Origin of the sequence: Agrobacterium sp. B1(2019) (assembly GCF_008274755.1) — a bacterium.
Taxonomy (GTDB): domain Bacteria; phylum Pseudomonadota; class Alphaproteobacteria; order Rhizobiales; family Rhizobiaceae; genus Agrobacterium; species Agrobacterium salinitolerans.
Map to the genome: position 1 here is coordinate 847,073 of NZ_VTPB01000001.1, position 220,695 is coordinate 1,067,767.

At 59.6% G+C, this 220,695-nt stretch carries 226 protein-coding genes, 4 tRNA genes and 1 riboswitch (1 of these 231 running past the window's edge); of the genes, 132 read left to right on the top strand and 98 right to left on the bottom strand.

Going from position 1 to position 220,695, the window contains the following annotated elements:
* The 26 genes from rplD to rplQ all read left to right on the top strand — a co-directional run.
* A protein-coding gene (gene rplD / locus AGR1_RS04135; RefSeq protein WP_003495173.1) for a 50S ribosomal protein L4 crosses the window boundary here: on the top strand, positions 1-26 show its end. Its footprint begins 595 nt before the window's first position; the window shows 26 of its 621 coding nt (coding positions 596-621); its start codon lies beyond the left edge, outside the window; it ends in the stop codon at positions 24-26.
* Positions 23-316: a 50S ribosomal protein L23 gene (locus tag AGR1_RS04140; protein ID WP_063948592.1), complete on the top strand. Its 294-nt coding sequence runs from the start codon at positions 23-25 to the stop codon at positions 314-316. The genes rplD and AGR1_RS04140 overlap by 4 nt, the downstream gene beginning before the upstream one ends.
* Positions 317-359: 43 nt before the next feature.
* Positions 360-1,196: a 50S ribosomal protein L2 gene (gene rplB, locus AGR1_RS04145; RefSeq protein ID WP_077983838.1), complete on the top strand. Its 837-nt coding sequence runs from the start codon at positions 360-362 to the stop codon at positions 1,194-1,196.
* A 15-nt stretch (positions 1,197-1,211) separates the two neighbouring features.
* Positions 1,212-1,490, top strand: a complete 279-nt coding sequence (gene rpsS / locus AGR1_RS04150; protein ID WP_003507772.1) for a 30S ribosomal protein S19 — start codon at positions 1,212-1,214, stop codon at positions 1,488-1,490.
* Between the two features lie 2 nt (positions 1,491-1,492).
* Positions 1,493-1,882 carry a 50S ribosomal protein L22 gene (rplV, locus tag AGR1_RS04155; RefSeq protein ID WP_065113658.1) on the top strand — a complete coding sequence of 130 codons (390 nt, stop codon included), beginning with the start codon at positions 1,493-1,495 and terminating at the stop codon, positions 1,880-1,882.
* On the top strand, positions 1,882-2,613 hold the full coding sequence (gene rpsC, locus AGR1_RS04160) for a 30S ribosomal protein S3 (RefSeq protein WP_004442600.1): 732 nt from the start codon (positions 1,882-1,884) through the stop codon (positions 2,611-2,613). Before rplV ends, rpsC begins: the two co-directional genes overlap by 1 nt.
* Positions 2,614-2,651: 38 nt before the next feature.
* Positions 2,652-3,065, top strand: coding sequence for a 50S ribosomal protein L16 (gene rplP / locus AGR1_RS04165; RefSeq protein WP_003507774.1), 414 nt, complete (start codon positions 2,652-2,654; stop codon positions 3,063-3,065).
* Between the two features lie 12 nt (positions 3,066-3,077).
* The gene (rpmC, locus tag AGR1_RS04170) at positions 3,078-3,278 is read left to right on the top strand and encodes a 50S ribosomal protein L29 (protein ID WP_003495193.1); all 201 of its coding nucleotides are present in this window, start codon (positions 3,078-3,080) and stop codon (positions 3,276-3,278) included.
* Between the two features lie 11 nt (positions 3,279-3,289).
* On the top strand, positions 3,290-3,526 hold the full coding sequence (gene rpsQ / locus AGR1_RS04175) for a 30S ribosomal protein S17 (protein ID WP_006313974.1): 237 nt from the start codon (positions 3,290-3,292) through the stop codon (positions 3,524-3,526).
* A gap of 234 nt (positions 3,527-3,760) precedes the next feature.
* On the top strand, positions 3,761-4,129 hold the full coding sequence (gene rplN / locus AGR1_RS04180) for a 50S ribosomal protein L14 (protein ID WP_003495199.1): 369 nt from the start codon (positions 3,761-3,763) through the stop codon (positions 4,127-4,129).
* 12 nt (positions 4,130-4,141) lie between these two features.
* Positions 4,142-4,450, top strand: coding sequence for a 50S ribosomal protein L24 (gene rplX / locus AGR1_RS04185; protein WP_003495200.1), 309 nt, complete (start codon positions 4,142-4,144; stop codon positions 4,448-4,450).
* Positions 4,443-4,997, top strand: a complete 555-nt coding sequence (rplE, locus tag AGR1_RS04190; RefSeq protein ID WP_003495201.1) for a 50S ribosomal protein L5 — start codon at positions 4,443-4,445, stop codon at positions 4,995-4,997. Before rplX ends, rplE begins: the two co-directional genes overlap by 8 nt.
* Before the next feature lie 33 nt (positions 4,998-5,030).
* Positions 5,031-5,336 carry a 30S ribosomal protein S14 gene (gene rpsN / locus AGR1_RS04195; protein WP_003507785.1) on the top strand — a complete coding sequence of 102 codons (306 nt, stop codon included), beginning with the start codon at positions 5,031-5,033 and terminating at the stop codon, positions 5,334-5,336.
* A 12-nt stretch (positions 5,337-5,348) separates the two neighbouring features.
* Positions 5,349-5,747 carry a 30S ribosomal protein S8 gene (gene rpsH / locus AGR1_RS04200; protein ID WP_004442588.1) on the top strand — a complete coding sequence of 133 codons (399 nt, stop codon included), beginning with the start codon at positions 5,349-5,351 and terminating at the stop codon, positions 5,745-5,747.
* Positions 5,748-5,790: 43 nt separating this feature from the next.
* Positions 5,791-6,324 carry a 50S ribosomal protein L6 gene (gene rplF / locus AGR1_RS04205; protein ID WP_003495204.1) on the top strand — a complete coding sequence of 178 codons (534 nt, stop codon included), beginning with the start codon at positions 5,791-5,793 and terminating at the stop codon, positions 6,322-6,324.
* 12 nt (positions 6,325-6,336) lie between these two features.
* On the top strand, positions 6,337-6,699 hold the full coding sequence (rplR, locus tag AGR1_RS04210; protein WP_003516127.1) for a 50S ribosomal protein L18: 363 nt from the start codon (positions 6,337-6,339) through the stop codon (positions 6,697-6,699).
* A gap of 119 nt (positions 6,700-6,818) precedes the next feature.
* Positions 6,819-7,388: a 30S ribosomal protein S5 gene (rpsE, locus tag AGR1_RS04215; RefSeq protein WP_003495208.1), complete on the top strand. Its 570-nt coding sequence runs from the start codon at positions 6,819-6,821 to the stop codon at positions 7,386-7,388.
* Between the two features lie 11 nt (positions 7,389-7,399).
* Complete coding sequence (gene rpmD, locus AGR1_RS04220; RefSeq protein WP_003495212.1) at positions 7,400-7,606, top strand: 50S ribosomal protein L30; 207 nt, start codon at positions 7,400-7,402, stop codon at positions 7,604-7,606.
* Positions 7,607-7,622: 16 nt separating this feature from the next.
* Positions 7,623-8,102, top strand: coding sequence for a 50S ribosomal protein L15 (gene rplO / locus AGR1_RS04225; RefSeq protein WP_080790403.1), 480 nt, complete (start codon positions 7,623-7,625; stop codon positions 8,100-8,102).
* Positions 8,103-8,320: 218 nt separating this feature from the next.
* The gene (locus AGR1_RS29480) at positions 8,321-8,488 is read left to right on the top strand and encodes a hypothetical protein (RefSeq protein WP_165691255.1); all 168 of its coding nucleotides are present in this window, start codon (positions 8,321-8,323) and stop codon (positions 8,486-8,488) included.
* On the top strand, positions 8,433-9,773 hold the full coding sequence (secY, locus tag AGR1_RS04230) for a preprotein translocase subunit SecY (protein WP_080790404.1): 1,341 nt from the start codon (positions 8,433-8,435) through the stop codon (positions 9,771-9,773). Before AGR1_RS29480 ends, secY begins: the two co-directional genes overlap by 56 nt.
* On the top strand, positions 9,770-10,360 hold the full coding sequence (locus AGR1_RS04235; RefSeq protein ID WP_003507790.1) for an adenylate kinase: 591 nt from the start codon (positions 9,770-9,772) through the stop codon (positions 10,358-10,360). The genes secY and AGR1_RS04235 overlap by 4 nt, the downstream gene beginning before the upstream one ends.
* Positions 10,361-10,662: 302 nt before the next feature.
* On the top strand, positions 10,663-11,031 hold the full coding sequence (gene rpsM / locus AGR1_RS04240) for a 30S ribosomal protein S13 (RefSeq protein ID WP_035263425.1): 369 nt from the start codon (positions 10,663-10,665) through the stop codon (positions 11,029-11,031).
* Positions 11,032-11,168: 137 nt separating this feature from the next.
* Complete coding sequence (gene rpsK / locus AGR1_RS04245; RefSeq protein WP_003495225.1) at positions 11,169-11,558, top strand: 30S ribosomal protein S11; 390 nt, start codon at positions 11,169-11,171, stop codon at positions 11,556-11,558.
* Between the two features lie 195 nt (positions 11,559-11,753).
* Positions 11,754-12,764 carry a DNA-directed RNA polymerase subunit alpha gene (locus AGR1_RS04250; RefSeq protein ID WP_003495228.1) on the top strand — a complete coding sequence of 337 codons (1,011 nt, stop codon included), beginning with the start codon at positions 11,754-11,756 and terminating at the stop codon, positions 12,762-12,764.
* Positions 12,765-12,884: 120 nt separating this feature from the next.
* Entirely contained in the window at positions 12,885-13,310 is a 426-nt protein-coding gene (gene rplQ / locus AGR1_RS04255) for a 50S ribosomal protein L17 (RefSeq protein ID WP_003495230.1), read from the top strand.
* 308 nt (positions 13,311-13,618) lie between these two features.
* On the opposite strand, the gene msrQ is transcribed toward rplQ, so the two are convergent.
* Positions 13,619-14,272: a protein-methionine-sulfoxide reductase heme-binding subunit MsrQ gene (msrQ, locus tag AGR1_RS04265; protein ID WP_149146277.1), complete on the bottom strand. Its 654-nt coding sequence runs from the start codon at positions 14,270-14,272 to the stop codon at positions 13,619-13,621.
* 2 nt (positions 14,273-14,274) lie between these two features.
* Entirely contained in the window at positions 14,275-15,216 is a 942-nt protein-coding gene (gene msrP / locus AGR1_RS04270) for a protein-methionine-sulfoxide reductase catalytic subunit MsrP (protein WP_080790408.1), read from the bottom strand.
* 313 nt (positions 15,217-15,529) lie between these two features.
* Between msrP and ilvD the strand changes: the two genes are divergently transcribed.
* Positions 15,530-17,365 (top strand): dihydroxy-acid dehydratase, encoded by a 1,836-nt coding sequence (ilvD, locus tag AGR1_RS04275; protein ID WP_149146278.1) that lies wholly within the window; start codon positions 15,530-15,532, stop codon positions 17,363-17,365.
* Between the two features lie 61 nt (positions 17,366-17,426).
* Here the strand turns inward: ilvD and AGR1_RS04280 are convergent, their stop codons facing one another.
* Positions 17,427-17,909, bottom strand: a complete 483-nt coding sequence (locus tag AGR1_RS04280; RefSeq protein ID WP_149146279.1) for a GNAT family N-acetyltransferase — start codon at positions 17,907-17,909, stop codon at positions 17,427-17,429.
* A 229-nt stretch (positions 17,910-18,138) separates the two neighbouring features.
* On the opposite strand from AGR1_RS04280, the gene AGR1_RS04285 reads away from it, so the two are divergent.
* Positions 18,139-19,140, top strand: a complete 1,002-nt coding sequence (locus AGR1_RS04285; protein WP_149146280.1) for a serine hydrolase — start codon at positions 18,139-18,141, stop codon at positions 19,138-19,140.
* 12 nt (positions 19,141-19,152) lie between these two features.
* Here the strand turns inward: AGR1_RS04285 and AGR1_RS04290 are convergent, their stop codons facing one another.
* Positions 19,153-19,503 carry a hypothetical protein gene (locus tag AGR1_RS04290; RefSeq protein WP_149146281.1) on the bottom strand — a complete coding sequence of 117 codons (351 nt, stop codon included), beginning with the start codon at positions 19,501-19,503 and terminating at the stop codon, positions 19,153-19,155.
* 174 nt (positions 19,504-19,677) lie between these two features.
* Here AGR1_RS04290 and AGR1_RS04295 point away from each other — a divergent pair, with 174 nt between their 5' ends.
* Positions 19,678-21,084 (top strand): DegQ family serine endoprotease, encoded by a 1,407-nt coding sequence (locus tag AGR1_RS04295; protein ID WP_080790413.1) that lies wholly within the window; start codon positions 19,678-19,680, stop codon positions 21,082-21,084.
* The gene (locus AGR1_RS04300; protein ID WP_149146282.1) at positions 21,081-22,397 is read left to right on the top strand and encodes a replication-associated recombination protein A; all 1,317 of its coding nucleotides are present in this window, start codon (positions 21,081-21,083) and stop codon (positions 22,395-22,397) included. Before AGR1_RS04295 ends, AGR1_RS04300 begins: the two co-directional genes overlap by 4 nt.
* Before the next feature lie 113 nt (positions 22,398-22,510).
* Here the strand turns inward: AGR1_RS04300 and AGR1_RS04305 are convergent, their stop codons facing one another.
* Entirely contained in the window at positions 22,511-22,825 is a 315-nt protein-coding gene (locus AGR1_RS04305; protein WP_149146283.1) for a DUF1883 domain-containing protein, read from the bottom strand.
* 240 nt (positions 22,826-23,065) lie between these two features.
* Here AGR1_RS04305 and AGR1_RS04310 point away from each other — a divergent pair, with 240 nt between their 5' ends.
* The 5 genes from AGR1_RS04310 (at position 23,066) to AGR1_RS04335 (ending at position 29,447) form a co-directional block, all read left to right on the top strand.
* On the top strand, positions 23,066-24,880 hold the full coding sequence (locus AGR1_RS04310) for a methyl-accepting chemotaxis protein (RefSeq protein WP_149146284.1): 1,815 nt from the start codon (positions 23,066-23,068) through the stop codon (positions 24,878-24,880).
* A gap of 177 nt (positions 24,881-25,057) precedes the next feature.
* Entirely contained in the window at positions 25,058-26,341 is a 1,284-nt protein-coding gene (locus AGR1_RS04315) for an extensin family protein (RefSeq protein ID WP_149146285.1), read from the top strand.
* Positions 26,342-26,835: 494 nt separating this feature from the next.
* The gene (locus AGR1_RS04325; protein WP_149146286.1) at positions 26,836-27,657 is read left to right on the top strand and encodes a sulfite exporter TauE/SafE family protein; all 822 of its coding nucleotides are present in this window, start codon (positions 26,836-26,838) and stop codon (positions 27,655-27,657) included.
* A 105-nt stretch (positions 27,658-27,762) separates the two neighbouring features.
* Positions 27,763-28,689: an ABC transporter ATP-binding protein gene (locus AGR1_RS04330; protein WP_080792828.1), complete on the top strand. Its 927-nt coding sequence runs from the start codon at positions 27,763-27,765 to the stop codon at positions 28,687-28,689.
* On the top strand, positions 28,686-29,447 hold the full coding sequence (locus tag AGR1_RS04335; RefSeq protein WP_080790418.1) for an ABC transporter permease: 762 nt from the start codon (positions 28,686-28,688) through the stop codon (positions 29,445-29,447). The genes AGR1_RS04330 and AGR1_RS04335 overlap by 4 nt, the downstream gene beginning before the upstream one ends.
* 74 nt (positions 29,448-29,521) lie before the next feature.
* On the opposite strand, the gene ribB is transcribed toward AGR1_RS04335, so the two are convergent.
* The gene (ribB, locus tag AGR1_RS04340) at positions 29,522-30,163 is read right to left on the bottom strand and encodes a 3,4-dihydroxy-2-butanone-4-phosphate synthase (protein WP_149146287.1); all 642 of its coding nucleotides are present in this window, start codon (positions 30,161-30,163) and stop codon (positions 29,522-29,524) included.
* 120 nt (positions 30,164-30,283) lie between these two features.
* Positions 30,284-30,434, bottom strand: a riboswitch (FMN riboswitch).
* A 273-nt stretch (positions 30,435-30,707) separates the two neighbouring features.
* Here ribB and AGR1_RS04345 point away from each other — a divergent pair.
* On the top strand, positions 30,708-31,265 hold the full coding sequence (locus AGR1_RS04345; protein WP_149146288.1) for a hypothetical protein: 558 nt from the start codon (positions 30,708-30,710) through the stop codon (positions 31,263-31,265).
* A gap of 279 nt (positions 31,266-31,544) precedes the next feature.
* On the opposite strand, the gene AGR1_RS04350 is transcribed toward AGR1_RS04345, so the two are convergent.
* Genes AGR1_RS04350 through AGR1_RS04360 form a run of 3 tightly spaced genes read right to left on the bottom strand, consistent with a single transcriptional unit; the run spans position 31,545 to position 33,245 of the window.
* Positions 31,545-32,252 carry a TIGR02281 family clan AA aspartic protease gene (locus AGR1_RS04350; protein WP_149146289.1) on the bottom strand — a complete coding sequence of 236 codons (708 nt, stop codon included), beginning with the start codon at positions 32,250-32,252 and terminating at the stop codon, positions 31,545-31,547.
* On the bottom strand, positions 32,249-32,440 hold the full coding sequence (locus AGR1_RS04355) for a DUF1289 domain-containing protein (RefSeq protein ID WP_080790422.1): 192 nt from the start codon (positions 32,438-32,440) through the stop codon (positions 32,249-32,251). Before AGR1_RS04355 ends, AGR1_RS04350 begins: the two co-directional genes overlap by 4 nt.
* Positions 32,441-32,459: 19 nt before the next feature.
* Positions 32,460-33,245: an adenosylcobinamide-GDP ribazoletransferase gene (locus AGR1_RS04360; RefSeq protein ID WP_149146290.1), complete on the bottom strand. Its 786-nt coding sequence runs from the start codon at positions 33,243-33,245 to the stop codon at positions 32,460-32,462.
* Positions 33,246-33,397: 152 nt separating this feature from the next.
* On the opposite strand from AGR1_RS04360, the gene cobT reads away from it, so the two are divergent.
* Both cobT and AGR1_RS04370 read left to right on the top strand, forming a co-directional pair.
* On the top strand, positions 33,398-34,432 hold the full coding sequence (gene cobT, locus AGR1_RS04365; RefSeq protein ID WP_149146291.1) for a nicotinate-nucleotide--dimethylbenzimidazole phosphoribosyltransferase: 1,035 nt from the start codon (positions 33,398-33,400) through the stop codon (positions 34,430-34,432).
* 8 nt (positions 34,433-34,440) lie between these two features.
* Positions 34,441-34,845, top strand: a complete 405-nt coding sequence (locus tag AGR1_RS04370; RefSeq protein ID WP_080790424.1) for a diacylglycerol kinase — start codon at positions 34,441-34,443, stop codon at positions 34,843-34,845.
* Between the two features lie 13 nt (positions 34,846-34,858).
* On the opposite strand, the gene pdhS2 is transcribed toward AGR1_RS04370, so the two are convergent.
* Positions 34,859-36,394, bottom strand: a complete 1,536-nt coding sequence (gene pdhS2, locus AGR1_RS04375) for a two-component system sensor histidine kinase PdhS2 (protein WP_149146292.1) — start codon at positions 36,392-36,394, stop codon at positions 34,859-34,861.
* A 108-nt stretch (positions 36,395-36,502) separates the two neighbouring features.
* Between pdhS2 and AGR1_RS04380 the strand changes: the two genes are divergently transcribed.
* The 3 genes from AGR1_RS04380 to AGR1_RS04390 all read left to right on the top strand — a co-directional run bounded on the left by AGR1_RS04380 (position 36,503) and on the right by AGR1_RS04390 (position 38,292).
* Complete coding sequence (locus tag AGR1_RS04380; RefSeq protein WP_149146293.1) at positions 36,503-37,096, top strand: thermonuclease family protein; 594 nt, start codon at positions 36,503-36,505, stop codon at positions 37,094-37,096.
* A complete protein-coding gene (locus AGR1_RS04385; RefSeq protein WP_187772038.1) occupies positions 37,089-37,733 on the top strand; it encodes a uracil-DNA glycosylase family protein in 645 nt (214 codons plus the stop codon). Before AGR1_RS04380 ends, AGR1_RS04385 begins: the two co-directional genes overlap by 8 nt.
* Positions 37,734-37,803: 70 nt before the next feature.
* Positions 37,804-38,292, top strand: coding sequence for an Lrp/AsnC family transcriptional regulator (locus tag AGR1_RS04390; RefSeq protein ID WP_003507846.1), 489 nt, complete (start codon positions 37,804-37,806; stop codon positions 38,290-38,292).
* Between the two features lie 220 nt (positions 38,293-38,512).
* On the opposite strand, the gene AGR1_RS04395 is transcribed toward AGR1_RS04390, so the two are convergent.
* From AGR1_RS04395 to AGR1_RS04415, 5 genes are all read right to left on the bottom strand, one after another.
* Positions 38,513-39,337, bottom strand: a complete 825-nt coding sequence (locus AGR1_RS04395) for a class I SAM-dependent methyltransferase (protein ID WP_149146294.1) — start codon at positions 39,335-39,337, stop codon at positions 38,513-38,515.
* Between the two features lie 84 nt (positions 39,338-39,421).
* Entirely contained in the window at positions 39,422-39,688 is a 267-nt protein-coding gene (locus AGR1_RS04400) for an usg protein (protein ID WP_080792836.1), read from the bottom strand.
* 169 nt (positions 39,689-39,857) lie between these two features.
* On the bottom strand, positions 39,858-40,688 hold the full coding sequence (locus tag AGR1_RS04405) for an ABC transporter permease (RefSeq protein WP_149146295.1): 831 nt from the start codon (positions 40,686-40,688) through the stop codon (positions 39,858-39,860).
* The gene (locus tag AGR1_RS04410) at positions 40,685-41,488 is read right to left on the bottom strand and encodes an ABC transporter permease (RefSeq protein ID WP_080790428.1); all 804 of its coding nucleotides are present in this window, start codon (positions 41,486-41,488) and stop codon (positions 40,685-40,687) included. Before AGR1_RS04410 ends, AGR1_RS04405 begins: the two co-directional genes overlap by 4 nt.
* A 112-nt stretch (positions 41,489-41,600) precedes the next feature.
* A complete protein-coding gene (locus tag AGR1_RS04415; RefSeq protein ID WP_080790429.1) occupies positions 41,601-42,374 on the bottom strand; it encodes an ABC transporter substrate-binding protein in 774 nt (257 codons plus the stop codon).
* Between the two features lie 338 nt (positions 42,375-42,712).
* Between AGR1_RS04415 and AGR1_RS04425 the strand changes: the two genes are divergently transcribed.
* Positions 42,713-44,941 carry an OmpA family protein gene (locus tag AGR1_RS04425; RefSeq protein WP_149146296.1) on the top strand — a complete coding sequence of 743 codons (2,229 nt, stop codon included), beginning with the start codon at positions 42,713-42,715 and terminating at the stop codon, positions 44,939-44,941.
* A 252-nt stretch (positions 44,942-45,193) separates the two neighbouring features.
* On the opposite strand, the gene AGR1_RS04430 is transcribed toward AGR1_RS04425, so the two are convergent.
* Both AGR1_RS04430 and AGR1_RS04435 read right to left on the bottom strand, forming a co-directional pair.
* Positions 45,194-46,117 (bottom strand): pseudouridine-5'-phosphate glycosidase, encoded by a 924-nt coding sequence (locus AGR1_RS04430; RefSeq protein ID WP_149146297.1) that lies wholly within the window; start codon positions 46,115-46,117, stop codon positions 45,194-45,196.
* 29 nt (positions 46,118-46,146) lie between these two features.
* Positions 46,147-47,088: a carbohydrate kinase family protein gene (locus tag AGR1_RS04435; protein ID WP_080790431.1), complete on the bottom strand. Its 942-nt coding sequence runs from the start codon at positions 47,086-47,088 to the stop codon at positions 46,147-46,149.
* Positions 47,089-47,334: 246 nt separating this feature from the next.
* Between AGR1_RS04435 and recA the strand changes: the two genes are divergently transcribed.
* The 3 genes from recA (at position 47,335) to AGR1_RS04450 (ending at position 51,804) form a co-directional block, all read left to right on the top strand.
* Entirely contained in the window at positions 47,335-48,423 is a 1,089-nt protein-coding gene (gene recA / locus AGR1_RS04440; RefSeq protein ID WP_077983798.1) for a recombinase RecA, read from the top strand.
* 234 nt (positions 48,424-48,657) lie between these two features.
* On the top strand, positions 48,658-51,321 hold the full coding sequence (gene alaS, locus AGR1_RS04445) for an alanine--tRNA ligase (RefSeq protein ID WP_149146298.1): 2,664 nt from the start codon (positions 48,658-48,660) through the stop codon (positions 51,319-51,321).
* 99 nt (positions 51,322-51,420) lie between these two features.
* Positions 51,421-51,804: a VOC family protein gene (locus tag AGR1_RS04450; protein ID WP_080790433.1), complete on the top strand. Its 384-nt coding sequence runs from the start codon at positions 51,421-51,423 to the stop codon at positions 51,802-51,804.
* Positions 51,805-51,880: 76 nt separating this feature from the next.
* Here AGR1_RS04450 and AGR1_RS04455 read toward each other — a convergent pair whose 3' ends face one another.
* The gene (locus AGR1_RS04455; RefSeq protein WP_080790434.1) at positions 51,881-52,507 is read right to left on the bottom strand and encodes a glutathione S-transferase family protein; all 627 of its coding nucleotides are present in this window, start codon (positions 52,505-52,507) and stop codon (positions 51,881-51,883) included.
* A gap of 443 nt (positions 52,508-52,950) precedes the next feature.
* Complete coding sequence (locus AGR1_RS04460; protein ID WP_077982015.1) at positions 52,951-54,165, bottom strand: NADP-dependent isocitrate dehydrogenase; 1,215 nt, start codon at positions 54,163-54,165, stop codon at positions 52,951-52,953.
* Positions 54,166-54,379: 214 nt separating this feature from the next.
* Between AGR1_RS04460 and AGR1_RS04465 the strand changes: the two genes are divergently transcribed.
* The 7 genes from AGR1_RS04465 to AGR1_RS04500 all read left to right on the top strand — a co-directional run bounded on the left by AGR1_RS04465 (position 54,380) and on the right by AGR1_RS04500 (position 60,683).
* Positions 54,380-54,913, top strand: a complete 534-nt coding sequence (locus AGR1_RS04465) for a hypothetical protein (RefSeq protein ID WP_162927334.1) — start codon at positions 54,380-54,382, stop codon at positions 54,911-54,913.
* A gap of 139 nt (positions 54,914-55,052) precedes the next feature.
* Positions 55,053-55,886, top strand: coding sequence for an RNA methyltransferase (locus AGR1_RS04470; protein WP_149146299.1), 834 nt, complete (start codon positions 55,053-55,055; stop codon positions 55,884-55,886).
* Positions 55,870-56,691, top strand: coding sequence for a glutamate racemase (gene murI / locus AGR1_RS04475; protein WP_149146300.1), 822 nt, complete (start codon positions 55,870-55,872; stop codon positions 56,689-56,691). The genes AGR1_RS04470 and murI overlap by 17 nt, the downstream gene beginning before the upstream one ends.
* Positions 56,692-57,069: 378 nt before the next feature.
* The gene (locus AGR1_RS04485) at positions 57,070-57,309 is read left to right on the top strand and encodes a hypothetical protein (protein ID WP_149146301.1); all 240 of its coding nucleotides are present in this window, start codon (positions 57,070-57,072) and stop codon (positions 57,307-57,309) included.
* 169 nt (positions 57,310-57,478) lie between these two features.
* Positions 57,479-58,114, top strand: a complete 636-nt coding sequence (locus AGR1_RS04490; RefSeq protein ID WP_080790438.1) for a LysE family translocator — start codon at positions 57,479-57,481, stop codon at positions 58,112-58,114.
* 35 nt (positions 58,115-58,149) lie between these two features.
* A complete protein-coding gene (locus AGR1_RS04495) occupies positions 58,150-59,037 on the top strand; it encodes an EamA family transporter (RefSeq protein ID WP_149146302.1) in 888 nt (295 codons plus the stop codon).
* A 128-nt stretch (positions 59,038-59,165) separates the two neighbouring features.
* The gene (locus AGR1_RS04500) at positions 59,166-60,683 is read left to right on the top strand and encodes an ATP-binding protein (RefSeq protein ID WP_187772163.1); all 1,518 of its coding nucleotides are present in this window, start codon (positions 59,166-59,168) and stop codon (positions 60,681-60,683) included.
* A gap of 40 nt (positions 60,684-60,723) precedes the next feature.
* Here the strand turns inward: AGR1_RS04500 and AGR1_RS04505 are convergent, their stop codons facing one another.
* Positions 60,724-61,707, bottom strand: a complete 984-nt coding sequence (locus AGR1_RS04505; protein WP_080790441.1) for a TerC family protein — start codon at positions 61,705-61,707, stop codon at positions 60,724-60,726.
* A 450-nt stretch (positions 61,708-62,157) separates the two neighbouring features.
* Here AGR1_RS04505 and rpsD point away from each other — a divergent pair, with 450 nt between their 5' ends.
* From rpsD to AGR1_RS04530, 5 genes are all read left to right on the top strand, one after another.
* Positions 62,158-62,775, top strand: coding sequence for a 30S ribosomal protein S4 (gene rpsD, locus AGR1_RS04510; protein ID WP_003520423.1), 618 nt, complete (start codon positions 62,158-62,160; stop codon positions 62,773-62,775).
* 69 nt (positions 62,776-62,844) lie between these two features.
* Positions 62,845-63,774, top strand: a complete 930-nt coding sequence (locus AGR1_RS04515; protein WP_080790442.1) for a glutaminase — start codon at positions 62,845-62,847, stop codon at positions 63,772-63,774.
* Positions 63,775-63,838: 64 nt separating this feature from the next.
* On the top strand, positions 63,839-64,762 hold the full coding sequence (gene ttcA / locus AGR1_RS04520; RefSeq protein WP_149147273.1) for a tRNA 2-thiocytidine(32) synthetase TtcA: 924 nt from the start codon (positions 63,839-63,841) through the stop codon (positions 64,760-64,762).
* 16 nt (positions 64,763-64,778) lie between these two features.
* Positions 64,779-65,606, top strand: a complete 828-nt coding sequence (locus AGR1_RS04525) for an inositol monophosphatase family protein (protein ID WP_149146304.1) — start codon at positions 64,779-64,781, stop codon at positions 65,604-65,606.
* Positions 65,607-65,635: 29 nt separating this feature from the next.
* Positions 65,636-66,460: an inositol monophosphatase family protein gene (locus AGR1_RS04530; protein ID WP_080790444.1), complete on the top strand. Its 825-nt coding sequence runs from the start codon at positions 65,636-65,638 to the stop codon at positions 66,458-66,460.
* A gap of 244 nt (positions 66,461-66,704) precedes the next feature.
* Here AGR1_RS04530 and AGR1_RS04535 read toward each other — a convergent pair whose 3' ends face one another.
* The 3 genes from AGR1_RS04535 to AGR1_RS04545 form a co-directional block, all read right to left on the bottom strand.
* Positions 66,705-67,913, bottom strand: coding sequence for a multidrug effflux MFS transporter (locus AGR1_RS04535; protein ID WP_149147274.1), 1,209 nt, complete (start codon positions 67,911-67,913; stop codon positions 66,705-66,707).
* Between the two features lie 137 nt (positions 67,914-68,050).
* The gene (gene grxD, locus AGR1_RS04540; protein ID WP_080790446.1) at positions 68,051-68,386 is read right to left on the bottom strand and encodes a Grx4 family monothiol glutaredoxin; all 336 of its coding nucleotides are present in this window, start codon (positions 68,384-68,386) and stop codon (positions 68,051-68,053) included.
* Positions 68,387-68,532: 146 nt separating this feature from the next.
* Entirely contained in the window at positions 68,533-68,781 is a 249-nt protein-coding gene (locus AGR1_RS04545) for a hypothetical protein (RefSeq protein ID WP_149146305.1), read from the bottom strand.
* Between the two features lie 110 nt (positions 68,782-68,891).
* Between AGR1_RS04545 and AGR1_RS04550 the strand changes: the two genes are divergently transcribed.
* Positions 68,892-70,040 carry a hypothetical protein gene (locus AGR1_RS04550; protein ID WP_149146306.1) on the top strand — a complete coding sequence of 383 codons (1,149 nt, stop codon included), beginning with the start codon at positions 68,892-68,894 and terminating at the stop codon, positions 70,038-70,040.
* 142 nt (positions 70,041-70,182) lie between these two features.
* On the opposite strand, the gene AGR1_RS04555 is transcribed toward AGR1_RS04550, so the two are convergent.
* The 4 genes from AGR1_RS04555 to AGR1_RS04570 all read right to left on the bottom strand — a co-directional run bounded on the left by AGR1_RS04555 (position 70,183) and on the right by AGR1_RS04570 (position 74,903).
* Positions 70,183-70,416, bottom strand: coding sequence for a BolA family transcriptional regulator (locus AGR1_RS04555; protein ID WP_003507909.1), 234 nt, complete (start codon positions 70,414-70,416; stop codon positions 70,183-70,185).
* Positions 70,417-70,432: 16 nt separating this feature from the next.
* Complete coding sequence (purL, locus tag AGR1_RS04560; RefSeq protein WP_149146307.1) at positions 70,433-72,667, bottom strand: phosphoribosylformylglycinamidine synthase subunit PurL; 2,235 nt, start codon at positions 72,665-72,667, stop codon at positions 70,433-70,435.
* A gap of 114 nt (positions 72,668-72,781) precedes the next feature.
* Positions 72,782-73,372 carry an acyloxyacyl hydrolase gene (locus AGR1_RS04565; protein ID WP_149146308.1) on the bottom strand — a complete coding sequence of 197 codons (591 nt, stop codon included), beginning with the start codon at positions 73,370-73,372 and terminating at the stop codon, positions 72,782-72,784.
* Positions 73,373-73,484: 112 nt separating this feature from the next.
* Positions 73,485-74,903: a PLP-dependent aminotransferase family protein gene (locus AGR1_RS04570; protein WP_149146309.1), complete on the bottom strand. Its 1,419-nt coding sequence runs from the start codon at positions 74,901-74,903 to the stop codon at positions 73,485-73,487.
* Between the two features lie 93 nt (positions 74,904-74,996).
* Between AGR1_RS04570 and AGR1_RS04575 the strand changes: the two genes are divergently transcribed.
* Complete coding sequence (locus AGR1_RS04575; RefSeq protein WP_149146310.1) at positions 74,997-75,302, top strand: DUF1127 domain-containing protein; 306 nt, start codon at positions 74,997-74,999, stop codon at positions 75,300-75,302.
* A 130-nt stretch (positions 75,303-75,432) separates the two neighbouring features.
* Here AGR1_RS04575 and AGR1_RS04580 read toward each other — a convergent pair whose 3' ends face one another.
* From AGR1_RS04580 to AGR1_RS04625, 10 genes are all read right to left on the bottom strand, one after another.
* Positions 75,433-75,837: a hypothetical protein gene (locus tag AGR1_RS04580; protein WP_149146311.1), complete on the bottom strand. Its 405-nt coding sequence runs from the start codon at positions 75,835-75,837 to the stop codon at positions 75,433-75,435.
* Between the two features lie 79 nt (positions 75,838-75,916).
* Complete coding sequence (gene purQ / locus AGR1_RS04585; RefSeq protein WP_080790453.1) at positions 75,917-76,588, bottom strand: phosphoribosylformylglycinamidine synthase subunit PurQ; 672 nt, start codon at positions 76,586-76,588, stop codon at positions 75,917-75,919.
* A gap of 19 nt (positions 76,589-76,607) precedes the next feature.
* Positions 76,608-76,850, bottom strand: coding sequence for a phosphoribosylformylglycinamidine synthase subunit PurS (purS, locus tag AGR1_RS04590; RefSeq protein ID WP_080790454.1), 243 nt, complete (start codon positions 76,848-76,850; stop codon positions 76,608-76,610).
* Between the two features lie 54 nt (positions 76,851-76,904).
* On the bottom strand, positions 76,905-77,669 hold the full coding sequence (gene purC / locus AGR1_RS04595) for a phosphoribosylaminoimidazolesuccinocarboxamide synthase (RefSeq protein ID WP_077982034.1): 765 nt from the start codon (positions 77,667-77,669) through the stop codon (positions 76,905-76,907).
* 203 nt (positions 77,670-77,872) lie between these two features.
* A complete protein-coding gene (locus tag AGR1_RS04600) occupies positions 77,873-78,436 on the bottom strand; it encodes an alpha/beta hydrolase (RefSeq protein ID WP_080790455.1) in 564 nt (187 codons plus the stop codon).
* 68 nt (positions 78,437-78,504) lie between these two features.
* Positions 78,505-79,812 (bottom strand): adenylosuccinate lyase, encoded by a 1,308-nt coding sequence (gene purB, locus AGR1_RS04605; RefSeq protein WP_077982036.1) that lies wholly within the window; start codon positions 79,810-79,812, stop codon positions 78,505-78,507.
* Between the two features lie 81 nt (positions 79,813-79,893).
* Positions 79,894-80,400, bottom strand: coding sequence for a hypothetical protein (locus AGR1_RS04610; protein WP_149146312.1), 507 nt, complete (start codon positions 80,398-80,400; stop codon positions 79,894-79,896).
* Positions 80,401-80,445: 45 nt separating this feature from the next.
* Positions 80,446-81,123, bottom strand: coding sequence for a ribulose-phosphate 3-epimerase (gene rpe, locus AGR1_RS04615; RefSeq protein ID WP_142911452.1), 678 nt, complete (start codon positions 81,121-81,123; stop codon positions 80,446-80,448).
* 132 nt (positions 81,124-81,255) lie between these two features.
* A complete protein-coding gene (locus tag AGR1_RS04620; protein WP_149146313.1) occupies positions 81,256-82,335 on the bottom strand; it encodes an ABC transporter substrate-binding protein in 1,080 nt (359 codons plus the stop codon).
* Positions 82,336-82,469: 134 nt separating this feature from the next.
* The gene (locus AGR1_RS04625; protein WP_077982039.1) at positions 82,470-83,000 is read right to left on the bottom strand and encodes a helix-turn-helix transcriptional regulator; all 531 of its coding nucleotides are present in this window, start codon (positions 82,998-83,000) and stop codon (positions 82,470-82,472) included.
* Between the two features lie 296 nt (positions 83,001-83,296).
* Here AGR1_RS04625 and AGR1_RS29485 point away from each other — a divergent pair, with 296 nt between their 5' ends.
* The gene (locus AGR1_RS29485; RefSeq protein ID WP_187772040.1) at positions 83,297-83,461 is read left to right on the top strand and encodes a hypothetical protein; all 165 of its coding nucleotides are present in this window, start codon (positions 83,297-83,299) and stop codon (positions 83,459-83,461) included.
* A gap of 1,002 nt (positions 83,462-84,463) precedes the next feature.
* Here the strand turns inward: AGR1_RS29485 and AGR1_RS04630 are convergent.
* The 5 genes from AGR1_RS04630 to bcp form a co-directional block, all read right to left on the bottom strand.
* Positions 84,464-84,907 carry an NUDIX domain-containing protein gene (locus tag AGR1_RS04630; RefSeq protein ID WP_149146314.1) on the bottom strand — a complete coding sequence of 148 codons (444 nt, stop codon included), beginning with the start codon at positions 84,905-84,907 and terminating at the stop codon, positions 84,464-84,466.
* Between the two features lie 8 nt (positions 84,908-84,915).
* Positions 84,916-86,412 (bottom strand): DEAD/DEAH box helicase, encoded by a 1,497-nt coding sequence (locus AGR1_RS04635; protein WP_003520451.1) that lies wholly within the window; start codon positions 86,410-86,412, stop codon positions 84,916-84,918.
* A gap of 219 nt (positions 86,413-86,631) precedes the next feature.
* Entirely contained in the window at positions 86,632-87,930 is a 1,299-nt protein-coding gene (locus tag AGR1_RS04640) for a M23 family metallopeptidase (RefSeq protein ID WP_149146315.1), read from the bottom strand.
* A 91-nt stretch (positions 87,931-88,021) separates the two neighbouring features.
* A complete protein-coding gene (locus AGR1_RS04645; RefSeq protein ID WP_080790462.1) occupies positions 88,022-88,843 on the bottom strand; it encodes a ferritin-like domain-containing protein in 822 nt (273 codons plus the stop codon).
* 16 nt (positions 88,844-88,859) lie between these two features.
* Positions 88,860-89,327 (bottom strand): thioredoxin-dependent thiol peroxidase, encoded by a 468-nt coding sequence (gene bcp, locus AGR1_RS04650; protein ID WP_149146316.1) that lies wholly within the window; start codon positions 89,325-89,327, stop codon positions 88,860-88,862.
* A gap of 233 nt (positions 89,328-89,560) precedes the next feature.
* Here bcp and AGR1_RS04655 point away from each other — a divergent pair, with 233 nt between their 5' ends.
* Positions 89,561-92,944: a DUF3971 domain-containing protein gene (locus AGR1_RS04655; RefSeq protein WP_080790464.1), complete on the top strand. Its 3,384-nt coding sequence runs from the start codon at positions 89,561-89,563 to the stop codon at positions 92,942-92,944.
* A 185-nt stretch (positions 92,945-93,129) separates the two neighbouring features.
* Here AGR1_RS04655 and tyrS read toward each other — a convergent pair whose 3' ends face one another.
* Positions 93,130-94,383 (bottom strand): tyrosine--tRNA ligase, encoded by a 1,254-nt coding sequence (tyrS, locus tag AGR1_RS04660; protein WP_080792850.1) that lies wholly within the window; start codon positions 94,381-94,383, stop codon positions 93,130-93,132.
* 149 nt (positions 94,384-94,532) lie between these two features.
* Here tyrS and AGR1_RS04665 point away from each other — a divergent pair, with 149 nt between their 5' ends.
* Complete coding sequence (locus AGR1_RS04665) at positions 94,533-95,654, top strand: anhydro-N-acetylmuramic acid kinase (RefSeq protein WP_149146317.1); 1,122 nt, start codon at positions 94,533-94,535, stop codon at positions 95,652-95,654.
* Positions 95,655-95,884: 230 nt separating this feature from the next.
* On the opposite strand, the gene AGR1_RS04675 is transcribed toward AGR1_RS04665, so the two are convergent.
* Positions 95,885-96,562 (bottom strand): alpha/beta hydrolase, encoded by a 678-nt coding sequence (locus AGR1_RS04675; protein WP_003495402.1) that lies wholly within the window; start codon positions 96,560-96,562, stop codon positions 95,885-95,887.
* Between the two features lie 211 nt (positions 96,563-96,773).
* On the opposite strand from AGR1_RS04675, the gene AGR1_RS04680 reads away from it, so the two are divergent.
* From AGR1_RS04680 to sufA, 7 genes are all read left to right on the top strand, one after another.
* Positions 96,774-97,943, top strand: coding sequence for a cysteine desulfurase family protein (locus tag AGR1_RS04680; RefSeq protein ID WP_149146318.1), 1,170 nt, complete (start codon positions 96,774-96,776; stop codon positions 97,941-97,943).
* A 198-nt stretch (positions 97,944-98,141) separates the two neighbouring features.
* Positions 98,142-99,611 carry a Fe-S cluster assembly protein SufB gene (gene sufB, locus AGR1_RS04685; RefSeq protein WP_080790467.1) on the top strand — a complete coding sequence of 490 codons (1,470 nt, stop codon included), beginning with the start codon at positions 98,142-98,144 and terminating at the stop codon, positions 99,609-99,611.
* A gap of 174 nt (positions 99,612-99,785) precedes the next feature.
* Positions 99,786-100,541 carry a Fe-S cluster assembly ATPase SufC gene (gene sufC, locus AGR1_RS04690; protein ID WP_003522658.1) on the top strand — a complete coding sequence of 252 codons (756 nt, stop codon included), beginning with the start codon at positions 99,786-99,788 and terminating at the stop codon, positions 100,539-100,541.
* Positions 100,542-100,564: 23 nt separating this feature from the next.
* The gene (sufD, locus tag AGR1_RS04695) at positions 100,565-101,836 is read left to right on the top strand and encodes a Fe-S cluster assembly protein SufD (protein ID WP_149146319.1); all 1,272 of its coding nucleotides are present in this window, start codon (positions 100,565-100,567) and stop codon (positions 101,834-101,836) included.
* Positions 101,829-103,079 carry a cysteine desulfurase gene (locus AGR1_RS04700; RefSeq protein ID WP_149146320.1) on the top strand — a complete coding sequence of 417 codons (1,251 nt, stop codon included), beginning with the start codon at positions 101,829-101,831 and terminating at the stop codon, positions 103,077-103,079. Before sufD ends, AGR1_RS04700 begins: the two co-directional genes overlap by 8 nt.
* Positions 103,080-103,114: 35 nt before the next feature.
* The gene (locus AGR1_RS04705) at positions 103,115-103,498 is read left to right on the top strand and encodes an SUF system Fe-S cluster assembly protein (RefSeq protein WP_065115927.1); all 384 of its coding nucleotides are present in this window, start codon (positions 103,115-103,117) and stop codon (positions 103,496-103,498) included.
* A gap of 105 nt (positions 103,499-103,603) precedes the next feature.
* The gene (gene sufA / locus AGR1_RS04710; RefSeq protein WP_059760334.1) at positions 103,604-103,993 is read left to right on the top strand and encodes a Fe-S cluster assembly scaffold SufA; all 390 of its coding nucleotides are present in this window, start codon (positions 103,604-103,606) and stop codon (positions 103,991-103,993) included.
* A 417-nt stretch (positions 103,994-104,410) separates the two neighbouring features.
* Here the strand turns inward: sufA and AGR1_RS04715 are convergent, their stop codons facing one another.
* From AGR1_RS04715 to AGR1_RS04725, 3 genes are read right to left on the bottom strand one after another with little or no spacing between them, the layout of a single operon-like run.
* Complete coding sequence (locus AGR1_RS04715) at positions 104,411-105,619, bottom strand: ABC transporter permease (protein ID WP_149146321.1); 1,209 nt, start codon at positions 105,617-105,619, stop codon at positions 104,411-104,413.
* Positions 105,609-106,328: an ABC transporter ATP-binding protein gene (locus AGR1_RS04720; protein ID WP_149146322.1), complete on the bottom strand. Its 720-nt coding sequence runs from the start codon at positions 106,326-106,328 to the stop codon at positions 105,609-105,611. The genes AGR1_RS04715 and AGR1_RS04720 overlap by 11 nt, the downstream gene beginning before the upstream one ends.
* Before the next feature lie 14 nt (positions 106,329-106,342).
* Entirely contained in the window at positions 106,343-107,641 is a 1,299-nt protein-coding gene (locus AGR1_RS04725) for an efflux RND transporter periplasmic adaptor subunit (protein ID WP_149146323.1), read from the bottom strand.
* A gap of 238 nt (positions 107,642-107,879) precedes the next feature.
* Here AGR1_RS04725 and AGR1_RS04730 point away from each other — a divergent pair, with 238 nt between their 5' ends.
* Complete coding sequence (locus tag AGR1_RS04730) at positions 107,880-108,035, top strand: hypothetical protein (protein WP_080790473.1); 156 nt, start codon at positions 107,880-107,882, stop codon at positions 108,033-108,035.
* A gap of 233 nt (positions 108,036-108,268) precedes the next feature.
* On the opposite strand, the gene AGR1_RS04735 is transcribed toward AGR1_RS04730, so the two are convergent.
* From AGR1_RS04735 to AGR1_RS04745, 3 genes are all read right to left on the bottom strand, one after another.
* Positions 108,269-109,522: an MFS transporter gene (locus tag AGR1_RS04735; RefSeq protein ID WP_080790475.1), complete on the bottom strand. Its 1,254-nt coding sequence runs from the start codon at positions 109,520-109,522 to the stop codon at positions 108,269-108,271.
* 208 nt (positions 109,523-109,730) lie between these two features.
* Positions 109,731-109,807 (bottom strand) — tRNA-Arg (locus tag AGR1_RS04740).
* A 49-nt stretch (positions 109,808-109,856) separates the two neighbouring features.
* The gene (locus AGR1_RS04745) at positions 109,857-110,162 is read right to left on the bottom strand and encodes an ETC complex I subunit (RefSeq protein WP_003507982.1); all 306 of its coding nucleotides are present in this window, start codon (positions 110,160-110,162) and stop codon (positions 109,857-109,859) included.
* A gap of 266 nt (positions 110,163-110,428) precedes the next feature.
* Between AGR1_RS04745 and AGR1_RS04750 the strand changes: the two genes are divergently transcribed.
* A tRNA-Pro gene (locus AGR1_RS04750) sits at positions 110,429-110,505 on the top strand.
* Positions 110,506-110,557: 52 nt separating this feature from the next.
* Here the strand turns inward: AGR1_RS04750 and AGR1_RS04755 are convergent.
* A complete protein-coding gene (locus AGR1_RS04755) occupies positions 110,558-111,700 on the bottom strand; it encodes a ceramide glucosyltransferase (protein ID WP_149146324.1) in 1,143 nt (380 codons plus the stop codon).
* A 213-nt stretch (positions 111,701-111,913) separates the two neighbouring features.
* Positions 111,914-112,183 carry a DUF982 domain-containing protein gene (locus AGR1_RS04760; RefSeq protein ID WP_035262940.1) on the bottom strand — a complete coding sequence of 90 codons (270 nt, stop codon included), beginning with the start codon at positions 112,181-112,183 and terminating at the stop codon, positions 111,914-111,916.
* A gap of 213 nt (positions 112,184-112,396) precedes the next feature.
* On the opposite strand from AGR1_RS04760, the gene AGR1_RS04765 reads away from it, so the two are divergent.
* Positions 112,397-112,645, top strand: a complete 249-nt coding sequence (locus AGR1_RS04765) for a BON domain-containing protein (protein ID WP_003522642.1) — start codon at positions 112,397-112,399, stop codon at positions 112,643-112,645.
* A 60-nt stretch (positions 112,646-112,705) separates the two neighbouring features.
* On the opposite strand, the gene AGR1_RS04770 is transcribed toward AGR1_RS04765, so the two are convergent.
* Together AGR1_RS04770 and AGR1_RS04775 are read right to left on the bottom strand one after the other, a co-directional pair.
* Positions 112,706-113,188 carry a DUF192 domain-containing protein gene (locus AGR1_RS04770; protein ID WP_187772041.1) on the bottom strand — a complete coding sequence of 161 codons (483 nt, stop codon included), beginning with the start codon at positions 113,186-113,188 and terminating at the stop codon, positions 112,706-112,708.
* Positions 113,188-113,766, bottom strand: a complete 579-nt coding sequence (locus AGR1_RS04775) for a cold-shock protein (RefSeq protein WP_077982058.1) — start codon at positions 113,764-113,766, stop codon at positions 113,188-113,190. The genes AGR1_RS04770 and AGR1_RS04775 overlap by 1 nt, the downstream gene beginning before the upstream one ends.
* Before the next feature lie 192 nt (positions 113,767-113,958).
* On the opposite strand from AGR1_RS04775, the gene AGR1_RS04780 reads away from it, so the two are divergent.
* From AGR1_RS04780 to AGR1_RS04795, 3 genes are all read left to right on the top strand, one after another.
* Positions 113,959-114,399: a VOC family protein gene (locus AGR1_RS04780; protein ID WP_077982885.1), complete on the top strand. Its 441-nt coding sequence runs from the start codon at positions 113,959-113,961 to the stop codon at positions 114,397-114,399.
* Between the two features lie 156 nt (positions 114,400-114,555).
* Positions 114,556-115,830: a YcbK family protein gene (locus AGR1_RS04790; RefSeq protein WP_187772042.1), complete on the top strand. Its 1,275-nt coding sequence runs from the start codon at positions 114,556-114,558 to the stop codon at positions 115,828-115,830.
* A gap of 160 nt (positions 115,831-115,990) precedes the next feature.
* On the top strand, positions 115,991-116,734 hold the full coding sequence (locus tag AGR1_RS04795) for a glycosyltransferase family 25 protein (protein ID WP_080790483.1): 744 nt from the start codon (positions 115,991-115,993) through the stop codon (positions 116,732-116,734).
* 194 nt (positions 116,735-116,928) lie between these two features.
* On the opposite strand, the gene AGR1_RS04800 is transcribed toward AGR1_RS04795, so the two are convergent.
* A tRNA-Lys gene (locus tag AGR1_RS04800) sits at positions 116,929-117,004 on the bottom strand.
* 282 nt (positions 117,005-117,286) lie between these two features.
* Between AGR1_RS04800 and AGR1_RS04805 the strand changes: the two genes are divergently transcribed.
* Complete coding sequence (locus tag AGR1_RS04805) at positions 117,287-118,033, top strand: cytochrome c biogenesis CcdA family protein (RefSeq protein ID WP_089153212.1); 747 nt, start codon at positions 117,287-117,289, stop codon at positions 118,031-118,033.
* 34 nt (positions 118,034-118,067) lie between these two features.
* Positions 118,068-119,006 carry an AEC family transporter gene (locus AGR1_RS04810; protein ID WP_149146325.1) on the top strand — a complete coding sequence of 313 codons (939 nt, stop codon included), beginning with the start codon at positions 118,068-118,070 and terminating at the stop codon, positions 119,004-119,006.
* On the opposite strand, the gene AGR1_RS04815 is transcribed toward AGR1_RS04810, so the two are convergent.
* Entirely contained in the window at positions 118,990-120,198 is a 1,209-nt protein-coding gene (locus tag AGR1_RS04815; protein ID WP_149146326.1) for a UbiH/UbiF family hydroxylase, read from the bottom strand. The genes AGR1_RS04810 and AGR1_RS04815 overlap by 17 nt on opposite strands.
* Before the next feature lie 209 nt (positions 120,199-120,407).
* Here AGR1_RS04815 and pcsA point away from each other — a divergent pair, with 209 nt between their 5' ends.
* The 10 genes from pcsA to AGR1_RS04865 all read left to right on the top strand — a co-directional run bounded on the left by pcsA (position 120,408) and on the right by AGR1_RS04865 (position 131,660).
* Positions 120,408-121,133: a phosphatidylcholine synthase gene (gene pcsA / locus AGR1_RS04820; RefSeq protein WP_080792861.1), complete on the top strand. Its 726-nt coding sequence runs from the start codon at positions 120,408-120,410 to the stop codon at positions 121,131-121,133.
* 211 nt (positions 121,134-121,344) lie between these two features.
* Positions 121,345-122,904 carry an ABC transporter ATP-binding protein gene (locus AGR1_RS04825; RefSeq protein ID WP_187772164.1) on the top strand — a complete coding sequence of 520 codons (1,560 nt, stop codon included), beginning with the start codon at positions 121,345-121,347 and terminating at the stop codon, positions 122,902-122,904.
* Positions 122,894-123,985 carry an ABC transporter permease gene (locus AGR1_RS04830; protein ID WP_149146327.1) on the top strand — a complete coding sequence of 364 codons (1,092 nt, stop codon included), beginning with the start codon at positions 122,894-122,896 and terminating at the stop codon, positions 123,983-123,985. Before AGR1_RS04825 ends, AGR1_RS04830 begins: the two co-directional genes overlap by 11 nt.
* Positions 123,985-124,905, top strand: a complete 921-nt coding sequence (locus AGR1_RS04835) for an ABC transporter permease (protein WP_162927507.1) — start codon at positions 123,985-123,987, stop codon at positions 124,903-124,905. Before AGR1_RS04830 ends, AGR1_RS04835 begins: the two co-directional genes overlap by 1 nt.
* 35 nt (positions 124,906-124,940) lie before the next feature.
* Complete coding sequence (locus AGR1_RS04840; RefSeq protein WP_080790493.1) at positions 124,941-126,014, top strand: BMP family ABC transporter substrate-binding protein; 1,074 nt, start codon at positions 124,941-124,943, stop codon at positions 126,012-126,014.
* A gap of 212 nt (positions 126,015-126,226) precedes the next feature.
* Positions 126,227-126,964 carry a FadR/GntR family transcriptional regulator gene (locus AGR1_RS04845; protein WP_080790495.1) on the top strand — a complete coding sequence of 246 codons (738 nt, stop codon included), beginning with the start codon at positions 126,227-126,229 and terminating at the stop codon, positions 126,962-126,964.
* A gap of 223 nt (positions 126,965-127,187) precedes the next feature.
* A complete protein-coding gene (gene glmU / locus AGR1_RS04850; protein ID WP_149146328.1) occupies positions 127,188-128,549 on the top strand; it encodes a bifunctional UDP-N-acetylglucosamine diphosphorylase/glucosamine-1-phosphate N-acetyltransferase GlmU in 1,362 nt (453 codons plus the stop codon).
* Positions 128,550-128,651: 102 nt separating this feature from the next.
* Positions 128,652-130,478 (top strand): glutamine--fructose-6-phosphate transaminase (isomerizing), encoded by a 1,827-nt coding sequence (gene glmS, locus AGR1_RS04855; RefSeq protein ID WP_080790498.1) that lies wholly within the window; start codon positions 128,652-128,654, stop codon positions 130,476-130,478.
* Positions 130,475-130,978 carry an N-acetyltransferase gene (locus AGR1_RS04860; RefSeq protein WP_149146329.1) on the top strand — a complete coding sequence of 168 codons (504 nt, stop codon included), beginning with the start codon at positions 130,475-130,477 and terminating at the stop codon, positions 130,976-130,978. The genes glmS and AGR1_RS04860 overlap by 4 nt, the downstream gene beginning before the upstream one ends.
* A 13-nt stretch (positions 130,979-130,991) precedes the next feature.
* Positions 130,992-131,660 (top strand): DUF502 domain-containing protein, encoded by a 669-nt coding sequence (locus AGR1_RS04865; protein WP_080790502.1) that lies wholly within the window; start codon positions 130,992-130,994, stop codon positions 131,658-131,660.
* 3 nt (positions 131,661-131,663) lie between these two features.
* On the opposite strand, the gene AGR1_RS04870 is transcribed toward AGR1_RS04865, so the two are convergent.
* Genes AGR1_RS04870 through recG form a run of 4 tightly spaced genes read right to left on the bottom strand, consistent with a single transcriptional unit; the run spans position 131,664 to position 134,745 of the window.
* A complete protein-coding gene (locus AGR1_RS04870) occupies positions 131,664-132,047 on the bottom strand; it encodes a type II toxin-antitoxin system VapC family toxin (RefSeq protein WP_080790504.1) in 384 nt (127 codons plus the stop codon).
* Entirely contained in the window at positions 132,044-132,301 is a 258-nt protein-coding gene (locus tag AGR1_RS04875) for a type II toxin-antitoxin system prevent-host-death family antitoxin (protein WP_149146330.1), read from the bottom strand. Before AGR1_RS04875 ends, AGR1_RS04870 begins: the two co-directional genes overlap by 4 nt.
* A gap of 53 nt (positions 132,302-132,354) precedes the next feature.
* Positions 132,355-132,627 carry a hypothetical protein gene (locus AGR1_RS04880; protein ID WP_080790505.1) on the bottom strand — a complete coding sequence of 91 codons (273 nt, stop codon included), beginning with the start codon at positions 132,625-132,627 and terminating at the stop codon, positions 132,355-132,357.
* Positions 132,628-132,639: 12 nt separating this feature from the next.
* Positions 132,640-134,745 (bottom strand): ATP-dependent DNA helicase RecG, encoded by a 2,106-nt coding sequence (recG, locus tag AGR1_RS04885; RefSeq protein WP_149146331.1) that lies wholly within the window; start codon positions 134,743-134,745, stop codon positions 132,640-132,642.
* A 398-nt stretch (positions 134,746-135,143) separates the two neighbouring features.
* Here recG and AGR1_RS04890 point away from each other — a divergent pair, with 398 nt between their 5' ends.
* Positions 135,144-135,455, top strand: coding sequence for a succinate dehydrogenase assembly factor 2 (locus AGR1_RS04890; RefSeq protein ID WP_080790508.1), 312 nt, complete (start codon positions 135,144-135,146; stop codon positions 135,453-135,455).
* 4 nt (positions 135,456-135,459) lie between these two features.
* On the top strand, positions 135,460-138,957 hold the full coding sequence (mfd, locus tag AGR1_RS04895) for a transcription-repair coupling factor (RefSeq protein ID WP_149146332.1): 3,498 nt from the start codon (positions 135,460-135,462) through the stop codon (positions 138,955-138,957).
* Between the two features lie 316 nt (positions 138,958-139,273).
* Here mfd and AGR1_RS04900 read toward each other — a convergent pair whose 3' ends face one another.
* Genes AGR1_RS04900 through AGR1_RS04910 form a run of 3 tightly spaced genes read right to left on the bottom strand, consistent with a single transcriptional unit; the run spans position 139,274 to position 142,806 of the window.
* Positions 139,274-140,200, bottom strand: a complete 927-nt coding sequence (locus AGR1_RS04900) for a DMT family transporter (RefSeq protein ID WP_080790512.1) — start codon at positions 140,198-140,200, stop codon at positions 139,274-139,276.
* 51 nt (positions 140,201-140,251) lie between these two features.
* Entirely contained in the window at positions 140,252-140,920 is a 669-nt protein-coding gene (locus AGR1_RS04905) for a DsbA family protein (RefSeq protein ID WP_149146333.1), read from the bottom strand.
* A gap of 38 nt (positions 140,921-140,958) precedes the next feature.
* A complete protein-coding gene (locus AGR1_RS04910; protein WP_149146334.1) occupies positions 140,959-142,806 on the bottom strand; it encodes an extracellular solute-binding protein in 1,848 nt (615 codons plus the stop codon).
* Between the two features lie 305 nt (positions 142,807-143,111).
* Here AGR1_RS04910 and AGR1_RS04915 point away from each other — a divergent pair, with 305 nt between their 5' ends.
* A complete protein-coding gene (locus AGR1_RS04915) occupies positions 143,112-143,768 on the top strand; it encodes an invasion associated locus B family protein (protein WP_080790517.1) in 657 nt (218 codons plus the stop codon).
* Between the two features lie 92 nt (positions 143,769-143,860).
* Here the strand turns inward: AGR1_RS04915 and hspQ are convergent, their stop codons facing one another.
* The 4 genes from hspQ to AGR1_RS04935 all read right to left on the bottom strand — a co-directional run bounded on the left by hspQ (position 143,861) and on the right by AGR1_RS04935 (position 147,117).
* On the bottom strand, positions 143,861-144,190 hold the full coding sequence (hspQ, locus tag AGR1_RS04920; protein ID WP_080790519.1) for a heat shock protein HspQ: 330 nt from the start codon (positions 144,188-144,190) through the stop codon (positions 143,861-143,863).
* A gap of 88 nt (positions 144,191-144,278) precedes the next feature.
* Positions 144,279-145,199 (bottom strand): DMT family transporter, encoded by a 921-nt coding sequence (locus AGR1_RS04925; protein WP_149146335.1) that lies wholly within the window; start codon positions 145,197-145,199, stop codon positions 144,279-144,281.
* A gap of 98 nt (positions 145,200-145,297) precedes the next feature.
* Positions 145,298-146,707, bottom strand: a complete 1,410-nt coding sequence (gene glnA, locus AGR1_RS04930) for a type I glutamate--ammonia ligase (protein ID WP_080790523.1) — start codon at positions 146,705-146,707, stop codon at positions 145,298-145,300.
* Positions 146,708-146,778: 71 nt separating this feature from the next.
* The gene (locus AGR1_RS04935; protein ID WP_003515720.1) at positions 146,779-147,117 is read right to left on the bottom strand and encodes a P-II family nitrogen regulator; all 339 of its coding nucleotides are present in this window, start codon (positions 147,115-147,117) and stop codon (positions 146,779-146,781) included.
* Between AGR1_RS04935 and AGR1_RS29490 the strand changes: the two genes are divergently transcribed.
* Entirely contained in the window at positions 147,116-147,334 is a 219-nt protein-coding gene (locus AGR1_RS29490) for a hypothetical protein (RefSeq protein ID WP_187772043.1), read from the top strand. The two genes, AGR1_RS04935 and AGR1_RS29490, sit on opposite strands and share 2 nt — an antisense overlap.
* Before the next feature lie 140 nt (positions 147,335-147,474).
* The gene (locus tag AGR1_RS04940; RefSeq protein WP_149146336.1) at positions 147,475-148,950 is read left to right on the top strand and encodes an NAD(P)H-hydrate dehydratase; all 1,476 of its coding nucleotides are present in this window, start codon (positions 147,475-147,477) and stop codon (positions 148,948-148,950) included.
* A 60-nt stretch (positions 148,951-149,010) separates the two neighbouring features.
* Here the strand turns inward: AGR1_RS04940 and AGR1_RS30140 are convergent, their stop codons facing one another.
* Positions 149,011-150,051, bottom strand: coding sequence for a GlxA family transcriptional regulator (locus AGR1_RS30140; protein ID WP_077982085.1), 1,041 nt, complete (start codon positions 150,049-150,051; stop codon positions 149,011-149,013).
* A 270-nt stretch (positions 150,052-150,321) separates the two neighbouring features.
* Positions 150,322-150,540 (bottom strand): hypothetical protein, encoded by a 219-nt coding sequence (locus tag AGR1_RS04950; protein WP_149146337.1) that lies wholly within the window; start codon positions 150,538-150,540, stop codon positions 150,322-150,324.
* 125 nt (positions 150,541-150,665) lie between these two features.
* On the opposite strand from AGR1_RS04950, the gene AGR1_RS04955 reads away from it, so the two are divergent.
* On the top strand, positions 150,666-151,604 hold the full coding sequence (locus tag AGR1_RS04955) for a LysR family transcriptional regulator (protein WP_170985519.1): 939 nt from the start codon (positions 150,666-150,668) through the stop codon (positions 151,602-151,604).
* Between the two features lie 96 nt (positions 151,605-151,700).
* Here the strand turns inward: AGR1_RS04955 and AGR1_RS04960 are convergent, their stop codons facing one another.
* Entirely contained in the window at positions 151,701-152,621 is a 921-nt protein-coding gene (locus AGR1_RS04960; protein WP_080790529.1) for a methylenetetrahydrofolate reductase, read from the bottom strand.
* Between the two features lie 92 nt (positions 152,622-152,713).
* On the bottom strand, positions 152,714-153,490 hold the full coding sequence (locus AGR1_RS04965; RefSeq protein WP_077982088.1) for a formyl transferase: 777 nt from the start codon (positions 153,488-153,490) through the stop codon (positions 152,714-152,716).
* A gap of 192 nt (positions 153,491-153,682) precedes the next feature.
* Here AGR1_RS04965 and AGR1_RS04970 point away from each other — a divergent pair, with 192 nt between their 5' ends.
* The gene (locus AGR1_RS04970; protein ID WP_004442283.1) at positions 153,683-153,844 is read left to right on the top strand and encodes an entericidin A/B family lipoprotein; all 162 of its coding nucleotides are present in this window, start codon (positions 153,683-153,685) and stop codon (positions 153,842-153,844) included.
* A gap of 105 nt (positions 153,845-153,949) precedes the next feature.
* Positions 153,950-154,714, top strand: coding sequence for a phosphodiester glycosidase family protein (locus AGR1_RS04975; RefSeq protein WP_149146338.1), 765 nt, complete (start codon positions 153,950-153,952; stop codon positions 154,712-154,714).
* 9 nt (positions 154,715-154,723) lie between these two features.
* Here the strand turns inward: AGR1_RS04975 and AGR1_RS04980 are convergent, their stop codons facing one another.
* Entirely contained in the window at positions 154,724-155,074 is a 351-nt protein-coding gene (locus AGR1_RS04980) for a hypothetical protein (protein WP_080792873.1), read from the bottom strand.
* Positions 155,075-155,344: 270 nt separating this feature from the next.
* On the bottom strand, positions 155,345-155,734 hold the full coding sequence (locus tag AGR1_RS04985; RefSeq protein ID WP_162927339.1) for a hypothetical protein: 390 nt from the start codon (positions 155,732-155,734) through the stop codon (positions 155,345-155,347).
* On the opposite strand from AGR1_RS04985, the gene AGR1_RS04990 reads away from it, so the two are divergent.
* Positions 155,733-157,136, top strand: coding sequence for an L-serine ammonia-lyase (locus tag AGR1_RS04990; protein WP_080790536.1), 1,404 nt, complete (start codon positions 155,733-155,735; stop codon positions 157,134-157,136). The two genes, AGR1_RS04985 and AGR1_RS04990, sit on opposite strands and share 2 nt — an antisense overlap.
* Before the next feature lie 65 nt (positions 157,137-157,201).
* Positions 157,202-157,636 carry a DUF1489 family protein gene (locus AGR1_RS04995; protein ID WP_020012781.1) on the top strand — a complete coding sequence of 145 codons (435 nt, stop codon included), beginning with the start codon at positions 157,202-157,204 and terminating at the stop codon, positions 157,634-157,636.
* Between the two features lie 82 nt (positions 157,637-157,718).
* On the opposite strand, the gene AGR1_RS05000 is transcribed toward AGR1_RS04995, so the two are convergent.
* Positions 157,719-158,327 carry a transglutaminase-like cysteine peptidase gene (locus tag AGR1_RS05000; protein WP_149146339.1) on the bottom strand — a complete coding sequence of 203 codons (609 nt, stop codon included), beginning with the start codon at positions 158,325-158,327 and terminating at the stop codon, positions 157,719-157,721.
* Between the two features lie 292 nt (positions 158,328-158,619).
* On the opposite strand from AGR1_RS05000, the gene AGR1_RS05005 reads away from it, so the two are divergent.
* Positions 158,620-158,856, top strand: a complete 237-nt coding sequence (locus AGR1_RS05005) for a hypothetical protein (RefSeq protein WP_246669627.1) — start codon at positions 158,620-158,622, stop codon at positions 158,854-158,856.
* Between the two features lie 182 nt (positions 158,857-159,038).
* Here AGR1_RS05005 and AGR1_RS05010 read toward each other — a convergent pair whose 3' ends face one another.
* Positions 159,039-159,656 carry a PilZ domain-containing protein gene (locus tag AGR1_RS05010; RefSeq protein ID WP_149146340.1) on the bottom strand — a complete coding sequence of 206 codons (618 nt, stop codon included), beginning with the start codon at positions 159,654-159,656 and terminating at the stop codon, positions 159,039-159,041.
* A 183-nt stretch (positions 159,657-159,839) separates the two neighbouring features.
* Positions 159,840-160,397: a PAS domain-containing protein gene (locus tag AGR1_RS05015; protein WP_162927508.1), complete on the bottom strand. Its 558-nt coding sequence runs from the start codon at positions 160,395-160,397 to the stop codon at positions 159,840-159,842.
* A gap of 354 nt (positions 160,398-160,751) precedes the next feature.
* Here AGR1_RS05015 and AGR1_RS05020 point away from each other — a divergent pair, with 354 nt between their 5' ends.
* Complete coding sequence (locus tag AGR1_RS05020) at positions 160,752-161,489, top strand: rhomboid family intramembrane serine protease (protein ID WP_149146341.1); 738 nt, start codon at positions 160,752-160,754, stop codon at positions 161,487-161,489.
* A 154-nt stretch (positions 161,490-161,643) separates the two neighbouring features.
* Positions 161,644-162,078: a CBS domain-containing protein gene (locus tag AGR1_RS05025; RefSeq protein WP_149146342.1), complete on the top strand. Its 435-nt coding sequence runs from the start codon at positions 161,644-161,646 to the stop codon at positions 162,076-162,078.
* A gap of 150 nt (positions 162,079-162,228) precedes the next feature.
* Here the strand turns inward: AGR1_RS05025 and AGR1_RS05030 are convergent, their stop codons facing one another.
* The 3 genes from AGR1_RS05030 to folE form a co-directional block, all read right to left on the bottom strand.
* Positions 162,229-163,170: a patatin-like phospholipase family protein gene (locus tag AGR1_RS05030; RefSeq protein ID WP_080790549.1), complete on the bottom strand. Its 942-nt coding sequence runs from the start codon at positions 163,168-163,170 to the stop codon at positions 162,229-162,231.
* A gap of 94 nt (positions 163,171-163,264) precedes the next feature.
* Positions 163,265-163,717, bottom strand: a complete 453-nt coding sequence (hisI, locus tag AGR1_RS05035) for a phosphoribosyl-AMP cyclohydrolase (RefSeq protein ID WP_149146343.1) — start codon at positions 163,715-163,717, stop codon at positions 163,265-163,267.
* A gap of 26 nt (positions 163,718-163,743) precedes the next feature.
* The gene (gene folE, locus AGR1_RS05040; RefSeq protein ID WP_003495569.1) at positions 163,744-164,370 is read right to left on the bottom strand and encodes a GTP cyclohydrolase I FolE; all 627 of its coding nucleotides are present in this window, start codon (positions 164,368-164,370) and stop codon (positions 163,744-163,746) included.
* A gap of 283 nt (positions 164,371-164,653) precedes the next feature.
* Here folE and AGR1_RS05045 point away from each other — a divergent pair, with 283 nt between their 5' ends.
* The 4 genes from AGR1_RS05045 to thrS all read left to right on the top strand — a co-directional run bounded on the left by AGR1_RS05045 (position 164,654) and on the right by thrS (position 168,114).
* Positions 164,654-165,100: an iron-sulfur cluster assembly scaffold protein gene (locus AGR1_RS05045; RefSeq protein ID WP_149146344.1), complete on the top strand. Its 447-nt coding sequence runs from the start codon at positions 164,654-164,656 to the stop codon at positions 165,098-165,100.
* Between the two features lie 3 nt (positions 165,101-165,103).
* Positions 165,104-165,463, top strand: coding sequence for a membrane protein insertion efficiency factor YidD (gene yidD / locus AGR1_RS05050; protein ID WP_149146345.1), 360 nt, complete (start codon positions 165,104-165,106; stop codon positions 165,461-165,463).
* The gene (locus AGR1_RS05055; RefSeq protein ID WP_149146346.1) at positions 165,460-165,984 is read left to right on the top strand and encodes a DUF1697 domain-containing protein; all 525 of its coding nucleotides are present in this window, start codon (positions 165,460-165,462) and stop codon (positions 165,982-165,984) included. The genes yidD and AGR1_RS05055 overlap by 4 nt, the downstream gene beginning before the upstream one ends.
* 126 nt (positions 165,985-166,110) lie before the next feature.
* A complete protein-coding gene (thrS, locus tag AGR1_RS05060) occupies positions 166,111-168,114 on the top strand; it encodes a threonine--tRNA ligase (protein ID WP_149146347.1) in 2,004 nt (667 codons plus the stop codon).
* A 207-nt stretch (positions 168,115-168,321) separates the two neighbouring features.
* Here thrS and AGR1_RS05065 read toward each other — a convergent pair whose 3' ends face one another.
* A complete protein-coding gene (locus AGR1_RS05065) occupies positions 168,322-169,302 on the bottom strand; it encodes a hypothetical protein (protein WP_149146348.1) in 981 nt (326 codons plus the stop codon).
* A gap of 111 nt (positions 169,303-169,413) precedes the next feature.
* Between AGR1_RS05065 and AGR1_RS05070 the strand changes: the two genes are divergently transcribed.
* From AGR1_RS05070 to AGR1_RS05080, 3 genes are all read left to right on the top strand, one after another.
* The gene (locus AGR1_RS05070) at positions 169,414-169,995 is read left to right on the top strand and encodes a nitroreductase (protein WP_149146349.1); all 582 of its coding nucleotides are present in this window, start codon (positions 169,414-169,416) and stop codon (positions 169,993-169,995) included.
* Positions 169,995-170,606: a flavin reductase family protein gene (locus AGR1_RS05075; protein ID WP_080790559.1), complete on the top strand. Its 612-nt coding sequence runs from the start codon at positions 169,995-169,997 to the stop codon at positions 170,604-170,606. Before AGR1_RS05070 ends, AGR1_RS05075 begins: the two co-directional genes overlap by 1 nt.
* Before the next feature lie 75 nt (positions 170,607-170,681).
* Complete coding sequence (locus AGR1_RS05080) at positions 170,682-171,872, top strand: DUF2336 domain-containing protein (protein WP_149146350.1); 1,191 nt, start codon at positions 170,682-170,684, stop codon at positions 171,870-171,872.
* Positions 171,873-171,980: 108 nt separating this feature from the next.
* Here AGR1_RS05080 and AGR1_RS05085 read toward each other — a convergent pair whose 3' ends face one another.
* Positions 171,981-172,388 carry a hypothetical protein gene (locus AGR1_RS05085; protein ID WP_080790563.1) on the bottom strand — a complete coding sequence of 136 codons (408 nt, stop codon included), beginning with the start codon at positions 172,386-172,388 and terminating at the stop codon, positions 171,981-171,983.
* A gap of 107 nt (positions 172,389-172,495) precedes the next feature.
* On the opposite strand from AGR1_RS05085, the gene AGR1_RS05090 reads away from it, so the two are divergent.
* Positions 172,496-172,951: a GNAT family N-acetyltransferase gene (locus tag AGR1_RS05090; protein WP_080790564.1), complete on the top strand. Its 456-nt coding sequence runs from the start codon at positions 172,496-172,498 to the stop codon at positions 172,949-172,951.
* Between the two features lie 71 nt (positions 172,952-173,022).
* Here the strand turns inward: AGR1_RS05090 and AGR1_RS05095 are convergent, their stop codons facing one another.
* A complete protein-coding gene (locus AGR1_RS05095; RefSeq protein ID WP_149146351.1) occupies positions 173,023-174,261 on the bottom strand; it encodes an AI-2E family transporter in 1,239 nt (412 codons plus the stop codon).
* 228 nt (positions 174,262-174,489) lie between these two features.
* On the opposite strand from AGR1_RS05095, the gene AGR1_RS05100 reads away from it, so the two are divergent.
* Positions 174,490-176,223, top strand: coding sequence for an ABC transporter ATP-binding protein (locus AGR1_RS05100; RefSeq protein ID WP_149146352.1), 1,734 nt, complete (start codon positions 174,490-174,492; stop codon positions 176,221-176,223).
* 23 nt (positions 176,224-176,246) lie between these two features.
* Here the strand turns inward: AGR1_RS05100 and AGR1_RS05105 are convergent, their stop codons facing one another.
* Positions 176,247-176,474 (bottom strand): hypothetical protein, encoded by a 228-nt coding sequence (locus AGR1_RS05105; RefSeq protein WP_077982108.1) that lies wholly within the window; start codon positions 176,472-176,474, stop codon positions 176,247-176,249.
* Positions 176,475-176,705: 231 nt separating this feature from the next.
* On the opposite strand from AGR1_RS05105, the gene AGR1_RS05110 reads away from it, so the two are divergent.
* Positions 176,706-178,031 (top strand): Nramp family divalent metal transporter, encoded by a 1,326-nt coding sequence (locus AGR1_RS05110; protein WP_187772044.1) that lies wholly within the window; start codon positions 176,706-176,708, stop codon positions 178,029-178,031.
* Positions 178,032-178,037: 6 nt separating this feature from the next.
* Here the strand turns inward: AGR1_RS05110 and AGR1_RS05115 are convergent, their stop codons facing one another.
* The 6 genes from AGR1_RS05115 to AGR1_RS05140 all read right to left on the bottom strand — a co-directional run bounded on the left by AGR1_RS05115 (position 178,038) and on the right by AGR1_RS05140 (position 186,281).
* Positions 178,038-178,370, bottom strand: a complete 333-nt coding sequence (locus tag AGR1_RS05115) for a helix-turn-helix domain-containing protein (protein WP_187772045.1) — start codon at positions 178,368-178,370, stop codon at positions 178,038-178,040.
* Positions 178,371-178,442: 72 nt separating this feature from the next.
* Complete coding sequence (locus AGR1_RS05120) at positions 178,443-179,183, bottom strand: DUF4145 domain-containing protein (RefSeq protein WP_149146353.1); 741 nt, start codon at positions 179,181-179,183, stop codon at positions 178,443-178,445.
* 73 nt (positions 179,184-179,256) lie between these two features.
* Positions 179,257-183,087, bottom strand: a complete 3,831-nt coding sequence (locus tag AGR1_RS05125) for a vitamin B12-dependent ribonucleotide reductase (RefSeq protein WP_149146354.1) — start codon at positions 183,085-183,087, stop codon at positions 179,257-179,259.
* Between the two features lie 665 nt (positions 183,088-183,752).
* Positions 183,753-184,250, bottom strand: coding sequence for a xanthine phosphoribosyltransferase (gene gpt, locus AGR1_RS05130; protein ID WP_080790571.1), 498 nt, complete (start codon positions 184,248-184,250; stop codon positions 183,753-183,755).
* A 291-nt stretch (positions 184,251-184,541) separates the two neighbouring features.
* Positions 184,542-185,387 carry a universal stress protein gene (locus AGR1_RS05135; protein WP_149146355.1) on the bottom strand — a complete coding sequence of 282 codons (846 nt, stop codon included), beginning with the start codon at positions 185,385-185,387 and terminating at the stop codon, positions 184,542-184,544.
* Positions 185,388-185,489: 102 nt separating this feature from the next.
* Positions 185,490-186,281: a competence/damage-inducible protein A gene (locus tag AGR1_RS05140; RefSeq protein WP_080790573.1), complete on the bottom strand. Its 792-nt coding sequence runs from the start codon at positions 186,279-186,281 to the stop codon at positions 185,490-185,492.
* 278 nt (positions 186,282-186,559) lie between these two features.
* On the opposite strand from AGR1_RS05140, the gene wrbA reads away from it, so the two are divergent.
* On the top strand, positions 186,560-187,159 hold the full coding sequence (wrbA, locus tag AGR1_RS05145; protein WP_080792897.1) for an NAD(P)H:quinone oxidoreductase type IV: 600 nt from the start codon (positions 186,560-186,562) through the stop codon (positions 187,157-187,159).
* A gap of 512 nt (positions 187,160-187,671) precedes the next feature.
* Here the strand turns inward: wrbA and AGR1_RS05155 are convergent.
* Together AGR1_RS05155 and AGR1_RS05160 are read right to left on the bottom strand one after the other, a co-directional pair.
* Positions 187,672-187,917: a DUF982 domain-containing protein gene (locus AGR1_RS05155; RefSeq protein WP_003523370.1), complete on the bottom strand. Its 246-nt coding sequence runs from the start codon at positions 187,915-187,917 to the stop codon at positions 187,672-187,674.
* 94 nt (positions 187,918-188,011) lie between these two features.
* Positions 188,012-188,317: a hypothetical protein gene (locus AGR1_RS05160; protein WP_077982113.1), complete on the bottom strand. Its 306-nt coding sequence runs from the start codon at positions 188,315-188,317 to the stop codon at positions 188,012-188,014.
* Positions 188,318-189,026: 709 nt separating this feature from the next.
* Between AGR1_RS05160 and AGR1_RS05170 the strand changes: the two genes are divergently transcribed.
* The 7 genes from AGR1_RS05170 to exoR all read left to right on the top strand — a co-directional run bounded on the left by AGR1_RS05170 (position 189,027) and on the right by exoR (position 197,956).
* Positions 189,027-189,179 carry a DUF3309 family protein gene (locus tag AGR1_RS05170; RefSeq protein ID WP_003495626.1) on the top strand — a complete coding sequence of 51 codons (153 nt, stop codon included), beginning with the start codon at positions 189,027-189,029 and terminating at the stop codon, positions 189,177-189,179.
* A gap of 239 nt (positions 189,180-189,418) precedes the next feature.
* Positions 189,419-189,492 (top strand) — tRNA-Cys (locus tag AGR1_RS05175).
* 232 nt (positions 189,493-189,724) lie between these two features.
* Positions 189,725-190,396 carry a protein-L-isoaspartate O-methyltransferase gene (locus AGR1_RS05180; protein ID WP_077982143.1) on the top strand — a complete coding sequence of 224 codons (672 nt, stop codon included), beginning with the start codon at positions 189,725-189,727 and terminating at the stop codon, positions 190,394-190,396.
* A gap of 391 nt (positions 190,397-190,787) precedes the next feature.
* Positions 190,788-191,792: a cell division protein PopZ gene (gene popZ / locus AGR1_RS05185; RefSeq protein WP_149146356.1), complete on the top strand. Its 1,005-nt coding sequence runs from the start codon at positions 190,788-190,790 to the stop codon at positions 191,790-191,792.
* 218 nt (positions 191,793-192,010) lie between these two features.
* On the top strand, positions 192,011-194,854 hold the full coding sequence (locus AGR1_RS05190; protein WP_149146357.1) for a valine--tRNA ligase: 2,844 nt from the start codon (positions 192,011-192,013) through the stop codon (positions 194,852-194,854).
* Between the two features lie 460 nt (positions 194,855-195,314).
* Complete coding sequence (locus AGR1_RS05195) at positions 195,315-196,598, top strand: OmpP1/FadL family transporter (RefSeq protein WP_137003634.1); 1,284 nt, start codon at positions 195,315-195,317, stop codon at positions 196,596-196,598.
* A 563-nt stretch (positions 196,599-197,161) separates the two neighbouring features.
* On the top strand, positions 197,162-197,956 hold the full coding sequence (exoR, locus tag AGR1_RS05205; protein WP_149146358.1) for an exopolysaccharide production regulator ExoR: 795 nt from the start codon (positions 197,162-197,164) through the stop codon (positions 197,954-197,956).
* A gap of 41 nt (positions 197,957-197,997) precedes the next feature.
* Here exoR and xth read toward each other — a convergent pair whose 3' ends face one another.
* Positions 197,998-198,795 carry an exodeoxyribonuclease III gene (gene xth, locus AGR1_RS05210; protein ID WP_080790584.1) on the bottom strand — a complete coding sequence of 266 codons (798 nt, stop codon included), beginning with the start codon at positions 198,793-198,795 and terminating at the stop codon, positions 197,998-198,000.
* Positions 198,796-198,891: 96 nt separating this feature from the next.
* Positions 198,892-199,224, bottom strand: a complete 333-nt coding sequence (gene erpA / locus AGR1_RS05215; protein ID WP_077982150.1) for an iron-sulfur cluster insertion protein ErpA — start codon at positions 199,222-199,224, stop codon at positions 198,892-198,894.
* Between the two features lie 226 nt (positions 199,225-199,450).
* Here erpA and AGR1_RS05220 point away from each other — a divergent pair, with 226 nt between their 5' ends.
* The 13 genes from AGR1_RS05220 to AGR1_RS05280 all read left to right on the top strand — a co-directional run bounded on the left by AGR1_RS05220 (position 199,451) and on the right by AGR1_RS05280 (position 215,426).
* The gene (locus AGR1_RS05220; RefSeq protein ID WP_149146359.1) at positions 199,451-200,668 is read left to right on the top strand and encodes a deoxyguanosinetriphosphate triphosphohydrolase; all 1,218 of its coding nucleotides are present in this window, start codon (positions 199,451-199,453) and stop codon (positions 200,666-200,668) included.
* Positions 200,669-200,744: 76 nt separating this feature from the next.
* Positions 200,745-202,502, top strand: coding sequence for an arginine--tRNA ligase (gene argS / locus AGR1_RS05225; RefSeq protein ID WP_080792900.1), 1,758 nt, complete (start codon positions 200,745-200,747; stop codon positions 202,500-202,502).
* 66 nt (positions 202,503-202,568) lie between these two features.
* Positions 202,569-205,589: an SPOR domain-containing protein gene (locus AGR1_RS05230; protein ID WP_149146360.1), complete on the top strand. Its 3,021-nt coding sequence runs from the start codon at positions 202,569-202,571 to the stop codon at positions 205,587-205,589.
* 272 nt (positions 205,590-205,861) lie between these two features.
* Positions 205,862-206,878: a beta-N-acetylhexosaminidase gene (gene nagZ / locus AGR1_RS05235; RefSeq protein WP_149146361.1), complete on the top strand. Its 1,017-nt coding sequence runs from the start codon at positions 205,862-205,864 to the stop codon at positions 206,876-206,878.
* A gap of 58 nt (positions 206,879-206,936) precedes the next feature.
* Positions 206,937-207,782 (top strand): ScpA family protein, encoded by an 846-nt coding sequence (locus tag AGR1_RS05240; protein ID WP_080790594.1) that lies wholly within the window; start codon positions 206,937-206,939, stop codon positions 207,780-207,782.
* Positions 207,775-208,509 carry an SMC-Scp complex subunit ScpB gene (scpB, locus tag AGR1_RS05245; RefSeq protein ID WP_149146362.1) on the top strand — a complete coding sequence of 245 codons (735 nt, stop codon included), beginning with the start codon at positions 207,775-207,777 and terminating at the stop codon, positions 208,507-208,509. Before AGR1_RS05240 ends, scpB begins: the two co-directional genes overlap by 8 nt.
* A 128-nt stretch (positions 208,510-208,637) precedes the next feature.
* Positions 208,638-208,844: a twin-arginine translocase TatA/TatE family subunit gene (locus AGR1_RS05250; protein ID WP_003509722.1), complete on the top strand. Its 207-nt coding sequence runs from the start codon at positions 208,638-208,640 to the stop codon at positions 208,842-208,844.
* Positions 208,845-209,002: 158 nt separating this feature from the next.
* Entirely contained in the window at positions 209,003-209,740 is a 738-nt protein-coding gene (gene tatB, locus AGR1_RS05255) for a Sec-independent protein translocase protein TatB (RefSeq protein WP_080790600.1), read from the top strand.
* A complete protein-coding gene (gene tatC, locus AGR1_RS05260) occupies positions 209,737-210,540 on the top strand; it encodes a twin-arginine translocase subunit TatC (protein ID WP_080790602.1) in 804 nt (267 codons plus the stop codon). Before tatB ends, tatC begins: the two co-directional genes overlap by 4 nt.
* Positions 210,541-210,642: 102 nt before the next feature.
* A complete protein-coding gene (serS, locus tag AGR1_RS05265) occupies positions 210,643-211,926 on the top strand; it encodes a serine--tRNA ligase (RefSeq protein ID WP_080790604.1) in 1,284 nt (427 codons plus the stop codon).
* A 174-nt stretch (positions 211,927-212,100) separates the two neighbouring features.
* On the top strand, positions 212,101-212,871 hold the full coding sequence (gene surE / locus AGR1_RS05270) for a 5'/3'-nucleotidase SurE (protein WP_003509717.1): 771 nt from the start codon (positions 212,101-212,103) through the stop codon (positions 212,869-212,871).
* Positions 212,868-213,521, top strand: coding sequence for a protein-L-isoaspartate(D-aspartate) O-methyltransferase (locus tag AGR1_RS05275; protein ID WP_162854284.1), 654 nt, complete (start codon positions 212,868-212,870; stop codon positions 213,519-213,521). The genes surE and AGR1_RS05275 overlap by 4 nt, the downstream gene beginning before the upstream one ends.
* A 345-nt stretch (positions 213,522-213,866) precedes the next feature.
* Positions 213,867-215,426, top strand: coding sequence for a peptidoglycan DD-metalloendopeptidase family protein (locus tag AGR1_RS05280; protein ID WP_187772046.1), 1,560 nt, complete (start codon positions 213,867-213,869; stop codon positions 215,424-215,426).
* Positions 215,427-215,521: 95 nt separating this feature from the next.
* On the opposite strand, the gene mobB is transcribed toward AGR1_RS05280, so the two are convergent.
* The 5 genes from mobB to moaA form a co-directional block, all read right to left on the bottom strand.
* Complete coding sequence (gene mobB / locus AGR1_RS05285) at positions 215,522-216,037, bottom strand: molybdopterin-guanine dinucleotide biosynthesis protein B (RefSeq protein WP_080790607.1); 516 nt, start codon at positions 216,035-216,037, stop codon at positions 215,522-215,524.
* On the bottom strand, positions 216,037-216,660 hold the full coding sequence (gene mobA / locus AGR1_RS05290) for a molybdenum cofactor guanylyltransferase MobA (RefSeq protein ID WP_149146364.1): 624 nt from the start codon (positions 216,658-216,660) through the stop codon (positions 216,037-216,039). Before mobA ends, mobB begins: the two co-directional genes overlap by 1 nt.
* A complete protein-coding gene (locus AGR1_RS05295) occupies positions 216,657-217,856 on the bottom strand; it encodes a multidrug effflux MFS transporter (protein WP_149146365.1) in 1,200 nt (399 codons plus the stop codon). The genes mobA and AGR1_RS05295 overlap by 4 nt, the downstream gene beginning before the upstream one ends.
* Before the next feature lies 1 nt (position 217,857).
* Positions 217,858-218,826, bottom strand: a complete 969-nt coding sequence (locus AGR1_RS05300; RefSeq protein ID WP_149146366.1) for a DMT family transporter — start codon at positions 218,824-218,826, stop codon at positions 217,858-217,860.
* Positions 218,827-218,996: 170 nt separating this feature from the next.
* A complete protein-coding gene (gene moaA / locus AGR1_RS05305) occupies positions 218,997-220,046 on the bottom strand; it encodes a GTP 3',8-cyclase MoaA (protein ID WP_149146367.1) in 1,050 nt (349 codons plus the stop codon).
* Positions 220,047-220,178: 132 nt separating this feature from the next.
* On the opposite strand from moaA, the gene AGR1_RS05310 reads away from it, so the two are divergent.
* Positions 220,179-220,547, top strand: a complete 369-nt coding sequence (locus AGR1_RS05310; protein WP_149146368.1) for a DUF971 domain-containing protein — start codon at positions 220,179-220,181, stop codon at positions 220,545-220,547.
* Positions 220,548-220,695: the final 148 nt, after the last annotated feature.

The following is a 220,695-nucleotide window of genomic DNA, read 5'->3' on the forward strand; positions in this document are numbered from 1 at the left end:
AGGCTCTGGAGGAGCGGTTCAAATGACGGATCTTCGCCACTACGATGTGATCGTATCTCCTTCGATCACGGAAAAGTCGACGCTGGTATCCGAACAGAACCAGGTCGTATTCAACGTCGCCAAGGATGCTTCCAAGCCTGAAATCAAGGCTGCCGTGGAAGCTCTCTTCGGCGTCAAAGTCACGGCTGTGAACACGCTTATCCGCAAGGGTAAGACCCGTCGTTTCCGTGGGTTCGCCGGTAAGCTGAAGGACGTCAAGAAAGCCGTCGTTACGCTCGCCGAAGGTCAATCCATCGACGTGTCCACCGGACTCTAAAGGTTAGGCCCAAGCGGGCAAAGACCCAAAAGGGAACAAGAATATGGCATTGAAAAGTTTCAATCCGACCACGCCGAGCCAGCGTCAGCTGGTTATCGTGGACCGCGCTTCGCTCTACAAGGGCAAGCCGGTAAAGGCTCTCACCCAGGGCCTCAGCTCCAAGGGTGGCCGCAACAACCAGGGCCGGATCACCGTCCGTTTCCAGGGTGGCGGTCACAAGCGGACCTACCGTCTGGTTGACTTCAAGCGTCGCAAGTTTGACGTTGAAGGCACCGTTGAACGTTTGGAATACGACCCCAACCGCACCGCGTTCATCGCGCTGGTTACGTATACCGACGGCGAACAGGCTTACATTCTCGCGCCACAGCGTCTTGCTGCTGGTGACAAGGTGATCGCCTCCGACAAGGCAGTGGACGTGAAGCCCGGCAACACCATGCCGCTTCAGTACATTCCGGTCGGTTCGATCATCCACAACGTCGAGATGAAGCCAGGTAAAGGCGGTCAGATTGCCCGCTCCGCCGGTACGTATGTCCAGCTCGTCGGCCGCGATGCCGGTATGGCCATCCTGCGTCTCAACTCGGGCGAACAGCGTCTGGTGCATGGCTCCTGCCTCGCATCGATCGGCGCTGTTTCAAACGCGGACCACGGCAACATCAACGACGGCAAGGCCGGTCGTTCGCGTTGGCGCGGCAAGCGTCCGCACGTTCGCGGCGTCGTCATGAACCCGGTCGACCACCCGCACGGTGGTGGTGAAGGTCGCACGTCGGGTGGTCGCCACCCGGTTACTCCGTGGGGCAAGCCCACGAAGGGCAAGCGCACCCGTTCGAACAAGTCGACCGACAAGTTCATCATGCGCTCGCGCCATCAGCGTAAGAAGTAAGAGAGGTAGTCACTCATGGCTCGTTCAGTATGGAAAGGTCCGTTTGTTGACGGCTATCTTCTCACCAAGGCTGAGAAGGTGCGCGAGAGCGGACGTAATGAAGTTATCAAGATCTGGAGCCGTCGCTCCACGATCCTGCCGCAGTTCGTCGGTCTGACGTTTGGCGTGTACAACGGCAGCAAGCATGTGCCCGTCTCGGTCAACGAAGACATGGTCGGACACAAGTTCGGTGAATTCTCTCCGACCCGTACCTATTACGGTCACGGCGCGGACAAGAAGGCAAAGAGGAAGTAATCATGGCGAAGGCTAAGACCGAACGCCGGCTGAAGGACAACGAGGCTCAGGCCGTTGCCCGTACGCTCCGCGTCAGCCCCCAGAAACTGAACCTGGTTGCCGCTCTTATCCGTGGCAAGAAGGTTGATCGCGCTCTCGCCGAGCTCGAATTCTCCCGCAAGCGCATTGCAGGCACCGTCAAGAAGACGCTTGAATCTGCAATTGCCAATGCGGAAAACAACCACGACCTCGACGTCGACGCTCTGGTCGTCGCCGAGGCCTATGTTGGCAAGTCCATCACCATGAAGCGTTTCCACGCTCGTGGCCGTGGTCGTGCTTCCCGCATCGAAAAGCCGTTCTCTCACCTCACGATCGTCGTTCGTGAAGTCGAGGAAAAAGGGGAGGCCGCATAATGGGTCAGAAAATCAATCCGATCGGCTTCCGCCTCGGCATCAACCGTACCTGGGATAGCCGCTGGTACGCTGACACTGCAGAATACGGCAAGCTGCTGCATGAAGACCTCAAGATCCGGGCTTACCTGATCAAGGAACTCAAGCAGGCCGGTATCGCAAAGGTCGTCATCGAGCGTCCGCACAAGAAGTGCCGCGTCACGATCCACTCGGCTCGTCCGGGTCTGATCATCGGCAAGAAGGGTGCAGACATCGAGAAGCTTCGCAAGAAGCTTTCCGAGATGACCAATTCCGAAACGCACCTCAACATCGTTGAAGTGCGCAAGCCGGAAATCGATGCGACGCTGGTTGCCCAGTCGATCGCTCAGCAGCTCGAGCGCCGCGTGGCTTTCCGCCGTGCGATGAAGCGTGCTGTTCAGTCCGCAATGCGTCTTGGCGCCGAAGGCATCAAGATCACCTGCGGCGGCCGTCTTGGCGGTGCTGAAATCGCTCGTACCGAATGGTACCGCGAAGGTCGCGTTCCGTTGCACACGCTGCGTGCGGACATCGACTACGGCACGGCTGAAGCTGAAACCGCATTCGGCATCTGCGGCATCAAGGTCTGGATCTTCAAGGGCGAAATCCTTGAGCACGATCCGATGGCTTCTGAGCGTCGCGGTCTCGAAGGCGACGCACAGGGCCCTGCAAGCCGTGAGCGTGGCGATCGTGGCGATCGTCGTCGCGAAAACGCTTGATTGACGCTGGCGAAAGATAAGCTCGGAGAAGTAAGAAAATGTTGCAGCCAAAGCGTACTAAGTACCGTAAGCAGTTCAAGGGACGCATCAAGGGCGTCGCCAAGGGCGGCTTTGACCTAGCATTCGGTGAATTCGGCTTGAAGTCGCAGGAACCGAACCGCGTGAATGCACGCGAGATCGAAGCGGCCCGCCGCGCGATCACGCGTTACATGAAGCGCGCAGGTCGCGTGTGGATCCGCGTATTCCCCGACGTTCCGGTTACGGCAAAGCCGACCGAAGTTCGTATGGGTAAGGGCAAGGGTTCGGTCGATTACTGGGCATGCAAGGTCAAGCCCGGTCGTATGATGTTCGAGATCGACGGTGTTACCGAGGAGATCGCCCGTGAGGCGCTTCGTCTCGGCGCTGCCAAGCTCTCGGTCAAGACGCGCTTCGTACAGCGCATCGCAGAGTAAGGAGCAAGGCACATGAAAGCCGATGAAGTTCGCGGCCTCAGCGCCGACCAGCTCAAGGACAAGCTCGCCGATCTGAAGAAGGAGCAGTTCAACCTGCGCTTCCAGAAGGCGACTGGCCAGCTGGAAAAGTCCTCGCGCATCAACGAAGTCCGCAAGGACATCGCCCGCGTTAAAACCATTGCCCGCCAGAAGGCGGCAGAAGCCAAGGCCTAAGGAAAAATAATATGCCGAAACGCATTCTGCAGGGCGTCGTAGTGTCCGACAAGAACGAGAAGACTGTCGTGGTCCGGGTTGAGCGTCGATTCGCTCACCCGCTCATGCAAAAGACCGTTCGTCGTTCGAAGAAGTACAAGGCACACGACGAAAACAATCAGTATAAGGTCGGCGACGTCGTTTCCATCGAGGAATGCGCACCGATCTCCAAGGACAAGCGCTGGACGGTCGTTGCCGCCCAGGCTTAATTTCATCAGAATCGCGCCTTGTGTCTTGCACTTGGCGCGAATTCCTGTATGAAGCAGCGCAAGGACGCTCGTGACCCGGGCGTCTTTTGCTTTGATGCGCACGGAAGGTCCTTCGGGAAACCACCCTGTCACGATTTTTCCGCGCAAAAAAAGAGATATTCATAAGCTGGGGCAGGGGGCTCACTCGGGAGAGTTTGCCCAACCGTTCCGGTAACAACAAGAAGGCGACCTGACATGATTCAGATGCAAACAAACCTCGACGTGGCGGATAATTCCGGCGCACGTCGTGTCATGTGCATCAAGGTGCTGGGCGGCTCGAAGCGCAAATATGCTTCTGTTGGCGACATTATTGTCGTTTCCATCAAGGAAGCTATTCCGCGCGGCCGCGTCAAGAAGGGCGACGTGATGAAGGCGGTTGTCGTGCGCACCGCCAAGGACATTCGTCGCGCTGACGGCAGCGTCATCCGTTTCGATAACAACGCAGCCGTTCTTATCGACAACAAGAAAGAGCCCATCGGCACCCGTATCTTCGGACCGGTTCCGCGCGAACTTCGCGCCAAGAACCACATGAAGATCATCTCGCTGGCTCCGGAAGTACTGTAAGGAGCGTATGCGATGCAGAAAATTCGTAAAGGCGACAAGGTTGTCGTATTGACCGGTAAGGACAAGGGCCGTACCGGCGAAGTAATCCAGGTAATGCCGAAAGAAGACCGTGCCGTTGTGCGTGGCGTAAACATGGTGAAGCGTCACCAGCGCCAGACCCAGGCTCAGGAAGCCGGCATCATCAACAAGGAAGCATCCTTGCACATCTCCAACATCGCCATCGTCGACAAGGATGGCAAGCCGACCCGCGTTGGCTTCTCTGTTGTGGATGGCAAGAAGGTCCGTGTGGCCAAGCGTTCGGGAGAAGTGATCGATGGCTGATAAGTACGAGCCGCGTCTCAAGACGGAATACGTTTCCCGTATCCGTGGCGCCATGCAGGAGAAGTTCTCCTACGCAAACGTCATGATGATCCCGAAGCTTGAAAAGATCGTGATCAACATGGGCGTTGGCGAAGCGACTGCCGACTCCAAGAAGCCCACGATCGCTGCCGGTGACCTGGCTGCGATTGCCGGCCAGAAGCCGGTCGTTACCCGCGCTCGCAACTCGATCGCTGGTTTCAAGGTTCGCGAAGGCATGCCGATCGGTGCGAAGGTTACCCTTCGTGGCGCCCGCATGTACGAATTCCTTGATCGTCTGGTCAACATCGCGCTGCCGCGCGTTCGCGACTTCCGGGGCCTGAACCCGAAGAGCTTTGACGGCCGTGGCAACTTCGCCATGGGCATCAAGGAACACATTGTGTTCCCTGAGATCAACTACGATAAGGTTGATCAGATGTGGGGCATGGACATCATCGTTTGCACGACGGCGACGTCGGACGACGAAGCTCGGGCTCTGCTGACAGAGTTCAACTTCCCGTTCCGTCACTAACCGTAACGACGAGCGTAGAAAAGGAACTCCGATATGGCGAAAACAAGCGCAGTTGAAAAGAACAAGCGCCGCCGCAAGTCGGTCGCCCAGCAGGCTGCCAAGCGCGCTGCTCTCAAGGCGATCGTGATGAACCAGTCCCTTCCGATCGAAGACCGGTTCAAGGCCACTCTGAAGCTCGCTTCGCTGCCGCGTGACGGCTCGAAGACGCGTATCCGCAACCGCTGCGAAGTAACGGGCCGTCCGCGCGCGTTCTATCGCAAGCTCAAGATGTCGCGTATCGCGCTTCGTGAGCTGGGCAATTCCGGCAAGGTGCCGGGTATTGTCAAGTCGAGCTGGTAAGGAGACGGGCACATGACCATGACTGATCCTTTGGGTGATATGCTCACCCGCATCCGCAATGGTGCTGCTCGCCGTAAGTCTTCGGTAAGCACGCCTGCTTCCAGCCTGCGCGCACGCGTTCTCGACGTGCTGCAGTCTGAAGGCTACATTCGCGGTTATTCCAAGGTCGATTTTGAAAACGGCAAGTCCGAGTTCACCATCGAGCTGAAGTACTACGAAGGTGCGTCGGTGATCCGTGAGATCGGCCGCGTTTCCAAGCCGGGCCGCCGGGTTTATGTCTCGGTAAAGTCCATTCCGCAGGTCGCGAACGGCCTCGGCATCACCATCCTTTCGACCCCGAAGGGCGTGATGGCCGATCACCAGGCTCGCGAACAGAACGTTGGTGGCGAGGTTCTTTGCTCGGTCTTCTAAGACCCGAGCAAGGATCTCCATAACGAACAGACAGGATTGAATAATGTCTCGTATCGGTAAAAAGCCCGTTCCGGTTCCCGCAGGTGTGACGGCCAATGTCGACGGCCAGAAGGTTACTGCTAAGGGCCCGAAGGGTGAACTGTTTTTCGTCGCTAACGACGACATTCAGCTGAAGCTCGAAGATAACGGCGTTTCCGTAACGCCGGCTAACGGCACCAAGGAAGCTCGTTCGAAGTGGGGCATGTCCCGCACGATGATCGAGAACATCTTCAAGGGTGTTAAGGACGGCTATGAGCGCAAGCTCGAAATCAACGGCGTTGGTTACCGTGCCGCCATGCAGGGCAAGAACCTGCAGCTGGCTCTCGGTTTCAGCCATGACGTTGTTTACGAGCCGCCGGTCGGCATCACCATTGCCGTTCCGAAGCCGACGGAAATCATCGTTTCCGGCATCAACAAGCAGCAGGTTGGCCAGGTAGCCGCGGAAATCCGTGAATACCGCGGTCCGGAGCCCTACAAGGGCAAGGGCGTGAAGTACGCTGAAGAGCGTATTGTCCGCAAAGAAGGCAAGAAGAAGTAAGGATCACGCGAAATGGCTAGCAGGAAAGAAGCACTTGCACGTCGCGCGAGCCGTGTGCGCCGCCAGATCAAGGCGGTTGCCAACGGCCGTCCGCGCCTGTCGGTTCATCGCTCGTCGAAGAACATCTATGCCCAGATCATCGATGACGTTGCTGGCAAGACGCTTGCGTCTGCCTCCACGCTCGAAGCTGATCTGCGCGGTTCGCTCAAGACCGGCGCCGACGTTGCAGCAGCGGCTGTTGTCGGCAAGCTGGTTGCCGAGCGTGGCGTCAAGGCTGGCGTCAAGGATGTCGTATTCGACCGTGGCGCGTTCATCTATCACGGCCGTATCAAGGCCGTGGCTGAAGCTGCCCGCGAAGGCGGTCTGAACTTCTGATTTTTTTCCGCCCGGGCATCGATCCGGGCGGAATTTCACCGGACCATGCGGATCTCTTCATCGAGGCCGCTGGTCTTTTCGTTTGCCGTTCCACCCGTAAAAGAAAAAGGACAAGGACAATGGCACAGGAAAAAAGAGGTTCTCGCGACGACCGCCAGAACCGTGAAGAGCGCGATAGCGAATTCGTCGACAAGCTGGTCGCGATCAACCGCGTTGCAAAGGTTGTTAAGGGTGGCCGTCGCTTCGGTTTCGCCGCTCTCGTCGTCGTTGGCGACCAGAAGGGCCGCGTGGGCTTCGGTCACGGCAAGGCTCGTGAAGTTCCGGAAGCGATCCGCAAGGCAACGGAAAGCGCAAAGCGCGATCTGATTTTCGTTCCGCTGCGCGATGGCCGCACGCTGCATCACGACGTCAATGGCCGTCACGGCGCAGGCAAGGTTCTGCTGCGTTCGGCCAAGGCCGGTACCGGTATCATCGCCGGTGGTCCGATGCGCGCTGTTTTCGAAACGCTCGGTGTTCACGACGTTGTTGCGAAGTCGACCGGTTCGTCGAACCCGTACAACATGGTTCGCGCTACGTTTGACGCTCTGAAGCATCAGGTTCATCCGAAGGACATCGCTGCACAGCGCGGTCTGAAGTATGCGACCCTTCAGGCTCGCCGTGCCGCTTCCGGCAACGCTTCTGAAGAATAAGGAGCTGGATCATGGCCAAGAAGACTACTGAAGCCAAGAAGACTGTTACGGTCGAACAGATCGGCAGCCCTATTCGCCGCCCGGCAATCCAGCGTCAGACGCTGGTGGGTCTGGGTCTCAACAAGATGCATCGTCAGCGCACCCTGGAAGACACTCCTGCGGTTCGCGGCATGATCCGTGCGGTCCAGCATCTCGTTCGCGTCGTTGACGAGAAGTGAGACGGAGTAACCTATCATGAAACTCAATGAAATCAGAGACAACGAAGGCGCCTCCAAGGATCGTATCCGCGTAGGTCGCGGTATCGGTTCCGGCAAGGGCAAGACCGGTGGTCGCGGTGTGAAGGGTCAGAAGGCTCGTTCGGGCGTCGCCATCAACGGCTTTGAAGGCGGTCAGATGCCAATCTACCGTCGTCTGCCGAAGCGCGGTTTCAACAACATCTTCGCTTCCGAATTTGTTGTCGTATCGCTCGGCCGCATTCAGACCGCCATCGACGCCAAGAAGCTTGACGCTTCCGCAACGATCGATGCCGCTGCTCTCAAGGCTGCTGGCGTTATCCGCCGCGCCAAGGACGGCGTACGCATTCTCGCCGACGGCGAGCTGAAGGCAAAGGTCGCTTTCGAAGTTGCCGGCGCTTCCAAGCCTGCGATCGAAAAGATCGAAAAGGCTGGCGGCTCGATCAAGCTTCTCGCTGTTGCAGCGGAAGCCGCCGAGTAATATATAAACTTCAGACGCCCGGTGCGCATGTCGCTCCGGGCGTTTGCACTCCCTGGCCACTGTTGCTTTCGATCTAAATCGATTTATAGAGCATCAGGGCAATCTCTTCGCGGTGTGCTTTCTTGGCCCCGCTTGCGGCAGAAAGTGCCGCAGGGAGAGCCTCACAGTTCTTGAACTTCCGTAGGGGAGGGGATAGGACATAAAAAACAGGGTGAGGCATGATGGCGGCCAAGAGCTGCATTCGTCCGAAGCCCGGTTTTGACCAGTATCTTTTAGACCTTTCCGCATTGGCCGGTGTTGCTGGCTGGCAAGGGTCATTCGGAGAAATTTATGGCTTCAGCAGCGGAACAACTGGCTTCGAACCTGAATTTTTCGACCTTCGCTAAGGCGGAGGATCTGAAAAAGCGTCTCTGGTTTACTCTTGCCGCACTTCTCGTCTACCGTCTCGGCACCCATATTCCGCTTCCGGGCCTGAACCCCGAAGCCTATGCGCAGGCCTTCCGTGGCCAGGCCAACGGTATTCTCGGTCTTTTCAACATGTTTGCGGGTGGCGCAGTCGAGCGTATGGCGATTTTCGCCCTCGGCATCATGCCTTACATCTCCGCTTCGATCATCGTGCAGCTCATGACCTCGGTCGTGCCGTCGCTCGAAGCGTTGAAGAAGGAAGGCGAAGCCGGCCGCAAGATCATCAACCAGTACACACGCTACGGCACGGTTCTGCTCGGCACGCTGCAGGCCTATGGCATTGCGGTCGGCCTTGAAAGCGGCAATGGCCTGGTGGTCGATCCGGGCATGTTCTTCCGCATTTCCACCGTCATCACGCTGCTCGGCGGCACGATGTTCCTCATGTGGCTCGGCGAACAGATCACCTCACGCGGTATCGGTAACGGTATTTCGCTGATCATCTTCGCGGGCATCGCCGCAGGTCTGCCCAAGGCTCTCGCCGGCACGCTGGAACTTGGCCGCACCGGCGCGCTGTCGACCCCTCTCATTCTGATGGTCGTCATCATTGCCATCGGCGTCATCGCGCTTATCGTCTTCGTGGAGCGCGCGCAGCGCCGCCTGTTGATCCAATATCCGAAGCGTCAGGTCGGCAACCGGATGTTCCAGGGCGATACCTCGCATTTGCCGCTGAAGCTCAACACCGCCGGCGTCATTCCCGCGATTTTCGCATCGTCGCTGCTGCTTTTGCCGGCAACGGCTGCGGGTTTTGCCGGAAACACCAACCTGCCGGGCTGGGCGACCGCGATCATTGCGTCGCTGCAGCACGGACAACCGTTGTTCATGGCGCTCTACGGCCTGCTGATCGCGTTCTTCGCGTTTTTCTATACGGCGATCGTCTTCAATCCGAAGGACACCGCAGATAACCTCAAGAAGCATGGTGGCTTCATTCCGGGCATCCGTCCGGGCGAGCGCACCGCGGAGTACATCGATTACGTCCTGACCCGCATCACGGTGGTCGGCGCGATTTATCTGGTCTTCGTCTGTATCCTTCCTGAGACACTTATCGCACGGACGGGCATTCCATTAGCCCTTGGTGGTACTTCGCTTTTGATCGTCGTCAGTGTAACTCTGGATACGGTTGCGCAGATTCAGGGTCACCTGATTGCCCAGCAATATGAAGGCCTGATCAAGAAGTCGAAGTTGCGTGGAGGAAAGAGGGGACGATGAGACTGATATTTTTGGGTCCGCCGGGTGCGGGCAAGGGAACCCAGGCCAAGCGGCTGACTGACAAGTACGGGATCCCGCAGCTTTCCACCGGTGACATGCTGCGCGCTGCGGTCAGCGCGGGCACCGAAATCGGTAAGCGCGCCAAGGCCGTCATGGACGCCGGCGGGCTGGTATCCGACGATATCGTCAATCAGATCGTTTCCGAACGTATCGAAGCTCCTGACTGTGCCAAGGGTTTCATTCTCGACGGTTATCCGCGCACCGTTCCGCAGGCCAAGGCGCTTGCTGACAATATGCGCAAGAAGAACCTGGTTCTCGACGCCGTCATCGAACTCAAGGTGGACGAGGAGGCTTTGATTCGCCGAATCGAAAACCGCGTCGCTGAGACCATTGCGGCTGGCGGCACAGTTCGTTCGGATGACAATCCGGAAGCTTTCCGCAAGCGTCTGACGGAATATCGCGAGAAGACCGCGCCGCTATCTGCCTATTACAGCGAGCAGGGCGAGCTTGTGACGCTGGATGGCATGGCTGATGTCGATGCTGTCACTGAGGCCATCGAGCGCGTTCTCGAGAAAGCCTCTGCCTGATTGAGGGAATGCATGGGTGAGAACCGTTGCGTTCTTACCCATCTTCCATTTCCGAAAGGCGGCTGATCCTTTGGATCGTAAAAGAATCTTGGCGGAGCCGGTTGCTTTTTTGCGCTGATTCCGTTAAACACCGCGCCAACTCGCGACATCCCAAGCGACTGGCGCGGATTTCCCTTAGGGAAGGGAGATCCGGGTTCGGTCGTTTTGACTTGTCACGGACACCAATTTGAACTGGCGGTCTTTCGGCCGCTCAAATGGAATCACCACTTGCCGGATGGCAACTGGAACCAAGGAGAAGAGACGTGGCACGTATCGCTGGCGTCAACATCCCGACTGCGAAGCGCGTTGTTATTGCGCTGACCTACATTCACGGGATCGGTCCGAAATTCGCGCAGGAAATCATGGACAAGGTCGGCCTTCCGGCTGAAAAGCGCGTTCATCAGCTGACGGATGCTGAAGTTCTTCAGATCCGTGAAGCCATCGACCGCGACTACCAGGTCGAAGGCGACCTGCGTCGTGAGACCTCGATGAACATCAAGCGTCTGATGGACCTCGGTTGCTACCGCGGCCTGCGTCACCGTCGTGGCCTTCCGGTCCGCGGTCAGCGCACGCACACCAACGCCCGCACCCGCAAGGGTCCGGCGAAGGCTATCGCTGGTAAGAAGAAGTAATTTTCCGGTTCTCCGGAAAGGGGAGGCTGGTGCAGTCCGCGCCAGCCTTTCTGAGTTTGGCGTGAGGCTCCGGAAGGGCTGATCGCCGGTGTAGCCGCTGGTGTTACGGCGGTGAAGAGATCAATGAAAGGTATAAAATGGCCAAGGAAGCCGCACGCGTCCGTCGTCGCGAACGCAAAAATATCACGTCTGGCGTCGCGCACGTCAACTCGACCTTCAACAACACGATGATCACCATCACCGACGCACAGGGCAATGCTATCGCCTGGTCGTCTGCCGGTGCCAAGGGCTTCAAGGGTTCGCGTAAGTCGACCCCGTTCGCTGCCCAGATCGCTGCTGAAGATTGCGCGAAGAAGGCTCAGGAACACGGCATGAAGTCGCTTGAAGTTGAAGTTTGCGGTCCGGGTTCCGGCCGTGAATCGGCACTTCGCGCTCTGCAGGCTGCCGGTTTCATGATCACTTCCATTCGCGACGTGACGCCGATCCCGCACAACGGTTGCCGTCCGCGCAAGAAGCGCCGCGTCTGACGCGACCGTGGTTCGGAAATTCCGCCTTTCCTCAGGTCTGGCGGAATTTTCGTGTATCTGGCGTGTGCGCGTCGATTTCGATCGACGGACTTGCGCTCAAGAACCCACCGATGAACCGCTGAATTAGGTTCCTCTCGGTGTTTTCATGCTCGGTCCGTCACGATTGGATGGTGGCGGCGAACGGAAGGTTTAAAGATGATTCAGAAGAACTGGCAGGAACTTATCAAGCCGAACAAGGTCGAGTTCACCTCGTCCAGCCGCACCAAGGCAACGCTGGTTGCCGAGCCGCTGGAGCGTGGTTTCGGTCTTACCCTCGGCAACGCGCTGCGTCGCGTTCTGTTGTCTTCTCTGCGTGGCGCCGCTGTGACGGCCGTGCAGATCGACGGTGTCCTGCACGAATTCTCCTCCATCCCCGGCGTTCGGGAAGATGTGACGGATATCGTGCTCAACATCAAGGAAATCGCCATCAAGATGGACGGCGATGATTCCAAGCGCATGGTCGTGCGCAAGCAGGGTCCGGGCGCCGTGACCGCTGGTGACATCCAGACGGTTGGCGACATCGAGATCCTGAACCCCGACCACGTGATCTGCACGCTGGACGATGGCGCTGAAATCCGCATGGAATTCACCGTCAACAACGGCAAGGGTTACGTACCGGCTGAGCGCAACCGCGCGGAAGATGCCCCGATTGGCCTCATTCCGGTGGACAGCCTCTATTCTCCGGTCAAGAAAGTGTCCTACAAGGTGGAAAACACCCGTGAAGGCCAGGTTCTCGACTATGACAAGCTGATCATGACGATCGAGACCAACGGTTCGGTTTCCGGCGAAGACGCCGTAGCCTTCGCCGCTCGCATTCTTCAGGACCAGCTCGGCGTCTTCGTCAACTTCGACGAGCCGCAGAAGGAAGCAGAAGAAGAATCGGTTACCGAACTCGCGTTCAACCCGGCGCTTCTCAAGAAGGTCGACGAGCTCGAACTGTCCGTTCGTTCGGCAAACTGCCTGAAGAACGACAACATCGTTTACATCGGCGACCTGATCCAGAAGACCGAGGCCGAAATGCTTCGCACGCCGAACTTCGGTCGCAAGTCGCTGAACGAAATCAAGGAAGTTCTCGCTTCCATGGGTCTGCACCTCGGCATGGAAGTGCCGGCATGGCCGCCAGAGAACATCGAAGATCTCGCAAAGCGTTACGAAGACCAGTACTAACAATCAAAAAGGCAGACCCTTTAAAGACTGCCTTTCCCCGTCAAACAGCAGATAAGTCATCTGCATGTGCCAGGAAACGGCAGGCCTTAGAGAAGGAACCTGCGTAGAAGGAGAATAGCAATGCGCCACGGTAATTCAGGCCGCAAGCTCAATAGAACCGCCAGCCACCGCAAGGCAATGTTTGCCAACATGGCTGCTTCGCTCATCACCCATGAGCAGATCGTCACCACCCTTCCGAAAGCGAAGGAAATCCGTCCGATCGTCGAGCGTCTCGTGACGCTGGGCAAGCGCGGCGACCTGCACGCTCGTCGTCAGGCGATCTCGCAGATCAAGGATCAGGACGCCGTTCGCAAGCTGTTCGACGCGATCGCTTCGCGTTACGCAACCCGCAATGGCGGCTACCTGCGTATCATGAAGGCCGGCTTCCGCCAGGGCGACAATGCCGCTCTCGCCGTCGTTGAATTCGTCGAGCGCGACGTTGACGCCAAGGGCGCAGCCGACAAGGCTCGTGTTGCCGCTGAAGCTGCTGCTGCCGAAGCTGCATAATATCTGACGCCTTTCCGGCGTCATGAGTTAAAAAGCCGGGCGAGAGATCGCCCGGCTTTTTTGCGTTTTGCGGTTTTTTTGCATTGAGGGCGGTGCGTGCGGCTGACTCCCCTCTGTCCTGCCGGGCATCTCCCCCTCAAGGGGGGAGATCGATACGCCGCAAAGTCTCTAGTATCTCAACCGTCACGGATGAACTGGGGGTAGAGCGTCTTGCCGATCTCCCCCCTTGAGGGGGAGATGCCCGGCAGGGCAGAGGGGGGGCAGGCCCCACGCAACTCCATTCGCCATGAGCGGCCTTAAATTTTGGACTATTGATGCACGGGCCTGCCAGCGGCCTTCCTGCTGCGTTTCCGAGCCATGATCGTCGGCCGCGCCAGCCGATACCCCAACAGCACCACCATCGTCGTGATATAAAACACCGGCTCCAGCGTGATCGATTTTCGCGCCAGCACGAAATGCAGCACGCCGACGATGAGGACGAGATAAACGAGCTTGTGCAGCGTGTTCCAGCGGCTGCCCAGCTTGCGGATCGACCAGCGGTTGGAAGTGAGCGCCAGCGGCGTGAGCATCACCAGCCCGGCCATGCCCAGCATGATATAGGGCCGCTTCAGGATATCACCGGCGATGGAGCTGAGGATCAACCCACGATCCAGAACCAGATAGACCGTGAAATGCGCCAGAACGTAATAAAAGGCGGTAAGGCCCAGCGCCCGGCGATAGGCGATGAGGTTGATGTTGAACAGATCGCGCAGCGGCGTCACCAGCAGTCCGAGGCACAGGAACCGCAGCGCCCAGATGCCGAGCAGGTGCTCGAATTCCTTGACCGGATTGAAGCCGAGGCCGCCGGTTGCGGCGAGATAGAAATACCAGACGCCGGGACAGAGGCCGGCGATATACAGCGCCCAGATGGCTGCCGGCCGGTAACGTTTCGGCAGCGAGGGAAGAGGCAGCGCTAAGGCCATGGTCAGTAATTCGCTTTCAGGTCCATGCCGGCATAGAGGCTTGCCACCTCGTCGTAACCGTTGAACATCAGGGTCGGGCGGTTCTGTGTGCCGAAAAAGCCGCCTTCGCCGATACGCTGTTCTGTCGCCTGGCTCCAGCGCGGGTGGTCCACATTTGGGTTGACGTTGGAGTAGAAGCCATATTCGCGGGCGTTGGAATTTTTCCACGTCGTTTCCGGCTGTTTCTCGACAAGCGAAATACGCACGATGGATTTGATGCCCTTGAAGCCGTATTTCCACGGTACGACGAGGCGGATCGGTGCGCCATTCTGGTTCGGCAGGGTCTCTCCATAAAGGCCGACGGCGAGAATGGTGAGCGGGTGGCGGGCTTCATCGAGGCGAAGCCCTTCGACATAGGGCCAGGAGAGGGGCTGGAAGAGGCCGCTTTGCCCAGGCATTTCGTCTGGCCGTACCACGGTTTCGAAAGCGACATATTTCGCGCTGCCAAGCGGCTCCACCTTGTCGAGAAGGGTGGCGAGCGGGAAGCCGATCCACGGAATGACCATCGACCAGCCCTCGACACAGCGCATGCGGTAAGTGCGCTCTTCGAGAGGATATTTCATCAGGTCTTCGATGCCGAATTCCTGCGGTTTGGAGACGAGGCCATCAACCTTCACCGTCCAGGGGGTGGGCTTGAACTTGCCGGAATTTTCCTTCGGGTCGGATTTTCCGACGCCGAATTCGTAGAAATTATTATAGCTGGTGACGGCGTCGAGTGGGGTGAGCTTCTCATCCAGCTTGTAGCCGCCGGGTTTTGCGGAAAGCGGCGCGGCAACAGCCTCGCGCCCGGCCAGCCCGATTGCCGCCAGCCCCGCCGCCGTGCCGAGGAATCCACGTCTGGACAGGTAAATATTCTTCGGCGTGATTTCATTTGCCGAGATGAGGGGCGGACGATAGGCGGGCATTGGAACCTCCACAAAAGCCGGGTGCATCGGCGATAAATCGACTATGATAGCCAATACGGCCGCTGCACAGTTATGTTTCAGCGATCTGCGGAAAAACAACGGTGGAGCGGCGGAAATCGCGCATTTGTGATGAAAGGCGCGGCCCGATAGCACGCTGAAGAAAAAGCGTACCGTACCGAACCGTACTGTTTTGCCGCAAGGTGACAGTGACAGGGCTCGCGGTTTGCGCTAGAAAAACCGCAAATTAGGACAGAGGCCGTTTTGACCGCGCTGCGGAAGACGCGTCTTTGCCCAAGAGATCGAGGAAAACACCATGCCAGCCTATCGCTCCAGAACGACAACCCACGGCCGCAACATGGCGGGCGCACGCGGCCTTTGGCGCGCCACCGGTATGAAGGACAGCGATTTCGGCAAGCCGATCATTGCTGTCGTCAATTCCTTCACGCAGTTCGTGCCGGGCCATGTGCATCTGAAGGATCTCGGCCAGCTCGTCGCCCGCGAAATCGAGGCGGCGGGCGGTGTCGCCAAGGAATTCAACACCATCGCGGTCGATGACGGCATCGCCATGGGCCATGACGGCATGCTCTATTCGCTGCCCTCGCGCGAGATCATCGCTGACTCGGTGGAGTATATGGTCAATGCCCATTGCGCCGATGCGATGGTGTGCATTTCCAACTGCGACAAGATCACCCCCGGCATGCTGAATGCGGCGATGCGCCTCAACATCCCCGCCGTCTTCGTGTCCGGCGGCCCGATGGAAGCGGGCAAGGTCGTTCTGCACGGCAAGACAGTGGCGCTCGATCTGGTCGACGCCATGGTGGCTGCCGCCGACGACAAGATTTCCGATGAGGACGTCAAGGTCATCGAACGTTCCGCCTGCCCGACCTGCGGTTCCTGCTCCGGCATGTTCACCGCCAACTCGATGAACTGTCTGACCGAGGCGCTGGGCTTGTCCCTGCCAGGCAACGGTTCGACGCTCGCCACCCATTCGGATCGCAAGCGCCTGTTCGTCGAGGCCGGTCACCTGATCGTCGATCTGGCGCGCCGTTACTACGAACAGGAGGACGAAACCGTCCTGCCGCGCACCATCGCCAACAAGGCGGCGTTTGAGAACGCCATGTCGCTGGATATCGCCATGGGCGGCTCCACCAATACGGTTCTGCATATTCTGGCGGCCGCCCATGAAGGCGGCGTCGATTTCGGCATGGAAGACATCGACCGTCTTTCCCGCAAGGTTCCGTGCCTTTCCAAGGTCGCGCCCGCCAAGCAGGACGTGCACATGGAAGACGTTCACCGCGCCGGCGGCATCATGCGTATTCTCGGTGAGCTGGAGCGCGGCGGTCTCATCAACCGTGATACCTATACGGTTCACGAAGCGACGCTGGGCGATGCCATCGACCGCTGGGACATTACCCGCACCAACAGCGAGACGGTGCGCGAATTCTTCAAGGCAGCGCCCGGCGGCGTGCCGACGCAGGTTGCCTTCAGCCAGTCCTCCCGCTGGGACGATCTGGATACGGACAGCGACAATGGCGTCATCCGCTCGGTCGAAAAGCCTTTCTCCAAGGATGGCGGTCTCGCCGTGCTCTACGGCAACATCGCGCTCGACGGCTGCATCGTAAAGACGGCGGGCGTTGACGAATCCATCCTGAAATTCACCGGTCCGGCGGTCGTTTACGAAAGCCAGGATGCGGCGGTGAAGGGCATTCTCGGCAACGAGGTCAGGGCGGGCGACGTCGTCGTCATCCGTTATGAAGGCCCGAAGGGCGGGCCGGGCATGCAGGAAATGCTCTATCCGACCAGCTATCTGAAATCCAAGGGCCTCGGCAAAGCCTGCGCGCTGATCACCGACGGTCGCTTCTCTGGTGGCACGTCAGGCCTCTCCATCGGTCACGCCTCGCCGGAAGCGGCGCAGGGCGGCGCCATCGGCCTCGTGCGTCAGGGTGACATGATCGAGATCGACATTCCGAACCGCACGATCAACCTGAAGGTTTCCGACGCGGAACTGGCCTCGCGCCGGGCCGAGCAGGAAGAAAAGGGCTGGAAGCCGGAAGCACCCCGCAAGCGCAATGTCACGACGGCGCTGAAGGCCTATGCGGCCTTTGCGGCGAGTGCGGACAAGGGTGCCGTGCGGATTCTGCCGGAGTAATTTCCGGTTCTGCGAGATGATAAAAAGCCGCCGTTGATAAGCGGCGGCTTTTTTGTGCCTATCACTCTTTATCGAGCCGATAAGGTCGAAGCGGCACGATTTTTCCCCTTTGCCGGCAAAAGGCATTTGCACGGCCGGTCGCAACAAAGCCCAGCTTGTCCATCAGACGGTGCGACGCCCTGTTGTCGAACAGCGGATTGGCATGCAGGGTTCCAATGCCCATATGCTGAAAGGCATAATCGATGACGAGGCGTCCGGCTTCTTCTCCGTAGCCGTTTCCCCAGACACGGCGATCAAGCCAAAGGCCGAATTCGCCTGAAAGGCCGATGAGACCGACCAGCTTGCCATCATCCACCGCCCATACCGGTAGCCGACGCTCAGCAATGCGCCAGATGAGACGCCGTGCATCGTCGGCTTCGAAAGGGTAGGCCGTGCGCAGCAGATTGCGAAAAATTCGCGGGTCGTTCGTTAACCGGGCGAGTGGCGAGGCGTCCGTCATTTTAAAAGGCCGCAGGACAAGGCGTGATGATTTCAGTTGCGGCATCGTTTCCGTTTTTTTGCATTTGCGGCAGGGCAATAGTCCTCAAGATCAGAAACTGATTCAAGCGCTTTGCATCTTGATTCCGGAATGCAGGCCAACGCCCTGTTTTCATAGAGATTTCGCGATGCCATCGAATTGAGGTTTGGAAATCCGGTGCTTGAAATCAGGTCACATTGGAGTGATTGGCGGCGTTTCCTCTTTTCATCGCCGTACGGCTTCCTAGCTCAGTGACATGAAAAGACGAACAGCACTCGCCCTTATCGCTTCCCTGCCTTTCGCCCCGCTTGCCCGCGGGCAAAGCACCGGCAATGGCATTCGTTTCGATCCGTTGCTGCGGGAGGCGGATGCGCTTTCCAGTCTCAAGGCGGTCATTGTCAGCATCGATGGCGAAGAGGTCGCGAGCCGAGCCTATCACGGCGCCGGTTTGAACGGCTCCACCAATATCAAGTCGGCGTCGAAATCGATCATCTCGGCGCTGGTCGGTATGGCCATCGATCGCAAGATTCTCGAAGGCGCTGACCAGCCGATTGCGACCGTTCTGCGCGGCGATTTTCCGCCAAATCCCGATCCCCGGCTGGAACGGATCACCGTCGGCAACCTGCTGTCGATGCAATCCGGGCTGGAGCGCATGTCCGGCCCCAATTACGGTCGCTGGGTCGCCAGCCGCAACTGGGTGCGGATGGCGCTGGGTTCGGGTTTTGCCGGGGAACCGGGCGGCGGCATGCTTTATTCCACCGGCTCCACCCATCTGCTCTCGGCGGTATTGACCAAGGCATCCGGGCGCTCGACGCTTGCCTTGGCGCGGGATTGGTTCCGCCCGCTTGAGGGTTTTGCGATCGGCGGCTGGGAGCGTGATCCGCAAGGCATCTACCTCGGCGGCAATCAGATGGCGATGACGGCGCGCTCTCTTCTTGCTTTCGGCGAGCTTTACCGACGCGGCGGAGTAACCCCGGGCGGGGAGCGATTGATTTCCCAAACGTGGATCGACCAGTCGTGGCAACAGCGCACCAACTCCGTCTTTAACGGCGATGGTTACGGCTATTGCTGGTTCATCAAGGAGATGGGCGGAGAAAAGGTGTATTACGCCTGGGGTTATGGCGGGCAGATGCTCTACATTGTCCCATCCAGAAGGCTCTCCGTGGTCATGACCTCGCGCGAGGATGCGCCATCGGCCAGAACCGGATACCGGGACCAATTGCACGGGATGATGGCAGACATCATCCGTGCAGTCTGATCATCGCTGATATCACAGAGGCCGGTTGATGCTCTGGAAAGCCTCACCGAGCTTTTTCATCCGCTCATCATAGGCGCTCGTTAAACACGCCACGTCCGCTGCGCATTCCTGGCGTTTCTTCAGCCACTGGCTCTGCTCGTCGCGCAGCGTGTCGCGTGCGCCCATGGCCATCAGCTGGGTGAGGATGTCGAAGGTGGTGGCCATCTTCACATCCTGATCGTTCAGCATGCGGTTGTCGCAGATCGCCTTTTCATCCGCGGCCAGATCGGGCTTGGTGCAATCGAAGCTTGCCGCGCTGACCGGCGAAACGAGAGAGGAGGCGAGGAGAATGCCACAGGCGAGGAAGGTGGGTTTCAAATGCATGGATCGTCTCTTTTAAAGGACAGTCAGGTGCCGGTGAAACCGAAAAGGGGCGCTGTTGGTTCCAATGTCGCCCGCCGATCCCTGCCTGGAAAAGGACGGCCATCATCTTGCCGCTCTTTGCTTTACAGGCTTTGGCGTTATAACTCCATCATACTGATGACGATGAGGAATCACATGCGAAGCGTGTTGAAGTATCTGTCCACCGGCTTTCTCGCCGCGCTCATTCTCCTGCCCGTGGGTGCTGCGGCGCAGGATAACAGGACCGTGCCGTCGAGCCACACGGAAATGCAGCTTTCTTTCGCGCCGCTGGTCAAGCGCACCGCAGGCGCGGTGGTGAATGTTTATGCCGAACGCGTCGTGCAACGGCGTCTGTCGCCGTTTGCTGGTGATCCTTTCTTCGAACAGTTCTTCGGCCAGCAGATGCCGAACCGTACGGAAAAGCAGTCGTCGCTCGGCTCCGGCGTCATTGTGACTGCCGGCGGCCTCGTGGTGACCAACAATCACGTCATCGACGGCGCCGATGACATCAAGGTGGCGCTGGCGGATGGGCGTGAATTTTCGTCAAAAGTTCTGCTCAAGGATGACCGCGTAGATCTCGCCGTTCTGCAGATCGATGCGAAGGAACAGTTCCCGGTGCTGTCGCTCGGAAATTCCGACAAGATCGAGGTCGGTGATCTGGTGCTCGCCATCGGCAATCCCTTCGGTGTCGGCCAGACGGTGACGAGCGGCATCGTTTCCGGCCTTGCGCGCAACCAGGTGACGCAGGGCGATTTCGGTTTCTTCATTCAGACCGACGCCTCCATCAACCCCGGCAACTCCGGCGGTGCGCTGATGAATATGGCGGGTGAGCTGATTGGCATCAACACGGCCATCTTCTCCAAGGGCGGCGGCTCGAACGGCATCGGTTTCGCCATTCCCGCCAATCTTGTCCGGGTTTTCGTCGCTGCCGCCGAGCGTGGCGATGCAAGCTTCCAGCGGCCCTACATCGGCGCAACCTTCGATCCGGTGACATCGGATGTCGCCGAGGCGCTTGGTTTGCATCGCGCCCGTGGCGCGCTGGTCGTCAGCGTCATCAAGGGTGGGCCGGCGGAAAAGGCAGGCATCGAGCCTGGACAGGTGGTTACCGCCGTCAACGGCTTCGAGGTGGAGCATCCGGATGCGCTGGGTTATCGCCTGACGACCGCCGGCATCGGCAAATCCGCCGAATTGACTGTCATGGACAAGGGGAAAGAGAAGAAGGTGACCATCGCGCTCGATACCGCGCCGGAAACCGCACCGCGCGATGAACGGCTGATTGAGGGGCGCAATCCCTTCGCCGGCGCGACTGTCGCCAATCTTTCACCAAAGCTTGCCGATGAATTGCGTATGCCGTCGCAGGTGACCGGTGTTGTCATTACCGATGTGAAGCGCGGTTCCCCGGCCTATCGTGTCGGTTTCCAGCCGAAAGACGTGATCCTGTCGCTGAACGGCGCGGATGTCGGCTCCACCGCGGCGGTGGAAAAGGCCCTGGACGACAATCCCGGCTTCTGGCGTGTGGAAATCCTGCGTGACGGGCAGCGTATCCGGCAGTTCCTGCGATGAGCGACGATCTCTTCGCCCCGCAAGTACCCGCAGAGGTCGCCAACCGGCGGCCTCTTGCCGATCGTCTGCGTCCAAAGACGCTGGCGGAGGTGAGCGGGCAGCCGCATCTGACGGGCGAGGAGGGCGTGCTGCGCCGCATGATCGATAGCGGCTCACTGGGGTCGATGATCTTCTGGGGGCCGCCCGGCACCGGCAAGACCACGGTTGCCCGGTTGCTTTCCGGCGAGGCGGGGCTGGCTTTCGAGCAAATCTCGGCGATCTTTTCCGGCGTGGCCGATCTCAAGAAGGTTTTCGAGGCGGCGCGCACACGGCGGATGAATGGCCGGCAGACGCTGCTTTTCGTCGACGAAATCCATCGCTTCAACCGCGCCCAGCAGGACAGCTTCCTGCCGGTGATGGAAGACGGCACCATTATTCTGGTGGGCGCCACTACCGAAAACCCGTCCTTCGAACTCAATGCCGCTCTGTTGTCGCGGGCGCGCGTGTTGACATTCCGCTCGCATGACGAGGAGAGCCTGAGCGAACTTCTGAAGCGCGCCGAGGAGGCGGAGGGCAAGCCCCTGCCGCTGACGGAAGAGGCGCGGGCCAGCCTGATCCGCATGGCCGATGGCGATGGCCGCGCCGTGCTGACCCTTGCCGAGGAAGTCTGGCGTGCGGCGCGAAAGGACGAAACCTTCGATACCGAAGGGCTGACTCGCATCGTGCAGCGCCGCGCGCCCGTTTACGACAAGAGCCAGGACGGCCATTACAATCTCATCTCCGCGCTGCATAAGTCGGTGCGCGGTTCGGACCCGGACGCGGCACTTTATTATCTCGCCCGCATGTTCGATGCTGGCGAGGACCCGCTTTATCTCGGGCGGCGGCTGGTCCGTATGGCCGTTGAGGATATCGGCCTTGCCGATCCGCAGGCTTTGACCGTCTGCAACGCCGCCAAGGACGCCTATGACTATCTCGGCTCACCCGAGGGTGAGCTGGCGCTGGCGCAGGCTTGCGTCTATCTCGCGACCGCGCCGAAATCGAACGCCGTTTATACCGCCTTCAAGTCGGCGATGCGGGCGGCCAAGGAAAACGGCTCGCTGGTGCCGCCGAAACATATTCTGAACGCGCCGACCAAGCTCATGAAGGGTGAGGGATATGGCGACGGTTATCGTTATGACCATGATGAGCCGGATGCTTTTTCAGGGCAGGATTACTTCCCGGAGAAGATGGGGCGCACGACCTTTTACGATCCACCGGATCGAGGCTTCGAAAGGGAAATCCGCAAGCGCCTCGACTGGTGGGCAAAGCTGCGTCGCGAGCGCGCGACGCGCTAGGGTTTTACGCGGTTGCGCCGAAAACCGTATCGCGGTCGATCTTAATAAAAAGATTCAGGCTGCTGGCAAAAAGAGTCGCGAAACCGCGACAACTCGCTGTTTTTTAAGGAAGATCAGGACGCCTTGCGATGTGGCGCCGCCTGGGGCTGCGCGGGCAGCATCTTGACCGAGGATTCCGCCAGGCTGCTATGGCCTTCGGCATCGATCACCAGATGCCAGTGCAATGTCTCGGGAACGGCAATGCGGATCGGCGATTTTTTCGCGACGCCGCCGAGATATTTGAAATCGAGCAGCTCGGTGAAACGCTGAAAATTCGCGCCCGTCATCAGCCGAACGTTGTTGACGGCGGACAGGGATATTTCAAGGATGGTGCCTGCCCGCAATTCCTTCAGGTCATAATGCGTATAGCGAAAATTCGGCCGGGCCATCGCGACCTCCCTTGTGAAGTAATTCAGGTCAAAGAAGATAGGGCGGCACGGTTAACGGTGTCTTTAAATGCCGCCGTCCGGTTTGAAAATTCACGGTTGCTGTGCCTGTCCGGCATGATGGCGCCAAGGATTATGAGACTATAAGAATAATACCGACGTATAATGTGTGTATTTAATAATAATAAAGTTTTCGCCTTTAACATCACTGGTCGAAGTGCATCAGCGACGTTGAGGGGGAACATGAAAAACGTAACAATATCTACGCGCCTTTATGCGCTCGTCGCATTGTTTCTGGCAATACTGGCCACGGCCCTGACATTCAGCCTGTTTGAAAGCTACCACGAAATGGAGCGCGAACGGAAAGCCGGGCTTGCGGCAATGAACGAAACCGCTGTTGCCATTCTCGATCAATATTACCGGCTGGAGCAGGGCGGAAGCCTGACGCGGGAGGCGGCGCAACAGCAGGCCAAGACGACCATTGCAGCGATGCGCTATGGCAATGGCAGCGGCTATTTCTGGATCAACGACATGCATCCCAAAATGGTGATGCATCCGATCAAGCCCGAAATGAACGGCACAGACCTTACCGCCAACAAGGACCCGAACGGCAAGGCGCTGTTTGTCGAGTTCGTGAACACGGTCAAGGCGGGCGGCAAGGGCTTTGTCGATTATTACTGGCCGAAGCCCGGCGCGCCGGAACCGGTCGAGAAATTTTCCCACGTCGCCGGTTTCGCTCCCTGGGGCTGGATTGTCGGCACCGGTGTTTATGTTGACGATCTTGAAGCGGTGTTCTGGCGCGACCTTTATTTTAATGGCGGTCTTTGTGTCGTGGCCGGTCTTCTGGTTGTCGGCGTGGCCGCAGCCGTCGTGCGCAGCGTGACGCGGCCGATCGATCTTATCCGCCAGAGCATGCGGCGGATTGCCGACGGTGACGGCGCGGCAGATATACAGTTCGCCGACCGTCGCAATGAAATCGGCGCGATTGCCAAGACGCTGCTGGTACTGCGCGACAGCGTCAATGAGCGCAGTGCGCTGCAGGCCCGCGAGGCCGACCAGCAGCGGGCGCTGGAGCAGGAGCGGCACGGTAACGAGATGGTTCTGCGCTCCGCTTCCGAGCGACAGGCCCATGCCATGGAGCGCCTGGGCAACGCGCTTGAGGCGCTTGCCAATGGCGACCTGACCGTTTCGCTGACAGATATCGGCGCGGATTATGAAAAGCTGCGCGTGGACTTCAACCGTGCTGTCGGCGCCTTGCATGGCGCGATCGAGGCGATCGCCAGAACCGGGCATGTGGTCAATGACAGCGCCTCCGACATTAGCGGTGCGACCGGCAATCTTTCCCGCCGGACCGAACAGCAGGCGGCGGCGCTGGAGGAGACAGCGGCTGCCCTGGACGAGATCACCGCCACGGTGCGCACCGCTTCCGAGCGTGCCAACGAGGCCCGGCAGATGGTGCAGGACACGAAAACCAGCGCTGGCCGCTCGGGTGAGATCGTGCGCAATGCCGTCGACGCCATGGGCCGCATCGAGGATTCGTCGAAGCGCATCGGCCAGATCATCTCGGTCATCGACGAAATCGCCTTCCAGACCAATCTTCTGGCGCTGAATGCCGGTGTGGAGGCGGCGCGTGCGGGCGAGGCCGGGCGTGGTTTTGCCGTGGTGGCGCAGGAGGTTCGCGAACTGGCGCAACGTTCCGCCAATGCGGCCAAGGAAATCAAGGCCCTCATCAACCGTTCGGCCGAAGAAGTCGGCGGCGGTGTTGCACTCGTGCGCTCGACGGGCGATGCGCTGGAGGAGATCGTGGCGCTGGTCAATCGTGTCGACGGCCATGTGAACTCCATCGCCACGGCGGCGCGCGAGCAGGCAACCGGCTTGCAGGAGATCAACACCTCCGTCAACCACATGGACCAGATGACACAGCAGAATGCCGCCATGGTGGAAGAAACGACGGCCGCCAGCCAGACGCTCGCCGAGGAAAGCCGCCAGCTGCGCTCGCTGCTTTCGCGTTTCGAACTTGGACATGGCGCGGGGCGGGAGGTTTCGCGGGCCGCGTAATGTCAGGCATCTAGATCTGATTGAAAGGCGCGGTTCTGGCCGCGCCTTTTTGTTTTGAGCCTTCAGAACCAGCCATTCGTTATTTCCGGCGACCAATAAGGTTTCGTTTACCTCATTTCTTTAAAATTTATCCTGTATTGCCGCGAATTGCGGCCGCTGAAGGTACAGGGTTCTCGTATGGCGTATGTTTCCCTTCCGCGTCGTCTTGTGACGTTGCTGATGATTTCCACGGTCATGGTGTCGTGTTCGGTGGAGGGCCTTGTGCCACCGGCGGAGGTGGACGGCACCACGCGCGTCAGCGCCATCCGTTCCTCGCGGCAGCAAGGTTACAGCGCGCCGGCTCGTGCGGTGTATCAGGCAGAGCAGGCCGGGCAGGGCGTCGATTATCCAGCGGCCGTTTCTCAGCCGATGCCGGAGCCTTACGCCTCGCAGGATCCCCTGCTGCAATCGCCACAGGGCGGGCAGGGTTATTCGACACTCGATTCCCAGCATCAGGCGCGCATGGCGGCCAGCGGCCATAACAACATGCAGGCGCAGACCATGCAGAACCAGACCATGCCCGCACAGCAGATGGCCAGCAACCAGATCGCCGAAGGCGAAGGCGGCGTGAACATGGATTCCATGCTCGGCGTTGAGCCGGTTCGCGGACTTGCCGAAGAACAGGATGCGGATATCGCCGAAGACGCTTCGGCGCAGCCGGTGGTGGACGGAATCGGCACGGATAATCCCGTGGCCGTCTCTCCGGCCCGCCAGCCGCAACGGGCCAGCCAATCGCGGCTCATTCCGCCGCCGCCGCTCGGCGCCTCCTCCCGTCGTCAGCCGGTGGAAGAGGTGGCCATGGTGATGCCGAACGATCCGATGGCGGGCGGCGGGCTGCAAAGCAACCGCTCGATGCCGCCCGGCGTCATGCCACCTTCCGAAGTTGCCTGCCGCTCCGAACTTCGCCGTCTCGGCGTCGCTTTCCGGGACGTCGCGCGCATTGCCGACGGTCCGACCTGCGGTATCGATTATCCGATCGAACTCAGCGGTCTCGCCAGCGGCGTCGCCATCCGCCCGGCCGTGAAGCTCAATTGCCAGGTCACGCTTGCCTTCGCAAAATGGGTGAAGTTCGAGCTCGTGCCGTCCTCGCGCTTCCGTTACCTCTCCGGTGTCGGCCGCATCACGCCGATGGGCGGTTATTCCTGCCGCAAGATGAATTCGCGCTCCAGCAATCCCTGGTCCGAACATGCACGCGGCAACGCCATCGATATCGGCACCATCACGCTGAAGAACGGCAAGGAGATCGACGTTCGCAGCAAGAGCTTCTTCGCCTTCCGCGAAAAAGCGCTGCTGAAGGCGGTAAGGTCCGATAGCTGCAAATATTTCTCCACCGTTCTCGGACCGGGCAGCGATCCCAATCACTGGAACCATTTCCACTTCGACCTGCGCACGCGTAAGTCAGGTTACAGGCATTGCGATTAGGTCGCGCCGGTGGAGGTTAATGGTTGAGTTTGAAAGCATCTCCTCGGTCATGCTCAGCCTGTCCCGAGTATCTGCAACGTCGCTATTGGCGATATGTTGGCAGGTCCCCCGCACAAGGCCGAGGATGACGTCGAATACGGAGTGCTGCTTGTCATCTGATTGCCGCCGATGACATAGGCGGCGGATTTTTGGGTCAGGCCGGAATGACGAAGGTTGAGGATGCTTCTCTGCCCGCTAGCTCGATAATCGCCTGTCACACCCAAAAAAAGACCGGCCCGAAGGCCGGTTGAAAAAGACAGCCTTATCGGGGGGATATCGGCGTCTTTGCAAGGGCATGCAATGGGAAAACAATCCCATGGAGTGGTCCATCCGGCGCGGATAGCGGCAAAAGACATCGCACCGTACTGACCTGCGGCCAACGTGGCTTGCCGCACCTTTCAGATACGCTATTAGGGTCACATGTTTGTGACAACGGCCTTCGGGAGCCTGCCTTTATGCCCCCTGTTTCAGAGCTGATGGTCTTTGCTGCGGCGCTTGCGGCAGCGGGCGTGGTCGCCGGTCTTCTGGCGGGGCTATTCGGCATTGGTGGCGGCGCGGTGCTGGTGCCCGTCTTCTACCAGGTCTTTGGGCTGCTGGATGTGCCGGAGGCGGTGCGCATGCATCTGTCGCTTGGGACGTCGCTTGCCATCATCGTGCCCACTTCCATTCGTTCGTTCCTGACGCATCGTCAGAAAGGCGCGGTCGATATCGATCTGCTGAAGGGCTGGATTGTCGCCGTGCCGCTCGGCGCCATCCTCGCATCCGTTGTTGCAGCCCATGCCTCGAGCGTCGCGCTGCGGCTGATCTTCGCTTTCATCGCGCTGGCGCTCGCCTTCCGGATGATCTTCAATCGGGCAAGCTGGCATCTCGGTTCCGACCTGCCGCAAAACCCGGGCCGTTTTCTTGTTGGCACCGGTATCGGGCTCTTTTCCGGCCTGATGGGCGTGGGCGGCGGGGTGATGAACAACACCTTCATGACGCTTTACGGACGCACGATCCATCAGGCGGTCGCTACCTCTTCTGGGGTCGGCGTGTTGATTTCGCTGCCGGGGCTTCTGGGTTACATCTGGGCCGGCTGGGGCGATGCGGGCCTGCCGCCGTTTTCCACCGGTTTCATCAACTGGATCGCCGTGGTGCTGCTGATCCCCATCACGCTTGTCGTTGCGCCCTATGGCGCTAGGCTCGCCCATGCGCTCAGCAAAAAGCAGCTGGAGCGGGCCTTCGGGGTGTTTCTGGTTTTCGTCGCCGCGCAGTTTTTCTATAGCATCTATAGCTGATTTTCCGTCCCTGCCGAACGCAGTGTTCGGTCCGCTGGGGTGGCATTTGCAACCTCTGCGGTCTATATGGCGTTCATCTTACTCGGTTTTTCGAAAGAATTCGCCATGAATGCCATTGTTTCGATACGGAATCTGACAAAATCCTACGCAAACGGCTTTCAGGCGCTCAAAGGTGTCAGCCTCGATATCAGGGAGGGGGAAATCCTCGCTCTTCTCGGTCCGAACGGTGCTGGCAAGACGACATTGATCTCGATTGTCTGCGGCCTCGTCAATCCGGGTGAAGGTTCGGTGCTCGTCGGCGGGCACGATGTGGTGAAGGATTTTCGCCAGACCCGCGCCCTGATCGGACTTGTGCCGCAGGAGTTGACGACCGACCAGTTCGAGACGGTGTGGAACACCGTCAGCTTCTCGCGCGGCCTGCACGGGCAGAAGAAGAACCCGGAGCTGATCGAGCGTATCCTGAAATCCCTGTCGCTCTGGAACAAGAAGGACAATATGCTGCGGGAGCTTTCCGGCGGCATGAAACGGCGCGTGCTGATCGCCAAGGCGCTGGCGCATGAGCCGAAGGTTCTGTTCCTTGACGAGCCGACGGCCGGTGTGGATGTGGCGCTGCGCCGCGACATGTGGAATGTGGTTTCCGAGCTGCGCGCCAAAGGCGTCACCATCATCCTCACGACGCATTACATCGAAGAAGCGGAAGAAATCGCCGACCGGGTGGGCGTCATCAATGGCGGCGAATTGCTGCTGGTGGAAGAAAAGACGGCGCTGATGAAAAAACTCGGCCGCAAGCAGCTTTTCCTGGAGCTCGCCCAGCCCGTGGAGCAATTGCCTGACAGTCTTGCGCCATTCGGTCTGACGCTTTCCGATGACCGCTCCACCATCACCTATGAAATCGAGGATAATGGCGAGCAGGTCCGCATTGCGGATGTTCTGAACGCCCTTTTTGCCGCCAACATCCATTTCAGGGATATTTCCACGCGGCAGAGTTCGCTTGAAGATATCTTCGTTTCGCTGGTGGGAGGCCAGAAATGAATTTCGAAGCCATCAAGGCCATCTATCTGTTCGAAATGGCGCGCACGCGTCGCACCCTGCTGCAGAGCGTGGTCTCGCCCGTCATTTCCACCTCCCTTTATTTCATCGTCTTTGGAACCGCGATCGGTTCGCGGATTCAGGAGGTTGGCGGAGTTTCCTATGGCGCCTTCATAACGCCCGGTCTCATCATGCTGACGCTGCTGACGCAATGTATCGGCAACGGCTCCTTCGGTATCTATTTCCCGAAATTCACCGGTACGGTCTATGAGATATTGTCCGCGCCCGTATCAATGACGGAAATTGTCGCCGGCTATGTCGGGGCGGCGGCGACCAAGGGCCTGATGATCGGGACGATCATTCTGATAACAGCCACCTTCTTCGTGGATATCACGATTGCTCATCCGTTCATGATGGTGCTGTTCTTTGTGCTGACGGCTGTCAGTTTCAGCCTGTTCGGCTTCATCATCGGCATATGGGCAACGAATTTCGAGCAGCTGAACCTTATCCCGATGCTGGTGGTGCCGCCTTTGACTTTCCTTGGCGGCAGCTTCTATTCCATCGACATGCTGCCGCCCTTCTGGCAGACGGTTAGCCATTTCAATCCCGTGCTTTATCTCATCAGCGGTTTCCGCTGGAGTTTTTACGAGATCGCCGACGTCAATCCCGCCATCAGCCTTGCGATGATCACGCTGTTTCTGGCGCTGTGCCTCGGTGTTGTCAGCTGGATGTTCAAGACGGGGTACCGGTTGCGGAACTGATCGGAAAAGCTTTTTTTAAAATTTAACGCCCGGTTTGCGCCGGGCGTTTTCGTATTCACAACAGGAAGCGCAGATCAGGCGACCTGCTTCTGCACCACGTCCTCGACAACCTCGCCCTTGAGGTAAGAAACGAGATCCTTGATCGTCACGACGAGCAGGCCGTGGCGTTCAGCAAAGACTTCAAGCTGGGGCAGGCGGGCCATGGTGCCGTCGTCATTGGCGACTTCGCAGATGGTGCCGCAGGGGAATTTCCCGGCAAGACGGCAAAGATCGACGGCCGCTTCTGTATGGCCGGTGCGGCCGAGAACGCCCTGCGGGTTGGCACGCAGCGGGAAGATGTGGCCGGGACGGGCGAAATCTTCCGGGCGCGATTCCTCGGATACCAGCGCGCGTACGGTCTTTGCCCGGTCGGCGGCGGAAATGCCTGTCGTGGTGCCTGGAATATAGTCCACCGAGACGGTGAAGGCCGTCTTGAGGGATTCGGTATTGCGCGACACCATCAGTGGAATGTCGAGCGCATCGAGGCGCTCGCCCGGCATGGCGACGCAGATCAACCCGCGCGCATGGTTCATCATGAAGGCGATCTGTTGTGGGGTGATGCTGTCGGAGGCGGCGATGACATCGCCTTCATTTTCGCGGTCTTCGTCGTCAACGACAATCACCATCTCGCCACGGGAAATGGCTTCGATGGCGTCTTCAATTCTAGCAATGGTCATTTTCTTTCAAGCCTTTCAAGGGTTATGCCGGTTTGCGGCATTTTCGCGCTTCAAGAAGCGCCAAATATCCCTTGGGCGAACAATGCAATGCGAAGCCCGCTCACGCGCGGGCGTCCTATGCCTTGTCCTCTTCCATCCGGACTATACCGTCGGCTCCGGCCTCTCACCGGATCTGCTGACCTTCCGGCTTTGGAGACCGGAAGCGCTCGCGGGCTCCGGGAAAAATCCCGATACCGCCGGTGGGGAATTGCACCCCGCCCTGAGAACATAGCCAGCATAAATTATCAAATGGGGAGGGATCAAGGGGGGAATGGTTCGTCACATGATCAGAAAACGGAAAGAAAAGTCCTCTAAAGCGAGTTCATTTGGAATTGCATTCTTCATATTATTTTTATCGTCTATATTGAGGCTTTTACAATTATATAGAATATTTTTTGCAAAAAAATTGACTTAACCATCGTGAATAGTAATTGTAATGATAAAATATTATTAGAATAATTATATTTATATCATCCTGATTTATTTACATATATTGAGGTATTCAATGGTCGGCGCTGAACAGGTTGCTCCTTATGCTGAGTTGATAAAGATTTCTCTTGTTCCGACCGTTACATTCATGATTTGGGTTTTAACGCAGGTCGTAACTCTTTTCGATAAAAAGAAAAGAAGCCGAGATGAAAAAAAGAAACTTATTCGATCCCTATACGCGGAGATAGATTTCAATACAGCGGATCTCGCTGGCTTTCTTGCTGTTCCATTTCCGTATGACGTTTTCGTAGCGCGCATCAGTGAGGATAACAGTTTCATTCCGCACATCACAGATGCGCGTCATACTCATATCTACATCAAGAATATCGATCTCATTTCCGTGCCGGGTGAAGAGTATGTTGGTGATATCGTTCATTTTTATGGAGGCTTAGCGAAAATCCGCGCCAAAATTGACGGCATATATATGAGCAGCTTTCCTAAGATTTCTCTGGAAGGTCGCAAAAGCATCATTCGCAGCCTCTACGAAGAAGCCGAGAGCGCCAAAATGATTGGAGAAAAGCTGTTGAAGGCAATGGAAGAGCGGCACAAGAAATACAACCTCACGCGAAAATGAGCTTGATCGCGTAAAAAAACAAAAGCGCCGGCAATTAAATTCCCGACGCTTATTTGAAAGCCGACGCTTCTTGGGATCAAAGTACGATGGGATCAGGGCCAATCATGCGAAAATCTCCTGCGGTTAGGTGTTCAGACTATGTCACATCGGAGGCGGCGTGTCAATCGTTTGGAAAATTTGTATAAGCATAATTCTCTGATTTCAGCGCTCGGCGAAGTATAGATTTGTGATCAGCATGTGTGTCTCAAATAATGATTGGCGTTGTTCCAGCGGTTAAATTCACCGATCCCGCAACCGCAATTCATCCGTCTGCATCTGCAGCGAACCGAGCGTCGACAGGAAACTCATGCCAAGCAGGCTCTGGCCCAATTGGCCGTCCTGGGCGACAAGGGCGGGGATGTTGCGTCGCACGATCGGGCCGATGTTGATTTCCGACAGTGTGACGGGCGCTGCCGCGGTGCGGCCATTCGCGGTCATCACCGGTACGGTATAGCGAAGGTTTGTGGTGTCGATGCCGATTGCGGTCGCATCCGCATTGGCGAGCACCACGGAGCTTGCGCCGGTATCGACGAGCATATGGATCGTCTTGCCTTCGACGCCGACATTCGCCTCGAAATGGCCGCTCATCGATTTATGCAGCACGATTTCCTGCTCGCCGCCAGCCGTCGTCACCACCACTGCGCGACCGGGTATCAGGCCGCCGAGCAGCCGGTCTCCGAAGGATTGCAGGTCGTAGCGATAGAGATAGAGCGAGACGAGGCCGAGAATGATGACGAGCCAGACAGCGAGCTGGCGGATGACGGTGCCGAAACTGCCGCGTCTTCCCGCCAGAATGCCGGCGGATAACAGGCCGGCAATCGGCAGAAGATAAAGCACGTGGGCGAATTGATCATTGTCGATGCCGAGCGTCCGGCCGCCGTCGTGATTGATGAGAAGCAGCCCAAGGCCGACGGCCAGCAGGAGGAGAACGATGGTCAGCCTGTTCATGCGGTATGTGTCTCCTTGGCGGTCTTGGGCAGGTTTGCCAGTCTTTGCGGCAGCAACGCCATGATTTCGCGTCTCTTCTTGTCGCTATATCCCGCCCAGCCGCCGATTTCATCCAGCGTTCGTCCGCAGCCGATGCAGAGGCTCATGGTTTCATCGAGGCGGCAGATATGAATGCAGGGTGTTTCCATGATGATTTATATCAGGCCGTCACACTGCAAGGGCAAGGGCGACGAGAATCACGATCTCCGTGATCTGCTGGCAGGCGCCGATGGTGTCGCCGGTATGGCCGTCGATCTTTCTGTCGCAGAGCCTGCCGAAAAACGCCGCCGCCAGAAAGGCTGCCGCCAGCACGAAGCCAATCGACAGAAGCGGCAGGGCGTGCAGCGTGAAGAGGATGAAAAGCAGCAACCCGATCACAAGCGCGATGTTGCGCTCGTTTGTTCCCGGCTGGCCGGCACCTGCGGCGATGCCGGAGGTTTTGGCAGCGGGCAGGGATTGCCAGTGCCACACTATTAGGGCGCGGCTGAGGACGAGTGCGGCAATCAGGCAGGCGGCGGCGGTTTTTCCCGGCAGGGTCTCGACCAGCGATGAAAGTGCCGTCGCCCGCAGCGCGAAGGACAGAACCATGGCGATGGTGCCATAGCTGCCGATGCGGCTGTCTTTCATGATCTCAAGGGTGCGGGCCTTGTCCTTGCCGCTGCCGAAACCGTCAGCCGTGTCGGCCAGCCCGTCCTCATGCAATGTGCCTGTGATGAGCGCCGTCAGGCCGATGACAAGCCAGCCCGTGAGCTGCGGTGACGCGGCGAAACTGGCGAAAACCACCACCAGGAACGCGGCGGGCAGGGCGATCAGCAGGCCGGCGGCTGGAAAGGCGCGGGCAGTGCGACGCATCGACATGCCGTCGGTACTGTCGAAAAACCGCGAGGGAACCGGCAGGCGGCTGAGAAAGGCAACGGAATGCATGACATCTGTTATGAAATCCCCGGCCTTCATGCTCTCTCCGTTGCAATCGCTGCATTTCCGGTTGTTCCGCGGCGCATCCGCGATTATGAGAGGCGCAACAAAGACCGATTTGCCGGAAAACACAAGTTCCGGACGCATGAGCCGATGCGAAAGCCAACCCGGCGATGAGAGAGACAGATATCATGAGCATGAGCGGATTGCCCTTCGACGATTTTCGCGCGCTGCTGCGCGAGCTTCCCGGCCCGGATACCCATGCGCTTGTGGCGGCGAAGGAGCGTAATGCGCAGCTGACCAAGCCTGCCGGCTCGCTCGGACGTCTGGAAGAAATCGCCATGTGGCTCGCCGCATGGTCCGGCCGTTCGCCCGCTGTCACCCGTCCACTGGTGGCGATTTTCGCCGGCAACCATGGCGTGACCCGGCACGGCGTTACGCCCTATCCGACATCCGTCACCCAGCAGATGGTGGAGAATTTTGCGGCAGGCGGTGCGGCAATCAACCAGATCTGCGTTGCAAACGATCTTGGCCTGAAGATCTTCGACCTGGCGCTGGATTATCCGACCGGCGACATTACCTGCGAACCGGCGCTTTCGGAGCGCGACTGTGCCGCCACCATGGCCTTCGGCATGGAGGCGATTGCCGGCGGCACCGATCTGCTCTGCGTCGGTGAAATGGGCATTGGCAACACCACGATTGCGGCTGCGATCAATCTTGCGCTTTATGGCGGCACGGCGGAAGAATGGACCGGTCCCGGCACCGGTTCGGAAGGTGAGGTCATGGCCCGCAAGATCGCCGCCGTGAAGGCTGCGGTGGCGTTCCACAAGGACCACCTGTCCGATCCGCTGGAAATCATGCGCCGTCTCGGCGGACGCGAGATCGCCGCGATTGCCGGTGCGATCCTTGCGGCGCGCGTGCAGCGCATCCCCGTGCTGATCGACGGCTATGTGGCGACGGCTGCTGCCGCTCTCCTCAAGGCTGCCAATCCTTCGGCGCTCGACCATTGCCTGATCGGCCATGTCTCGGGTGAGCCCGGCCATCTGGCCGCCGTCGAAAAGCTCGGCAAGACGCCGCTGCTGGCGCTTGGTATGCGTCTCGGCGAAGGCACGGGGGCAGCGCTTGCCGCCGGTATCGTCAAGGCCGCCGCCGCCTGCCATTCCGGCATGGCGACGTTCGAAGCGGCGGGCGTGGACACCCGTATCAGCTCCCGCACCGACCACTGAGGCCGAAGATGGACGCGACGCCGCAAAGCCCGAAACCGGAACCCGTCTTTCGCAAGGAAAAAGGCTGGCGGCATCTTTTTGCCGCCGCGCGTTATTCCGTGCAGGGGCTTGGCCGTCTGTGGCAGGAGGCAGCGTTTCGCCATGAGGTTCTCGCCTTCGGCGTCGGGCTTGCCCTGCTTCTTGCGGTCGGCTCACCCTTTGCGCATCTTCTTGTTTTCACGGTGCTGATGCTGCTGCTGTTTTCGGTGGAGGCGTTGAATACGGCTATTGAGGAGCTGGTGGACCGCATTTCGCCGGAAATCTCCTCCGTTGGACGGCATGCCAAGGACCTTGGCTCCTTTGCCGTCTTCTGCCTGTTGATGGCGAACGGATTTTTCGTGCTGTATTCGCTGGTGACGACGCTGTTCTTCTAAGGTCTCTTCAGCCTTATGCGAAGGACCGGCGGCGCGGCTGGATGGCGTGGGTTTCTTCCACGGCCGGCAGGCTCTGCAACACACGTTTTGCCGGCAGGATGGCGATGCCTTCGGTGCCCTCGCGCAGTTTCGATTTCAGGATGAACTGGCCATCATGCTTGGCGAGGATGGCCTGGACGATGGGCAGGCCAAGGCCGGTTCCCTGTTCCGCGCTCTTGATGGCGATCGATCCCTGACCGAAGGCGGACAGCACCACAGGAATTTCATCTTCGGGAATGCCGGGGCCGTTATCCCTGATCGAAACATATTGCCCGCCGCCCGCCGTCCAGCCGGCCTTCACCAGAATCTCGCCACCCTGCGGGGTGAATTTTACCGCATTGGAGAGCAGGTTGAGAATGACCTGACGGATGGATTTCTCGTCGGCCCAGACCTGCGGCAGGCTGCTTTCAAACTGCTGGGAAATCCGGATATTCTTGGCGCGGGCGCGCAGCTGGATCATGCCGATGCAGTCCTCGGCGATTTCCAGCATGGAGATGGATTCCTCGTTGAGATCGTAACGGCCGGCCTCTATGCGCGACAGGTCGAGGATTTCGTTGATGAGATCGAGCAGATGCTGGCCGGAGCGGTGGATATCGCCGGAATATTCCTTGTAGAGCGGATTGTTGAGCGGACCGAGCACCTCTGAAGACATGACCTCGGAGAAGCCGAGAATGGCGTTGAGCGGGGTTCTGAGTTCATGCGACATGGAGGCGAGAAAGCGCGATTTCGCCAGATTGGCTTCTTCCGCACGCCGCCGCGCCTCGTCGGACACCGAATTGGCGACTTCGAGTTCGGCGATCAGGTCGTCTTTTTCCGTCTGCGAGGACAGGAGCTTGATGCTGGTCTGGTAAAGCCGGCTGGTGATGCGATGACAGAAGAGGATCGCCATGCCGAACATCAGCGCGAGACCGACATCGAAAGGATCACGCGAAATGGCCGAAGTCATGCAGAGAGCCGCCAGCACCGGCAGGAATGTTATGAAGGTTGCTCGCCGCAGCGTGAAGTTGGCCATGGCGGTAAGCGAAAGCGCGATCAGCAGCGTCGAGCCCTTGAAGAAAAGGACGAGCGTCGGGTCATTGCGAACCGGTTCGGTCAGCGCAAACATCGCCCAGGCGCAGCCGATGAGGATCTGCATGCCGAGGAAGAGGCTTTTCCAGCGCTTAAGATTGTCGGCCGTGATTTCCTGTTTTGCCGCACGCTTGGCCAAGAGCAGAGAGAAAGCGTGGAAGCTCAGCGCCATCAACGACCAGATGATCAGACTGATGTCGCGGGTGATGTAAAGGCCGATGATGGAGGCGAGCACGATGAAAAGCGGCATGATCATCGCGCCCTGCAGGGTTTCGGCGATGTGCATGGTCAGCATTTCGCGTTCATAGGCGTCGCTTGCGCCGGCCCCTTGCTGCAGGCGTTCACGCGTCGTCTTCACCGTGTCGAAAACCGCCTTGTTGCGGTGTTTTTTCGACCGGTCGACGATGATCTTGTCGGTGGACGTGCTGACGCTTTTACTCATTGTTACAACGCAGGGTGACATGAACGCTTGCAGACTACGCGCAAAATCTTAAGAAGATGCTGCCGTTAAAGGATTTGTTTGCCATTTCTGACAAGGGTTTGTTGTTACATGAGACGAAATGGAGGCAAGAGCAGGCGTTTTTCCGCATTTCGCGATGGCGGACTTTTCGTCGCCACGGTTTTTCTCGGCATTTTGATTGCCGCCAAGCTCGACCAGATCAACAGCGAAACCTATAACGGCCGCTTCTTCGTGATCGACGGCGATACGCTGTCGATGGGTGAGGAACGTTTCCGGCTGCTTGGCATCGATGCGCCCGAGCTTGCGCAGACATGCCTGCGCGGCAGCGAAACCTGGCCGTGCGGCGAGGAGGCGCGTCGTGTCCTGCAAAGGCTGGCCGGGGTGGCGGACTTCTCCTGTTCCGGCAGTTCCAGAGACCGTTATGGGCGGCTGCTCGTTTATTGTTCCGCCGGCGGCAGGGATGTCTCCTCGGAAATGGTGGCGGCGGGTTTTGCCGTCGCATCCGGTTATTTCCAGTTCTCCAGCGAGCAGGCGTCAGCGCGCAGGCAGGAACGCGGAATCTGGGCGGGAGAATTCGAAAAACCGTCGCAATGGCGGCGGGAGCATCGCGCCGCGGATCTGGAAACGCCGCCGGCGGGTTTCCTCACCATTGTCCGTCATCTTCTGGGGTGGGATCATGGTTGAACTAGCGCCGGTGCGTGATGACGGGCTGGACGGATTACGCGGCGAAATCGCCCGCTGTCGGCTCTGTCGCGACAAGCCGCTCAAGGGAATGGCCGATCGCCTGCCGCACGAACCCCGGCCGGTGGTCGTCATGTCGACCAAGGCGCGCATCCTGATTGCCGGGCAGGCGCCGGGGCTTCGCGTACATGAAACAGGGCTGCCGTTCAACGACGCCTCGGGCGACAGGCTGCGGCAATGGCTGAACGTCGACCGGCAGACGTTCTACGATCCGGATCGTTTCGCCATCGTGCCCATGGGCTTCTGTTTTCCCGGTTATGACGAGAAGGGCAGCGACCTGCCGCCCCGGCGCGAATGTGCGCCGCAATGGCGTGAGCGGGTAATGGCGGCGATGCCGCAGGTGGAGCTGATCCTCGCCATCGGCCAATATGCACAGGCGTTTCACCTGGGGGAAAGGCGGCACAAGACCATGACGGAAACGGTGCAGGACTGGCGCAGCTATCTTCACGCGAATTCCAGTCCCGGCATTCTTCCCTTGCCGCATCCAAGCTGGCGCAATACCGGCTGGCTGAAGAAGAACCCGTGGTTCACGTCGGAACTGCTGCCAGTTCTGCGGCAATATGTGGAAATGCGGCTTTAGTGAAACAATTTTCTGTTTTTCTGCGAAAATTAGTGTATTGAAAGGAAATTAATTCAGGAGGATAGACGCATTGGATCGCCTTGACCGTAAGATTTTGCGCATTCTGCAAGAGGATTCCACGCTGGCCGTTGCCGATCTGGCTAAAAAGGTCGGTCTTTCCACGACGCCCTGTTGGCGGCGTATCCAGAAGATGGAGGAAGACGGCGTCATCCGCCGGCGCGTGGCCTTGCTCGATCCGGTCAAGGTTAATACCAAGGTCACGGTATTTGTTTCCATCCGCACAGCCTCCCACTCCATTGAGTGGCTGAAGCGTTTCTCCGAGGTGGTTTCCGAGTTTCCGGAAGTCGTCGAGTTTTACCGCATGAGCGGCGATGTCGATTATCTGCTGCGCGTGGTAGTGCCCGATATTGCGGCCTATGACGCCTTCTATAAGCGCATGATCGCCAAGATCGAAATTCGCGATGTCTCCTCCGCCTTTGCGATGGAGCAGATCAAATATACGACCGAGCTGCCGCTCGATTACATGCTGCTGGACAATCCAAAATCCGGCGAGGAGTGATCCGCCGCCAATCCGGTTTTGGAGCAATGCCCTTTCCGGTAGTCGGGGAGGGCATTTTTCGTTTTGCGGGTTTCGGTGACGGAAAATCGAATCTCTTCAAGCCGCTGGGTGGTCTTGATGAGATATTGATTCAGCAAAGAAGCAGACGTGGCGTTGAAACGAGCGTCCGCCGCTTGTTTCTTCTCCCCGGCGGAGAGAAGAAAGATGCCGCGACGCCGCCTCAGCCTTTGAGCTTGGCGATAATCAGATGGCCGGGCGTCGGATTGCCGTCCTGCATGCGAACGTTGATGTCGGTCACTTCAACGACCTCAAAACCGGTCGCCGCCAGTCTTTCCCGAACATAGGTTTCCGCATGGGCGAAACGCTGGTGCGGGCCGACCATATAGGGACGTCCGGCCAGGGTTTCATCGGGCAGGGTTTCCGACGAGAAGATCAGCAGGCCACCGGCGTTGAGGTTTTCGGCGGCGCCGAAAAACAGCGGCTCCAGCGCGCCGAGATAGGGCAGCACATCGGTGGCGGTGATGATGTCGAAAGGCTCGTCGTCATTATCCTCGAGAAAATCCTCGGCTTCGGCGACGTAGAGCGTCTCGTAGAGGTCTTTCTCGTGGGCGATTTCGACCATATTTTCGGAAATATCGATGCCGGTGATGTCGTCTGCCATATCGCGCAACGCTTCGCCGGTGAGGCCGGTGCCGCAACCGAGATCGAGCAGGCGCTTGAAGGGGCCAAGGTTCAGCGTCTGCAGCCGCTGGCGCACCATCATCGGCACGGCGTAACCCAGTTGCTCGACAAGAATATCCTCGAAGGCTTCGGCGTGCTGGTCGAACAGGGTTTCGACATAGGCGTCAGGCGCTTTCGGCGGGGTTTCGCCCCGGCCCATGGCGGCGATGCGCACGGCCGCGCCGCCGTGATCGTCCGGATCGATGGCCAGAACCTCTTCATAGGCCTTGACCGCCGCGTCCACATCGCCGGCTTTTTCAAGCGCGAGCGCACGGTTATAGGCTTCGGCAAGCGCCTCTTCGTCGATTTTCTTGTTCTTCGTCATCGTGCCTTATCCGTCAGCATCTTCAGTTGAGGTCTGCTGTAAGCCGCATCGGGGACGGGCGCAATGTTTATGTGGCGCGATGGCTCAGTGGATGATGAACTCCCCTTTGAGCGCGCGCCATTCCTGCGCCGAGATTACCTGCCGGTGCACGTAGCGGACGGAGTGCAGCGGTCCGTCGAGCTTTTCCTTCCAGAATTTGAGGAAGCCATGCATTTCGGGGAAGTCCGGGGCAAGATCATAGTCCTGCCAGACATAGGTCTGGAGAACCAGCGGATGATCCGGCAGGCGATAAAATATCTGGGCGGTGGTGAGGCCGTAGCCCCTCAGCATTATTTCCATGTCCTTGTTCATGACGGCGGTTCCCGTTTCCATGATTGCCGATCACAGCGTTGCCGCTGTATCGAATATGGGAACACGTCATCGTTAACCCAAGCTTGCCAAAGACACGGATACGTCACAAATTTGTTATATTTTTCAGAATGTTAGCAGCCTCTTTTGATGAGTGCTGCCAACTTTGCGGCTAGCGCTTGAGATGCCGCGTCAGGCGGGCTTCCAGCCATGCCCAGACATGCCGCAGCGTTTCGACGATCGCCAGGTAGAAGATCGCGGCCCAGAGGTAGGCCTGATAGTCGAAGGTGCGGGAGAAGGCGTAACGGGTCTGACCCATCAGGTCGAAGACCGTGACGATCGAGACCACGGCCGAACCCTTGATCATCAGGATGATCTCGTTGCCATAGGGACGCAGCGCCACGATGAGCGCCTGCGGCAGGATGATCTTGCGGAAAGTGACGAGTTTCGACAGGCCGAGCGAGGCGGCACCCTCATGCTGGCCGCGCGGTACGCTGCGGATCGCGCCTCGCAGGATTTCGGCCTGATAGGCGGCGGTGTTGAGGGTGAGCGACAACAGGCCGCAATACCAGGCCTCGCGGAAGAACCACCACAGGCCGACGGTTTCCAGCCCCTGGCGGAAACTGCCGAGACCGTAATAGATCAGGAAAAGCTGCGCCAAAAGTGGCGTGCTACGGAAGACGTAGACATAGGCATAGGCCAGCGCGCCGAGGATGCGGTTTTCCGACATGCGGCCGAAGGCGATCGGCACGGAAAGAATGGCGCCGAGAATGATCGAGCTGCCGACGAGGGTGATGGTGGTGATGAGACCATCGATATAGCGCGGTCCGTAACGCTGGAATTTGTCCCAGTCCCAGCCCTCGATCATGGCGAAGATCAGCGCGGCGGCGAGCAGCAGCCAGAGCGTGATGACGGCGACGCCGACGATGCGCGAAATATTGAGCGGCTTGTCCGCGACGGCCGGGGCGGGGCGGGGCGGGATGAGTTCCTGAATGTGGCTCATCTGCTCACCTCCGACTTGCGCGACCAGCGATCGATGAAGCCTATGCCAATGGAGGAAAGCAGCGCGAGGATGAGGTAGAGCAGGCAGGCGATGCTGTAGAAGAAGAAGGCTTCCTTGCTGACGCGGGCGGCGATGCCCGTCTGGCGAACGATATCGGCAAGGCCGATGATCGATACATAGGACGTGTCTTTCAGCAGGATGACCCAGAGATTGGTCATGCCGGGCAGGGCGATGCGGACAAGTTGCGGAATGATGATGAGCACCATTGTGCGGCCCCGCGAAAGCCCCAGCGCCGCGCCCGCCTCATATTGTCCCTTCGGTATGGCCTTGAAGGCGGAAAGCAGCACTTCAGACGCATAGGACGAAAACACCACCGAAAGCGCCACCATGCCGGCCACGAAGGCGTTGATCTCGACCGGACCGGTGAAGCCGACATAACCCGCCGCCGATTGCAGCAGCATCTGGATGCCGTAATAGACGATGAAGAGCGTCAGCAGTTCCGGCAGGCCGCGGAAGATGGTGGTGTAGATGCCGGTCGCCAGCCGCAGCGATTTTTCTTCCGACTGTGCGGCGAGCGCGATGAGAAAACCGATCAGCAGCCCCACGGGCAGGGTGGCGAGCGCCAACGAAATGGTGACCTTGACGCCGAAGGCGATTTCATCGCCCCAGCCCGCATCGCCGCACGCGACGAGAGTGCCGTTTCCGAAAAGCGAGAAGAGACCAACCGGCCCGCAAAAGGGATCGAGAAGTGTCGAGACATAGGTCCAGAACGCACCTATGGCGGAAAATGCTCCGCTCATGCCAATTTTCCCCTGCGGTCTTAAGCCGCCGTGATTGTTATCGTGACGTTTTCAAACAAAAATGGCGGAAGGGCAACCCTTCCGCCACGAGATTTCAACAGGCCGAACGGACTTACTCGCCGTAAACGTCGAAATCGAAGTATTTTTTGTTGATCTCCTGATACTTGCCGCTGGCACGAATGGCGGCGATGGCGGCGGTGAACTTGTCGGCGAGCGCCGTGTCACCCTTGCGGACGGCGACGCCCGCGCCATTGCCGTTGATCTCGACATCGACCGGAAGCGGCGTCAGGATCTTGCAGCAGGCGCCGGCATCCGTCTTCAGCCATTCCGACAGCACGACGATATCGTCGATGACGGCGTCGATACGGCCATTGGCGATGTCGAGCTTATATTCGTCGGCGGTCGGATACATCTTCACGTCGGCATCCGGGAAATGCTTTTCCGCATAGTTGGAGTGGGTGGTGGAACCCTGCGCGCCGAGCGCCTTGCCCTTCAGATCGTCGACGGACTTGATCGGCGAATCCTTCGGCACGGCGATGGCCGGCGGGGTGTTGTAATATTTCTTGGAGAAGTCGACCTTCTCGAGACGCTCGGGCGTGATCGACATGGACGCGATGATGGCGTCGAACTTCTTGGCCTGAAGGGCGGGAATGATGCCGTCCCAGTCATTGGTGACGAAGGTGCACTCGGCCTTCATTTGTTCGCACAGAGCCTTGGCGATGTCGATGTCGAAGCCGGTCAGCGTGCCGTCGGCTTCGAGATTGTTGAAGGGCGGATAGGCGCCTTCGGTGCCGATGACGATCTTGTCCTGCGCGAGGGCAGCCCCTGAAAACAGCGAGACGGCGGCTATCGATACGGCTGCGAGCAGACGGGTGGAAATAGGCATTTCGATCCTCTCTTTTGGTCGTTCATCCGCGGTCTGTTGTTGTTTTCAGTGCGGACGCCATGGGCGCCGGGCGCAGCGGTGTACCGCCTGCCGCCTGAGCGCGACTGGGATTATTCATCCGGTTGGTCAAAAAATGCAACTGCAATATTAGTCACCGCGTTTGCGCCGCAGAGCTTCCACGAAAACGCCTTGATCTGTTCATTTCCGGTACAGAAGGCTTTGTTCATCATGGGAACCGAAGCGTGTGTAAGGCGTTGACCAGCGCCTGCGTGCCAAGCCGGGCCCACGACGTCGCGTATCTTGCGACAAAGAAAATGACGGCAGATGAGGAAGCACTGATGCTGAGAAAGAAAAACACATTGCTGACCGGGGTGGTTTTTCCGCTCATGTCTCTCGCGATTGCGGTTGAGCCAGCAGCGGCAGGCTTTGCCGGCGCGGCCCGCGCTCAGGCGCCGGTGTCGCAAACAGCGCCCGGCCAGATAACCCTGGCGCAGGGAGAGCCGGCGCAGGAGAACCCTGAAGAGGAACTCAAGAAGAAGCGTCAGCAGGCCGAAGAAGCGCAACCTGCCGAACCGAAGCGTGAAGAGCGCGCCCCGGAGCCCCAGCGCGAGCCGGAGCCCCAGCGCGAGCCGGAGCCCAAGCGCGAGGCGGCCCCGGCCGAACCTCGCCCCGAGCCCAAGCGCGAGGCGCCTCCAGAACCGCAGCAGCGTGAGGCGCGTCCCGAACCGGCACCTGCCGAGCAGCCGCAGGAGCGTCCCCGCACGCCGGAGCGTGCGAAGGAACCGCAGGGCGAGGGCGAACAGCGCCCGGCCCGCCAGCGCGAAGCAGCCCCGGAAGCAGCGCCTGCCGAGCAGCCGCAGGAACGCCCGCGCAAGCCCGCGCGCGCTGAACAGCCGGCCGCAGATGGCGAGCAGCGACCCGAGCGCCCGCGCAGGGAGCCAGCGAAGGAACCGGCCGCCGAGCAGCAGCCTGCCGCGCGGCCTGAAAATTCCGAGCAGCCGGCCAAGCCCGCGCCGGAGAAGAAGCCGGTAGAAGAAAAAGCACCGGAGCAGAAGGCGGCACCGGCTGAAAAACCCGTGCCCGAGAAGAAACCCGCAGCGCCCGAGCCGGCTGCGAAAGAAACACCGGTTCCGACAGAGGCGCCCACGCCCGCACGCCCGCCTGCTCCCGAAGCACAGCCCAACCCCGCTCCCGGCCAGCAGCCTTCAGAGCAGCCACCGGTTAAGGGTGAACCCGCAGCCCCACTGCCGGGCACACCGACGCCGCCGCCAAGCGGTGCGACAACCGGACAGGCACCGGCCGGAGAAGCCGTTCCCAATCAGGTCGCTATTCCACAAACGGAAGCGCTGCCGATGACGAAGGAAGAGCTGGACAAGGCCAAGGCAATCGCCAAGGACCCGTCCAAGACCGCCGATACCGTCATTCTGCCGGTCGACAAGGGCGCCGCCGTTCTCGACAGCGACAAGGAAGTGGAACGTTCCGGCAATCGCCAGACCCGCGAGGAGCGCCGCCGTGAACGCGAACAGGTGGGTGACGTGAAGGTTCCGACCTCCGACGCGGAGGCGCAGCGCGCCGGCGCCGCCGAAGGCAAGGCTCCGCCGCCGCCCGTCAAGATGGAGGCGATCACCTCGCAGCAGGGCGAGCGTGTCGACCGTCGCCCGCAATATGAGCGGCCGGAAGGCGTGCGCGAATGGCAGCCACGCGAAGGCCGCCCGCGTGATCGTGACCGCAATGCGCCGATCATCCTGCAATTCGGCGACCGCGTCGTGGTGCGCGGCGACGACAACCAGCGCTTCATCCGCGATGGCGGCGAGCCCTATTACGAGCGTCTGCCCGGCCGGCGTGTCCGCGAAACCGTGGAGCGCCGTGACGGAACGCAGGTGGTGACGATCCGCAACCGTTATGGCGACGTGATCCAGCGCTCGCGCATCGATGATCGCGGCCGCGAATATGTGCTGTTCTATGCGCCGGAGCTGATGGAAGATCCCGACCGCGACTACGTCTACCGCGATCCGGGCCTCGACCTGCCGCCGATGCGCCTGCGCATTCCCGTGACGGACTACATCATCGACACTTCGAGCGATCCGGACCGCGATTATTATCGCTTTCTGGAACAGCCGCCGGTCGAGCCGGTGGAGCGGGTCTATTCGCTGGATGAAGTGCGGTATTCGGCCCGTATCCGCGACAAGGTGCGCCGTATCGACCTCGATACCATCACCTTCGCCACCGGCAGCGCCGATATTCCGATGGCGCAAGCCCGTTCGCTGCGCAAGGTGGCTGATGCGATCAACAAGGCGCTGGATAAAAATCCGGGTGAAACCTTCCTGATCGAAGGCCATACCGATGCCGTCGGTTCGGATGAAAGCAACCTCGTTCTGTCCGACGAGCGCGCCGCCTCCGTCGCAAATGTGCTGACCGATGTCTACGGCATTCCGCCGGAAAACCTCGCAACGCAAGGCTATGGCGAGCGTTACCTGAAGGTTCAGACGCTCGGCCCGGAACAGCAGAATCGCCGCGTCACTATCCGCCGCGTGACGCCGCTGGTGAAGCCGGTCGCCCAGAACTGATCGGGTTCTGATGAAAAACAAGGGCCCGGAAGGCGCAAGCTCTCCGGGCCATTTTCATTGATGCAAGCTTTCCAAATACGCGACGTCATCCTCGCCCTTGAGGCACTACTGTCCGCGATTTTCCTTGTCTCACCTTGGGGGTGCACTCCAGGCCCGAGCATGACGGGGGACGTGTTTGTCCCAGTCTCCAAAGCCCGACAGCACTCCGTTTGGGGTCCGCTGTCGAACGGCCCGAAGAGGAGATGTGTGTTCTCAGTTCAGCGCCACGGCGATCTCAGCCGCAAGCTGCGCATTGTTGCGCACCAGCGCAATATTGGTTTCCAGGCTGCGGCCATCCGTCAGTCGGAAGATGTCGCCAAGCAGGTAGGGGGTAACTTCCTTGCCGGTCACTTCGTCGCGTTCGGCGTGGGAGATGGCGCGGTTGATGTAGATTTCCATCTCCTCGCGCGGAATTTCATCTTCTTCCGGCACGGGATTGGCCACCAGCATTCCGCCATCGATACCCAGCTGTTCGCGGGTCGCCTGGAAATTGGCAATGGCTGCGGGGCTGTTGAGCGAGAGCGGGCTCGGCAGGCCGGATGAGCGCGACCAGAAAGCCGGGAATTCTTCCGAGCCGAAGGTTACGACCGGCACGCCGTTGGTTTCGAGGACTTCAAGCGTCTTCGGGATGTCGAGGATAGCCTTTGCACCAGCGCACACGACGATCACGCCGGTCTTGGCAAGCTCGGTCAGGTCGGCGGAGATGTCGAAGGTCTCTTCAGCACCCTTGTGCACGCCGCCGATGCCGCCGGTGGCAAAAACGCGAATGCCGGCGCGAGCGGCGGCGATCATGGTCGCTGCAACCGTGGTCGCGCCCGTCCGGCGCTCAGCGATCGCAAAGGCGATATCGGCGCGCGAGACCTTCATGGCGTCGGTGGTCTTCGCCAGCGCCTCGAGCTGTTCTTTCTCAAGGCCGATATGCAGGGTGCCGTGAATGACCGCGATTGTGGCCGGAACCGCACCCTGATCGCGGATGATCTGTTCGACGCTTTCCGCCATCTCGATATTGCCGGGATAGGGCATGCCGTGGGTGATGATGGTCGATTCAAGCGCCACGATCGGCGCGCCGCGCTGCTTGGCGGCGGCGACTTCCTGAGAATAGACGATGGGCATGAGCGGGGAGATTGGGCGGGTCATTTCATCTGTTCCAGTTTTTAAAAGCGGGTTCATGCCAGCATTTCAGCCTGGGGAACAAGCCCCAACATGGCGTCGACACTGTCTTTTGATAGGTCTTGCGAGGTGGCGAAGGGCGATTGCACGGTGATAGCCGCTGCCGCAGCACCTCTTCTCAAGGCCTCTCCAATTGCCTTTCCTTCGGCGATGGCGGCGAGGTAGCCGGACGCCATGGCGTCGCCCGCGCCGGTGACATCCTTGACTTCGCGGATGAGCGGCGGATGGAGAATTGCTTTTTCCGTTCCGCGGAAGGCAACGACTTCGCTTGCGCCGCGCGTGACGACGCCGCCGGAAAGCCCGGCCTTGCGCAGAATGTCCGGCCAGTCACGGGCATTGGCCGCAGTCTCGCCGGTCAGCGCGCGGGCTTCCGCTTCGTTCATGAAGAGGATGTCGATATCGCCGAGCGCCGGTTTCAGCTTCACCGCCTTGGCGGGCGATATCGCGATGGCCGCCAGCGGCTTTTCACAGGTGCGGGCGATGAGGCCAAGCGCCGTCAGCGTATCCTCAGGCAGGTTGGCGTCGCAGAGCAGGATATCGCTCGTCGTTATTGCCTCGCGCACGGCGCGTATCTTGAGGCGGCGCGGGGTGAAGAGCTTGTAGAGATCCATATCGGCAAGCGCGATGACGAGGTTGCCGTCACGTTCCAGAATGGCGGTGTAGCTTGGCGTGCGTCGGTCGAGGAAGGTGAATGGCGTGTCTTCGACGCCGGCCTGTCGCGCAGCCTCCGCCACCGCTTCGCCCGTCACGTCGCCGCCGCGCGGCGCGATGATACGGACCTGAAAGCCGAGCCGGGAAAGATTGCGCGCGGCGTTGAAACCGCCGCCGCCCGCCTCTTCCATCCACGAGCCGGGGTTGCTGGCGCCCGGCGCCGTTTCAGTCTCGATCATGCCGCGTCTGTCGATATGCGCGCCGCCCAGAACGAGTATTTTCTTCACGCTTGCGTTTCCCTCTCTGGCGGATGGAAAGACCGGACGATTCGGCCTAAACTGACGTCTTCCTGACCTCGCCTCCGGTTTGCGGCTATGGGCCGCGCACAGAAAAACGAAAGCAGAACAAACGACTTATCACTATTTGTTTTCAATATGCTGGCTCAGCCTTGTGAAATGAGAACAAATAGAGTACATACCGTTTCCATACTGCTTCATTGCCTGTGCGGCTTCAATAACCTAAAGGTGGTTCAGATGGCACAAAATTCTTTGCGTCTCGTAGAGGATAAATCGGTGGATAAAAGCAAGGCACTGGAAGCGGCGCTCTCCCAGATCGAACGGTCGTTCGGCAAGGGATCGATCATGAAGCTCGGTTCCAATGAAAATGTGGTTGAGGTGGAGACCGTTTCGACGGGTTCGCTCAGCCTGGATATCGCGCTCGGCATCGGCGGTCTGCCGAAGGGGCGCATCATTGAAATTTACGGTCCGGAAAGCTCGGGTAAAACGACGCTGGCGCTGCAGACAATCGCGGAAGCCCAGAAGAAGGGCGGCATCTGCGCCTTCGTCGACGCCGAACATGCGCTCGATCCGGTCTATGCCCGCAAGCTTGGCGTGGATCTGCAGAGCCTGCTGATCTCGCAGCCGGATACGGGCGAGCAGGCGCTTGAGATTACCGATACGCTGGTGCGCTCCGGCGCGGTCGACGTGCTCGTGGTCGACTCCGTTGCGGCGCTGACGCCGCGGGCGGAAATCGAAGGCGAGATGGGTGACAGTCTGCCGGGTCTTCAGGCGCGTCTGATGAGCCAGGCGCTGCGCAAGCTGACGGCTTCGATCTCCAAGTCGAAGTGCATGGTCATCTTCATCAACCAGATCCGCATGAAGATCGGCGTCATGTTCGGTTCGCCGGAAACGACGACCGGCGGTAACGCTCTCAAGTTCTACGCCTCCGTCCGTCTCGACATCCGCCGTATCGGCGCGGTCAAGGAACGTGAAGAGGTTGTCGGCAACCAGACCCGCGTCAAGGTCGTCAAGAACAAGATGGCGCCGCCCTTCAAGCAGGTGGAATTCGACATCATGTATGGCGAAGGCGTTTCCAAGACCGGTGAGTTGGTTGATCTCGGCGTGAAGGCCGGCATCGTTGAGAAATCCGGCGCATGGTTCTCCTATAACAGTCAGCGTCTGGGGCAGGGGCGTGAAAACGCCAAGACCTTCCTGCGCGACAACCCGGATACGGCCAACGAGATCGAACTGGCGCTGCGCCAGAATGCCGGCCTGATTGCGGATCGTTTCCTGCAGAATGGCGGTCCTGATGCCGGTGATGACGGCGACGGTGACGAGGGTTGATCTTGTCGTTGAGTTTTACGCATTCGATGCAGGTTCGCCTGTCTTGATGTGAATTGATTGAACAAAAAGGGCCGTGCGATTTCTCTCGTGTGGCCCTTTTTGTTTGTCGGTACGCCTTCACCGGTCTCCATGGCTGGACAGGGCAGGATGCGGACGATAAAAGCCATTGATTTTGCAATATAGCCATCATTTCCGATGGCAGTGATGGACTCCAGCTGTGAGCGGTGTGTGGGCATGAGCGGTGTAAATGAAATTCGGTCGACCTTCCTCGACTACTTCAAGAAGAACGGACACGAGATTGTGCCCTCCAGCCCGCTGGTGCCGCGCAACGATCCGACGCTGATGTTCACCAATGCCGGCATGGTGCAGTTCAAGAACGTCTTTACCGGTCTGGAAAGCCGTCCCTATTCCACCGCGGCATCCGCGCAGAAATGCGTGCGCGCCGGCGGCAAGCATAACGACCTCGACAATGTCGGTTATACCGCTCGCCACCACACTTTCTTCGAAATGCTCGGCAATTTCTCCTTTGGCGATTATTTCAAGGAAGAGGCGATCACGCACGCCTGGAACCTGATCACCAAGGAATACGGCATCGACCGCAACCGTCTGCTGGTCACGGTCTATCACACCGACGACGAGGCCTTTAACCTCTGGAAGAAGATTGCCGGTTTCTCCGACGACCGCATCATCCGCATCCCGACCAGCGACAATTTCTGGGCGATGGGCGATACCGGTCCGTGCGGCCCCTGTTCGGAAATCTTCTACGATCACGGCGATCATATCTGGGGCGGCCCGCCCGGCTCGCCGGATGAGGATGGCGACCGCTTCATCGAAATCTGGAACCTCGTCTTCATGCAATATGAGCAGGTGACGAAGGAAGAGCGCATCGACCTGCCGCGCCCGTCGATCGACACCGGCATGGGTCTGGAGCGTATCTCTGCGCTGCTGCAGGGCAAGCATGACAATTACGATACGGACCTGTTCCGTGCACTGATTGCGGCTTCCGTCGAAGCGACAGGCGTGCCGGCTGAAGGTGAAAAGCGCGCCAGCCACCGTGTCATCGCCGATCACCTGCGCTCATCCGCCTTCCTCATTGCCGATGGCGTGCTGCCGTCCAATGAAGGGCGCGGTTATGTTCTGCGCCGCATCATGCGCCGCGCCATGCGCCATGCCGAACTTCTCGGCGCCCGCGAGCCGCTGATCTACAGGCTGCTGCCGGCGCTGGTGCAGCAGATGGGTCGCGCCTATCCGGAGCTTGTCCGCGCCGAAGCGCTGATCTCCGAAACGCTGAAGCTCGAGGAAACCCGTTTCCGCAAGACGCTGGAGCGCGGCCTGTCTCTTCTCTCCGACGCTACCTCGACCCTGCACAAGGGCGATATGCTGGATGGCGAAACCGCCTTCAAGCTTTACGACACCTATGGTTTTCCGCTCGACCTGACGCAGGACGCGCTGCGCGCCCGCGAAATCGGCGTCGATATTTCCGGCTTCACCGATGCCATGGAACGTCAGAAGGCGGAAGCCCGCTCACACTGGGCCGGTTCCGGCGACAAGGCAACCGAAACGATCTGGTTCGAGCTCAAGGAAAAGCTCGGCGCCACCGAGTTCCTCGGTTATGACACGGAGACTGCTGAAGGTGTCGTGCAGGCGATTGTCAGGGACGGCAAGGCTGTGGAAAGCGCTGCCGATGGCGAAGCCGTACAGGTCGTCGTCAATCAGACGCCGTTTTATGGCGAGTCCGGCGGCCAGATGGGCGATACTGGCGTGATCTCCGGCGATAATGGCGCCTTTGCCGTTTCCGACACCCAGAAGCGCGGCGAAGGGCTCTTCGTCCATATGGGCACCGTCTCCAAGGGTGGCCTGAAGGTGGGCGACGCCGTTCAGCTGACGGTCGATCATGACCGCCGCTCGCGCCTGCGCGCCAACCATTCCGCCACCCACCTGCTGCATGAGGCGCTGCGCGAAGTGCTCGGTACCCATGTCGCGCAGAAGGGGTCGCTGGTCGCGCCCGAGCGCCTGCGTTTCGACGTCTCGCACCCGAAGCCGATGTCGGCCGAGGAACTGAAGGTCGTCGAGGAGATGGCCAACGAAATCGTGTTGCAGAACTCGCCGGTCGTCACCCGTCTGATGAGCGTCGATGACGCCATTGCCGAGGGCGCTATGGCGCTGTTCGGCGAGAAATACGGCGATGAAGTTCGCGTCGTCTCGATGGGCACCGGCCTGCATGGCGCAAAAGCCAACCGTCCTTATTCGGTCGAGCTTTGTGGCGGCACGCATGTGGGCGCCACCGGCCAGATCGGTCTCATCCGCATCCTCGGTGAAAGCGCCGTCGGTGCTGGCGTTCGTCGTCTCGAGGCTGTCACGGGGCAGGGCGCGCTTGCTTATCTCGCGGAGCAGGACGAGCGGGTAAAAGCGCTCGCCTCGTCGCTGAAGGTTCAGCCGGGCGATGTTCTGTCGCGCGTTGAAGGCCTGCTGGACGAGCGCAAGAAGCTGGAGCGTGAGCTTGCCGATGCCCGCCGCAAACTCGCCATGGGCGGCGGCTCGGCGGATGCCGGTGCAAGCGACGTCAAGCAGGTCGCGGGCGTCAACTTCCTGGCAAAATCAATGTCCGGCATCGATGCCAAGGATTTGAAGGGGCTCGCCGACGAGGCCAAGGCCAATCTTGGCTCTGGTGTCGTGCTGCTGATCGCCGTTTCCGAGGATGGCAAGGCGAGCGCTGTTGCGGCCGTGACCGAAGATCTGACGGCCCGTTTCAGCGCAGTCGATATCGTCCGCACCGCGTCTGCCGCCCTCGGCGGCAAGGGCGGCGGCGGCCGCCCGGATATGGCGCAGGCCGGCGGCCCGGATGGCGCCAAGGCGCAGGATGCCATCGAAGCGGTGGCGGCGGCGCTGGCTGCCTGATCGGCGTGAATTGAAGAGGGCGGGGTTTTACCCCGCCTTTTTTGTTTTCGCCTTAAAAGGCAAGATGGTTGCGCGCCGAGGACGCGACGGAGGGAGGCGATGCGCTTTGTAAATCCTATTCCTTTCGTGCGCGATATCGGCCGCTCGAAGGCGTTTTATCGTGACAGGCTCGGCCTGAAGATTGTCGAGGATTTCGGAAACTTCGTCCTCTTTGAAAGCGGCTTTGCAATCCACGAGGGGCGGTCGCTTGCGGAGACTGTCTGGGGCACGTCGTCCGGCATGGAAGAACCCTATGGCCGGCGAAATATGCTGCTTTATTTCGAACACGCGGATGTCGATGCGGCTTTTCAAAACATTGCGCCGCATGTCGAGCTTATCCATCCTCTCGAACAGCAGGCCTGGGGACAGAGGGTGTTTCGTTTTTACGATCCGGACGGGCACGCGATAGAGGTCGGGGAGCCGCTCGGCCAATCCGGTACATAACCCGCCGCGACGATCGATCGGATGTTCGATTTTCGGGCGGGCTATGGTTTATCGGTAGCGGCGCGGCTGGCCCGTACTATCCGGTTGCCTGCAAGTCCTTCGCCGCTTCCTCGTCGAGCTGGGCAGCCCGCTTGAAGGCCGCGCGATCGGTGAGATGCGCCATGTATTCCAGAAAGGCCGGGCGTTTTTCGATGGTGCCGAATTGCAGCCCCCAACCGACATGGGCGCCGACATAGACATCCGCCGCCGTGAAGAGATCGCCGGCGATGAAGCGGTTTTCGCTGACGGCCCGTTCAAGCGTGTTCATCACATCAGCATAGCTGCCGCAGCCGGCCATGCGCAACTTCTCCTCTGGCACTTCGAAACCCATCGCCTTCATGCTCACCGCCATTTCCAGCGGGCCAGCGGCGAAAAACATCCAGCGATAATAGAGCCCGCGCGCCTTGGGTGTGGGTGCAAGGTTCGCGCCGGGAAAGGCATCGGCGAGATAGGCGCAGATCGCCGCCGCCTCGGTGACGATGGTATCGCCATGTTTGATGGCGGGCACCTTCGCCATCGGATTTATCAGCCGGTAGGCGGGCGATTTCATCGAGGTCTCGAAACCCAGTATTTCCGTCCGGTATGGAACGCCCACTTCCTCGAGCATCCACCGCGCGATGCGTCCGCGCGACATGGGGTTGGTGTAGAAGATCAATTCACTCATGCTTTTGCCTCCCCAAGCAAAATCGTCGAAGCATCGTGTAAAACCCAACAGAATTTCATGCCTGCGCTTCGCATTTTATGTCCGCAACATCCCTCGCATGTTCCCTGAGGCCGCGTGGATGTTACGGTGAATGGTTGACTGTGCCGGGCAAGTTATGTGCAAGTAGATGCTGCTTAATCTTAGTCTTATTGTTGTGCTGGCCCTAAACACGCGGAATCAAATTTTGCGCCTAGTGCAACGGCTAATCAAGGTGCCGTGAACAAAAAAGAAACCTGGTATTGCGCCGGACTTCTTTCTCCTATTTCGGCGCCTCTAGCACTCGATGATATTTGTTCGCTATCTAGTTGTCTATTTCGTTTCTACTGGACTGATGTTTCTTCTATACCGTGCAAATAAAAAACCCGGCGCTGAGGCCGGGTTTTGAAGTCTCGGGGAAAGCAGGCTTAAGCCGCCATCGCCTTCTTGAGGTTTTCGTCGATCTTGTCGAGGAAAGCGGTGGTGGAGAGCCAGGGCTGGTCGGGTCCGATGAGGAGGGCCAGGTCCTTGGTCATGAAGCCGCTTTCAACGGTGTCGACGCAGACGGTTTCGAGCGTTGCTGCGAACTTTGCGAGTTCCGCATTGTCGTCCAGCTTGGCGCGGTGGGCGAGGCCACGGGTCCAGGCGAAGATCGAGGCGATCGAGTTGGTGGAGGTTTCCTGACCCTTCTGGTGCTGGCGGTAGTGGCGGGTAACCGTGCCGTGCGCCGCTTCGGCTTCAACCGTGCGGCCATCGGGCGACAGAAGAACCGAGGTCATCAGGCCGAGCGAACCGAAGCCCTGCGCGACCGTGTCGGACTGTACGTCGCCGTCATAGTTCTTGCAGGCCCAGATGTAGCCGCCGGACCACTTCAGCGCGGAAGCGACCATGTCGTCGATCAGGCGATGCTCATAGGTGATGCCGGCTTCGTCGAACTGCGCCTTGAACTCGGTCTGGTACACTTCCTCGAAGATATCCTTGAAACGGCCGTCATAGGCCTTGAGGATGGTGTTCTTCGTGGAAAGGTAAACCGGCCACTTGCGCATCAGGCCATAGTTCATGGAGGCGCGGGCGAATTCGCGGATGGATTCGTCGAGGTTGTACATGGCAAGCGCCACGCCGGCGCTCGGAGCGTCGAAGACGTCCTTTTCGATGACCTGACCGTCTTCACCGACGAACTTGATGGTCAGCTTGCCCTTGCCGGGAAACTTGAAATCGGTTGCCTTGTACTGGTCGCCGAAAGCGTGACGGCCGACGACGATCGGCTTGGTCCAGCCGGGAACGAGGCGCGGAACGTTCTTGCAGATGATCGGCTCGCGGAAGATGACGCCGCCCAGAATGTTGCGGATGGTGCCGTTCGGGCTCTTCCACATCTGCTTCAGGCCGAATTCCTCGACGCGCTGCTCATCGGGGGTGATGGTGGCGCATTTGATGCCGACGCCATGCTTCTTGATGGCGTGTGCCGCATCAACGGTGACCTGGTCGTTGGTGGCGTCGCGGTTTTCAACCGAGAGATCGTAATATTCGATGTCGAGATCGAGGTAAGGCAGGATCAGCTTGTCCTTGATCAGCTGCCAGATGATACGGGTCATTTCGTCGCCGTCGAGATCGACGACCGGATTGGCTACCTTGATCTTTGCCATGAATTCCTCACCTTCGAAGCTGTGGCGCCGGATGGCGCCGGTATCCGGAAAAATATCCGGTGCGGCTATAGCATCGCGCGCGCCTGAGGCAAAGCCATGGGGGGCGCTTTTTTGGCGCAGCGCAATAACGCTTTACGCATTGCCAAACCATAACGCCGGAATACAGTCAGGCGAATCGCTTCGCCCGTCTCTGGGCCTCTACCGGGATCACACCATGCGGAAAATTCTGCTTCTGACTGCCGCCGTCCTCTTTTCCCACGCAGCCCTCGCTGCCGGTCCCGCCGATCCCGTCCAGAAGGTGATGGATATCACCGTCAAGAACTGGTCCGGCGATGCGGAAAACTGGAAATACATTTTCGACGAGGACATGCTGACCAGCCTGTTCAGCAAGGATTTCGTCGCGCAATATCGCGAAGCGTCCAAAAAGCCGGCTTACGAGGCCGAAAGCGGTGAGACCGGCGATCCCTTCGGTTACGATGTCGTGACAAACTCGCAGGATGGCTGCCCGCTGGCCGATGTTTCCGTGACGCCGGGCGCGGTCAAGGACGGCGTGACGGACGTGACGGCGAAATTCAAACTCTGGGCCTGCATGGATGAGGCGGAGATGAAGGCGACGGTTGACGAAGTGCATTTCGATGTCGTCGAGGAAGACGGCCGCCCTGTCATCAGCGATATTCACCGAGTCGGCGATGAGGGCAGGGATTCGCTGCGCGAAGAGATGGCGACGATCATCAAGGGAGAGCAATAAGGGGCGTCTTTGCCAGCGGGGCGGGTCCGGGCTTTCTCCGCACCGGCTTTGATTTTGACGTCGATCTGTGCCAGTGAAGCGCGCTTTAGCGCGTCGGGCTGAAAATCGATGCGACGCTTCAACACATGGATAAAAGACGATGGCAGGCACAAACAGCGATCTTGAACTTGTGGCGGAAGGCCCGGCGATCATTCTCGTCGAACCGCAGCTTGGCGAAAATATCGGCATGGTGGCGCGTGCCATGGCCAATTTCGGCCTGGCCGAATTGCGTCTGGTCAATCCGCGTGACGGTTGGCCGAGCGAGAAGGCGCGCGCCGCGGCCTCCAAGGCCGACCACGTCATTGACGGAACAAAAGTGTTCGAGACGCTGGAAGAGGCTATCAAGGATCTGAATTTCGTTTATGCCACGACGGCGCGCGAGCGTTACGGGTTCAAGCCGGTGCGTGCGCCCGTCACCGCTGCCGATACGCTCAGGGCAAAATTCAAGACGGGCGAAAGAACCGGCATCCTGTTCGGGCGCGAGCGCTGGGGGCTGACCAACGAGGAAGTGGCGCTGGCCGATGAGATCGTGACATTTCCGGTCAATCCCGCTTTTGCCTCGCTCAATATCGCCCAGGCCGTGCTTTTGATGTCCTATGAATGGATGAAATCCGGCATGGACGATCTGGGAGAGACGCTTTTCCAGTCCGTTGAGCAGCGTCCTTCGACCAAGGAACAGGTTTTCGGCCTGTTCGAACATATCGAGGAAGCGCTGGATGCGCGCGGTTATTTCCATCCGGCTGAAAAAAAGCCGAAAATGGTCGACAATCTGCGCGCCGTGCTGTCGCGACGCGGTTTTTCCGAGCAGGAGATCAGCGTTTTCCGCGGCGTGATCAATTCGCTCGACCGTTTCCCGCGGCAATGGCCGAAGAAGACGGGCAGGGCAACGGGGCCGTCGGCTGAGGGAGCAGGGGAGAATGCTGAAGACGATTGAAGCCGCTGCCGATGTGCTGAAACCGGTGCTGGTGTTCGATTCCGGTATTGGCGGGCTGACCGTGCTGCGCGAGGCGCGCGTGCTGATGCCCGAGCGCGGTTTCATCTATGTGGCCGACGATGCGGGTTTTCCCTATGGCGGCTGGGAGGAGGAAGCGCTGAAGGCGCGTATTCTCTCGCTTTTCGGCAAGCTGCTGGACGACTATAGCCCGGAAGTCTGCATCATCGCCTGCAACACGGCCTTCACGCTCGCGGGTGCCGATCTTCGCGCCCACTTTCCGCAGATGACCTTCGTCGGCACTGTGCCCGCCATCAAACCGGCGGCGGAGCGGACCCGTTCGGGCCTCGTTTCCGTGCTGGCGACACCGGGCACCGTCAAGCGCGCCTATACGCGCGATCTCATCCAGTCCTTCGCCACCCAATGTCATGTCCGCCTCGTCGGCTCTGAAAACCTGGCGCGCATGGCGGAAAGCTGGATCAGGGGTGAACCCGTGCCCGACGAGGCGGTGCTGGCCGAAATCGAACCCTGCTTCATCGACAGCGATGGCAAGCGCACCGATATCGTCGTTCTCGCCTGTACCCATTACCCCTTCATGGCCAATGTGTTCCGCCGGCTGGCGCCATGGCCGGTGGACTGGCTTGATCCCGCCGAGGCGATTGCGAGGCGGGCCCGCCATCTGGTGCCGCTGCCACAGGATGCGGAGCATCCCGACGGTTTCGACTTTGCCGTCTTCACTTCTGGCAAGCCGGATTTCGCCACGCGGCGGCTAATGCAGGGTTTCGGTCTCAGCGTTTCCGCTCCCTGACCGCCTGTTGCATTTTTGCATCGCCACTATCCGTCTTTTGCAATTCGAGATTGCGACCACTTGTCGCGTCTGTTTTCCTGTGTAAGATGCATCTCGTCTGTAACCGCAAGAACTGGAGGCGTGGAATGAGCAATGACATGAATATGCGCCTTAATGGCATGTCAGGCCTCTTTGGCGTGATTGTCGGCGGTTATGTGATGCGAGGCATCTCCCTCCGATAAGGCTTATGGCCTGATTTCCCCGCCGTTTGGCATTTTCACTTCGTCCGACATGTGACTTGCGCATCCGCGTGGCATGAGTGCTGCGCGCGTCGCTTCGGCATGTCGTTTTCCATCGATAAAGGACCTGGCTGCTTTGCCGCGCCGGAATGGATTTCCCATGCAAAATGATCAACCATTGGTAGCATATGCGCTGCCGGATGCGGTGGACCGTTTGTTCGTCACATTCGGCGTCTGGAAGACCCTGAAGACGGTCGTCTTCGCGGCTGTCGTGCCACGCGCGCCACCGACCGATCCTGCCGATCTGCCAGAGCGCCTTCTGATCGATATCGGCCTTGACCCGTCGCGGGTGAAGCGGCGGCGGGATTGGGAGGTTCCTTATTGGGCGCCCCGGTTTTGATTGGCAAAGGCCTCTCCGGCAAAGAAATGTCGGGGAGGCTTCGTCGTCGAATTACGCCCGCTGGCAAACCACGAAATGCAGGCGGCCGCGGCGCGATCTGCGAAAAATCCTGCTTGATGCGGAGCGTTTTCCGTGGCTTGCTCCCCCAATATGAGACAGGAGACACATCATGCCGATAGAGAACTGGCTGGCCTTCGTGGCCGCATCCGCCATCATGCTCGCCATTCCGGGACCGACGATCCTGCTGGTGATTTCTTATGCGCTGGGCCACGGCCGCAAGGCGAGCACGGCGACAGTGACCGGCGTGGCGCTCGGTGATTTCACCGCCATGACCGCCTCGATGCTGGGGCTTGGGGCGCTGCTTGCCACGTCGGCTGCACTTTTCACCGGTCTGAAATGGATCGGTGCGGCCTATCTCATCTATCTCGGCATCAAGCTGTGGCGGTCGCCGGTTGGTGACGCGGCGGAAAACACGGGCGTGACCGGCCGCGAAAGGCCGCTGAAAATCTTCCTGCATGCCTATATCGTCACGGCGCTGAACCCAAAGAGCATCGTGTTTTTCGTGGCCTTCCTGCCGCAGTTTCTGGTGCCGACATTGCCCTTCTGGCCGCAGGTGCTGATCTTCGAGGTGACGTTCCTGGTGCTTGCCACGGTCAATGCGGCGCTTTATGGACTTCTGGCAAGCGCCGCCCGCAATACGATCCGCAAGCCGAAGGTTCAGCGTATCGTCAACCGCACGGGCGGCGGGCTCCTGATCGGCGCCGGCCTTATTACCTTCGGCTGGAAGAAGGCGGTTTCGGCCTGACGCCTGCTGATCGCCTGACATTCGGACATAACAAAATGGCATTGCCGCATATATTTCTCGCCCTGATCACCGTGTTTTTGTGGGGCTTCAACTTCGTTGCCATCAAGATCGGGGTCGCGGACATGCCGCCCCTGTTCCTGACGGCGTTGCGTTATCTCTGTGCGGCCTTGCCTCTGGTATTCTTCCTGCCGAAACCGAATGTGCCGTGGCGGCATATGATCGTTTACGGCATGGCGATGGGCTTCGTGCAGTTCGGCCTGCTTTATCCGGCCATCAAGCTCGGCCTGCCCGCCGGGCTTGCGTCGCTGGTCATGCAGTCGCAGGCTTTTTTCACGCTGGCGCTTGCCGTCCTGTTTCTCGGCGAGCGGCCTTTGCCTTCGCAGGTCGTCGGCGCGGTCATCGCTTTCAGCGGGCTTGCGGTGATTGGCGTGGAGCGCATGACGGCTGCGGCTCTCGTGCCGCTTCTGATGGGCATCGGCTCGGCGATTGCCTGGGCCTGCGGCAATATCGTCAACCGGCGTATCGGCCAGGTGAACGCCGTTTCTTTTGTTGCCTGGACCAGCTTGGTGCCGGTCCTGCCGCTGGCGGCGCTTTCGCTGGTGGTGGAAGGGCCGGGTGCGATTGCCGAAGGACTTGCCAACGCAACGGCAATGACGGCTTTCGTGGTGGTCTACATGGCCTATGGCGCTACCATTGTGGGTGCGGGCATCTGGAGCTATCTGCTTCTGCGTTATCCGGCGGGAACCGTGGCGCCCTTTTCGCTGCTGGTCCCGGTGGTCGGTTTTGTCAGCGCCTACTTCGCTTTTGCGGAGCACATCACCGTTTTCGAGGTGGTGGGCGCCGCGCTGGTGATTCTGGGGTTAATGCTCAACGTCTTCGGGCGGCGTATCGCCTTTTCCCGGTTTATGGGTCGGCCCGCATAGGCGGAATATCGAATTGCCTGTGCATTATCGGGATGCGGCAGACGCAATCCCCAATTTTTTGGTAAAGAGCATGTTCGGTCGCCGCCAGAGGAATCGGCCGGATGACATGCAGCACGAGGAATGGAACATTGCAGGTCGGCATCGACATGGGAACCCTATCGGGCGGGCAACAGGCCAAGCTCGATATCGAGGAATTGCTTGCGACGCGCCTGCTGGTGCAGGGCAATTCCGGTTCCGGCAAGTCGCATCTGCTGCGCCGGCTGCTGGAGCAATCGGCGCAATGGGTGCAGCAGGTCATCATCGATCCCGAGGGTGATTTCGTCACGCTGTCCGACAAGTTCGGCCATGTGGTGGTGGATGGCGAGCGCACCGAGGCGGAACTTGCGGGCATTGCCAACCGCATTCGCCAGCACCGCGTCTCCTGCGTGCTGACGCTGGAAGGCCTCGACATCGAGCAGCAGATGCGGGCCGCCGCCGCCTTCCTGAACGGCCTATTCGATGCGGATCGTGAATATTGGTATCCCGTGCTTGTCGTGGTAGACGAGGCGCAGATGTTTGCGCCCTCCGTCGGCGGTGAGGTGACGGAAGACGCCCGCAAGGCGTCGCTGGGCGCCATGACAAATCTGATGTGCCGTGGGCGTAAACGCGGTCTTGCCGGCGTCATCGCCACCCAGCGTCTTGCGAAGCTTGCCAAGAACGTCGCGGCGGAAGCCTCGAATTTCCTGATGGGGCGCACCTTCCTCGATATCGACATGGCGCGCGCGGCCGATCTGCTCGGCATGGACCGTCGCCAGGCGGAAATGTTCCGTGATCTCCAGCGCGGCAATTTCGTGGCGCTCGGCCCGGCGCTGTCGCGCCGCCCTCTGCCCATCGTCATCGGCGCAGTGGAAACGTCGGCGCGCTCCTCCTCGCCGAAGCTGATGCCACTGCCGGATGCACCACAGGACGTCGAAGACCTGATTTTTACGCCCGATCCGGAAGAGTTCACGCGCGCCGCAGTGCGCCGTACGCCGCCTGCACCGCGCCCGACCACCGATATTCTGGCAGAACTTTCCCGCTCCACGCCCGCTGCCGTTGGTCCTTCGCCCGAGCCCTCGCTCCGGGCTGGCCAGCCGGAGATGACACCGGAGGAGCGCGAGGAGAAGATCGGAGCGGTGCTCGTCGAAATTCTCGACGATCCGCAATCGGCCTATCGAACCGATGCCGTGCTTTATCAGGATTTTCTGGTTCGCGCCCGCATGCGCCGCATTCCCGGCACGCCGATGACACTGCCGGAATTCCGCCGGCAGGTCGCGATTGCCCGCTCCGGCGTGGATGCGGCGATGGCGGCAAGCGACGGCTGGCAGAAGGCGCTGGAACTCTCGACCTCCGTTTCCGACGACCTGCAGGGGGTCTTCCTGCTGCTCGTCAAGGCGGCGCTGGGTGAAGAGCCTTGCCCGTCGGATGCCCGCATCGCTCGCGCCTACGGCACCCATTCCGCCCGCCGCGCAAGGCGGCTCCTCGGTTATTTCGAGGAGAAGGAGCTTGTGGTGGTGCATGCCGATTTCTCCGGCAAGCGCATCGTGGCTTTCCCCGATCTCGATGCAAAAACCGCACCCGGCGATGCGGATGCGGCTGAGGATGATGCGCGGCTTGCGGCAGAGTAAGGTTGCGGCAGGTTTCCCTGCCGCTCGCCGTTGGAAAGCCTTACTCTATGGCCTTCGCTTCTTTCCGCGTCGCAATCAGCGAGCCAACAACACCGGTGACGAGGATCGCGACGGTGACGCCCAGCGACACTGCCGGCGGGATCTTGGCGATGCCGAGCATATCGGCGACGAAGATTTTCGAACCGACGAACACCAGAACCGCAGCCAGCGCATATTTCAGATAAGCGAAGCGGTGGATCAGGGCGGCAAGCGCGAAATAGAGGGCGCGCAGGCCGAGGATCGCGAAGATGTTCGAGGTGTAGACGATAAACGGATCGGTGGTGATCGCGAAGATCGCCGGGATCGAATCGACCGCGAAGATCAGGTCGGCGATCTCGACCATGATGAGCGCCAGGAAAAGCGGCGTCACGAAGGTCTTGAGCTTTCCGGTCGTTTCATCGGTCTCCTTGACGAAGAACTTCTCGCCATGCAGCCTGTTTGTCACTGGTAGGTGACTGCGCAGGAACTTCAGGATGCGGTTATTGCCGATATCCGATTCATCATGGTCGGACGAGAACAGCATCTTGAGGCCGGTGAAGACGAGGAAGGCCGCGAAGAGATAAAGCACCCAGTGGAAGTTTTCGACGATGGCCGCGCCGCCTGCAATCATGATGCCGCGCAGAACGATCACGCCGAGGATGCCCCAGAGTAGCACGCGGTGCTGATATTGGCGGGGAATGGCGAAATAGGAGAAGATCATGGCGATGATGAAGATATTGTCCATCGCCAGGCTTTTTTCGACAACGAAGCCGGTGACATATTCCATCGCCGACTGTTCGCCGGATTGATACCAGATCCAGCCGCCAAAGGCCAAGCCGATGACGATATAAAAGCCCGACATCAGCAGGCTTTCACGAACGCCGATTTCCTTGGAGTTCTTGTGCAGCACGCCGAGATCGAGCGCGAGCAGGCCAAGGACGAGGGAAATAAAGACAGCCCACATCCAGGTGGGGGTGCCGAGAAAATCCGATAGAAGAAAGTCCATCAGTCAACCTTTAGCCGGACGAGGTTGGCTTTACGGATGGGGAACGTGCGTCAAAAATATACGTGGCCCCAACCTTAACAAACTCGACATCACGTGTTGTCCGGTAACACGCCAGAGGGGCCCGAGTTCTGATCACGACGAAGAGATGGGTGGGCACTTTCGCTTTTCAAGATGAGACTTCATAAAAAAGCGAAAGGGGTTGTTTGACAAAACCGTGAAAGCTCTGTAGAAGCCGCCCCAACGCCGGGCAGTGATGTCCGGTGTGTTTTGTTGACTGCCCTGCAGTTTAAGAACTGACGTTCGGCGGTCAATATCACCGACATGTCCCGTGGTTTCTCCATTTGCATGTGAGAAGCCTGTCAGAGGCCCTGAAACGGGCTTCAGAGGAGGGCGTGTTTCCTTAAACCGGTTTGGCAACAGACCGGCATAACCTTTTGAGAAGGAAATACGATGAGCAAGCGCGAATCGGCTAAGTATAAAATTGATCGCCGCATGGGCGAAAACATCTGGGGCCGTCCGAAGTCCCCGGTTAACCGCCGCGAATACGGCCCGGGCCAGCACGGCCAGCGCCGCAAGGGCAAGATGAGCGACTTCGGCACGCAGCTGCGCGCCAAGCAGAAGCTCAAGGGCTACTACGGCGAACTGCGCGAAAAGCAGTTCCGCGCCACCTTCGACGAAGCAAACCGTCGCAAGGGCGATACCTCTGAAAACCTGATCGGCCTGCTCGAGTCGCGTCTGGACGCCATCGTCTACCGCGCCAAGTTCGTTCCGACCGTTTTCGCGTCGCGCCAGTTCATCAACCATGGCCACGTCACGGTTAACGGCGTTCGCGTCAACATCGGTTCCTACCGCTGCAAGCCGGGCGACGTTATCGAAGTTCGCCAGAAGTCCAAGCAGCTGGTTACGGTTCTCGAAGCCGTTCAGCTCGCAGAGCGCGACGTTCCGGACTACATCGAAGTTGACCACAACAAGATGGTTGCGACCTACGCTCGCGTTCCGGCTCTCTCCGACGTTCCGTACCCGGTCGTCATGGAACCGCATCTGGTCGTCGAATTCTACTCGCGTTAATCGACGCGTTTCAGTATTCAGAAAGCCGCCCTTCGGGGCGGCTTTTTTATTGGCTGGGGAAGGCTTTGCATGCAGGACATTCAGGGTATCGTCGATTCCATCTATGACAGCATGCTGCCGAGACTGGGCGAGGGGAAGGTTGCGGATTACATTCCCGAGCTCGCCAAGGTCGATCCCAACCAGTTCGGCATTGCCATCACCACCGTCGATGGAACCACCTATACGGCCGGCAATGCGCTGACGCCGTTTTCGATCCAGAGTATCTCCAAGGTCTTCATGCTGACGCTGGCGCTCGGCAAGGCGGGCGAGACGGTGTGGAACCGGGTAGGGCGCGAGCCTTCAGGCTCTTCATTCAATTCCATAGTCCAGCTGGAGCATGAGCACGGAATCCCACGCAATCCCTTCGTCAACGCCGGTGCCATCGTGGTGACCGATATCGTGCTTGCCGGCCACCAGCCGCGCGAGGCTATCGGCGAGCTTCTGCGTTTCGTGCGTTATCTCGCGGATGACGATACGATCAGCATTGACGACACCGTGGCGAAATCTGAGCAGGCGACGGGGTTCCGCAATTTTGCGCTCGCCAATTTCATGCGTTCCTTCGGCAATCTGCACCATCCGGTAGAATATACGCTCGGCGTTTATTTCCACCAGTGCGCGCTGTCGATGACCTGCGCTCAGCTTTCCCGCGCCGGGCTGTTTCTTGCCAATCGCGGCCGCAACCCGCTTACCGGCCACACGGTCGTATCGGACCGCCGCGCAAGGCGCATCAATGCGTTGATGCTGACCTGCGGCCACTATGACGGCTCGGGCGATTTCGCCTATCACGTCGGCCTGCCGGGCAAGAGCGGCGTCGGCGGCGGAATCATGGCGGTGGCGCCGGGCAAGGCCTCTATTGCGGTCTGGTCGCCGGGCCTCAACAGGGTCGGCAACTCGGCGCTCGGATCACAGGCGCTGGAATTGCTGGCGACGAAAACCGGCTGGTCGGTATTCGGGGCTTGATCTTGCGGGCGTATGGGGGCATTGCCTGCATGAAGAACGGCAGTTGTGCCGGAGCGAGCGGATGATGAACATTCTCACCAGGATCGATGACATCGCTGATAAGGTCGGGGCAGATCAGGAGCCGCCGGAAGAGAGCGGCAACTCGCACCCGCTGTTCGACAACGCGCCGCGCTCGGTTTCCTTCAACAAGCTGCGCAAGCGGCTGCTGCGTAATGTGCGCCAGGCCTTTGAAGATTTTGACATGCTGAAGGGCCAGAAGCGCTGGCTCGTTGGCCTGTCCGGCGGCAAGGACAGCTATGGTCTTCTGGCGCTGCTGCTCGATCTCAAATGGCGCGGCCTTTTGCCGGTGGAACTGGTTGCCTGCAATCTCGATCAGGGCCAGCCGAATTTTCCAAAGCATGTCCTGCCGGACTATCTGGCGAAGATCGGTGTGCCCCATCGCATCGAATATCGCGACACCTATTCCATCGTGAAGGAGAAGGTGCCCTCCGGCGGGACCTACTGTTCGCTCTGTTCGCGACTCAGGCGCGGCAATCTCTACCGCATCGCGCGCGAGGAGGGCTGCGACGCGCTGCTGCTCGGCCATCACCGCGAGGATATTCTCGAAACCTTCTTCATGAACTTCTTCCATGGCGGCCGGCTGGCCGGAATGCCGGCGAAGCTTTTGAATGACGAGGGCGACCTGATGGTGATGCGCCCGCTCGCCTATTGCGCCGAGGAAGATATGGCGAAATTCGCGGCGGCGATGGAATTCCCGATCATTCCCTGCGACCTTTGCGGCTCGCAGGACGGGCTTCAGCGCAATGCCATGAAGGAGATGCTGGCCGACATCGAGCAGCGTATGCCGGGCCGCAAGGACGTGATGCTGAGGGCGCTTGCCCATGTCAATCCGTCGCATCTGCTCGATCCCAAGCTTTTTGATTTTTCGGCGCTTTCTGTCACCGGGGCGTCACCTGAAGAGCGTAGGGAGGCCAACTCCCCATTATGAAGAAGCGCCCCGCCCGATGACCCTTTCCGACAAAGATATCGATTTTCTTATTTCCACCGTTGCCGCTGCCGGCGCGAATGAAATTCTTCCCCGCTTCCGAAACCTGAGCGCCGGTGCGATCTCCGAAAAGACCTCCGCCGTCGATCTGGTCACCGAGGCCGATGTTCTGGCGGAAAAGGCGATCACCGCTGCTCTCCTTCAGCGATTTCCGAAGGCCCATATTGTCGGGGAAGAGGCCTATGAGGCGGACCAATCCGTCATTCCAGCCCTTGCCGATGCGCCGCTTGCCTTCGTGATCGATCCCATCGACGGCACTTTCAATTACGCTTCCGGTTTTCCCGCTTTCGGCACGCTGCTTGCGGTCACCGTCAAGGGCGAGACCGTGGCGGGCATCATCCACGATCCTGTGATGGGCGATACCATCGTTGCCCTGAAAGGCGAGGGCGCGTTTCTCAACCGCAGGAACGGTTCGCAGGCGAAGCTCAGTGTTGCCGATCCCGCGCCATTGTCCGACATGGTCGGAATCTTTTCCTGGGTTCACAGCCATCAGGATCGCCGGCCGGTGATTGCCGCCAATATGGCCAAGATCAAGATGGCGCTGTCGCTCAACTGCTCGGCACATGAATATTGGCTCGCCTCGGCCGGCAAGCTGCATTTCATCGGTCATGAAAAGCTGATGCCGTGGGATCATCTCGCTGGCGTGCTCATTCATCAGGAGGCGGGTGGTTACACGGCCCGTTTCGACAATACGCCCTATCGGCCGGGACAAACGGAGGGCGGCATCCTATCCGCCCCCGACAAGGAAAGCTGGAAGATGCTGCGACGGGAAATCGTCGCCTTATAACATCATGCCCAAATAGAAGGATATCGCCCATGGCTCTCGAACTCGACATCGCCTCTCTTGCCAATGCGCTTCAGGAGGCGGCGGCAGTGGAAATCCTGCCGCGGTTCCGCAATCTGGGCGAAGGCGATGTGCGGATGAAGAGCGAGGCGATAGACCTCGTCACCGAGGGCGACGAAGCCGCCGAGCGGCTGATCCGCGCCCGCGTTCAGGAAATCATGCCTGACGCCCTGTTCATCGGTGAAGAGGCGGTGGCGGCGGATGCCTCGCTGCTCGGCAAGCTTGCCGATGCCGATCTCGCCGTGGTGGTGGATCCCATCGACGGCACCTATAACTTCGCTTCCGGCCTGCCGCTCTTCGGCGTGATGATGAGCGTCATTTCCAAGGGCGAGACCGTTGCGGGGCTGATCTTCGACCCCATGGGCAACGACTGGGCGATTGCCGAAAAGGGCTCCGGCGCATGGCTGTGCAGCGCCGATGGTTCGCAGACGCAGATGTCGGTCGTGCCGGCGCCGGAACTGTCGCAGATGGTCGGCATCGCCAATACCGGATATTTCGACGTGGAAACACGGCGCAAGATTTTGATGAACCTGGCTGACGTGCGGCTCTTCACCAGTTATCGTTGTGCTGCGCACGAATATCGCCTGTTCTGCGGCGGCCATATGCATTTCCTGATGTATAACAAGCTGATGCCCTGGGACCATCTGGCCGGCACACTGATTTCGCAGGAAGCGGGCGCCTATGCGGCGCGCCTCGACGGCTCGCCCTATCTGCCGAGCCATGTGGATGGCGGGCTGCTGCTTGCGCCTGACCAGCAGACATGGGAGCTGCTGCGGGAGAAGATTTTTACGGTTTGAGGTGGCGTGACAAGGTTGCGGCTTGATAGTGGACATCATCTACCTCACCTCCGTCATCCTCGCCCTTGAGGCGAGGATGCACAGGCGGTCGAAGCGATGGATCCTCGGGTCAAGCCCGAGGATGACGCCAAGAGTGGGGAATGGGTGCTGAAACTGGCCGACGCTGAGTGTTACGCCAGCCGTCAATCAAACAAAAAAGGGCGCGGAACAGAATTCCGCGCCCTTTCTTTTTGTTAGCCTGAACTTACCGTGTCGGCTTGTTATGCGCCTGAAACAGCATACCCTTTTCGCCGATCAGCACGAAGATCAGGCCGATGATGGAGACGGTGAAGAAGCCGGCGACCATGGGCAGCGCCGTCCCGTCAAACGCCTGGCCGATGGCTGCACCAATCAGCGAGCCGCCGACGGTTCCCATGAAACCGATAACGGAAGAGGCGGTTCCGGCGACGTGGCCGAGCGGCTCCATGGCGAGCGAGTTGAAGTTCGAGCCGATCCAGCCGAACTGGAACATGGCGAGCGCAAAGAACACGATGAAGATGGCGAAAGGCATCGGCTCCGGCCCCAGCACCTGCACCACCAGCCAGACGAAGGTGATGGCGATGAAGCCCAGCAGCGATCCGTGCGACAGCTTGCGCATGCCGAACCGGCCGACCAGCTTGGCATTGATGAAGGACGAGAAGGCCATGAACAGGGCAACGCCCGCAAAGGCCGCCGCAAACCATGCGCCAAGGCCGTAGATGCCCTTGTAGACCTGCTCAGCCGAGTTGATGAATCCGAACAGCGCGCCGAAGATGAAGGTGCTGGACAGCGTATAACAGAGCGCGATACGGTTGGTGAGCACGATCTTGAAGCCGCCAAGGATCGACCGAGCCGTGAAAGGCCTGACGTCATCGGGATGCAGGGTTTCCGGCAGGCGGAAATACATCCAGGCCGTCACCACGGCGGCAATTCCGGCCATGAAGGCGAAGATCAGGTGCCAGTTACCGAAGAAGAGCACGATCTGACCGGTGCCGGGCGCGATGACCGGAACAACCATGAAGACCATCATGATCAGCGACATGACTTCCGCCATCTGCCGGCCGCCATAGATATCGCGCACGATCGAGATGGTGATGACGCGCGTTGCCGCCGAACCGATGCCCTGAATGAAACGCAGGACCAGCAAACCGGCGAATGACGGCACGAAGACCACGGCGAGGGCTGAAACGATATAGATCGCAAGTCCGACGAGCATCGGCTTGCGGCGTCCGAAACGGTCCGAGATCGGACCGTACAGAAGCTGGGCAATACCGAAGCCGAGGAGATAGGTGGAAATGACATATTGGCGGTGGTTTTCATTCACGACGCCCAGCGAAGCGCCGATTTCCTGAAGACCGGGCAGCATGATGTCGATGGCGAGCGCGTTGAGCGCCATCAGCATTGCGGCCAGCGCAATAAATTCCGTGCGCCCCATCGAGCCTGCGCGCGAAGCGGTGGATTGTGAAAGTTCTGTCACAGGATTGCCCCAAAAAGAACGGCAAAGGCGTTGCATGAAGCAACGCCTGGCATAAATTTCTGACAATCAGGGTGGGCCGGATGAACCGGCCGAAATCAGGCCGCGCCGCGGACGCTGATACCCTGTTCTTGGAAGTGGCTTTGCAGTTCGCCGGACTGGAACATCTCTCTTACGATGTCACAGCCGCCGACGAATTCGCCCTTGACGTAGAGCTGCGGGATGGTTGGCCAATTGGAATAGTCCTTGATGCCCTGACGGATGTCGCCGTCGGCAAGCACGTTGATGCCCTTGTACTCGACGCCGAGATAATCGAGGATTTGTACCACCTGGCCGGAAAAACCGCACTGCGGAAATTGCGGGGTGCCCTTCATGAAAAGAACGATGTCGTTGCTCTTCACTTCGCTGTCGATCATGTCGTGAATGCCGCTCATAGGCCTATTCCTTTCACATGCGGTTCAAGGCCGCTGCTTTCTGTTAGCCTCTAAATAGCATGTCGCGCCGTGATTTCCACCCGGGGGAGCGTAAAAAAAGCGTCTCGATGGCCTGGCGTGACGGGCGAAATCCGGCCTGCGGCTTTTTATTTATACCGCTGCCCGCTGCGGGCAGCCGCAGTGCGCTTTTTGCTGACCTGTTTCCGGGCGGGCTTCGGTTTGACGGCGGCCTTGATCGCGGCTTCCAGCACGGAACCGAAGATACCGCCGGCCGCAGAGCCGGTACTTTTCGTCCGGCGCGTGCGGCGTGTCTTGCGGATGCCGGATTTGGTCAGCACTTCGGCGAGAGCGCCTTTGACGACGCCGTTGAGCAATTGATCGACGATGCCAGACAAATTTCCCTCACCGATAAATAAATCATATTTCCGTCGCGTTTTTTACTATACGTGCATCGCCCACTGTATCAAGCGATCCTTTCGGGTGTCTCCAGCCTGAAGGTCTATGCATGCCGCGCGTCAAGTCACGACTTGTTCTTTATTTCCCCGGTTTCGATCCGCTCGATGCGGCCGCCCATCATCTGCGTTACCAGCGGGCGGCGGCGCTCGCCGGCAAAACGTGGGATGTGGATTACACGGTGGGGCCGCTGGAGAATGCGCCCGGGGGCGAGACTTTCAAGGTGGAGGCCTTGGCGGGCGACTGGCGGACGCGCTCCGACATTTTCGTTTACGACCATAATGCGGTGATATCGCAATTGCGGGATGCGCCCGTCTGGCGGCAGATCTGGCTCGGCTTCAGGGCCGGAGCCGGCATCATCGCCGAAGGCGGTGCAGCGCGTTACTTCCGCCATGCCTGGCGTTTTGGTCTGTTCTTCATCTTCCCGTTCCTGCTGATGCTTGTCGGTGGCGCGCTTGCGGCGACTATTGCCCTTTCGCCCTGGCTTTTCGCTTTACCGCTCTGGCTCTTTGCGATCAGTTTTCCCGCCGCTGCCCTGTTTTTCGTGAAGGCTTTCCTGCCGTTCGCCGAGCGGTTTCACACGCTGCATCTTTATGCAGACTGGCGGTTCGCGCTCGCGGTCGGCCGCGATGAGCCGATTGCCCGTGACTGGATCGAGGAGAGGGCGGCACTTGTCCTGACGGCGCTGGAGCAGCCTTCGGATGAGGTTCTGGTGGTTTCCCATAGCATGGGCGCCAGCCTTGCGCTCGCCACGATCGGCCGCGTGCTGGAGCTCAGGCCGGATGCGCTGGATGGCCGGACACTGTCTTTTGCGACGCTGGGCGGCGCGGCGCTGCAATGTGCGTTCCTGTCGAGCGCGCACCGGCTTCGCGAGAGCGTAGGCACGATTGCGCGTCATCCAGAGGTGACATGGTTCGATATCCAATGCCTGACCGATCCGATTCATCTCTACCGGTGCAATACCGTCGGCCTGACGGGTCACAGGGATGCGCCGCAGCCGAAGATCGTAGCGATCCGTTTCAAGCATTCGCTCTCGCCGGACCGTTATAAGAAGAACAAGCGCAACTTCCTGCGCATGCACCGGCAATATGTGCTGGGGCCGGATCGCAGATCCGGTTACGATTTTACCCTGCTGACGGCAGGCCCTTTGCCGGCCGCCTCCTTCGCCGATCTGGATTCGCAGACGCCGCCTGTTCTGTAAGCGGCATCCGATCCTTATATCGGGCATGAAAAAGGCCCGCGTGAGAGTGTCACGCGGGCCTTTGATTTATTCAGCAGGTTTCACGCTCTGCCGCAGGCGGGACAGAGACGGTCTGTTGCCGGAACCGCTTTCACGGGCGCCATCATTCGGGGGCCGAGGTCTGCAGGGCAAGGGCATGCAGAACGCCGCCCATATTGCCCTTCAGCGCGTCATAGACCATCTGGTGCTGCTGCACGCGGGTCTTGCCCTTGAATGCTTCCGCAACGACTTCCGCCGCGTAATGATCGCCGTCACCGGCCAGATCGCGGATCGTGACCTTTGCCCCGGGAATTCCCGCCTTAATCATGTCTTCAATGTCGCCGGGTTTCATGGGCATGGTGTTTCTCCTTAATTCATTCTGCGGCGAGCAAAGTTTCGCCATCCATGAATTGAGGGAACCACGATTCATAGGCCAAGTGCAATTCTTTAATCTCGACTGCCCGCGCCGTGCCCAGCTTTACGCTCGCACCGCCGGTAACGCCGATTACCGGGCAGGAAACGCCCGCAGCCTTGGCTGCCGCCTGCAACTCGTCGAGATCGGCCTTTTTGACCGTCATGACGTAGCGGCCCTGATCTTCGCCATAGAAGGTGAGAACCGGATTGTGACCTTCGACCGCGTCGATGGTCGCGCCGATGCCCGACGAGATCGCCATTTCGGCAACCGCAAGCGCGAGACCACCCGAGGAGCAATCGTGAACGGCGGTGGCAAGGCCATCGGTGATCAGGCTGCGGACGAAATCGCCGTTCCTCTTTTCGGCGGCCAGATCGACATGCGGCGCAGGGCCATCGATGCGGCCGTGGACGTCACGCATGTAAACCGACTGGGCGATGTGGGTGCCGAGGCCGGCAGGAGCGCCGACAAGCAGCACCACTTCGTCAGCGGCGGCGAAACGGATGCGCGCCATGCGGCCCCAGTCCTTCAGGAGGCCAACGCCGCCGATGGTGGGGGTGGGCAGGATCGCCTGACCGTTGGTTTCGTTATAGAGCGAGACGTTGCCGGAAACGATCGGGAATTCCAGTACCCGGCAGGCTTCGCCGATGCCCTTGATGGCATGAACCAGCTGGCTCATGATCTCCGGCTTTTCCGGGTTGCCGAAGTTCAGGTTGTCGGTGGCCGCCAGCGGCAGAGCGCCGGTTGCGGTGATGTTGCGCCAGCATTCGGCAACGGCCTGCTTGCCGCCTTCGAAGGGATCGGCCTCGACATAACGCGGTGTGACGTCGGAGGAGAAGGCGAGCGCCTTCTTATCGTGACCTTCGACGCGAACCACGCCGGCGTCGCCGCCGGGAAGCTGCAGGGAATTGCCCTGGATCAGCGTGTCATACTGCTCGTAGACCCAGCGGCGCGAGGAGTTGTTGGCCGAACCGACCAGCGATACCAGCGCATCGGCGATATCGGCGGCGGGGACGTCGTTTTCCGAAAGCGGTGCGGGCACCTTGGCGGGTGTCCACGGGCGGTCATATTCCGGGGCCTGATCGCCCAGTTCCTTGATCGGCAGGTTGGCGACTTCCTCGCCATTGTGCAACACGCGGAAACGCAGATCGTCGGTGGTCTTGCCGACGATGGCGAAATCCAGACCCCATTTGACGAAGATCGCCTTGGCGACTTCTTCCTTGGAAGGTTCGAGAACCATGAGCATGCGCTCCTGGCTTTCCGAGAGCATCATTTCGTAAGCCGTCATGCGCTCTTCGCGCACCGGTACGGCGTTCAAGTCAAGCTCGATGCCGAGATCGCCCTTGGCGCCCATCTCGACGGCCGAGCAGGTGAGGCCGGCGGCGCCCATGTCCTGAATGGCGATGACCGCACCGGTCTTCATCAGCTCAAGGCAGGCCTCCAGCAGGCACTTTTCGGTGAAGGGGTCGCCGACCTGAACGGTCGGGCGCTTTTCTTCGATGGATTCGTCAAATTCGGCGGACGCCATGGTCGCACCGCCGACGCCGTCGCGGCCGGTCTTTGCACCGAGATAAACGACCGGCAGGCCGACGCCCTTGGCTTCCGAGAGGAAGATCGCATTGGACTTGGCAAGGCCGGCTGCGAAGGCGTTGACGAGGATATTGCCGTTATAACGCGGGTCGAATTCCACTTCGCCGCCAACCGTCGGCACGCCGAAGGAATTGCCGTATCCGCCGACACCGGCGACGACGCCGGCCACGAGGTGGCGGGTCTTCGGGTGGTCAGGCGCGCCGAAACGCAGGGCGTTCATGGCGGCAATCGGGCGGGCACCCATTGTGAAGACGTCGCGCAGAATGCCGCCGACGCCGGTCGCTGCACCCTGATAGGGCTCGATATAAGACGGGTGGTTGTGGCTCTCCATCTTGAAGACGACGCAATCGCCATCGTCGATATCGACCACGCCGGCATTTTCACCGGGGCCCTGGATGACGCGTGGTCCCTTGGTGGGCAGGGTCTTCAGCCACTTCTTGGACGACTTGTAGGAGCAGTGCTCGTTCCACATGGCCGAGAAAATGCCGAGCTCGGTAAAGCTCGGCTCCCGTCCGATCAGGTCGAGGATACGCTGGTATTCGTCGGGCTTCAGCCCGTGGGATGCAACGAGTTCCGGGGTGATCTTGATGGAGTTTGAGATAGACATTGGTCTCACGCGGTTCGAGCCGAGGAAAGTTTCCGGTTCTTTAGCGCAAGAGGCTCAATGGTGCGACAGGAAAATGCGCTGTTTTACCCGCAAAACGCTGCTTTGTTGGCTTCTTCAGAACTTGTATCCGACCATCAGGCCGACGCGGGTGAGCCCGTCATTGGGGCCGTCGCATAGATTGGCGTGGGAGGCGTGTTCGATCTGGGTCGAAATATTCCAGTTGTTGTCGAAGCGATATCCGATGGCGGCATATTCATGGAAAAGCACACGGCAGCCGAATTCCGCTCCCGTTTCGCCCGGGTCATTTCTCAGTTTGCCATCGTGCCACAGGCCGCCAAAGCCGAGGTCGACGAAAATTTTCGGATTGAGGTCGAAGGTCCAGTTGACGCCGCCATAAACGGTGTTCGCTTCACCCTGTGTGCTGATTTCCGCGCCCAGATGCAGGCGGGGCCGCGCAAGCTTTTCACCAAGTGTGACGGCCGAGGTGCTGGCGAAGGGATCAAAATAGGCGGTGAAGGCCGGGAATACGCCATCTTCGCCGCCGCCATCACGATTTGAGAGTGAAGTGGTAACCCCAAACCGCAATTCATCAAAGACAGTGCCGTCCGCGGCGGCGGCCGGCACTACGTCGAGGAGGAGGTGTGCTGCAAACGTCATCGCCAGCATGACGAACGCCCTGGCATTTCTCAATCCGACTGCTGCCATCGAATCATTCCTCGCTGTGAATTCTGCAAAGGATGGCAGGTTTGGCGGTGCGGTAAATGATCAGTTACTGAATTAGGCAAGGTGTTGCAGGAAAGACTCTGTGCGCCGGTGTTTACGCCACGCTTTCATAGCCGGCGGAGCCGTTATCCAGCAGATGGCGGAGGATGCCGAAGGCATGGGTCAGCTCCTCGCGGGTGGAAGGCCCGGAAAAACTGATGCGAACGCGGTGGAAAACCTTGTCCGTCCGCCCGGCCTTGAATTCGTCCTCGTCATCGATCAGCACCCCTTCCTTCATCGCCGCATTGCGGAAGGTGCCGGAAAGCCAAGGTTCGGGCAGCCTCAGCCACAGGAAGGCGATATCGGGCAGGGAGTTGAAATCCAGCCCGGCAAATACCTGTCTGGCGATTGCCTCGCGTTGATTGATCTCTGCTATACAATCCTTGCGGATATCGTCTGCGTCGCCGCTATTGACGAGGCGGGCATTCAGTTCGGCCAGCATGAAGGGCAGGCCGCCGGTCAGCATCGAGTGGGAAATGCGGATGCGTGAGGAATATTGTGCGGGACAGGCGACCCAGCCGCCGCGTACGCCGGCGGCGACGGATTTCGACAGGCCGCCAACCACAAAGGTGATATCGGGTGCGAACTCGGCGATCAGCGGGATCGCATCGCGCGTCATCGCGCCATAAAGATTGTCCTCGACGATCCACACGCCGTATCGGCGGGCGATGTCCGCAATCGCGCGGCGGCGGTCTTCCGGAAGTGTGGCACACGTCGGGTTCTGGCCGGCTGACATCAGAAAGATCATCTTGGGATGCTGCTGTGCGCAGACCCGCTCAAAATCCTCAGGAATGATGCCGTTTTCATCCGCATCGACCAGCGTCACCCGCCGTCCTGCAAGGGCAGCGCTACGGCTGATATGGGAATAGGTGACCTGTTCGAAGACGATACGGTCGCCCGGCGCGGTCATCGCCGTCACCACACTCATCACCGCCGCATGGGCGCCGAGCGTCGAGACGATGTTTTCCGGATTCGGCGACCAGCCATTCTGTGAAAGCCAGCGAGCCCCCGCTTTACACCAGTTATCCGGGAAGGTCCGGGCATAATTGGTGATGTCATAGCCATGCTCGCGCGTCAGCGCCTCTATATGACGAGCGATCACCACGCTCTGGCCGACATCCGGGGCAGCTGTGGTGTTCAGGCGATATTCGCCGGTGGTCTCAACGGTATGCCGGGTGCCGCCGAAGGCTGGGGCAGCCTGTTCCATTGGCGAGGAGGGTGCCGGCGTCTTCCGCTCATTGACATAAGTGCCGCGGCCGACTTCGCCGCTGACGAGGCCTCGCTCGTGGATGAGCGCATAGGCGCGGCTGATTGTGCCGATTGTCACGCCGAGATCGTAAGCGAGATTGCGCTGGGGCGGCAATTTCGAGCCGGCCTGCAAGGTTCCGTCGGAAATCGCGCCTTCGATACTGTCGGCGAGGCGCAGGTAAATCGGGCCGTCGCCCTCGGTAATGTCGGGAAGCCAATTTGTCATGGTGACAATTTATGCATTGTATCTGTGCGCAAGTCAATTGTATTTATTGTCTGCATTGATTGAAGATCAGCGAACGGAGACAATAGGTGCAATATGCGCAAGATGGATCAATACCTTTCGACAGCGGATACACTCTATCCTGATGGCTACGAACGGGAACGCGTGTTCCGCGATGCCGGCGACATGGTCGCACCGGCGCCCTTTCCGGCCAAGATCGCCCGCACGCTTATTGGTCGTCTGATTGCGGGCATGGCCCATTGGCAGCAGAAACGACGGGGACGGCTCGCCTTGCGCGAACTGTCGGACGATCTGCTGGAGGATATTGGCGTTACGCGGAATGAAGCCTTGCAGGAAGCAGCGAAATCCCGACTCCTTTCCTGGCCGCCGCGGCCGCTTTGATTTTTGTCGGAGAGCGGCGCCTTCTTTCCCCGGCGCCAAGCAGCCATTCGGCAGCCCGCCACGCCAATCCCAACCGGCGTTGGCGGGTTTTTTTAGTGGATTGCCGAGAGCCCGTTTCCGCGCTTGTCGATCAGCAGCCCTTGCCGCCGTTCGCCCAGCGTTTGACGTCGGTTGCGATGCGGCCGGACAGGGGTTCGTTCATGACAGGGCCGAATGCATCGAGCTTTGCCGGGTTACCTTCGGCCTGAACCACCAGCATGGGGCGCGATTCCGGGCTGTTGCGCGGCACGAGCAGGATGCGCGGACGGCCGGAGAAGGAGTTGAGTTCCGGCGCCAGACGATAGGCCTTGAAAGCCGTGTCGCCCGATTTGAACCAGCAGGCATTCGCGCCAAGCGCAATGCGTTCCATGGTCGGCAGGGCTGCACGGGAGATGGAGGAGGAAGGTTGCGGTTTCGGCTGACAGGCGGCAAGCGCCGCTGCCGCAAGGATCAATCCGGCGGCTTTGCAGGCATCGTGTCGAAAAAGACGGGGCATCAGGTCATCCAGAAAAGAAGCCGAAACATAGCCGGAAACCGGCATCAAAAAAGGCGGGCTTGAAACCCGCCTTGGTCTATCAGGCTGCGATGACGCCCAGCGCCGAAGCGAAGAGGCCGCGGCCGTCATTGCCACCATGGGCGGCTTCGATCAGGTTTTCCGGATGCGGCATCATGCCGAGGACATTGCCTTTGGTATTGATGACGCCGGCAATGTCGTTCAGCGAACCGTTGGGATTGGTGCCCTCGGCATAACGGAACACGACCTGGCCGTTGCCTTCCACCGACTTCAACTCATCGGTATCGAGGAAATAATTGCCGTCGTGATGGGCGACCGGGCAGCGCAGGATCTGGCCCTTGTCATAGGCGCGAGTGAAATCGGTGTCGTTATTGGCGACTTCGAGCTTCACTTCGCGGCAGACGAATTTCAGCGAGGCGTTGCGCATCAGGGCGCCCGGCAGCATGCCGGCTTCAACGAGAATCTGGAAGCCGTTGCAGACACCGAGAACCTTCACGCCCTTTTCCGCTTTTTCGCGAATGGCCTGCATGACCGGCATGCGGGCGGCAATGGCGCCGCAGCGCAGATAGTCGCCGTAGGAGAAGCCGCCCGGAATGACGATCAGGTCGACATCGGGAATATCCGTTTCCGTCTGCCAGATGGTGACGGGCGCCTGACCGGAGATTTTCGTCAGAGCCGCGATCATGTCGCGGTCGCGGTTGAGGCCGGGAAGTTGGACGACAGCGGATTTCATGGACGGCGGCTCCTGGAGCTTAGAGAATGGCGATGGCGTAGTTTTCGATGACCGTATTGGCCAGCAGCTTTTCGCACATTGCCTTCAGGTCGGTCTCGGCCTTGGCCTTATCGGCGCCTTCCAGCTCCAGGTCGAAGACCTTGCCCTGACGGACATGGCCGACGCCATCAAAACCGAGGCTGCCGAGCGCGCCTTCGATTGCCTTGCCCTGCGGATCGAGAACGCCGTTCTTCAGCGTAACAGTCACCCGTGCCTTGATCACCTGATCTTCTCCTGATTTACCCTACGAGGCCAATATAACTTTACGAGGCCGATACTACTTTACCAGAACGGGGCCGGTGCCGCGGATCGGTTCGTTTTCATTGATGATGCCGAGACGGCGCGCGACCTCGGAATAGGCTTCCACAAGCCCGCCCATATCGCGGCGGAACAGGTCCTTGTCCATCTTTTTCTGGGTCTCGATGTCCCACAGGCGGCAGCTGTCCGGCGAAATCTCGTCCGCGAGGATGATGCGCATCATGTCGCCTTCGAACAGCCGGCCGCATTCGATCTTGAAATCGACGAGCTGGATGCCGACGCCGAGAAAGAGGCCGGACAGGAAGTCGTTGACGCGGATGGCGAGCGCCATGATGTCGTCAAGCTCGGCAGGGTTGGCCCAGCCGAAGGCGGTGATGTGCTCTTCGGAGACCATCGGGTCCTCAAGCTCATCCGACTTGTAATAGAACTCGATGATGGAGCGCGGCAGGACCACGCCTTCCTCGATGCCGAGGCGTTTCGACAGCGAGCCGGCGGCGACATTGCGCACGACGACTTCGAGCGGGATCATCTCCACTTCCTTGATCAACTGCTCGCGCATGTTGAGGCGGCGGATGAAGTGGGTGGGAATGCCGATCTTGTTCAGATGCGTGAAGACGTATTCGCAGATACGGTTATTCAGCACGCCCTTGCCGTCGATGACTTCATGCTTCTTCTTGTTGAAGGCGGTCGCATCGTCCTTGAAGAACTGGATAAGCGTGCCTGGCTCCGGACCCTCGTAGAGGATCTTGGCCTTGCCTTCGTAAATACGGCGGCGACGGTTCATAATTGCAGGTCTCTTGGTTGACGCCGATTCTGGTGGCGTTGCGTTTGGTCTTTGAAGCGGTCCCATAAAGGAAAAGAGTGCATTCTACAATGCGGCTCGCATATTTCCCTTCAATTCTTGTGACAGGCCGGGAAACGGCTTTGCCTGAAAAATCGGCTTACGGAGCCGATAGAGAAGGCGGCGGCCTGCATGGCTGCCACCAATCAGGGCTCGACAGCCTTCAGCCGGCTCAGGAACTGCGCGAAGACCATGCCGCCTTCCGGCCACGGACCGTGGCCGGACTCCGCGTTGATGTGGCCGGACATGCCGGCGTCGATCAAAAGCGAGCCCCAGGCGGCGGCGATGTCATCGGCATGTTCATAGGAGCCGAAAGGATCGTTGCGGCTGGCGATGGTGATCGCCGGGAAAGGCAGCGGGTCGCGCGGGTAAGGCCCGAAGGTCATCAGGTGTTTTGGCCGGATATCGGGATTGGCGACATCGGGCGGCGCGACAAACAGCGCGCCGGACACCTTCTTGCCGATTTCCGGCAAGGCGTGGATCACGGTCGGCACGCCAAGCGAATGGGCGACGAGCACAACGGGCTTGGTGGAAGCGTTGACCTCTTCCACCATCCGGGCGACCCAGTCTTCCTTCACGGGTTTGGACCATTCGGCCTGCTCGACGCGGCGGGCGGTGGAAAGCTTGCGCTCCCAGCGGCTCTGCCAGTGGTCGGGGCCGGAATTGGTATAACCGGGGACGATCAGGATATCTGCTTCTGAAACTTTCATGCGCCCATATCTGTGTTGTGATGCCGCCGCGATCAAGACCGCGGCGGCATTAACTTCAGGGAGTTCTCTCAGGCCTCGCCGAAGACACGGGTGAAGATCGTGTCGACGTGTTTGGTGTGGTAGCCGAGGTCGAACTTTTCGCGGATCACCTCTTCGGACAGTGCGGCGCGCACTTCCTCGTCGCCCAGCAGTTCCTCAAGGAAGTCGGCACCCTGTTCCCACACCTTCATGGCGTTGCGCTGCACCAGACGATAGGCGTCCTCGCGGGAAACGCCAGCCTGCGTCAGCGCCAGCAGAACGCGCTGCGAATGCACGAGGCCACGAAACTTGTTCATGTTCTTCAACATGTTGTCCGGGTAGATCACCAACTTCTCGATGACGCCGGCCAGACGGTTCAGCGCGAAATCCAGCGTGACTGTCGTGTCGGGGCCGATGGCGCGCTCCACGGAGGAGTGGCTGATATCGCGCTCGTGCCAGAGGGCGACATTTTCCATGGCCGGGACGACCGACATGCGCACCAGACGGGCAAGGCCGGTGAGGTTTTCGGTGAGAACCGGGTTGCGCTTGTGCGGCATGGCGGACGAGCCCTTCTGGCCGGGCGAGAAAAACTCTTCCGCTTCCAGAACCTCGGTGCGCTGCATGTGGCGGATTTCGATGGCGACGTTTTCGATCGACGAGGCGATGACACCGAGCGTCGCGAAGAACATGGCGTGACGGTCGCGCGGGATGACCTGCGTGGAGACCGGCTCGGGGATGAGGCCGAGCTTTTCGCAGACATGTTCTTCGACACGCGGGTCGATATTGGCGAAAGTGCCGACGGCGCCGGAGATCGCGCCGGTGGCGATTTCCGCACGGGCATTGACGAGACGCTCGCGGTTGCGGTGCATCTCGGCGTAGAAGCGGGCGAAGGTCAGGCCCATGGTGGTCGGCTCGGCATGGATGCCGTGGCTGCGGCCGATGCGCACCGTGTTCTTGTGTTCGAAGGCGCGGGTCTTCAGCGCGGCAAGCACCCGGTCCATGTCAGCGAGCAGCAGATCGGCGGCGCGCACGAGCTGGATGTTGAGCGTGGTGTCCAGCACGTCCGACGAGGTCATGCCCTGATGCACGAAACGGCTGTCGGGACCGACAAATTCGGCGAGATGGGTGAGGAAGGCGATGACGTCGTGTTTGGTCACGGCCTCGATCTCGTCGATGCGCGCGACATCGAAGGTCGCGCTGCCGCCCTTTTCCCAAATGGTCTGGGCCGCCGATTTCGGGATAACGCCGAGTTCGGCCAGCGCGTCACAGGCATGTGCCTCGATCTCGAACCAGATGCGGAACTTTGTTTCCGGCGACCAGATGGCGACCATTTCCGGTCGGGAGTAACGAGGGATCATGGCAATGACTTTCTTAGTGGAGGAAATTTGATGCCCGTTTAGCAAAGTGTTCCGCTAATCTCAATCTATCAAGCTGCATGGCTATGCCGCTCGTCGCGCAGGCCGGCAGAGGATTGCGCCAGCGGCCAAGAGCGGAACAACGGCAAAAGGAAAATAAAGGCCGAGGCCGAGAATTGCGAATTGGTACACCGCGCCGAGCGACGTGAAGAGTTGCTGGAAAAACCAGATGCGTGAAAAAGCCGGTGCGTGCCATTGCGCATAAAAGATGCGGTATTCGAATGCGAACAATGCTGCCGCAACGGCCAGCGTGAAAAAAACGATGGCGAGACAAGCGGTCGCAAAACGTAATGGCCGGGATGTCGAGGCGGGGAGAAAGCGCAATGCGGCGAGCGCCAGTAGCCAGCCAAAAAAGCCGCCCAAGAAAAAAAGCGTGATGATATCGGCGGCGTGGTCCGTTTCCAGCCTGTTTCGGACATAGAGGCCAATGCCGGCGGAAGCGGCCGAGCAGACGCCCCAGCCAAGCGCGCCGAGCAGGATCAGCAGAGTTGGAAGAGCCTTGTCACGGAAGCCCTGCATGCCGCTTTCCATGACGATCCCCCGATGCCTCGTTGTGCCGCATTCAGCCGTGGTGGTTTACGTCCGTCCGGCTTCCGCTGCCGTGCGCAGCAGGGCGACGGTTTTGCGATAGTCATCGACGCCATCGCCTTTGAAGACCGCCGAGCCGGCGACGAGCGCATTGGCGCCGGCGGCGATGATGTCACCTGCTGTCTGCGCTGTCACACCGCCATCGACTTCCAGCTCGATCGGCCGTTCACCGATCATCGCCTTTGCCGCGCGGATTTTGTCGAGCATGGCGGGAATGAATTTCTGGCCGCCGAAGCCGGGATTGACGCTCATGATCAGCACGAGGTCGACATCATCCAGCACGTTTTCGATGACGGAAAGCGGCGTTGCCGGATTGAGCGTGACGCCGGCCTTCAGGCCAAGTCCGCGAATGGTCTGGAGAGAACGGTGAAGGTGCGGTCCGGCTTCCGCATGCACGGTGATGCTATCGCAGCCCGCCTTAGCGAAGGCTTCGAGATAAGGATCGACGGGCGCAATCATCAGGTGGCAATCGAAGAAGGCATTGCTGTGCGGGCGAAGCGCCTTGATGACATCCGGGCCAAAGGAGATATTGGGGACGAAGTGCCCGTCCATGACATCGAGATGAATCCAGTCCGCGCCCGCTTCCGTGACATCGGCGACTTCCTGTCCGAGCTTGGCGAAATTTGCAGCCAGAATGGACGGGGCTATGCGGATGGGCAGGGACATGGGGCAAACTCCTCTCGACGCGTTGCGTAAGCTGCCTTTAACACCAAGTATCGGGGTTTGGAACGGCTGGAAGCGCGGTTGTCGGGGGTTTTAAGCTACGTTTCCTCGAAATTTCGGCCGCGCGGGTTTCGCCTATGGTCTTTCCGCCTTGTCCGCCGGTTCGAAGCGCTGGCCGTTCCATCGCTGCAGGCGGTAAGGATTGTCCGAAAGGTCGTGCGAGGGGTTGAAGCCGAGCTCGCCGATGACTGTCTTGAACACGCCGCCGCCCGCCAGTACCTCCGGCGCGGGTTTCGACTGCGCCTGCGTGGCTTCCGCAAGGGCGGCGGTCAGTTCCGCAGCCGCATAGGCCGGTAAGACATAACCTTCCGGCTCGATGCCGGCGCCGCGCAGTTCGCCGGCGACGGCCTGGGCCGATGGCAGGGTATCATAGGCCGGGCGGGTGACCGCCAACACGTTCGCGGCGAGGGGAACCGGGTTGTTGGCGGCGTTCATGGCGTCGCCGCCCATGATGGTCAAAGGAAGGTTTTCCGACCCGGCATCTCTGGCGATGATGGCCACGTCGTTGCGCTCCGCGCCGACGAAGACATGGGAGACGCCAGTGCGCGCCAGTCGGCGCACCAGCGCCACCTGCTGTTCCTGATTGGGGCGCATCGTGTCGGCAAAGGTGGGTTTGAGGCCGTTTTCCTCGAGCGAAGAGCGGATGCGGTCGACCAGCTCGCGGCTGTAGATCGTGCCGTCATCCACAAGCCCGATGGAATGTCCCTTCCAGTCGCGCAGCATGATCTCCGCGATCCTGTCCGATTCGGCCCTGTCGGACGGGGCGAGACGAAAGAGCGGCCAGCCGTATTTCAGGGCGTCTTCCATCAGGATCGGTGCGCGGCTGGAAAGCGTGATGGCGGGTATGGCGGCCGCCTTCAAGGGCGGCAGAACGCCCTGAAGCGTTTCCGTGCATAAAAACCCAATCGCGGTGCTGACCTTGGCGGCCACAAGGCCGTCGGCAATAGCGCCGCCGCTGCCGTCTTCGCAGCTTTCATGAATTTCGACGACATCAAGGCCGAGCTTGGCCGCCGCCGCCTTCGCCCCCTGCCGTATCTGCTGTCCCAGAAGTTCGTAAGGACCGCTCTGGGGAGCAACAATGCCAATCGATGCCGCGCTTGCTGAGCCCGCAAGGGCAAAACCGGCGATGATCGTTAGCAGGCGAAGTGAAAGCATGACGCGATGGAAATCCTGTTGTCTCGGCTTGATGTTTATCGGCAACAACCGGTTTTCCAAAGGAAAAATACGCGCTTCACGGTCATTCCCGGAAAACTATCACATTGCACGCGCGTCGGCCCTGCCACCAATAATCAACCTGTCGATCTTTTATTGCCTTCAGCGTCCGCTCGTTTCGAACGCAGTTCCTCCGCAAGGCTTTGCTCCACCCAGGGCAACTGCGACATCAGATCGTTCCATTCGAAAGAGGGGCCGGCGCGGCTCGTCAAATTGTTATGCCATCTCGTCAGCTCCGCGAAGCGCTGATCGTCGGTTATCCTGACTTGCTGGTCACGGTAAACTTTGTTTATCAGCCTCCCGAGCGGATTGATCAGATCGACCAGAAGCTGATGTGAGCCATGCTCCGTGTTTGTTGATTGCCCGGTCTCGAACATATCGCCTTGCCCCGTGACGAGCCAGGATATGTTGACGCCGAATTCACGGTGATAGGCGCAAAGCAGTTCGGCGTCGGGCACGCGTTCGCCCCGCTCATAATGAGCCAGTCCGCTTTTACTGATCGAAAGCCGGCTCGCAAAGACATTCCGGTCATCGATATCGAAAGCTGCCCTCACAGCTCTGAGGCGTCTTCCAAGGTCTGTCTTGGACTCGACTTCTTTCCTAGCCAAATTCTCTCAAATTAAATCACAAATGGAGTTTACAAAAATCCAAATGTAATTTAATCCTCTCTGTGTTCGTATATCACCAGTTGGAAGGGCGTCTGCCGGGACGCACCTGTTTTAGAAGGTTATTTAGCACTGTGTTAAAGGTATCAGCAAGATAGACGCATGCTTCGTGCTCCCTGGACTGAGTCGCATATCGCGCCATAGATGCTTCATGACTCCTTAGCGGTCTTGAAGGCGATGCGGTTTTGAGGGGGCGATGACAATATTTAAATATATAGATTTCCAAAAAGGCGGTCACGATGCGCGTTGAGAGACCGAAGCAAATTCTCAAGGTGCCCGGTATGATCGTCAAGGGCCTTGCGATGCTTGTTTTGTGCCCATTTATCTTGTTGTTCGCGATAATCATGATGGCAATGGTGGCGATCTCTCCTGAGATAAAGCCGCCAGAAGAAAGGCGTGACTGATCAGGTTTTCTGTCGCGACGGAGGGGGGCGCGCACTAATAAGAATGTGTCGTCATCGGAAAATATGGAGAAAATTGCAAAAACATTCGTACTTTACTTTACGCGCAGGCCTCATTTGCTGGTTTTAGTCGTCTCTATCGCCATGTGGGGGATTATCGTTTTTTTTGCCCGATTCATCATGTCGTCGCCGTATTAGATGCAGCGAGGTATGCGCTTAGTATGATTATTGCATCCTTAAATGCCCACTCAACAGCAGAAAATCGCCTGAAGTCTGGCAGTGGATTTCAGCGTGAACCTTCATGTTTTAGTCGCCTATAGAAATATCAAGTCTTAGTTGTTCTGCGTCTTGCAAACCGAAGCAGCCATAGTCGTTAATTTTCCGTGGATCATCCTCGATTTACTCTGATTGCTACAGGAATAAACTCTGCGCGGAGGAACGACTGTTTTACTTTATAAAACTATCATATTTGTGGAGTAGATATGAAATTTGGAACCAGTGCATCTTGGTTTTGCCTTTTATAGTGCAGCCCACAAAAATGCACATTTTCTTTCCACTCCCGTAAATAGCTGATATATATTAGAAATATATAAAGCTTCACCTCACTGGCAGGTTTGTTTTTCCGGTTTTTTCGCAATTGCGAGAAGATTTGCTTGACGCAAAGTAAATGATTAGCTTAAATGTAATTGTTTCAGGGGACGACTGAAATTGGCCTTAATCGGCCTCGGAAAGTGTTCCGATTGTAAGCACTGCCAGACTATATTGCTTCATATATTGTATTTTTTTCATTACGTATAAACCGCTTCAGGAAACTGGGGCGGTTTTTTATGTGGGGCTAAATTTAGCAATTTTAAATTGAATTTGGAAAACCGCACGCTAAGGCTACTTCCATCTGCCGTTTGTTGAAAAAATATAGTGCGGAGATGGCGAGACCGGCTCTCGCGCGTTATTCGCGCTGCTGTTTGACGATGCGCTTTGACTGGCCTCGCCCAACAGGCGGCCGGCTCAGTTTTCTGGCCGGCATTTTTTCAGGGCGGCTAAGGCGTCCCTGGTGAAGGCCGAGATGGGTTCGGGAAGCTTATCCGGATCGAACCAGCCAATGGCGGAAAGCTTGTCGGGTTCGGTCAGTACTGGCTCACCCTGTGCGTCGCGGGTGACGAAGATCAGCGAAACCCAGTGGTGACGGTCTTCCGTATCGATGAATTCGCTATGGCAGAGGAATTCGACGTCGCCGATCTTGAGCCCGGTTTCTTCTTCGGCTTCCCGACGTGCTGCGGCGAGGGATGTTTCAAGGTGATCGACCTTGCCGCCCGGAATGTTCCAGTATCCGGCTTCCGGCGCCTTCAGGCGCCGGCATAAAAGTATGCGTTCGTCACGCAATATGACAAGGCCGACGCCGACGCCCGGAAAATCAAGGCCGGGCTTGGTGGTCGATGTCATGCTGCCCATTGCGCTGGTCAGGCCTTGGCGTTGGCGACAATCAGCATGAAAGCGGGGATGTCGTCGCCGAAACCAACCGGTGTCGGGCCATCGTCGTGGTCGCGATAATGGCGGCGGCGGTCGCGGTTGTCGTCATTGGCGTGCAACGGGTTGCGGCTGTTGCGGTCGGAATTGCGCGGGGTCTTTTCCTGCTTGCGTTCTGCTTTCACCTTGTCGTCTCCATGAGCCGCGATGTCCGTGTCCGCAGCGGATTGTGCACCCTGATTGATGTTTTCGACCGGCGCTGCGTCGCGACGGTTGCGGTCGCGGCCCCTGCCGCCCCGTTCCTTGCCCCGGCGGCCTGAATTGCTTTCAAAGCTTTCCATCGGCGCGGGAAGGGTGGAGAGGTCACCGTTCTGCCACTCGATCTTTTCGCCGATCAGCTTTTCGATCGCGTCGAGATACTTCGTGTCGCTCCTGGTGACGATGGTGAAGGCCTTGCCCGAGCGGCCGGCACGACCGGTACGGCCGATGCGGTGGACATAGTCTTCCGAATGAATGGGAATATCGAAGTTGAAGACGTGGCTGACATCGGGGATGTCCAGGCCGCGCGCGGCAACGTCGGAGGCGACGAGCAGCTTCAGATTGCCGTCCTTGAAGTTCTGCAGCATCGTGGTGCGCGAACGCTGGTCCATGTCGCCATGCAGCGCGCCGACGGAAAAACCATGACGGTCGAGCGAACGGAAGAGGTCGGCCACATCCTTCTTGCGGTTGCAGAAGATGATGGCGTTCTTCAGTTCGGCTTCTTCGGCGCGGACGAGATCGCGCAGCACGGCGCGTTTTTCATAGTCCTTGTTGTGCGCGGCGACGATGCGCTGGGCAACGGTCTTTGCCGTGGAGGAGGGCTTGGCGACCTCGACACGGACTGGGTTCTGCAGGAATCGATCAGCCAGCTTCTGAATTTCCGGCGGCATGGTGGCCGAAAAGAACAGCGTCTGCCGGGTAAAGGGGATCATCTTGGCGATGCGCTCGATATCGGGAATGAAGCCCATGTCCAGCATGCGGTCGGCTTCATCGATGACGAGGATTTCCACGCCGGTCATCAAAAGCTTGCCGCGTTCGCAATGGTCGAGAAGACGGCCGGGGGTGCATATGAGAACATCGGCGCCGCGTTCCAGCTTGCGGTCCTGGTCTTCGAAAGACACGCCGCCGATAAGAAGGGCGACGTTCAGCTTGTGATTCTTGCCGTATTTCTCGAAATTCTCCGCCACCTGTGCTGCAAGCTCACGGGTCGGCTCGAGGATCAGCGTGCGCGGCATTCTTGCGCGGGCGCGGCCCTTCTCGAGCAGGGTAAGCATCGGCAGAACGAAGGACGCGGTTTTGCCCGTGCCGGTCTGTGCGATACCGCAGATATCACGCTTTTCCAGCGCGGGCGGAATGGCGCCAGCCTGAATGGGTGTCGGCGTCGTGTAGCCGGCATCTGCAATAGCGGAAAGAACTTTTTGGCTCAGGCCAAGATCAGAGAATGTTGTCAAAGGAAGAACTTTTTCCGTTCTGGTTCGGTACGAGATACCTGCGTGCGCTCTGGCACTTGCAAAGACTTGGCGCGGGGATAGGCCCAAATTGCCGGAAAGTCAAGGAAACAACGGGAAAAGCACGCGAAACGTGATGCCTCGGGCGGGGCTTTTAAGCCTTGGGCGCATATTTGTGCGGTTTATCGTTAAAATAGCAAAAGAAGCATTAAAATCGGGCTGCTATTTCAAGTAGGTTTTGAGTTCCGTTCCCGCGATCAGGAACCGCATGGGATCAACGGGCGTATCGTTGCGGCGTACCTCATAATGCACATGCGGACCGGTGGAGCGGCCGGTGCTGCCGGCGCGGCCGATGATATCGCCGGTTTCGACCTTGTCGCCGACTTTCACCAGAATTGCGGAAAGATGGCCGAATCGCGTCGAGACGCCCTGGCCGTGATCGATCTCGACCATATTACCATAGCCGCCGGAATTTTCCGCCACCGTCACCTTGCCCGCGCCGGTGGATTTGACGTCAGCGCCGGTTTCTGCGCGAAAATCGATGCCGGTATGAAGGGCCGGGCGGCCGAGAAACGGATCCATCCTGTTGCCGAATCGGCTGGTGATCGCCCGGCCGGGGGCCGGGTTGCCGAAGGGCAGGTTGGTCGCGGTTTCCTTGACGATGTCGAGCCGGTTCAGCGCATTGTCGAGATTGGTAAGCGACAGGTTGAAAGGATCGGTTTCGCCGGGCTCGGGATCCGCATACGGGCCGCCAATGTCGTCGTTGCCGTTTTCTTCGATTTTCAGGCCCGCCTGCCGGATGATGTCCTGCATCGCATTCGCCTTGTCCTCGGCGTCGCTGGTCAGTCTGGCGATGCGCGATATCTGCTGGCGTTCGATATCCTTCAGCGACAGCGTCACCTTGGAAAACACCCGGTCGGCCCGGTCGGATGGCGTTTCGCCGGCTTCCGGTACATAGGCGGCGCGTCTGTCCGATGTGGCCGGCTTTTCCGCCTGCGGCCTGCGTGGGGTCATCAGCTTTTCAATGGCCGAGAGGCCGCCGGAGAGGTCGGCGCGTTTTTCCGGCGCCATGGCGTTCGAAAGAGACGAGGGCGCGATAGGGGAGGCGGCAATGCCGGAATTTTCGGCGCGCTCAAGCAATTCGCTCATGCGACCGTGCCGCGAGGCCAGCGCCGCCTGCTGCTCCAGCAGCTTTTCCACTTTCTTTTCAACAACCTGCTGATCGAGCAATTGCCGGGAGGTGACACGGTCCACCTGGGCTCTGAGCGCCGCGATGCGGTCTTCATAGTCGTTCTGCATGCGGGTCTGGCGCGCCATGGTCGCGCCGATCAGGTCGTCACGCAAAATGAGATAGCCTGTGGCGCCGAGATATCCGAGCGAAAAAAGCCCGATCGTGCAGCCGGCAAGCGCCGCCATCCACGGCCGAATGGTCATGTGCCGCACGCTTTCGCCGCGCGCGAGAATGAGCACGTGGGGCTCACGCTTTTTGCCGAATACCCGGTTTTCCGCCGTATCAGTCACAATCTCTCTCCGGACTGGCCGATTTCTTATCGGAAATCATAATTCGTTAAGGTTAACGAAGTTTTGCCGGAGAGTTTTTTAGCCGTGTCAGCTATCGGCTGACGGATGTGAGCGAGCGGTAAAAGGATGGCGTCAGGCCGGCCTCGGCGCGGGCGAGGTCGTTGAAAGGCGGTTTCAGGGGACCGCGGAAATTGGCGCGGACCAGTTGCCTGAAGGTTGCTGCTGGGTCCTTCTTTTCACGCGCACACAGGAAACGGAACCATTTGGCGCCGATGGCGACGTGACCCTTCTCGTCATTATAGATCACATCAAGAACCGCAGCGCTTTCTAGATCGCCGGTCTCGCGCATCTTGGCCTGCAGGGAAGGGGTGACATCAAGCCCACGCGCCTCCAGGATGAGCGGCACGACCGCAAGCCGTGCCGTGAGATCGTTGCGGGTGGAATGCGCAGCCTGCCACAGCCCGTCATGGGCGGGCAGGTCACCATAATCGGCCCCGAGGCTTCGTAGCCGGTCCCGCACCAGCCGGAAATGTTTCGCTTCCTCGAAGGCGACCTGCATCCAGCCATCGAAAAAGGAATGGGGCACCGGCTCGCCGGCATAACGGGCGACGATATCGAGCGCGAGATCGACGGCATTGAGTTCGATATGGGCGATGGCGTGCAAGAGGGCGATGCGACCCTTGACGCTGTGCAGCGAACGGCGCTCCACCGCGGTCGGTGGAACGAGTTCCGGCTTCGCAGGCCTTCCCGGTCGCTCGGGCAAGGGCGGATCGAGCGGGGAGCGCAATGACAGCCGGCGCTCGAACCAGCGCGTTGCCGTTTCCTGCGCGAGTTCGGTTTTTCGGTCGAGATCGGCGCTGGCGATCGCTTCCGTGGCACCGCCGCGCAGTGACATGATTTTGGCCGGAAGCATCACGTCTGGATGGTCCTCAAAGCTTTTTTGAGGCCTCGAGAACGGCCTGGGCGTGACCTGCAACCTTCACCTTGTTCCAGACTTCCGCGATTTCTCCATCCGGAGCCACAAGGAAAGTGGTGCGTTCGACGCCCATGTATTTTTTCCCATACATGCTTTTTTCCTTCCAGACGCCGTAGGCCTCCAGAACCTTCCTCTCCTCATCGGAAGCGAGCATGACGGAAAGGGAGTGTTTTGCCGCGAATTTGTCGTGGCTTTTGACGCTATCGGGCGAAATGCCGATAACGACGGCGTTGGCGGCCTCGAATTCGCCGCCCAGCGCGCTGAAGTCGATGGCTTCTGCGGTGCAGCCGGAAGTATCGTCCTTCGGATAGAAATAAAGGATGACCGCCTTGCCTCGCAGTTCGGACAGTTTCACCGTCCCTTCACCGTTGCGGGGCAGAGTGAAATCGGGAGCGGCGTCGCCAATCGTCAAGTCTGTCATAATCTATCTTTCTTTCGCCGGGATGTTGAGGGAAAGTCGCCACATTCGATATATAGCGAAACCGCGCGTCGTCCAGATCACGACTGAGATTTCCGGGAGATTAGGCCTGAAATCTGAATCGTGATCTGAATTAAACAATTAGAGCGGGATTCCAGACGAAAACCGCTTACACTTTTCGCCATCCCGCTCCGGTTGCGGCGAAACAAAAGCTATCCAAGGGTAAACACGGGCGTATGGCTGAAATAAGGGGTGAAAAGGTTACGTTCGGCAGGCGCGATATGGTTGCGCTGCACGAGCTTCCTTCGGCTCAGGCCGAAGACCCGATCATCGTGCATTGCCCGCCGCCGCGCTCCATGGCGCGCGCTTTCTGCAAGATTTTTGCCGCCCTTTTCGTGCTGGCCTTCCTTTCCATCGGCGGCATCATCCTGTCGGTCGAGACCGGTTCCATCGATAAGACGCTTTCGAGCCAGGCGCAGCAGGCGCTGGAGAAGGCGCTCGGTCCCCATTACAGCGCGCGGATCGGCTCCTCGGCGATCCGGTTTTCCACCGGGCTGCGGCTGGCGCTGGTGGCCGAGGACGTGGATATCATCGAGAAGGAATCCGGCCAGCATCTGAGCCGGGCGCGGGCAATCGGCATGGCGCTTGATCCGCTTGCGCTTCTGGCCGGCCATGTGTCGGTGCAGAGCCTCGAGGCCGACGGGATGGAGCTCGATACGGCGCTTTTGCCCAAGGGTAACGGGTTCGATCTCACCAGCATCAAGCTCGACGCCGTGCCGCGGCAATTGCAGGAGGCCTTCGGCCAGCTCGACAAGCTCGCCCAGGCTTTCCTGAGCAGCGGAACCGAAGAAATCGATATTTCCAGCGTTTCGGTTCACCTGCCGCCCGGTGAACAGGGCAAGCCGCGCACCATCGAAGTGCGGGAACTGTCGCTGACGCCGGATCAGCAGGGCGGATATTCGCTCGATGGAGAAACCCTGTTTAACGGGGAGATCGCCAGCGTGTCGCTCAGGACCTCCGGCGCAGGCGGTGTGATTGATGGCTTCGAGGCGCGTATTGACGGTTTCGATATCGGCCCGTTCCTGGAAAAATTCGATCCCGACGGAAATCTCCATGAAGGCCTGAACGTCAAGACAGGCGTGAATATCGTCGCGCGGCGTGCCACGGCGGCGCAGGAACCACGTCTGGACGTTTCGCTCGGCCTTGGCAATGGAACGCTTATGATTGGCGGCGAGTCCCAGCCGTTCACAACCGGCACGGTGCATGCGCGTTATGATTTTGCAAAAAACAGCCTGGTCATCGACAATTCGCGGGTGGAACTCGGGCGGACGATTATTCCCGTCAGCGGTGAAATCAGCGATACGGAAGAGGGTTTCGGCCTTTCACTGAGAGTAGACAACGGCGTCGCTTCCTCCGAAGCCTCGGGCGAAGCACCCGTTTCTTTCAACCTGAAAGCGGACGGTCATTTTACAACGGCCACGAAGCAGCTCGACGTTCCCTCGCTTTACGTCAGCGGCCCGCTCGGAGACATGGCGGGGTCGCTGAAAATCCGGTTTGGCGAGGGTTCGCCGGAAATCAGCTTTGGCGGCCAGATTCCGAAGATGGAGGCGACGGCCGTCAAGCAGCTCTGGCCGTTCTGGATGGCGCACAAGCCGCGCGACTGGGTGGTCTCCAATCTTTACGGCGGCACCGTCACCAACGGGTCAATCGCGATCTTCATCCCGCAGGGACGGATGTGCGGCCCCGGCTGCCCGCTCGTGCTTGGCGAAAGCGAGATGCAGATCCGCTTCGACATTGACGAGACGCGCCTCAACACGACAGGCGACATTCCACCGCTGCGGGATGTCGATGCGCATTTCGATCTTGTGGGCGGCAAGATGGCCGTCGATATCAAGGAGGGTACATCCTATTTCCCCTCCAACCGGACGCTTTCGCTGGAGAACAGCCGCTTTCTCATTTCAGATGTGTATGAGAAGCCGCTGCTCGGAAATCTTGAGCTGAACGTGTCCGGTGCGGCCGATGCCGTGGCGGAGCTTGCGACGCTCAAGCCCATCAATGCGCTCAAGGATACGCAGTTCAAACCAGAGGACTTCACCGGCGACGTCAAGGTCAGTGCGAAGCTTACCGTTGGCATGCTTTCCAGCCAGAACCCGCCCCCGCCGGTGTGGACGGCCGATCTTGATCTGAAGAACCTGGCGCTGACCAAACCCTTCGCCGGCCACAAGGTGACCGCGCTTGATGGTTTCATGTCGCTGAACGACCACCAGCTCAAACTGGAGGGCAGGGGCCGGGTGGACGATGTGCCGATGGACATCGTGATGACGGAGCCGGTGCGCAAGAACAGCGATATCGCGCCGACGCTGTCGTTGAAGGCAAGCCTGAATGAAACGCAGGTTGCCAAGCTCGCTCCGGAACTCTCCACGGTTCTTGGCGGCACAACGGCGATTGAAATCGACGGCGCCGACCCGAAACGCCAGGATATCCGGCTCGATCTGACCAAGGCGTCGATCATTCTGCCGGGGCTTGGCTGGAGCAAGGGCATCGGCATTCCCGCCAGCGCCGCCTTCACCATGGAAACGGGAGACGGGCGCACGACGATCAGCAACTTCTCGCTCGATGGCGATGGTTTCGGCGCCGCCGGCGATATCGCGTTCAGCAAGAACGGGCTGATTTCGGCCGATCTCAGCCGCGTGCAGCTCTCGCCCTCGGATAATTACGCCGTTTCGGTCGCCGCTTCGAAGAACGGCTATATCATCAATGCCTCGGGAAAATCCGCCGACCTCAGACCTTTCCTCTCCAAGCTTCGCAGCTCTTCCGGTGGCGGCGACGGGACGTCTCGTGCGCAGCCATCCCTTGCCATCAAGACGCAATTCGACAAGGTTTACGGGTTCAACGACGAAATTCTTGCCAATGTCAGTTCCGATGTCAGCGTGCGGGACGGCAAGGTCCGCTCCATCGATTTCCGTGGCGTCACCGGCAACGGTCAGGCGGTCGTGGCGCAGACTGTCAATCGCGGGGCGACGGGAACCGTGACCCTGACCAGCAGCGACGCGGGGTCGCTCGCCCGTTTCGCCAATATCTACAGCCGCATTCGCGGCGGCCTTCTCAACCTTGCGCTGACGACCTCCAATGGCAGCGACTGGAGCGGATCGCTCGACCTGCGCAATTTTGCCGTCGTCAACGAAGCCAAGCTTCAGGACATCGTCGCTACGCCGACAGGCGAGGACGGCAGGAGCCTCAACAATGCGGTGCGCCGCAATATCGACGTCAGCTCGGAAAAGTTCCAACGCGGGTTTGCCCGGCTCGTTTATGTCAACGGCTCGGTGGCAGTGGAAAACGGCGTCGTGCGCGGCGAGCAGATCGGTGCAACATTCCAGGGGCTGCTGAAGGATCAGAATGGCCGCATGGACATGACCGGCACCTTCATGCCCGCTTATGGGCTGAACCGGCTGTTCGGCGAGTTGCCCTTCATCGGCATCTTCCTCGGCAACGGCCGCGACCGCGGCCTGCTCGGCATCACCTTCAAGCTTTCCGGCCAGACGGATCAGCCGAAGCTGACGATCAATCCGCTGTCGCTGATTGCACCGGGCGTCTTCCGGCAAATCTTCGAGTTTCAGTAATAGGGCCTGCATCACAGGCGGCTACACACTCGACGTCATCCTCGGGCTTGACCCGAGGATCCATCATTGCGCCGGGCTGTGGATCCTCGGGTCAAGCCCGAGGATGACGGGGAGAGAGCTTTGCAGCTTGTCCCGGTTTTCCGGGGCCGTTCCAGCGGCCCCGGAAAACCCGTCAATTCATTGCTTTACGCCGGACGAACCAGAACGTGCTTCTTCTTGCCAACCGATAGTTTGATGACGCCGTCGCCGGTCACTTCGCCGGTGCCGATCATCTGACGCTCGTCGGAAATGCCCTGATCGTTGATCTTTACCGCACCGCCCTGAACGTGGCGGCGGGCCTCTCCGTTCGAACCGGCAAGACCGGCACGGACGATGAGGGAGAGGACGCCGACGCCGGCTTCGAGTTCGGATGCCGGAACCTCGATGGAGGGCAGGTTTTCGGCGAGCGCGCCTTCCTCGAAGGTCTTGCGCGCCGTTTCGGCAGCCTCTTCCGCAGCGGCGCGGCCATGCAGGATCGCCGTCACTTCGGTTGCGAGGATCTTCTTCGCTTCGTTGATCTCCGATCCGCCAAGCGCCGCAATGCGAGCGATTTCGTCCATCGGCAAAGTGGTGAACAGCTTGGCGAAACGCACGACATCCGCATCTTCCGTGTTGCGCCAGTACTGCCAGAAATCATAGACCGGCAGCAGGTCCTTGTTCAGCCACACGGCGCCCGATGCGGACTTGCCCATCTTGGCACCCGAAGAGGTGGTCAGAAGCGGCGAGGTCAGCGCGTAAAGCTGCGGTGTCCCCATGCGGTGACCGAGGTCGATGCCGTTGATAATGTTGCCCCACTGGTCCGAACCGCCCATCTGCAGGCGGCAGCCTGTGCGCTGGTTCAGCTCTACGAAGTCGTAGGCCTGCAGGATCATGTAGTTGAATTCAAGGAAGGACAGCGACTGCTCGCGGTCGAGGCGCGTCTTCACGCTGTCGAAGGACAGCATGCGGTTGACCGAGAAGTGGCGGCCGACATCACGCAGGAATTCGAGGTAATTCAGACCACGCAGCCAGTCGGCATTGTTGATCATCAGCGCCGGATTGTTGGCGCGGTCGTAGTCGAGGTAATTGGCGAAGACGTGCTTGAGCGAGGTGATATTGTCCTCGATCATGTCGATCGTCATCAGCTTGCGGGCCTCTTCCTTGAAGGAGGGGTCACCCACCATGCCGGTGCCGCCGCCCATCAGCGAGATCGGCTGGTGGCCGGTCTTCTGCATCCAGTGCAGCATCATGATCTGGGTGAGGTGGCCGACATGCAAACTCGAAGCTGTCGGGTCATAGCCGATATAGGCGGTCACGGTTTCCTTGGCGAACAGTTCGTCGAGACCTGCCTCATCGGAGATCTGGTGAATGAAGCCGCGCTCATCGAGCGTGCTGAGGAAATCGGACTTGAACCTGGACATGACCTTTGTTCTTTCTGGTTTGATCTTTGCGGCCATTGCAAACGCATGGCCGTGGCGGCTTTATCATTGTTTTTTGAAATGTGCACCCGTTTCGGCCATGAATGTCGGGATTCAGATGAGCATGATTCGAGATTGCAGGGGAGCGGCAGGTGGGCGAGGTCAAAACGGCAATCGGGCTGATGAGCGGCACATCGATGGACGGCATCGATATCGCTCTTCTGCGTACCGATGGCGAGAGCGTGGTGCGGCATGGGCCGAGCGGTTATTTTCCCTATGATCCCGGCCTGCGAACCATCTGGCAAAAGGCGCTGGTGACAGCCAAGTCCATCCGCGAACGGCGTGAGCGTCCGGGCGATCTTGATGAGGCCGAGCGCAAGCTGACGCTTGCCCATGCGGCAGCGGTGAAATCCTTTCTCCACCGTCACCGGCTTCAGCCCCGTGATATCGATGTCATTGGTTTTCATGGCCAGACGGTGCTGCACCGGCCGGATGAGGCGCTGACGGTGCAGATCGGTGACGGACCATTGCTGGCCGAGGAAACCGGTATCGATGTGGTTTATGACATGCGCGCCAACGACATGGTGCATGGCGGGCAGGGCGCGCCGCTCATTCCTGCCTACCACATGGCACTTTCCGCCAATCTGCCTGACGGGTTTGAGACGCCTGCGGTCTTCGTCAATATCGGCGGTATCTCCAACCTCACCTACATCGGTGAAGCTGGCCAGCTTGCCGCTTTCGACAGCGGTCCCGGCAATATGTTGATCGATCAGTGGATCGAAGCGCATACGGGCAAGGCTTTCGATAAGGGCGGCAGGACGGCGGCGAGCGGCAGCGTCGTTGCCTCGCTGGTGACGCGTTATATGGAAAGCCCGTTCTTCTCGGCCAATATCCGCCGCTCGCTCGACCGGAGCGATTTTGTGCCGCCGAAGAAGGGTGAGGTTTCGCTGGCGGATGGCGCGCGGACGCTGGCGCATTTGACGGGGGCGGCGATCCTCAAGTCGGCGAGTTATCTGCCGGAGGCGGCCAAGACCTATGTGGTCTGTGGTGGCGGGCGGCTCAATCCTGTCATCATGGAGGAGTTTGCTGGCCTTGCCGCCAAGGTTGGCGCGCGGGTGATTGCGGCGGAGGAGGCGGGGTTTGACGGCGGGGCGATGGAGGCGGAGGCGTGGGCCTATCTGGCAGTGCGCTCGATGAGAGGACTGCCGCTGACCTATCCTGGTACGACGGGAGTGGGGGAGCCGGTGACGGGTGGGGTTTTGGTGCGGGGGTGATTGGGTGACGGTGGGCTTGGTTTACCCCCCTCTGCCCTGCCGGGCATCTCCCCCTCAAGGGGGGAGATCGAATCGTGGCGACCTCTCGGCCATCTTTAACCCAGCAGTTAAGGCGAGAAGCTGGCGTCTAGCTGATCTCCCCCCTTGAGGGGGAGATGCCCGGCAGGGCAGAGGGGGGTGAACCACACCCACCATCGTTCATTCTTGCCTGACGCAATGCCGCCGGCCAATCACCGAATCCGCTTCGCCGCCGGTTCCGGCACAAGCTCGCCGTTCAGGCGACGATCAAGATAGTCCTCGCATTCGCCCATCAGCTCATCCACCTTGCCGTTGAAGAAGTGGTTGGCGCCCGGAAGGGTGCGGTGGGTGATGAGGATGCCCTTCTGGGTCTTCAGCTTTTCGACCAGACCGTTGACATCTTTCTCAGGCGCAACCTTGTCGGCATCACCATTGATGATGAGGCCAGAAGACGGGCAGGGCGCAAGGAAGGAGAAGTCATAGGTGTTCGGCTGCGGCGCAATCGACATGAAACCTTCGATTTCCGGGCGGCGCATCAGAAGCTGCATGCCGATCCAGGCGCCGAAGGAATAACCGGCGACCCAACAGCTTTTCGAATCGGGATGCAGGCTCTGTACCCAGTCGAGAGCGGACGCGGCGTCGGAAAGCTCGCCGGCGCCGTGGTCGAATTCGCCCTGGCTACGGCCGATGGAGCGGAAGTTGAACCGGAGCGTTGTGAAGCCGCGCTTCTGGAAAAGATAAAAGAGCTGATAGACGATCTGGTTGTTCATCGTGCCGCCGAACTGCGGGTGCGGATGAAGGATGATCGCAATCGGCGCGCTCTTTTCCTTGGAGGGTTGATAACGGCCTTCGAGGCGACCCGCAGGGCCGTTAAAGATGACTTCGGGCATTGGTACTCCGGTCGTGTTTTTTCATTCTCCAACCGCATTCTTCCGATGAGAAGACTTGACGAACTGTGTCATCTTTTCTAGAACGCAGTTTAGAATAATTCGAAACTTTGCGTGTGCTTAAGCACTCGGGTCGTGTCATAAGGCAAGCGCAACTGTAATTTCAAGAAAAATGCGTTTTTGCGCATGGAAGATTGGATAAAGCCTCACCACCATGACGGTTTCGTCGCGCACATATATGGACTGGAACGCCACAGCGCCGCTTTTGCCCGCCGTGCGTGATGTTCTTGTGTCTGCGCTCGCGCTTGCTGGCAATCCGTCTTCCGTCCATCGCGAAGGGCGTGCCGCGCGCGCTGCCGTGGAGACCGCCCGCCGCGAGGTTGCGGCGCTGGCCGGTGCTGAGGTAGCCCATGTCACCTTCACCAGCGGTGCGACGGAAGCTGCCAATCTGGTGCTGACACCGGATTTCAAAATGGGGCGCAGCACGGTTCGGGTGAGCCATCTTTATGTATCTGCGATCGAGCACCCGGCTTTCCGCGAAGGCGGCCGGTTCGACAAGGATAACCTTACGGAAATTCCCGTTACGTCATCCGGTATTCTCGATCTGGCGGCACTTGAGGGGCTGTTGTCCTCGCATGATAAATCCGCTGGTCTGCCGCTGGTCGCCTGCATGCTGGTTAATAACGAGACCGGCATTCTCCAGCCCGTGACGGAAGCGGCGCGGATCGTGCATTCGGCAGGCGGATTGATAGTGGTCGATGCGGTACAGGCGGCGGGCCGTATTCCGCTCGATATCCATGCGCTTGATGCCGATTTCATTGTGATTTCGTCTCACAAGCTCGGTGGTCCGAAGGGTGCCGGCGCTCTCATTTCGCGCGGCGAGGTGATGATGCCGAAGCCGCTGATCCATGGCGGTGGCCAGGAAAAGGGCCATCGTTCGGGTACGGAAAACACCCTTTCCGTTATCGGTTTTGGGGCTGCCGCCGCTGTTGCTGCTCGGAATATCGAGGCTGAGGCGGCGCGTCTTTCCGCGCTGCGGGCGCGGCTGGAAGATGGTATGCGGGTAAATGCGCCTGATGTGGTCATCCATGGCGCGGATGTGGCTCGTGTCGGCAACACGACATTTTTTACCTTGCCCGGCCTGAAGGCGGAAACGGGGCAGATCGCTTTTGATATTGAAGGCATCGCGCTCTCTGCCGGCTCGGCCTGCTCGTCGGGCAAAGTTGGCGAAAGCCATGTGCTGAGCGTGATGGGGCACGATCCCAAGCTCGGTGCGCTCAGGATTTCCCTCGGTCACGCGACTGACGAGGCGGACATAGAACGGACGCTTGCGGCGTTTGCGAAAATTGCCGGACGGCGCAAGCTTTCCGGTCAGGCCGCGTAAAATGCGGCAAAGAATTGCGGATTAGCAATTTTCCGCTTGCCGGGATGTGTGAAAAGCGCCATCCCGCACCTACATGGGTATAAGCTCCGCCCCGCTTAACGGCTCGGAACGATTTGCCCGAAGATGAGTAAGGCGGCTTTCCGCCTTGATACGTTGACAAGCCACCGGACCTTGGCTCCGGCGAGATTGGAGAACGACATGGCAGCGGTTCAGGAAACGATCGATCAGGTCCGCCAGATCGATGTGGACCAGTATAAATACGGCTTCGAAACCAATATCGAAGTCGACAAGGCCCCGAAGGGCCTTTCGGAAGAGGTGATCCGTTTCATCTCGGCCAAGAAGCAGGAGCCGGAATGGATGCTGGAATGGCGTCTTGAGGCTTACAAGCGCTGGCTGACGATGGAAGAGCCGACCTGGGCGCGCGTCAGCTACCCCAAGATCGACTTCAACGATCTCTATTATTATGCCGCACCGAAAAGCACCCCCGGCCCGAAGTCGCTCGATGAAGTCGACCCGGAGCTGCTGAAGGTCTATGAAAAGCTCGGCATTCCGCTGAAAGAACAGGAAATCCTCGCCGGCGTCGAAAAGCGTCAGGTCGCTGTTGATGCCGTGTTCGACAGCGTCTCCGTCGTCACCACCTTCAAGGCGGAACTGGCGAAGGCCGGTGTGATCTTCATGTCGATTTCGGAAGCCGTGCGCGAGCATCCGGAGCTGGTGAAGAAATATCTCGGTTCGGTCGTTCCGACGACGGACAATTTCTACGCGACGCTGAATTCGGCTGTCTTTACCGACGGTTCCTTCGTGTTCGTGCCGAAGGGCGTTCGTTGCCCGATGGAACTTTCCACCTATTTCCGCATCAACGAAAAGAACACTGGCCAGTTCGAGCGCACGCTGATCATCGCTGAAGAAGGCGCCTACGTCTCCTATCTGGAAGGCTGCACGGCTCCCCAGCGCGACGAGAACCAGCTTCACGCCGCCGTGGTTGAACTTGTGGCGCTTGATGATGCCGAGATCAAATATTCCACCGTCCAGAACTGGTATCCCGGCGACAAGGACGGTAAGGGCGGCATCTACAACTTCGTGACCAAGCGCGGCGATTGCCGTGGCAACCGCTCGAAGATTTCGTGGACGCAGGTGGAAACCGGCTCGGCCATCACCTGGAAATATCCGTCCTGCATTCTGCGCGGCGATGACAGCCGTGGCGAGTTCTATTCGATCGCCGTTTCAAACGGTCACCAGCAGATCGATAGTGGCACCAAGATGATCCATCTCGGCAAGAACACGTCGAGCCGCATCATCGCCAAGGGCATCGCCGCCGGTTTTTCGGAAAACGTCTATCGCGGCCAGGTCTCGGCCCACCGCAAGGCGACCAACACGCGTAACTTCACGCAGTGCGACTCGCTGCTGATCGGCGACAAGTGCGGCGCGCATACCGTGCCTTACATCGAGGCGAAGAATTCCTCCGCTCATTTCGAGCACGAGGCGACGACGTCGAAGATCTCCGAAGACCAGCTGTTTTATTGCTTGCAGCGCGGCATCCCGGAAGAGGCGGCGATTGCGCTGATCGTCAATGGCTTCGTCAAGGAAGTCATTCAGGAACTGCCGATGGAATTTGCCGTGGAAGCGCAGAAGCTGATCGGCATTTCGCTGGAAGGAAGTGTGGGCTGATCCTCGCTCGGCGTCATCCTCGGGCTTGACCCGAGGATCCATTGCCAGCGCAGAAACGGCCGACTTCCTGGATCCTCGGGACAAGCCCGAGGTTGACGGATGTGAAAGTTGAGACGGGCCCTCAGGGGTCTACGAGGCGGTCCTTGAAACCGCACCATGAACAGGAACCATACCATGCTTGAAATCATCGACCTGCACGCAAAGATCGCCGATACCGAAACCGAGATCATCAAGGGTCTCAACCTGAAGGTTGCCGCTGGTGAAGTCGCCGCCATCATGGGGCCGAACGGTTCCGGCAAGTCGACGCTGTCCTACATCCTGTCGGGCCGCGAAGATTATGAAGTCACCTCCGGTGACATTCTTTATAACGGCGAAAGCATTCTGGAACTGGATGCTGCCGAGCGGGCGGCCAAGGGCATTTTCCTTGCCTTCCAGTATCCGGTTGAAATTCCCGGCGTCGCCACCATGCAGTTCCTGAAAGTTGCGATGAACGAGCAGCGTAAGGCGCGGGGCGAGTCCGAGCTGACGACCCCGGACTTCATTCGCCGCGTCAAGGAAGCCGCCGGCGATCTGAAGATCGACATGGAAATGCTGAAGCGTCCGCTCAACGTCGGCTTTTCCGGTGGTGAGAAGAAGCGCGCTGAAATCCTGCAGATGGCGCTGCTGGAGCCGAAACTCTGCGTGCTCGATGAAACCGATAGCGGTCTCGACATCGACGCCCTGAAGATCGTGGCTGACGGCGTCAACGCGCTGAAGTCGCCGGATCGCGCCACCGTCGTCATCACCCACTATCAGCGCCTGCTCGATTACATCGTGCCTGACAGCGTTCACGTTCTCTACAAGGGCAAGATCATCCGCTCGGGTGACAAGGCGCTGGCGCTGGAACTGGAAAACAACGGTTACGCCGACATCATCGGTGAAGCGGCCTGATCGAAGGCCAGGAGGTGATGTCCATGAACATTCAAGCTACCAACCGGCTGACGCCAGCGGAAACCGCGCTGGTCGATGCCTACACCGCCAAGTTCAGCGAATTGCCCGGCGATGGCGCCGTGGTCGCTGCCCGCGACGTGCTGTTCGACGATCTGAAGACTGGTGGTCTTCCGACCCGCCGCATCGAGGCGTGGCACTATACCGATCTGAAAAGCCTGCTGCGTGCCGTTCCGGAAGACCGGCCCGCGCCCATTATCGAGAAGCTGGCGCCGACGGTTGCCGGTTCGCTGGTTGCCTATCTGCAGCATGGCACGGCCGATATCGGCAAGATTGAAGATGTTCGCGTGTCTCGCTTTGCCGAAAGCCTGCTCGACGGTTCCGCCGCCGCCGGCCTTGCTGAAGCCAGCAAGGATGACGCGATTGGCCGCCTCAATGGCAGCTTCGTGCGTGATGGTCTGGTGCTCGATATCCCCGCCGATGCCGATATCGAAAAGCCGATCGAATTGCAGGCGGTTCATGGCGCAGGCCAGGTTCACAGCCGCTTCCCGGTGCGTTTCGGCAAGGGTTCCAAGGCGACCGTCATCGAGCGTCACCTTTCGGTGACTTCTGATGCGGCCCTCGTGTCCTCGGTCAGCGATATCGTTGTCGAGGATGGCGCGGAAGTGACCTGGATCATCCTGCAGCAACAGGGTGCGGCCGATATCCATCTTGGCCAGTTGCGCATGAAAATTGGCGCGGATGCCAAGATTCGCATTTTCATCATCAATGCCGGCGGCAAGCTGGTGCGTCAGGAACTGCGTATCGATGTGGAAGGCGAGGGCACGGATCTCATCGTTCGCGGCGTCAACCTTCTGGGTGGCGAAACCCATACGGACGTGACGATGGTTCTTGGCCACAACGTGCCGAACACGACCTCGACGGAAGTTTTCCGCAACGTGGTGTTCGACCGTGCCAAGGGCATTTTCCAGGGCATGATCCGGGTCGCACCGGATGCCCAGAAGACCGACGCGAAGATGGCGTGCAACACGCTGCTGATGTCTGACGATGGCGAGTTCTCGGCAAAGCCCGAACTGGAAATCTTCGCCGATGACGTTCAGTGCGGCCATGGCGCGACGGTTGCCGATATCAGCGACAACCATCTCTATTACCTGATGGCGCGCGGCGTTCCGCGAGCGAAGGCACGGGCGATGCTCGTCAACGCCTTCGTTGCCGAGATCGTCGAGGAACTGGAAGAAGAAAATCTGGTAGAGGCGCTGGAGACGATCATCTCCGGCTGGCTGGAACATCATGCCTGAGAGCGAACGCGCCGCATTGGCGGCCCCTTATGACATCGAAGCCGTGCGCAAGGATTTCCCGATCCTGTCGCGCGAGGTCTATGGCAAGCCGCTGGTCTATCTCGACAACGGCGCGTCCGCTCAAAAGCCGCAGGTCGTGATCGACGCCGTTTCGCATGCTTATGCGAACGAATATGCCAATGTGCATCGCGGCCTGCATTTCCTCTCCAATGCCGCAACCGACGCCTATGAGGCGGCGCGCGAAAAGGTGCGCCGTTTCCTGAACGCCGGTTCGGTGGACGAGATCGTCTTTACCAAATCCTCCACCGAGGCGATCAATACGGTTGCCTATGGTTACGGCATGCCCAAGATCGGCGAGGGCGATGAGATTGTCATATCGATCATGGAGCACCACTCCAACATCGTGCCGTGGCATTTCATCCGCGAGCGGCAGGGCGCAAAGCTCGTCTGGGTGCCTGTTGACGATGATGGCGCGTTTCATATCGAGGCTTTCGAAAAGAGCCTGACGGAGCGCACCAAGCTCGTCGCCATCACCCATATGTCGAATGCGCTCGGCACCATCGTGCCGGTCAAGGAAATCTGCCGCATCGCGCATGAACGCGGCATTCCGGTGCTGATCGATGGTTCGCAGGGCGCTGTTCACATGCCGGTCGATGTGCGCGATATCGATTGCGACTGGTATGTGATGACCGGTCACAAGCTTTACGGCCCCTCGGGCATCGGCGTGCTCTATGGCAAGGCCGACCGGCTGCGCGAGATGCGGCCGTTCCAGGGCGGCGGAGAGATGATCCTCGACGTTTCCGAAGACAATGTCACCTATAACGAGCCGCCGCACCGTTTCGAAGCCGGCACGCCGCCGATCGTGCAGGCGATCGGGCTTGGTTATGCGCTGGATTATATGGACAATCTCGGCCGCGGGGCGATTGCCGCGCACGAGGCTGACCTTGCCGCTTATGCCGCCGACCGGTTGCGCGAGATCAATTCGCTGCGCATCATCGGCGATGCGCCTGATAAGGGCGGTATCTTCTCCTTCGAGCTTGCGGGCATTCACGCCCACGATGTCTCGATGGTGATCGACCGGCGCGGCGTTGCCGTGCGGGCTGGCACCCATTGCGCCATGCCGCTCTTGAAACGCTTCGGCGTCACCTCCACATGCCGGGCATCGTTCGGCCTTTACAATACCCGCGCCGAAGTAGACTCTCTTGTCGAGGCGCTGGAATATGCGCGCAAATTTTTCGCCTGATATCGGTATTAGAGATCAGGATTGAGGATCAGACCATGACTGCGGAAGCCACTGCAAAGACACCAGATGCGACCGAAGAAGCGGCAAAGCCGTCTTCCATTCCGCCTGACGAGTTGGCGCGTCTCAGCGACGACGTGATCTCGGCGCTGAAAACCGTCTATGACCCGGAAATCCCGGCCGATATTTTCGAACTCGGTCTGATCTACAAGATCGACATCGAGGACGACCGGATGGTCAAGATCGTCATGACGCTGACGGCCCCCGGTTGTCCGGTGGCGGGCGAAATGCCTGGTTGGGTGGAAAACGCGGTCGGCGCCGTCGAGGGTGTTTCCGGCGTTACCGTCGAAATGACCTTCGATCCGCCGTGGACGCCGGACCGGATGTCGGAAGAGGCACAGGTTGCCGTCGGCTGGTACTGATTTGATTTTGACTGGTGTCATCCCTTGATGACATCGTCAGGCGCACTTAAATTGAATTCCATAAGCATCGAGCCTTGAACTCGATTGTCGAAGGAGAATGGGCCCATGGGCTTCGCAATCATGACCATGACCGGGGCTGCCGCCTCGCGCGTTAAAGCAATCGTCGAAAATTCCGGACCGGATGCCAGGGGTGTGCGCGTCGGCATCAAGAAGGGCGGCTGCGCGGGCATGGAATATACCATCGACCTCGTGACCGAACCGGATGCGAAGGACGATCTGGTTGAATTCGAAGGCGCGAAGGTCTGGGTTCAGCCTTCCGCCGTGCTTTATCTGCTCGGTACGCAGATGGATTTTGAAGTCACCAAGATGCGCTCCGGTTTTACTTTCAACAATCCGAACCAGACGTCCGCCTGCGGATGCGGTGAATCGGTGGAATTGAAGCCCGCCGATCTGGCGGCGCTGGCGAAGCAGCGTGAGGCTGAAGCGAGCGTTTGATCCAACGCGGCTGTGCGTTTTACGCCGCTGTTGTCTCGGACGCGACTTAACGGCCTTCTGTTTCCCTCGGGTTGAGGGGGCAAGGGTAGGGATATTCGGAGAGCTTGCCCCCTCATCCGGCCCTTGGGGCCACCTTCTCCCCGGCGGGGAGAAGAAACAAGCGGCGCAGCCGGTGTCCTTCCAGAACTGTTGATACTCCCATCAATTAACTTGCTTGCTCCTTGTCAGCGTCGCTGAGACGGGTCGAGCGGGTGCGTTTTCGCCTTCTCCCCGCGGGGGAGAAGGTCGCGGCAGCGGGTTGAGGGGGCAAGCTCTCGGTTCATCGCTGACGTTGCTCCCTCATCTGACCCATCAGGCCATCTTCTCCGCGGTGGGAAAAGAAACGAGCAGCTATGCCGTGCGACGGGGCCTAGATTTTCACTCGTGCCTGAGCGCCTCTATCGGGCTTAAACTCGCCGCCCGCCGTGCCGGGAAATAGCCGAAAATCACCCCGATGGCCGCTGAAAAGGCGAAGGCGAGGAAGATGATTGACGGGCTGGTGACGAAGGGGACGTTGAGGAAACTGACAACACCGTAAGCCAGCCCAAGGCCGGTGAGGATGCCGACGATGCCGCCGAAGGCCGAGAGCATCACGGCTTCCACCAGAAACTGTGTCAGCACCTGTTTTTCCAATGCACCGATCGCAAGCCTAATGCCGATCTCACGCGTTCGTTCCGTTACCGAAACCAGCATGATGTTCATGATGCCGATGCCGCCGACCAGCAGGCTGACGGCGGCGACCGCTCCGAGAAGTCCGGTGAGAAGCGTCGTCGTTCCGGTCATGGCCGAGGCGATCTGCGTCATGTCGTTGACGGTGAAATCATCCTCGCGGCCGATGCCGATGCGGCGGCGCTCGCGCAGCAGGTTCTGCAGGTCGCTCTGCACCTTGGCGGTGGAAACGCCATCCTGCGCCGAGACCATGATCGAGGAAATGGTGGTGGTGCCGCCGATGCGCCGCTGGTGAATTTTGAGCGGCATGATGATGGTGTCGTCCTGATCGTCGCCGAGGCCGGACTGGCCTTTTCTGCCCAACACACCGATGACGGGGCAGGAGATGTTGCTGACGCGGATCGTCTGCCCCACCGGGTTTTCCGCGCCGAAGAGTTCCTGCCGCACCGTTTCGCCGATGATGCAGCCGATCTGCCCGCCGCGATCTTCGGCGGGCTGGAAGTCGCGCCCCAGCGCTATCGTCCAGTCCTGCGCAATCAGATAATCATTGGTGGTGCCGATGACGCTGGTCTGGTGGTTCTTGCCGCCGAAAATGACGGTTGCGGCGGAGCTGCGGTTTTGCGGCGCGACGGCGCGGATGCCTGATATCTGGTTGCGGATGGCCTCGACATCGCGATCATCGAAGCGCTTGGCCTCGGTGCTGGCCCTTCCGGGGCCGAACTGGCCGGGGCGCACGAACAGCATGTTGGTGCCGAGCCGCGACAGTTCCGATTTCACCTGTTCAGTCGTGCCATTGCCGATGGTGACCATGGCGATGACGGCGGCCACGCCGATGACGACGCCGAGCACGGTGAGGAAGGAGCGCAAAAGGTTGCGGCTGATGGCGCGCAGCGCAAGACGCGACGTTTCAAAGAACATCGGATGTCTCCTTTTTATCCGCCGCGCTGTCGGAGGCGAGGCGGCCATCGACGAAACGCAGCAGGCGCCCGGCATGGGCAGCAATGTCCTCTTCATGGGTGACCATGACGACCGTGATGCCTCTATCCCGGTTGAGCGAGGTGATGAGTTCCATGATCTCGTTGCTGGTCTTCGTATCGAGATTGCCGGTCGGCTCATCGGCCAGAAGCAGGGCCGGGCGAGTGACGATGGCGCGGGCAATGGCCACGCGCTGCTGCTGGCCGCCGGAAAGCTCCTGCGTGGTGTGATCCTCGCGTCCCTTCAGTCCCACCTGCGCCAGCGCCTCCATGGCGCGCGCGCGCCGCTCCGAGGCCTTCATGCCGCGATAGACCAGCGGCAGCTCGACATTCTCGACCGCCGAGGTGCGCGAGAGAAGGTTGAAACCCTGAAACACGAAACCCAGCATGTGACGGCGCAGCAGCGTCAGGTGCTCGTTGTCGAAGGCGCTGGTTGGCACGCCCTGGAACAGATATTCGCCTGATGTCGGCACATCCAGGCAGCCGATGATGTTCATCGAGGTGGATTTTCCCGAGCCTGATGGCCCCATGATGGCGACGAATTCCTTCTCGCGGATCGACAGGCTGACGCCGTCGAGCGCGCGGATCGTCGCTTCGCCGCGGCCATATTGCTTGACGACATCGCGAAATTCGATGAGCGGCGGCTGTTGCATGCGGTTCTCCTGCGTCAACCGGCGTTGCGGGCCGTTGCGTCGGTAATCACCTGGTCATCGGCTTTCAGCTCGCCCGATTTCACCACGGTATGCTGACCGTCAGTGGAGCCGGTTTCGATGGCGACGGAGACGGGATTGTTGTTGCGCAGCACCCAGACCGTTCGTTTACCCGTCGCCGCCTTCGCGGCGTCGCGGCCCTGCGACCGGCCCATGCGGGGCGGGCGGAACAGGCTCATCAACCCGCCGCCACGGGAGGCGGATTCGCGCGGCGGCGTATAACGAAGCGCTGAATTCGGTACCAGCAACGTATCCTTGATTTCTTCAACGACAATATTGGCGGTTGCCGTCATGCCGGGGCGCAGCAGCAGTTCTTCATTATCGACAGTCAATATGCCCTTGTAGGTCACCACGTTGGAAACGGTTTCGGAGGCGAAGCGGACAGTCTCGATCTCGGCCGGGAATTTGCGGTCCGGATAGGCATCCACATTGAAGGTGGCTTTCTGCCCGGTCTCGACCTTGCCGACGTCGGCCTCATCCACCGAAACCTGCAATTCCATGTGGCGCAGATCGCCGGCGATGGTGAAGAGAACCGGCGCGTTGAGCGAGGAGGCGACGGTGGCGCCGGGATCAACGCTGCGGGTGAGGATGACGCCATCGATGGGTGAGACGATCTTGGCCTTGCCGAGATTGACTTCGGCGAGCCTCAGATCCGCTTCCGCCGAAAGCACGGTTGCCTCATTCACCTCCAGCGTTGCAGCGGCGGCATCGTGGGTGAATTGTGCCGCATCCAGATCCTGCTGGCTGGACACACGGTTCTGCACAAGCGATCGCAGGCGCTCCATGGACGTCTTCGCCGAGCCGAGATCGGCGCGCGCCTTCAGCACGTTGGCCTTGGCGGAGGCGAGTTTGGCGCGGGCGCTCTGGACGTCGGCCTCCAGCTTGTTGGTATCCAGCTCCGCCAGAACGTCTCCAGCCTTGACCGGGGTATTATAGGTGACGTTGACCTTGCGCACCGTGCCGGACAATTCGCTTGATATATCGACCTGATCCGTCGGCTGAACCGAACCGGTGGAGGTGACGATGACTGACAGATCGCCCTGACGCGCAGGTTCCGTGGTGTAGTTGTAAGCAACACCCGCCGCGCGCGACTGGTAATAATAACCAAGGCCGCCGCCGATCAGAATGATGGCCGCCGCGACATAAAGAAACCGGCGCGATTTCTTCTTTCGGCCGTTTCTGTTCGTTCCCAGAATCTCCCGCAGATCGGGCTGGCTGTTTTTGATATCGCTGCCACTCGTATTGGCGTCATTCATTCTCGTCACCCGCAAAACTCAAAATGCCACAGAGGGTTGTTTCCGCTCTGCGGTTTGTCCGTCCATCCGTCGCCGTTGTATTCCTCTGATTGTGGGAAGTGACATAGCTTGCCCCAAGGGTGAAGTGAAAACTTGGTAATATTTATGATAGTTCTGGTCTGCTAGAGATAGGTATTGGAAAAGCCGATGCCATCTTTAGGGCGGAGGTTTCAGCAGCGATATTCAGGACGATGATGAAATGAACGACAACGTGGTGAAGTTCCGCAAACCGGTGCCGCCGAAAAAACCGCGCGAACCGCTTGGGCCGAAAGCGAAGAGGGCGCTGACGATTGTGGCTGTCATCGCGTTTTTTGTGGCGGCGTGGGGGTATTTCACGCTGATGGGGCAGGGGTAGGGGGCTGGCGCTGGCGTTCTTGCTGGAGGAGGGTGGAAGGCGCAAGTATGCAAATTGACTAAAGCGGGTGGGCGCCGCGGCTGGTTCTGATGATGGCTATTGGCCCAAACCGGTCATTCGCCGACGCAGAAATCGGTCGTGAACTCTGATTTTTGCGACAGAGTTTCGCAACGAAAATTCTTGATCCCTCTGGAAAGCCAAGTGCGTCGCAGTATTCATGCGACAACCGGCCGTTAAACCTGCGCGATGGCGGTCTCGTGTTCAACCGGCAGGGCACGTAGTCCCGGCACTGGCGAAAGCAGGATAATCAGCAACTGGATCAAGAATCCTCCTGTTGCCAAGAATAGACATGCTGCAACGCCGAAGTAGCCAGCGACTAAAGCGCCGAGCGCAGCCCCGAGTGGCCTTGACCCATAGGTGGCGGTCATTATTAGCGCCGAAACTCGACCAAGCATGATGTTTGGCGTAACCGCCTGACGCAGTGTCATCGTCGTTATGCTCCAAAGGATTGGCCCGACGCCGAACACGAAGAAACTGATACATACCAGCCAAAACGAAGGAAACCAGAGTGTTAACAACATGAGGAAGGCCCCACAAAATCCTCCGAGCGGCCCCAGAACAATCATGGTTCCAATCGAAAAGCGTCGTGCAAGGACTGGCACGATTATGGCTCCTACAATCATGCCGACACCATCAACTCCCAACGCAATGCCTACCTGGGTAGCACTCAGGCCGAGGTTTTGGACGGCGTAGGCAACGAAGACCGCCATCAAAATCACCCACGCGGTATTAAAGAAGATCGCGGTAAACAGGATCGGAAGCAGGAATTTATGATGTGCAACGAACGTCGCTCCTGTCTTCAGGTCTTGTATCGGGTTGCTGAAGGGGCGTGATGTCATGTTGTCTTTTGGAATGCTTGCTAGATACAGTGCGGCCAGAATGGAGAGCACTGTTGCAAACACATAGGCGGTAGAAGCGCCGGTCCAACCGACCAACGCACCGCCAAGAGCGGGGCCGGCGGCAAAAGCGGCGCTGCGCACCAATTCAAGCCAGCGGTTCGCATCGCCAAGTCGTGCACGGGGTACAATTGACGGAATAATCGCTGGAGCGGCCACGCTGTAACAAACCGTCCCGACGGCCCCGATGAAGCCGAGGACCGCAAGTAGCGGTACATTCAGCAGCCCAAATGCCAGAAGAAGTACAACAACGATAAGGGAAGTACTGCGCAGGACCTCCGATCCCACCATCAATATTTTGCGCGAGGCCCGATCCACGGCAAGTCCGGCTGGAATAGACAGCAGCAAAAACGGAAGGGTTTGCGCCATTTGCAACCAGCCCGTTTCAACCGGCCCCGCACCAAGCAACAAAACCGCCGCCAATGGAGCCGCTGCCAACGCTATCTGCTCGGAAAACTGTGCGAAGAGATTCGACCAGCCTATGCGTTTGAATGCAGAGGGAAGTGGCGCAGAATGGATGGAGTTCAACATCGTTTGTCCTCATGTTCAATACATGAGGACAAATGGCCTGATCTACAGAGCCACAGGCCACCCGTTTCTTGCGGCTAAAATTTCATTGTCGCGAAGACCCCAATTAAAGCGACATTTGTTTTCCTAACTTTTGCGACGTCGCAAAATTGGGAGTTTTGCGGCAGGCACACTGTCAGACCCAACCATTCTTCATTTACAAAAGGGAAAGTGGCGACCCCTGCAGGACTCGAACCTGCGACCTACTGCTTAGAAGGCAGTTGCTCTATCCAGTTGAGCTAAGGGGCCGTCATGCCGGGCAGTTGATGCGCCGGCAGAAATCTTCAATGGGCGTGTTTCAGTGCGTCCAGGGCTGGGTGCGATTGAAACGGAAGTTGTCGGTGTAGGAAACCACCTTGCGGGTCGCTTCCTTCGGCTGGATGACGCGGTATTCGATGCCCTTGCGCTGGGCATAGGCTTCGGCCTGTTCCTGCGTCTCGAATGTCAGCTTGAGCTGCTGCTTCATGTCGGAACTAGAGGTATAACCCATGATCGGATCGATCTTGCGCGGAACCTCGGCGTCGAATTCCAGAACCCAGACATTGGTCTTCGCCTTGCCGGATTGCATGGCGGTTTTTGCAGGGCGGTAAATCTTCGCAGACATGTCGAAACTGCTCCGGTTGGACAGCGGGGCGCAATACCCCGAATTGTTCATCACGTACCTGAATAGAATAACCAAATCGTGTCAGGAACGTTGAATTTGAAATGAACTGACTTCAGGTGAGAGTCAAGACGATTATCCCCTTGCCGTCCGATCGCGTGCTGCAGTTTCGAGGTTACGTTTTGCTCATGGGGACCTGGGCTGAACAAAGATGAATTTCCCTGTTGCGCAGTCTGGGTGAACCGTGTATTCCCCAGCCATCGCCTCGGCGGAGTGTAGCGCAGTCTGGTAGCGCATCTGGTTTGGGACCAGAGGGTCGGGAGTTCGAATCTCTCCACTCCGACCATTTTAAAGCAAAACATCAGCTTTCCGGCGTAACGTCTTCCAATAGCTGTTATTTATTCCGCAGACGGGCCGGCCAGGGTGCTCTCTGCCGTGCCGATCGTCATGACATTGCCGCGCCATGCCACCGCGCTGCCGATCCAGCTTCGCGCCCAGACGATGGGCATGATCATGTCGCGGGCGATCATCGCCGGCAGCGTATGGAGCGATACCGGCCAGCGGTTGAGGGCCGCGAGCGCAAGTTCCGGCACGTACATGAGGGCGAGGACGGCAAAGGTGGTTGCGGCGAGGTTTACATCCATCATCGCAGCGGCGGCGAGCGCGAAGAGGAGCGGGGGAAGCGCGCCGGTGAAGATTTCCGGCGCGAAATATTGCGGGAAGGTCACGCGTCGCAACCGCGCCCAGCGGGTCTGTCGCGACCAGATCTCGCCGGCATGGCGCTGGCCGAGCGGCTGTTCGAAGGGGGCGCAGACCAGATGCACCTTGCGGCCGGAGCTTCGCACCAGCTTCGTCGAAGCGGCGTCTTCGGCGATTTCAGCGGCCAGCGCGCGGATGCCGCCATGCTCCTCCAGAAACGGTTTGTTCCACAACATCGACTTTCCCTGTGCGAAACCCATGCCGATCGCTTCCGCCGCATATTGCCAGCGGCCCTGCGAGCCGTTGAGGAAGGCGCATTCCACATGCGCCCAGAAACCCGCAGGCCTTGAGCCGAGTGGCGGTGAGCAGACCAGCCCGCTATCCTGCCGCCAGGCCGACATCATGGTCGCAATATAGGATTTTGGCATCAGCACGTTCGAATCGGCCAGAATCACCCATTCATGCCGGGCGGCCCGCCAGCCCTTGACGCAATTGTTCAGTTTCGGATTGGCGCTGATGCGGTCATCGCCAATGAGCAATTGCATGGAAACCGAGGGAAAGGCGGCTTGCGCTTTGCGAACTTCCTCGATCACAGGATCGAATTCATCGGCGACGCAGAACAGCAGCTCATAGTCGGGCCAGTTGAGTTCGAAGGCGCGCGACAGCGTCAGGGACGTGAAGTTTTCGACGCCGCGCAGCGGCACCACAAGCGAGACAGCCGGCTTTTGCCGGACAAGATCGTTTTCCGCGTCGGGTCTCGTCAGTCGCCAGCCGGCCAGAACGATGCCGAGAAGATTGAAGCCGAGGAGCAGAATTGCGCAAAAGGCAAAGACAGTTTCCATGCTGGCCAGTTCCACTCCCAAGCTTCGGCGGTCTGCGCGCCAATCGATTCCATGGAATTCGTCTCTGCCGATTATAACGTTTGCGTGACAGTTACATGTCATCGTCGGCTTGTGGGAAGGCAACGCCGTGCATCAAGGCGTCGCAGAAGCTGCGTGCGCAAAAGAAAAGCCCTCCGCATAGAAGGGCCCAATCGTCATGACGGTCGATAAATTTTAGTGCACGTTCAGGATATGGGCATGACTGCTTGCGACGAGAAACGATTCCCGTGCTTTCTCGATGTCGCATCTGCCCGCGATGGCATCGAGGCAGTTCCTGCGCGCCTCTTCATATTCCGGCCCATGCTCCTCGGGCCAGCGGTACATCAGCATGTCCAGCGCCACCAGCGGGCTGTAGATTTCCACGGCGACGCACAGCGGCAGGTGGATCGCCACCGGCTTCATCCACGAGGCGTGGTGACACGGCTCTGTTCTGTTAATCAGCATGTCATTTTCCTCCCTGTTTTAGCTGTCTTGGAGGGCGTTCTCTCTCCTATGCGCGAAATGCCTGCCTCACGAAATGGTTCCCGATCACCAAAAATGTGATCGGTCAGGGGGTTCCAATTTTCCAAGATGAATGGAAGATGAACAAACAGATGAACCGGAGATGAACAAGACCGCCCTCAGGGCGTTGTTATGTCCATAAGAAGGAGAACGCACATGTTCAATTTGTCAGGCATTCAGGAAAGCTTCTTCGGGGACCGCATGGCCGGCGTATGTCAGGCAATCACGTCGGCTCTGGCCTTCGAATCCGGGCTAGAGAAGTCGCGGATTTCGGCAACTGTCGAAAATGATGTGATCTATCTGGAAGGTACGGCCGATTCGGTCGAGGCGATCGACATCGCCATCAACCTTGCCGCTTCCATTTCCAATTGCCGGATTCTGAGCCATATCGAGCCGGTCTACTGACTATTGCGCCAGCCGGGCGAAACCTCGTCCGGCTAATTCTAACGCAATAACGCGGCAATGTCATTTCCGGTTGCCGATTTGCGCGCTGCGAACCATATCACCCGGCTTGATGCCATAGCGCTTCGCAGTGCCGCCATTGAGTTCAAGCACAAATTTTACCGGTCCGCGGGAGCTGATGATTGCCTCCGAATGCGGAACCGCGTTTTCGTGAATATGGGTAATACGGCCGTCACGGCCGATAAAAAGCATGTCGAGCGGAATAAGCGTGTTCCGCATCCACATGGCCACGTCACGCGCTTCGCCGAAATCGAACAACATGCCGTTTTCAAGCGGCATGCTCTTGCGGAACATCAGCCCCTGTTCGCGCTGGGCGTTGTTCAGCGCCAGTTCGGCAGTGAAATCGTGGCTCTTTCCCCCGGCGGTTTCAATCTGCAGCGGTTCGGAGGTGAAAGTCTGCTGTTGCTGAGCCTGGGCGGCGGTGGCCAGCGTGAAAAAAAGAAGCGCCATAACGGCGCTTTTCACCATATGGGGCAGGGCGGACATCAATGCGACATCCCGATGGAAACCGGGTTGTCAGGGTGGATTTCCGCCGCCATCAGGCCCTTGTCGCCATCGCCGTAACGCACCAGCACCACCTGGCCGGGGCGAAGCTCCGTCAGGCCGAAACGGCGCAGCGTTTCCATATGCACGAAAATATCTTCCGTTCCTTCGCCGCGCGTCAGGAAGCCGAAGCCCTTGGTGCGATTGAACCACTTGACGATGGCGCGCTCCAGCCCGCTGGACGGCGTTACCTGCACATGGGTACGGACCGGCGGCATCTGCGAGGGATGGACGGCGGTCGACTGGTCCATGGACAGAATGCGGAACGCCTGAAAACCGCGGTCGCGCCGCTGGATGAGGGCGACGATGCGCGTGCCTTCAAGAATTGTCTGGTAACCGTCGCGGCGCAGGCAGGACACGTGCAGCAGCACATCCTGTGTGCCGTTGTCGGGCACGATGAAGCCGAAACCCTTGGCGACGTCGAACCATTTCACGACGCCGGTGATTTCGGTCAGGTCCACGGCATCGCCCGAAAGGTCCTCGACATCGACTATCGTTTTCGATGACATCCTATCAGCCATATCCTGCCAACCCCTCAATTACGCGCCATACACCGGTCAACTGATTCCTGTGCGCCAGATTAACATCTTGGTAACGGTTTCACGCAAGCCCTAGTTTTTGATTTACGCAGCTGCTTTTATGTCGCCGTCCTTGTCCGGGGCTTGCCGTCACGCGTTTAACGGCTCCGGACCCGTGTAATGGAGAGGAAGAAAATGCGGTATCTGCACACAATGGTTCGCGTCAAAGACCTTGGCGAATCACTGAAATTCTATGTCGACCTGCTCGGCCTTACGGAAATACGCCGAATCGAGAACGAAAAAGGTCGGTTCACTCTGGTGTTTCTTGCGGCGCGCGATGACATTGCTGCGGCGAAGGAAAACAAGGCTCCCTGCCTCGAACTCACCTATAATTGGGATACCGAGGATTATACCGGCGGCCGCAACTTCGGCCATCTGGCTTACGAGGTCGACAATATCTACGATTTCTGCGCGCATCTGCAGCAGAACGGCATCGTCATCAACCGGCCGCCGCGTGACGGGCACATGGCCTTCGTGCGCTCGCCGGATGGTATCTCGTTCGAAATTCTGCAGAAGGGCGAAAGCCTCGCACCAGCCGAACCCTGGATATCTATGCAGAATACCGGTTCCTGGTAGGGATTTTCCGGTGAGCAGCGGCGTTTTCGGGTGCTCTTGCCTTGTCCCAAGGGGATGAGGCATAGTCCGCGAATCAAAACGGCCAGTCCCGTTTTGGGGAAGCACACGCGCCCGTTCCCGTGTTGCTGTTGGAAATGCAAGATACGGAGGCCACCCATGAAAACTGTCGAGAGCGCGAAAGGACGTCTGCTTCGTCAGCGTCTTGTCATCGCGGTTTCACTGCTCGGGCTTTCCGGGTGCGTTTCGGCGGTGACCGACGAAGAGATGGCCGCCGCGACCAAAAAGCCGGAAATTTCCACGCAACAGAAGCCGCAGACCGCCGCTTCAACTGCGGCGGCCGGCGCGCAACCGGGACATTATGTGGATCCGGCCGTGGCGTCGGCGGCTGGAGCTGCCGCGCCGGTCCAGCCTCAGGCGGCGGGCGGCCCGGCGCAGGCCTATGGCGCCGCCCCCGATATCGCCGGGTTGACGACGCAGCCAACGGCGATCTCCGCAGGTACGGCAAGCATTTATTCGACCGCATCCGCCGCCGCCGCGCCCGTCGGTGCCGCAGGGGCGCCGGGCGCCGCCGCGGCTACGGGGGCACCTTCCCAGAGAATCACTCCCGCCGTCAGCAGCGTCTATTCGGCGCCGGTGCAGGCCGCGCAGCCGCAACCGGCGGCAGCGCCGGTTCAGGTCCCGCCAGCCGGACAGGCGTCGGCGGAGCAGCACAGCGAAAATCTTCAGCCGGCTCCCGTACCCCTTCCGCAATCGGCATCTGGACAGCTCGCGACGGCTGCCGCGCAACCAGCCGCCGGCGCCGGAGCGACCGGCGAGAAGCAGGGAGCCGATGGGCAGGGCGTGACGCTTGCGGCATTTTTTGCCGGTGCGGCCAAGAAACGTCTGCCGAAAATGATTGAAAGCGGGACTGCGGGCAATACGCAGGTCGCTGCGCTTCCCGGAGCTGCGGACGGGACGATGGGCATTGCGCTTTCCGGCCGCTCGGTGATGTCCGACGAATTCGACGATGCCCATATCGATGAAGAGGATGACCAGCCGACAGGCCTGATGAAACTCGCTTCACTCTCCGGCCTCACCCGCGTCGCCCCGAACGGGCTTTTCCTGCAGACGGACCGTGTCGAAGTCGGCTGTTTCAAGCCGGAACTGGTGCGGATGATCAAGGATGTGGAGCGCCACTATAACAGACCGGCGATCGTCACCTCGGGTTATCGTCCGCCGAAGGGCATAAGGCGGGGCTCCAAGCACTATACCTGCGACGCCGCCGATATCCAGATCAAGGGCGTCTCCAAATGGGAGCTTGCGACCTATCTGCGTTCCCTGCCGGAACGCGGCGGCGTCGGCACCTATTGCCACACCGAGTCGGTCCATATGGATACGGGTGAGCCGAGAGACTGGAACTGGCGTTGCCGCCGTACTGCCGCGCGTAAATAATTTCCAGCCAATTCTTGATGATTAGGGAATCCGGGGCGTTGCGCCCCTGAGATTCGTTTGGGATGTCTGTATGCGGACACCCTCCCGCCTCCGAATGGACGTGTGGCACGCCATGCTGTAGGAGACGGTTTCCCATCTCCATGCTTATGGTGTCCTGCGAATGCTGCCGATTTCCACCTTTCCCGTCTACATCATCTCCATCGCCAGAGCCCGCGCACGGCTGGAGAAAATGTTGAACGGCGCTTCGGGCCTCGGGCTGGATTTGCGTCCGGTCGAGGGCGTTGACGGCAAGACCATTCCCCCCGCCGAATGGACGGACTTTAATCGGCGCGGTTTTGAACTGCGTAACGGCCGCCACGCCTTGCCCGGCGAGTATGGCTGCTACGCCAGCCATATAAAGGCGCTGGAAATTTTCTTGGCGAGCGACGCGCCGATGGCGGTAATCGTCGAGGACGATGTCGCCTTTACCCCGGACTTTTCCGAGCGGGTAAAAGCCGTTGCTGCGATCATGCCGAAAAATTCGATCGTGAAACTAACCAATCACCGCCGCAGCGGCTTCAAGGGCAGGAAGACCAGCGCTCTCGGCGACACGTTCGGGCGCTGCATCTATGGCCCACAAGGATCGTCAGCCTGCTATATCATCTCACGCGGCGGTGCCGAACATTTCCTGAAAGCCGCAAGGGTGATGACGCTGCCCTTCGACCGGGCGCTGGAATGCGGCTGGGGTTATGGCACGCATGTCTACGTGACCGACAAGGATTTCCTGCCGTTTGGCGATCCGGACACGCTGGTTGGAACGCGCGCCGAATATCGCGGCAGCAAATTTGCCCGGTTCCAGCGGGTGGCGGCTTATCTCTCAAGTTTTTACGACAATATTGCGCGGTATGTTTATGCCTATCGCTAGCCGCGAGCATGAGGGCATGTCGGCTCCCCGTCTGATAACGGCGCATTGGGGAGATTGATATTCCGTACCCGGCAAAGAGAAGGTGCGGTTATTTACCTCAAAAAAACGCAAGGATGCTGTTTTCCAATCTGTTGCAGATCGGAGGCATACGCGACAAGAAGTCATCTAAGTTATTGATAAATCGACTGTTGAGGTGGTGAGAGCGCAGGGATTCGAACCCTGGACCTACTGATTAAAAGTCAGTTGCTCTACCGGCTGAGCTACGCTCTCCCGTGTCGGGGCTTGGTTGCCCTTCGGAAGTGCGCGGAACATAGGTAGAGCGATCCGTTCGGTCAACCCAAAAAAAGCGGTTTCGACAATCAATCCGGTTTTTTTTGTCGCACCCCCGAAAAGGTGATTGGAGAGAGGGGGCGGCTGGGGATAAAACCGGCTTCAGACATGTCGGCTGGACGGGTGAAATCCTTTTGCAGCAATGACATGCAGGAAAATGATGCGTGAAGCGGCGGCGAAGCTCGAGAATCGCGGCGGCTTTGCGGGATGCGGAGTTCTTTGTTGTCGATTGCCGATATTTCCCTGTTCAGCGCGCTTCTGGCCGGCGCTCTTTCGTTTCTGTCGCCCTGCGTTCTGCCGCTGGTGCCGCCTTATCTCTGTTATATGGCGGGTGTTTCGGTCGAGCAGTTCAGGACGGAAGATACAGCACCCCGGCCGGAGATTCGCAGGGCCGTGCTGTTTTCAGCCTTCTTCTTCACGCTCGGTTTCGCCACGGTCTTCGTGGCGCTTGGGGCAGGCGCCTCGACGATCGGTACGCTCCTGCGTCAGAATCTGGATATTCTCGCCAAGGTTGGTGGTTTCATCATCATTCTGATGGGTTTGAATTTCCTCGGCGTGTTCCGCATCGGCCTGTTTTCGCGCGAGGCGCGGTTTCAGGGGGCGGGCAAGCCGGCCACGCTGTCCGGGGCCTATGTCATGGGCCTTGCTTTCGCTTTCGGCTGGACGCCCTGCATCGGCCCGGTTCTGGGGGCTATTCTCGGCGTCGCCGCCGCGCGCGATACGGTTGGCGACGGTGCGGCGCTGCTTGCGGTCTATTCTCTTGGTCTTGCGGTGCCGTTCTGGATCGCGGCGGCGTTTTCCGGCTCCTTCATGCGTTTCCTCGTCCGCTTCCGCCGCCATCTTGGGCTCGTGGAAAAGCTGCTTGGCGTGTTGCTGGTGCTGACCGGTCTCGCTTTCATGTCCGGTTTTATCACCAATGTGGCGATCTGGTTCCAGGAGACCTTTCCGATCCTGATGCAAATCGGCTAAGCCTCCCGCTGTAGTTGCTTGCGGGGGGAATATAGTGACGGATATCGTCGGACTGCTGTTGCCGTTTTTCGGCCTGATCTTCATCGGCTACGGTGCGGCGCGCATCACGAAGCAGCCGGTCGAGGCGATGGGCTGGCTGAACACCTTCATCATCTATGCGGCGCTGCCGGCGCTGTTCTTCAAGCTTGTGTCGAAAACGCCGGTGGAAGAGCTGGCGCGGATGGATTTCGTCGCGGCCAGTCTCGCCTGCACCTATGGCGTTTTCCTGGCTGTGTTCCTGATCGGCCGATTCGTACGGAAAAACAGCTTTTCCGAAACCACGATCCAGAGTTTCGCGGCCAGCTACGGCAATATCGGTTATATGGGGCCGGGCCTTGCGCTTCTGGCGCTTGGCGAGAAGGCGGCGGTGCCGGTGGCGCTGATCGTCTGCCTTGAAAACGCCGCGCACTTCATCGTCGCTCCGGCGATGATGGCGGTTGCCGGCGGTGACAAGCGCTCCCCGCCAAGGCTTGCGCTGGATGTGGCGCGCAAGGTCATCACCCATCCCTTCATCGTCTCCGTCATCGCCGGTTTTCTGGCCGCATCGCTGTCATGGCAGCCGCCGGAGGCGGTGCAGCGGCTGGTGGATTATCTGGCGCAATCGGCGGCGCCCTGCGCACTGTTTGCCATGGGCGTGACGCTGGCGCTTCGGCCGATGAAACGTGTGCCGGTGGAAATCAGCTATATCGTGCCGGCAAAGCTGATCCTGCATCCGCTCGCCGCCTATCTCGTACTCTCGTCGCTCGGGCGGTTCGAGCCGGTGTGGATCTATTCGGCCGTGCTTTTGGCCGCGCTGCCGACCGCGACGAATGTCTTCGTCATCGGCCAGCAATATCACGTCTGGCAGGAGAGAGCGTCTGCGACGATCCTGATTTCGACGGTTCTGTCTGTCTTCACGCTGACTGGCGTGGTTTATTTCATCCAGCCTTTTTGAAGCTGCCGAACAGCAGCGAGGGCAGGGCCTTCAGCCCGCGACCCGGCTCGATGCCTTCGCGCATGACCATGCTTCTAAGCGTGCCGATGCCGGAAAGCACATGCAGTCCCGCCGCGCGCGCCATCTGCACCGGCAGGAGATCGGAAAGCAGCGAGCGGTTCAGGAGATCGACGCTCAGCGTGCGGCTATAGACATCCGCTCGCCGCTTGCGGTCGAAGCTATCGCCGGCGTCGGCCGCAATCGGCCGGTCGGAGACGGCGCTCAGCAATTCCGTCAGCGCGATGATGTCGCGCAGGCTGAGGTTCAGCCCCTGCGCGCCGATGGGAGGAAAACCGTGCGCGGCCTCGCCAATCAGGGCGACGCGGCCCTTGCCGAAGCGGTGCGCCGTCATGGAAGAAAGCGGCCAGGCCTGAACGCTGTCCTCGACGGTGACCGCTCCCAGCATGGATTGCATGCGCTCCTCGACGCGTAGGCTCAGCGCCTCCATCGGCAGCGCCGTCAACTCTTCCGCCTGTTGCGGGGTAACCACCCAGACGAGGCTGGAGCGGTTGCCGGGCAGGGGAACCTGGGTGAAAGGCCCGGTGGGTGTGTGGAACTCCGTCGAGACATTGCCGTGCGGCCGGCTATGGCCAAAGTTCAAAACAATGGCCGTCTGCGGATAGGACCAGGATTTGACGCCGATGCCGGCAGCATCGCGCACCATGGATTTGCGGCCATCCGCACCGATGAGGAAATCGGCGGAGAGCGTTTCGCCATTCGCAAGGGTCACCGTCATGCGGTCGTTGCCAATGTCGATTGTTTCCGCCGTGGTGTCCAGACGGGTAATATTGTGTTCCTGCCCGACCGCTTCGCTCAGGACGCCGAGCAAAGCCTCGTTGGGTATGTTCCAGCCAAAGGCGTCCAGCCCGATTTCGGAGGAACGGAACTGCACCGTTGGTGCACGCAGCAGGCGGTCGGTGCCATCGATGATCTGCATGGTGGAAAGGCGTGCGGCCGAAGGCGCGATGCGCGACCAGAGGCCAAGGCGGTCCATAAAGCGGATGGACTGGTCCATCAGCGCCGTGGTGCGCTGGTCCTTCCTGTCGCTGGAAGGTGCGATGAGCGCCACGTGGCGGCCCGCCCGCGCCAGCGCGATGGCCGCGATCTGCCCCGCAAGTCCCGCACCGGTGATGGCGATATCGAAGTGTCTCATGGTCCTGATCCGTTGTTATTTCCACACCATCATAAAGGCTTCGGTTGGGTAAATCCACTTCGGTCCCGGAACATCCGGTTGCGAAGATTCGTTGGTTGTGCCGCTATATTAGTCCTAGGATAAGCGGATTGAGCCGGTTGCAAAGCGTGGTGAATGGCCGCATACCGGAACAAACAGGGCGGATGAAAAACGGGGCGCAGACGCTGACCATGAAAATTTTCAACTATAAGCGTGTTCCCTACGCGGAAATCCGCGCCTTTTCCGTCCACATGCTCACGGCCTCCGGCTCGTTTCTGGCTTTTCTCGGTGTTGTCGCCGCAGCGGAACACCGCTTCGTCGATATGTTCTGGTGGCTGGGGCTTGCGCTGCTGGTGGATGGCATCGACGGCCCGATTGCCCGCAAGGTGCGGGTGAAGGAAGTGCTGCCCAACTGGTCGGGCGATACGCTCGATAATATTATTGACTATGTCACCTATGTGCTGCTGCCCGCCTTTGCGCTTTATCAGAAGGGCATGATCGGCGAGCCGCTATCTTTCGTGGCCGCCGGCATGATCGTGGTGTCAAGCGCCATTTATTACGCCGACATGGGCATGAAGACGGACGAATATTTCTTCTCCGGCTTTCCGGTGGTCTGGAATATGGTGGTGTTCACCCTGTTCGTCATGGACGCCAGCGCCACGACGGCAATGGTCGTCGTTACCGTTTCGGTGTTTTTGACATTCCTGCCGATCAACTTCCTGCATCCGGTGCGGGTGAAGCGATTGCGGCCGCTCAATCTCGCCGTGGTCTTCATCTGGTGCGCGCTTGGCGGTTATTCGCTGCTGATGCACTTCGAAACCCCGAGCTGGGCCGTGATCGGCTTTGTGGCAAGTGGCCTCTATCTTTATTGCATCGGTGGAATATTGCAGTTTTTCCCCTCGCTCGGCGCGAAATAAGAAAAGGGTAAAGCCGTTTATTGCTTGTGCAAATTGCATTTAAGCTACTTCTTTTTCAGTTGTGCGCAGCAGCAAAACCGTTATCAATAAGTCTTGATTGGATGAGATTGCATACGCATTGGCGTCCGATTGGGAACAATGGCCACGATCGTTGGAAACGCTTCGAAGAAGGCGCGGCGGTCGGTGAGAGAGGGAACTCGTGACTGGAACTTTGGCGCCGGAGGCCGTGCCTCTCCTGTCCGTTCGCAAGCTGACCAAGCTGTTCGGCAATTTCGCCGCCTGCAACGGCATCGATCTCGATATTGCGCCGGGCGAAATCCACGCGCTTCTGGGTGAAAACGGCGCGGGCAAATCCACGCTCGTCAAGATGCTGTTCGGCGTTCTCGCGCCGACTGAGGGCGATATTATCTGGCAGGGCCAGCCGGTGTCCGTCGCCTCGCCAAGCGAGGCCCGCAGGCTCGGCATCGGCATGGTCTTCCAGCATTTTTCCCTGTTTGAAGCGCTGACGGTTGCGGAAAACATTGCCCTGTCGCTCGATCCGAAAATTTCATTGAAGGAAATCGCCGGGCAAGCGGAAACGCTGTCGCGCGCCTATGGCCTGCCGCTCGATCCCAATGCGCATGTGGCCGACCTTTCGGTCGGCGAGCGCCAGCGCATCGAGATCGTCCGCGCCCTGTTGCAGAACCCGCGCCTGATCATTCTCGATGAGCCAACCTCGGTTTTGACGCCGCAGGAGGCCGACAAGCTGTTCGAGACGCTGGCAAAACTGAAGGCCGAAGGCCGCTCCGTGCTTTATATCAGCCATCGTCTCGAAGAGGTGCAGCGCATCTGCGACCGCGCCACCGTCCTGCGGCATGGCAAGGTGACAGGCGCCTGCGATCCGCGCAGGGAAACGCCGGCATCGCTGGCGCGCATGATGGTCGGCAGCGATGTCGCAAGCGTTTCGCGGGCCATGGGCGAGGCGCTCGGCGCGCCGCAGATCGAGGTCATGGGGCTTTCGGTTGCGCCGCGTACGCCGTTTGCCGTGGCGCTGAAGTCCGTTTCAATGCAGGTGCGCTCCGGTGAGGTGCTGGCGATTGCCGGTGTGGCCGGAAACGGGCAGGGCGAGTTGTTCGATGCGCTTTCGGGCGAATATCCGGTCTATAACAATGACGCCATTCGCCTGCGCGGCAAGCCCGTCGGTCGCATCGGCATCAATGGCCGCCGGCTGATGGGCGCGGGTTTTGTGCCGGAAGAGCGCCACGGCCACGCCGCCGTTCCCGGCATGAGCCTGTCCGACAATCTGCTCTTGGCGCGGGCGCGCTCCGACCGCAAGGCGTTTCTGACCGGCGGTTTCCTGCGGGTCATTCGCGGCTCGGTCATCAAGGCTGCGGCGCGGCGCATTTCGGAAACGATGGATGTGCGCAAGAGCGGGGCCGATCCGCTGGCGGGTTCGCTTTCGGGCGGTAACCTGCAGAAATTCATCGTCGGGCGCGAGCTTGACCGCCAGCCTGCCGTGCTGGTGGTTAACCAGCCGACCTGGGGCGTGGATGCGGGTGCGGCGAGCCGCATCCGTCAAGCGCTTGTCGACCTTGCCAAAGCGGGCTCGGCCGTCATCGTCATCAGTCAGGATCTCGATGAAATCTTCGAAGTCGCCACCAATATCGCTGTCATTTCCGACGGCAAGCTGTCAGAGACCCATCCCGTCGAAGACATGACGCTTGAAAAGATCGGCCTGTTGATGGGCGGCATTCACACGTCTCATTCGGGAGCCGCCCAGCATGCGCATTGAACTTGAAAAACGCGCAGGCGTCTCCCGGCTTTTCACCCTGCTTTCGCCGCTTCTGGCGCTCACGCTGACGCTGCTTGTCGGCGCCGTGATGTTCGCCATGCTCGGCAAGAATCCGGCGCACGCGCTCTATGCCTTTTTCGTCGAGCCGCTGCTGGAAGTCTGGTCGCTCCATGAATTGGCGATCAAAGCCGCACCGCTGATCCTGATCGGCGTCGGTCTGTCGATCTGTTATCGCTCCAATAACTGGAATATCGGCGCGGAGGGGCAGTTCACCATCGGCGCGATTACCGGTTCCATCCTGCCGGTGCTATATCCGGACTGGCATTCGCCGCTCATCCTGCCGCTGATGATGGTGATGGGCGCTGCTGGCGGCGCACTTTACGCCGGTATTCCCGCACTTCTGAAGACGAAGTTCAACACCAACGAAATCCTCGTCAGCCTGATGCTGGTTTATGTCGCGCAGCTTTTCCTTGACTGGCTGACGCGCGGCATCTGGCGCGATCCGGGCGGCTACAACTTCCCGCAGACCAAGCCGTTCAACGACAGCGCCGTTTTGCCGGAAATGCTGGCCTCGGGCCGGGCGCATTGGGGTTTCGTTTTCGCCATCGTTGCGGCCATCGCGCTGTGGTTCATGATGCGCTACATGCTGAAGGGCTTCGAAGTCACCGTGCTTGGCCAATCGGCGCGGGCGGGGCGCTTTGCCGGCTTCTCCTCCAGCCGCATGGTCTGGTTTTCGCTGCTGCTCTCTGGCGCCCTCGCAGGGCTCGCCGGTATTTCGGAGGCCTCCGGCTCCATCGGCCATCTCCAGCCCAGCATTTCGCCTGGGTACGGCTTTACCGCCATCATCGTCGCCTTTCTCGGCCGTCTCAACCCGCTCGGCATCATTCTTTCCGGGCTGGTGCTGGCGCTGACCTATCTCGGCGGCGAGGCGGCGCAGCTTTCCATCGGCGTCTCCGACAAGGTGACGCGGGTGTTTCAGGGGCTGATGCTGTTCTTCGTGCTGTCCTGCGATACGCTGATCTTCTATCGCATCAGGGTGGTCTTTTCCGGCAAGGCGCATCGTAAAGAAGGAGCGGCATGATGGATATGCTTCAGGCCATTCTCCTCACCGTCATCACCGCCGCCACGCCGCTCGTCATCGCCGCTTCAGGCGAGCTGGTGACGGAGCGCTCCGGCGTCCTCAATCTCGGCGTCGAGGGCATGATGATCATGGGTGCGGTCTGCGCTTTCGCGGCCGCGCATATGACCGGATCTCCCTATCTCGGCATTCTGGCCGGCATTGCCTCGGGTGCGGTTTTTTCGCTGCTCTTCGGTTTCCTGACGTTGACGCTCGTTACCAACCAGGTGGCGACGGGTCTTGCGCTCACCATTCTCGGCCTCGGCGTCTCGGGCATGCTGGGTGAAAGTTTCGTCGGCCTGCCGGGTGTGAAGCTGCAGCCCATCGTCTTTCCGCTGCTGTCGGACATTCCCTTCCTCGGTCCACTGCTTTTCCGGCAGGATTTGATCTTCTACCTCTCCATCGCGCTTGTCGCCGGCATCAGCTGGTTTCTGTTCAAAAGCCGCATGGGTCTCAAAATTCGCGCCATCGGCGATAATCACGCTTCGGCCCATGCGCTCGGCATCAATGTCATTCGCACCCGCTATCTGGCCGTCATGTTCGGCGGCGCCTGTGCGGGGCTTGCAGGGGCGCAGCTGTCGCTGGTCTATACGCCGCAATGGGTGGAAAACATGGCGGCCGGGCGCGGGTGGATTGCGCTGGCGCTCGTCGTCTTCGCCTCGTGGCGCCCGTGGCGAGTGCTTGCGGGCGGTTATCTGTTTGGCGCCGTCACCATTGGCCAATTGCATGCGCAGGCGTTCGGCATCGGGGTGCCGTCGCAATTGCTGTCGGCGCTGCCCTATCTCGCCACTATTGTCGTGCTGGTCATCATCTCGCATAATCGCCGCACGACCTTGATCAATACACCGGCCTCGCTTGGCAAGTCCTTCGTGCCGGACAGGTGAACCATTCTCACGTCTCCAAACCAACAGGGGTAAAAATGAAAAAACTGGTCATCGCACTCGCCGCTTCCGTTGCGGCTCTCGGCGGCGTCGTTTCCTCGGCTGAGGCCGCTGACGCCAAGAAGGTCTGCTTCATCTATGTCGGTTCAAAGACCGACGGCGGCTGGACACAGGCGCACGATATCGGCCGTCAGGAACTGCAGGCGCATTTCGGCGACAAGATCGAAACGCCGTTCCTCGAAAGCGTTCCGGAAGGTCCGGATGCCGAACGCGCCATTGAACGCATGGCTCGCTCGGGTTGCGAACTGGTGTTCACCACCTCCTTCGGCTTCATGGACGCCACCATCAAGGTTGCCCAGAAGTTCCCCAAGGTGAAGTTCGAACACGCTACGGGCTTCAAGACCGCCGAAAATGTCGCGACCTACAATTCGCGCTTCTATGAAGGCCGCTATATTCAGGGCCAGATCGCCGCGAAGATGTCGCAGAAGGGTCTCGCCGGCTATATCGCGTCCTTCCCGATCCCGGAAGTGGTGATGGGCATCGACGCCTTCGTGCTCGGCGCGCAGTCCGTCAATCCCGACTTCAAGGTGAAGGTCGTCTGGGCCAATACCTGGTTCGACCCCGGCAAGGAAGCCGATGCCGCCAAGGCGCTGATCGACCAGGGCGTCGATATTCTGACCCAGCACACCGACACTACCGCGCCGATGCAGGTTGCCGCAGAACGCGGCATCAAGGCCTTCGGTCAGGCGTCCGACATGATCGCGGCCGGTCCGAAGACGCAGCTTACCGCCATCAAGGACACCTGGGGCGCCTATTACATCAAGCGCACGCAGGCTCTTCTCGATGGTACCTGGAAGTCCGAATCGGTATGGGACGGCCTGAAGGACGGCATCCTGACCATGGCGCCCTACACCAACATGCCTGATGACGTGAAGAAGATGGCCGAGGAAACCGAAGCCAAGATCAAGTCGGGCGAGCTGCACCCCTTCACCGGTCCGGTCAAGAAGCAGGACGGTTCCGAATGGCTGAAGGCCGGTGAAAAGGCCGAGGACGGCGTTCTGCTTGGCCTCAACTTCTACGTCGCCGGCGTGGACGACAAGCTGCCGCAATAATGCTTTTTAGCCATCGTTACTGAAGCAAGGCCGCACATATGTCATGTGCGGCCTTGCTTATTTTCATGCGTTTTATTGCATGGATGAAGTTTACCTTTGCTTTTCATGCAACTTGATGTTTTTCACTATAATCTGACTTGAGATACACACGTCTGGCGCGATTTTTTCAAGATCGCCAACCGAACGGAAGGATATGGCACTTGCAGCGCGGAATGCTCGATGCGGCGATCGGTTTTCGAAAGCTGCGGACAAATCATGCACAGGTCGTTCACACGCTCGGTCTCGATATCGTCTCCGGCGCCTTCAAGACGGGTGATATCCTGCCGGGCGATGCCGAGCTGATGGACCGCCTGAAAGTATCGCGCACAGTGCTGCGCGAAGCGATGAAGACGCTGACCGCGAAGGGCATGATTTCCCCCAAGGCGCGTATCGGCACCCGGGTGACGGAGCGCGAAAGCTGGAACATGTTCGACAGCGAAGTACTGCTCTGGCATTTCGAGGCGGGGGTCAACGACGAGTTTCTGTTGCATCTTTACGATATCCGTCAGGCCTTCGAGCCCTATGGCGCGGGGCTCGCCGCCATCAGGGCGAAGGACGCCGATATCGCCAAGCTCGCCGCTTACGCCAACGAGATGGGCAATACGGCTTATTCCAAGGAAAAGCGCGCGCTGGCGGATATGAATTTCCATGTACTCATCACTGAAATGTCCGGCAATCCGTTCATGCGCACCGTCGGTTCGCTGATAAAGGCGGCTCTGGTGGGCATTTTCCGGATGAGCAACCCGGAAACCGATCCCAATGAGATTTCCGACGTTTCCGCCTCGCACCTGCGGCTCGTGGAGGCGTTTCGCCTGCGCGATGAGGGTGCAGCGCGCCGCGAGATGGAAAGGCTGATCGAAAACGGCCGCCAGCAGGTGCTGGAATTCACTGCCCGCAATCCACGGCGATAAATCAGACCGCGGGAACGGGATGCGATACCGTTCCAATCACGTTTGATGAAAATCGGTGCGGAAATTTGGTGCAGATTTGCATGGTTTCTTAAGTGGGCCGCCGTTATAGCAACTTCGGAATGAAATTACCGATGCGCCCGTTCGTTTTGCCGGACGGCGTGAAGTCAAACATATGCCGCCGTCCTGACCGTCCTGCGGTCGGTGACGTGGTGTTGGAGGTCTTATGGAGCGTAGCTCTCTAGCCGTTATTCTCGCAGCGGGCGACAGCACGCGCATGAAATCGTCGAAATCCAAGGTGCTGCATCCGGTCGCCGGGCGTCCGATGATCGCCCATGTGGTTGGGGCGGTGGCTGGATCTGGCGTCGGCACGGTGGCGCTGGTGGTCGGGCGCGATGCCGACAACGTCACTGCGGCCGCAAGCATGAAAGATGTTCAGGTCGAAGCTTTCGTGCAGACGGAACGCAAGGGCACCGGCCATGCGGTTCTTGCCGCACGCGCAGCCATCGAACGCGGTTTTGACGATCTCATCGTTGCCTATGGCGATGTCCCGCTCATCACGTCTGCAACGCTCGACCGGGCGCGTGAGGCGATTGCCGCCGGCGCCGATGTCGCCGTCATCGGTTTTCATACCGACCGCCCGACCGGTTACGGCCGGCTTCTGGTCAAGGATGGCGACCTTGTCGCGATCCGCGAGGAGAAGGACGCGACCGATGCGGAGCGTAAGGTCACCTGGTGTAATAGCGGATTGATGGCCATCAACGGTCGCAACGCGCTGGACCTGCTCGACCGGATCGGCAGCAGCAATGTGAAGGGCGAATATTATCTGACCGACGTGGTCGAGATCGCCCGTTCCCTTGGCCGCCGTGCCGTCGCCATCGATGCGCCCGAAACGGAACTGGTCGGTTGTAACAACCGCGCTGAACTGGCCTTTATCGAGAAACTCTGGCAGGAACGCCGCCGCCGAGAATTGATGTTGGACGGCGTTTCGATGATTGCGCCCGAAACCGTCTTCCTCTCCTATGACACGAAGATCGGGCAGGACGTTTTGATCGAACCGAATGTCGTGATCGGTCCCGGGGTCACCATTGAGCCGGGCGCCGTCATTCATGCGTTTTCGCATCTGGAAGGGGCGTATGTTGCGCAAGGCGCGGCCGTTGGTCCCTATGCGCGGCTGCGTCCGGGCGCGAACTTGCACGCCAATTCCAAGGTGGGCAATTTCTGCGAGGTCAAGAAGGCGGAGATCGGCGAGGGCGCCAAGGTCAATCATCTGACCTATATCGGCGATGCATTCATCGGCGCGGGCAGCAATATCGGTGCGGGCACCATCACCTGCAATTACGACGGCTACAACAAGGCGGAAACGCGGATCGGAGCCAACAGCTTCATTGGCTCGAACTCGTCGCTGGTTGCACCTGTCACCATTGGCGAGGGGGCCTATATCGCTTCCGGCAGCGTCATCACCGATGACGTGCCTGATGAGGCGCTGGCTTTCGGGCGCGCACGGCAGGAGGTGAAACCCGGTCGCGCGACCGTGGTGCGCGAGCGGGCAAAAGCGCTGAAGGAAGCGAATAAAAAGTCGTCCTGACGGACGTTACCAAACGATACCGAAAGTGACCGGCGCCATAATTGCGGATTGTTCGGGAACGGTTAGTAGTTTCGGCGAAGAGATCGCCGTCTGGAGAAGTATATGTGCGGAATTGTCGGAATTGTCGGAACCCAGCCAGTTGCTGAACGGCTTGTCGATGCGCTGAAGCGTCTCGAATATCGCGGTTACGATTCGGCTGGTGTCGCCACCATCGATAATGGCGCGATGGACCGCCGCCGGGCGGAAGGCAAGCTGTTCAATCTCGAGAAGCTGGTTTCGGAAAAGCCGCTGCCGGGTGTGGTCGGCATCGCCCATACGCGCTGGGCGACGCATGGCGTTCCGAACGAAACCAATGCCCATCCGCATTTCGTCGATGGCGTCGCCGTCGTCCACAATGGCATCATCGAAAACTTCGCCGAACTGCGCGAGGAGCTGACCTCTGAGGGCGCGAGCTTCACCACCCAGACCGATACCGAAGTGGTGGCGCAGCTTCTGGCGAAATATAGCCGCGAGGGTCTCGGCCATCGCGAGGCGATGCTAAAGATGCTGAACCGCGTGACGGGCGCTTATGCGCTGGTGGTGATGTTCAAGGACGATCCCGGCACGCTTCTCTCGGCGCGTTCCGGCCCGCCGCTTGCCGTTGGTTACGGCAGGGGCGAGATGTTCCTCGGGTCCGACGCCATCGCGCTGTCGCCCTTCACCAACGAGATCACCTATCTGGTGGATGGCGATTGCGCCATCGTGACCCGGCAAGGTGCTGAGATCATCGATTTCTCCGGCAAGCCGGTGAAGCGCGAGCGTCAGATATCGCAGGCGACGGCCTATGTGGTGGATAAGGGCAACCATCGCCACTTCATGGAAAAGGAAATCTATGAGCAGCCGGAAGTCATTTCCCATGCGCTCAGCCATTACGTGGATTTCGCCTCCAAGACCGTAAAGCAGGCCGACACGGCAATCGATTTCGCCAAGCTCTCCGGCCTTGCCATTTCCGCCTGCGGCACCGCCTATCTTTCCGGCCTGATCGGTAAATACTGGTTTGAGCGTTATGCGCGCCTGCCGGTGGAAATCGATGTCGCCTCGGAATTCCGTTATCGCGAAATGCCGCTTCAGCCATCGCAGGCGGCGCTGTTCATTTCGCAATCGGGTGAGACCGCCGATACGCTGGCGTCGCTGCGCTATTGCAAGGAAAACGATCTCAAGATCGGCGCCATCGTCAATGTGCGGGAATCGACCATCGCGCGGGAATCCGACGCCATCTTCCCAATTCTGGCCGGGCCGGAAATCGGCGTCGCCTCCACCAAGGCTTTCACCTGCCAGCTTGCGGTTCTTGCTTCGCTTTCGGTGGCCGCCGGTAAGGCGCGCGGCACGATCACACTTCAGCAGGAAACCGAACTCGTGCAGCATCTGATCGAGATGCCGCGCATCATGAGCAAGGTGCTAAATGTTATCCAGCCGCAGATCGAGGTGCTTTCGCGCGATCTGTCGCGTTTCAAGGACGTGCTTTATCTCGGCCGCGGCACCAGCTTCCCGCTGGCGCTGGAGGGTGCTTTGAAGCTCAAGGAAATCTCCTATATCCACGCTGAAGGTTATGCCGCCGGCGAGTTGAAGCATGGACCGATTGCGCTCATCGACGAGAACATGCCTGTCATCGTCATCGCCCCGCATGACCGTTTCTTTGAAAAAACCGTGTCGAACATGCAGGAAGTCGCCGCGCGCGGTGGCAAAATCATCTTCATCACCGATGAGAAGGGGGCTGCTGCCTCCACGCTCGACACCATGGCGACGATCACGCTCCCCAATGTCGACGAGCTGATTGCGCCGATGGTCTTTTCGCTGCCGATCCAGCTGCTGGCCTATCACACCGCCGTCTTTATGGGCACGGATGTGGACCAGCCGCGCAATCTGGCGAAGTCGGTCACGGTGGAATGATAATCCGGCCGGAGTGCCAGGGCGATGAAGAGGCGATTGCTCACGTTACGGAATCTGCTTTCCGTAACGTGAATTACAGCGACAAGACGGAGCATCTAATCGTCGGGCGGTTGCGCAGGGCAGGTGCGCTCACCGTTTCACTGGTTGCCGAGGACAGCGAAGGCATCATCGGTCATGTCGGCTTTTCGCCGGTGACGCTGACCAGCGGCGAGACCGGCTGGTTCTGCCTCGCGCCGCTTTCCGTGAGGCCGGAAAGGCAGGGGCAGGGCGTTGGCTCCAGGCTGGTGCGGGACGGGCTTGCCGCTCTGGAGCGTTTGAATGCTTCCGGCGTGGTCGTCGCGGGCGATCCGGACTACTATGGCCGCTTCGGTTTTCGCCATGTCGATGGGGTGAATGCGGAAGGGATTCCTGACGAATATTTCACAGTTCTTCGCTTGCATGGTGGAACTCTATCCGGCATTGTCGGTTTTCATCCGGGTTTCGATGGCGACAACGCTTAATTCCGAACGGTAAATGACCGATATTCCAGTAAAAATTTCATTCGCAGCCCGCCTGCGCAACAGTTTCCTCACGGGCGTTCTGATCCTTGCGCCTGTCACCATCACCATGTGGCTGGTGTGGAGCTTCCTGCAATGGGCGGATAGCTGGGTGAAGCCCTATATTCCGGCCCGTTACGATCCGGAGCAATATTTCGATGTGGCGATCCCCGGTTTCGGCCTGCTGATCGCCGTCATCGGCATCACACTCATCGGCTTTCTGGGCAACAACCTGATCGGCAAATGGATCGTCGGCGTTGGCGAATCCATCCTCAACCGCATGCCGCTGGTGCGGCCGATCTACAAAAGCATCAAGCAGCTGTTCGAATCCGTTCTGAAAGAGCATTCGAACTCCTTCAAGAAGGTGGGCCTGATCGAGTTTCCGTCATCCGGCACCTGGGCGATGGTGTTCGTCGCCTCCGAGGCCAAGGGCGAGCTTGCCCATCGTTTCAACGAAATGGGCCAGCAGATGGTCGCCGTGTTCCTGCCGCCCACGCCGGTGCCGACGGCGGGTTTCCTGCTGTTCGTGCCGAAAGACAAGATCGTGATGCTGGACATGACGCCGGAAGATGCGGCGAAACTGCTGATATCCGGCGGTCTGGTGGCCCCGGATTTCACGCCGCCGAAGGTGATTGAGCCGGCTTGAGCGTCACAGGAGGCCGCTGATATCCGTTTGCGCAAAGTCGTTGCCGACATACAGCAAAGGGCAGCCTTCAGTTTTTGCCAGCTCATAGGCAAAACAGTCTCCGAAATTCAGCCCGGCGGGATGAATACCCTTTCCCCATATGCGATAGGCTTCCGAAATGCCGCGGATTGATTTCGCGGTGACGGGTCTGATGTCGACGCTCAGCCCTTCGATCAGCATCTCGAGTTCCCGGCTGCGGCCATGTCTTTGCGCTACGATCACAGCTTCGGCAAGCGTACCGGCGGATATGAGCAAAGGCTCATCCGTATCGAGAACGCCGGCACAGGCATCTGCTGTGGGTTCATCCAGCAGGATTGCCAGCAGCGCAGATGTATCAATGACGATCATTTCGGCAGGCCGTGCTCGTCATAAAGGAAATCCTGACTATGCGCGGCGTGCGGGCCGTCGTCGCTCTTGGTCGCAACGGCCGCACGCACTTTATCAAGTACGGCCCGGCGGGATTTTTTATCCGCTATAGCAACCACTGGAACCAGCCGCACTGCCGCATGACCATGCCGGGTGAGAATGATCTCATCCCCGGCCTCGGCGCGTCGTACCAATTCTGTCAGTTGGCATTTTGCATCAGTTACGGATATCTGCACGGATGACCTCAAGCGTAAAATCTCGCTTAGATTAGTCCATTGAATGGACCAAATCAATCCTCGTCATCCAGATCATCCACTTCTGTTCCTGTGGCCGTGGCGTGGAATACGGGAACGAAAAGCCGCATATAGACGAGCCGCACGCTCCAACCTTCTTCCAGCGCCTGGCTCCAGGCTTTCTTGCGGCCGGGCTTCTTGAAAGCCTTGCCGATCGCCTTTTTCGCGCTCTTCGCAAATGTCTCGGGCTGCAGGATGTTCTGCGGCGAGCAGAGCGCATAACCCTTGCGGAATGCGGGTGGGGGGCGGCGTGGGTCGATCATGTTCATGGGCGTTCACTTTCAGCCAGCGTGCAGGAAACGGATCGCTTCGTCGCGGCGGTGCAGATAGAGCAGGGTGCGCAGCGCATCGCCGCGTGGACCTGTCAGTTCGGGATCACGCTCGATGACATAGGCTGCGTCCTTGCGGGCGATTTCGAGAAGATCGGCGTGGGCCTCGAGGCTGGCGATGCGGAAGCCCGGCGTGCCGGACTGGCGGGTGCCGAGCAACTCCCCTTCGCCGCGCAGCTTCAAATCCTCCTCGGCGATCAGGAAGCCATCCTCGCTGTCGCGCAGGATGGAGAGGCGGGCGCGGCCGTTTTCGCTGAGGGGCCCTTTGTAAAGCAGGATGCAGGTCGAGGCCTCGTCGCCACGTCCGACGCGGCCGCGCAATTGGTGCAGCTGCGCAAGGCCGAAACGTTCGGCATGTTCGATGACCATAATCGTTGCATCGGGCACATCGACACCGACTTCCACCACGGTCGTCGCCACCAGCAGCCGGGTTTCGCCGTTCTTGAAGGCCAGCATGGCGGCGTCCTTCTCCGGGCCGCTCATACGCCCATGGATGAGGCCGATATTGGCGCCGAGCATCTGCGAGAGAACCGCATGCCGTTCTTCCGCCGACATCAGGTCGGATTCCTCCGTTTCCTCCACCAGCGGGCAGATCCAGTATGCCTTCTTGCCGTCCTTCAGCGCGGCGCGCAGTCGCTCGACAATATCGCCGATTCGTTCAGTGGGTATCGTGACTGTCTGAATGGGTTTGCGGCCGGCCGGTTTTTCGGTGAGCTTGGAGACATCCATATCGCCAAAGGCGGCCAGAACCAGCGTGCGCGGAATGGGCGTGGCGGTCATGACCAGCATATGCGGCGTGATGCCCTTGGCGGTGAGGCGCAGGCGCTGGTGCACGCCGAAACGGTGCTGTTCATCGACCACCGCCAGCACGAGGTTTTTATAGCTGACGCTATCCTGAAACAGCGCATGGGTGCCGATGACGATCTGTGCTTCGCCTGATGCGACACGCTCTTCGATCTCGCGACGCTCCTTGCCCTTGGTGCGGCCGGTCAGCACCTCGACGGTAATGCCTGCTGCTTCTGCGAGCTTCGAGATGGTGGCGAAATGCTGGCGGGCGAGGATTTCGGTCGGGGCCATCAGCACCGCCTGTCCGCCGGCTTCCACTGCCGTCACCATGGCCATCAGCGCCACCAGCGTCTTGCCGGCGCCGACATCGCCCTGCAGCAGCCGCAACATGCGGTCTTCGCCGGCCATGTCGGTCAGGATATCCTTCACCGCCGCACTCTGGCTTGCGGTCAGCGAGAAGGGCAGCTGCGACAGGATTTTTGCGGCGATATCGCCCCTGGCGCGGATCGGCTGGCCCGCCACCTTGCGCAGCCGCTGGCGCACCAGTGCCAGTGACAATTGTCCGGCCAGAAACTCGTCATAGGCGAGCCGCCTGCGCGCCGGGGCCTGCGGTTCGACATCGGCGCTATCGCGCGGGTCGTGTAGTTCGCGGAAGCTCGAGGCCACATCGCCGAAACCCTGTCGCGTCTTCAGGGTCTCATCTATCCATTCGGGAAAGACAGGCAGCTTTGCTAGCCCGCCTTCGATTGCCTTGCGCAGCACTTTGGCGGAAAGCCCGGCAGTCATGGGGTAAACGGCTTCCACCAGCGGCAGGTTTTCCGCCTCGGAAAGCTTCACCATGAAATCTGGATGCACCATCGAGGCGCGGCCGTTGAACCAGTCCACCTTGCCGCTGACGAGAACCTCTTCATCGACGGGCAGGGCCCTGGACAGCCAATCGCCCTTGGCGCGGAAAAAGGTCAACGCCAGTTCGCCAGTCTCGTCATGCAGGAAGACTCGATAGGGCGCGGAGCGGTTTCCCGGTGGCGGCGGCTGGTGGCGGTCGACGCGTCCCTGAATGGTGACAATGGCGCCGGGCGCGGCCAGCGCGATGCCGGGGCGGTTGCGGCGGTCGATGACGTTGGACGGCGCGTGGAACAGGAGATCAATCACGCGGGTGTCGTCGGCATTTTCCCGGCTCAAGAGCTTGGCCAGAAGATCGGCAAGCTTCGGCCCCACACCGGCAAGGGTGGAGACGGAGGCAAACAGCGGATCGAGAATGGCCGGGCGCATGGGTCAGCAAAATCGGGGAAGGGGGCGGCTTATGCAAGACTTCGCTTATCACAAAGCCGGGTTATCACCGGCAGATTTTCACCGCCGTGGCATTATTTCGATAAAAACCGGTTCCCAACCGTTCGCCTCCTGTTCTATAGGAGGTCGTAATGGACGGCACAAAGATTGAGCAGCAGGCTGCAAGTTCGAAGCCTGCGGTTTTCCGTGACGCTCACCTCTCCCTCATCCCTGTGCTTGTCACAGGGATCCAGCCAGCCCAAGTCCTTGGGCTGAAAGGAGTCTCTCCACCGCGCCGATGCGCGTCGGCTGGATTCCTGTGACGAGCACAGGAATGAGGGTGACGGATGGCGTGTCAGGTGAAATCATGCGCTGCAAACCGATACGGGAAGGAAAATGCGATGACTGGACTGGTGCGCACGAGTGCCGATCTCGACCCGAGACGCCGGCGGATACTTTACCGCTGCTGGCACCGGGGCATTCGCGAGATGGATCTGGTGCTTGGGCAATTCGCGGAAGACAATATTGCCGGGCTTTCCGATGAGCAGCTCGACGAGTTGGAAGTCATCATGGCGGAAGAGGATAACGACCTCGTCAAGATGGTGACCGGCGCGCTTGCCATACCGGAAAAATTCCAGACCCCGCTGTTTGAAAAGATCGCCTCCTACCGTCCCGATTTCGATCTCGTCACCGCTGAAACCCTGAAAGCCTGAGAATATGATAGCCGGATTCGATGCAAAGCTGGTGTCGTCGGCCGATACGCCGCTGACCATCGGAAACGTGCCTTCCGGCATGGAAGCCCTGCTTCTGGCCGATATGGCGCGGGCCGGCACGTCGGTCGCCTATGTGATGTCGGACGGCCAGCGGGTCGCCGATCTCGAACAGATCCTCGGTTTCGTCGCACCGGATATTCCGGTGATGACGCTGCCGGCCTGGGACTGCCTTCCCTATGACCGCGTGTCACCGAGCGCTGATACCTCTGCGCGCCGGCTGGCGGCGCTCTCCGGTCTAATCTCTCACGCCAGGAAGCCACATCCGGCCATCGTGCTGGTCACCGTCAACGCCATGCTGCAGAAGATGGCGCCGCGCGACATCATCGAAAACCTTGGCTTTTCCGCCAGACCCGGCAACCAGATCCGCATGGAGGATATTGCCGCGCGGCTGGAGCGCAACGGTTTCGACCGGGTGGCGACGGTGCGCGAGGTGGGTGAATTCGCCGTGCGCGGCGGCATCCTCGATGTTTTCGTGCCGGGCACGGAAGAACCGGTGCGCCTCGATTTCTTCGGCGATACGCTGGAAAGCATCCGTACCTTCGATCCGGCCAGCCAGCGCACCATCGGCCAGGCGCGCTCGCTCGATCTGAACCCGATGAGCGAAGTGACGCTGACGCCGGATACGATCAGCCGGTTCCGCAAGAATTACCTGTCGCTGTTCGGCGCGGCGACGCGCGACGATGCTCTTTATCAGGCTGTCTCCGAAGGCCGCCGTTATGCCGGTATGGAGCATTGGCTGCCACTGTTTTATGAGCAGCTGGAGACTGCTTTCGATTATCTGAAGGGCTTCCGCATCGTCACCGATCATACGGCGCGGGAGGCGGCGAAAGAACGCTCCAAACTGGTGCTCGATTATTACGATGCGCGCCGCAGCTCCGGCGAAACCAAGGGGTCGACGCAGGGGGCGCCCTACAAGCCGGTTTCGCCCGGCCAGCTTTATCTCGATGGCAAGAGTTTCGATGCGGAACTCTCAGCCGTCAACGCGGTGCGCCTGACACCTTTCAACGAGCAGGACAGCGAAGGCCGCCCGGTTGCCACGCTCGATGCCCATGTCGGGCCGCGCTGGGCGCGGCCGCCAACCGAAGGCGAGAGCGAAGAGCGGGTCAATGTCTTCGATCTGGCCGTGAAGCATATTGCCGAACGCCGCGCCAAGGGCTGGAAGGTACTTATAACAGGCTGGTCGGAAGGTTCACTCGACCGGCTGCTGCAGGTGCTGAACGAGCATGGGCTTGAGAAGATCAAGCCGGTCACCTCGCTGAAAGAGGTGGAGAAGCTCGGAAAAGGTGAGGCGGCCTCGGCGGTGCTGAGCCTCGAAGCGGGTTTCGAGACGGGAAACCTTGCCGTCATCGGGGAGCAGGATATTCTCGGCGACCGTATGGTGCGTCGCTCGAAGCGTCGCAAGCGCGGTGCCGATTTCATCTCGGAAGTGGCCGGGCTGGACGAGGGCTCGCTGGTCGTCCATGCCGAACACGGTATAGGCCGTTTCGTCGGCCTGCGGACCATCGAGGCGGCGGGTGCGCCGCGTGCGTGTCTGGAACTGCATTATGCCGATGACGCCAAGCTGTTCCTGCCGGTTGAAAACATCGATCTTCTGTCCCGTTACGGTTCCGATGCGGCGGAAGCGCAGCTGGACAAGCTTGGCGGTGGCGCATGGCAGATGCGCAAGGCCAAGCTCAAGAAGCGCCTGCTCGACATGGCTGATGAGCTTATCCGCATTGCGGCCGCGCGCCTGGTGCGCCATGCGCCGGTGCTGACGGCCCCGGATGGGCTTTATGACGAATTCGCCGCCCGTTTCCCTTATGACGAGACGGAAGACCAGCTGAACGCGATTGAGTCCATCCGCGAGGATCTGGGGGCCGGCCGGCCGATGGACCGGCTGATCTGCGGCGATGTCGGTTTCGGCAAGACCGAGGTGGCGCTTCGCGCCGCGTTCCTCGCCGCCATGAACGGCGTGCAGGTGGCGGTAGTAGTGCCGACCACGCTGCTTTCCCGCCAGCATTTCCGCACTTTCTCGGAACGTTTCCGTGGGTTGCCGATCCGGGTGCAGCAGGCTTCACGCCTCGTCGGCTCCAAGGAATTGACGCTGACCAAGAAGGAAGTGGCGGACGGAAAGACGGATATCGTCGTCGGCACCCATGCGCTTCTCGGTGCTGGCATCAGCTTTGCCAATCTTGGTCTGCTCATCATCGATGAAGAGCAGCATTTCGGCGTGAAGCACAAGGAGCGGCTGAAGGAACTGAAAAGCGACGTGCACGTGCTGACGCTGTCGGCGACGCCCATTCCGCGCACCTTGCAGCTTGCCATGACCGGTGTGCGGGAACTGTCGCTTATCACCACGCCGCCTGTCGACCGCATGGCGGTGCGCACCTTCATCTCGCCATTTGACCCGCTCGTCATTCGCGAGACGCTGATGCGTGAGCATTATCGTGGCGGCCAGAGTTTCTACGTTTGCCCGCGTCTTGCCGATCTTGCCGATATCCATGCCTTCCTGCAATCGGATGTACCGGAACTGAAGGTGGCGGTGGCGCATGGCCAGATGCCGGCTGGCGAACTCGAAGACATCATGAATGCCTTCTACGACGGCAAATATGATGTGCTGCTGTCGACCACCATCGTCGAATCCGGCCTCGACGTGCCGACTGCCAACACGCTGATCGTGCACCGCGCCGATATGTTCGGTCTTGCCCAGCTGTACCAGCTACGCGGCCGTGTCGGCCGCTCCAAGGTGCGCGCCTTCGCGCTCTTCACCCTGCCGGTCAACAAGGTGCTGACGACGATGGCCGAGCGGCGGCTGAAGGTGCTGCAGTCGCTCGATACGCTGGGTGCCGGCTTCCAGCTGGCGAGCCACGACCTCGATATTCGCGGTGCGGGCAATCTGCTCGGCGAGGAACAATCCGGCCATATCAAGGAAGTCGGTTTCGAGCTTTACCAGCAGATGCTGGAAGAGGCGGTTGCCGAAGTGAAGGGCGATGAGCAGGTGCAGGATAGCGGCTGGTCGCCGCAGATTTCGGTCGGCACCTCTGTCATGATTCCGGAAGATTACGTTCCCGATCTGCATCTGCGCATGGGGCTTTACCGCCGCCTTGGCGAGCTTGCCGATATCAGCGAGATCGACGGTTTCGGTGCGGAAATGATCGACCGTTTTGGCCCGCTGCCGAAAGAGGTGCAGCATCTGCTCAAGATCGTCTACATCAAGTCTCTCTGCCGCATTGCCAATGTGGAGAAGCTGGATGCCGGGCCGAAGGGCGTTGTCGTGCAGTTCCGCAACAAGGAATTCCCGAACCCGGGCGCGCTGGTCGGTTACATCGGCAAGCAGGGATCAATGGCGAAAATCCGCCCCGATCACAGCCTGTTCCTAAACCGCGATCTGCCGACGCCGGAAAAGCGGCTGACGGGTGCGGCAATGATCATGACGCAGCTGGCGGAACTGGCCAAATCATAGAAGAATCCGCCTAAGCTGCGATTAAATAAATAACAGTTCCGGTAAAAATCAGAAAAGCAATTATATATGCCGAACGCCATGTCCGGAATTCCGGGAACGATGATGGGAACAGAAATTTTCGAGCAAGAAAGCTCCCGCGAGAATGAGTGCGAGGAAGAGGCAGAGAAGTATATTTTCTAAATTCATCATCGTCTCTGATCTTAAGAAATCAAATTTCTAATAGAATTTATAAAACTATTATTATAAATTGAAATTTGCCGTCGGTATATTCCGGATAAATCCCTTTTGATATCTTCAGAGGAATTTATCATCTCGTCTAATCTTCCGGCGTGATCCCCACGGCCACGTTCTGGTCGGTCGCGGCGATCGAGGCGGGAAGCGGTACTTTTCTCTGTTTTTCACGGATCAGCGTCAACAGGCCGGAGCCGACGATGAGGGCGATGCCGATCAGCATCCATCCGTCGATACGGTCGCCGAATATCAGATAACCGAACAGGATGGCCCAGAGCATCTGGCTATATTGCGTCGGGCCGATCATCGCGGCTGGCGCATATTGGGCGGCATACATCACCAATACGTTGCCGAGCGCGCCGAGCAGGCCATACCCCGCCAGCAGCAGCCATTGCTCGCCGGCTGGCATGATGAAGGTCGGAACCATGGCGATGCCGCTGATGATGAGACAGCCGAGCACACCAGCACCATAAAGCGAGACGTTCTTTTCCGATGGGCCCATGGCGCGGAAAATGACGATGCTGAGCGCACCGCTGAAGCCGCCGATGATGGCGCCGAGATGGCCGATGCCGAGTTCGCGAAAGCCCGGACGCAGGATGACCAGCACGCCGAGGAAACCGATGATGACGGCTGACCAGCGCTTGATGCCCACTTGTTCTTTCAGGAATACCACCGACATGATGGTGACGAAGGAAGGCAGCAGGAAGATCAGCGCGAAGGCTTCGGCCATGGATAGATGGGTGAAGGCGGTCACGCTGCCGACGGCACCCGTGCCGGCTGCAAAAAAACGGATGATCCACAAGGGCCGGTTGGTCGTCTTCACCACATCCACCCAGCTGTCATTGCGCTTGCGGATGAAGGGCAGGGCGACGAGGCCGAACACGGCGCCGAAAAAGACCGATTCAATCGGCGAAATCTGGCCTTCTATGAGTTTAACGCTGGCATCGCTCCAGGCGTAGGCAGCGAAGGCGGCAAAGGCGAGCAGAATGCCTTTCAGGGTCTGGTCGGACACGGAAACACCGGCGGAAAATCGAGTTGCAGAAAACCGCCGGTGGTTCGACCGTCAGTTCATCGATCTATGCTCGTCCGCCTTGATTTTTGCAATATCCCGCAATGCAGCAATCAGGACATCAGGCGTTTGTGCACCGCTTATGGCGTATTTCTGGTCGATGATGAAAAAGGGTACGCCGGCGACGCCCATCTGCTGCGCAGCGTCGATTTCGGCAACGATCGTATCCTTGTCCGCGTCGGAGGCGAGCAGCCGCTCGACCACTTTCGCGTCCATGCCAGCCTTGGCGGCAATGTCTGTCAGCACAGCATGATCGCCGATATTGCGGCCTTCCTCGAAATTGGCCTTGAACAGGCCGGTCACGACCTTCTCCTGGAGATCGCGGCCTTCGGAATGGGCCCAAAGCGACAGGCGGTGTGCGTCGAGCGTGTTCGGCCCGATCTTGATCGCGTCGAAATCGTAATTGATGCCGACTTCCCTGCCGAGTTGCACCAGGGTGGCATGGGCCTGTTCCAGGCGCTCCTTGCCGAGCTTGTCCTCGAGAGCGGCTTTCTGGTCGACGCCTTCCGGTGGGTAGTCCGGATTGAGGCGGTAGGGACGCCAGTTCACGTCGACGCTGATTTCATCCTGCACTTCGGCAATGGCGAGATCGAGCCGGGCCTTGCCGAGGTAACACCATGGGCAGACCATGTCCGATACGACGTCAACAACGATTCGTTCCATGGCTGAGGTTCCTTATATGATCGACCTGACGTTGGGGGTTATTGCGCCCGCGCGTCCCACCAGGTCTGTTTCTGATTGCCCTGTATTGGTGTCATATCCGGGCGGTCGATATATTTCCAGCGTGCGACCCATTGGGCGCCGATGTAATAGAGCGGAATTATATAATGGCCGGCCACAAGCAGGCGGTCGTAGGCGCGCACGGCTGCCTGAAAGTCTTCCGTCGAGCGGGCCTGCAACAGCGCCTCTATCATCCGGTCTATGTCGGGATTGGCAGCACCCGCATAGTTGAAGCTGCCCTGCGCATCGCGCGAAAGCGAACTCCAGCGGTTCAGTTGCTCCATACCAGGCGAAAGCGACGAGGGCAGGGAGCGGATGATCATGTCGTAATCGAAGCTGTTCGAGCGGGACTGGTATTGTCCGTCATCGACGGAGCGGATGCCCATCGCGACGCCGATCAGGTTCAGCGAACGCTGATAGGCGAGCGCGATGCGTTCCTGCGCCGGGTTCTGAGTCATGATCTCGAAGGCGAGCTGGCGCCCATTGGCATCGGACATCTTGCCATTCTTGATGCTGTAACCAGCCTCTTTCAGCTTGTCGACGGCCATCTTCAGCACCTTGCGGTCGGCACCCGTGCCGTCTGTCGTGGGCAGGGCGTAGGTGCCGGCCAGCAGTTCCGGAGACATGGTCTTCGCCGCGTCGCCAAGCAGCGCCAGCTCACGCTCGTCGGCGGCGTTGCCATAGGCGCCGAGCGGCGAGTTCTGCCAGTAGCTTTGGGTGCGCTTGAAGGAGCCGCCGAGGATGTTTTTGTTCATCCACTCGAAATCGAACGCATAGGTGAGGCCCTCGCGCACCTTCTCGTCGGCGAAGACGGGACGTCGTGTATTGAAGACGAGGCCGAACATGCCAGTCGGCAGGCGCGGCTGGAACACATCCTTGACGATATCGCCGCGATGGACGGCCGGGAAATTATAGGCCTGCCCCCAATGGGAGGTATCGGAGGTGCCGTTGATGGCGTCGCCCTCTGGGTAGATGTCGATATCGCCCTTCTTGAAGGCCTCGAACATGGTCGTGACCTGAAGGAAATAGGTGATGCTGATTTCGTCGTAATTATCGAAGCCGACTTTGCCGGGAATATCCTTTCCCCAGTAATCCGGGTTTCGCTCCCAGATGATTCGTTCACCCGGGCGCAGGGTTTTGATTCGGTATGGGCCTGAGCCGACGACCGGCCCGAGGCCCGCCTGCTCGAATTTTTCCGGGTCTATCGCATGTTTCGGCAGGATCGGCGTGGAGGAGGCGAGAATGAGCGGCGTTTCGCGGTTGGCCTTGTCGTTGAAGGTGAAGCGCACGCTGCGATCGCCAATTTTTTCCATCTTGGCCACGCCGTCGAGGCGGCTGTTGAAAGGCGGGCGGCCCTTTTCCTTCAGGAGATTGAACGTGAAAATCACATCATCGGGCGTAATCGGCTCGCCATCAGACCATTTCGCCTTTGGATTGATGTTGAACTGAATAAAGCTGCGCTCGTCGTCCCACTCCACTGTTTCGGCAAGTAGGCCATAGAGGCTGAAGGGCTCATCGCTAGAGCGCGACATCAGCGGTTCATAAAGAAGATTACCGAATTCCGGATCCCACACACCGCGCGCGGTGGTGCGCATTCCTTTGAGAACAAAGGGATTGAGGCTGTCGAAGGTGCCAACGACGCCATAGGAGATGCGCCCGCCTTTTTTTACGTCCGGATTGACATAAGGCAGGTGGCGGAAGTCTGCGGGAAGCGCGGGCGCACCATGCATCGAGATGGCGTGCAGGGGTTGCGCCACAGCGGCCCCGGCGGGAAGCAGGGATGATCCCAAAAGGAACAATGCGGGGAGGAAGGCCGCAAGGTTGCGCATGTCACTGTCCTGTCTCAACTGTCCGTCCGATGTGCGTCAGGACCGTTTATCATCATGATTCTGGCAGATATGTAGCACAGGGACATTGCAGCACCCATGCGAGTGCGGGAAATCTTCGGTCCGCTCAAGAAAAAGTTAAAGAAGTGCTGGATATCGCCGCGATCGGCATGTAACAGGGTGGCCGGAAGAGACGGGTCACGCATTTGCCTCATTTAAACGACAGTTGAACGGGCAGAAGGATACCGCCATCGGCGAACAGGATCTTGCGGTTCTGTTCTGGCAGACATTCAGGAGACGGAACTCTTATGATGCACAAGGCAAACACATTCACCCGGACAGCTCTGTCCGCTCTGGTCCTTTCTCTCGGCGCAATGTCCGCTCCGGCAATCTCGCAGGCGCAGGATGCTGCTCCCGCCGCTCAGGGCTCTGGCGCACCGCCGCTCGGCTGGTTCAAGACCTGCTCCAAGCAGGAAGACAACGACGTCTGCGTCGTGCAGAACGTGGTTCTCGCCCAGAACGGCCAGATGATCACCGCTGTCGGCCTCATCACCGTTGAAGGTAAGGTCAACCGCAAGCTGCTGCAGGTTTCCGTCCCCACCGCGCGTCTCATCCCTCCGGGCGTGATGATGCAAATCGACGGCGGCAAGGGCCAGAAGCTCGACTACGCCGTATGCCTTCCCGACAAGTGCACGGCCGAAGTTCCGCTGACGGACGCCATGATCGCTTCGCTGAAGAAGGGCAACGAGGTGGTCTTCACCTCCATCAACTTCCGCCGCGCGCCGAACCCCATCAAGATTGCGCTCACCGGTTTCACCGGCGCTTTTGACGGTCCGGCCATCTCGCAGTCGCAGCTTGCCGAAAGCCAGCGCAGCCTGCAGGAAGGCATGCAGAAAAAGGCTGAAGAGGCCCGCAAGAAGCTGGAAGCCGCACAGGATGCCGCCAAGGGCGCGCCGAAGCCCTGATCGCAGCGTAAGCTTCAGGAACAGAAAAACCGGTCTGGCGACAGACCGGTTTTTTTATGTCCCGGGGAGGGCGGGAGAAAGTTGGAGTGGCGTCAATGCGCCGTCGACATTTTGGGTCGCCATTCGCCGTTCGGCGCCTTGTCGAAGATGCGGCCGATATTGGGATTTCTCAGCGGCGTCTCGTTTTCGTCATGGACGAGGTTCTGTTCGGAAACGTAAGCGACATATTCAGTCTCCTCGTTTTCAGCCAGAAGATGATAGAAGGGCTGGTCGCGATCCGGCCTGATTTCCGCGGGGATGGCGTTCCACCATTCCTCGGTATTGGCATATTCCGGGTCCACGTCGATTACCACACCGCGGAACGGAAACACCTTATGGCGAACGATTTCGCCAAGCATGAATTTTGCGTCTCTTTGTTTCATGGCATGTACTTCCTTTCCCAATACTAGTTGGTATCGGAATGCGAAATATCAAGACCTAGCGGTTTGGGCGCCTGTCCGCCGTCCGTGTTCAGCGCTTTTTGCCGATGGGCGCGGTGGCGATGATGACGCCGCCGGTGACCAGCACGATGCCGATGGCGTGATAGGTCTCGAAAGTCTCCCCCAGGAACAGCGTGGCCATGAGGATCGAGACCGGCGGCATCATATAAAGCGTGACGCCAGCCGTGGCTGGGCCGAAGACACGCACCGTGTGAGTAAAACAATAGAAAGCGAGAAGCGAGGCGAACAGGATGATGCCGCCGATCTTGGCCCAGGCCATTGGGGTGGCGGGCAACATGCCGCCCTGCGCCAGTTCCAGCGCCGCCGGCGGCAGAAGCACGAGCGCGCCGGAAAAGGCGATCAGGCCGAAAAGGCTGAAAGAGGCCATCTGTCGCGCGGCGGGATCGCGCAGCAGCAGCGAGTAGATCGCAAAGGCGATGGCTGCGGTCAGGATCGCGAAATCGCCAATGTTGAAATTCAGGCGCCAGAGGGCGGACACATCGCCCTTCAGCACGATGGCTGCCACGCCGGCAAAGGCGATGACCATGCCAGCCACTTCGAGCTTGCGGATCGGGCGGCCCTGAAAGACGCGCTGGAACAGGATGATGAACAGCGACGACGTCGTATAGATCAGCGTGCCGTTGGCGGCCGTCGTCATGGTCAGCCCCCAATAGACCACGCCGCCGCAAATTCCCATGCCGAGAATGCCGAGGACGAGCCAGAGCAGCGTTTTCCGCCGCACGAAAGCAAGGCAGTTGCGCCAGTCGGCGATCATGAAGGGGGCGATAATGAGGGTCGAGCCGATCCAGCGAATGAAGGCGGCGATGAACGGCGAGACTTCGCCGACGACGCCACGGCCGAAAATGACATTGCTGGAGAAAAAGAACGGCACCGCCAGAAAGATGAGCCAGTCCGTGAGGCGCGTTTGCTGAGAGGCTGGCTTGTTCGACATTCTTCGCAATGATGGCTGGGCTTCAAAAGAAAACGGCGGCTTTCCGGGGAAAACCGCCGAGATGGATCGAGCGCCCCCTGGAGCGCTCGCAGGGCCGATCAGGCCGAGTAGTACATGTCGAATTCGACCGGGTGAGGGGTCATTTCGAAACGCATGACTTCCTGCATCTTCAGTTCGATGAACGAGTCGATCTGGTCGTCGTCGAACACGCCGCCGGCGGTCAGGAACTTGCGATCCTTGTCGAGGCTTTCGAGCGCTTCACGCAGCGAGCCGCAGACGGTCGGGATCTTCTTCAGTTCCTTGGCAGGAAGGTCGTAAAGGTCCTTGTCCATCGGCTTGCCGGGGTGGATCTTGTTCTTGATGCCGTCAAGGCCGGCCATCAGCATGGCCGCAAAACCGAGATAGGGGTTCTGGGTCGGGTCCGGGAAGCGGACTTCGACGCGCTTTGCCTTCGGGTTGGAGCCGAAGGGGATACGGCAGGAGGCAGAGCGGTTGCGCGCGGAGTAGGCGAGCAGAACCGGCGCTTCATAACCCGGCACCAGACGCTTGTAGGAGTTGGTGGTCGGGTTGGTGAAGGCGTTGATTGCCTTGGCGTGCTTGATGATACCACCGATGTAATAGAGGCAGGTCTCGGAAAGACCGGCATATTCATCGCCTGCGAAGGTCGGCTTGCCGCCCTTCCAGATGGACTGGTGAACGTGCATGCCCGAACCGTTATCACCGAAGATCGGCTTCGGCATGAAGGTTGCCGTCTTGCCATAGGCATTGGCGACCTGATGCACGACATATTTGTAGATCTGCATCTTGTCGGCGCTGGAGACCATCGTGTCGAACTTCACGCCCAGCTCGTGCTGTGCGGCAGCCACTTCGTGGTGGTGCTTTTCGACGACGACGCCCATTTCGGCCAGAACCGTCAGCATTTCGGAGCGCATGTCCTGCAGGCTGTCGATCGGCGGAACCGGGAAATAACCGCCTTTGACGCGCGGGCGGTGACCGAGGTTGCCGGTTTCGTAGTCGGTGTCGTCGTTGGAGGGCAGTTCCGACGAATCCAGCTTGAAGCCGGTGTTGTAGGGATCTGCCTTGTACTTGACGTCGTCGAAGACGAAGAATTCCGGCTCGGGGCCGACGAAAACGGTGTCGCCGATACCGGATGCCTTGAGATAGGCTTCGGCCTTCTTGGCGGTGCCGCGCGGGTCGCGGTTATAGGCCTCACCCGAGACCGGGTCGAGAATGTCGCAAAGGATGACGAGGGTGGACTGGGCGAAGAACGGATCGATATGGGCGGTGGCCGGATCGGGCATCAGCACCATGTCGGACTCGTTGATGGCCTTCCAGCCGGCGATCGAGGAGCCGTCGAACATGACGCCATCGGCGAACATGTCTTCGTCCACACAGACAACATCCATGGTGACGTGCTGCAGCTTGCCCTTGGGGTCGGTAAAGCGCAGGTCCACGAACTTGATGTCGTTATCCTTGATCTGCTTCAAGATATCGTTTGCGGTCGTCATTTAAACATTTTCCTTGAGTGTGATGATGACGAGGTGAAAACCCAAGCCTCCCCGGCTCGGGACGTTCTTGATTATATGGCGTCCACGCCTGTTTCACCGGTACGGATGCGGATGACTTCCTCGACATTGGAAACGAAAATCTTTCCGTCGCCGATACGTCCTGTCTGGGCCGCATTGCGGATCGCCTCGATGACGGCTTCCGCATTCTCATCCGCCAATACGACTTCGACTTTCACTTTCGGCAAAAAGTCCACAACGTACTCCGCACCGCGGTAGAGTTCCGTGTGGCCCTTCTGACGACCAAAGCCTTTTGCTTCCGTGACCGTGATTCCCTGAAGTCCGACTTCCTGAAGGGCTTCCTTCACTTCATCGAGCTTGAAAGGCTTGATGATCGCTTCGATCTTTTTCATGAGAAAATATCTCTCCGCTTCTCCCGTTAAAGCAGGTAACTCCCGCTCTGCCACAAGAATGCACGTATTGTGCCAGATCGGAAGCGGGCTTGAAGAAAAAACTTCGATCCCCCGCCTTTCCGGCACAAAATGCATTCGCTTTTTGCGCTTTTCCAGCCAATTTCTCGCCGAAACCCGAAAAATCGACCAGCATTTATCCGCATTTGTATTGTTTTAGGAATCTTTAATATTTGAAAGCGCGCAGATGTGGCTTGTCTTGATTGTCTATATTTTGTGCATTTGATTATTATTTCGCCGCATCAAATTGCTTATTTTTGTATCGATTGCCTTTTCGGCGTTTTGAAGGGATGATCGGGCATGAAATTCCTGTCTCCGTTTTCCCTTTTCGATCCTGCTGCGATGGCCCTTATCGATGCGGCGGCCGGGCAGTCCGGCATTCCGCTCTATGATCTGATGGAGCGGGCGGGTCAGGCGGTCGCCTCTTCCGCGTTGCGGCACTATCCACAGGCGCTGCGTTTCGTCGTGCTCTGCGGCGGCGGCAATAATGGCGGCGATGGTTATGTGGCGGCGCGGGCGCTTCTGCACAGCGGAGCGGTCGTCGCGGTTCATCATCTCGGCGATATCGGTGCGCTCAGGGGCGATGCGCGGACGGCATTCGAGCGAAGTGGCATGACGCCGCTGCCGCTCGGCGACTATAGGCCGCTTTCGGGCGACGTGGTGATCGACGCGGTATTCGGGGCTGGATTGTCCCGCGATGTTCCGCAGGAACTTATCCGCGTGATCGAGGCGGTCACGCAGGCGAAGGCACCGGTTCTCGCCGTCGATCTGCCCTCGGGTCTCTGCGGCAGACGGGGCGTGCCTCTCGGCGCATCGTTCAGGGCTGAGCGTACGGTGACCTTCATGGCGCGCAAGCCGGGTCATCTGCTGATGCCGGGGCGGGCGCTTTGTGGAACGCTCGAGGTGTTCGATATCGGCATTCCGTCCCGTATCCTTGACGCCCACGCGGGAGCGTTGGCGGAAAATAGCCCATTGGTCTGGCGGGATGCCTTGCCTCATGCCGATATGGAAACCCACAAATTCCGTCGCGGGCACCTGACCGTCTTTTCCGGCCCGGCCCATGCGACGGGTGCAAGCCGCATGACCGCGCTTTCTGCGTTGAAGGCGGGGGCGGGGATCGTCACCATCGCCGCGCCGAGGCAAGCGCTCGACGAGCTGTCCGTCACGCTGACGGCGGTGATGAACACGCCGGTGGACGATGCCGACGATCTGCTGTCGTGGCTGGATGATAGGCGTCATGGCGCTTTCGTTCTTGGCCCGGGTTTCGGCGACCTCGAAAAGGCGCGGCAATACGTATCCCTGCTTGGAGACAAGGCGGTGGTGCTGGATGCCGATGCAATTACGGCTTTCAGCGATCATAAGGAGGCCCTGTTTGCGCGCGTCGGGTCGGGCGCGGGCAAATTCGTGCTGACGCCGCATGAGGGAGAGTTTGCGCGACTGTTTCCCGATCTTGTCGCCGACAAGATGTTGAGCAAGATCGAGAGGGCGCAGATCGCCTCGGCGCGCAGTAGCGCGGTGCTGGTCTATAAAGGTGCGGACACGGTGATTGCCGCACCCGACGGCCGGGCGCTGGTCAACACCAATGCGCCGGCGAGCCTTGCGACGGCTGGATCAGGCGATGTGCTGGCCGGCGTCATCGGCGCGCTTTTGGCGCAGGGTGCGCCGGCCTTCGAAGCGGCAGCGGCCGGGGTCTGGCTGCATGGCGAGGCCGGCCATAGGGCAGGTGACGGCATGACAGCGGAGGACCTTGCTCATGCGGTCCGGCCGTTTTTGTGAACTGTTTTCCGGTTGAGGCCAGGCGCGTACCATCGCGCCTGGGAGGTTAGAGCCGCCGTCTCAATGCGCGGCCTTGCCCGCCTGATTCGCCATCGCCATTCTCGATGCGCTGATCAGGAGCTTGCGTTCGGCGCGCTCCTGCTGCGGGGTGCGGTTATAGATTTCGCGATAACACTTGGAAAAATGCGAGGCGGAGACGAAACCGCAGGCGACGGCGACTTCGACCACCGGCATGGCCGATTGCACCAGCAGGTGGCGGGCGCGGTCGAGGCGGATTTCGAGATAATAGCGGGCGGGCGAGCGACCCATCTCCTGGCGGAAGAGGCGTTCCACCTGCCGGCGCGAAAGATCGGCGGCGTCGGCGATGTCGAGCAGCGACAGCGGTTCGGCGAGATTGCCTTCCATCAATTCGATGATCGACAGGACCTTGCTGTTCTGGACGCCGAGGCGGGCGCGCAGCGGCAGGCGCTGACGGTCATTGGGGCTGCGCACCCTGTCGGTCAATTGCTGTTCGCAGACGCGGTTGACAAGGTTTTCACCGAAATCCTGGCCGATCAGGCTCAGCATCATGTCAAGCGAAGCCGTGCCGCCGGCGCAGGTGTAGATGTTGCTATCGACTTCGAAGAGGTCGGCATAAACTTCCACCTGCGGAAAGGCCTCGGAAAAACCGGGCAGGTTCTCCCAGTGGATTGCGCAACGCTTGCCGTTCAAAAGGCCGGCCTGTGCGAGAATATGGGCGGCGGTACAGAGGCTGCCTATGGCGATGCCACGATTATAGGCTTCGCGCAGCCAGGCGTTGACGGACTTGTTGATGTGCTGGTCCACATCGATGCCCGAACAGATGATCGCCATTTCCGGACGGTTTTCGCCGCTGACGTAACGCCGCTCATCGGCAAGACAGGTGTCGGCCTCCAGACAGATGCCGCTTGATGACATGACCTTCTGGCCATCAAGCGAGGAGAGGCGCCACTCATAGGCCTGATAGCCCAACATTCGGTTGGCGATGCGAAGCGTTTCAACCGCTGCAGCGAATGGCAGCATGGTAAATTGCGGAATGAGAAAAAAGACGATTGAGCGTTTCTTCTGGGAGTTCCTGCTCATTTGCCCGTGCTCCGTTGCGAATACGCAATTCCTCTCTTGGAATTGGTCTTCTGGATGTCCTGCCTACGACATCTTTAACGAAAAATACGCCGTGGAATCGGGGCTGTCAAAAAATCGCTTTTGAAATATGCAAATTTTGCGACAAGTCTTAAAAAAGGCGGTGTGTCGCATGTAAAACAGGCAGGCTGTTTTGCGCGCGCATCCTTGCATTAGAGGGGTTGGCGGGGATGGCTCGCATGTCTGAAAACGTTGCGAGCCATCGGTTGAATGTCATCTGCGGATGACGTTTATGCGGCTGTTGTCCGTCGTTGGCCATCCGATATCCTTCAATGTTTCAGGAGGCAATGCTTCCAGTGCACGAAGCATTTTTTCGCGACGCCATGCGGCATAACGGGCGGAAACATGGTCGAACAGGCGATGAAGCCAGCCGCTGGATGACGGACGGCGCGAGAAACGGTTCGCCACCGGGAGATAATGTATCATGGTCATGTCTTGATCCTTTCCTGAACCACGATCCTGCTTGCGATTTCTATAGTCGCCGCCGACGAGGCTCGATGCTCCCCGTCAATCGATGTCCCGGATGGTGCGCGCTTGTTGACATTCAATCAAACGAAATGATATCCATCTATAAATCAAAATATTTGAAGGTGCGTGCCATGACCGTGACTTTCCGCCAGCCGCTGCCGTTGCTGGATAACGACATATTGAGAACCTTCGTCGCCATCGCGGAAACGGGAAATTTCTCCACCGCCGCGGAAGTGGTGTTCAGAACGCCTTCCGCCGTTTCCATGCAGATCAAGAAGCTCGAAGAGCAGTTGAAAACGACGCTTTTTCTGCGCGACGCCCGCTCGGTGACATTGACGGCGCATGGCGAGACACTTCTGACCTATGCGCGGCGGATGATTGCGCTGTCCAACGAGGCCGTGTCTCGTTTCGTCATGCCCGAACTTTCCGGCGTCGTCCGTCTCGGCGCGCCGGAAGATATTGGCGAGCGCGGCCTGCTGCCGGGCATTCTCAAGCGCTTCGCCGAGGCTTTCCCCGGCATCATGATCGACGTCACCATCGATTCCAGCTCCAATCTCTACAAGCGCATGGATGAGCAGAGGCTCGATCTCGCCCTCGTCAACTGCGCCTCCCATCCCTTGCGGGATACGGGCGAGGTGCTGATGCGCGAGCGGCTTGTCTGGGCAGGCGCCAAATGCGGCGCCGCTTATCTGCGCGATCCGCTGCCCATCTCCATCTGGGAAGACGGCTGCATCTGGCGTTCGGAAGCGATTAATTCGCTGGAAAAGCGAGGGCGCAATTTCCGGGTGGCCTATCTCAGCGGTCATACCATGGCGCAGCGTGCGGCGATTGTCGCCGATCTCGCCATTGCGCCGCTGCCGCGATCTTATGTGCAGAACGACATGGTCATTCTGGGCGAGAAGGAAGGCCTGCCGGAGCTTGGGTGTTTCGATATCCGCCTGATCATGGGCGACAAGGCGTCCCGTCCTGTTCTTGCCGTCGCTGAAAGCATTCGCAATGCGTTTCTCGAGGTTGCCAAGGCGGCTTGAGGTCTCGGGAGTACGCGGCGGCCAGAATGGCAGCTTTTAGACAGTTCTGGCGCATTTCCGGACGGAAAACCGGGGTCCGCTTTTCCCGGAAATGCTTTAGCCAGCCCTTGAATCCGGCGATGCAGCACGGTCCGCTGCGCCGGTTTGCCAGCTTCCACGTTTGACCAGCCAGTCGGCCGAATTCTGCAATCCGCCGAAGGGGAAGACGTGAATTTGCCGTATCGGCCCTTGCGGACTGGCCTGCCAGTGCCGCTCGATCGGCCCGACGATGCTTTCCGGCGAGTGTCCTCTGGCAAGCGTCGTCAGGGAAAGCGCGTTTTTCTTCAGATACGCAATGGAATTGCCGACGCCGCAGAGTGCTGCATATTTCAAGAGCGTCGTGATCTTGGCCGGGCCGGAAACGCCGATATGCACCGGAAGCTCAATGCCAGACGCGATAAGCCCTTCCGCCCAGGCGATGAAACGGGCGGGATCAAAGCCGAACTGCGTGACGATGCGCATTGCGGCATCGCTTCTCTCGGCAAAATCGCGTTTCAACCGGAGTGCGGCCATTGCCGTGTCGTCGTTGAAGTCCGGGCTGCCTTCCGGGTGGCCGGCGATAGCGATCTGATTTATGCCGCAACGGTCGAAAATGCCGGTGGACAACATGTCCATGCTGGATGCGAAGGGGCCGACCGGCCGTTCGACGCCGCCGCCGACAACCAGAACATCGGTTACGCCCGCTTCTCCGGCAAGCCGTCTGACCTGTTCCACAAACGCCGCGCTTGAAGGGATGCGTCGTGCTGCAAGATGCGGCACCGGCTCGTAACCAAGGTTGCGCAAATGTGCTGCGGCTTCAACGAGCCTATCCTGCGAGGCCGCTCCGGTGTCGGTGAGATAGACGCGCACGCCCTGCGGGAAAAGGCCGGCAAGGTCGCTCGCGCCAAGCACCTGCGCGGGCGAGGCTTCGATGGAGGCGGGAATGATGGGAGCAGCGGAAATATCGGGCAATTTGTGCGTGATCCTTTTTATTACCATGCACCTATTTTGCGGCGAAGTCTGTGCCCGTTGCGGCAAGACAGGCTTGCATCTGCGACGAAGCTCGCCCCCCAATTCATTGACGTGCGGTTTTACCAGATCCGTTTCGTCAGGCCATTCCATAGCCAGGTCCAGATGGTCGGCGGGAAGCGCAGTACCGATTTGCCGGGCGAGGGAGGCTGCGGCGCAAGGCTGCCGGAAAGGGCGTCCTCGATGGCGCTGACGGCGATGTCCACCGAAGCGGCGGTCAAGAGCAGCGGATAGGTGGCAATCGTGTCGGAAGGCGAGGGTTTCAGCCGCTTTTCGTAGAGCGTGGCGCCGGTATCCACACCCTTGTCGACCAGATGCACGGTCGCGCCGAAATTGCCGCGGTCCCTTTCCACCAGCGCCCAGTAACCGCCCATCTGGCCACGATATGCGGGGTTGATGCCGGCGTGGAAATTAATGACCGGGCATTGCAGGGCTTGCAGCGTGGCTGGCGTCAGCAGGCGGCAGGAGATGGTGAATATCGCCGCCGGTTTCAGCAGATTGGCGGCGTTGCGGCATTCTTCATCGTTGAGCGAGGCGAATTGCGTGACGGGAAGGCTGTGGTGGAGATCGGCGGAAAGACCGTGTTCGGCGATGATCTCAGCACTTCTACGCACAGTAAAGCGTTTGCCGAGCCGCGAGGCGATCATCGTCGCCATCTGGCCTGCGGCGATTATCCAGCCCAGTCGGCGCGCACGCCGCCGGAAAATCACCGACTTGCTTTCCGGCTGTTCCATGAAAACATGGATATCGGGAAATCGTGTCGCCAGCGCATTGATCATGACATTGGGGTTTGCGCCCCCCGCCGTCATCACCAGAAGCCGATTGTTGATGTCAGTCATATCACCCACGGGATTTTCCTAAGCCATGATCCAGATGCCGAGTTTCACGCGTGAACTTCAAAACCATGTTAATTTTCATCGACGGGATTTTTTGAAATGCCGCTGGAACCGTTTTTTCGGACTCACGTTATTGTGACGCATATCACATCGGCGCTTGCCTTTGGACGGCAAGTCATAGGGGAGTAGTTTCACATGATTACACGTATTCTTTCGACCGTTTTCGTGGCTTTGCTGACCGTTGTCACCCTGAGTTCCTGCGGCAACACCATTCGCGGCATGGGCCGGGATACGGCAAACGCCGTTGACGCGACGCAGGATGCCGGCCGCAGCGTGGACCGCGCAGCGCGTCGTTAATCGACTCCCCTCCCGGAAAGGCGTTGCCCGAAAACCAGGGCGGCGCCTTTTCTTTGACCGAATTTCCCTGCGAATGTTCGCCTGACGAGAATCAAAGGGGCGGGCATGATTTTATCGATGAAGAAACTGGCGCAGTTGCTGCTGCCGTTGCTTTTGCCATTTTCCGCGCAGGCCGGCGGGCAGGCGGATTTCTGCAAGGCCATCGACCATGCGGGTGGGCGCTATATCGTCTGCAGTTTCGATCCGGCGAAGAACACCATCCGTATTTATGATCGCGACCATATCTCCGGGCAGGGATATCGGAATTTCGCCGATCTTTCTTCAGCCCTGTGGCGCCAGCATATGTTCAGCATCTTCGCCATGAACGGCGGCATGTATCATTCCGACTATTCGCCGGTCGGCCTCTACATTGAAAATGGGGTGGAGCGCTCATCGATCAGCACGCGGGGCGGCTGGGGCAATTTCCACCTTCTGCCGAACGGCGTGTTTTATCTGAAGGGGGACAAGGCTGGCGTACTGGAAACCGACGCCTATATCGCGGCGGATCCGAAGCCTGATTTCGCCACGCAATCCGGGCCGATGCTCGTCATCGACGGCAAGCTGCATCCGCGTTTTCTGCCTGATAGCGACAGCCTGAAACGCCGCAACGGTGTTGGCGTCTCCCGCGACGGCGTGGTGCATTTCGCTATTTCGGAAAATACCGTGCGCTTTTACGATTTCGCTTCCCTGTTCAGGGATGTGCTGGATGCGCCGAACGCCCTCTATCTCGATGGCACAATATCCAGCGTCGATATTCCCGCGATGAAAAGGCGGGACTCGCTCTTTCCGATGGGGCCGATTATCGCCGTTGTGGACAGGGTGCCGGACTAGGCGGGCCGATCAGATCGGCGCCTTGGGATAGGCTTTTTCGAGACCGGCCGATGCCGTCAACCCCTTGCGGAAGGCGATATAGGCGGGGTGCTGGCTGGCCCTTGCGGTTTCGTTGATGCGAATCTGCAGCCGGGCAGGGGCATTGCCGCCAAGCCATTCGCCCGCCGTTTCCAGTTTCAGGCTGTTGAGGAAACGGGCATTGGCCTGCCGGTCGAGATAAAGATTGAGGCCGGCCAGCAGGTTTTCGTCCTGTAAGGCGTTTTCCATCAACAGCAGCATCCAGGCTTTATCCTCGCTGCCAAGCGAAGTGAGTTTCGACGCGACCGTTTCGCGATCAGGAAAGGAGGATGCCTGCTGCATGGAAAGACTCGCATCGTTGTCGTTGCCATCGTCGATAAAGCAGCAATCGCGGCCTTTCAAGAGTCGGCGCTTCGGCGAAAGAAATTCGACTCTAAGGTGTTTTGCCGCATGAGTTTTCAACAGGTGTTTGTGGGAAAGCTTTAAATAACGGTTACACTTTAGCCTAAATTGCGGCGATCGCTAAAATGGCGCTTAAACAGACATCGCGCTAACACCTTGTTTTTTCACATACCTATGCATACCGCGAATGGCAGCCTGTCAAAAACGCCTTCATTTAGCCGCTTTTTGCATTTGCCTTCGCCGCCGGATTTTAATAAATGCTTGGCTCAACGGGCCGGGTCTCGAAGATCCCCCGGAGAGTGAATAGCTGGAGTAATCATGGAAGAAACCGCTCAGAAATCCTGCTGGGGCGTCACCTTGCGCGCACTTGCAGGCTTTGCCGCTTTTCTCGCATTGACGTACATTTTTGGCAGCCCATAAGCACTTCTCCTGAATGACGGGTTTTGAAACGGCGCGGTTTTCCTCTGGAAACCGTGCTGTTTTCGTTTCCGGGACGCTCATGTCGCAGCTGCGCAAACCGCTGACGCTCTTTTGTGGCGATCCGTTTCGGCTTTGGATATGATGATGGTGGAATCCATTCTTATTCAGGGCGAACTTCATGTTTCTTTCGGTCTTCGACGTCTTCAAGATCGGTATCGGTCCCTCGAGCTCCCACACGATGGGGCCGATGACGGCGGCTAACCGTTTCCTGGCGCTGATCCTTAGCGATGACTGGCCGCGGCCGGCAGGTGCGGCCGTTGCGCAGCTGAAGGTCAGCCTGCATGGCTCGCTCGCCTTCACCGGCATCGGCCACGGCACCGGCCGTGCCGTCATCCTCGGCCTCACCGGCGAGCGGCCGGACCTCGTCGATCCCGATGCCATGGATGCGATCATCGAGTCGGTGGAAAAGGCCGGCGTCGTGACGCCGCCCGGCCATCCGTCCTATGTTTTCCGCTCGGCTGAAGATCTGGTCTTCGACAAGAAGAACCCGCTGCCCGGCCATGCCAACGGCATGACCTTTTCCGCCTTCGACAATCAGGGCAGGCTGCTCATCAAGCGCATCTATTATTCTGTTGGCGGCGGTTTCGTCGTGACCGATACGGAACTGGAGGCGATCAAACAGCGCGGCAAGACTATCGATAACGGTCCGCGCGTGCCTTATCCATTTGGGACGGCGCGGGAAATGCTGGATATGGCGGCCCGTTCCGGCCGCACCATCGCCCAGATGAAGCGCGCCAACGAGGAGACGGTGGTTTCCCGCGAGGAGCTGAACGAGCGTCTCGACCAGATCTGGGAAGCCATGAATGGCTGCATCGAGCGCGGTCTGAAAGTGGATGGCATTATGCCTGGAGGTCTGAAGGTGCGCCGACGTGCCCGCTCCATCTACGAAAAGCTGAATGCGGAATGGCGCAGCAACCGGCTGAATCCTGTCATGGCCAATGACTGGCTGAGCGTCTACGCGATGGCCGTGAACGAGGAAAACGCCGCCGGCGGCCGCGTGGTGACCGCGCCGACCAATGGTGCGGCTGGTGTCGTTCCGGCCACCGTCAGATATTTCCGGCATTTCCATGAGGATGCGACGATTGACGACGTGCGGGACTTCCTGCTGACGGCCGCCGCCATCGGCGGCATCATCAAGCACAATGCTTCGATATCGGGCGCGGAAGTGGGCTGTCAGGGCGAAGTCGGATCGGCTGCGGCCATGGCGGCGGCGGGTCTTGCCGCGGTCATGGGCGGATCGCCCGAACAGGTGGAGAATGCCGCAGAGATCGCGCTCGAACATCACCTTGGCATGACCTGCGATCCGATCGCGGGCCTTGTGCAGGTGCCCTGCATCGAGCGCAATGCGCTTGGCGCTGTCAAGGCGGTGACGGCGGCTTCGCTCGCGCTGAAGGGCGACGGCCAGCATTTCGTGCCGCTCGATGCCTGTATCGAGACCATGCGCCAGACCGGTAACGACATGAGCGAGAAATACAAGGAAACCTCCACCGGCGGCCTCGCCGTCAACGTTGTGGAGTGCTGAGCGGGCAGGGCGGCAGGCGTCGTGCAAATGCTTGACGCCTGTCGCAAAAAGGCATTGATAGGGGCATGCCTCTACATCTCATCAAACTATGCGTTGGCGCGGACTCAATCCAGGACTTGCGAGACTGGGTCGCGCATCGCGCGCTGACAGCAATTGCCGCTGGCCTTGAGCCGCATAGCGTCCATACCACCCGGATGATCCCAAAGCGCGTCGAGGAACTGCTGGAAGGCGGCTCTCTCTACTGGGTCATCAAGGGACAGGTGCAGGCGCGGCAGAAACTTCTCGATATCCGCTCCTTCAAAGGCGAAGACGGTATTTCCCGCTGCGATCTCATTCTCGGTCCGGAGGTTATCGAAACCTCACCCGCGCCGAAGCGCCCGTTTCAGGGCTGGCGTTACCTGAAGGACGATGAAGCGCCACGCGATCTCGGCGGCGGCGCGGGCGGCGAGGATATGCCTTCCGATCTCAGGCGGGAACTGGCGGAGCTTGGGCTGCTCTGACGCTCAACGGATCTGAACATGAAAAAGCCGGCATCCTTGCGGAGCCGGCTTTTTCGTTTGGGGAGACGGGTCGTTTGTTGGTTCAGTTGATGCCGCCGACCGCAGTGGTGGCGCGACCATCCTGAATTTTCACCCAGCGGCCGGGATTGGCGGTGTCCTGGCGCTTCAGATAGGTATATTCGGTTTCCGACCAGTTCATGACCTTGTTGCGCATGTTGTCGAGAACAAAATCGCCACGATCGGTGCGGATGGTCAGAACGGCGTGGCCTTCGCCATTCGGCTGCAGAACAACGGTGATCAACAGGTTGGAAGCGGAGAAGCCCTTGTTCATCAGCATCTTGCGCTTCAGGAGCACGAAGTCTTCGCAGTCGCCGACGGTGGTGGGATATGCCCAGCGCTCTTCGACGCCATAGATTTCCATGTCGGTCATCGGCGTGATGGTGGTGTTGACGGTGTAGTTGACGTCGAGCATCGTTTTCCAGCGCTCTTCGGTCAGCTTCATCGGGCCATTGTCCAGCGAGGTCGGCTGGCATTCGCTCTGATAGGTCTGGCAGAATTCATAGTGGCCGATCGGCGGATTGGCCTTGCCGATGACGCGCATGACGGCGGCCGGCGATGCGCTCGCTTGATGCGCGAAGGCGCTCACGATGAATGCGATCAGAGTGAAAACGAAACGGTTGTTCTTGTTCATTGCTTGTCTCCCCGTGGTGAGGAGACATTCGCAGGTATATTTTGACCCGGCGGAAATTTGCGAAGCGCAATTTGAGCTTAAATTTCAGCAAATTAGCCGCTGTTTTGAACTGTATTCGAACTAGTTTTTATGCATGTTTGAGGCAAATTTTATTACAATTTTACGCGTCTTGGCCTTAGGCTTTTGGTAGCTATCTAGATCGCTGTATTGACAGCGGTTTTCGGCGTCCTGCGGTTTCCGTGGTCGCGCGCGGTTGGCTGGCGACGCTTGGTGAAGAGGTGGGTTTCCCGTTTTGGGATGGCTGTTTCACGCTGGGACAGGTCGGAAAAAGCGACAAAAAAAATCAAAAAAACTGCATTTTTTCTGGAAAAAAGTTTTGCGGCGCGATTTTCGCGCCGTGGATGATCTGGCCAAGGGCGTAACATGTTCCGCCCCGCTCATCCTCTTTATCGACTTTGGCGTATCCTGGCCGGTCTGCCGCATGCCGTTGACGTCATGGCATAAAATGGAGTTCGGTCGCGAAAAGTGAGAATAAAGCACCTGACGCCAGGAGCGGCTGGTGAGCCCGATATGGCCGAAGACAGAGCATAGCCTGCCAAGGCGCCATCCGGGGGCCTTCGCAATCATGCGATTGGGGCGAGCGCAAACCGCGCCAAAAATGCCGCACGCATTCTTACGGGCGTAAAACCTGCCGTGTCCGGGGGGAGCTACTTAGAGAAATTCGATCAATGCGTCGGGCGACTGGACGCGGTCGAATTCGACGGCGACGCCTTCCATGAAGTGGCGCACCACCTTGCCGCTCATGTTCTTGCCGAGCTGGACCCGGCTTCCGAGCGGCGGCCGGTTTTCGATCTCGATTGCCGCACCCGACAGGGAAAGGTCGATCAGCCGGCAGGCGACGAGCACGCCGTCTTCCAGAACGAGCTGGGCTCTCGCATTGCGCGGCGTCAGGCGGTCGTGGCGGCGGTCTTCCGGCAGGCCGAGCAATTGACGTTTGGCGATCCAGGCGAGCTGCGCGGCGAGTTTTTCCCGCTTGCGCTCCGGCGCGTTGATGGCGATGAGGAATCCGGATGCGATGAGCGATGTCACCGTGCCTTCGATCCGGCCGATATGCTGGAGATAGGCGATGACGCGATCACCGTGGCGGGCAATGCCCGGGCAGATGAACTGCGCCCTTTCGGCGGTCATCTCGGTCGCGGTGCAATCATATTCTTCATGATCGGGCAACATCAGGCGGCCGGTGAAGGACACACGGACGGCGTCGTCGAGATGAGCTTCCTCAACCGGACGCAAGATTTGGGCGGTGTTGACCGAGCGGGACGAAAACATGGGCAGCGCAATTGTAATGAATGATGACGGTAAGTTTCTACCTTGCGCGAGTTAACAGACTGTATTGTTTAATCTCTACAATTTTTCTGATCGGCAATATCGTTACAGTTCTGACTTATTTTTTTGAGATTCCGGTGCTGCCGGACCTCTCCCGGAGGAGCTGAGAGCGTTGGAACAGGTCCGTCAGCAGCTTTCTGCGCGCGGGGTATCATCTGCCCTCTTGTTCAGCGGATACCCTGCCGGGGCGATGTCCAGACGCAGCAGGCGGCTGCTTTTCATGGACAGGCACTGGATGGGCGCGGCGAATTCGTGTCGCGGCCGCTCCGGAAGCAACGCCCCGAGCAACCTCGGCGCGGCGTCCGGATCCGTGTGCAACGGCAGGAGCAGCATTTCATATGCCTGCGGTGCGGCGCCATGGCTGTCCTCCGCCTCCAGATCGAAGACCACGGGCAACTGATGATGAAGGATGCCGCGCGCGACGCGGCAGGGGAAGACGGCATTTGCCGGATGCCACAGTTCCGAAAACGGGCGATCCCGCAATTCCCGGCCGAACAGGTCGCAAAGACGTGTACCGGCAAGGCGGAAGAAAGGGGTGTTCTCGCCCTTGTCCGTGAGGATAAAAAGATCGCCGAGGTGATGTTTCAGCTTTGCGGGATCGATGTCCTCGCGTCGCGGGGCGGATTGCTTGCCGCGCAATTCATCCCAATAGGCATATATGTCCAGTCCGGCCATGCTCTTCATAGCATCTCTCCATGTTCGTTTTTGGGACATCATGTCCATCCGAACGTCTGTATCTGGAGGTGTAGCGATTTTTGTGCCAAACGGATTTATTAAGGTTAACAAAGGGTTGATATTGAATGACGGCGGCGGTCGTGGCATCGGAGCGGCCATGTCGGGGAAAGCTCCGTCAGCACAATTCGATGGCGTCGCCTGTTATTTCAAGGCAAGCCCGCAAGCCGGACCGCCTGCGGCCCGGCGTCCTTGCCGATAACGGTTTGGGCGTCGCGCGCTTCGAAGGCGGGACGGCTTTTTTTTCGTTCGGGCTTCCTATATTGCTCGGGGAACGCAAAATTCGACCAAGACAGGGATGGGATCATGTCCTACGGGGACGGCGAACAGCCGCCGGTTTCGCAAACGACGGAGCCGAAAGACGACACGAACAATCCCGTCTTCAACTTGCCGTCGCTGCTGGTGGGCATTCTGGCCGCGCTGATCGTCGCTTACGTTGTTCCCGCCTATCTCCTTTCGGAGGAAGGCAACGGCTGGTTCATCTTCACCTTCGGCTTCATTCCGCTGCGTTATGCGGTGCCGTTTTCCCAGCAGGGACTGGAATGGCTCTGGACGCCGGTGACCTATTCTTTCCTGCATGGCGGTATCGAGCACATTCTCTTTAACGGATTGTGGCTGATGGCCTTCGGCGCGCCGGTTCTGCGCCGGATCGGAACAGTGCGCTTCGTGCTGTTATGGTGCATTTCCGCCGCCGTTTCCGCCTTCGGCCACGCGGCGCTGAACTGGGGCGATGTGACGGTGCTGATCGGGGCATCCGGCGTCGTTTCGGCGCTGATGGGGGCGGCCTGCCGCTTCGCTTTTCCTGCGCGCGGTGGATATAGCGCCTCCTTCGGGCATCTGATGCCGAGACAGAGCATTCTTGGTGCGCTTTCCAATCGCACCGTGCTGATCTTCACGCTGATGTGGCTGTTCGGCAATGTGCTGATTGCGGTCGGCGTGCCGCTGTTCGGCGATGTCGGCGGTGAAATTGCCTGGGATGCGCATGTCTTCGGCTTTCTGCTCGGCTTCCTGTTCTTCGGGCTTTTCGATCGAAGACTGGTCTGAGCCGATCACGCTCCTTGTCGGCCGTGGCGCAAATTTGCTTTCGCGCGTCCCATCCGGGATTGCATTCATGCCGACCTCAGCGCACCATATCCCCTGATTTGCAACTGCCGGGGGAGACTGCGGCGCTGCGGGTCACTGCAAAGAGGAGGAAGGCATGGCAACATTCGTAAAGGATCTTCTCGACCGCAAGGGCCGGGACGTCGTGACCGTCGGTCCGGAGGTCAGCATCGGTGAGGCGGCGGGAACGCTGCACGCGCACAAGATCGGTTCCGTCGTCGTGACAGACGCCGATGGCGTCGTTCTCGGCATCTTCACGGAGCGCGATCTCGTAAAGGCTGTGGCGGGCAAGGGCGCCGCCTCCCTCCAGCAATCCGTGTCGATGGCCATGACCAAGAATGTCATTCGCTGCCAGCACAATTCCACCACCGATCAGCTGATGGAAATCATGACGGGCGGACGCTTCAGGCATGTGCCGGTTGAAGAAAATGGCCGCCTTGCCGGCATCATCTCCATCGGTGACGTGGTGAAGGCGCGGATTGGCGAGATCGAAGCCGAAGCGGAGCAAATCAAGGCCTATATTGCCGGGTGATTTCGTTCGCGACGCGAATCACGTCCCTCATTCCTGTGCCCGTCACAGGAATCTAGTCAGCCCAAGTCCTTGGGCTGAAAGGAGTCCCTCCGCCACGCGGATGCGTCGGCTGGATTCGTGTGACAAGCACAGGGATGAGGGTCTCGCGCATCAGCGTCGGAATGCCTGCTGCATGCGCTCCAGTTCCGGAATGCGAGCGCGCGTTTCCTGGTATCCCCGGTCGATGGCTTCGCTGGCGCGGTGGAATTCCGAGAGGCCGATATCGTTGATGCGGGGGTGAAGCATCAGGTCGGGCGGGTCGCCCGCCAGGCGCGAGCGCGAAATCCTGTCCTGAATGATATTGAAGGCCTGCACCATGACGCCCGGCAGGCCGGGACGTGGCGGGCTTTCCACAGCCGGCGCAACGCCGCCATGCGATGGCGACGCGGAGTGCTTGACCACGGCGGAGCGGCCGAAAAGATCGTAATTCAGATTGACCGCGACGACCAGCGCCTGCTCATAGGCCCGGCAGACCGAAACCGGTACGGGATTGACGAGCGCGCCGTCGATCAACGTGCGGCCGTTGCACTGCACGGGTTCGAAAATGCCCGGCAGCGCATAGGAAGAGCGCAGCGCGGTGACGAGATCACCCTGGTGAATCCAGACCTCGTGGCCGGTACGCAGTTCCGTTGCGACCGCGATGAAGGGATGGTCGAGGTTTTCGACGCGCAGGCCTTCCAGATGTTCCTGCATGCGCTTGGTCAGCCGCATGCCGCCGAAGAGCCCACCGCCGCCGATGGTAAGATCGAGCAGGCCGGCAATGCGGCGCATCGTCAGCGAACGGGCGAATTCTTCCAGCTCATCGAGCTTGCCGGCGAGATAACAACCGCCGACCAGCGCGCCAATCGAGGTGCCGGCGATCATGCCGATCTTCACCCCGGCCTCATCCAGCGCCCGCAGAACGCCGATATGGGCCCAGCCGCGCGCAGCCCCGCCGCCAAGCGCGAGCGCTATGCGGTGCTTGTCGACGATCTGGGTGACGGGCGGTTCGTTGCCGAAGGCTTCGGGATTGCCAGCCGAAAGTTGATTGTGACGATTTCCCCATCCCAACATGACTGCACTCCCTGCCAGTTCCATAAGGCTCCGTCCTATCCCCGGAACCCGCTATATTGGTAGCAAATTGGTGCGGCCGATGGAAGGTGGCCGTTCAAGTTGCGGAATAGGTGGTCGCCGGATCGAAATGGCGGGTATCGTCGGTGATCTTCGTCACCGCCTGGCCGTCTGAGAGTTCGACTTTGCGATAAAAGCAGGAGCGGCGACCGGTGTGGCAGGTCGCGTCATGGCCGGCGACGGAGACCTTCAGCCACACGGCGTCCTGATCGCAATCGGTGCGGAATTCCTTCACCGTTTGCAGGTTGCCGGAGGTTTCGCCCTTCTTCCAGATCTTGTCGCGCGAGCGGCTGTAGTAATGGGCGATGCCGGTTTCGAGCGTCAGAGACAAAGCTTCAGCGTTCATATGGGCAACCATCAGCAATTCGCCGTCACGCGCATCGGTGACCACGGCGGTAACGAGGCCGTGGGCATCGAATTTCGGCGAGAACAGGCCTGCGGTTTCGAGCACTTCCTTGTCCGCAGGCGCGGACGGAAAGGGAATGGACATGGTAACCCCGGAAAATGGCGGAACGACTAGCGGTTCCGCACCATGGTCATGAAGCGCACCTGCTCGGCCGGATCGTTCTTGAACGTGCCGGTGAAGCTGGTGGTCAGCGTCGTGGACCCCTGCTTGTTTACGCCGCGCATGGACATGCACATATGTTCGGCGTCGATCATGACGGCCACACCGCGTGGTTTCAGCGTTTCCTCGATCGATCTGGCGATCTGCGCGGTCATGTTTTCCTGCGTCTGCAGGCGGCGGCCGAAGATTTCGACGACACGGGCGATCTTCGACAGGCCGAGCACGCGGCCGGCCGGAAGATAGGCGACATGCGCCTTACCGACGATCGGCACCATATGGTGCTCGCAATGGGAGAAGAAGGGGATGTCGCGCACCAGCACAACATCGTCATACCCGCCGACTTCCTCGAAGGTCGTGCCGAGCACGTCCTGAACGTTCAGCTCATAACCGGCAAAAAGCTCGCGATAGGCCTTGGCGACGCGCTTCGGCGTATCCAGAAGTCCTTCGCGGGCGGGATTTTCTCCTGCCCAGCGCAAAAGAACGCGCACTGCTTCTTCCGCTTCGGCCTGGCTTGGGCGAGCTTCTGCCACGTCGGGTTTTGCGCCAGCGCCGGGGAAATTCTTCACGATCGCATCCATTCCGTCTCTCCCGATGCGGGTAAAGGCCGCACCTGAATTCGTTTTTCATCGCGAACTCATGTTCGCAGTTGCTGCTATCTGGTTGTTTTACAGCATTTTGGCAAGACCAGTGCTGTTATTTCGGTATCGGAGCCGTTAATTTCATCACGGCTTGATGTCCAGAAAGCTCGTTAGCATATAATGAGAATGAAGGGCAGGAAAGCTTCACTGCGACAAACGCTGTGTTTGAAAAATCTGACCTGTCCTGTTTTTGGGCATTCTTGAGCGCGCCGGGCACCTGACGATGGACGATATCTACAATAATCGCATTCTGGACTTTGCCGGGAATATTCCACTGATCGGCGTTCTTGAGGACGCCGACGCCAGCGCCGAGAAACACTCCCGGCTGTGCGGCTCTAAGCTCAAAGTCTATCTGAAGGTGGAAGGCGGCGTCGTGACGGCGTTTTCGCACGAAGTCCGTGCATGCGCACTGGGGCAGGCCTCGGCCTCCATCATGGCGCATCACATTGTCGGGGCTTCCAGCGGCGAAATCCGGCAGGCGCGGGAAGACATGCTCACCATGCTGAAACAGGGCGGCGAGGGGCCGACGGGCCGTTTTGAGGACATGCGGGTGCTTTTGCCCGTCCGGGATTTCAAGGCGCGCCACGCGTCCACCATGCTGACCTTTGAGGCGGTGGTCGATGCGCTCGACCAGATCGAAGGGCGGCCGGCTCTGAACGCTGCGGGTTAGGCGATGTGCGGCGAACCGGGCTGCCGGCACCAGCAGACAGCGGAAAAAGCGAGCCGATCCCGCAATTGGGCGGGCAGCTTCGCCAAAACGCCGGGGCGGCTTCTGGGCGTGGGTTTCATCCGGCTTTATCAGCTGACGCTATCCGGCTTCATCGGAAATTCCTGCCGCCATATCCCCACCTGTTCCGAATACGGCTATGAGGCGATTGCCCGCCACGGGCTGTGGGCCGGCGGGTGGATGACGCTGTTTCGCGTGGCGCGCTGCGGCCCGGGTGGTACCAGCGGGCTGGACCCGGTACCGGAGGCGCTCGGCGAAAAGAGGCATTGGTGGACACCCTGGCGTTACTGGAGCCTGCGCAGATGAGCGAGTATGTGGCCCTGCTGCACAGTATCGTGCTCGGCCCCGGCAAGCGGCTTATCATGGCCGATCTCAGGGCCTTGGCGGAAGAATTGGGATTTGCCGATTGTAGGACACTTGTCGCGACCGGAAATCTGGTTTTTCGCACCGAGGCAGCGCCTGTTCGCGAGATCGAAGACAGGCTGGAGCGCGCCTTCGAAGACCGCTTCGGCAAACATGTCGATATTCTCGTTCGCGCGGGCGACGACTGGCTGAAACTGGCGGCGGACAATCCCTTCGCCCAAGGCAATCCGCCGGATGTCTGCGTCAGGGTCATGCGGGAGCCGTTGGACCACGGCGTCCTCGAATTGCTGGAAAAATATCGGGGCAGGGAGAAGATCGCGCTCGCGGGTGGCGATCTCTGGATCGATTTCTGCGGCAAACCGAGCGAGAGCCGGCTGCTGTCTGTCCTGACCACCAAAAGGCTTGGGATCGGTACGACCCGCAACGCCAATACGGTCAATGGCCTTGCGGAAATGCTTCGCTGAAGCACCCTTCACCTTTGACTGTAATGGCAAAAGCCTTTATCAGCCTGCGTGCCCGCCTGTCGCGGGCAAATCATTATTCCAACACCACCCGCATTCGTTGGCGGGACTGGACAGGAGCACGAGACGATGTCTGAAGCCATTTCCCTTACATTTCCCGATGGATCCGTGCGCAGCTACCCCGCCGGTACGACCGGCCGCGAGGTCGCCGAATCCATTTCCAAATCGCTTGCCAAGAAAGCCGTCGCCATTGCGCTTGACGGCACCGTGCGCGATTTGTCCGAGACCATCACCGATGGCAAAATCGAGATCGTCACGCGTGAAGACGGGCGTGCGCTGGAACTCATCCGCCACGATGCCGCCCACGTCATGGCCGAGGCCGTGCAGGAACTGTGGCCCGGCACGCAGGTGACGATCGGCCCGGTCATCGAGAACGGTTTTTATTACGACTTTGCCAAGAACGAGCCTTTCACGCCGGAAGATCTGCCGAAGATCGAAAAGCGGATGAAGGAGATCATTCAGCGCAACAAGCCGTTTACCCGCGAGGTCTGGTCGCGCGAAAAGGCGAAGGAAGTCTTTGCCGCCAAGGGCGAAAACTACAAGGTCGAACTGGTCGACGCCATTCCCGAAGGCCAGGACCTGAAGATCTATTATCAGGGCGACTGGTTCGATCTCTGCCGTGGCCCGCATATGGCGTCCACGGGGCAGATCGGCACGGCCTTCAAGCTGATGAAGGTGGCTGGCGCTTACTGGCGTGGTGACAGCAACAATGCGATGCTGTCGCGCATCTATGGCACCGCCTGGGCGACGCAGGAAGAGCTGGACAATTATCTCCATATTCTCGCCGAAGCCGAAAAGCGCGATCACCGCCGCCTCGGCCGTGAAATGGACCTGTTCCATTTTCAGGAAGAAGGTCCGGGCGTTGTGTTCTGGCACGGCAAGGGCTGGCGCATGTTCCAGACGCTGACGGCCTATATGCGCCGGCGGCTTGCCAACACCTATCAGGAAGTCAACGCGCCGCAGATTCTGGACAAGTCGCTGTGGGAGACTTCAGGTCACTGGGGCTGGTATCAGGAAAACATGTTCGCGGTGAAATCCGCCCATGCCTTCACCCATCCCGATGACGAGGAAGCCGACCAGCGCGTGTTTGCGCTGAAGCCTATGAACTGCCCGGGTCACGTGCAGATCTTCAAGCATGGCTTGAAGTCTTACCGCGAAATGCCTGTGCGTCTTGCTGAATTCGGCAATGTCCATCGTTATGAGGCTTCGGGTGCTCTGCATGGGCTGATGCGCGTTCGCGGCTTCACGCAGGACGATGCGCATGTCTTCTGCACGGAAGAGCAGATGGCGGCGGAATGCCTGCGCATCAACGATCTGATCCTCTCGGTCTACGAGGATTTCGGTTTCAGCGAAGTCGTCGTCAAGCTCTCCACGCGCCCTGAAAAGCGCGTCGGTTCCGATGATCTCTGGGATCGCGCCGAAAGCGTGATGATGGAGGTTCTGAAGACCATCGAGGAGCAGTCAGAAGGCCGCATCAAGACCGGCATTCTGCCGGGCGAGGGCGCATTCTACGGGCCGAAGTTCGAATATACACTGAAGGACGCCATCGGCCGTGAATGGCAGTGCGGCACGACGCAGGTGGACTTCAACCTGCCTGAACGTTTTGGTGCCTTCTATATCGACCAGAACTCGGAGAAGACGCAGCCTGTCATGATCCATCGCGCCATCTGCGGTTCGATGGAGCGTTTCCTCGGCATTCTGATCGAGAACTTCGCCGGTCACATGCCGCTGTGGTTTGCGCCGCTTCAGGTCGTGGTCGCCACGATTACCTCGGATGCCGATGATTACGGCCGCGAGGTTGCCGAGGCGCTGCGCGAGGCAGGAATGGCGGTCGAGACCGACTTCCGCAACGAGAAGATCAACTACAAGGTCCGCGAGCATTCGGTGACCAAGGTTCCGGTCATCATCGTCTGCGGTCGCAAGGAAGCGGAAGAGCGCACCGTCAACATCCGTCGTCTCGGTTCGCAGAACCAGACTTCGATGTCGCTCGATGAGGCGATCACCAGCCTCGTGGACGAGGCGACGCCGCCGGATGTGAAGCGCAAGCTTTCGGCGAAGAAGCAGGTTGCTTGATGAAGACGACGGCCCCTTCGGGGGCCGTTTTTCGTTTGTGGGTGAGGGGCGCTTAAAGCTCTCTGAAGTCATCCTCGGGCTTGACCCGAGGATCCACGGTCTGGCGTGAGGAATGGATCCTCGGGTCAAGCCCGAGGATGACGTGGAGGGTGGTGGGTCGTTCCTCACAATCTCGCCTCCGACGAGACCATGAATGTGCAATGTCGGCTACTCAAAATCCCCGGACATCTCTTCCGGCGCCTGGTCCTTCATCAGCACTTCCACGTCCGAATCCCGGCCGGAGGTCACCTTGAAATTGCGCTGGTAGACCTTGTCCTTGTTACGGGCGATGGCGGTATATTCGCCTTCGGCCAGAACCATGGTCGAAAAGGCGCTGACGCTTTCGTTGACAACGTCGCCGCCGCCGTTCAGCACCGACCAGGCCGTATCGGCAATGGCTTCGCCGCCCGGTTCTGAGACCAGCTTGAGGGTGATCTGCGCGGCCTGATGCTGCAGGGTCGCTTCCGTCAGCTTGCCGGCTTCCACCTGGATGTCGGCGCGCACCACCGCGTTGACATTGCCGTATTCCGAAACCACGTGATAGGTCCCGGCGTTCAGCCGCACGATGGTATTGGGCTTGATATCGGCCATGACGAGGCCGCGTTCGCCGTCGGAGCGGACGTCTGAGGAATAGACGGAAAATTTGAGCTGGTTGCCGGAAATCTGCTTGTCGGCGCCCGCAACCGCATTCAGTACGAAGCCGCCGGCATCGAGAATCAGTACCTGTTTCTGCACGTTGCCTGAAGTCGGGACATTGAGCTTTTTGGTGACGCCCGCGCGCCCGAAGGCGACGTTGACCAAATATTCGCCCGGCACCAGATGAAATTCAGCGGAGCCGCCTTCCGAGCTTGCCAGCATCGGCAATTTGCCGTCAGCGCCGGGAATGGGGCTGAATACGCGCCATGACAGGCCTTCCTTCACCGCTTCGCCTTCGCTGGTCAGCTTGGCTTCCATGGCGATGTCGCGGGCGGCGCTTTCAGGGGCGCTGGGCGCCGTTGGGGCAGTGAAAGCATTGAGCTTCGGCATTTTCGGCGTGCCGCCGAGCTGCTTGAAGTCTTTGAAGGCGTCCTGCGAAAAAGCGGCTTGTGATAAAAGGCCAAGCACGGCACATGCAATGGTCAGACGTGCCGCGATTTTGATTGCCGACATTTTCGATACCGATTGACTTCTTGATTTTCCCGGATCACTTCAAAACCAATGCCGTGGCTATTTCAAGGCCCAATGTTTTTGCGATGACAGCAGAATGGAAGATTTTTAATCATGACCAGTGATATCAAGCTCCTCGACTATCTCAAGGTTCGCCGTTCCACCCCGGCCCTGCAACTTGCCGAGCCGGGGCCTTCGAAGACTGAAATCGAGGAAATCCTGCGTCTTGCCGTGCGTGTGCCCGACCATGGCAAGCTGGCCCCCTGGCGTTTCGTCGTTTATCGGGGCGAGGAGCGCGTGCGTATGGGTGAGACGGCGCTCAGGATCGCGCTTGAAAAGAACCCGGAACTGGACCTGCAGCAGCAGGAAGCGGAACGGACACGCTTCACCCGCGCGCCCGTCGTTGTCGCCGTTATCAGCACCGCAAAACCGCATTTCAAAATCCCGGAATGGGAGCAGGTCATGTCCGCCGGTGCTGTGTGCCTCAACCTCATCTTTGCCGCCAACGCCAGCGGTTTTGCGGCGAACTGGCTGACCGAATGGCTTGCTTTCGATTCCGCATTTCTCACGGAAATCGAGGTCGGCGCGGAAGAGAAGGTGGCCGGGTTCATTCATATCGGCTCGACGACATTCCCGCCGGTGGAGCGGCCGCGGCCGGAGCTTGCCGATGTCGTCACCTGGGTCGGGGACGTTTGATGTTCTACACCACGGACACCAACCAGCACGGCCTGCCGCATGATCCGTTCAAGGCCATCGTCGCACCGCGTCCGATCGGCTGGATCGGCTCGAAGGGCAGGGACGGTTCCCTCAACCTCTCGCCCTATTCCTTCTTCAATGCAATTTCGGACCGGCCAAAGCTTGTGATGTTCTCCTCCAGCGGCAGGAAGGACAGCCTGCGCAACGTTGAGGAAACCGGCGTCTTCACCGCCAATCTCGTCAGCCGCCACCTGGTGGACCGGATGAATGCGTCTTCGGCGCCCGTTGGCTATGATGTCGATGAGTTCGCCCTTGCCGGTCTCACCGCCGTCGACGGGCGGGTGGTGGATGCGCCTTTCGTCGGCGAGGCGCTGGCGGTTCTGGAGTGCCGCGTAACGCAGATACAGCAGCTTAAGGACGTCGACGGCCAGCCGGCGGATTCGTGGATGGTGATCGGGCAGGTCATGGCGATCCATATCGATGAAACGATCATTCGCGACGGCCGCATCGATATGGAGCTGTCGCGTCCCGTGGCGCGCATGGGTTACATGGACTACTGCGATGGCGGCAGCGATGTATTCCAGCTGCGGCGGCCTTCTACCGCGCCGTAAATATAGCCCTTCTTCGGCGGAGGTTAATTTTTATGGTGAACCAAACGTAAACCATTTGCGCCTAGAGTTTTATACATGGTGGCGGCGATGATGCCGTCATCCATTGTTGCGAATGTTTTCGAGGCTCAGGTGATCGTACAGGCATTTCTTCGCTGGTCTGAAAAGGCTGGATCGACCGAGCGGGCGAAGGCCGCCAATGCGCTCGGCCGTGCCTACATTCAATCCGACATGGCACGCGAGAACCGCGATGCCGCCTATATGGCGATGACCTATCTGCTAGACGATCCTTCGCCGCGTGTGCGGTTGGCGCTTGCCGAAGCGCTGGCGGATGCTGATGACGCACCGCGCGCCATTCTCGTTTCACTCGCCGAAGACCAGCCGGAAATCGCCTGCACCGTCATTGCCCGTTCACCGGTTCTCGGTGAGGCCGACTTGGTTGATCTCACCGGGCGCGGCGAAAGCCTGACGCGCTGCCTCATCGCCGCAAGGCCGGGCCTGCAGCGCGGTGTCTGTGCAGCGCTGGCCGAAGTGGGCGACCTTCCGGAAACCATCATCCTGCTCGAAAACGACGATGCCTTTATTACGCCGTTTTCGCTCAGGCGCATCGCCGAGCGCCACGGTTGCGATGCCGACATTCGCGATCTCCTGCTTCGCCGCGATGGATTGCCCGCCGATGCACGCCACCTGTTGATGGGCCGCATCAGCGAAGCGCTTGCTGGCTCCGCGCTGGTTCACGCGATGATCGGGCAAAATCGCGCCGACAGTCTTTTCCGCGAGGCGGAAGATTCCGCCACCATCCTTATCGCATCAAACGTCTCCTCGCCGGAACTGCCGGCGCTGGTGGAGCATCTGCGCCAGCGGCTTGAATTGACGCCGGCGCTGCTCATTCACGCCGTCTGCTCGGGCCGTCTGGAATTCTTCACGGCGGCGATGGTCAATCTCTCCGGTCTCGATGACCGCAAGGTGCGTGCCATTCTGGCGACCGGGCGGCCGCATGCGCTCAAAGCCCTGTTCCAATCGGTCGGAATTTTTGGTGACATTGTCGAGGTCTTCATCGAGGCGACGCTGATGTGGCGTCGCGCCGCCCGCTCGCAGCGCTCGGATATGGCGGCCTCCGTCTCGGCTGAGTTGCTGGCGCATTTCCGTGACGTCAACGGCTCAGAAACGCTTTTCGAACTGCTGCACGCCGTGCGCAAGCTGGCCATCGCCGAAGAACGGCAGAAGGCGCGGTATTATGCGGAAGCGCTGACGGTCGAGGCGGCGTGAGGTCCCGAGAGGTTTTACAAGAGGCTGCTGCGATGTTTCCGGGCAGAATCACTCCGATCCTCCTTCCTGTGACAAGCACAGGAATGAGGGAAGATCGGTTCCTAGCAATCACTTATCGAACCGCTTGGCGATCCACGAATAGCTGTTTTCAACCATCCTCACCGGTGTCCCCAAAAGGTGCTTTATACCTTCCGTGGAAGGCAGGATACGGCTGACACGGCTGATTGCCTGTTTTGTGAGGCTTTCCTCCTCCTTCGGCGTAACCGCCGCCGTTGCCTGCGGTGCCGAGGCAGGAGGTTGCGCGCCCGCCGTCTGCGGCGCCTGTTCGGCCGGTGTCTGGCACACGGCTACCACAACAGGGTAGGGCGCGTTGGCGTAACGCTCCAGCTCCTTTTCCGACACGGCGTCGCACAGTTCGATGCTCGTCCAGCGCTGCTGCGAGGTGGCGAGGTAATGGCAATCGGTGGCGCTGTCGTCGCAGCCAAGGAAGGTCATGAGAACGAGGGCTGTTTTCATGGGGTTGTGTTGCCTCTGTCGGTAATAATGCTCTAGAAACTCATCTATCCCGATTGCAGTGACATTACGACGAAATACGCATTTTTACAGAGAAGGCAGGCATCGCATTGGCCACCGAAATCAAGCTTGAAACGCCGAGGCAGGATGCGGTTCTGCGCCTCATCGACCTTTCCAACGCCTATATGGCCTCGCTTTATCCCGCCGAGAGCAATCATCTGGTCGATATCGGCCAGCTTGAGCAGGACAATGTTTCGTTTTTCGTGGCGCGGCACGATGGCCGCGTGGTCGGCTGCGGCGCGCTGGTGGAGGCGGGTGACGGCACGGCGGAGATCAAGCGCATGTTCGTCGATCCCGAGGTGCGGGGATTGCGGATCGGCAAGCTGATCATGGATACACTTCTTGCGCGCGGCGCCGAGCTTGGCCTTTCCGCCATCCGCCTCGAAACCGGCATCAGCCAGCCGGAGGCGATCGGTCTTTACCGCAAGGCGGGGTTCGTGGAGATCGAGGCCTTTGCGCCCTACAGGCCGGATCCGCTCAGCCTGTTCATGGAGAAGGCGCTTTAAGACTACGGCGCGAGTTTGCCGGGACCCTGCTTCGATCTAATCACGGAGACGTCTGCCGCAGGCTTCAACGATCAAAACGCCGCTTTCCGAAATGCCGTTGTTTCCTCGCTATCCTCTTCGAGCGCGGCAACCTCATCAACCGGATCGTCCTCTGTCGGCGGCGGTGGCGGAGCCTCAGGGGTGGCGGCGGCGGACAGTTCCACCTCGCGCACCCATTCGCGCCAGATTGCCACCAGAAGCGCCATCAGCACCGGGCCGATGAAGAGGCCGAGGAAGCCCATGGTCTTGACGCCGCCGACGAGGCCGAAAAAGGTGGGCAGGAAGGGCAGCTTGATCGGGCCGCCGACGAGTTTCGGGCGGATGGTCTTGTCGACGATGAAGAGTTCCACCGAACCCCAGACGAACAGCGCCAGCCCATGGGCGGGCGAGCCGCTGGCGACCAGATAGATCGACACCAGCGTAAACGAGAGCGGCGCACCGCCCGGAATGAGCGCCATGACGCCGGTGAGCACGCCGAGCGTGACGGGCGAGGGCACGCCGGCGATCCAGTAGGCGATGCCGAGGATGATGCCTTCGCCGATGGCGATCAACGTCATGCCGGTGACCGTGGAGCTGATGGTGGCGGGCACGACGCGGGAAATGCGTTCCCACCGCGTCGGCAGGATGCGTTCGCCCACCAGATCGACCTGCCGGGTGAAGCCCGCGCCGTTACGGTAGACGAAGAACAGCGCGATCAGCATGAACAGCAGGGTCAGCACCAGATGAAACGCGCCGTTGCCGGCGGCGAGGATCGCCCGATAGATATTGCCGATATTCGCGCCGCTGACGAGCTGGATGAGTTCGCCGATGGCGCCCGGCGTGCCGATATATTTCACCCATTGTTCGCCAAGCCAGGAACCGACGGCGGGAAGGGCGGCGATCCAGCCCGGCACGGGCGCCCCCGTCTTGTTGACATGCACCGCCCAGCCGAACCATTCGCGGATTTCGCTTGCCGTATAGGAGGCGGCGATGAAGATCGGCACCACAAGGAAGGCGAGGATGAGGATGATGGCGATGGTGGCGCCGAGCGTGGTGTTGCCGCCTACCTGCCGCAGAAGCCGGGTGTAAACCGGCCAGCTGGCGAAACCGATGACGAGAGCGGCGAGAACGGGAACGAGAAAACCATGGAAGAAATAAATGCCGGCAAGGGCGACGAGAACGAGAAGCCAGCGCGCAGCCGAGATGGGCGGGATCAGGGCGATCCGCGTCGGGCTGGCAGGACCAAGCCATCTCGGTTCGCCACTGGGCTTACGGCTGTCAATATTACTCACGGCAGGCTCTTTCTCGCATTCTCCCCGAAGGGTGCATTCACTCTGTCACACCGATACATATAAGTGCAATATAACCCGATCACATTACCGTTGTGTGTTTATTGCCGAACCTATTGAACGATTTTGGTAAAAATAGAATATCGGTCTTGGCGCGCGCATTGAAATATGACAATTAAACTCCGTTTTTCTGCGGCGTCACGTCGCCGCGCCCGATCTTCAGGTCATGCCATGCTCCGCCGTTTTTTCGCCTACTACCGTCCCTATCGCGGCCTGTTCATTCTCGATTTTTCCTGCGCGGTTTTGTCGGGTGTGCTCGAACTCGGCTTTCCGATGGCAGTGAAGGCCTTTGTGGATGTGCTGCTGCCGGGCGGTGAATGGGCCATCATCCTTGCCGCTTCGGTCGGGCTGCTCCTCATCTATGTGCTGAATACCGGGTTGATGGCGACCGTCACCTACTGGGGACACATGCTCGGCATCAATATCGAGACCGACATGCGGCGGCTGGCTTTCGACCATTTGCAGAAGCTTTCCTTCCGTTATTTCGACAACCAGAAGACCGGCCATCTGGTCGGGCGGCTGACCAAGGATCTGGAAGAGATCGGCGAGGTGGCCCACCACGGCCCCGAAGACCTGTTCATCGCCATCATGACCTTCATCGGCGCGTTCCTTTTGATGCTGTCGGTGAATGTGCCGCTGGCGCTCATCACCGCCGCTGTCGTGCCCGTTACCGCCTGGGTAACCAGCCGTTACGGCGGCCGCATGACGCAGAATTTTCGCGCGCTTTACGGCCGGGTGGGGGACTTCAACGCCCGTATCGAGGAAAATGTCGGCGGCATGCGGGTGGTGCAGGCTTTCGCCAATGAAGACCACGAGCGGACGCTGTTCGAGAAGGACAATCAGAAATACCGTCGCACCAAGCTCGACGCCTACAAGATCATGGCGGCCAGCACCTCGCTCAGCTATATGAGCATGCGCCTGACGCAGATGATCGTGATGATTTGCGGCGCCTGGTTCGTGCTGACAGGCGGCCTGACCGAAGGCGGCTTCGTTGGCTTCCTGCTGCTGGTGGGCGTCTTTTTCCGCCCGGTGGAGAAGATCAATTCCGTCATCGAGACCTATCCCAAGGGCATTGCCGGTTTCCGCCGTTTCACCGAACTCCTGGACACCGCGCCCGATATCGTCGATGCGCCCGATGCGGTGGAAGCGCCCTTGCTGCGCGGCGATATCGAATATCGCCATGTCGGTTTCGGGTATGCCGAGGGCAAGACGGTTCTTACCAATATCGACCTGAAGATCAGCGCCGGCGAGACCGTGGCTTTCGTTGGCCCGTCAGGTGCGGGCAAGACGACGCTGTGCTCGCTTTTGCCGCGCTTTTACGATGTGACGAGCGGTGCGATCACCATTGACGGCATCGATATCAGGAAGATGAAGCTCGCCTCGCTGCGCAACCAGATCGGCATCGTGCAGCAGGATGTGTTCCTGTTCGGCGGCACGATTCGCGAGAATATCGAATATGGACGGCTTGGCGCTTCGGATGCGGAGATCATGGAGGCGGCGCGGCGCGCCCGTCTCGATGGTGTCATCGAGGCCATGCCGCTCGGGCTCGACACCGTTATCGGCGAGCGCGGCGTCAAACTGTCCGGTGGGCAGAAACAGCGTCTCGCCATTGCCCGCATGTTCCTCAAGAACCCGCCGATCCTCATTCTCGACGAGGCCACCTCGGCGCTCGACACGGAAACAGAACGGGCCATCCAGCAATCGCTGGCCGAGCTTGCCAAGGGCCGCACCACGCTCGTCATCGCCCACCGTCTGGCGACAATCCGCGATGCCTCGCGCATTGTGGTGGTGGACCAGAGCGGTATTGCCGAAACCGGCGCGCATGCCGAACTCCTGGCTGCCAAGGGCCACTACAGCCGTCTGCACGAGGCGCAGTTCAGCGGGCATCTTGCTGGCCTCAGCTGAGAAAGGCGCAGTTGCGCCGCCGCTTACCCACCGTTCTCTGCCGCCTGCTCCTCGACGATGCCGGGGTTTGGCTCCGGCTTGCCGGGGTGGCTGGTGACGAGATAACCCATGGCAACTGCGGCGGCGACAATGAACAGCAGCACGATTCCGCTGATCGTCATCATCCAGTCGCGTGGTTTCCTGTTCGCCATAATATATTTCGGCCACCGGCTTGGATGGTTCACCAGACTGAATTTGTGGCCCTGTCGCATAAACTTCCCCCGGTGTTGGAGTGCTTGATGAAAGACCAACGCAGGCGGGTGCGCCGCTGTTCCGAAATCGACAGGGCAGGCAGATGACAAGCCTGTGAGGCGCAAGCCCGACACGCTTCTGCGGCGTCGTGTGCCGATATCCGGCCGCAAAACGCCACTTGCCAGTCGCTGCCGCTTATGCGAATGATTTGCAATTGCATCAATTCATTCTCCCATTTGAAAGCGCATAAGATGGACAAGCCAGTCTTTGGATGGCGACGGAACGGCGACGATCTCTCGTTGTCCGACGTTCACTCCTCGATCCGGATCAAACCGAATGCCGGGACGTTTCGGCGCGCCATGGCCTTTTTCGGCCCCGGCTATCTCGTTGCGGTCGGTTATATGGATCCCGGAAACTGGGCGACGTCGCTCGCCGGCGGTTCCCGATTCGGCTACACGCTGCTCACCGTCGCACTGGTTTCGAACATCATGGCGATTGTGCTGCAATCGCTCTGCGCCCGTCTTGCGATCGCTTCCGGCCGCGATCTCGCCCAGGCCTGTCGCGATGCCTATCCGAAGCCGGTGGCGATGGTGCTGTGGCTGCTGGCCGAAATCGCCATCATCGCCACCGATATCGCCGAGGTGATCGGCACGGCCATCGGCCTCAACCTCATTTTCGGCATTCCGCTCGAACTCGGCGTTCTCATCACCGCGCTCGATGTATTCCTGATCCTTTATCTGCAAAAGCTCGGTTTCCGTTGGGTGGAGGCGCTGGTCATCACGCTGCTTGGCGTCATCGCCGTGTGTTTCGCCATTCAGGTGGCGCTCGCCGACCCTGATTGGGGGCAGGTGATCCTCGGTTTCGCGCCGACGACCGAGATCGTCACCAATCCTGATATGCTCTATCTGGCGCTCGGTATTCTCGGCGCGACCGTCATGCCGCATAATCTCTATCTGCATTCGGGCATCGTGCAGACCCGCGAAATCGGCGAGACAATTGCCGAAAAGCGCGAGGCGCTGAAATTCGCGACGCTCGATTCCACGATAGCACTGATGTTCGCGCTGCTCATCAACGCCTCGATCCTCATTCTGGCGGCGGCGACCTTCAACAAGGCGGGGCAGACGACCGTTGCCGAACTCGGCGAGGCGCATAATCTGCTGGCGCCTCTGCTCGGCCTTGCCATTGCCCCAACGCTGTTCGGCGTGGCGCTCTTATGCTGTGGCATCAACTCCACCGTCACGGCAACGCTTGCCGGCCAGATCGTGATGGAGGGTTTCCTCAAGATGCGGCTCGCGCCCTGGCTGCGCCGCCTCATCACGCGCGCCATCGCCATCATCCCCGCCGCCGGCGTCACCATTCTCTATGGCGACAGCGGCACGGGCGAACTGCTGATCCTGACGCAGGTGGTCTTAAGCCTGCAACTCTCCTTCGCCGTATTCCCGCTCGTGATGTTCACCGCCGATAAGGCCAAGATGGGCGCGCTGCGCTCGCCGCTCTGGCTCTCGGGCTTCGCATGGCTAATCGCGGTGGTGATTGCGGCGTTGAACGTGAAGTTGCTGGTGGATTTTATCGGGTGAGGCGGGTCAAGCCGCGCCTCTACGAAGCGCGGCGGCCGTGCCCTCCGGGTCGACGGCGATGACCTTGAGATAAGCGCGGGCCGGCTGGTCCGGCTCGCTACGTCCCTGTTCCCAATCGCGCAGGGTGCCAAGCGGAATATGATAACGCGCGGAAAACTCTTCCTGCGTCAGCTTCAGAGCCCGGCGGATGATCTTGATGCGCGGCATTCTGGGAGCCGCAGCAAGTTGTTCGGCAGAAAGCGGTAGATTATCAGGGTCGGCCAGCGCATTGGCCTCCGCTTCTTCGTCGGTCATGGCGTGAAGGCGGGCCCAGTCTGTTTGATCGATTTTACTTTCCATATTTGTGTGCTGAATACGGCACCTGTTTCTGAAAAATAGCCTTGCACAAGCGTAAATAGATTTTAAATGAAATTAATCTTGGGAAGTAGATAGTGACGCTCTTTTTTGCTCTTCTTTTTGCATAGCAATTCTTGTCACTTGCGCGAAGCGTTCTTCCCGTTTGTGGCGAGCGATATACCATTCATCAAAAAGGCTTTCGAGAAGATTGATAAGAATCGATGCTTCTTCAGGTTCGACATCAATAATAACGTTTATGTCTTTCTCCATGTGAGCGCCGATATTTCCAATTTTTCTCACAGCATCAATTGCATCAACGCTCTCTTCGGATACGCCTTTGACGCCGTTGCCAGTGTCGAATCTTTTTTTAATTTCTGAAATTTCATCAACCAGACGGCTTTTCGATATAGAACAAAAATTTCTAATCATTCCCTGTAGACATCGGCGGGCTAGCGTTGCGGATGCTTTTGGGCTTAAGTTAACGATCCGACATGCCTCGTAATAGTCTTGGGCTATCGGTGCCGGGATGTAATCTGGAAGGATTTTTGCCGAGCTTTCCGGGGTTACTCTAATATGCTTAATTTCTTCTATGCTTATAATATCGTGATTTTTACCGTATTGAATATTTCCGTATATAAAGCGAACTTCGACTTTCTTGCATTCAATATTTGAGCAACCAATTGCTAAAATACGACCGCCAATATCACCGTCGGCGTTATCCCCCACATAGATCCCATAATCTCTCACATGACATTTTTTCTCCGACACAGTTTGATGACGGTTACAAAAAGGGCATGCCCAATTAAACTCTGACATCGCATTATCCCTTTATTCTCCGCCTGTGGTTCAGCCCAAACTCGTTTGTTCGGGCTGAACAAATTTGAGATCATCAGCTGCAACCGCTCGTCGCACCACAAGTATCGCACTTCTCACAAGTACCATTCCGCACCATCGTGAAGTTCTGGCATTCCGAGCACATGTTGCCCGTATACCCTTGAGCGATCGAGCGCATGCGGCGTTCGTTTTCCACCTTCTTGGCTTCCGTCTTGGCCGAGGCAGCGTCGGCGGCGGCCTTGTCGGAGAAGAGGGCGGTGGCCGTCTGCTGGGCTTCCTGGACGACCTCGTCGATCACTTCCTCGGCGATTTCTTCGGCCAGTTCCTTGGCGCGCTCTTCATAGTCCCGCTTGAAGGAGACGATTTCGGAGGTTGCGATGGAGACCGTCGGTTCCAGCTTGCGGGCGGCAGAGCCTGCAAAGGAGGTGACGTTGGCCGAGGCGCGGGCAGGGGCTGCCGTTGCCGAACCCTTGGGTTCGGAAGCGGCGCGTTCGCCCTCGTTGCTGGAAACCAGCGTCGGCTTGTAACCGCGTGTCCAGCCGGTGGAGAGCAGGTTGGTCTTGCCTTCCTGGATACCCTTGCCGAGCGCCGTGTTGGAGAAATCCGACGTATCGACATGGGCGAGATCATGGCGGCCGAGATAGGAGACGGCGAGTTCGCGGAACACGTAGTCGAGGATCGACGTGGCGTTCTTGATCGCGTCGTTGCCCTGCACCATGCCGGCCGGTTCGAACTTGGTGAAGGTGAAGGCCTCCACATATTCTTCCAGCGGCACGCCATATTGCAGGCCGAGCGAAATGGCGATGGCGAAGTTGTTCATCATCGCGCGGAAGGCGGCGCCTTCCTTGTGCATGTCGATGAAGATTTCGCCGATGCGGCCATCGCCGAATTCACCGGTGCGCAGATAGACCTTGTGACCGCCGACGGTTGCCTTCTGGGTGTAACCCTGACGGCGGTTCGGCAGCTTTTCACGCTCGCGCGAGACGCGCTCGATGACGCGCTCAACGATCTTTTCGGTGATCGTCACGGCCTGCTGTGCGGCGGGCTGCTGGATCAGCTCTTCGATCAGGTCTTCTTCGTCCTCGTCTTCCACCAGCGACGCATTGAGCGGCTGGGAAAGCTTGGAGCCATCGCGGTAAAGGGCGTTTGCCTTCAGCGCCAGCTTCCAGGAGAGCATGTAGGCTGCGCCGCAATCTTCCACCGTCGCATCGTTCGGCATGTTGATCGTCTTGGAGATCGCGCCGGAGATGAAGGGCTGAGCCGCCGCCATCATGCGGATATGCGATTCGACCGAGAGGTAACGCTTGCCGATCTTGCCGCAGGGATTGGCGCAATCGAAGACGGGCAGGTGCTCGTTCTTGAGGAACGGTGCGCCTTCCAGCGTCATCGCGCCGCAGACGTGAACGTTGGCCGCTTCGATGTCCTTCTTGGCAAAGCCCAGATGCTCCAGCAGGTTGAAGCTCATGTCTGAGAGCTGCTCGTCGGAAACCTTCAGCGTGCCCTTCAGGAAGTCGGCACCCAGCGTCCACTGGTTGAAGACGAACTTGATGTCGAAGGCGCTTTTTAGCGCGGCGTTGACGGCTTCGATCTTCTCATCGGTGAAGCCCTTGGCCTTCAGCGTCGAGGGGTTGATGGCCGGCGCCTGGTTGAGATTGCCATGGCCGACGGCATAGGCCTCAATCTCGGCGATCTGGCTTTCGGAATAACCGAGCGAACGCAGCGCCTCCGGAACAGCCCGGTTGATGATCTTGAAGTAACCACCACCGGCAAGCTTCTTGAATTTCACCAGTGCGAAGTCCGGCTCGATACCGGTCGTGTCGCAATCCATGACGAGGCCGATCGTGCCTGTTGGCGCGATAACGGTCGTCTGGGCGTTGCGATAACCGTGCTTTTCGCCAAGTTCCAGCGCCTTGTCCCAGGCAGCCGTTGCGTGAGCGATCAGGTCCTGATCCGTGCAATCGGCATGGATGAGCGCGACCGGATTGACCGACAGGCCCTCATAACCATCCGACAGGCCATGGGCGGCCCGGCGGTGGTTGCGGATGACGCGCAGCATGTTGTCGCGGTTCGGCGCAAAGCCCGGGAAGGGGCCAAGCTCGCCGGCCATTTCAGCCGAGGTGGCATAGGATACGCCGGTCATGATGGCGGTGAGGCTACCTGCAATGGCGCGGCCCTCGGCGCTGTCATAGGGAATGCCCGAGGACATCAAGAGGCCGCCGATATTGGCGTAACCGAGGCCGAGCGTGCGGTATTCGTAGGAAAGTTCGGCGATCTGGCGCGAGGGGAACTGCGCCATCATGACGGAGACTTCGAGCACGACGGTCCACAGGCGGACGGCGTGTTCGTAATCGGCGATGTCGATGCGCTTCGTCTTGGCATCCTTGAACTGAAGCAGGTTCAGCGAAGCAAGGTTGCAGGCCGTGTCGTCGAGGAACATGTATTCCGAGCACGGGTTGGAAGCGCGGATCGGGCCAGCTGCCGGCGAGGTGTGCCAGTCATTCATCGTCGTGTTGAAGTGCAGGCCCGGATCGGCAGACGCCCAGGCGGCGTGGGAAATCTTTTCCCAGAGGTCGCGGGCCTTCAGCGTCTTCATGACCTTGCCGTCCTTGCGGGCGGTCAGGTTCCAGTCACCGTCATTTTCGACAGCGCGCAGGAAGTCGTCCTTCAGCGAGACGGAGTTGTTGGAGTTCTGGCCGGATACCGTGAGGTATGCTTCCGAATCCCAGTCCGTGTCATAGGTCTTGAACTGGATGTCCTTGTAACCCTGCTCGGCAAACTGGATGACGCGCTTGACGTAGTTCTCCGGCACCATGTCCTTCTTGGCAGCGCGGATTTCGCGCTTCAGGGCAGGGTTCTTGGCCGGGTCGAAGCAGTCGCCCCGAGTAGCATCAGAGCCGGCCTCGCAGTTGACGCAGGCCTTCATGATCGCCTTCAGGTGCTTGGCGACGATCTTGGAACCGGTGACGAGAGCGGCAACCTTCTGCTCCTCGTTCACCTTCCAGTCGATATAGGCTTCGATATCGGGATGGTCGGCATCGACAACGACCATCTTGGCCGCACGACGGGTCGTGCCGCCGGACTTGATGGCGCCGGCTGCGCGGTCGCCGATCTTGAGGAAGCTCATCAGGCCTGACGATTTGCCGCCGCCGGAAAGCTTTTCGCCTTCGCCGCGCAGGTAGGAGAAGTTGGAGCCGGTGCCGGAGCCGTATTTGAACAGGCGCGCTTCACGCACCCACAGGTCCATGATGCCGCCTTCATTAACGAGGTCGTCCTCAACGGACTGGATGAAGCAGGCATGCGGCTGCGGATGTTCGTAAGCGGACTTGGACTTGGTCAGCTTGCCCGTGAAGGGGTCGACATAGAAGTGGCCCTGGCCGGGACCATCGATGCCATAGGCCCAGTGCAGGCCGGTGTTGAACCATTGCGGGGAGTTGGGGGCAACACGCTGGGTGGCGAGCATATAGGCAAGCTCGTCGCGGAAGGCCAGCGCATCTTCTTCGGACGAGAAATATTTGCCCTTCCAGCCCCAATAGGCCCAGGTGCCGGCCAGACGGTCGAAAACCTGGCGCGCATCGGTCTCGGAGCCGTAACGTTCGGCTTCCGGTACATCCTTCAACGCCTTTTCATCGGCAACGGAGCGCCACAGGAAGGAAGGAACGTCGTTTTCCTCAACCTTCTTGAGAAACTTCGGAACGCCGGCCTTGCGGAAATATTTCTGCGCCAGAACGTCGGTCGCAACCTGGCTGAACTGCGCGGGAACGTCGATGTCCGCCAGACGGAACACGATGGATCCATCCGGGTTCTTGATTTCACTGACGGCCTTGCGGAAGTCGATTTCCGCATAAGGCGATTGGCCGGGCTTCGTGAAGCGGCGTTCAATGCGCATGGGTTTGTGTCCTCGTCCATTGGGCGCCCGGTGAAGGGCGCAAAAATCCGTTCCAGCCGTGCGATGCCTTCGCGCAGCCGGGTTTTGCCGATCTGATAGGGATGTTCATCCTTGGATGTCATCCCTGTATCTCGTGTTTAAGATGGCTGCAAGCCTACTATATATAGTATTAACACATTCTTGCTGCCAGTCCCCGCCTCATGTTTTTGGCGGTTTCCGAAGGCGCAGAAGAGCCATCGGCGAACCGCCCCCTCATGGCCGGGACGCCGTTTGGACATGCGCGCTGAAGATGGAGAAGAACCGGCCTCGTTACTTTCCGGTCCGTTGCCGCCGCAACATAAGTGTCACTTTCCTCTCGCGGCACAGATTCGTCAAGCCATAGATTGAAACGCATTTTTAACCACAAGATATTGTGTGGAGTGCCTGTGGAAAACGGGGATAGGAAAAGCTATTAGAAAAATCAGTGACTTGGCGGGAAAGTTTGAAGCTTGCGCCAGGCTGGTTTCCGCAGGGGGAAGGCAAAACCCCGCATTTCCGGGGTGAGGCATAATGGCGACACTGCGGTTTTTCCGTGTTTTCCGCACCTGTCAGAAAAGACGTTTCTCCACAAAAAACCGCCCTCGGTGGGGCGGTTTTTCATGTCAGATTTTGCGTGAAGGCAGCAATCAGCCGCGCGATCCCTTGGCGATTGGCTCCTGATAGGTGAAGCCCATGTCCCAGGGGAAATAGATCCAGGTGTCCTGGCTTACTTCGGTGACGAAAGTATCGATGGTCGGCACGCCCTTCGGCTTGGCGTAAACACAGGCAAAATGCGCCTTTGGCAGCATCTCGCGCACTTCAAGCGCCGTCTTGCCGGTATCGGTCAGATCGTCGACGACAAGCACGCCTTCGCCGGCGTCGGCCGTCAGCTCGGGGGCCACGCCCTTCAAGAGAACCGTGTCGCCCTGGTTGACATAGTCATGACGGGTGGCAATGCAGACCGTGTCGATCATGCGGATGTTCAGTTCACGCGAAATGATCGCCGCCGGAACGAGGCCGCCGCGGGTGATGCAGACGATTGCCCGGAACTCTTTGTCAAGACCGGCAAGACGCCAGGCAAGCGCACGGGCGTCGCGGTGAAACTGGTCCCAGGAAACGGGAAAGGCTTTATCGGGAAGGGACATGTCGTCTACCATCTGGTCAAAATTGTCGATGGCTTTGGCTAATAGCCGCAAGAGCGGCAAAAAGGCAAGAGTTCCGCAAAAAGGTGAGTGCGGGAGATTGCGGCTTGGTTCTTCTCCCCACGGGGGAGAAGGTGGCCCGAAGGGCCGGATGAGGGGGCAACGGTAGAGATATGCGGAGGGCTTGCCCCCTCATCCCGCTGCCGCGGACTTCTCCCCGGCGGGGAGAAGAAACAAGCGGCAATCGCCCGCTTCATGTCGGATATTGAGGGGGTATCCGCGCCCCATCCATTTTCAACGCGACAGCAGCGTCATCGCCGTCATGGAATCGAGCAGGGTGCGGGTGACGCCGCCAAACAGCAGTTCCCACCAGCGGGAATGGCCGTAAGCGCCCATGACAAGAAGGTCGATGCTGTTATCGGACAGGCGGTTTTCGATGGCCGCCTGCGGCGAAACGCCGGCGATCTTTTCCTGCGAGGTCACGGTGACGTTGACGCCGTGGCGGGCGAGCGTGGCGGCCAGTTCTGCACCGGCGAGGCTGGAAGACTGCGTTTCGCTCTCGGCCTGATCGACAGAGAAAATCTCGACGCTTTCGGCTGCTTTGAGGAAGGGCAGGGCGTCGAAGGTGGCGCGGGTCGCCTCGCGAGAGCCGTTCCAGGCAATCAGGACGCGCTTGATCGGTTTGGCAACGGTCAGCACATGCGGTACGAGGAGAACGGGGCGGCCGCTTTCATAAAGGAAACCGTCAATATCCGAGCGGCTGTCCGATAGCGCCGAGGAGCTGCTCTGGCGCGCGATAATGAGGTCGGCGCAGCGGGCGCTGTCGATGGCGGAGGCGGAAGCGTAGCCGACCGAGGTGACGAAGCTGCGCCATTCATGCGAGATGCCGTTGGCCGACAGCGTGCGCTCGAAAAGCGCGCCGACATCGGTGGTTTCCTTGTGCGCTACGTCCTGCAGCGCCTGCACGGTGGCGGGGTCGGGAATTTCCATCGGCGCGACCAGCGGAACGGCTGCCAGCGTTTCCATGTGCAGGCCGATCACATGCGAGGAAAACTGGTCGGCAAGGCTCACCACGAATTCGCCGAGCTTCTGTGTGTTCGAAACATTGTCGACCACTGCCAGTATCGTCTTGTAACCCATTTTCTCTCTCCTCGGTGACATCTGGTTGCTGTGCGCAGAATGGCCGTCTTTGCCGATGGCCACCTTGATTTTGGTCAACTCGACGCCTTTGAAATTTCTCCCTCAGGCGGTTGCATCGCCCTTGCTTGCGGCCAGCTGTTTTTCCTGGCCGATCGCTTCGATCATGGCGGCAACCGCGTCTGCTGCCGCCTTCAATACGCCGGCGTCGCGGGCGCGCACGACGATTTCGGTTGAGAAGCGCTGCCCGTCATATTTCGGATAGGAACCGATGCTGGTTTCGGGATGGGCCTTCTGGATGGCCGTCAGCGGCGTGCCGATATCGCCTTCGCCATAGGGCGAGCGCACCGCCTGCGACATGACCTTCGCGCCGGTGCGCAGCGTCGGCATGACATTGTCCAGCATGGCCTGAAACACCTGCGGCACGCCGGCCATGACATAGACATTGCCGATGACAAAGCCGGGAGCGACGGAAACGGGATTGGCGATATGGGCCGCGCCTCTCGGCATGCGCGCCATGCGCTTCCTCGCCTCGGTGAACTCCATCTCGCGGATGCGATACATGTCACCCAGCAGGCGCAGCGCCTCGGAATCGTGTTCGCAGGGTAGGCCGAACGCCGCAGAGACCGCATCTGCCGTGATGTCGTCATGGGTCGGGCCGATGCCGCCCGAGGTGAAGACATAATCATAGCGGCTGCGCAGTGCGTTCAGTGCTTCCACGATCGCTTCCTCCTCGTCGGAGACGATGCGTACTTCCTTCAGGTCGATGCCGGACATGGTGAGGACATCCGCGAGGTGGCCGATATTCTTGTCCTTGGTGCGGCCCGAAAGCAGTTCGTCGCCAATGGCGAGCATGGCGGCGGTCACGACGGATTGGGCGGAGGAGGGGTTGGACATGGGTGCGCTCGTCATCTGTTTCACCCGACGTTAACGCCGCGCCAGCGCGAATGCAAAGCGGTTTTGAAGAAACGCAAAATTGGGATTGGTTGACGATGACTCGGAGCGTTCACTCATCGTGAACAGTGCGTATGCCAATCCCCGGCTGGCGGCAGACCGATCCGTCCGCTACCTTTTTGTCATACGCTTTTTACAGGTCAAAGCCGATGATCATCGAGTTTTTAAAGAAGCTTGTCGCCGGTACGCCGGAAACAGTTCCAGCAAAGGAAACGAAGAGAATGACGAAGGTTCTGGTACTTTATTACTCCTCTTACGGCCATATAGAGAAAATGGCTTATGCGGTTGCCGAGGGCGTGAAGTCCACCGGCGCGGAAGCCGTGGTGAAGCGCGTTCCCGAACTGGTTCCGGAAGAAGTTGCAAAGTCCTCCCACTTCAAGCTGGATCAGCCGGCCCCGGTGGCGACGGTGGACGAACTGGCGGATTATGACGCCATCATCGTCGGTGCCGGCACGCGTTTTGGCACGGTCGCCTCGCAGATGCGCAATTTCTGGGACCAGACAGGCGGCCTGTGGTTCGGCGGCAAGCTGGTCGGCAAGGTCGGCTCGGCCTTCACGTCGTCCGCCACCCAGCATGGCGGCCAGGAATCCACCATTCTCGGCTTTATCCCCACCTTCCTGCACCACGGCATGGCTGTTGTCGGCCTGCCCTATGCTTTCCAGGGCCAGATGGGCGTTGATGAAATCAAGGGCGGTTCGCCCTATGGCGCCTCCACCATCACCGATGGCGATGGTTCGCGCCAGCCTTCCGAAATCGAGCTGGAAGCCGCTCGTTATCAGGGAGCCCATGTCGCCAAGCTGGCGGCCAAGCTTTCTGCCTGATGTGATGATGTGTTGAAACAGAAATGCGGCCCAAAAGGCCGCATTTTTTATGCCGGAACGTCAAGTCGCCGGTTCGGTCGGAGATAGATTTTTGAGGTGGGTCAAATCGGCGGGTTGACCATGAAAAGGCAGCTTGCGACCACGAAGCCGATCATCGAAATCTCGAGAAAACCGTTCAATCCGTCACGCATTCCAACCCTCCTCCTGTTGAGTGAAAAGAGAACGGTCAAAGTTTATCGGGGTTCCATAACGAAAGAATGAAATTCAGCAAATTCTAAAATCCAGCCTCTCCGCGTTCCGACGGCGGGCGTTTTCACGCTTCAGCCTGTGACGACGAAGGCGACCACGAGGTGGCCGAGAAGGCCGATCGCCAGGCAGGAGAGGAGAAAAATGAACAGGGCTTTTTTCATGTTTCCGGAAGCTTCCATCTGTTGCGATCCATCGAACCTGTCTTTTTGAAAACGCAGCGCTGCTGGCGGCACTTATAGTCTGCGGCCCCAGTTATTTCGCCGTCAGGCCTTGATATCGAGGCCCGCTTCGATTGCGGCTGCGATGAAGGCCTTGCGCGCATCCTCGGGCTTTTTCCGGCCTGCATCGACGGCGGCGCAGATCAGCAGCGCCTTGTCCAGCGCATCGCCGTCTTCTATCGGCCAGTCCTCGATCAGCGCCCAGGAGGCGGCCTGCGTGGTGTCGATGCTCGTGTAATCGCCCGGCGTTTCGAACGCGATCAGGACGGGTTTTTGCCAGCGCGTATTCATCGCCTATCCATCGTGGTTGTTGCGCCCGGCTCTAAACCAAGCGGTCAGGATGCGCAATCCCGTTCGCGGCCCGTTTATTCTGGTCGCGGTGCGGTCAGTCGTCGCGCCCGAACAACCATTCGCGGATGATGCGGCGGTCGATGAGTTCCAGCGAGCGGTCCGGCGCGATGCGGTAAGTTTCCACCGCTCTTGTGCTGCCGTCGATGCGGAACTCATGGGTGAAGGTGCTGCCGATCGGCGATTTCGTCAGTTTGGTTCGCGGCTGGCCCCTGTAGATAATGCTGCCGGGGATGGGTTCGACATAGGGCGCGGGGCCGAGATAGGCGGCCGGCCCGGCCGTGGTGCATCCGGCAAGCGCCAGTGCAAGCGCGATAGCGGCCGACGATACGAGCGTTTTCATCCTGTCCTCCCAAGTGCGTCTGTGAAAACGATGTCGAGGCGCGACGGTTCCCGGCGGGCAGAGGGGCGGAGACGATTTTCCCGACTATTTGCTCTTCGGATTCTGAATGTCGCGCGCGACCCAGCGAAAGAAAAAATAGACGAGGAGGCCGAAGATGAAAAGCGGGATGAGGTTCGCAAAACCGGACATATGATGCTCGTTTCTTCCTCCCGGTCCGGGTCTAGCCGGAGTGAAGCCGGCAACGCAAGGGAAGGGCAGGACGCAGCCGGTAAAATATCCGTGTGCCTGCGAAGGGGAAGGGGATATGAGGGGCTGTTGGGAGGGGCGGGAGAGATCCGGCGCACTGCCAGTGATGCCGGATCTCTCCGTCTCCCGCCAGTTTCAGGGGACGGGTGACTGGCATTAATATGACGGACAACCGCCAATAGACATAGGCCGAGAAATTACCTCGGATAAATCGCTGCTTTGGTCAATCCCGGTGGAGGCCGGCCCGCCACAGCTCCTCGGAGCTTTTGTGGCGAAATTTGGCGGAGAATTATTTCCCGAGACGGAGCGGGCGCGGCCGCATTCCCGAATTTCCGGTGTAACCCGTTGAAAAGGAAGAGGATGCCTTTCCACCCTTATGCTGCCGGCTATAGAGACAAGGGAACTTTTTGCGCGTTTCATCATTCAAACACGCAGGACATATGCCAATAGTGGAGGGTTACACATGCTCGGCACCATCCTCGTCATCCTGCTCATTCTTTTTCTCATCGGCGCACTGCCAAGCTGGGGTTACCATAATTATGGTTACGGCCCGTCAGGCGGTCTCGGACTGGTTCTGGTCATCGTCCTGATCTTGGTTCTGCTTGGGCGAATCTGATCTTTCGGCACAAAAAATGCAGCATCGCCCGCAACGGCGCAAACGCGCCGGGTGCGGGCGTTGTTTTTTCTGAAATATGCGGCGGATACAAAAAGCTTCGGCATCTTAAGCGCTTAGGAGTTCGGCTGCTGTGGTGTGCCGGCCCGGCCCGAAAAAACACCACATTCGGAACGAACCCTCTTGCGCCCATAATGGATTCGTTCTAAATGCCCGCCATCGCTTGATTGACGAGCGTGTGAGGCCTCGTGGCGGAGTGGTGACGCAGAGGACTGCAAATCCTTGTACCCCGGTTCAATTCCGGGCGAGGCCTCCAAAAAAACTCCACGAACACCATGGTTTCGGTATTTGTCCCCCGCTTCGCGGTGATTTGCTGTTCTGAAAATCTCCACTGTTTCGCTTTTTCCCGCACATCCTGCTCAGCGCGCTTGAAAGCGTGCGCTTGGGCAATTATGAGATTATCCAAAGGCGAGGGTGAGCCCCTGCCGTTTTGAGCTTTTGGAGCCGAGGCTTCCCGACCGGCATCCGTGAAATTGAGGCGAGACGATATGATGGATTTCGAAACCGCACGCGCCAATATGGTCGACAGCCAGTTGCGCACGACCGACGTGACGTCGCATTCCGTGCTGAAGGCGTTTTTGAGTGTGCCGCGCGAGGCATTCGTGCCGGCGGGCGTGCGGCAGATTGCCTATGTGGACGAGGATCTGCAGATCTGTCCCGCCCGCGATGGCCGTCCGGCCCGTTATGTCATGAAGACATCGCCGCTTGCGAAGCTGCTGCAGCTTTCAGCCGTATCGAAGGAAGACGTCGTCCTGGAAGTCGGCGGCGGTGCAGGTTATGCGGCCGCCATCCTTTCGCAGCTTGCCGGTTCGGTGGTTTCGCTTGAAAGCGATGAGGCGCTGGCCGCGCAGGCGACCGAGACGCTCGCCTCGCTCGGATATGACAATGTCGCCGTCGTGACCGGCGATCTCGAAAAGGGCTATGCGGGCGAAGCGCCCTATGACCTCATTTTCATCAATGGCTCGGTGGAAGAAGTGCCTGCGGCACTGATCGACCAGCTGCGTGACGGCGGACGTCTGGTCGTGGTCGTCGGATATGGTGGCGCCGCGAAAGCTACCGTCTATCGCCGCGATGGCAACAGCACATCGGCAGCCGCTTTCTTCAATGCTTCGATCAAGCCGCTGCCGGGTTTTGCCAAGGCGGCCGAATTCGTTTTCTGATCGGCAAAGGATCATCTTCTCTTTTTTGACGCCGGGGTGACGTTTCCGCCCCGGCGTTTTTATGTTCGGTTTGCCGGCGAAGCGCTTCCTTTCGGGCCGCTCTCACAAAGCTGTGCATCATCACGAAACTTGTCGAATCAGTGATTTAGTTCCTCGCTATGCTGACCTAAACTAAGGGTGATTCGGGGTGTGCGTATTTCTGCCCCGCATGATCCTGCGACAGGGACGGCGAATGCTCAAGCGCTTGGCCGGCCATGTTTCAGAGCATCGGTGTGACGATCGATTTCGGTTGTCGAAAACGCGATGTGAAAATTGAACAGGTCAAGGAGCGCTCATCCGGTGTCCGAGGGATGCGGCAAGGGCGCTCGAAAAGTGGAAACCGGGGATTGATATGGCTCAGCCAAGCGTAGCGCGTGAACCGTCCATGGAAGAGATTCTGGCGTCTATCCGCCGGATCATCGAAAGCAACGAGACCGGACCTGCCGGTGCGTTTTCCGGGCAGTTGCCGCCGGTCTATGACGATGAAGACGAGGCTGCGAGCGAAGCGGCCTTCGTGGCCGAACCCATCAGCCCGCCGGCGCGCGTTCCCCCCGCTGCAAACCAGGCTTTCGGCGCACGGCCTGCGCAGGAATTTTCGCCGGTTTCTGAAAGGGCGATGGCTGAAAGGCAGGAAAGCGCCGCCGAAAAGACCATGTCCCTTGCCGATGTTGCCGCCCGTGTGCGTGCCGCCGCAGATCGTAACGCGGCCATGGGGCCGCAGGCTTTCGCCGCGCAGGCGCAGCGCGGCGCGTCCGATACCGCGCCGCCGGCTGCTGCGCCGGCTCTATCGCAGCCTTCGTCCGCGCCGTCTTCCGAACGCGCCGCACCACAGCGCCCGACGGATGTTCGGCCGCTGATGGCTGCGGTCGCCGCGAGTGTCGGCGAGCAGCCGGCATCCAGCGTGAGCGAGCAGCCGGCATTTTTTGCCGCCGAGGATCGCGCCGCCGCTGCCGCCATCGAAAGCGCGCCTTCGGCCGAAAACCGCTTCGATCAGCTATCGCTGCGCGGCGCCATCGAAACGCCGCTGACAGCGGAGCGTTTCGATATGGCGGTGCTGGAACCTGCTGTTGAGAAACATGCAGTCGATGTGGCCGAGCCACAGGCAGAAGACGTGGCGGATGGTGAGGGCGGCCTGTCGCTCAATCTCCTTTCCGCCGCTGCCGGCGCGCAGATCGCCCGTTCCTTCAGCGAGCTTGCGCAGGTTTTCGACGGCGTCGAGCGTCGCTCGATCGAGGATATGGCCGCTGAAATGTTGCGCCCGATGCTGCAGGACTGGCTGGAAGACAATCTTCCGACGCTCGTGGAGCGTCTGGTGCGTGAGGAAATCGAGCGCGTGGCGCGCGGTTCGCGCCGCTAAGTTCCGCTTCGGCCGCACGAGCGATTGCGGCGGATGCGACGAAACAGGGGCCGCTCCGGCATAGGGGCGGCTTTTTTGTTGAAGATGAAGGTGTTATGGGGGCATAGTCACCCGTGGGTCCGCTCAATGGTTGGCTCGCGGGCGGGTTTCTGTTGACTCTCTCCCGTCCATCCTTATTTAAAAAATCCACACAAGAACTCTAAAATTCAGGTCAGGAAATGCTCGAAAAGACCTACGATTCCGCTTCCGTCGAACCGAAAATCGCCAAAGCCTGGGACGAGGCTAACGCTTTTCGTGCCGGCGCCAACGCCAAACCGGGTGCGGAAACCTTCACCATCGTCATCCCGCCGCCGAATGTGACCGGCTCCCTGCATATGGGCCACGCGCTCAACAACACGCTGCAGGATATTCTGGTCCGCTTCGAGCGCATGCGCGGCAAGGACGTGCTGTGGCAACCGGGCATGGACCATGCCGGCATCGCCACGCAGATGGTCGTCGAGCGCAAGCTGATGGAAAACCAGCTTCCCGGCCGCCGCGATATGGGTCGCGAGGCTTTCGTGGAGAAGGTGTGGGAATGGAAGGCCGAGTCCGGTGGCCTCATCTTCAACCAGCTGAAACGTCTCGGCGCGTCCTGTGACTGGTCGCGGGAACGCTTCACCATGGATGAAGGCCTCTCCGAAGCCGTTCTCGAAGTTTTCGTCACACTCTACAAGCAGGGCCTGATCTACAAGGACAAGCGCCTCGTCAACTGGGACCCGAAGCTGCAGACTGCGATTTCCGACATGGAAGTCGAGCAGATCGAGGTGAAGGGTAACCTTTGGCACTTCCGTTATCCGCTGGAAAAGGGCGTCACCTATGAGTATCCGGTCGCTTTCGACGAGGAGGGCAAGCCCACCGAATTCGAAACGCGCGATTACATCGTTGTCGCCACGACGCGTCCCGAGACCATGCTGGGTGATACCGGCGTTGCGGTAAACCCGAAGGATGAACGTTACACGGGCATCATCGGCAAGCATGTCGTCCTGCCGATCGTTGGCCGGAAAATCCCGATCGTTGCCGATGACTACGCCGATCCGACGGCCGGTACAGGCGCGGTCAAGATCACGCCGGCGCATGACTTCAACGATTTCGAAGTCGGCAGACGCTGCGGCCTGCGCGCCATCAACGTCATGAATATCGACGGCACCATCTCCATCAAGGAGAACGAGGATTTCCTCGAAGGCCTCAGTCATCCCGCGGCGCTGCATGGCGCATGGGATCGTCTGGAAGGGCAGGATCGCTTTACTGCGCGCAAGATCATCGTCGAAATCTTCGAGGAAGCCGGTCTGCTCGACAAGATCGAGCCGCACAAGCATGTCGTGCCGCATGGCGACCGTGGCGGCGTGCCGATCGAGCCGCGGCTGACCGACCAATGGTGGGTGGATAACAAGACGCTGGCCCAGCCGGCGATTGCGTCGGTTCGTGAAGGCCGCACCAATTTCGTGCCGAAGAACTGGGAAAACACCTACTTCCAGTGGATGGAAAACATCCAGCCCTGGTGTATCTCGCGGCAATTGTGGTGGGGCCACCAGATTCCGGCATGGTACGGGCCGGACGGGCAGGTCTTCGTTGAGAAAACCGAGGAAGAGGCGCTTCAGGCGGCTATTCAGCACTACATCGCCCATGAAGGCCCGTGGAAGGCCTGGGTCGAGGAGAAGCTCGAGAACTTCGCACCGGGCGAAATCCTAACGCGCGACGAAGACGTGCTCGACACCTGGTTCTCGTCGGCGCTCTGGCCGTTCTCGACCCTTGGCTGGCCCGAGCAGACGCCGGAACTGGCGCGTTATTATCCGACCAATGTGCTGGTCACCGGTTTTGACATCATCCCCTTCTGGGTTGTCCGCATGATGCAGATGGGTCTCCATTTCATGAAGGACGATGCCGGCAATCCGGTCGAACCCTTCAGCACGGTCTATATCCACGCGCTGGTTCGTGACAAGAACGGTCAGAAGATGTCGAAGTCCAAGGGCAACGTCATCGATCCGCTGGAACTGATCGACGAATATGGTGCGGATGCGCTGCGTTTCACGCTCGCCATCATGGCGGCGCAGGGGCGCGACGTGAAGCTCGACCCGGCGCGTATCGCCGGTTATCGCAATTTCGGCACTAAACTCTGGAATGCGACCCGTTTTGCCGAGATGAACGGCGTGAAGCGCGATCCGCATTTCCTGTCCGAGACCGCATCGCTGACCATCAACCGCTGGATCCTGACCGAGCTTGCCAATACGGCGCGCGACGTGACGGCGGCGCTTGAGAACTTCCGTTTCAACGACGCCTCCGGAATTCTCTACCGTTTCGTCTGGAACCAGTTCTGCGACTGGTATCTGGAATTGCTGAAGCCCGTCTTCGGCGGCGAGGACGAAAAGGCGAAGAGGGAATCGCAGGCCTGTGCGGCCTATGTTCTGGAGGAGATTTACAAGCTCCTGCATCCCTTCATGCCCTTCATGACGGAAGAGCTTTGGGCACATACGGCTGGCGAGGGCGAGGAGCGCGACGATCTGCTCTGCCTCACCGACTGGCCGGAGCCGGAATTCCGCGATGATGCGGCAGCCGCCGAAATCAACTGGCTGATCGATCTCGTCTCCGGCATTCGCTCCGCGCGCGCGGAGATGAACGTGCCGCCGGGCGCTACCGCCTCGCTGGTGGTCGTCGGTGCCAATACCTCCACGGAAGCGCGGCTCGACCGCCATGCCGCTGCCATCCGGCGCCTGGCGCGGGCGGATGAAATCCGCGCTGCCGATGTCGCACCGAAGGGTTCGGCCCAGATCATCGTCGGTGAGGCCACGGTCTGCCTGCCGCTCGGCAACCTCGTCGATCTCGCGGCTGAACAGGCCCGGCTCGAAAAGGTGATCGGCAAGGTGGATGCGGAAATGGAACGTATCGACAAGAAGCTGTCGAACGAGAAGTTCGTGGCCAATGCCGATCCGGAAGTCGTGGCCGCCGAGCGTGAGCGCAAGGCGGAGCTGGAAGTGCAGCTTGCAAGCTTGAGAACGGCGCTTACACGGGTCAGCGAAGCCGGATAATAGCTGCCTCCGTCATTTACGAATACAAAACGCCTCCTAGAAACGGGGGCGTTTTTTTGTTTTGGCGGAACAATTCGCCCCGGTTGATTGCTGCGCCGCAACGACGAATCACGCGGGTTCGAAAGAGCGATTATTTCAGGCCATGCCCGCCCCAAAACCTTTGAAACAGCCAGAAAATCCAACGAAAACGGCCTGATAAGCGCATTTCTTCGGGAAACGCGCGAGTGTGGTTATTTGGCGACAATTCCTGTCTCAAGTGGGAATTTGTTTCATTTTATGTCTGATTGCTTCAATTGAATTAGAAAAATAACCTAAAATGATTATGCAAGGGGATCGACATGAAATTCTTACGTAAAAAATGGAGAAGTGTCGCAGAACTGTGCCAGAGTGCGGCAGATTGTCATTTGCCGCGAAGCGCTTCACTCTTTTGATGATCACATTGCCTTGATTGGGGAGAGAGATGGCAAAAACTGCAATTTTTCGCGGCGCGGTATGTTTCGCAGTCAGCATCGCGGCGGTAACGCCTTCACTGGCGAGTGGCCTTGAGCGCGGCGGCTATAATATCGATCTGCTGTTCGATCCGTCCGATTATGTTCTCGACAGTTCCGCAACCTTCGTCGCGCCACAGCGCAAGGTGGAGAATGCGCGCGACAATCCGCTGAAAAGCGGCGGTCCGCTGCCCGGTTCCTGGTCGACCACCGCCGACGATTCTGAAAACTATTGGTCGACGCGCGTTGGCGCCAAGGCTGCCATCGGCGATTTCGGCGACTGCATGTTCGACTATTCGCAGCCCTGGGGCGCGGATTTGAATCCCGGCATCTGGCAGGGGTCGAGCTACAATATCGAAACCAAGGTCAAGTCGCATAACTACGCCACCACATGCCGCGTGAAGTTCGATCTCGGCAAGGGCGATTTCTCGATCATCGGCGGCGGCTTCTATCAGGAAGTCAGCGGTTATAAATACCGTCAGGTGGTTTCCCCGACGGCGCTTGGTCCGGCTTATCCTTCCCTTTATTCCGGTGTCGGCAAGCTCGATATGGAAGGCGACGGTTGGGGATGGCGCGCAGGTATCGCCTATGAGATACCGGAAATCGCTTTCCGCACGAGCCTCGTTTATAACAGCGCGGTCGATCACGATCTGAACGGTACGGTCGACCTCAGAAGCCTTCCGGCAGCCGGCAGCCCGGCTCTCATCGCTTACGGCGGCAAGGTTACCCCGGTTTACGGCTCGGTTTCCATGCCTGACAGCCTGGAACTCAAGGTGCAGTCCGGTATTGCGCCGAACTGGCTCGCTTTCGGTTCGGTCAAGTGGACGGACTGGAGCCAGATTCAGGTCGTGCCTTTCTGTCAGGTCGGTGTCCCGTCCTGTATTGCGGGCGTCACCTCGCTCACCACGCTCGATCTCTATTATCGTGACGGCTGGACGGTTACCGGCGGTATCGGCCACAAGTTCAACGATCAGTGGAGCGGCGCCGTCAGCCTGACCTGGGATCGCGGCACATCGACGGTTATTGGCACGCAGACTGATACCTGGATGGTCGGCACCCAGCTCGTTTATTCGCCCACGCCGAACGTCGAGTTCAAGATCGCCGGCGCTGTCGGCCTGCTGACCTCGGGTGAATCCTCGATCAGCGGCGGCCGCTGCAGCAACGTCGGCACCGCAACCTGCGGCGACGAGGCGGGCTATAGCTTCGGCAGCGATGTCGTGGCGGCGATCTCGACCGGCGTGAAGGTCAAGTTCTGATCCCATATTTTTGCAGATGCTAAAATAAAGGTCCGGTTTACCAACCGGGCCTTTTTTCATTCGCGACTATGATTCCTGCTCGATAAAATTTTCTAGGCCGAAAGTTTTGTGACGATTTGGCAACACTTTTCTGCAAGCGTGTGGTTGCGTTGGAATGTGAGCATATTTGTCCATTTCCCGCCACAAACAGGGTGCTTGGCTTATGTTTAGGGACGCGGGAATGGAAGAACATGCAGGCGTTTGATGTGGTGATGCGCAAGGCCGGAAAGTGAAAACGGGTTTGGATTCAGGGTTTAAGCAAGTAATACGGGAATTACATCCGGCATTCTTGTTCAGGTCTGACCGGTGGACGGCGAAATGCCGTTATATTGCCGGAAATTATGCCTATATCTGTCTCACTGGAAAATTAGGGCAGTTGCTGCAAATGACCACCGGTGGTGCGCTGTAAAGTGCTGCCGGAAAGACGCAGTGTGTTCGAAAAATCGCGACCCGGTGGAGTTCGGCTTTGCAGTATTCCGCAAGTATTGGCTATATGCCGGGAAGAGTGAGAGAAGTTCGCTGAAATGCTGAAATGTGAAGCCAACGTTTTAAAGCCGCTCCTCATGGGCATGTTGCTTGCGTCGCTCGCAATGCCTGCTGCGGCTTTTGACATCAATGCGGGCGTGACCAAGGAATCCGGCCCCTTCGACCTGTTCAAGTTCGGCTTCAAGGCCTACAAGAACGGCAACAAGGGCGAAGCCGTCGAGGCCTATCGCTATGCGGCTGAAAAAGGCCATACCGGCTCTCGCTGGGCGCTTGCCAATATGTATGCCTATGGCGACGGCGTTGCCAAGAACGACTTCGAAGCTTTCAAGATCTACAGCGAAATCGCCAGCCAGGGCGTTGAGCCTGGTTCGGAAGATACCGGCTTTTTTGTCAATGCGCTGCTTTCCCTTGCCGATTATTACCGTCACGGCATTCCCGGCAGCCCGGTGAAGATGGACCTGTCGCAGGCCCGCCAGCTTTATTTCCAGGTTGCCTCCACCTTTGGCGTCGCGGAGGCGCAGTTCCGTCTGGCGGAGATGATTCTAGCCGGTGAGGGCGGTCGCGCCGACGTGCAGCAGGCCAAGAAGTGGCTCAATCAGGCCCGCAAGCATGGCCATGCGGGCGCCATGTCGATCTTCGGCAACCTGATCTTCCAGGAAGGCCAGACGACGCGGGGGCTGGCCTTCATGACGGCTGCGCTCGACAAATGCGCGGCGGCGGACTGTATCTGGATACAGAACCTGCAGGAGCAGGCTTTTTCGCTCGCCGGTGAGAAGGATCGCCGCGCGGCAATCGCACTCGCACAGAACATGCAGTTTAGCGATCCGGATTGAGAATGGCGATCAGGGCGGTTTTTTGCGCCTGAAGGGGCCGGTCAGCCGACCGGATTGAAAGCGAAATAACCGCAGACCGGCACATGGTCGGACGGTTTTTCCCAGGCCCGCACATGTTTTTCGATGCTGACGGACTCCAGCCTGTCTGCGGCTTCGGCTGACAGCATCAGATGATCGATGCGGATGCCGTTGTTTTTTGGCCATGCGCCAGCCTGATAATCCCAGAAGGAATAAAGTCCTGCTTCATCCGTCGTCGCCCGCGCGGCGTCGGTGAAACCCAGATTCTCCAGCTTGCGGAAGGCTGCGCGTGTTTTCGGCAGGAACAGGGCGTCGCCCTCCCAGACACGGGGGTCGTGGCAATCGAAGGGTTCGGGAATGACATTATAGTCGCCCGCCAGGATCAGCGGCTCCTCGAGCGCGAGGCGATCTTCGGCAAAGCGCTGCAGCCGTTCCATCCAGGCAAGCTTGTAGGGATATTTCACCGGATCGTCCGGCGGATTGCCGTTCGGCAGGTAAAGCGAGCAAACGCGGATCGCGCCACCCTCGACGGAAAACACGCCTTCGATGAAACGCGCCTGTTCATCGGCATCGTCACCCGGCAGGCCGCGATTGACCTCGTCGGGCTTGACCTTCGAGAGCAGGGCGACACCGTTAAAACCCTTCTGGCCGTGGGTTTCGATGTGATAACCGAGCGCCTCGATCTCAAGGCGGGGAAAACCCTCGTCTACCGACTTGATTTCCTGAAGGCAGACGATGTCGGGCGAGGAGTCCTTCAGCCACTGGCAGAGGTTTTCGATACGCGCCTTGACGCCATTGATGTTCCAGGTGGCAATCTTCATCGGAGTTTCCCTTTTGTGGAGGTACTTTTACCCGATGGAAAAGCGAATGCCACCGTTTTTGAAAAACGGTGGCGAGGATGTGGTGGATAGATATCGTCAGATCGAGAAGCTGGTGCCGCAGCCGCAGCTTGCCACGGCATTGGGGTTCTTGATCTGGAAGGACTGGCCGAGCAGATTGTCGACGAAGTCGATTTCGGAGCCGGCCATATAGATGACCGACATGCTGTCGATCAGCACTTTGGCGTCGCCGCGGGCGATCACGATGTCGTCATCGGTTTTGTCTTCGGCCAGATCGAACTTGTAGGAGAAGCCCGAGCAGCCGCCGCCTTCCACCGAGACGCGCAGCGCCTGTTTGCCCGCATCCGCTGCGACGATCTGGGCGATTCGCTTCGCTGCGGCTTCCGAAAGGGTAATGTCGCTGTTTTCCATGTCGTTCCTCCTGCCGGGGTCAAGAACCGGAGAGCAATAATCTCGTTGTCACCATTATAAACCGGTCAAATTAACGGTCTATAGCCTGTGTGAAGGCGGTCAACGCGGCGATGATGCTTTGCGCCGACCTCTGCGATAGGTATGAAGGGTAAATGAAAAGGTCAATGGCCGAGGTGAAAAGGAAGTCACAGTCTAGGTCATGGCGGCGAAGACAACAGGTGGATGCATGATCATAGACCAGCGCGCATTGGGTTTCGGAAGCGGTGAGAGGGCGGTTTTCGCCTCGGATCCATGGACCACGCGCGGGCGTCTTTTTCCCGAAGAGGGAAGCCTGACGCGTTCCGAATTCCAGCGCGACCGCGACCGCATTGTCCACACGACAGCCTTCCGTCGCCTGAAGCACAAGACCCAGGTCTTCATCAGCCCTGACGGCGACCACTATCGCACGCGGCTTACCCACACCATCGAGGTGGCGCAGATCGCCCGTGCGCTCGCCCGTGCGCTGAAGCTGGATGAGGATCTGGCTGAGGGCGTGGCGCTGGTGCATGATTTCGGCCACACGCCCTTCGGCCATACCGGCGAAGACGCGCTGGATGCGGTGCTGCTGCCCTATGGCGGCTTCGATCATAACGCCCAGTCGCTGCGCATCGTCACCAAGCTGGAGCGCCGTTATGCCGAATATGACGGTATCAACCTCACCTGGGAGACGCTGGAAGGTCTCGTCAAACACAACGGTCCGCTGGTGAATGCGAAGGGCGAGGGGATCAAGGGGCCGGTTCCGCTGCCCATCCTCGAATATTGCGAGCAGCAGGATCTGGAAATCGGCAGCTATGCCAGTCTCGAGGCGCAGGTAGCGGCGATTGCCGATGACATCGCTTACAACACCCATGATATCGACGACGGATTGCGCGCCGGTTATCTCACCTTCGAGATGCTGGAGGAGGTGCCATTCCTCAGCGGACTGATGGCGCAGGTGCGGACGAAATATCCCGTGCTCGACAAGGAGCGTTTTGCCAATGAGATCATGCGCCGCCAGATCACCCATATGGTCGAGGACGTGATCGGCGTTGCGCAGCAGAATCTTGCCCGCCTGAAACCACGAAGCGCGGCCGATATCCGCGCCGCCGATTTCACCGTCGCGAGCTTCTCGCCGGAGATGGCCGAGACCGACCGGCAGATCAAGAAACTGCTGTTCGGCCATATCTACCGGCACCCGGAAATCATGCGCATCCGCGCCGGCGCGACACAGATTGTCACCGATCTTTTCCACCGTTATATGGAAACGCCGGCGGAAATGCAGAGCCACTACTGGGTGGACAGCATTTCCGGCATGAGCGTGGCCGCAAAAGCCAGGCATGTGGGCGACTATCTGGCCGGCATGACCGACAGTTATGCACTGCGCGCCCACCAGCGGCTGTTTGACCACACCCCCGATTTGCGATAGGGCAGCGGGCAATCGCGGAGCCGACCCGGTTATGATGGCCGGACATAAACAGAAGCCCTTCGCGCAGGTTGGAACGATGAACATTTTTGCTGATTTCGATACCAGGATCAAAAACGCGCTCGAGACCCTCGATCTCGTGAAAGAGAACCGCGAAAAGGTCGATTTCAGTCGAATTACCGTCGAATCCCCGCGCGATCTCAGCCACGGCGATGTTGCAACCAATGCCGCCATGGTGCTGGCGAAGCCGCTCGGCACCAATCCGCGCGCGCTTGCTGAACTCATCGTGCCCGCGCTTCAGGCGGATAGCGATGTCGACAGCGTCAATGTCGCGGGTCCGGGCTTCATCAATCTCAAGGTCTCGGTCGGTTACTGGCAGCGTCTGCTGGCAGACATGATCGACCAGGGCATCGATTTTGGCCGCTCCACCATCGGCGCCGGCCAGAAGATCAATGTCGAATATGTTTCCGCCAATCCGACAGGCCCGATGCATGTCGGCCATTGCCGTGGCGCCGTTGTGGGCGACACGCTGGCGAACTTGCTGGCATTCGCAGGCTACGGTGTTACCAAGGAATATTACATCAACGATGCCGGCTCGCAGATTGATGTGCTGGCCCGTTCGGTGTTCCTGCGTTACCGCGAGGCGCTCGGTGAAGATATCGGCACCATTCCGTCCGGCCTTTATCCCGGCGACTATCTCGTTCCGGTGGGCCAGGCACTGGCGGATGAATATGGCATCAAGCTGCGCGCCATGCCCGAAGAAAAGTGGATGCCTATCGTCAAGGACAAGGCGATCGACGCGATGATGGCGATGATCCGCGAGGATCTGGCGCTGCTCAACGTCCGGCACGACGTGTTCTTCTCGGAGCGCACGCTGCATGAGGGCAATGGCGGTCCGATCCTTTCGGCCATCAACGACCTCACCTTCAAGGGCCATGTCTACAAGGGCACTCTGCCGCCACCGAAGGGCGAATTGCCGGAGGACTGGGAAGACCGCGAACAGACGCTGTTCCGCTCCACCGAGGTGGGTGACGACATGGACCGCGCGTTGATGAAATCGGACGGTTCCTACACCTATTTCGCCGCTGACGTCGCCTATTTCAAGAACAAGTTCGACCGTGGTTTCTCCGAGATGATCTATGTGCTCGGCGCCGACCACGGCGGCTACGTGAAGCGGCTGGAAGCGGTCGCGCGCGCCGTCTCCGAAGGCAAGTCGAAACTGACGGTGCTTCTGTGCCAGCTCGTCAAGCTGTTCCGCGATGGTGAGCCGGTGAAAATGTCGAAGCGCTCCGGCGACTTCGTCACGCTGCGCGATGTTGTCGACGAAGTGGGTCGCGATCCGGTGCGATTCATGATGCTTTATCGGAAGAATTCCGAGCCGCTTGACTTCGATTTCGCGAAAGTGACCGAACAATCGAAGGATAATCCGGTCTTTTACGTGCAATATGCGCACGCCCGCTCACAGTCGATCTTCCGGCAGGCGCAGGAAGCGTTTCCGGGGCTTTCTCCTTCGGCTGAGGAGATGGCGGCCTCTGTCGCTTTGATTAGCGATATCAACGAGTTGCAGCTGGTTGCAAAGCTCGCTGAATATCCGCGCCTGATCGAATCGGCGGCTCTTTCGCACGAGCCGCACCGGCTTGCTTTTTATCTCTATGACCTCGCCAGTTCCTTCCATGGACACTGGAACAAGGGCAAAGACCAGCCGGAATTACGTTTTATTAACGATAAAAACCGAGAATTGAGCATTGCCAGACTTGGGCTGGTGAATGCTGTCGCAAATGTTTTGAGGTCCGGCCTCACGCTTTTAGGAGCGGACGCACCTGCCGAAATGCGATAACATATCACCATTATTTGCTCACAATACGCTGGCAAGAGCTGCAATGCGTAGATGGTGGAACACGTAATGGTCGAAAAAAAAGTCGCGTATAACCGGGACGCCCGGTCCGAAGGGTTCGCTGACAACGATCCTCTGGCAGAACTGGCGCGTATCGTCGGCTTCGAAGATCGTCCTTCGCATGCGGGTTCCGAGGCTGCGCCGCGCGCTGCTTCGCCGGCGACCCGCCGCGAACCGGAATTCAACCTCGAGGACGAGCTTCTGCGGGAGTTCGAAGTCTACGATGCGCCACATGCCGATCCGGTCGTTCTTGATCCGGCAAACGATGTTCGCACAGGCATCCATCCCAACGATTTCATGCAGCGTGTCGAGCAGGTTTTCGCCCGCCGCGAGCCCGAGCTTGCGCCGGCGGATGAACCCGCGCCTGTTGCCGCATCCGCACCGGAGGTGATGGAAGAGCCGCTTCCGGAAGTCGATCAGGCCTATATTCACAACTACGTCGAAACGACCGAGCAGGATATTCGTGCGGATTTCCGCGACGACGCCTCCGCGGTCGCGGAAGTTTTCGATGTGCATTCGCGCCAGTCGCGTCCCGCCGAGTCGATGGTTTACCAGCCCGTCGCCGAGCAGGCTGCGTGGGAAGAGCCACAGGCAGCAGAACCCACCGCGACCGAATGGCATGCGATGCCGGAGCTTCCCGCCGATGTTTCGAGCAACATTCACGCCGATGGTCATTCTTATGCGCCGGAGCCGCAGGCTTTCGATCTCGCCGACGAGGTGGAAATAGCTGTCGCCGAGGAGCCGCCCGCACCGGTTTCCGTGCGTCCGCCGTCGCATGGCGGCCGGTCCTCGCTGGAATTTTCCAGCCTGCGGCTGCCGCTCGCCAATTTCGGCGCGCGCCGGGATGTTTCGGCTGTCGATCCGAGGCGGGTTGAGCCACGCTCCGAGCAGCAGCCTGCCGCAGCCCGCATCGAGCCGCAGGTCGAAGTCGCTCCCGCGCCTGCCGTCGTTCAGGCGGTGGAGGCCGCTCCGTCCTTTGCGCCTTCGGTCGCCGAGACCTTCACGCCTGCCGCAGAGCGTATGGCGTTTGAGGTTGCCGAGAAGCCGGCAGCGAAACATCTGTCGCCGATGGACGAGCTGATTTACGACGTCGCGAAATATTCCATTCCCGGTCGTGGCGAAACACCGCTGGTGCAGGACGTTCCCGCTGCGCAGGCTGCGAAGGTGGAGCCGCCCGTGGTTGCCGCCGCGCCGGTGAAGGCCGCGCCGATTGCCGCTGCTGCGCCTGCGGCACCCGCTGAAGAGCTGGATTTCACGGATTTCGCCGGCTTCAACGATGATGATTTCGAGCTTGCGCTCGACGATCTCGATCTGGATCTGGATTTGTCTGAAATCGCCGAGGCGGAAGTTGCACCTGCCCCCGCGCCGCAGCCCGTTCGCCAGCCGCCAGCCGCTCCGGTTGCCGTTGCTGCCGTCGCGCCGCAGCCGGTGAGGGAGCAGCCCGCGCCGCAGCCGCGCCCGGCTTCGGTGGCCGCACCGGTGGCCGCCGTTCCGGTGCAGCCGCGCCCCGCTGTTGCAGCAGCACCGCAGCCAGTCGCACCGCAGACGCTGGAAAGCCTGCCTTTCGATCCTTCGCAGATCGGCGAGACGGAAGAACATCCGGAAACCATCGTCGAAATGGATGTGCCGGAACTGCCGGTCGGGGTTTTCGAACCCAAGCCGGCCGCGCGCCGTCACGAGGAAGATCTCGATATCGATACCGAGCTTGCAACCCTGTTTGCGCCTGCTGTCGCCGGTGGTCTCGACCGTCATAAACATGGCGAAAATCGCGGCACCGCCCAGGCGCGTCCTGTTCAGGTTCCGGAAGAGGCCGATGAATTCGAACGGGCGCTGGAAGAGGATTTCCGTCGTTCCATGCAGGAAGCTGCGGCTTCCCGTGGCAACGCATCCCGCGACGCCGAGAATACCTATGTGGAGCATCCGGCGGCTTATCGTGATGAGGATGAACGCGGCGGTCGCCGCTGGATCATGCCGGTTGCCGCGGCAATCGGTCTGGTGCTGATTGGCGGCGGCGTTTACGCGCTTGTTTCCGGCGGTTCGTCCAGCACGGGTTCGAATGGCGCGCCGGTCATCATCTCCGCCGATAGCGATCCGATGAAGGTCGTTCCGGAAAATCCGGGCGGTCGCGTGGTGCCGAACCAGGACAAGGCGGTTTATGACCGCGTGGCCGGCGGCGGCGCTGCCGATCCGAAACAGCCGTCGTTGATTTCCAGCAACGAGCAGCCGGTGGATGTGGTGCAGCGTACGCTGATCCCCGAACAATTGCCGCTGGAAGGCGAAAACGACGCGGATATGGAAGCCGTCGGCACGCCGGTTGGCGAGACGGAAGATCCGCGCCTGCTTTCGCCGGAAGAAAAGGCTGCGCAGAATGAAGGTTCGGCTGCAACCGGCGTTTCGCCGCGTAAGGTCCGTACCATGATCGTCAAGCCTGACGGCACGCTGGTTGCCCAGGAAGTCGAATCGCCGGCCGCCCAGCCGCCGAAGGCCGACAAGGTTGAGGAGCTTGCGGCACCGCAGACCGCAAAGCCGGGTGAGGGCGCGCCGGCCGTCATCGCCGCATCGCGGGTCCCGGTTACACCGGAGCAGGCTCAGCCGCAGGCGAACACGCCTGCCGCCACGACACCGGCAGCACAGTCGGCGGCGCCCGTTCCCGCGGCGCGTCCGTCCTCGCAGCCAGCCAATGTGGTGGCGACTGTGACCAACCAGGGCAATGTCCGCCCCACGAACGCTCCGGTACAGCAGCAGACGGCAGCCGCGACGCCGGCGGCGACCAGCACGCCTTCCGCCGGTGGCTACTATATCCAGATCGCCTCGTTGCCGAGCCAGGCGGAAGCCCAGAAATCCTACCAGAACATGTCGGCCAAGTTCGGCTCGGTCATCGGTGGGCGCGGCGTCGACATCAAGGCCGCCGAAATCGCCGGCAAGGGCACGTTCTACCGCGTCCGTATCCCGGCGGGTGATAAGAGCGAAGCCGTGGCGCTTTGCGAAAGGTTCCGCTCGGCCGGCGGTAGCTGCCTCGTGGCACGGTGATAGAGGCCGGATTGGCTTAGACAGCTCGGGGCTGCCGCGTGAGGCAGCCCTTTTGGATGGCACTCGGCCTTTCCTCACGCTCCGCCGTCATCCTCGGGCTTGACCCGAGGATCCATCGCTCCGGGTTGTGGATCCTCGGGTCAAGCCCGAGGATGACGGCGAAGAGGTTATGCGAGGATGGCGGCCGCAGGTCCACCTGACTGTTTTCGCACTCCGAGAGCACATCCCCTTTTACCCACCCTCCATCTCTTTTCCCTGCGAGCGTGACACCCATGACCGATTGCAAAGCTATGATCCTCGGATGCAGCGGGCTTTCGCTGACGGCCGACGAGATTGCCCTTTACCGCGATGAACAGCCCTGGGGCTTCATCCTGTTCGGGCGCAATATCGGCGAGCCGCAGCAGATCACCGATCTCGTCGCCGCCATGCGCGACGCCGTCGGGAGGCCAGATGCGCCGGTTCTGATCGATCAGGAGGGCGGGCGCGTGCAGCGTATCAAGCCGCCGATCCTGCAGGCCTATCCCAACGCCCGCATTCTCGGTGAAATCTATGAGCGCGACCGGGGCGCGGGCCTGCGCGCCGCCTGGCTGATGTCGCGCCTGCATGCCTTCGACCTCATGAAATTCGGCATCAATGTCGATTGCCTGCCGGTGCTCGACGTGCCGGTGGAAGGCGCCAGCAATGTCATCGGTAACCGCGCCTATGGCTACACGCCGACCATGGTAGCCGAGATGGGGCAGGCGGCGGCCGACGGGCTGAAGGCGGGCGGCATGCTGCCCGTCATGAAACATATGCCGGGCCATGGCCGAGGCATGGTGGATTCGCATCATGAACTGCCGGTCATCGATGTGCCGCTCGATGAGCTGGACGCCCATGATTTCGTGCCGTTCCGGGCGCTGAACCGCGAATTGATGGCGATGAGCGCGCATCTGGTGTTCAACGCCGTCGACCGTGAACGCCCGGCGACGACCTCGCCGAAGGTGATCGAGGAGATCATTCGCGGGCGGATCGGCTTCGACGGTCTGCTGATGTCCGACGACAGCTCCATGAATGCGCTGAAGGGCACGCTCGGTGAAAGAGCTGCGAATATTGTTGCGGGCGGCTGCGATATAGTCTTGCATTGCAACGGTGTGATGGGTGAAATGCTTCAGGTCGTGAAGGAGGTTCCCGTTCTTTCCGGCCGTTCGCTGGAGCGGGTGCGGGCCGTGGAAGCGGGTTTCCCCGTTGCGGACCCTTCCGACGAAGCGGAGCTGAGAGCCGAATTCAACGCCATGTGGGCCGTTTCCTGACAGTCGGGCGGCGGCCCGGTACTCGGGACGACAGGCCGGACGCCCGGCGGATGGAACAATGGCCGCAGACAAGTCTCGCAATTCGACACCGATGGACAAGCTCTGGCAGGATGTGACGCCGGAGCGGCTGACGGGTGAGGCCGGGCTGGTCATCGATGTCGCGGGTTTCGAAGGCCCGCTCGATCTGCTGTTGCATCTTGCCCGCACGCAGAAGGTCGATCTGTCGCGCATTTCGGTGCTGGCGCTTGCAGAGCAATATCTGCAATTCGTGGAAAGCGCGCGGCGCGTTCGCATCGAGCTTGCGGCCGATTATCTCGTCATGGCGGCATGGCTCGCCTTCCTCAAGTCCAAGCTCCTCATTCCGCAACAATCCAAGGATGACGGTCCCTCGGGCGAAGAAATGGCCGCCACGCTGGCCTTCCGGCTGAAACGTCTGGAGGCGATGCGCGAGGCGGCCGAACGTCTCGTCAACCGCGCCCAGCTCGGCCGCGATGTGTTCGCCCGCGGCGCGCCGGAGCATATTCCGCATATCAACCGCTCGGCCTATGAGGCCAATCTTTACGATCTGCTCAGCGCCTATGCCAATCTGCGGCAGCGGCAGGCGATTACCCAGGTCACGATTGAAAAACGGCAGGTCTGGTCGCTTGTCGAGGCGCGTGAGCTTTTGACCAACCTCCTCGGCGATGTCGGGGAATGGACCGTGCTAGACCAATATCTGCTGCAATATGTACCCGATCCCGCCATGCGGGTGACAGCGATCGCCAGCGCCTTTGCCGCTTCGCTGGAACTGGTGCGCGAGGGATCGCTGCAAATCCGGCAGGAGGGCGCTTTCCAGCCCATCTATATGCGCCGCGGCACGAGGGATGAGCCCGCGGCCAGTGCCGGGAGGAGCGACAATGACTGATGATGAAGAGACCGGCGAGGCGATGATTGTGACAGATGGGGTGGGATTCGAACCCACGGTATTTTCCGAACGGCAACTGAAGGAGGCCGAGCGGATCACCGAGGCTTTGGTCTTCGCCTCGTCCGAGCCGGTCTCCGTGGCTTTTATCGCCGAGCGCCTGCCGCGCGGCATGGATGTCGTCGCCATTCTGCAGCGTCTCAAGGTGCTTTATGCGGAGCGGGGCGTCAATCTCGTGCAGGTGGGCGGGCAATGGGCCTTCCGCACCGCCGGCGATCTTTCCTTCGTCATCCGCGCTGAGGAAAAGGAGCCGAAGAAGCTGTCGCGCGCGGCGCTGGAAGTTCTGGCGATTATCGCATATCATCAGCCGGTGACACGCGCCGAAATCGAGGAAATCCGCGGCGTGCAGACCTCGCGCGGCACGCTAGATGTGCTGATGGAGGCGGGCTGGGTCAGGTTCCGTGGCCGCAGGCGCACCCCCGGCCGGCCGGTGACGATCGGCACCACGGTGGAGTTTCTCGATCATTTCGGTCTTGAGGAGTTGCGCGATCTGCCGGGGCTCGAGGAGTTGAAGGGGGCAGGGCTGCTTTCGGGCCGCATTCCTTCCAATTTCGGCGTACCTTTGCCGATCATGAGTGACGAACTGCGCGAGGATGAGGATCCGATCACGCAGCTGGATCTCGAGGAACTGGGCCTGCTGGCCCCCAGCGGCGGCGATGGCGACGACTGATATCGACATCCTGCCGGCGCGGCCACGAAAACTTTATGCGCACTCGCTGTCGAAGGGGTGATTTGTCGTTTGAAAAAGCCTTTCAAACGTCTTACATCGTCTGAAAGCGAAATTCAGGAGTTTCAGTTATGGGTTCTTTTAGTGTGTGGCATTGGCTCATCGTGCTGGTGATTGTTCTCGTCCTCTTCGGACGCGGCAAGATTCCGGAATTGATGGGCGATGTCGCAAAGGGCATCAAGAGCTTCAAGAAGGGCATGGCTGACGAAGACCAGACGCCGCCGCCGGCCGATGCCAACACGAAGACCGTCGACCACAAGGCTGACGAGATCAAGTAAGCGGCCTTTCGCCGCTTGGTGTGAGACTGGCGCTAGAGCGCCTTGCGTCTTTTTTTGACGCACCAAGGACGCTCTACCACTTGTATGTTGTGCATCGTTCCCGTCGAAAATCGATTCCGATTGTTGGGCCGGTGCGCTAGGGTCTCGGGAGCATATTGATGTTAGATATCGGCTGGAGCGAGCTTCTGGTGATTGCGGTCGTGTTGATCGTGATCGTCGGTCCTAAAGACTTGCCGCCCATGATCCGCGCTTTCGGCAAAACGATGGCTAGCCTTCGCAAGATGGCGGGGGATTTCCGCAGCCAGTTCGATGAGGCCCTCAAAGAGGCCGACATGGATGATGTGCGCCAAACCATCTCCGATGTCCGCAACCTCAACCCGACCAATTCGCTGCGCGATGCGATGAACCCACTTCGCCAGCTGGGCAACGAGATCAAGTCCGATCTCCAGAAGGCGACGGCTGCGCCGGATGGTCTTTCGTCCACGCCTGCGCCGGCGACAGGCGAGCCGGTCGCGCCGCTGGTCAGCGTGCCTGAGCCTGAAATGAAGCTGCCGGATGCGCCGCCTGCTGTTGCCGCACCCGCTGCGCCGGTTGCCGCAGCCGTTGCTGCGCAGGAGAAGCCCAAGCGCGCGCGGGCGAAATCCATTGCGACTGTTGAGGCCGAAGCGGTTGCCGCCAAGCCGAAACGTGCAGCCCGGAGCAAGGTTGCCGCAGCGCCCGAAACCGCCGCCACCGTGAAAACCAGTGAGCCCGCCGCTTCGAAGCCCGCCGTGAATACAGTGGCCAAAAAGGCGGCTGCCAGCAAGTCCTCCGCAGACAAGGCGGCCGTGGCCGAGGCCAAGCCGGCTAAAACGGCAAAAACCAAGGCTGCAAAGCCCAAAAAGGATGAAGCATGAGCGGGGATATCGAGGACAAGCCGCAGCCGCTGATCGAGCACCTCATGGAACTGCGCACGCGGCTGATCTGGTCGCTCGGCGCGTTCTTCGTCGCTTTCATCGCCTGTTTCGCCGTTGCCAAACATCTGTTCAACCTGCTGGTCGTTCCCTATAAATGGGCGGTGATCTGGGCCGGGCTCGATGTTGCGAAGTCGTCGCTGATCTATACCGCGCCGCAGGAATTCTTCTTCACGCAGATCAAAGTCGCCATGTTTGGCGCCATTGTGATTTCCTTCCCGGTGATCGCCTCGCAGCTATATAAATTCGTGGCGCCGGGGCTCTACAAGAACGAGCGGGCGGCTTTCCTGCCGTTCCTCATCGCTTCGCCAATCCTTTTCCTCATCGGTGCGGCGCTTGTCTATTTCTTCTTCACGCCCATGGTCATGTGGTTCTTCCTCGCCATGCAGCAATTGCCCGAAGACGGCGAGGTGGCGATTTCGCTGATGCCGAAGGTGTCGGAGTATCTCAGCCTCATCATGACGCTGGTTCTCTCCTTCGGTCTGGTGTTCCAGCTGCCCGTCGTCACCACGCTTCTGGCCCGCGTCGGGCTTTTGACCAGCGACTGGCTTAGGGAAAAGCGCAAATTCGCGATTGTCCTCGCCTTTGTGGTCGCAGCCGTGCTGACGCCGCCGGACCCCATGTCCCAGATCGGTCTTGCGCTGCCGGCGATCATTCTCTACGAGATTTCCATCTACATGGCTCGACTCGTGGAGAGGAAACGTGCGGCAGAATCCGCAAGCACGGAGCTGGAGGAGACCTGATATTCTCGAAGGTCTCACCGCTCACGACATTTCCTCGCGCCGGGCTCATGCCCGGCGTTTTGCTGTAAAACACCGATGATGCAACAACGGTCTGGAACGACGATGCACGACATTAAATGGATACGCGAAAACCCCGAAGCTTTCGATGCGGCGCTTGCACGCCGTGGCGCAGAGCCCGCCGCCAGCGGCTTGATCGCGCTGGACGAGAAGCGCCGTTCCGTCATCCAGTCCCTGCAGGACATGCAATCGCGCCGCAACGCCGCCTCCAAGGAAATCGGCGCTGCCATGGCGCAGAAGAACATGGAGCTGGCGGAAAAGCTGAAAGCCGAAGTCGCCGATCTCAAGGACAACATGCCGCGCGCCGAGGAGGAGGACCGTCTGGTCACCGCCGAGTTGAACGATGCGCTTTCGCGCCTGCCCAACATGCCCTTCGACGATGTGCCCGATGGCAAGGATGAGCATGACAATGTGGTCGCCCGCGTCGTCGGTCAGAAGCCCGGTTGGAACCATGAGGCAAAGGAGCATTTCGAGATTGGCGAAGCGCTCGGCTATATGGATTTCGAGCGTGCCGCCAAGCTTTCGGGCGCACGTTTTACCGTGCTAACCAGCCAGCTGGCGCGTCTGGAACGGGCGCTCGGCCAGTTCATGATCGACCTTCACACCTCGGAACATGGCTATACGGAAGTCTCCTCGCCGCTGATGGTGCGCGACGAGGCGATGTTTGGCACCGGGCAATTGCCGAAATTCTCCGAGGACCTGTTCAAGACCACGGATGGCCGCTGGCTGATTCCGACGGCCGAGGTGACGCTGACCAACCTCGTGTCCGGCGAAATTCTCGATCAGGAGAAGCTGCCGCTACGCTTTACCGCGCTGACGCCATCCTTCCGTTCGGAAGCGGGTTCGGCCGGCCGCGACACGCGCGGCATGCTGCGCCAGCATCAGTTCTGGAAATGCGAACTCGTCTCCATTACCGATGCGGAAAGTGCGGTCGCCGAACATGAGCGCATGACGGCCTGCGCCGAAGAGGTGTTGAAGCGCCTCGGCCTACATTTCCGCACCATGACGCTTTGCACCGGCGACATGGGCTTCAGCGCCCGCAAGACCTACGATCTGGAAGTGTGGCTGCCGGGCCAGAACACCTACCGCGAAATTTCGTCCTGCTCGGTCTGTGGCGATTTCCAGGCGCGACGCATGAATGCGCGTTATCGCGGCAAGGAAGACAAGGCGACGAAGTTCGTGCACACGCTGAACGGCTCCGGCACGGCCGTCGGCCGCTGCCTGATTGCGGTGCTCGAAAATTATCTGAACGAGGACGGTTCCGTCACAATTCCGGACGTGCTGCTGCCCTATATGGGCGGTCTGAAGCGCATCGAGAAGGCGGCTTGAGAACTACACTACCGTCATGCCGGACTTGATCCGGCATCCAGCCAGCCCAAGTCCTTGGGCTGAAAAGAGTCCTTCCCGCCGCGCAGACGCGCGTCGGCTGGATGCCGGATCAGGTCCGGCATGACGGAGGTGAGGATGCTTCGCCCCCTGTGACATGAAAGCGGAGAGAGAAACATGCGGATTTTGCTGACCAATGACGACGGTATCCATGCCGAGGGTCTGGCGGTGCTGGAGCGTATCGCCCGCACGCTGTCCGACGATGTCTGGATCGTTGCGCCGGAGACAGACCAGAGCGGTCTCGCGCACTCGCTGACCTTGTCCGAACCGCTGCGGTTGCGAAAAGTTTCCGACAAGCATTTCGCGCTGCGTGGCACGCCGACCGACTGCGTCATCATGGGTATTCGCGAAGTCCTGCCGGAAAAGCCCGATCTCGTCCTCTCCGGCGTCAATGCCGGCGCCAACATGGCCGATGACGTGACCTATTCCGGCACCATTGCCGGCGCCATCGAAGGCACGTTGCAGGGCGTGCGCTCCTTTGCGCTCAGCCAGGCCTTCAGCCATGCCGAAGGCCGTGTCGTGCCGTGGGAAGTGGCGGAGACCTATGCGCCCGATCTCATCCGCAAGCTCATCGATGTCGATCTGCCTGACGGCACCTTCCTCAATCTCAATTTCCCCAATTGTGCGCCCAAGGATGTGCAGGGCGTGTCCGTCACCGGGCAGGGCAAGCTCGATTTCGGCCTGACGGTGGAGGAACGGCAGGATGGTCGCGGTCTTCCTTACTACTGGCTGCGCTTCGGCGAGCGTCTCGGCACCTTCCGCGAAGGCACCGATATCCACGCTTTGAAGCACGGCAAGATTTCCGTCACGCCGCTCAAGCTTGACCTGACGGACTACACGGTGAAGGATCGGGTTGCGCAAGCACTTGGATTCGGAGTCGCCGATTGAAATCCGCTATGGTCGAAAAGGAAGGTTTTGCCGCTCTCGTTCTCCGCTTAAGGGGTGAGGGGATTTCCGATCTCGACCTTCTGACGGCGGTCGAGCAGACGCCGCGCTCGAAATTCGTGCCGCCGCAATTTGCGGCCGATGCCTATTCCAGCCGCACGATCCCGATCGACTGCGGCGCCTTCATGGAAGGCGCCGACATGGCGGTGAAAATCCTTGCCCGGTTGCAACTGAAACCTGGCCAGCGTGTGCTGGAAATCGGCACGGGCAGCGGTTTCATGACGGCGATCATCGCTCGCCGGGTGGAACGCGTCTTTTCGCTCGAGCGTTACAGGACGCTGGTGCAGAGAGCGCAGAACTGTCTCGATGATCTCTCCATCCGCAATGTCGTCATCCGTCAGGCGGATGGCAGCAACGGCCTGGTGGGCGAGGGTACCTTCGACCGAATCGTCTCCACGGCGGCCTTTACGACCATGCCCCGCTTCTTTGCCGAACAGATCGTTTCAGGCGGCATGATGATCGCCCCGATCATTCTCGAAGACGAGCGTTGCGTGATGACGCGTTTCTCCAAGACCGGCAGCCGCTTCGAGAAGGAAGAACTGTTCGAAGCGCCTTACCTGCCGCTCAGCACGCATATTGCGCGTCATTTGTGACGAAGTGAAAATTTTGGAGACATTCCATCTTTGTCTCCTAATGTTCTGAATTTCCGCAACCAACTGATTTTTAATATCATTATTGTTCCAACATGACGCATTCTGTTTTCGTCATGGTTATCGAAGTGTCAAAAAAGCGCCAAGCGGCTTAACGTTTTAACGGCGTGGTAACACTAACGCGCTTTAATCATAAACATCGACGCATGGTTTTCCCCACTTCGGGAAATGGGCCTTGCAAGAAGTGAAATTTGTGCCGGATCGGTCTCGATGCGGCGGGTTGGCGTCAGTGTAGATCGAGTCATGCGTATGAGACATTCGTCTAAAATCGGAAAATCAGTCGCAAAAATGTTCGCAGCGGCATTGCTGGCAAGCGTCGCAACGGGCTGTAGCTCGGATGCAACGCGGTTCAGCGGCCTCTTTTCCAGTGGACCGGATCAGATGACCACGGCGTCAATTCCTGCCCGTCAGGGCGGCGGTGCTTACGGGCAGGCCCCGGTGCCGCAGGGCGACATGAATGGCGGTTACGCCTCCGCCGCGCCGCAGGGCGGTTATGCCAACCAGAACATGGCGGGCAATTCCTATCCGCAATCGGGTGGTTATGGCGGCGTTCAGCCTTCCATGGCCCGCTCGGCTTCGGCCTCTCCGGTGCAGCGTTCCGAGTTGGCTGCGCCGACAGCTGTGGCAAGCCGCGACCCGTCGACCCGCAGCGAAGCCATGGCCCAGCCTTTCCCGTCCGCCCAGCCCAAGGCCGCACCGTCTCTTGCAACGCCCGCCCGGCAGGCTGCCGCTCCCGCGGCCGACAATCTGACCACCGCAACGGTCCGCTCCGACAAGAACGGCTGGCACACGGATGGCGCCGCCTCCGTGACCCTGCGTCCCGGCGAAAACATCGCGACGCTCTCCAACCGTTACGGCGTTCCGGAAAAGGAACTGCTGCGCGTCAACGGCCTGAAGACCGCATCCTCGGCGCAGGCCGGCCAGTCGATCATCATTCCGAAGTTTGGTCAGGTCCGCAATGCCGCCAGGGATGCCGCCGGCAATATTGCGCTCAACCGCAATGGTGACCAGCCGACGCCGCTGCGTAGCCCCGAGGGGAACGTGGCCGTGCTGCCGTCGCAGGCCGCCGCCCGTGACAAGGTTTCTTCCGAAGCCGGCAAGCTGACGCCGCCCGGCGGCAAGCCGCTGCCGCCCACCGGCGGCTACAAGGTGCAGCCGGGCGACAGCCTGTCCAAGATCGCCCGCGCAAACGGCGTGTCGGTCGCTGCCCTCAAGGCGGCAAACGGTCTCAGCAACGAAAACATTCGCGTCGGCCAGACGCTCAACATGCCGGGCGCTTCGACGGACGCCATCAAGACGGCTTCCGTTCCTGCCAAAGAAGCGGCCAAGCCGGTTGAAACCGCGTCCGCCAAGCCTGAGCCCTACAAGGCCCCGGCTGCGGCTCCGACTGCGCCTGCCGCACCGGCCACCGCCAGTGTCAGCGACATCGAGAAAAAGGCCGACATGGCTTCCGTCGCACCGGAATCCACGGGCATCGGTAAATATCGCTGGCCGGTTCGCGGCGCGGTCATCAACAATTTCGGCGACAATGTCGAAGGCAGCCGCAACGATGGCATCAACATCTCCGTTCCGGAAGGCACGCCGATCAAGGCCGCCGAAAACGGTGTGGTCATCTATGCGGGCAACGGCCTGAAGCAGCTCGGCAACACGGTTCTCGTGCGCCATGACGACGGCAAGGTCACCGTTTACGGCAACGCCGCCAATCTTGACGTGCAGCGCGGCCAGAAGGTCCAGCGCGGCCAGACCATCGCCACATCGGGCATGACCGGCAGCGCCAAGCGTCCGCAGGTTCACTTCGAAGTTCGCAAGGATGCGACGCCGGTGAACCCTTCCACTTTCCTTGAATAGGTATTGCGTCTCAAGGAATGATGAAGCCGGGTGATGAGCCCGGCTTTTTCATTTTTTGGCTTGATGACGGAGGAGAGGAGGCGGCGGAAACGTCGCTACTGCCTCACCAGTCCCACCGTCTTCTCGATGAAATCGGCAATGGCGCCGGTATCATCGAGATCGAAAACGGGCAACGTCGTGTCCGCCACGTCATGATCGGCAGCAATGGCGATTATATGCGGATCGAGCGGCGCGAGCGGTTCGGTCTTGGCCGCTTCCAGTCGGCGCGCCTCGATCTTCGGCACCGGCTCGTATTTATAACCCTCGATCAGCACGAGATCGCAGGGGGCGAGGCGGGAGAGGATGTCCTCGAAGGAGGGTTCCGGTTCGCCGCGCAATTCATGCATGATGGCGAAGCGGGTGCCGGAGACGATGGTGACTTCGTGCGCGCCCGCCTGCCGGTGACGCCAGCTGTCGGCTCCGACCTTGTCGATATCGAAATCATGATGGGCGTGCTTGATGGTGGAGACGCGGTAGCCGCGCGCCGTCAGCTCGGTGACGATACGGACCGCAAGGCCGGTCTTTCCCGAGTTCTTCCAGCCGGCGATGCCGAAGACCTTTTGTTCCGTCATTACTCCAGGTTCTCCAGATAGCTGCGCGCCAGCGCCAGTTCATCCGGCGTGTTGATGTTGAAGAACGGATCGAGGCTGCCCTTTGCCGTTTCCAGCGGCGGGAAGGCCACGCCGATGGTGACGTGCCGGGCGAGATAGGCGCGGATGCGCCGGTTTTCATCGTTCTTCAGCCACGCCTCGAGATCGTCGGCCAGCGCCAGCGGCCACAGCGCAAAAACCGGGTGAAGCTGGCCGCTGGAGGCGGCGATGACGACCGCATCGTCTGACAGGTGTTCGCAAAGCCGCGCCACGAGATCGTCGGGGAAAAACGGGCTGTCGGCGGGCGCCGTCAAGAAGTGGCTGGGCGCATCCTTGCGGCGCTGGAAATGGCGCATGCCGGCCAGAATGCCGGCAAGCGGCCCGGCATGGCCGCTCAGCGTATCGGGAAGCAGCGGCAGGCCGAAACTCTCCGCCCAGCCATTGGCGGCATTGATGGTGACGTCTGAGACCTGCCGTGCGATGCGGTTGATGACATGGGAGATGAGGGGCGTATCGCCCAATTGCATCATCGCCTTGTTGCTGCCCATGCGCCGCGAAAGCCCGCCGGCGAGCACAAGACCTGGTATTTCGAAAGGGGCCGTCATTCCCGCTGTTCCTGCAGCCTTACGATATAGGTGGTGAGGAGGGCGACAAGGCCGGTCGCCAGCATCACCAGAAGAAGCGGCCAGGTTCCGTCCTCCCTGGACAGGACCGAGGAGGCGAGCAACGAGAGCGCTGCGCCGCCGCCGATGGTCATCGCGCCGCCGAGGCCGGAGGCGGAACCGGCCAGATGCGGCTGGACGCTGACCATGCCGGCATTGGCGCTCGGCAGCGTCACGCCGTTACCGACGCCGATCAAGGCAAGCGGCACGAAAAACGCATAGGCGCTTTCCGCCCCGGCGGAGATCAGCAGCATGGTCGTGGCGATGCCCGCAATGGCGATGACATTGCCCGACAGCATCATGCGGGTAATGCCGATTTCGCGGGCATAACGGCCGGAGATGAAGTTGCCGAGCATGTAACCGCTGGCCATGAAGAAGAATTGCAGGCCGAGCATGGCCGGCGCGAGTCCGTAAAGCACGCTGCCGACAAAGGGTGCGCCGCCTAGGAAGGAGAAGAACATGCCTGACGAGAAGGTAGAGGTCAGCGCATAACCCCAGAAGAGCGGCGAGCGCAGAAGTTCCGGCCAGGCGTGAAACTGCTGCGAAAAGCTCGCCGACTTATTTTGGTTGGTTTCACCGAGATCGAACCAGGCTAGCACCAGAATGCTGACGCCGAGCAGGGAGAGGAGGGCGAAGCTCGACTGCCAGCCGGAAATGTCGTTGAGCAGCCCGCCAACCGTCGGCCCCACCATCGGCACCACGGACATGCCCATGGTCACGTATCCGATCATCGAGGCCGCCTGTTCCATCGGCACCATGTCGCGCACGATGGCGCGCGCCAGCACAAAGCCGGAAACGACGGCCGCCTGCGCAACGCGCCCGATCATGAAGACGGTGATGTTGGGCGCGAGCATGCAGACGAGCGTTGCGACGATCATGATGGCGATGCTGGCCAGCATGACCGGGCGGCGCCCGAAAAGGTCGGAAAGCGGGCCGATGATGAGCTGCAGGCAGGCGGTGGCGGCAAGATAACCCGAAACGGCAAATTGCATCACCGCGTAGTCGGTCTCGAAATAAACCGCCATGGTGGCAAGCGAGGGCAAGAACACATTCATGCACAACGCCGCGACGCCGGCAATGACGACCAGCGTGATGATGTGGGGCGGGGTGGTCCTGTCCAGAAAACGGCCGCTGTTCATGTCATTCTCCCGCCTCGTCCGTTACGGCAGCTTTCGTAACGGAAGCCGGCCGTACCGTGGTCGCGGCGGTGGGTGTGGCGGCTGCGCGCTTGGCCATCTGCGAGCGCTTGCGCAGGCTTTCGCGGTAGAAGGTGTAGAGGCCTGAACCGATGACGATCATGGCGCCGATGATGGTGTAATTGTCGATCTTTTCATTGAAGAAGAACACGCCGATCATGAAACCCCAGAGCAGGCTGGTGTAGCGGAACGGCGCGACGAAGGAGATTTCGCCCGATCTCATGGCGAGAATGATCGCCTGGTAGCCTACAAGTACCAGGATGGCGGAACCGGCGAGATGCGAAAGGATCATGAAATTCATCGGCTGCCAGCCGCCGAAGGGCGCGATCAGCAGGCCGCCCACCGCCATGTTGACGAAGGCGGTAATGACCGTGATGGCGAGCGAGGGCACATCGGCATACATTTTCCGCGTCAGCAGATCGCGCGCGGCGGTGACGGTGAGCGATGCGACGACCAGAAGCGCCCCCGGCGTGAAGCCTTCCGGGCCGGGCCTGATGATGACGAGCACGCCGATAAAGCCGACGATGATCGCCATCCAGCGTCGCCAGCCCACCGGTTCGCGTAGAAACAGCGCCGCACCCAGCGTCACCACCAGGGGCAGGGACTGCAATATGGCCGAGGCATTGGAAAATTCGATGAGGCCGAGCGCCGTCAGATAGAGCACGGCCGCAGTCACCTCGCAGAGACAGCGCAGGATGATGATGGGGCGCATGAGGGTTTTCAGCGGCCGGAGCGCACCGAAATGGCGGGCGGCAATGTAGATCAGCACCACCGTTATGATGCCGCGGACGAACATGATCTGGCCGGTGTTGATATAGGGGGTGACGGACTTCGTCAGGGCGTCATTGGCCGTGAAGCTTGCCATGGCGAGCGCCATGAAAAGGGCGCCGCGCGTATTGTCCGTCAATGCCATTCCAAAATATCCCAGACCATGCGCGGTTTTCCGGCCGCCCTTTCGGGGCGATTTGGGCCGCCTTTCGGGCGTGACCACGCATTCCTCCATGCAAAGAGACGTGGCACGCCACAGCCGGCATTTCAACCGTTTATATGGGTGGGTGGACGAGAAACAGTTTCAGCCTTCGCTCAGCCGCCGGTCACGCTCATATGGCGGGAGACGGCAGGCCGGTTGTGGGTGCGGTCGATGATGAAATCATGCCCTTTCGGCTTGCGCAGAAGGGCTTCATCGATAGCGCTGGAAAGATAGGCGTCGCTGTCGGAGGCGCGCAGCGCGGTGCGCAGGTCAGCGGCGTCATCCTGGCCCAGGCACATATAAAGCGTGCCGGTGCATGTGAGGCGGACGCGATTGCAGCTTTCGCAGAAATTATGCGTCATCGGCGTGATGAAGCCCATCCGGCCTCCGGTTTCCTTCACCGTCACGTAACGGGCGGGACCGCCGGTCTGGTAATCGCTGTCGATGAGCGTGAAGCTCTTTTCCAGATCGGCGCGCAACTGCGAAAGCGGCAGGTAGCGGTCTGTCCGGTCTTCCTCTATCTCGCCCATCGGCATGGTTTCGATGACCGTCAGGTCCATGCCGCGACCATGGGCAAAACGCATGAGATCGGGAATCTCGGCGTCGTTGAAGTCCTTCAGCGCCACCGCGTTCAGCTTGACCTTGATGCCCGCGGCCTGGGCGGCGTCGAGCCCTTCCATGACGCGGTCGAGATCGCCCCAGCGGGTGATATGGCGGAACTTATCGCGGTCGAGCGTATCGAGCGACACGTTGATGCGGCGCACCCCGCAATCGGCAAGCTCGTCGGCGAATTTGGCGAGCTGTGAGCCGTTTGTCGTCAGCGTCAGCTCTTCCAGCATACCGGTTTCAATGTGGCGGCCAAGGTTTTTCACCAGCGACATGATGTTCTTGCGCACCAGCGGTTCACCGCCGGTCAGCCTCAGCTTGCGCACGCCGCGCGTTATGAAGACGGAACAGAGCCGGTCGAGTTCTTCAAGCGTCAGAAGGTCCTTCTTGGGCAGGAAGGTCATGTGCTCGGACATGCAATAGGTACAGCGGAAATCGCAGCGGTCGGTGACCGAGACACGCAGATAGGTGATGGAGCGGCCGAAGGGGTCCACCATCGGTGTGCTGTTTTCCGTCAGGGTTTTCGCTTTTTCAAGCGAACCGGAGAAACCGTTCACGTCTCCATCCTCACTGCGCCTCGCGCCTGGCACACGCGCCGAATGTGTGCTCTATCAGGTGATGTAGTGGCTTGCCTATCGTGAGGCAAGTTCGTAATTCTGACGCATATGACGAGCTTGCGGAAGTGAAAAATGAGTGATGCCTGGCCGACCGAGCTGCTTGTGTCGAAAGACCGGCGCGAACTGACCGTCTCTTTTGATGACGGCAGCGTTTATCGTCTCCGAGCCGAGATGCTGCGCGTCCTTTCTCCCTCGGCCGAAGTGCAGGGCCACGGGCCGGGACAAAAGGTCACGGTGCCCGGAAAACGCGATGTCGCCATCCGCTCCATGGTCGCCACCGGCAATTATGCGGTGCGCATCATCTTTGACGATGGCCACGATAGCGGCATCTACACCTGGAAATATCTGAAGGAACTGGGTGAGACCGGCGATGCGCTGTTTGCGGATTATGAGCGGGAGCTTACTGAAAAGGGCTTGAGCAGAGAGCCGCGATACCGGTAGACGGACGCAAGGCCTGCGGACCCACCCTCATTCCTGTGACAAGCGCAGGAATGAGGGGAGGAGGACAGCTGCATCCGAGGCCCGCATGCCTGAGGGACAAATAACCCGTTGAATCTGTGCATCGTCCTTCAGTAAAATCGTTTTCGCT

Excerpts from the sequence above, each read along its gene's own strand:
- folE (WP_003495569.1), bottom strand. The coding sequence starts at position 164,370 with ATGGATGCGATCGTGAAGAATTTCCCCGGCGCTGGCGCAAAACCCGAC.
- ilvD (WP_149146278.1), top strand. The coding sequence starts at position 15,530 with ATGCCAGCCTATCGCTCCAGAACGACAACCCACGGCCGCAACATGGCG.
- AGR1_RS05115 (WP_187772045.1), bottom strand. The coding sequence starts at position 178,370 with ATGGAAAGTAAAATCGATCAAACAGACTGGGCCCGCCTTCACGCCATG.
- AGR1_RS05080 (WP_149146350.1), top strand. The coding sequence starts at position 170,682 with ATGGTGGCGGCGATGATGCCGTCATCCATTGTTGCGAATGTTTTCGAG.
- AGR1_RS04580 (WP_149146311.1), bottom strand. The coding sequence starts at position 75,837 with ATGCCCCGTCTTTTTCGACACGATGCCTGCAAAGCCGCCGGATTGATC.
- AGR1_RS04975 (WP_149146338.1), top strand. The coding sequence starts at position 153,950 with ATGATTTTATCGATGAAGAAACTGGCGCAGTTGCTGCTGCCGTTGCTT.
- AGR1_RS05085 (WP_080790563.1), bottom strand. The coding sequence starts at position 172,388 with ATGAAAACAGCCCTCGTTCTCATGACCTTCCTTGGCTGCGACGACAGC.
- secY (WP_080790404.1), top strand. The coding sequence starts at position 8,433 with ATGGCTTCAGCAGCGGAACAACTGGCTTCGAACCTGAATTTTTCGACC.
- grxD (WP_080790446.1), bottom strand. The coding sequence starts at position 68,386 with ATGAGCGGCATTCACGACATGATCGACAGCGAAGTGAAGAGCAACGAC.
- AGR1_RS04995 (WP_020012781.1), top strand. The coding sequence starts at position 157,202 with ATGCCTCTACATCTCATCAAACTATGCGTTGGCGCGGACTCAATCCAG.
- AGR1_RS04295 (WP_080790413.1), top strand. The coding sequence starts at position 19,678 with ATGCGAAGCGTGTTGAAGTATCTGTCCACCGGCTTTCTCGCCGCGCTC.
- AGR1_RS04960 (WP_080790529.1), bottom strand. The coding sequence starts at position 152,621 with ATGGTAATAAAAAGGATCACGCACAAATTGCCCGATATTTCCGCTGCT.
- AGR1_RS04865 (WP_080790502.1), top strand. The coding sequence starts at position 130,992 with ATGACCGATATTCCAGTAAAAATTTCATTCGCAGCCCGCCTGCGCAAC.
- AGR1_RS05140 (WP_080790573.1), bottom strand. The coding sequence starts at position 186,281 with ATGTCCAACCCCTCCTCCGCCCAATCCGTCGTGACCGCCGCCATGCTC.
- AGR1_RS29485 (WP_187772040.1), top strand. The coding sequence starts at position 83,297 with ATGCGCGTTGAGAGACCGAAGCAAATTCTCAAGGTGCCCGGTATGATC.
- AGR1_RS04280 (WP_149146279.1), bottom strand. The coding sequence starts at position 17,909 with ATGCCGCAACTGAAATCATCACGCCTTGTCCTGCGGCCTTTTAAAATG.
- AGR1_RS04570 (WP_149146309.1), bottom strand. The coding sequence starts at position 74,903 with ATGACAAATTGGCTTCCCGACATTACCGAGGGCGACGGCCCGATTTAC.
- rplP (WP_003507774.1), top strand. The coding sequence starts at position 2,652 with ATGTTGCAGCCAAAGCGTACTAAGTACCGTAAGCAGTTCAAGGGACGC.
- AGR1_RS29490 (WP_187772043.1), top strand. The coding sequence starts at position 147,116 with ATGAGAAAATATCTCTCCGCTTCTCCCGTTAAAGCAGGTAACTCCCGC.
- AGR1_RS04350 (WP_149146289.1), bottom strand. The coding sequence starts at position 32,252 with ATGAACAGGCTGACCATCGTTCTCCTCCTGCTGGCCGTCGGCCTTGGG.
- AGR1_RS05135 (WP_149146355.1), bottom strand. The coding sequence starts at position 185,387 with ATGGGTTACAAGACGATACTGGCAGTGGTCGACAATGTTTCGAACACA.
- AGR1_RS04330 (WP_080792828.1), top strand. The coding sequence starts at position 27,763 with ATGAATGCCATTGTTTCGATACGGAATCTGACAAAATCCTACGCAAAC.
- AGR1_RS04495 (WP_149146302.1), top strand. The coding sequence starts at position 58,150 with ATGGCATTGCCGCATATATTTCTCGCCCTGATCACCGTGTTTTTGTGG.
- AGR1_RS05120 (WP_149146353.1), bottom strand. The coding sequence starts at position 179,183 with ATGTCAGAGTTTAATTGGGCATGCCCTTTTTGTAACCGTCATCAAACT.
- AGR1_RS05030 (WP_080790549.1), bottom strand. The coding sequence starts at position 163,170 with ATGTTGGGATGGGGAAATCGTCACAATCAACTTTCGGCTGGCAATCCC.
- AGR1_RS04490 (WP_080790438.1), top strand. The coding sequence starts at position 57,479 with ATGCCGATAGAGAACTGGCTGGCCTTCGTGGCCGCATCCGCCATCATG.
- sufB (WP_080790467.1), top strand. The coding sequence starts at position 98,142 with ATGGCAGCGGTTCAGGAAACGATCGATCAGGTCCGCCAGATCGATGTG.
- AGR1_RS04715 (WP_149146321.1), bottom strand. The coding sequence starts at position 105,619 with ATGTTCTTTGAAACGTCGCGTCTTGCGCTGCGCGCCATCAGCCGCAAC.
- AGR1_RS05160 (WP_077982113.1), bottom strand. The coding sequence starts at position 188,317 with ATGAAAACGCTCGTATCGTCGGCCGCTATCGCGCTTGCACTGGCGCTT.
- rpsS (WP_003507772.1), top strand. The coding sequence starts at position 1,212 with ATGGCTCGTTCAGTATGGAAAGGTCCGTTTGTTGACGGCTATCTTCTC.
- yidD (WP_149146345.1), top strand. The coding sequence starts at position 165,104 with ATGTGCGGCGAACCGGGCTGCCGGCACCAGCAGACAGCGGAAAAAGCG.
- ribB (WP_149146287.1), bottom strand. The coding sequence starts at position 30,163 with ATGACCATTGCTAGAATTGAAGACGCCATCGAAGCCATTTCCCGTGGC.
- AGR1_RS04990 (WP_080790536.1), top strand. The coding sequence starts at position 155,733 with ATGTTTCTTTCGGTCTTCGACGTCTTCAAGATCGGTATCGGTCCCTCG.
- AGR1_RS04630 (WP_149146314.1), bottom strand. The coding sequence starts at position 84,907 with ATGGGCAGCATGACATCGACCACCAAGCCCGGCCTTGATTTTCCGGGC.
- hisI (WP_149146343.1), bottom strand. The coding sequence starts at position 163,717 with ATGTCCATTCCCTTTCCGTCCGCGCCTGCGGACAAGGAAGTGCTCGAA.
- AGR1_RS05250 (WP_003509722.1), top strand. The coding sequence starts at position 208,638 with ATGGGTTCTTTTAGTGTGTGGCATTGGCTCATCGTGCTGGTGATTGTT.
- AGR1_RS04530 (WP_080790444.1), top strand. The coding sequence starts at position 65,636 with ATGGCTCTCGAACTCGACATCGCCTCTCTTGCCAATGCGCTTCAGGAG.
- AGR1_RS04525 (WP_149146304.1), top strand. The coding sequence starts at position 64,779 with ATGACCCTTTCCGACAAAGATATCGATTTTCTTATTTCCACCGTTGCC.
- rpmD (WP_003495212.1), top strand. The coding sequence starts at position 7,400 with ATGGCCAAGAAGACTACTGAAGCCAAGAAGACTGTTACGGTCGAACAG.
- AGR1_RS04565 (WP_149146308.1), bottom strand. The coding sequence starts at position 73,372 with ATGGCAGCAGTCGGATTGAGAAATGCCAGGGCGTTCGTCATGCTGGCG.
- tatC (WP_080790602.1), top strand. The coding sequence starts at position 209,737 with ATGAGCGGGGATATCGAGGACAAGCCGCAGCCGCTGATCGAGCACCTC.
- AGR1_RS04790 (WP_187772042.1), top strand. The coding sequence starts at position 114,556 with ATGAAAACTGTCGAGAGCGCGAAAGGACGTCTGCTTCGTCAGCGTCTT.
- AGR1_RS05230 (WP_149146360.1), top strand. The coding sequence starts at position 202,569 with ATGGTCGAAAAAAAAGTCGCGTATAACCGGGACGCCCGGTCCGAAGGG.
- AGR1_RS04300 (WP_149146282.1), top strand. The coding sequence starts at position 21,081 with ATGAGCGACGATCTCTTCGCCCCGCAAGTACCCGCAGAGGTCGCCAAC.
- AGR1_RS05190 (WP_149146357.1), top strand. The coding sequence starts at position 192,011 with ATGCTCGAAAAGACCTACGATTCCGCTTCCGTCGAACCGAAAATCGCC.
- AGR1_RS04705 (WP_065115927.1), top strand. The coding sequence starts at position 103,115 with ATGACTGCGGAAGCCACTGCAAAGACACCAGATGCGACCGAAGAAGCG.
- purC (WP_077982034.1), bottom strand. The coding sequence starts at position 77,669 with ATGAACCGTCGCCGCCGTATTTACGAAGGCAAGGCCAAGATCCTCTAC.
- wrbA (WP_080792897.1), top strand. The coding sequence starts at position 186,560 with ATGACGAAGGTTCTGGTACTTTATTACTCCTCTTACGGCCATATAGAG.
- AGR1_RS04830 (WP_149146327.1), top strand. The coding sequence starts at position 122,894 with ATGCGCATTGAACTTGAAAAACGCGCAGGCGTCTCCCGGCTTTTCACC.
- rpsQ (WP_006313974.1), top strand. The coding sequence starts at position 3,290 with ATGCCGAAACGCATTCTGCAGGGCGTCGTAGTGTCCGACAAGAACGAG.
- rpsE (WP_003495208.1), top strand. The coding sequence starts at position 6,819 with ATGGCACAGGAAAAAAGAGGTTCTCGCGACGACCGCCAGAACCGTGAA.
- purL (WP_149146307.1), bottom strand. The coding sequence starts at position 72,667 with ATGTCTATCTCAAACTCCATCAAGATCACCCCGGAACTCGTTGCATCC.
- AGR1_RS04485 (WP_149146301.1), top strand. The coding sequence starts at position 57,070 with ATGCAAAATGATCAACCATTGGTAGCATATGCGCTGCCGGATGCGGTG.
- msrP (WP_080790408.1), bottom strand. The coding sequence starts at position 15,216 with ATGCCCGCCTATCGTCCGCCCCTCATCTCGGCAAATGAAATCACGCCG.
- AGR1_RS05300 (WP_149146366.1), bottom strand. The coding sequence starts at position 218,826 with ATGGCATTGACGGACAATACGCGCGGCGCCCTTTTCATGGCGCTCGCC.
- AGR1_RS05125 (WP_149146354.1), bottom strand. The coding sequence starts at position 183,087 with ATGCGCATTGAACGCCGCTTCACGAAGCCCGGCCAATCGCCTTATGCG.
- tyrS (WP_080792850.1), bottom strand. The coding sequence starts at position 94,383 with ATGTCCAGGTTCAAGTCCGATTTCCTCAGCACGCTCGATGAGCGCGGC.
- AGR1_RS04910 (WP_149146334.1), bottom strand. The coding sequence starts at position 142,806 with ATGCGCAACCTTGCGGCCTTCCTCCCCGCATTGTTCCTTTTGGGATCA.
- AGR1_RS04335 (WP_080790418.1), top strand. The coding sequence starts at position 28,686 with ATGAATTTCGAAGCCATCAAGGCCATCTATCTGTTCGAAATGGCGCGC.
- recA (WP_077983798.1), top strand. The coding sequence starts at position 47,335 with ATGGCACAAAATTCTTTGCGTCTCGTAGAGGATAAATCGGTGGATAAA.
- AGR1_RS04770 (WP_187772041.1), bottom strand. The coding sequence starts at position 113,188 with ATGTCCGCCCTGCCCCATATGGTGAAAAGCGCCGTTATGGCGCTTCTT.
- rpsC (WP_004442600.1), top strand. The coding sequence starts at position 1,882 with ATGGGTCAGAAAATCAATCCGATCGGCTTCCGCCTCGGCATCAACCGT.
- mobB (WP_080790607.1), bottom strand. The coding sequence starts at position 216,037 with ATGACGGAACAAAAGGTCTTCGGCATCGCCGGCTGGAAGAACTCGGGA.
- AGR1_RS04840 (WP_080790493.1), top strand. The coding sequence starts at position 124,941 with ATGAAAAAACTGGTCATCGCACTCGCCGCTTCCGTTGCGGCTCTCGGC.
- AGR1_RS04980 (WP_080792873.1), bottom strand. The coding sequence starts at position 155,074 with ATGCAGCAGGCATCCTCCTTTCCTGATCGCGAAACGGTCGCGTCGAAA.
- AGR1_RS04950 (WP_149146337.1), bottom strand. The coding sequence starts at position 150,540 with ATGACCATGATACATTATCTCCCGGTGGCGAACCGTTTCTCGCGCCGT.
- AGR1_RS04720 (WP_149146322.1), bottom strand. The coding sequence starts at position 106,328 with ATGCAACAGCCGCCGCTCATCGAATTTCGCGATGTCGTCAAGCAATAT.
- AGR1_RS04290 (WP_149146281.1), bottom strand. The coding sequence starts at position 19,503 with ATGCATTTGAAACCCACCTTCCTCGCCTGTGGCATTCTCCTCGCCTCC.
- AGR1_RS04395 (WP_149146294.1), bottom strand. The coding sequence starts at position 39,337 with ATGACGAAGAACAAGAAAATCGACGAAGAGGCGCTTGCCGAAGCCTAT.
- AGR1_RS04765 (WP_003522642.1), top strand. The coding sequence starts at position 112,397 with ATGTTCAATTTGTCAGGCATTCAGGAAAGCTTCTTCGGGGACCGCATG.
- sufA (WP_059760334.1), top strand. The coding sequence starts at position 103,604 with ATGGGCTTCGCAATCATGACCATGACCGGGGCTGCCGCCTCGCGCGTT.
- AGR1_RS04285 (WP_149146280.1), top strand. The coding sequence starts at position 18,139 with ATGAAAAGACGAACAGCACTCGCCCTTATCGCTTCCCTGCCTTTCGCC.
- AGR1_RS04775 (WP_077982058.1), bottom strand. The coding sequence starts at position 113,766 with ATGGCTGATAGGATGTCATCGAAAACGATAGTCGATGTCGAGGACCTT.
- sufD (WP_149146319.1), top strand. The coding sequence starts at position 100,565 with ATGAACATTCAAGCTACCAACCGGCTGACGCCAGCGGAAACCGCGCTG.
- alaS (WP_149146298.1), top strand. The coding sequence starts at position 48,658 with ATGAGCGGTGTAAATGAAATTCGGTCGACCTTCCTCGACTACTTCAAG.
- AGR1_RS05070 (WP_149146349.1), top strand. The coding sequence starts at position 169,414 with ATGACCAGTGATATCAAGCTCCTCGACTATCTCAAGGTTCGCCGTTCC.
- AGR1_RS04965 (WP_077982088.1), bottom strand. The coding sequence starts at position 153,490 with ATGACTGACATCAACAATCGGCTTCTGGTGATGACGGCGGGGGGCGCA.
- AGR1_RS04140 (WP_063948592.1), top strand. The coding sequence starts at position 23 with ATGACGGATCTTCGCCACTACGATGTGATCGTATCTCCTTCGATCACG.
- rplO (WP_080790403.1), top strand. The coding sequence starts at position 7,623 with ATGAAACTCAATGAAATCAGAGACAACGAAGGCGCCTCCAAGGATCGT.
- AGR1_RS04970 (WP_004442283.1), top strand. The coding sequence starts at position 153,683 with ATGATTACACGTATTCTTTCGACCGTTTTCGTGGCTTTGCTGACCGTT.
- cobT (WP_149146291.1), top strand. The coding sequence starts at position 33,398 with ATGAGCATGAGCGGATTGCCCTTCGACGATTTTCGCGCGCTGCTGCGC.
- AGR1_RS04380 (WP_149146293.1), top strand. The coding sequence starts at position 36,503 with ATGAGACGAAATGGAGGCAAGAGCAGGCGTTTTTCCGCATTTCGCGAT.
- AGR1_RS04515 (WP_080790442.1), top strand. The coding sequence starts at position 62,845 with ATGCAGGACATTCAGGGTATCGTCGATTCCATCTATGACAGCATGCTG.
- rpsN (WP_003507785.1), top strand. The coding sequence starts at position 5,031 with ATGGCGAAAACAAGCGCAGTTGAAAAGAACAAGCGCCGCCGCAAGTCG.
- AGR1_RS04725 (WP_149146323.1), bottom strand. The coding sequence starts at position 107,641 with ATGAATGACGCCAATACGAGTGGCAGCGATATCAAAAACAGCCAGCCC.
- bcp (WP_149146316.1), bottom strand. The coding sequence starts at position 89,327 with ATGACAGACTTGACGATTGGCGACGCCGCTCCCGATTTCACTCTGCCC.
- AGR1_RS05020 (WP_149146341.1), top strand. The coding sequence starts at position 160,752 with ATGTCCTACGGGGACGGCGAACAGCCGCCGGTTTCGCAAACGACGGAG.
- hspQ (WP_080790519.1), bottom strand. The coding sequence starts at position 144,190 with ATGAAACAAAGAGACGCAAAATTCATGCTTGGCGAAATCGTTCGCCAT.
- AGR1_RS04465 (WP_162927334.1), top strand. The coding sequence starts at position 54,380 with ATGCGGAAAATTCTGCTTCTGACTGCCGCCGTCCTCTTTTCCCACGCA.
- argS (WP_080792900.1), top strand. The coding sequence starts at position 200,745 with ATGAACATTTTTGCTGATTTCGATACCAGGATCAAAAACGCGCTCGAG.
- glmS (WP_080790498.1), top strand. The coding sequence starts at position 128,652 with ATGTGCGGAATTGTCGGAATTGTCGGAACCCAGCCAGTTGCTGAACGG.
- rplQ (WP_003495230.1), top strand. The coding sequence starts at position 12,885 with ATGCGCCACGGTAATTCAGGCCGCAAGCTCAATAGAACCGCCAGCCAC.
- rpmC (WP_003495193.1), top strand. The coding sequence starts at position 3,078 with ATGAAAGCCGATGAAGTTCGCGGCCTCAGCGCCGACCAGCTCAAGGAC.
- AGR1_RS04915 (WP_080790517.1), top strand. The coding sequence starts at position 143,112 with ATGATGCACAAGGCAAACACATTCACCCGGACAGCTCTGTCCGCTCTG.
- AGR1_RS04305 (WP_149146283.1), bottom strand. The coding sequence starts at position 22,825 with ATGGCCCGGCCGAATTTTCGCTATACGCATTATGACCTGAAGGAATTG.
- AGR1_RS04250 (WP_003495228.1), top strand. The coding sequence starts at position 11,754 with ATGATTCAGAAGAACTGGCAGGAACTTATCAAGCCGAACAAGGTCGAG.
- rplX (WP_003495200.1), top strand. The coding sequence starts at position 4,142 with ATGCAGAAAATTCGTAAAGGCGACAAGGTTGTCGTATTGACCGGTAAG.
- AGR1_RS04430 (WP_149146297.1), bottom strand. The coding sequence starts at position 46,117 with ATGACCCGCCCAATCTCCCCGCTCATGCCCATCGTCTATTCTCAGGAA.
- AGR1_RS04925 (WP_149146335.1), bottom strand. The coding sequence starts at position 145,199 with ATGTCGAACAAGCCAGCCTCTCAGCAAACGCGCCTCACGGACTGGCTC.
- murI (WP_149146300.1), top strand. The coding sequence starts at position 55,870 with ATGCTGAAGACGATTGAAGCCGCTGCCGATGTGCTGAAACCGGTGCTG.
- AGR1_RS04795 (WP_080790483.1), top strand. The coding sequence starts at position 115,991 with ATGCTGCCGATTTCCACCTTTCCCGTCTACATCATCTCCATCGCCAGA.
- AGR1_RS04860 (WP_149146329.1), top strand. The coding sequence starts at position 130,475 with ATGATAATCCGGCCGGAGTGCCAGGGCGATGAAGAGGCGATTGCTCAC.
- purQ (WP_080790453.1), bottom strand. The coding sequence starts at position 76,588 with ATGAAATCCGCTGTCGTCCAACTTCCCGGCCTCAACCGCGACCGCGAC.
- AGR1_RS04700 (WP_149146320.1), top strand. The coding sequence starts at position 101,829 with ATGCCTGAGAGCGAACGCGCCGCATTGGCGGCCCCTTATGACATCGAA.
- pcsA (WP_080792861.1), top strand. The coding sequence starts at position 120,408 with ATGAAAATTTTCAACTATAAGCGTGTTCCCTACGCGGAAATCCGCGCC.
- AGR1_RS04880 (WP_080790505.1), bottom strand. The coding sequence starts at position 132,627 with ATGAACATGATCGACCCACGCCGCCCCCCACCCGCATTCCGCAAGGGT.
- AGR1_RS04505 (WP_080790441.1), bottom strand. The coding sequence starts at position 61,707 with ATGGACTTTCTTCTATCGGATTTTCTCGGCACCCCCACCTGGATGTGG.
- AGR1_RS04310 (WP_149146284.1), top strand. The coding sequence starts at position 23,066 with ATGAAAAACGTAACAATATCTACGCGCCTTTATGCGCTCGTCGCATTG.
- rplF (WP_003495204.1), top strand. The coding sequence starts at position 5,791 with ATGTCTCGTATCGGTAAAAAGCCCGTTCCGGTTCCCGCAGGTGTGACG.
- AGR1_RS04675 (WP_003495402.1), bottom strand. The coding sequence starts at position 96,562 with ATGCCCGAAGTCATCTTTAACGGCCCTGCGGGTCGCCTCGAAGGCCGT.
- AGR1_RS04680 (WP_149146318.1), top strand. The coding sequence starts at position 96,774 with ATGACGGTTTCGTCGCGCACATATATGGACTGGAACGCCACAGCGCCG.
- AGR1_RS04745 (WP_003507982.1), bottom strand. The coding sequence starts at position 110,162 with ATGTCTGCGAAGATTTACCGCCCTGCAAAAACCGCCATGCAATCCGGC.
- AGR1_RS05195 (WP_137003634.1), top strand. The coding sequence starts at position 195,315 with ATGGCAAAAACTGCAATTTTTCGCGGCGCGGTATGTTTCGCAGTCAGC.
- exoR (WP_149146358.1), top strand. The coding sequence starts at position 197,162 with ATGCTGAAATGTGAAGCCAACGTTTTAAAGCCGCTCCTCATGGGCATG.
- AGR1_RS05155 (WP_003523370.1), bottom strand. The coding sequence starts at position 187,917 with ATGAATACGCGCTGGCAAAAACCCGTCCTGATCGCGTTCGAAACGCCG.
- AGR1_RS29480 (WP_165691255.1), top strand. The coding sequence starts at position 8,321 with ATGATGGCGGCCAAGAGCTGCATTCGTCCGAAGCCCGGTTTTGACCAG.
- AGR1_RS05055 (WP_149146346.1), top strand. The coding sequence starts at position 165,460 with ATGAGCGAGTATGTGGCCCTGCTGCACAGTATCGTGCTCGGCCCCGGC.
- AGR1_RS05280 (WP_187772046.1), top strand. The coding sequence starts at position 213,867 with ATGTTCGCAGCGGCATTGCTGGCAAGCGTCGCAACGGGCTGTAGCTCG.
- AGR1_RS04845 (WP_080790495.1), top strand. The coding sequence starts at position 126,227 with ATGCTCGATGCGGCGATCGGTTTTCGAAAGCTGCGGACAAATCATGCA.
- AGR1_RS05100 (WP_149146352.1), top strand. The coding sequence starts at position 174,490 with ATGCTCCGCCGTTTTTTCGCCTACTACCGTCCCTATCGCGGCCTGTTC.
- scpB (WP_149146362.1), top strand. The coding sequence starts at position 207,775 with ATGACTGATGATGAAGAGACCGGCGAGGCGATGATTGTGACAGATGGG.
- AGR1_RS04345 (WP_149146288.1), top strand. The coding sequence starts at position 30,708 with ATGGTCGGCGCTGAACAGGTTGCTCCTTATGCTGAGTTGATAAAGATT.
- AGR1_RS04755 (WP_149146324.1), bottom strand. The coding sequence starts at position 111,700 with ATGGAAACTGTCTTTGCCTTTTGCGCAATTCTGCTCCTCGGCTTCAAT.
- AGR1_RS04735 (WP_080790475.1), bottom strand. The coding sequence starts at position 109,522 with ATGTTGAACTCCATCCATTCTGCGCCACTTCCCTCTGCATTCAAACGC.
- AGR1_RS04325 (WP_149146286.1), top strand. The coding sequence starts at position 26,836 with ATGCCCCCTGTTTCAGAGCTGATGGTCTTTGCTGCGGCGCTTGCGGCA.
- AGR1_RS04600 (WP_080790455.1), bottom strand. The coding sequence starts at position 78,436 with ATGAAAGTTTCAGAAGCAGATATCCTGATCGTCCCCGGTTATACCAAT.
- mobA (WP_149146364.1), bottom strand. The coding sequence starts at position 216,660 with ATGACGGCCCCTTTCGAAATACCAGGTCTTGTGCTCGCCGGCGGGCTT.
- AGR1_RS04385 (WP_187772038.1), top strand. The coding sequence starts at position 37,089 with ATGGTTGAACTAGCGCCGGTGCGTGATGACGGGCTGGACGGATTACGC.
- AGR1_RS04415 (WP_080790429.1), bottom strand. The coding sequence starts at position 42,374 with ATGCCTATTTCCACCCGTCTGCTCGCAGCCGTATCGATAGCCGCCGTC.
- rpsD (WP_003520423.1), top strand. The coding sequence starts at position 62,158 with ATGAGCAAGCGCGAATCGGCTAAGTATAAAATTGATCGCCGCATGGGC.
- AGR1_RS04235 (WP_003507790.1), top strand. The coding sequence starts at position 9,770 with ATGAGACTGATATTTTTGGGTCCGCCGGGTGCGGGCAAGGGAACCCAG.
- AGR1_RS04985 (WP_162927339.1), bottom strand. The coding sequence starts at position 155,734 with ATGAAGTTCGCCCTGAATAAGAATGGATTCCACCATCATCATATCCAA.
- purB (WP_077982036.1), bottom strand. The coding sequence starts at position 79,812 with ATGATCCCTCGTTACTCCCGACCGGAAATGGTCGCCATCTGGTCGCCG.
- AGR1_RS05015 (WP_162927508.1), bottom strand. The coding sequence starts at position 160,397 with ATGAAGAGCATGGCCGGACTGGACATATATGCCTATTGGGATGAATTG.
- AGR1_RS04935 (WP_003515720.1), bottom strand. The coding sequence starts at position 147,117 with ATGAAAAAGATCGAAGCGATCATCAAGCCTTTCAAGCTCGATGAAGTG.
- rplR (WP_003516127.1), top strand. The coding sequence starts at position 6,337 with ATGGCTAGCAGGAAAGAAGCACTTGCACGTCGCGCGAGCCGTGTGCGC.
- AGR1_RS04405 (WP_149146295.1), bottom strand. The coding sequence starts at position 40,688 with ATGAGCCACATTCAGGAACTCATCCCGCCCCGCCCCGCCCCGGCCGTC.
- ttcA (WP_149147273.1), top strand. The coding sequence starts at position 63,839 with ATGAACATTCTCACCAGGATCGATGACATCGCTGATAAGGTCGGGGCA.
- AGR1_RS05170 (WP_003495626.1), top strand. The coding sequence starts at position 189,027 with ATGCTCGGCACCATCCTCGTCATCCTGCTCATTCTTTTTCTCATCGGC.
- thrS (WP_149146347.1), top strand. The coding sequence starts at position 166,111 with ATGTCTGAAGCCATTTCCCTTACATTTCCCGATGGATCCGTGCGCAGC.
- rplB (WP_077983838.1), top strand. The coding sequence starts at position 360 with ATGGCATTGAAAAGTTTCAATCCGACCACGCCGAGCCAGCGTCAGCTG.
- AGR1_RS04835 (WP_162927507.1), top strand. The coding sequence starts at position 123,985 with ATGGATATGCTTCAGGCCATTCTCCTCACCGTCATCACCGCCGCCACG.
- AGR1_RS04550 (WP_149146306.1), top strand. The coding sequence starts at position 68,892 with ATGCCGCGCGTCAAGTCACGACTTGTTCTTTATTTCCCCGGTTTCGAT.
- AGR1_RS05220 (WP_149146359.1), top strand. The coding sequence starts at position 199,451 with ATGATCATAGACCAGCGCGCATTGGGTTTCGGAAGCGGTGAGAGGGCG.
- rplV (WP_065113658.1), top strand. The coding sequence starts at position 1,493 with ATGGCGAAGGCTAAGACCGAACGCCGGCTGAAGGACAACGAGGCTCAG.
- rpsK (WP_003495225.1), top strand. The coding sequence starts at position 11,169 with ATGGCCAAGGAAGCCGCACGCGTCCGTCGTCGCGAACGCAAAAATATC.
- mfd (WP_149146332.1), top strand. The coding sequence starts at position 135,460 with ATGATAGCCGGATTCGATGCAAAGCTGGTGTCGTCGGCCGATACGCCG.
- AGR1_RS04730 (WP_080790473.1), top strand. The coding sequence starts at position 107,880 with ATGAACGACAACGTGGTGAAGTTCCGCAAACCGGTGCCGCCGAAAAAA.
- tatB (WP_080790600.1), top strand. The coding sequence starts at position 209,003 with ATGTTAGATATCGGCTGGAGCGAGCTTCTGGTGATTGCGGTCGTGTTG.
- AGR1_RS04760 (WP_035262940.1), bottom strand. The coding sequence starts at position 112,183 with ATGCTGATTAACAGAACAGAGCCGTGTCACCACGCCTCGTGGATGAAG.
- AGR1_RS05065 (WP_149146348.1), bottom strand. The coding sequence starts at position 169,302 with ATGTCGGCAATCAAAATCGCGGCACGTCTGACCATTGCATGTGCCGTG.
- serS (WP_080790604.1), top strand. The coding sequence starts at position 210,643 with ATGCACGACATTAAATGGATACGCGAAAACCCCGAAGCTTTCGATGCG.
- erpA (WP_077982150.1), bottom strand. The coding sequence starts at position 199,224 with ATGGAAAACAGCGACATTACCCTTTCGGAAGCCGCAGCGAAGCGAATC.
- AGR1_RS30140 (WP_077982085.1), bottom strand. The coding sequence starts at position 150,051 with ATGAGCAGGAACTCCCAGAAGAAACGCTCAATCGTCTTTTTTCTCATT.
- AGR1_RS05010 (WP_149146340.1), bottom strand. The coding sequence starts at position 159,656 with ATGTTTTCGTCCCGCTCGGTCAACACCGCCCAAATCTTGCGTCCGGTT.
- rpsH (WP_004442588.1), top strand. The coding sequence starts at position 5,349 with ATGACCATGACTGATCCTTTGGGTGATATGCTCACCCGCATCCGCAAT.
- popZ (WP_149146356.1), top strand. The coding sequence starts at position 190,788 with ATGGCTCAGCCAAGCGTAGCGCGTGAACCGTCCATGGAAGAGATTCTG.
- AGR1_RS04460 (WP_077982015.1), bottom strand. The coding sequence starts at position 54,165 with ATGGCAAAGATCAAGGTAGCCAATCCGGTCGTCGATCTCGACGGCGAC.
- AGR1_RS04645 (WP_080790462.1), bottom strand. The coding sequence starts at position 88,843 with ATGCTTCCGGCCAAAATCATGTCACTGCGCGGCGGTGCCACGGAAGCG.
- AGR1_RS04955 (WP_170985519.1), top strand. The coding sequence starts at position 150,666 with ATGATATCCATCTATAAATCAAAATATTTGAAGGTGCGTGCCATGACC.
- sufC (WP_003522658.1), top strand. The coding sequence starts at position 99,786 with ATGCTTGAAATCATCGACCTGCACGCAAAGATCGCCGATACCGAAACC.
- AGR1_RS04355 (WP_080790422.1), bottom strand. The coding sequence starts at position 32,440 with ATGGAAACACCCTGCATTCATATCTGCCGCCTCGATGAAACCATGAGC.
- surE (WP_003509717.1), top strand. The coding sequence starts at position 212,101 with ATGCGGATTTTGCTGACCAATGACGACGGTATCCATGCCGAGGGTCTG.
- AGR1_RS04315 (WP_149146285.1), top strand. The coding sequence starts at position 25,058 with ATGGCGTATGTTTCCCTTCCGCGTCGTCTTGTGACGTTGCTGATGATT.
- AGR1_RS04620 (WP_149146313.1), bottom strand. The coding sequence starts at position 82,335 with ATGCTTTCACTTCGCCTGCTAACGATCATCGCCGGTTTTGCCCTTGCG.
- AGR1_RS04610 (WP_149146312.1), bottom strand. The coding sequence starts at position 80,400 with ATGGAAAGCGGCATGCAGGGCTTCCGTGACAAGGCTCTTCCAACTCTG.
- AGR1_RS04400 (WP_080792836.1), bottom strand. The coding sequence starts at position 39,688 with ATGAACAAGGACATGGAAATAATGCTGAGGGGCTACGGCCTCACCACC.
- AGR1_RS04940 (WP_149146336.1), top strand. The coding sequence starts at position 147,475 with ATGAAATTCCTGTCTCCGTTTTCCCTTTTCGATCCTGCTGCGATGGCC.
- AGR1_RS04535 (WP_149147274.1), bottom strand. The coding sequence starts at position 67,913 with ATGGGGCGCACGGAATTTATTGCGCTGGCCGCAATGCTGATGGCGCTC.
- AGR1_RS05240 (WP_080790594.1), top strand. The coding sequence starts at position 206,937 with ATGGCCGCAGACAAGTCTCGCAATTCGACACCGATGGACAAGCTCTGG.
- gpt (WP_080790571.1), bottom strand. The coding sequence starts at position 184,250 with ATGTCCCTTCCCGATAAAGCCTTTCCCGTTTCCTGGGACCAGTTTCAC.
- AGR1_RS04555 (WP_003507909.1), bottom strand. The coding sequence starts at position 70,416 with ATGCCCATGAAACCCGGCGACATTGAAGACATGATTAAGGCGGGAATT.
- AGR1_RS05045 (WP_149146344.1), top strand. The coding sequence starts at position 164,654 with ATGGACGATATCTACAATAATCGCATTCTGGACTTTGCCGGGAATATT.
- glnA (WP_080790523.1), bottom strand. The coding sequence starts at position 146,707 with ATGACGACCGCAAACGATATCTTGAAGCAGATCAAGGATAACGACATC.
- glmU (WP_149146328.1), top strand. The coding sequence starts at position 127,188 with ATGGAGCGTAGCTCTCTAGCCGTTATTCTCGCAGCGGGCGACAGCACG.
- rplN (WP_003495199.1), top strand. The coding sequence starts at position 3,761 with ATGATTCAGATGCAAACAAACCTCGACGTGGCGGATAATTCCGGCGCA.
- rplE (WP_003495201.1), top strand. The coding sequence starts at position 4,443 with ATGGCTGATAAGTACGAGCCGCGTCTCAAGACGGAATACGTTTCCCGT.
- AGR1_RS04890 (WP_080790508.1), top strand. The coding sequence starts at position 135,144 with ATGACTGGACTGGTGCGCACGAGTGCCGATCTCGACCCGAGACGCCGG.
- AGR1_RS05000 (WP_149146339.1), bottom strand. The coding sequence starts at position 158,327 with ATGAACAAGAACAACCGTTTCGTTTTCACTCTGATCGCATTCATCGTG.
- AGR1_RS05295 (WP_149146365.1), bottom strand. The coding sequence starts at position 217,856 with ATGAACAGCGGCCGTTTTCTGGACAGGACCACCCCGCCCCACATCATC.
- xth (WP_080790584.1), bottom strand. The coding sequence starts at position 198,795 with ATGAAGATTGCCACCTGGAACATCAATGGCGTCAAGGCGCGTATCGAA.
- AGR1_RS04425 (WP_149146296.1), top strand. The coding sequence starts at position 42,713 with ATGCTGAGAAAGAAAAACACATTGCTGACCGGGGTGGTTTTTCCGCTC.
- AGR1_RS04655 (WP_080790464.1), top strand. The coding sequence starts at position 89,561 with ATGGCTGAAATAAGGGGTGAAAAGGTTACGTTCGGCAGGCGCGATATG.
- AGR1_RS04905 (WP_149146333.1), bottom strand. The coding sequence starts at position 140,920 with ATGGAACGAATCGTTGTTGACGTCGTATCGGACATGGTCTGCCCATGG.
- AGR1_RS05075 (WP_080790559.1), top strand. The coding sequence starts at position 169,995 with ATGTTCTACACCACGGACACCAACCAGCACGGCCTGCCGCATGATCCG.
- AGR1_RS04870 (WP_080790504.1), bottom strand. The coding sequence starts at position 132,047 with ATGATCGTCATTGATACATCTGCGCTGCTGGCAATCCTGCTGGATGAA.
- AGR1_RS04455 (WP_080790434.1), bottom strand. The coding sequence starts at position 52,507 with ATGAGTGAATTGATCTTCTACACCAACCCCATGTCGCGCGGACGCATC.
- AGR1_RS04815 (WP_149146326.1), bottom strand. The coding sequence starts at position 120,198 with ATGAGACACTTCGATATCGCCATCACCGGTGCGGGACTTGCGGGGCAG.
- pdhS2 (WP_149146292.1), bottom strand. The coding sequence starts at position 36,394 with ATGAGTAAAAGCGTCAGCACGTCCACCGACAAGATCATCGTCGACCGG.
- AGR1_RS04470 (WP_149146299.1), top strand. The coding sequence starts at position 55,053 with ATGGCAGGCACAAACAGCGATCTTGAACTTGTGGCGGAAGGCCCGGCG.
- nagZ (WP_149146361.1), top strand. The coding sequence starts at position 205,862 with ATGACCGATTGCAAAGCTATGATCCTCGGATGCAGCGGGCTTTCGCTG.
- AGR1_RS05310 (WP_149146368.1), top strand. The coding sequence starts at position 220,179 with ATGAGTGATGCCTGGCCGACCGAGCTGCTTGTGTCGAAAGACCGGCGC.
- AGR1_RS04450 (WP_080790433.1), top strand. The coding sequence starts at position 51,421 with ATGCGCTTTGTAAATCCTATTCCTTTCGTGCGCGATATCGGCCGCTCG.
- AGR1_RS04370 (WP_080790424.1), top strand. The coding sequence starts at position 34,441 with ATGGACGCGACGCCGCAAAGCCCGAAACCGGAACCCGTCTTTCGCAAG.
- AGR1_RS04575 (WP_149146310.1), top strand. The coding sequence starts at position 74,997 with ATGCGCAAGATGGATCAATACCTTTCGACAGCGGATACACTCTATCCT.
- AGR1_RS05105 (WP_077982108.1), bottom strand. The coding sequence starts at position 176,474 with ATGCGACAGGGCCACAAATTCAGTCTGGTGAACCATCCAAGCCGGTGG.
- AGR1_RS05110 (WP_187772044.1), top strand. The coding sequence starts at position 176,706 with ATGGACAAGCCAGTCTTTGGATGGCGACGGAACGGCGACGATCTCTCG.
- AGR1_RS04410 (WP_080790428.1), bottom strand. The coding sequence starts at position 41,488 with ATGAGCGGAGCATTTTCCGCCATAGGTGCGTTCTGGACCTATGTCTCG.
- recG (WP_149146331.1), bottom strand. The coding sequence starts at position 134,745 with ATGCGCCCGGCCATTCTCGATCCGCTGTTTGCCTCCGTCTCCACCCTT.
- AGR1_RS04780 (WP_077982885.1), top strand. The coding sequence starts at position 113,959 with ATGCGGTATCTGCACACAATGGTTCGCGTCAAAGACCTTGGCGAATCA.
- AGR1_RS05180 (WP_077982143.1), top strand. The coding sequence starts at position 189,725 with ATGATGGATTTCGAAACCGCACGCGCCAATATGGTCGACAGCCAGTTG.
- rpe (WP_142911452.1), bottom strand. The coding sequence starts at position 81,123 with ATGTCCCTGCCCATCCGCATAGCCCCGTCCATTCTGGCTGCAAATTTC.
- AGR1_RS04360 (WP_149146290.1), bottom strand. The coding sequence starts at position 33,245 with ATGAAGGCCGGGGATTTCATAACAGATGTCATGCATTCCGTTGCCTTT.
- AGR1_RS05025 (WP_149146342.1), top strand. The coding sequence starts at position 161,644 with ATGGCAACATTCGTAAAGGATCTTCTCGACCGCAAGGGCCGGGACGTC.
- msrQ (WP_149146277.1), bottom strand. The coding sequence starts at position 14,272 with ATGGCCTTAGCGCTGCCTCTTCCCTCGCTGCCGAAACGTTACCGGCCG.